Source organism: Thiocapsa rosea (assembly GCF_003634315.1).
Taxonomy (GTDB): domain Bacteria; phylum Pseudomonadota; class Gammaproteobacteria; order Chromatiales; family Chromatiaceae; genus Thiocapsa; species Thiocapsa rosea.
This window is the reverse complement of sequence record NZ_RBXL01000001.1, coordinates 5,720,004-5,890,510: the sequence shown is the minus strand read 5'-3', so window position 1 is coordinate 5,890,510 and position 170,507 is coordinate 5,720,004. Positions and strand designations below refer to the sequence as shown.

General features: G+C 64.0%; 156 protein-coding genes, 2 pseudogenes, 2 CRISPR repeat arrays and 1 riboswitch (1 of these 161 only partly in view). Of the genes and pseudogenes, 81 read left to right on the top strand and 77 right to left on the bottom strand.

What is annotated here, in order from left to right; all coding sequences use genetic code 11:
* The 14 genes from BDD21_RS26170 to BDD21_RS26105 form a co-directional block, all read left to right on the top strand.
* Positions 1 to 972: NADH-quinone oxidoreductase subunit D (locus BDD21_RS26170; RefSeq protein WP_120799659.1), on the top strand; the 972-nt coding region annotated here is incomplete at its 5' end.
* Positions 972 to 1,499, top strand: a complete 528-nt coding sequence (locus tag BDD21_RS26165; protein ID WP_120799658.1) for an NADH-quinone oxidoreductase subunit NuoE family protein — start codon at positions 972 to 974, stop codon at positions 1,497 to 1,499. The genes BDD21_RS26170 and BDD21_RS26165, both read left to right, overlap by 1 nt.
* A 4-nt stretch (positions 1,500 to 1,503) precedes the next feature.
* Positions 1,504 to 2,787, top strand: a complete 1,284-nt coding sequence (nuoF, locus tag BDD21_RS26160) for an NADH-quinone oxidoreductase subunit NuoF (protein WP_120799657.1) — start codon at positions 1,504 to 1,506, stop codon at positions 2,785 to 2,787.
* A gap of 161 nt (positions 2,788 to 2,948) precedes the next feature.
* Positions 2,949 to 5,351 carry an NADH-quinone oxidoreductase subunit NuoG gene (nuoG, locus tag BDD21_RS26155; RefSeq protein ID WP_120799656.1) on the top strand — a complete coding sequence of 801 codons (2,403 nt, stop codon included), beginning with the start codon at positions 2,949 to 2,951 and terminating at the stop codon, positions 5,349 to 5,351.
* A 7-nt stretch (positions 5,352 to 5,358) separates the two neighbouring features.
* Positions 5,359 to 6,393, top strand: a complete 1,035-nt coding sequence (gene nuoH, locus BDD21_RS26150; RefSeq protein ID WP_120799655.1) for an NADH-quinone oxidoreductase subunit NuoH — start codon at positions 5,359 to 5,361, stop codon at positions 6,391 to 6,393.
* A 14-nt stretch (positions 6,394 to 6,407) separates the two neighbouring features.
* Positions 6,408 to 6,899, top strand: coding sequence for an NADH-quinone oxidoreductase subunit NuoI (nuoI, locus tag BDD21_RS26145; RefSeq protein WP_120799654.1), 492 nt, complete (start codon positions 6,408 to 6,410; stop codon positions 6,897 to 6,899).
* A 200-nt stretch (positions 6,900 to 7,099) separates the two neighbouring features.
* Complete coding sequence (locus tag BDD21_RS26140; protein WP_120799653.1) at positions 7,100 to 7,753, top strand: NADH-quinone oxidoreductase subunit J; 654 nt, start codon at positions 7,100 to 7,102, stop codon at positions 7,751 to 7,753.
* Positions 7,750 to 8,055 carry an NADH-quinone oxidoreductase subunit NuoK gene (nuoK, locus tag BDD21_RS26135; protein ID WP_120799652.1) on the top strand — a complete coding sequence of 102 codons (306 nt, stop codon included), beginning with the start codon at positions 7,750 to 7,752 and terminating at the stop codon, positions 8,053 to 8,055. Before BDD21_RS26140 ends, nuoK begins: the two co-directional genes overlap by 4 nt.
* Before the next feature lie 75 nt (positions 8,056 to 8,130).
* Entirely contained in the window at positions 8,131 to 10,137 is a 2,007-nt protein-coding gene (gene nuoL, locus BDD21_RS26130; RefSeq protein WP_120799651.1) for an NADH-quinone oxidoreductase subunit L, read from the top strand.
* A gap of 20 nt (positions 10,138 to 10,157) precedes the next feature.
* Positions 10,158 to 11,738, top strand: coding sequence for an NADH-quinone oxidoreductase subunit M (locus tag BDD21_RS26125; protein WP_120799650.1), 1,581 nt, complete (start codon positions 10,158 to 10,160; stop codon positions 11,736 to 11,738).
* 126 nt (positions 11,739 to 11,864) lie between these two features.
* A complete protein-coding gene (gene nuoN / locus BDD21_RS26120; protein WP_120799649.1) occupies positions 11,865 to 13,304 on the top strand; it encodes an NADH-quinone oxidoreductase subunit NuoN in 1,440 nt (479 codons plus the stop codon).
* Positions 13,305 to 13,637: 333 nt separating this feature from the next.
* Positions 13,638 to 14,513, top strand: coding sequence for a 4-hydroxy-tetrahydrodipicolinate synthase (gene dapA / locus BDD21_RS26115; protein ID WP_120799648.1), 876 nt, complete (start codon positions 13,638 to 13,640; stop codon positions 14,511 to 14,513).
* A gap of 67 nt (positions 14,514 to 14,580) precedes the next feature.
* A complete protein-coding gene (bamC, locus tag BDD21_RS26110; protein WP_120800140.1) occupies positions 14,581 to 15,768 on the top strand; it encodes an outer membrane protein assembly factor BamC in 1,188 nt (395 codons plus the stop codon).
* A gap of 12 nt (positions 15,769 to 15,780) precedes the next feature.
* On the top strand, positions 15,781 to 16,542 hold the full coding sequence (locus BDD21_RS26105; RefSeq protein WP_120799647.1) for an MBL fold metallo-hydrolase: 762 nt from the start codon (positions 15,781 to 15,783) through the stop codon (positions 16,540 to 16,542).
* 45 nt (positions 16,543 to 16,587) lie between these two features.
* Here BDD21_RS26105 and BDD21_RS26100 read toward each other — a convergent pair whose 3' ends face one another.
* The 3 genes from BDD21_RS26100 to BDD21_RS26090 all read right to left on the bottom strand — a co-directional run bounded on the left by BDD21_RS26100 (position 16,588) and on the right by BDD21_RS26090 (position 20,352).
* Positions 16,588 to 19,311: a cation-translocating P-type ATPase gene (locus tag BDD21_RS26100; protein ID WP_120799646.1), complete on the bottom strand. Its 2,724-nt coding sequence runs from the start codon at positions 19,309 to 19,311 to the stop codon at positions 16,588 to 16,590.
* A gap of 61 nt (positions 19,312 to 19,372) precedes the next feature.
* Positions 19,373 to 19,660, bottom strand: coding sequence for a hypothetical protein (locus BDD21_RS26095; RefSeq protein WP_120799645.1), 288 nt, complete (start codon positions 19,658 to 19,660; stop codon positions 19,373 to 19,375).
* A 23-nt stretch (positions 19,661 to 19,683) separates the two neighbouring features.
* Entirely contained in the window at positions 19,684 to 20,352 is a 669-nt protein-coding gene (locus BDD21_RS26090; RefSeq protein WP_245969858.1) for an ankyrin repeat domain-containing protein, read from the bottom strand.
* Between the two features lie 111 nt (positions 20,353 to 20,463).
* On the opposite strand from BDD21_RS26090, the gene BDD21_RS26085 reads away from it, so the two are divergent.
* Entirely contained in the window at positions 20,464 to 20,838 is a 375-nt protein-coding gene (locus tag BDD21_RS26085; protein ID WP_120799644.1) for a hypothetical protein, read from the top strand.
* Between the two features lie 117 nt (positions 20,839 to 20,955).
* Here BDD21_RS26085 and BDD21_RS26080 read toward each other — a convergent pair whose 3' ends face one another.
* The gene (locus tag BDD21_RS26080; RefSeq protein WP_211335172.1) at positions 20,956 to 21,399 is read right to left on the bottom strand and encodes a DUF4399 domain-containing protein; all 444 of its coding nucleotides are present in this window, start codon (positions 21,397 to 21,399) and stop codon (positions 20,956 to 20,958) included.
* A 293-nt stretch (positions 21,400 to 21,692) separates the two neighbouring features.
* Between BDD21_RS26080 and BDD21_RS26075 the strand changes: the two genes are divergently transcribed.
* The 5 genes from BDD21_RS26075 to BDD21_RS26055 all read left to right on the top strand — a co-directional run bounded on the left by BDD21_RS26075 (position 21,693) and on the right by BDD21_RS26055 (position 28,456).
* A complete protein-coding gene (locus BDD21_RS26075; RefSeq protein WP_245969856.1) occupies positions 21,693 to 22,595 on the top strand; it encodes a helix-turn-helix domain-containing protein in 903 nt (300 codons plus the stop codon).
* Positions 22,596 to 23,086: 491 nt separating this feature from the next.
* On the top strand, positions 23,087 to 23,965 hold the full coding sequence (locus BDD21_RS26070) for a DmsE family decaheme c-type cytochrome (protein ID WP_245969854.1): 879 nt from the start codon (positions 23,087 to 23,089) through the stop codon (positions 23,963 to 23,965).
* Positions 23,966 to 24,050: 85 nt separating this feature from the next.
* Positions 24,051 to 26,816 (top strand): MtrB/PioB family outer membrane beta-barrel protein, encoded by a 2,766-nt coding sequence (locus BDD21_RS26065; RefSeq protein WP_120799641.1) that lies wholly within the window; start codon positions 24,051 to 24,053, stop codon positions 26,814 to 26,816.
* Between the two features lie 330 nt (positions 26,817 to 27,146).
* Positions 27,147 to 27,755, top strand: a complete 609-nt coding sequence (locus tag BDD21_RS26060) for a c-type cytochrome (protein ID WP_170164909.1) — start codon at positions 27,147 to 27,149, stop codon at positions 27,753 to 27,755.
* A 14-nt stretch (positions 27,756 to 27,769) separates the two neighbouring features.
* Complete coding sequence (locus BDD21_RS26055) at positions 27,770 to 28,456, top strand: c-type cytochrome (RefSeq protein ID WP_245969853.1); 687 nt, start codon at positions 27,770 to 27,772, stop codon at positions 28,454 to 28,456.
* 46 nt (positions 28,457 to 28,502) lie between these two features.
* Here BDD21_RS26055 and BDD21_RS26050 read toward each other — a convergent pair whose 3' ends face one another.
* The 3 genes from BDD21_RS26050 to BDD21_RS26040 form a co-directional block, all read right to left on the bottom strand.
* A complete protein-coding gene (locus BDD21_RS26050; protein ID WP_120799638.1) occupies positions 28,503 to 29,129 on the bottom strand; it encodes a potassium channel family protein in 627 nt (208 codons plus the stop codon).
* A 289-nt stretch (positions 29,130 to 29,418) separates the two neighbouring features.
* Entirely contained in the window at positions 29,419 to 31,050 is a 1,632-nt protein-coding gene (groL, locus tag BDD21_RS26045; RefSeq protein ID WP_120799637.1) for a chaperonin GroEL, read from the bottom strand.
* Between the two features lie 57 nt (positions 31,051 to 31,107).
* Positions 31,108 to 31,395 (bottom strand): co-chaperone GroES, encoded by a 288-nt coding sequence (locus BDD21_RS26040; RefSeq protein ID WP_120799636.1) that lies wholly within the window; start codon positions 31,393 to 31,395, stop codon positions 31,108 to 31,110.
* 299 nt (positions 31,396 to 31,694) lie between these two features.
* Between BDD21_RS26040 and tcdA the strand changes: the two genes are divergently transcribed.
* On the top strand, positions 31,695 to 32,519 hold the full coding sequence (tcdA, locus tag BDD21_RS26035) for a tRNA cyclic N6-threonylcarbamoyladenosine(37) synthase TcdA (protein WP_120799635.1): 825 nt from the start codon (positions 31,695 to 31,697) through the stop codon (positions 32,517 to 32,519).
* A gap of 264 nt (positions 32,520 to 32,783) precedes the next feature.
* Here the strand turns inward: tcdA and BDD21_RS26025 are convergent, their stop codons facing one another.
* The 13 genes from BDD21_RS26025 to BDD21_RS25975 form a co-directional block, all read right to left on the bottom strand.
* Positions 32,784 to 33,698 carry a 5-bromo-4-chloroindolyl phosphate hydrolysis family protein gene (locus BDD21_RS26025; RefSeq protein WP_120799633.1) on the bottom strand — a complete coding sequence of 305 codons (915 nt, stop codon included), beginning with the start codon at positions 33,696 to 33,698 and terminating at the stop codon, positions 32,784 to 32,786.
* A gap of 18 nt (positions 33,699 to 33,716) precedes the next feature.
* A complete protein-coding gene (locus BDD21_RS28130; protein ID WP_170164908.1) occupies positions 33,717 to 33,866 on the bottom strand; it encodes a hypothetical protein in 150 nt (49 codons plus the stop codon).
* Between the two features lie 16 nt (positions 33,867 to 33,882).
* The gene (locus tag BDD21_RS26020; RefSeq protein WP_120799632.1) at positions 33,883 to 34,506 is read right to left on the bottom strand and encodes a V-type ATP synthase subunit D; all 624 of its coding nucleotides are present in this window, start codon (positions 34,504 to 34,506) and stop codon (positions 33,883 to 33,885) included.
* Positions 34,507 to 34,553: 47 nt separating this feature from the next.
* Complete coding sequence (locus BDD21_RS26015; RefSeq protein WP_120799631.1) at positions 34,554 to 35,378, bottom strand: class I SAM-dependent methyltransferase; 825 nt, start codon at positions 35,376 to 35,378, stop codon at positions 34,554 to 34,556.
* 53 nt (positions 35,379 to 35,431) lie between these two features.
* Positions 35,432 to 35,761, bottom strand: a complete 330-nt coding sequence (locus tag BDD21_RS26010; RefSeq protein WP_245969851.1) for a YkgJ family cysteine cluster protein — start codon at positions 35,759 to 35,761, stop codon at positions 35,432 to 35,434.
* A 225-nt stretch (positions 35,762 to 35,986) separates the two neighbouring features.
* The gene (locus BDD21_RS26005) at positions 35,987 to 36,415 is read right to left on the bottom strand and encodes a hypothetical protein (RefSeq protein WP_120799630.1); all 429 of its coding nucleotides are present in this window, start codon (positions 36,413 to 36,415) and stop codon (positions 35,987 to 35,989) included.
* Between the two features lie 349 nt (positions 36,416 to 36,764).
* Entirely contained in the window at positions 36,765 to 37,505 is a 741-nt protein-coding gene (locus BDD21_RS26000; RefSeq protein WP_245969849.1) for an esterase family protein, read from the bottom strand.
* 72 nt (positions 37,506 to 37,577) lie between these two features.
* Positions 37,578 to 38,480 (bottom strand): acetylxylan esterase, encoded by a 903-nt coding sequence (locus tag BDD21_RS25995; RefSeq protein ID WP_245969990.1) that lies wholly within the window; start codon positions 38,478 to 38,480, stop codon positions 37,578 to 37,580.
* Positions 38,481 to 38,539: 59 nt separating this feature from the next.
* Positions 38,540 to 38,737, bottom strand: a complete 198-nt coding sequence (locus tag BDD21_RS28125; protein WP_170164649.1) for a hypothetical protein — start codon at positions 38,735 to 38,737, stop codon at positions 38,540 to 38,542.
* A 132-nt stretch (positions 38,738 to 38,869) separates the two neighbouring features.
* Complete coding sequence (locus BDD21_RS25990; RefSeq protein ID WP_120799629.1) at positions 38,870 to 39,565, bottom strand: alpha/beta fold hydrolase; 696 nt, start codon at positions 39,563 to 39,565, stop codon at positions 38,870 to 38,872.
* Positions 39,566 to 39,573: 8 nt separating this feature from the next.
* Positions 39,574 to 40,428 carry a GTP cyclohydrolase FolE2 gene (folE2, locus tag BDD21_RS25985; RefSeq protein ID WP_120799628.1) on the bottom strand — a complete coding sequence of 285 codons (855 nt, stop codon included), beginning with the start codon at positions 40,426 to 40,428 and terminating at the stop codon, positions 39,574 to 39,576.
* A gap of 147 nt (positions 40,429 to 40,575) precedes the next feature.
* Complete coding sequence (ispA, locus tag BDD21_RS25980; RefSeq protein WP_120799627.1) at positions 40,576 to 41,469, bottom strand: (2E,6E)-farnesyl diphosphate synthase; 894 nt, start codon at positions 41,467 to 41,469, stop codon at positions 40,576 to 40,578.
* Entirely contained in the window at positions 41,462 to 41,728 is a 267-nt protein-coding gene (locus BDD21_RS25975) for an exodeoxyribonuclease VII small subunit (RefSeq protein WP_120799626.1), read from the bottom strand. Before BDD21_RS25975 ends, ispA begins: the two co-directional genes overlap by 8 nt.
* A 218-nt stretch (positions 41,729 to 41,946) precedes the next feature.
* Between BDD21_RS25975 and BDD21_RS25970 the strand changes: the two genes are divergently transcribed.
* The 5 genes from BDD21_RS25970 to BDD21_RS25950 all read left to right on the top strand — a co-directional run bounded on the left by BDD21_RS25970 (position 41,947) and on the right by BDD21_RS25950 (position 47,096).
* Positions 41,947 to 42,273 (top strand): type II toxin-antitoxin system TacA family antitoxin, encoded by a 327-nt coding sequence (locus tag BDD21_RS25970; protein ID WP_170164907.1) that lies wholly within the window; start codon positions 41,947 to 41,949, stop codon positions 42,271 to 42,273.
* Positions 42,270 to 42,773 carry a GNAT family N-acetyltransferase gene (locus tag BDD21_RS25965; RefSeq protein ID WP_120799624.1) on the top strand — a complete coding sequence of 168 codons (504 nt, stop codon included), beginning with the start codon at positions 42,270 to 42,272 and terminating at the stop codon, positions 42,771 to 42,773. The genes BDD21_RS25970 and BDD21_RS25965 overlap by 4 nt, the downstream gene beginning before the upstream one ends.
* An 82-nt stretch (positions 42,774 to 42,855) precedes the next feature.
* A complete protein-coding gene (gene parE, locus BDD21_RS25960; RefSeq protein ID WP_120799623.1) occupies positions 42,856 to 44,742 on the top strand; it encodes a DNA topoisomerase IV subunit B in 1,887 nt (628 codons plus the stop codon).
* Positions 44,743 to 44,866: 124 nt separating this feature from the next.
* Positions 44,867 to 45,991, top strand: a complete 1,125-nt coding sequence (locus tag BDD21_RS25955) for an FIST signal transduction protein (protein ID WP_245969846.1) — start codon at positions 44,867 to 44,869, stop codon at positions 45,989 to 45,991.
* A 229-nt stretch (positions 45,992 to 46,220) separates the two neighbouring features.
* Positions 46,221 to 47,096 (top strand): GNAT family N-acetyltransferase, encoded by an 876-nt coding sequence (locus BDD21_RS25950; RefSeq protein WP_120800133.1) that lies wholly within the window; start codon positions 46,221 to 46,223, stop codon positions 47,094 to 47,096.
* Between the two features lie 71 nt (positions 47,097 to 47,167).
* Here the strand turns inward: BDD21_RS25950 and BDD21_RS25945 are convergent, their stop codons facing one another.
* The 5 genes from BDD21_RS25945 to BDD21_RS25925 form a co-directional block, all read right to left on the bottom strand.
* The gene (locus tag BDD21_RS25945) at positions 47,168 to 47,950 is read right to left on the bottom strand and encodes an ABC transporter permease (protein ID WP_120799622.1); all 783 of its coding nucleotides are present in this window, start codon (positions 47,948 to 47,950) and stop codon (positions 47,168 to 47,170) included.
* Positions 47,944 to 48,687: an ABC transporter ATP-binding protein gene (locus tag BDD21_RS25940; RefSeq protein WP_120799621.1), complete on the bottom strand. Its 744-nt coding sequence runs from the start codon at positions 48,685 to 48,687 to the stop codon at positions 47,944 to 47,946. The genes BDD21_RS25945 and BDD21_RS25940 overlap by 7 nt, the downstream gene beginning before the upstream one ends.
* Entirely contained in the window at positions 48,684 to 49,682 is a 999-nt protein-coding gene (locus BDD21_RS25935) for an ABC transporter substrate-binding protein (RefSeq protein WP_120799620.1), read from the bottom strand. Before BDD21_RS25935 ends, BDD21_RS25940 begins: the two co-directional genes overlap by 4 nt.
* A 2-nt stretch (positions 49,683 to 49,684) precedes the next feature.
* Positions 49,685 to 50,389 carry a hypothetical protein gene (locus BDD21_RS25930; protein WP_120799619.1) on the bottom strand — a complete coding sequence of 235 codons (705 nt, stop codon included), beginning with the start codon at positions 50,387 to 50,389 and terminating at the stop codon, positions 49,685 to 49,687.
* 370 nt (positions 50,390 to 50,759) lie between these two features.
* Entirely contained in the window at positions 50,760 to 51,140 is a 381-nt protein-coding gene (locus BDD21_RS25925) for an Mth938-like domain-containing protein (protein WP_120800132.1), read from the bottom strand.
* Positions 51,141 to 51,268: 128 nt separating this feature from the next.
* Between BDD21_RS25925 and gltX the strand changes: the two genes are divergently transcribed.
* The 14 genes from gltX (at position 51,269) to BDD21_RS25855 (ending at position 63,309) form a co-directional block, all read left to right on the top strand.
* Positions 51,269 to 52,690, top strand: a complete 1,422-nt coding sequence (gene gltX / locus BDD21_RS25920) for a glutamate--tRNA ligase (protein ID WP_120799618.1) — start codon at positions 51,269 to 51,271, stop codon at positions 52,688 to 52,690.
* 111 nt (positions 52,691 to 52,801) lie between these two features.
* On the top strand, positions 52,802 to 54,271 hold the full coding sequence (locus BDD21_RS25915) for a glycogen synthase (RefSeq protein ID WP_120800131.1): 1,470 nt from the start codon (positions 52,802 to 52,804) through the stop codon (positions 54,269 to 54,271).
* A 6-nt stretch (positions 54,272 to 54,277) separates the two neighbouring features.
* Positions 54,278 to 56,032 (top strand): SufS family cysteine desulfurase, encoded by a 1,755-nt coding sequence (locus BDD21_RS25910; RefSeq protein WP_120799617.1) that lies wholly within the window; start codon positions 54,278 to 54,280, stop codon positions 56,030 to 56,032.
* 783 nt (positions 56,033 to 56,815) lie between these two features.
* Entirely contained in the window at positions 56,816 to 56,941 is a 126-nt protein-coding gene (locus BDD21_RS28955; RefSeq protein WP_093191812.1) for a light-harvesting protein, read from the top strand.
* 18 nt (positions 56,942 to 56,959) lie between these two features.
* A complete protein-coding gene (pufA, locus tag BDD21_RS25900; protein WP_120799616.1) occupies positions 56,960 to 57,574 on the top strand; it encodes a light-harvesting antenna LH1, alpha subunit in 615 nt (204 codons plus the stop codon).
* Positions 57,575 to 57,643: 69 nt separating this feature from the next.
* Positions 57,644 to 57,781, top strand: coding sequence for a light-harvesting antenna LH1, beta subunit (pufB, locus tag BDD21_RS25895; protein ID WP_093028681.1), 138 nt, complete (start codon positions 57,644 to 57,646; stop codon positions 57,779 to 57,781).
* A gap of 24 nt (positions 57,782 to 57,805) precedes the next feature.
* The gene (gene pufA / locus BDD21_RS25890; protein ID WP_007190880.1) at positions 57,806 to 57,970 is read left to right on the top strand and encodes a light-harvesting antenna LH1, alpha subunit; all 165 of its coding nucleotides are present in this window, start codon (positions 57,806 to 57,808) and stop codon (positions 57,968 to 57,970) included.
* A 531-nt stretch (positions 57,971 to 58,501) separates the two neighbouring features.
* Positions 58,502 to 58,876, top strand: coding sequence for a PilZ domain-containing protein (locus tag BDD21_RS25885; RefSeq protein ID WP_120799615.1), 375 nt, complete (start codon positions 58,502 to 58,504; stop codon positions 58,874 to 58,876).
* Positions 58,877 to 58,901: 25 nt separating this feature from the next.
* A complete protein-coding gene (gene queC / locus BDD21_RS25880) occupies positions 58,902 to 59,642 on the top strand; it encodes a 7-cyano-7-deazaguanine synthase QueC (protein ID WP_281269197.1) in 741 nt (246 codons plus the stop codon).
* Positions 59,639 to 60,733: a 6-carboxytetrahydropterin synthase gene (locus BDD21_RS25875; protein ID WP_120799613.1), complete on the top strand. Its 1,095-nt coding sequence runs from the start codon at positions 59,639 to 59,641 to the stop codon at positions 60,731 to 60,733. The genes queC and BDD21_RS25875 overlap by 4 nt, the downstream gene beginning before the upstream one ends.
* Positions 60,730 to 61,371 carry a 7-carboxy-7-deazaguanine synthase gene (gene queE, locus BDD21_RS25870; RefSeq protein ID WP_120799612.1) on the top strand — a complete coding sequence of 214 codons (642 nt, stop codon included), beginning with the start codon at positions 60,730 to 60,732 and terminating at the stop codon, positions 61,369 to 61,371. Before BDD21_RS25875 ends, queE begins: the two co-directional genes overlap by 4 nt.
* Before the next feature lie 81 nt (positions 61,372 to 61,452).
* Positions 61,453 to 62,157, top strand: a complete 705-nt coding sequence (locus tag BDD21_RS25865) for a glycosyltransferase (RefSeq protein WP_120799611.1) — start codon at positions 61,453 to 61,455, stop codon at positions 62,155 to 62,157.
* Complete coding sequence (locus BDD21_RS25860) at positions 62,154 to 62,930, top strand: sterol desaturase family protein (protein WP_120799610.1); 777 nt, start codon at positions 62,154 to 62,156, stop codon at positions 62,928 to 62,930. Before BDD21_RS25865 ends, BDD21_RS25860 begins: the two co-directional genes overlap by 4 nt.
* Positions 62,923 to 63,309: a hypothetical protein gene (locus BDD21_RS25855; RefSeq protein WP_120799609.1), complete on the top strand. Its 387-nt coding sequence runs from the start codon at positions 62,923 to 62,925 to the stop codon at positions 63,307 to 63,309. The genes BDD21_RS25860 and BDD21_RS25855 overlap by 8 nt, the downstream gene beginning before the upstream one ends.
* Before the next feature lie 387 nt (positions 63,310 to 63,696).
* Here the strand turns inward: BDD21_RS25855 and BDD21_RS25850 are convergent, their stop codons facing one another.
* The 3 genes from BDD21_RS25850 to BDD21_RS25840 form a co-directional block, all read right to left on the bottom strand.
* Positions 63,697 to 64,233 (bottom strand): REP-associated tyrosine transposase, encoded by a 537-nt coding sequence (locus BDD21_RS25850; RefSeq protein ID WP_245969844.1) that lies wholly within the window; start codon positions 64,231 to 64,233, stop codon positions 63,697 to 63,699.
* Positions 64,234 to 64,791: 558 nt separating this feature from the next.
* Positions 64,792 to 65,436, bottom strand: a complete 645-nt coding sequence (locus BDD21_RS25845) for a DNA cytosine methyltransferase (protein WP_120799607.1) — start codon at positions 65,434 to 65,436, stop codon at positions 64,792 to 64,794.
* A 160-nt stretch (positions 65,437 to 65,596) separates the two neighbouring features.
* Entirely contained in the window at positions 65,597 to 67,084 is a 1,488-nt protein-coding gene (locus BDD21_RS25840; protein ID WP_120799606.1) for a class I SAM-dependent DNA methyltransferase, read from the bottom strand.
* Positions 67,085 to 67,146: 62 nt separating this feature from the next.
* Between BDD21_RS25840 and BDD21_RS25835 the strand changes: the two genes are divergently transcribed.
* Positions 67,147 to 67,326, top strand: a complete 180-nt coding sequence (locus BDD21_RS25835; protein WP_120799605.1) for a hypothetical protein — start codon at positions 67,147 to 67,149, stop codon at positions 67,324 to 67,326.
* Here the strand turns inward: BDD21_RS25835 and darG are convergent.
* The 3 genes from darG to BDD21_RS25820 are packed head-to-tail and all read right to left on the bottom strand — an operon-like array spanning position 67,313 to position 70,498.
* Positions 67,313 to 68,389 carry a type II toxin-antitoxin system antitoxin DNA ADP-ribosyl glycohydrolase DarG gene (gene darG / locus BDD21_RS25830; RefSeq protein WP_120799604.1) on the bottom strand — a complete coding sequence of 359 codons (1,077 nt, stop codon included), beginning with the start codon at positions 68,387 to 68,389 and terminating at the stop codon, positions 67,313 to 67,315. The genes BDD21_RS25835 and darG overlap by 14 nt on opposite strands.
* Before the next feature lie 16 nt (positions 68,390 to 68,405).
* Positions 68,406 to 69,047: a type II toxin-antitoxin system toxin DNA ADP-ribosyl transferase DarT gene (gene darT / locus BDD21_RS25825; RefSeq protein WP_120799603.1), complete on the bottom strand. Its 642-nt coding sequence runs from the start codon at positions 69,045 to 69,047 to the stop codon at positions 68,406 to 68,408.
* Positions 69,044 to 70,498 carry a restriction endonuclease subunit S gene (locus BDD21_RS25820; protein ID WP_120799602.1) on the bottom strand — a complete coding sequence of 485 codons (1,455 nt, stop codon included), beginning with the start codon at positions 70,496 to 70,498 and terminating at the stop codon, positions 69,044 to 69,046. The genes darT and BDD21_RS25820 overlap by 4 nt, the downstream gene beginning before the upstream one ends.
* Positions 70,499 to 70,675: 177 nt before the next feature.
* Between BDD21_RS25820 and BDD21_RS25815 the strand changes: the two genes are divergently transcribed.
* A complete protein-coding gene (locus BDD21_RS25815; protein WP_120798871.1) occupies positions 70,676 to 72,328 on the top strand; it encodes a DUF6399 domain-containing protein in 1,653 nt (550 codons plus the stop codon).
* A gap of 204 nt (positions 72,329 to 72,532) precedes the next feature.
* On the opposite strand, the gene BDD21_RS25810 is transcribed toward BDD21_RS25815, so the two are convergent.
* The 9 genes from BDD21_RS25810 to BDD21_RS25765 all read right to left on the bottom strand — a co-directional run bounded on the left by BDD21_RS25810 (position 72,533) and on the right by BDD21_RS25765 (position 84,531).
* Positions 72,533 to 75,355, bottom strand: a complete 2,823-nt coding sequence (locus tag BDD21_RS25810; protein WP_120799601.1) for a type I restriction endonuclease subunit R — start codon at positions 75,353 to 75,355, stop codon at positions 72,533 to 72,535.
* Between the two features lie 249 nt (positions 75,356 to 75,604).
* Positions 75,605 to 76,984, bottom strand: a complete 1,380-nt coding sequence (locus BDD21_RS25805) for a V-type ATP synthase subunit B (RefSeq protein WP_120799600.1) — start codon at positions 76,982 to 76,984, stop codon at positions 75,605 to 75,607.
* Positions 76,985 to 77,002: 18 nt separating this feature from the next.
* Positions 77,003 to 78,808, bottom strand: coding sequence for a V-type ATP synthase subunit A (locus BDD21_RS25800; RefSeq protein ID WP_120799599.1), 1,806 nt, complete (start codon positions 78,806 to 78,808; stop codon positions 77,003 to 77,005).
* A 43-nt stretch (positions 78,809 to 78,851) separates the two neighbouring features.
* Positions 78,852 to 79,493 (bottom strand): V-type ATP synthase subunit E, encoded by a 642-nt coding sequence (locus BDD21_RS25795; protein WP_120799598.1) that lies wholly within the window; start codon positions 79,491 to 79,493, stop codon positions 78,852 to 78,854.
* A 170-nt stretch (positions 79,494 to 79,663) separates the two neighbouring features.
* The gene (locus BDD21_RS25790) at positions 79,664 to 79,984 is read right to left on the bottom strand and encodes a V-type ATP synthase subunit F (protein ID WP_170164959.1); all 321 of its coding nucleotides are present in this window, start codon (positions 79,982 to 79,984) and stop codon (positions 79,664 to 79,666) included.
* Positions 79,985 to 80,047: 63 nt separating this feature from the next.
* Positions 80,048 to 80,497 carry an ATP synthase subunit C gene (locus BDD21_RS25785; RefSeq protein ID WP_120799596.1) on the bottom strand — a complete coding sequence of 150 codons (450 nt, stop codon included), beginning with the start codon at positions 80,495 to 80,497 and terminating at the stop codon, positions 80,048 to 80,050.
* A 207-nt stretch (positions 80,498 to 80,704) separates the two neighbouring features.
* Complete coding sequence (locus tag BDD21_RS25780) at positions 80,705 to 83,041, bottom strand: V-type ATP synthase subunit I (protein WP_245969843.1); 2,337 nt, start codon at positions 83,039 to 83,041, stop codon at positions 80,705 to 80,707.
* 41 nt (positions 83,042 to 83,082) lie between these two features.
* Positions 83,083 to 84,153 (bottom strand): V0D/AC39 family V-type ATPase subunit, encoded by a 1,071-nt coding sequence (locus tag BDD21_RS25770; protein ID WP_120799595.1) that lies wholly within the window; start codon positions 84,151 to 84,153, stop codon positions 83,083 to 83,085.
* A gap of 60 nt (positions 84,154 to 84,213) precedes the next feature.
* Complete coding sequence (locus BDD21_RS25765; protein ID WP_120799594.1) at positions 84,214 to 84,531, bottom strand: ATPase; 318 nt, start codon at positions 84,529 to 84,531, stop codon at positions 84,214 to 84,216.
* A 341-nt stretch (positions 84,532 to 84,872) separates the two neighbouring features.
* On the opposite strand from BDD21_RS25765, the gene BDD21_RS25760 reads away from it, so the two are divergent.
* The 16 genes from BDD21_RS25760 (at position 84,873) to BDD21_RS25670 (ending at position 102,052) form a co-directional block, all read left to right on the top strand.
* On the top strand, positions 84,873 to 85,259 hold the full coding sequence (locus tag BDD21_RS25760) for a hypothetical protein (protein ID WP_120799593.1): 387 nt from the start codon (positions 84,873 to 84,875) through the stop codon (positions 85,257 to 85,259).
* On the top strand, positions 85,256 to 86,035 hold the full coding sequence (locus tag BDD21_RS25755; RefSeq protein WP_120799592.1) for a hypothetical protein: 780 nt from the start codon (positions 85,256 to 85,258) through the stop codon (positions 86,033 to 86,035). The genes BDD21_RS25760 and BDD21_RS25755 overlap by 4 nt, the downstream gene beginning before the upstream one ends.
* Entirely contained in the window at positions 86,035 to 87,867 is a 1,833-nt protein-coding gene (locus BDD21_RS25750; RefSeq protein WP_120799591.1) for a V-type ATP synthase subunit I, read from the top strand. The genes BDD21_RS25755 and BDD21_RS25750 overlap by 1 nt, the downstream gene beginning before the upstream one ends.
* A 243-nt stretch (positions 87,868 to 88,110) precedes the next feature.
* Positions 88,111 to 88,467, top strand: coding sequence for an ATP synthase subunit C (locus tag BDD21_RS25745; protein WP_120799590.1), 357 nt, complete (start codon positions 88,111 to 88,113; stop codon positions 88,465 to 88,467).
* 13 nt (positions 88,468 to 88,480) lie between these two features.
* Positions 88,481 to 88,777: a V-type ATP synthase subunit F gene (locus BDD21_RS25740; RefSeq protein ID WP_120799589.1), complete on the top strand. Its 297-nt coding sequence runs from the start codon at positions 88,481 to 88,483 to the stop codon at positions 88,775 to 88,777.
* Positions 88,774 to 89,403, top strand: coding sequence for a hypothetical protein (locus tag BDD21_RS25735; protein ID WP_120799588.1), 630 nt, complete (start codon positions 88,774 to 88,776; stop codon positions 89,401 to 89,403). The genes BDD21_RS25740 and BDD21_RS25735 overlap by 4 nt, the downstream gene beginning before the upstream one ends.
* Positions 89,400 to 91,163 carry a V-type ATP synthase subunit A gene (locus BDD21_RS25730; RefSeq protein ID WP_120799587.1) on the top strand — a complete coding sequence of 588 codons (1,764 nt, stop codon included), beginning with the start codon at positions 89,400 to 89,402 and terminating at the stop codon, positions 91,161 to 91,163. Before BDD21_RS25735 ends, BDD21_RS25730 begins: the two co-directional genes overlap by 4 nt.
* A 323-nt stretch (positions 91,164 to 91,486) precedes the next feature.
* Entirely contained in the window at positions 91,487 to 92,815 is a 1,329-nt protein-coding gene (locus tag BDD21_RS25725; protein ID WP_120796822.1) for an IS701 family transposase, read from the top strand.
* A 773-nt stretch (positions 92,816 to 93,588) separates the two neighbouring features.
* Positions 93,589 to 95,004 carry a V-type ATP synthase subunit B gene (locus tag BDD21_RS25705; RefSeq protein ID WP_120799583.1) on the top strand — a complete coding sequence of 472 codons (1,416 nt, stop codon included), beginning with the start codon at positions 93,589 to 93,591 and terminating at the stop codon, positions 95,002 to 95,004.
* Positions 95,001 to 95,609, top strand: a complete 609-nt coding sequence (locus BDD21_RS25700) for a V-type ATP synthase subunit D (protein ID WP_120799582.1) — start codon at positions 95,001 to 95,003, stop codon at positions 95,607 to 95,609. Before BDD21_RS25705 ends, BDD21_RS25700 begins: the two co-directional genes overlap by 4 nt.
* Positions 95,610 to 95,718: 109 nt before the next feature.
* Positions 95,719 to 95,938, top strand: a riboswitch (cobalamin riboswitch).
* Positions 95,939 to 95,966: 28 nt separating this feature from the next.
* Complete coding sequence (gene cbiM / locus BDD21_RS25695; protein ID WP_120800129.1) at positions 95,967 to 96,599, top strand: cobalt transporter CbiM; 633 nt, start codon at positions 95,967 to 95,969, stop codon at positions 96,597 to 96,599.
* Positions 96,592 to 97,239: a hypothetical protein gene (locus BDD21_RS25690; protein ID WP_211335171.1), complete on the top strand. Its 648-nt coding sequence runs from the start codon at positions 96,592 to 96,594 to the stop codon at positions 97,237 to 97,239. The genes cbiM and BDD21_RS25690 overlap by 8 nt, the downstream gene beginning before the upstream one ends.
* 8 nt (positions 97,240 to 97,247) lie before the next feature.
* Positions 97,248 to 98,039 carry a cobalt ECF transporter T component CbiQ gene (gene cbiQ, locus BDD21_RS25685; protein WP_120799581.1) on the top strand — a complete coding sequence of 264 codons (792 nt, stop codon included), beginning with the start codon at positions 97,248 to 97,250 and terminating at the stop codon, positions 98,037 to 98,039.
* Positions 98,023 to 98,700 (top strand): energy-coupling factor ABC transporter ATP-binding protein, encoded by a 678-nt coding sequence (locus BDD21_RS25680; protein ID WP_120799580.1) that lies wholly within the window; start codon positions 98,023 to 98,025, stop codon positions 98,698 to 98,700. Before cbiQ ends, BDD21_RS25680 begins: the two co-directional genes overlap by 17 nt.
* A 151-nt stretch (positions 98,701 to 98,851) precedes the next feature.
* Positions 98,852 to 99,655: a BON domain-containing protein gene (locus tag BDD21_RS25675; protein ID WP_120799579.1), complete on the top strand. Its 804-nt coding sequence runs from the start codon at positions 98,852 to 98,854 to the stop codon at positions 99,653 to 99,655.
* 294 nt (positions 99,656 to 99,949) lie between these two features.
* A complete protein-coding gene (locus tag BDD21_RS25670) occupies positions 99,950 to 102,052 on the top strand; it encodes a SulP family inorganic anion transporter (RefSeq protein WP_120799578.1) in 2,103 nt (700 codons plus the stop codon).
* Positions 102,053 to 102,323: 271 nt separating this feature from the next.
* On the opposite strand, the gene BDD21_RS25665 is transcribed toward BDD21_RS25670, so the two are convergent.
* The 3 genes from BDD21_RS25665 to mddA all read right to left on the bottom strand — a co-directional run bounded on the left by BDD21_RS25665 (position 102,324) and on the right by mddA (position 106,111).
* Positions 102,324 to 103,778, bottom strand: coding sequence for an L-lactate MFS transporter (locus BDD21_RS25665; RefSeq protein WP_120799577.1), 1,455 nt, complete (start codon positions 103,776 to 103,778; stop codon positions 102,324 to 102,326).
* Positions 103,779 to 104,445: 667 nt separating this feature from the next.
* The gene (locus tag BDD21_RS25660) at positions 104,446 to 105,231 is read right to left on the bottom strand and encodes a methyltransferase domain-containing protein (protein WP_120799576.1); all 786 of its coding nucleotides are present in this window, start codon (positions 105,229 to 105,231) and stop codon (positions 104,446 to 104,448) included.
* A 109-nt stretch (positions 105,232 to 105,340) separates the two neighbouring features.
* On the bottom strand, positions 105,341 to 106,111 hold the full coding sequence (gene mddA / locus BDD21_RS25655) for a methanethiol S-methyltransferase (RefSeq protein WP_120799575.1): 771 nt from the start codon (positions 106,109 to 106,111) through the stop codon (positions 105,341 to 105,343).
* A gap of 357 nt (positions 106,112 to 106,468) precedes the next feature.
* On the opposite strand from mddA, the gene BDD21_RS28950 reads away from it, so the two are divergent.
* The gene (locus BDD21_RS28950; protein ID WP_245969841.1) at positions 106,469 to 106,696 is read left to right on the top strand and encodes an OmpA family protein; all 228 of its coding nucleotides are present in this window, start codon (positions 106,469 to 106,471) and stop codon (positions 106,694 to 106,696) included.
* A 118-nt stretch (positions 106,697 to 106,814) separates the two neighbouring features.
* Here BDD21_RS28950 and BDD21_RS25645 read toward each other — a convergent pair whose 3' ends face one another.
* Positions 106,815 to 107,543, bottom strand: a complete 729-nt coding sequence (locus tag BDD21_RS25645) for a hypothetical protein (protein WP_147431231.1) — start codon at positions 107,541 to 107,543, stop codon at positions 106,815 to 106,817.
* A 262-nt stretch (positions 107,544 to 107,805) separates the two neighbouring features.
* Here BDD21_RS25645 and hflK point away from each other — a divergent pair, with 262 nt between their 5' ends.
* Together hflK and hflC are read left to right on the top strand one after the other, a co-directional pair.
* Complete coding sequence (gene hflK, locus BDD21_RS25640) at positions 107,806 to 108,864, top strand: FtsH protease activity modulator HflK (RefSeq protein WP_120799572.1); 1,059 nt, start codon at positions 107,806 to 107,808, stop codon at positions 108,862 to 108,864.
* Positions 108,861 to 109,847: a protease modulator HflC gene (gene hflC, locus BDD21_RS25635; protein ID WP_120799571.1), complete on the top strand. Its 987-nt coding sequence runs from the start codon at positions 108,861 to 108,863 to the stop codon at positions 109,845 to 109,847. The genes hflK and hflC overlap by 4 nt, the downstream gene beginning before the upstream one ends.
* 118 nt (positions 109,848 to 109,965) lie before the next feature.
* On the opposite strand, the gene BDD21_RS25630 is transcribed toward hflC, so the two are convergent.
* On the bottom strand, positions 109,966 to 113,406 hold the full coding sequence (locus tag BDD21_RS25630; RefSeq protein WP_120799570.1) for an HAD-IC family P-type ATPase: 3,441 nt from the start codon (positions 113,404 to 113,406) through the stop codon (positions 109,966 to 109,968).
* A gap of 289 nt (positions 113,407 to 113,695) precedes the next feature.
* Between BDD21_RS25630 and BDD21_RS28120 the strand changes: the two genes are divergently transcribed.
* Entirely contained in the window at positions 113,696 to 114,139 is a 444-nt protein-coding gene (locus tag BDD21_RS28120) for a transposase (RefSeq protein WP_170164906.1), read from the top strand.
* Positions 114,140 to 114,317: 178 nt separating this feature from the next.
* Positions 114,318 to 114,560, top strand: a complete 243-nt coding sequence (locus BDD21_RS28435; protein ID WP_211335170.1) for a hypothetical protein — start codon at positions 114,318 to 114,320, stop codon at positions 114,558 to 114,560.
* Between the two features lie 37 nt (positions 114,561 to 114,597).
* Here BDD21_RS28435 and BDD21_RS25615 read toward each other — a convergent pair whose 3' ends face one another.
* The 8 genes from BDD21_RS25615 to BDD21_RS25580 all read right to left on the bottom strand — a co-directional run bounded on the left by BDD21_RS25615 (position 114,598) and on the right by BDD21_RS25580 (position 124,362).
* Entirely contained in the window at positions 114,598 to 115,464 is an 867-nt protein-coding gene (locus tag BDD21_RS25615) for a shikimate dehydrogenase family protein (RefSeq protein ID WP_245969839.1), read from the bottom strand.
* Between the two features lie 117 nt (positions 115,465 to 115,581).
* Positions 115,582 to 116,166, bottom strand: coding sequence for a Uma2 family endonuclease (locus BDD21_RS25610; protein WP_120799569.1), 585 nt, complete (start codon positions 116,164 to 116,166; stop codon positions 115,582 to 115,584).
* Between the two features lie 207 nt (positions 116,167 to 116,373).
* Positions 116,374 to 118,905, bottom strand: a complete 2,532-nt coding sequence (locus BDD21_RS25605) for a PAS domain S-box protein (protein ID WP_120799568.1) — start codon at positions 118,903 to 118,905, stop codon at positions 116,374 to 116,376.
* 377 nt (positions 118,906 to 119,282) lie between these two features.
* On the bottom strand, positions 119,283 to 120,029 hold the full coding sequence (locus tag BDD21_RS25600; protein WP_120799567.1) for a response regulator: 747 nt from the start codon (positions 120,027 to 120,029) through the stop codon (positions 119,283 to 119,285).
* Between the two features lie 112 nt (positions 120,030 to 120,141).
* On the bottom strand, positions 120,142 to 120,690 hold the full coding sequence (locus BDD21_RS25595) for a hypothetical protein (protein ID WP_120799566.1): 549 nt from the start codon (positions 120,688 to 120,690) through the stop codon (positions 120,142 to 120,144).
* Between the two features lie 99 nt (positions 120,691 to 120,789).
* Positions 120,790 to 120,990, bottom strand: a complete 201-nt coding sequence (locus BDD21_RS25590) for a hypothetical protein (RefSeq protein ID WP_120799565.1) — start codon at positions 120,988 to 120,990, stop codon at positions 120,790 to 120,792.
* Positions 120,991 to 121,322: 332 nt separating this feature from the next.
* Positions 121,323 to 124,040 (bottom strand): MGH1-like glycoside hydrolase domain-containing protein, encoded by a 2,718-nt coding sequence (locus BDD21_RS25585; RefSeq protein ID WP_120799564.1) that lies wholly within the window; start codon positions 124,038 to 124,040, stop codon positions 121,323 to 121,325.
* A 10-nt stretch (positions 124,041 to 124,050) separates the two neighbouring features.
* A complete protein-coding gene (locus BDD21_RS25580; RefSeq protein ID WP_120799563.1) occupies positions 124,051 to 124,362 on the bottom strand; it encodes an amylo-alpha-1,6-glucosidase in 312 nt (103 codons plus the stop codon).
* Between the two features lie 533 nt (positions 124,363 to 124,895).
* Here BDD21_RS25580 and ltrA point away from each other — a divergent pair.
* From ltrA to BDD21_RS25545, 5 genes are all read left to right on the top strand, one after another.
* Positions 124,896 to 126,230, top strand: coding sequence for a group II intron reverse transcriptase/maturase (ltrA, locus tag BDD21_RS25570; RefSeq protein WP_120799562.1), 1,335 nt, complete (start codon positions 124,896 to 124,898; stop codon positions 126,228 to 126,230).
* Positions 126,231 to 126,621: 391 nt separating this feature from the next.
* On the top strand, positions 126,622 to 127,521 hold the full coding sequence (locus BDD21_RS25560; protein WP_147431230.1) for a hypothetical protein: 900 nt from the start codon (positions 126,622 to 126,624) through the stop codon (positions 127,519 to 127,521).
* A gap of 19 nt (positions 127,522 to 127,540) precedes the next feature.
* Positions 127,541 to 127,777, top strand: coding sequence for a hypothetical protein (locus BDD21_RS25555; protein WP_120799560.1), 237 nt, complete (start codon positions 127,541 to 127,543; stop codon positions 127,775 to 127,777).
* Between the two features lie 219 nt (positions 127,778 to 127,996).
* The gene (locus BDD21_RS25550; RefSeq protein ID WP_147431229.1) at positions 127,997 to 128,491 is read left to right on the top strand and encodes a sensor histidine kinase; all 495 of its coding nucleotides are present in this window, start codon (positions 127,997 to 127,999) and stop codon (positions 128,489 to 128,491) included.
* 3 nt (positions 128,492 to 128,494) lie between these two features.
* Positions 128,495 to 128,905, top strand: a complete 411-nt coding sequence (locus BDD21_RS25545; protein ID WP_120799558.1) for a response regulator transcription factor — start codon at positions 128,495 to 128,497, stop codon at positions 128,903 to 128,905.
* A 206-nt stretch (positions 128,906 to 129,111) separates the two neighbouring features.
* On the opposite strand, the gene BDD21_RS25540 is transcribed toward BDD21_RS25545, so the two are convergent.
* From BDD21_RS25540 to BDD21_RS25505, 8 genes are all read right to left on the bottom strand, one after another.
* Complete coding sequence (locus tag BDD21_RS25540) at positions 129,112 to 130,428, bottom strand: hypothetical protein (protein WP_120799557.1); 1,317 nt, start codon at positions 130,426 to 130,428, stop codon at positions 129,112 to 129,114.
* Complete coding sequence (locus BDD21_RS25535; protein ID WP_120799556.1) at positions 130,425 to 132,050, bottom strand: hypothetical protein; 1,626 nt, start codon at positions 132,048 to 132,050, stop codon at positions 130,425 to 130,427. Before BDD21_RS25535 ends, BDD21_RS25540 begins: the two co-directional genes overlap by 4 nt.
* A gap of 2 nt (positions 132,051 to 132,052) precedes the next feature.
* Positions 132,053 to 133,126 carry a hypothetical protein gene (locus BDD21_RS25530; protein ID WP_120799555.1) on the bottom strand — a complete coding sequence of 358 codons (1,074 nt, stop codon included), beginning with the start codon at positions 133,124 to 133,126 and terminating at the stop codon, positions 132,053 to 132,055.
* A gap of 411 nt (positions 133,127 to 133,537) precedes the next feature.
* On the bottom strand, positions 133,538 to 134,269 hold the full coding sequence (locus BDD21_RS25525; protein WP_120799554.1) for a response regulator transcription factor: 732 nt from the start codon (positions 134,267 to 134,269) through the stop codon (positions 133,538 to 133,540).
* A 10-nt stretch (positions 134,270 to 134,279) separates the two neighbouring features.
* Positions 134,280 to 134,537 (bottom strand): sensor histidine kinase, encoded by a 258-nt coding sequence (locus tag BDD21_RS25520; RefSeq protein WP_281269196.1) that lies wholly within the window; start codon positions 134,535 to 134,537, stop codon positions 134,280 to 134,282.
* A 172-nt stretch (positions 134,538 to 134,709) separates the two neighbouring features.
* Positions 134,710 to 135,444 (bottom strand): Uma2 family endonuclease, encoded by a 735-nt coding sequence (locus tag BDD21_RS28430; protein WP_211335169.1) that lies wholly within the window; start codon positions 135,442 to 135,444, stop codon positions 134,710 to 134,712.
* A 135-nt stretch (positions 135,445 to 135,579) separates the two neighbouring features.
* Positions 135,580 to 136,227, bottom strand: a complete 648-nt coding sequence (locus BDD21_RS28425; RefSeq protein ID WP_211335168.1) for a hypothetical protein — start codon at positions 136,225 to 136,227, stop codon at positions 135,580 to 135,582.
* Between the two features lie 205 nt (positions 136,228 to 136,432).
* Positions 136,433 to 138,544 carry an amylo-alpha-1,6-glucosidase gene (locus tag BDD21_RS25505; protein ID WP_120799552.1) on the bottom strand — a complete coding sequence of 704 codons (2,112 nt, stop codon included), beginning with the start codon at positions 138,542 to 138,544 and terminating at the stop codon, positions 136,433 to 136,435.
* Between the two features lie 74 nt (positions 138,545 to 138,618).
* Here BDD21_RS25505 and BDD21_RS28420 point away from each other — a divergent pair, with 74 nt between their 5' ends.
* The 9 genes and pseudogenes from BDD21_RS28420 to BDD21_RS25465 all read left to right on the top strand — a co-directional run bounded on the left by BDD21_RS28420 (position 138,619) and on the right by BDD21_RS25465 (position 146,009).
* Complete coding sequence (locus BDD21_RS28420; RefSeq protein ID WP_211335167.1) at positions 138,619 to 138,783, top strand: hypothetical protein; 165 nt, start codon at positions 138,619 to 138,621, stop codon at positions 138,781 to 138,783.
* 40 nt (positions 138,784 to 138,823) lie between these two features.
* A pseudogene (locus BDD21_RS29390) lies at positions 138,824 to 138,962 on the top strand (transposase zinc-binding domain-containing protein); the annotation flags it as partial.
* Between the two features lie 481 nt (positions 138,963 to 139,443).
* Positions 139,444 to 140,694, top strand: coding sequence for a helix-turn-helix domain-containing protein (locus BDD21_RS25495; protein WP_147431227.1), 1,251 nt, complete (start codon positions 139,444 to 139,446; stop codon positions 140,692 to 140,694).
* A 236-nt stretch (positions 140,695 to 140,930) separates the two neighbouring features.
* Positions 140,931 to 141,728 (top strand): FAD-dependent oxidoreductase, encoded by a 798-nt coding sequence (locus tag BDD21_RS25490; protein WP_120799550.1) that lies wholly within the window; start codon positions 140,931 to 140,933, stop codon positions 141,726 to 141,728.
* A pseudogene (locus tag BDD21_RS25485) lies at positions 141,722 to 142,930 on the top strand (ISNCY family transposase); the annotation flags it as partial. The gene BDD21_RS25490 and the pseudogene BDD21_RS25485, both read left to right, overlap by 7 nt.
* A gap of 154 nt (positions 142,931 to 143,084) precedes the next feature.
* Positions 143,085 to 143,846 carry an NAD(P)/FAD-dependent oxidoreductase gene (locus BDD21_RS25480; RefSeq protein ID WP_170164905.1) on the top strand — a complete coding sequence of 254 codons (762 nt, stop codon included), beginning with the start codon at positions 143,085 to 143,087 and terminating at the stop codon, positions 143,844 to 143,846.
* Positions 143,847 to 143,887: 41 nt separating this feature from the next.
* Entirely contained in the window at positions 143,888 to 144,331 is a 444-nt protein-coding gene (locus BDD21_RS25475) for a hypothetical protein (protein ID WP_120799548.1), read from the top strand.
* An 80-nt stretch (positions 144,332 to 144,411) separates the two neighbouring features.
* On the top strand, positions 144,412 to 144,885 hold the full coding sequence (locus tag BDD21_RS25470; protein ID WP_120799547.1) for a thiosulfate oxidation carrier protein SoxY: 474 nt from the start codon (positions 144,412 to 144,414) through the stop codon (positions 144,883 to 144,885).
* Entirely contained in the window at positions 144,828 to 146,009 is a 1,182-nt protein-coding gene (locus BDD21_RS25465) for a thiosulfate oxidation carrier complex protein SoxZ (protein WP_245969835.1), read from the top strand. Before BDD21_RS25470 ends, BDD21_RS25465 begins: the two co-directional genes overlap by 58 nt.
* A gap of 671 nt (positions 146,010 to 146,680) precedes the next feature.
* On the opposite strand, the gene BDD21_RS25460 is transcribed toward BDD21_RS25465, so the two are convergent.
* The 5 genes from BDD21_RS25460 to BDD21_RS25440 form a co-directional block, all read right to left on the bottom strand.
* Complete coding sequence (locus tag BDD21_RS25460; RefSeq protein ID WP_120799545.1) at positions 146,681 to 147,103, bottom strand: DsrE family protein; 423 nt, start codon at positions 147,101 to 147,103, stop codon at positions 146,681 to 146,683.
* Between the two features lie 254 nt (positions 147,104 to 147,357).
* Positions 147,358 to 148,773, bottom strand: coding sequence for a PhoH family protein (locus BDD21_RS25455; RefSeq protein ID WP_120800124.1), 1,416 nt, complete (start codon positions 148,771 to 148,773; stop codon positions 147,358 to 147,360).
* A 349-nt stretch (positions 148,774 to 149,122) separates the two neighbouring features.
* Positions 149,123 to 149,596 carry a peroxiredoxin gene (locus BDD21_RS25450; protein ID WP_120799544.1) on the bottom strand — a complete coding sequence of 158 codons (474 nt, stop codon included), beginning with the start codon at positions 149,594 to 149,596 and terminating at the stop codon, positions 149,123 to 149,125.
* Positions 149,597 to 149,862: 266 nt separating this feature from the next.
* Positions 149,863 to 150,402: a glycine cleavage system transcriptional repressor gene (locus BDD21_RS25445; protein ID WP_093035171.1), complete on the bottom strand. Its 540-nt coding sequence runs from the start codon at positions 150,400 to 150,402 to the stop codon at positions 149,863 to 149,865.
* 251 nt (positions 150,403 to 150,653) lie between these two features.
* On the bottom strand, positions 150,654 to 151,217 hold the full coding sequence (locus BDD21_RS25440) for an FmdB family zinc ribbon protein (RefSeq protein WP_120799543.1): 564 nt from the start codon (positions 151,215 to 151,217) through the stop codon (positions 150,654 to 150,656).
* Positions 151,218 to 151,412: 195 nt separating this feature from the next.
* On the opposite strand from BDD21_RS25440, the gene BDD21_RS25435 reads away from it, so the two are divergent.
* Together BDD21_RS25435 and BDD21_RS25430 are read left to right on the top strand one after the other, a co-directional pair.
* Positions 151,413 to 153,506, top strand: coding sequence for a hypothetical protein (locus BDD21_RS25435; protein WP_245969833.1), 2,094 nt, complete (start codon positions 151,413 to 151,415; stop codon positions 153,504 to 153,506).
* A gap of 465 nt (positions 153,507 to 153,971) precedes the next feature.
* Positions 153,972 to 154,289, top strand: a complete 318-nt coding sequence (locus BDD21_RS25430) for a ribbon-helix-helix protein, CopG family (protein ID WP_120799541.1) — start codon at positions 153,972 to 153,974, stop codon at positions 154,287 to 154,289.
* 284 nt (positions 154,290 to 154,573) lie between these two features.
* Positions 154,574 to 155,517: direct repeats of the CRISPR family, unit length 29 nt; unit sequence CGGTTCATCCCCGCGGGCGCGGGGAACAC.
* 9 nt (positions 155,518 to 155,526) lie between these two features.
* On the opposite strand, the gene BDD21_RS28945 is transcribed toward BDD21_RS25430, so the two are convergent.
* Complete coding sequence (locus BDD21_RS28945) at positions 155,527 to 155,700, bottom strand: hypothetical protein (RefSeq protein WP_245969997.1); 174 nt, start codon at positions 155,698 to 155,700, stop codon at positions 155,527 to 155,529.
* On the opposite strand from BDD21_RS28945, the gene BDD21_RS25425 reads away from it, so the two are divergent.
* Positions 155,641 to 156,831 carry an ISAzo13 family transposase gene (locus BDD21_RS25425; RefSeq protein WP_245969988.1) on the top strand — a complete coding sequence of 397 codons (1,191 nt, stop codon included), beginning with the start codon at positions 155,641 to 155,643 and terminating at the stop codon, positions 156,829 to 156,831. The two genes, BDD21_RS28945 and BDD21_RS25425, sit on opposite strands and share 60 nt — an antisense overlap.
* Before the next feature lie 33 nt (positions 156,832 to 156,864).
* Positions 156,865 to 160,129: a CRISPR direct-repeat array (repeat unit 29 nt; unit sequence CGGTTCATCCCCGCGGGCGCGGGGAACAC).
* A gap of 93 nt (positions 160,130 to 160,222) precedes the next feature.
* Here BDD21_RS25425 and cas2e read toward each other — a convergent pair.
* From cas2e to casA (BDD21_RS25385), 8 genes are read right to left on the bottom strand one after another with little or no spacing between them, the layout of a single operon-like run.
* Complete coding sequence (cas2e, locus tag BDD21_RS25420; protein WP_120799539.1) at positions 160,223 to 160,522, bottom strand: type I-E CRISPR-associated endoribonuclease Cas2e; 300 nt, start codon at positions 160,520 to 160,522, stop codon at positions 160,223 to 160,225.
* Entirely contained in the window at positions 160,503 to 161,414 is a 912-nt protein-coding gene (gene cas1e, locus BDD21_RS25415) for a type I-E CRISPR-associated endonuclease Cas1e (protein ID WP_120799538.1), read from the bottom strand. Before cas1e ends, cas2e begins: the two co-directional genes overlap by 20 nt.
* Before the next feature lie 23 nt (positions 161,415 to 161,437).
* The gene (locus BDD21_RS25410; protein WP_120799537.1) at positions 161,438 to 161,650 is read right to left on the bottom strand and encodes a type II toxin-antitoxin system HicB family antitoxin; all 213 of its coding nucleotides are present in this window, start codon (positions 161,648 to 161,650) and stop codon (positions 161,438 to 161,440) included.
* 9 nt (positions 161,651 to 161,659) lie between these two features.
* Positions 161,660 to 162,397, bottom strand: a complete 738-nt coding sequence (gene cas6e, locus BDD21_RS25405; RefSeq protein WP_281269195.1) for a type I-E CRISPR-associated protein Cas6/Cse3/CasE — start codon at positions 162,395 to 162,397, stop codon at positions 161,660 to 161,662.
* Positions 162,398 to 162,423: 26 nt separating this feature from the next.
* On the bottom strand, positions 162,424 to 163,230 hold the full coding sequence (gene cas5e, locus BDD21_RS25400; protein ID WP_120799535.1) for a type I-E CRISPR-associated protein Cas5/CasD: 807 nt from the start codon (positions 163,228 to 163,230) through the stop codon (positions 162,424 to 162,426).
* Entirely contained in the window at positions 163,227 to 164,300 is a 1,074-nt protein-coding gene (gene cas7e, locus BDD21_RS25395; protein ID WP_120799534.1) for a type I-E CRISPR-associated protein Cas7/Cse4/CasC, read from the bottom strand. The genes cas5e and cas7e overlap by 4 nt, the downstream gene beginning before the upstream one ends.
* 26 nt (positions 164,301 to 164,326) lie before the next feature.
* A complete protein-coding gene (gene casB / locus BDD21_RS25390) occupies positions 164,327 to 164,902 on the bottom strand; it encodes a type I-E CRISPR-associated protein Cse2/CasB (RefSeq protein WP_120799533.1) in 576 nt (191 codons plus the stop codon).
* A complete protein-coding gene (gene casA / locus BDD21_RS25385) occupies positions 164,899 to 165,831 on the bottom strand; it encodes a type I-E CRISPR-associated protein Cse1/CasA (RefSeq protein ID WP_281269193.1) in 933 nt (310 codons plus the stop codon). Before casA (BDD21_RS25385) ends, casB begins: the two co-directional genes overlap by 4 nt.
* Before the next feature lie 129 nt (positions 165,832 to 165,960).
* On the opposite strand from casA (BDD21_RS25385), the gene BDD21_RS25380 reads away from it, so the two are divergent.
* Positions 165,961 to 167,211, top strand: coding sequence for an ISL3 family transposase (locus BDD21_RS25380; protein ID WP_120795416.1), 1,251 nt, complete (start codon positions 165,961 to 165,963; stop codon positions 167,209 to 167,211).
* 82 nt (positions 167,212 to 167,293) lie between these two features.
* Here BDD21_RS25380 and casA (BDD21_RS25375) read toward each other — a convergent pair whose 3' ends face one another.
* Both casA (BDD21_RS25375) and cas3 read right to left on the bottom strand, forming a co-directional pair.
* Positions 167,294 to 167,953: a type I-E CRISPR-associated protein Cse1/CasA gene (gene casA, locus BDD21_RS25375; RefSeq protein WP_245969829.1), complete on the bottom strand. Its 660-nt coding sequence runs from the start codon at positions 167,951 to 167,953 to the stop codon at positions 167,294 to 167,296.
* On the bottom strand, positions 167,937 to 170,507 hold the 3' portion of the coding sequence (gene cas3 / locus BDD21_RS25370; protein ID WP_120799532.1) for a CRISPR-associated helicase Cas3'. The gene runs 183 nt beyond the window's last position; the window shows 2,571 of its 2,754 coding nt (coding positions 184-2,754); its start codon lies off the right edge, out of view — the gene reads right to left on this strand; it ends in the stop codon at positions 167,937 to 167,939. The genes casA (BDD21_RS25375) and cas3 overlap by 17 nt, the downstream gene beginning before the upstream one ends.

The window sequence follows — 170,507 nt, the reverse complement described above, 5'->3', positions numbered from 1 at the left end:
TATATCCGTACCCTATTCGACGAGATCACTCGCATCCTGAACCATCTGATGTGGCTCGCCGCGCATGGTCTGGACATCGGGGCCATGTCGATCTTTCTTTACTGCTTCCGTGAGCGCGAAGACCTGCTCGATTGTTACGAGGCCGTCTCGGGTGCGCGGATGCACGCGACCTATTATCGGCCCGGCGGCGTCTATCGGGATCTTCCCGATCGCATGCCGCAGTATTCGGGAAGCTCCAAGTGGCACAGCGCCAAGACGATCGCCAAGCGCAACGGCCCGCGACAGGGTTCGCTGCTGGACTTCATCGAGGACTTCGCCGATCGCTTCCCGGGGCATGTCGACGAATACGAGACCTTGCTGACCGATAATCGCATCTGGAAGCAGCGCACCGTCGGTATCGGCGTCGTTTCGCCTGAGCGCGCGCTCCAATTAGGGTTCACCGGGCCGATGCTCCGCGGTTCCGGAGTGGAGTGGGACCTGCGCAAGAAACAGCCCTATGCGGCCTACGACAAGGTGGACTTCGACATCCCGGTCGGGGTCAACGGCGATTGCTACGATCGCTATCTGGTCCGCATGGAAGAAATGCGCCAGTCCAATCGGATCATCAAGCAGTGCGTGCACTGGTTGCGCAACAATCCCGGTCCGGTCGCGATTGAAGATCACAAGGTCATGCCGCCGTCGCGTGCCGACATGAAGGACGACATGGAAGCCTTGATCCACCATTTCAAACTCTTTACCGAGGGTTATTGCCCGCCGCCCGGCGAGGTCTATGCCGCGATCGAGGCGCCGAAGGGCGAGTTCGGCTGCTATATCGTGTCGGACGGCGCCAATAAGCCCTATCGTCTGAAGGTCCGCCCACCGGGCTTTCCGCATCTCGCCGCGCTTGACGAGATGTCGCAAGGCCACATGCTCGCCGACGTGGTGGCGATTATCGGGACGCTGGATATCGTGTTCGGGGAGATCGATCGCTGATGAGCTTTCGCAACGCGCCGCTTGCGGTCATTCACGATCGCGATAAATCGACCCTCTTCACCGCGGAGATTCGCGAGGGTATCGATGCCTGGATCGCCAAGTATCCGGTCGAATGGAAACAGTCCGCGGTGATGCCTGCGCTGACCATCGTTCAGGATGCCAACGGCGGCTGGCTGACCCCCGAGCTGATGAACGACGTCGCTGCCTATCTGGATATGCCGGAGGTGTCCGTCTACGAGGTTGCGACCTTCTACGGCATGTACGACCTGGAGCCGCAGGGTCGACACAAGGTCTGTGTCTGCAACAGTGTGTCCTGCCTGCTGCTGGGCTCCGAAGAGCTGATCGAGCATGTCGAGCACAAGTACGACGTGCGTCTGGGCGAGACCACGGCCGACGGTCGCTTTACCTTCAAAGAGGTGGAGTGTCTCGGCGCGTGCAGGCATGCGCCTGCGGTGTTGGTCGACAAGACCTATCACGAGAACCTCTCGCCACAAGCGCTCGATAAGCTGATCGACGAGTTGGAGTAGGCCGATGGTCCCGAATCAGAACAGCGTCTGTTTTCGCAATATGCACCTGGATGCGACGACACGGCATACCTTGGATGCCTATCGCAGCCTCGGCGGCTATGTGCAGTGGGAAAAGATTCTGCGCGAGCGCCCGGATCCGGCCGACATCATCGAAGAGATCAAGCTCTCGGCGTTGCGCGGTCGCGGCGGTGCAGGGTTCCCCACGGGTCTGAAGTGGAGCTTCATGCCGCGCACGGCGCCCGGCCAAAAGTACATCGTCTGCAACTCGGACGAGGGCGAGCCCGGAACCTGCAAGGATCGCGACATCCTGCGCTACAACCCGCATCAGTTGATCGAGGGCATGGCGATCGCCGGCTACTGCATCGGGGCGACGGTCGGCTACAACTACATCCGCGGCGAGTTCTACGAGCCGATCCAACGGTGCGAGGACGCCATTCGCGAAGCCTACGCGGCGGGTCTGTTGGGCAAGGACATCCAGGGCTCGGGCGTCGATTTCGACCTCTACAATCATCTCGGCGCCGGTGCTTACATCTGCGGCGAAGAAACGGCACTTCTGGAGTCGATCGAGGGCAAGAAGGGGCAGCCGCGCTTCAAGCCTCCGTTCCCGGCCCAGGTCGGTCTTTACGGGCGTCCGACCACCATCAACAACACCGAGTCGCTGGCATCCATCCCGGTCATCCTCGAGAAGGGCGGGCAGTGGTTCCTCGAGCAGGGGCGCCCGAACAACGGCGGTCCCAAGCTCTTCTCGGTCACCGGGCATGTCGCCCGGCCGGACAACTTCGAGGTTCCTCTCGGCACGCCCTTTCGGGATCTGCTCGAGATGGCCGGCGGGATGAAGGACGGCCGAGCGCTCAAGGCCGTCATTCCCGGCGGATCCTCGGTCCCGGTCGTGCCCGGCGACGTCATGATGGATGTGGATATGGATTACGATTCGATCGCCAAGGCGGGCTCTATGCTGGGCTCGGGCGCCGTGATCGTGATCGCCGAGGGGACCTGCATGGTCAGGGTCCTGCACAACCTCTCGCACTTCTACATGCACGAGTCCTGCGGTCAGTGCACGCCTTGCCGCGAAGGCACGGGCTGGTTGGAGCGGGTGCTGCGTCGCATCCTGGACGGCAAGGGCCGGCCGGGCGACCTGGATCTGCTCGACAGTGTTGCGGGTCGGATCGGGGGTCGTACCATCTGTGCCCTCGGCGATGCCGCGGCAATGCCGGTGCAGAGCTTTCTCAAGCACTATCGACACGAATTCGAGCACCTGATCGAGCACGGCCAAAGCATGGCAGCCTAGACCTGCGGCCTGATCCGCATCGGGGCGAGCGCGGTTTGCCGTCACTGCCCCGGAATCGCAAACTTGTAGAATGGCCCGGTTCGCGCGAGCGAGCAGGTCCGAGAACGTGCGCCGGAGCGGTGCGCGACATCCGGCCCACGGGCGCCGATCGAGAGAGCTGAATGACGGACAAGATCACGATCGAGATCGACGGCCGCACCTGCGAGGCGGACCCGGGAGAGATGATCATCACGGTCGCGGACCGCGAGGGGATCATCATCCCGCGTTTTTGCTATCACAAAAAGCTGTCGATCGCGGCCAACTGCCGCATGTGCCTCGTCGAGGCCGAGCAGGGCGGTCGCCCTTTCCCCAAGCCGGTGCCGGCGTGCGCGACGCCGGTCGGCGCGGGTATGAAGGTTCTGACACGCTCGCCCAAGGCCATCGATGCCCAGCAGGGGACGATGGAGTTCTTGCTCATCAACCATCCGCTCGACTGCCCGATCTGCGATCAGGGGGGCGAATGCGAGCTTCAGGACGTGGCGATGGGCTACGGCGGCGACGTGTCGCGTTTCGCCGAGCGCAAGCGTGTCGTCAAGGACGAGGATCTCGGTCCGCTCATCGCCACGGATATGACCCGCTGCATCCATTGCACACGCTGCGTGCGCTTCGGCGCCGAGATTGCCGGCGTGCGTGAGCTCGGCGCGACGGGTCGCGGCGAAGACATGCGCATCGGGACCTTCGTCGCGCACACGGTAAGCCATGAGCTCTCGGGCAACATCATCGATCTCTGTCCGGTCGGCGCCCTCACCTCAAAGCCTTACCGTTTCACCGCGCGGGCCTGGGAGCTGACCGATGCCGACGGCATCGCCCCGCATGACGGGGTCGGCTCGAACATCCGTCTGCATGTGCGCGACGGTCGGGTCATGCGGGTGCATCCGCGCGACAACGAGGCGGTCAACGAGACCTGGATCTCGGACCGGGACCGTTTCAGCTACGAGGGTCTGAACGCCGAGGATCGCCTGACCGCGCCGATGGTCAAGACCGACGGGGTCTGGCGCGAGGTCGAATGGCAGAAGGCACTGACCGCGGTCGCCGAGCGTCTCAAGGCCGCCGATGCGAGCCGTATGGGCTGGCTGATGGCTCCGAACGCGACGCTCGAAGAGCTGTATCTGGCGCAGCGGGTCGCGCGCGGTCTGGGCTGCGCCAACATCGATCACCGGCTGCGGCAACAGGATTTCAGCGGCGATGCCGCCGATCCGATGCTGCCTTGGCTGGGCCTGCCGATTGCCGATCTGGAGACCCGCGAGGCGATCCTCCTGATCGGAACCGAGATTCGCCAAGAGCAGCCGTTGTTGGCCCATCGTATCCGCAAGGCCGCCCTGGAGGGTGCGACAGTCGCCTGCGTGAATCCCCTGACCCTGGCGCTGACCCATCCCGCCCGGCAGTTGGTCGGGACGCCGGCGCAGATGGTCGCGGATCTCGCGGCGATCGCCAAGGCGCTGGGTGCCAAGGCGTCAGGGGCGCTCAAGCCGGTCATCGGCTCGGTCAAGCCCGACGATGCTCATCAGTCCATCGCCGACGCTCTGCGTGCTGCGAGGGAGAAGTCGACCGGCGTCGTGTTGCTAGGCGCCTTGGCCACCGCGCATCCGGACTATGCCCTACTCAAGGCGCTCGCCTATCGGATCGGTGAGTTGAGCGGAGCCGTCGTGGGCTTCCTGCCGGCATCGGCGAACAGCGTCGGTGCGCATCTGGCGGGCGCCGTGCCGTTCGGGCTGCCCGGCGGTCGGTCAGCCGAGTCGATGGGCCTCGGGCTCGGCGAGATGCTCGGCACGCCACCGAGCACGCTGGTCCTCTGGGGCTTGGAGCCGGATCGGGATCTCATTGACCCCGCTCGGACAATGGCCATGTGCGAAGCGGCCGATCTGGTGATTGCCTGCTCCGCCTTCCGCTCGCCTTCGCTCGAGGCCGTCGCCGACGTCCTGCTGCCGATCGGCGCCTTCGCCGAGACTTCCGGGACCTTCGTCAACGCGGGCGGCCTCTGGCAGCGGTTTCAGGGTGCCGTCGCGCCCCCCGGCGAGGCCCGTCCCGGCTGGAAAGTGCTGCGTGTGCTGGGTAATCTCCTGGATCTTCCCGGCTTCGAATATCGGGATGCGGCGCAGGTCCGCAGCGAGCTTGCCGAGCTGTGCGCCGATGTCGTCCTCGACAATGCCCCGCGGGGCGACTATCCGGTGGTCTCAACCAGCCCAACCGCCGGCCTGATGCGTCTTGGCAGCGTGCCCATCTATGCGCTGGATCCGCTGGTCCGGCGGTCTCCGGCCTTGCAGCGCACACCCGTCCAGGGTGCGACCTTCGGTGTCTATCTGCATCCGGAGCAGGCGCGCGCCGACGGGCTGGATGCCGATCAGGCGGTCTTGATTATCCAGAACGGCCGCGAGGTTGAGGCCAGCGTGTTCCTGGACGACGCCATTGCGATGGGCTGTGTGCGTATTCCGGCGGCCGTGACCGGCAGCGAGGGGCTGGGCATGCAGATCGGCCCGGTCGAGATCAGGCCATGGCATGGCGAGACGGGCAGCGAGGCGGGATGAGTCTACGATGATCGAACTATGGAATGCGCTTCCCGTGGTGATCCAGATCCTGATCAAGATCACCGCGATTGTCCTGCCGCTCCTCGGAATGGTGGCCTATTACACCTTGGCCGAGCGCAAGGTGATCGGCTATATCCAGGTCCGCATCGGGCCGAACCGGGTTGGCTGGCGCGGCTCGCTTCAGCCGATCGCGGATGCGGTCAAGCTGATGATGAAGGAGATCGTCATCCCGACCAAGGCCGACAAGACGTTGTTCTTGTTGGCGCCGATGATCGCGATCGCGCCGGCCTTGGCCGCTTGGGCGGTGTTCCCCTTCGATGAAGGCCTGGTGCTGGCCGACATCAATGCCGGCCTGCTCTATCTCCTTGCGCTGACCTCGCTCGGTGTCTACGGCATCATCATCGCGGGATGGGCGTCGAACTCGAAATACGCCTTGCTCGGCGCCATGCGCTCGGCCGCTCAGATCGTCGCCTACGAGATCGCGATGGGCTTTGCGCTGGTCGGCGTCCTGGTGGCGGCCGGGAGCCTGAATCTGGGCGCGATCGTCGCGGCCCAGGAGGGCAACGTTCTGACCTGGTTTTGGCTGCCGCTGCTGCCCTTGTTCGGCGTCTATTTGATCTCGGGGATCGCCGAAACCAATCGGGCGCCTTTCGACGTGGCCGAAGGCGAGTCCGAGATCGTCGCCGGTTTCCATGTGGAGTATTCCGGGATGGCCTTCGCGGTCTTCTTCCTCGCCGAATACGCGAACATGATCCTCATCTCGGCGCTCTCGGCCTTGCTCTTCATGGGAGGCTGGTTGTCACCCTTCCCGCAGGCGTGGGTCGAGGGAAGTCTGCTTCTAAGTGACGGCTTCCATTGGCTGTTGCTCAAGACCTTCTTCTTCATGTTTGTATTCTTGTGGTTACGGGCAACCTTCCCGCGCTATCGCTACGATCAGATCATGCGCCTGGGCTGGAAGGTGTTCATCCCGATCACGATCGTCTGGATCCTGGTGGTGGCGCTTGCGGTTCTCGCCGAGCTGCCCCCGTGGTGGTCCGCCTGACCCGGAGACGACCGATGCTGAAAGCCACACGTGAGTACCTCCAAAGCCTCTTGATGGTCGAGCTCTTCAAGGGCTTGAGCCTGACCGGCGCTTATATGTTCAAGCGCAAGTTCACGGTTCAGTATCCGGAGGAGAAGGCCCCGATCTCGCCGCGTTTTCGCGGTCTGCACGCCCTGCGGCGCTATCCGAACGGCGAGGAGCGCTGCATCGCCTGCAAGCTCTGCGAGGCGGTCTGTCCGGCACTGGCCATCACGATCGAGGCCGAGCCGCGCGAGGACGGATCCAGACGGACAACCCGATACGACATCGACCTCTTCAAGTGCATCTATTGCGGGTTTTGCGAGGAATCGTGCCCGGTCGACTCGATCGTCGAGACCGGGGTCTATGAGTATCACTTCGAGAATCGCGGCGAGAACATCATGACCAAGGAGAAGCTCCTCGCGATCGGGGACAAGTACGAGGCGGACATCGCCGCGGCCCGCGCCGCGGATGCGCCTTACCGCTGACCGCGATGCGTCTGCGGATCGCAGGGGAGGCGAGGGATACGGGCGAGGGGTGGCGAGCGCCGAGCACCCGATGCTCATTGTCGGGTTCAGCGATGCCGGTCGCGTATCGGTGAGTCGGATTCTTCCCCGTATGCGCGCTTCGGCTCCTTCTGTCTTTGCGCATTGCGCCGTTGCGGCTAACCAAGGCATCTGGATGAATCATGGGCTTTGAAAAATTCCTATTCTATGTGTTCGCGGCCATAACCTTAGTCGCTGCAGGGATGGTGATCACGCGTCGCAATCCGGTCCACGCCGTCCTTTATCTGGTGCTGGCCTTCATCAGCAGTGCGGCCCTTTGGATTCTGCTCGAAGCGGAGTTCCTCGGCATCGTGCTCATCCTGGTCTATGTCGGCGCCGTCATGGTGCTGTTCCTGTTCGTGGTCATGATGCTCGATGTCGATATCGCGACACTGCGCGCAGGCTTTATTCGCTATTTGCCCTTCGGTGCGCTGATTGCGGTGGTGTTGGCACTTGAGATCTTTTTGATCGTCGGGCCGGCCAACTTCGGATTGCAGCAGTTCCCGTCGCCCGTGCCGGCAGGCCCCGAGGTCAGCAATACCGAAGAGCTCGGTCTGCTGCTCTATACCGTCTACGTGTATCCGTTCGAAATCGCCGCGGTCATCCTGCTTGTCGCCATCGTCGCCGCGATTCGCTTGACGCTGCGTCGTCGGCCCGAGACCAAGTACATGGATCCGGCGAAGCAGGTCAGGGTCAAGAAGGGTCCGGACCGGATTCGTATCGTCAAGATGCCTTCCGAGAGTGCCGCGGTTCCGGCCGTTGCTGCCTCGGCTGCACCACAGGAATCGACCGAATGATCGCGCTCTCAGACTACCTGATCCTGGCCGCAGGGCTTTTCATGCTGGCGGTCGCCGGGATCTTCCTGAATCGCAAGAACGTCATCCTGCTGCTGATGTGCATCGAGCTGATGCTCCTGGCGGTGAATATGAACTTCGTCGCCTTTTCCCATTTTCTCGGGGATATGACGGGGCAGGTCTTCGTCTTTTTCATCCTGACCGTGGCGGCGGCGGAGGCGGCGATCGGGCTTGCCATCCTGGTGGTGCTTTTCCGTAATCAGCAGACGATCAACGTGGAGGATCTGGACAGCCTCAAGGGATAGCGCGGACGGCGTCAACGTATCTGCGTGACTGGCGGGTTGATTCGGATCACATCTAGCGAAAGAGCGAACTAAACAGTGGAAAACGTCTACCTGACCATCGTGCTAGCGCCGCTCCTCGGCGCCATCATCGCCGGCTTTTTCGGCGGCCGAATCGGCCGACAGGGGGCGCATGCGGTGACCATCGCCGGCGTCGGGCTCTCCACGGCGCTGTCGCTCATGGTGCTGGCGCGCTTCATCTGGGGTGATCTTCCGGTCTACAACGAGGCGGTCTATACCTGGATGGTCTCGGACGGGATCCGCTTCGAGATCGGTTTCCTGGTGGATCGGCTCACGGCGCTCATGATGGCGACCGTGACCTTTGTCTCCTTGATGGTCCACATCTATACGATCGGCTACATGGCCGACGACGAGCACAACTGGCCGAAAGGCGCGCTGACCGGCAAGAACAGCTACCAGCGTTTCTTCAGCTACATCTCGCTCTTCACCTTCTCCATGTTGATGTTGGTCATGTCCAACAACTTCATGCAGCTCTTTTTCGGGTGGGAAGCGGTCGGTCTGGTCTCCTATCTGCTGATCGGCTTCTGGTCGACGCGCGAAACCGCGATCTTCGCCAATATGAAGGCGTTTCTCGTCAACCGGGTCGGTGACTTCGGCTTCATCCTGGGCATCGCCGCGATCGGGATGTATTTCAACAGTATGGATTACGTGGAGGTCTTTGCCGCGGCACCTGCCCATGCCGGCACGCAGGTCGCCGTGTTCGGTGGCGTCTCGCTCATGACCCTGATCTGTATCCTGCTCTTCATCGGTGCCATGGGTAAGTCGGCGCAGGTCCCCTTGCATGTCTGGCTGCCGGATTCGATGGAAGGCCCCACGCCGATCTCGGCCTTGATTCACGCGGCGACCATGGTCACCGCCGGTGTCTTCATGGTTGCGCGTATGTCGCCGCTGTTCGAGATGTCGGAGACGGCGCTCAGCTTCATCCTCATCATCGGCGCGACCACGGCGCTCTTCATGGGGCTGATCGGTTTGGTGCAGAACGACATCAAGCGTGTGGTCGCCTATTCCACCCTCTCGCAGCTCGGTTATATGGTGACGGCGCTCGGTGCCTCGGCCTATGCCGCCGGGATGTTCCACTTGATGACCCATGCCTTCTTCAAGGCGCTGTTGTTCCTGGCCGCCGGCTCGGTGATCATCGCCCTGCATCACAAGCAGGACATCCGCGAGATGGGCGGCCTGCGCCGTTACATGCCGATTACCTGGATCACCGCCTTGATCGGCTCGCTGGCCCTCATCGGTTTCCCGGCCTTCTCCGGCTTCTTCTCGAAGGACGCCATCATCGAAGCGGTGGGGCACTCGACGCTCTACGGGTCCGGTTATGCCTCGCTCCTGCTGACACTCGGTGTCTTCGTCACCGCCCTCTACAGTTTCCGCATGTACTTCCTGGTCTTCCACGGCAAGCCGCGGATGGACGAGCATACCCGACACCATCTGCACGAGACCCCGTGGGTGGTCACTTTGCCGTTGGTGCTGCTGGCGATCCCATCGGTGGTGCTCGGTTGGCTGGTCGTGGAGCCGCTGCTGGTCACCAACTGGTTCGCGACCGGTGATTGGAACCCGATCGTCGTGGCGCCCGAGCACGACACCTTGCAGCCGCTGCGCGAGCATTGGCACGGCCAGTGGGCCTTCGTGCTGCATGGCATGACTATGCCGCCCTTCTTCCTGGCGATGGGAGGGCTCGCCTTGGCCGGCTTCGTCTGGTGGCTCACCTTCGCGAAGAATCCGAAGATCGACGATCAACTGCAGGCGATGGGTGGTCCCGTGACCAAGGTTCTGCAGGCGAAATACGGGTTCGACGATTTCAACCAGAAGGTCTTCGCGGGCGGCGGTCGTTGGCTGGGCAAGGTGCTCTGGCTCGGCGGTGACCGGGCCATCATCGACGACGGTGTGGTCAACGGATCGGCCCATCGCGTTGCTGCGCTGGCGCAGCGGGCGCGGCATCTGCAAACCGGTTACCTCTATCACTACGCGATTGCGATGATCGTCGGGCTCGTCGGGCTCTTGACGTTCTTCGTCGTGTTCTAAAGCGGAAGGAGACGCCCTGCATGTACGAGTTACCTCTCCTGACGCTGGTCATCTGGCTGCCTATCATCGGCGGTATCGCCGTGCTGGCGAGCGGTGATCGAGCCTCCGAGATCTCCAAGTGGATTGCGCTCGCCTTTGCGATCCTGACCTTCGCGATCAGCCTCGGTCTCTGGTCGGGTTTCGATGCCGGCAGCGGTCAGATGCAGTTCGTGGAGCGAGCGGCCTGGATCCCGACCTTCAATGTCGATTACTACCTGGGCGTCGACGGCATCTCCATGCCGCTGATCATCCTGACGACCTTCATCACCATCTTCGTGATCATCGCGGGTTGGGACGTCATCACCTATAAGCCGTCGCATTACATGGCGGCCTTCCTGATCATGGAAGGGGTGATGGTCGGCGTCTTCTCGGCGCTCGATGCCATCCTCTTCTATGTCTTCTGGGAGGCGATGCTGATCCCGATGTTCATCATCATCGGGGTCTGGGGCGGACCGAATCGCGTCTATGCGACCATCAAGTTCTTCCTCTATACCTTCTTCGGCTCGGTCTTCATGTTGGTCGCCTTGATCTACATGTTCTTCCAGGCCGACAGCTTCAGTATCTTGGATTTCCACGATCTGGAGCTCGGCATGACCGCCCAGATCCTGATCTTCATCGCCTTCCTGCTTGCCTTTGCGGTGAAGGTGCCGATGTTCCCGGTCCACACCTGGTTGCCGGACGCGCATGTCGAGGCGCCCACCGGCGGGTCGGTGATCCTGGCGGCCATCATGTTGAAGATCGGCGGCTACGGGTTCCTGCGCTTCTCGATGCCGATCACCCCGGACGCCAGTGCCTCGCTCGATTGGCTCATCATTGCCTTGTCCCTGATCGCCGTGGTCTACATCGGATTCGTGGCCCTGGTTCAGCAGGACATGAAGAAGCTGATCGCCTATTCGTCGATCGCCCACATGGGCTTCGTGACGCTCGGCTTCTTTATCGTCTTCACCATCATTCGCGATCCGGATGTCGCCGGCGGTGCGGTGATGGGGATTGAGGGCGGCATGGTCCAGATGATCTCGCACGGCTTCATCTCGGGCGCGCTCTTCCTCTGTGTGGGGGTGCTCTATGATCGCATGCACTCGCGCGAGATCGCCGATTACGGCGGCGTGATCAACACCATGCCCTGGTTCGGCGCCTTCGTGGTCTTCTTCGCGATGGCCAATGCGGGTCTGCCCGGGACCTCCGGTTTCGTGGGCGAGTTCATGGTGATTCTCGCGACCTTCCGAGCCGATTTCTGGTGGGCCTTCCTGGCCGCGACCACCTTGATCCTGGCGGCCGCCTTTACCCTCTGGATGGTCAAGCGGGTGATCTTCGGCGAGGTCAAGAACGAGAAGGTGGCGGCTCTTCAGGATCTCAATCGCCGCGAGGCATTGAATCTCGGGGTGCTGGCCGCTGCGGTTCTGGCCCTCGGGATCTGGCCCGCGCCCTTGATGGAGGTGATGCACGCCTCGGTCGAGAACCTGGTCGCCCATGTCAGCGAGTGCAAGCTGCCGGCCTCCGAAGCGGCGGACTGTGTCCTTGCGGTGCCCGCACCCGTGATCGGTCTGACCGGACAGCCGTAAGGATGCGCTTGGGCGCAGGTCTCACTTAAACCGCGCCGGCTCCGACAACTGTCGGAGCCGGCGCGGCCAAGCCAATCCAACAAACCACGCATGCCGCACCGGGCGCGGTTTAATCGGAATTCTCACATGCTATTCGACGCCGCCAATCTCATCCCCATCCTGCCGGAGATCGCGATCCTGGTCACCGCCAGCGTCGTGCTGGTGCTGGATCTCTATCTCAAGGAGAAGGATAAGGACATCAACCATACCTTGACCCTGATCGGTCTGCTGGTCGCGATCGGCCTCACGGGTGCCGTCGGCGGCGGCGAGGCGCGCGTCGTCTTTGACGGCAATGTCGTGCGCGACGGCCTGACCGATTTGCTCAGGGGCGCGATCCTGGTGGTCAGCCTGCTCGCCTTCGTCTATTCGCGGCCTTGGCTGAAGGATCGCGGGCTTTTCGTCGGCGAGTTCTACGTCTTGGGTCTGTTTGCGATCCTCGGGATGCTGATCATGGTCTCGGCCAACAGCTTCTTGACCATCTATCTGGGTCTCGAGCTTCAGGCGCTCTGTCTCTATGCCTTGGTCGCCTTCGATCGCGACTCGAAGAAGGGCGCCGAAGCGGCGATGAAGTATTTCGTGCTCGGTGCGCTGGGCTCCGGCATGCTCCTCTACGGCGTCTCCATGATCTACGGCGCCACCGGATCGATCGAGTTCGGTCCGGTCGCGCAAGCCGTCGCCGAGCAGGGCATGGACAACAAGGTCCTCGTCTTCGGCGTGGTCTTCCTGGTCATCGGCGTGGGCTTTAAGTTCGGCGCCGTGCCCTTTCACATGTGGGTTCCGGACATCTACGAGGGTGCGCCCACACCGGCCGTCCTGCTGCTCGGCAGTGCGCCCAAGATCGCGGCCTTCGCGCTGGCGATCCGCATGCTGGTGGATGGGCTCGAGGCGATCCAGCCGGACTGGCAGGGCATGCTTCTGATTCTTGCCGTGCTCTCCATGGGTCTGGGCAACCTGGTCGCGATCGCACAGACCAACATCAAACGCATGCTGGCCTACTCGACCATCTCACATGTCGGTTTTATCTTTCTCGGGCTCTTGGCCGGCACCGCCCAGGGCTACGCGTCCGCGATGTTCTACGCGATCGTCTACGCGGTGATGTCGACCGGCGCCTTCGGCATCCTCTTGATCCTGAGCCGCAAAGGTTTCGATGCGGAGAATCTGGATGACCTCAAGGGGCTGAACGACCGTGATTCCTGGTATGCCGCCATGATGGCGTTGATGATGTTCTCGATGGCCGGTGTTCCGCCGACGGTCGGCTTTATGGCGAAGCTGCTGGTGCTCGAGTCTGTCGTGCGCATCGACCTGGTCTGGCTTGCCTTGGTCGCCGTCGCCTTCTCGATCATCGGGGCCTTCTACTACTTGCGCGTCGTCAAGGTCATCTATTTCGACAAGCCGGATCCGGACATGCCGGTCCTGACGACGAGCGGCGGCGTGCGGTTCGCCATGAGTCTCAACGGTCTTTCAATGTTGGTCCTTGGCCTCTTCCCGGCGGCGCTTCTGAGTTGGTGTCAAAGTGTCTTTGTTTGAGCCCCCGGGCATAGAACCCCTCGGGAGTGGGTGCTTCGGGGCCGAATGCTCGGGGTTCTTGCAGCCGCGCTCGGATCATCTCGGTTGTGTCGGCGCCGTCTCGCGTACTACCATCGGGGTTTTCGCCTAAACCGCGTCCAGAGCGACATGCGTTATTTGCACGTGGTGTCGGACTCAAGGTTTTCTTCGACCTTTGTGGTGACGCGGTTTAAAGTTTAATATTTTTTAAGACTTTAAACCGCGCCAGCTCCAACGATCGTCGAGTCTGCCGGGGCGGATCCCATCCAAAAACATCACATACCGCGCCGGGCGCGGTTTAAAGCGGAGTCGGACATGTTTCGCGGCAGCATCGTTGCCCTCATCACCCCCATGCACGAGGACGGGGGCATCGACGACGCGAGCCTCGGGCGTCTCGTCGACTTCCATGTCGACGCGGGGACGACGGCCATCGTCGCCGTGGGCACCACCGGAGAATCGGCGACGCTCGACGAAGAGGAGCACTGCGCCGTCATTCGCAGGACGCTCGAGCTTGCCGCCGGCAGGATCCCCATCATCGCGGGCACGGGCGCGAACTCGACCCGCGAGGCGATCAACCTGACCCGCTGCGCCAAAGAGGCCGGTGCACAGGCCGCCCTTCTGGTGACGCCCTATTACAACAAGCCCACTCAAGAGGGGCTGTATCTGCATTATCGTGCGATCGCCGAGGCCGTGGAGATCCCGCAGATTCTCTACAACGTGCCCGGCCGCACGGCCTGCGATCTGCTGCCCGAGACGGCGGCTCGGCTCGCGCCGATCGAGAACATCGTCGGCATCAAGGACGCGACGGGTGACCTGACCCGCGTCGGGCGCTTGCGTGCCGGCTGCGGCGAGGGATTCGCGCTCTACAGCGGGGATGATGCGACCGGATGCGAGTTCATGCTGATGGGCGGCGACGGGGTCATCTCGGTCACCTCGAATTTGGCCCCGCGCTTGATGCAGGACATGTGCGATGCTGCGCTCGCGGGCAATCGAGAGCAGGCCGAGTCCATCAATCGACGACTCGATGCACTGCATCACGACCTGTTCGTCCAATCCAACCCGATCCCGGTAAAATGGGGCGCTGCCGAGATGGGGTTGTGCCCGAAAGGGATCCGTCTTCCGCTCACCTGGCTCTCCGAAGAGCACCATGCACGCGTTCTTGCGGGAATGGAGCAAGCGGGTGTGCTCTGAGAGCATCCGCGGCGCCGATGCTCCCGAGCGGTGGCGTATGCGCAATCGATTAAAGAGGTCGCACACCTTGAGACCACGTTTTTGGCTGACCGGCGGCGCTTCCGCCGGCTTGGCGCTGATCCTGTTTCTGTCGGGTTGCGGCTCGAACGTCATCAGCGACGCCATCCCCGATCAGCGGCTTGCCTACAAGAAGCAGCAGGAGGCCGGCGAGAATCTCGAGATCCCGCCTGATCTGACCGCAGGGCGGTTCGACGACGCCCTGGATATTCCGCCCGCCGGCGGGGCAACGTTCTCGGAGTACAGTGGGAGTCGCGCGCAACGCCAGCGTGTCGCGGCGTCGGGCGAGGTCCTGCCCGAGACACCCAATGTGGAGTTGAAGCGCCGCGACTCCGAGCGTTGGCTCGAGGTGCAGGCCTCGCCGCAGCAGGTGTGGCCCAAGGTCATCTCCTTCTGGCGCGAGCAGGGCATCATTTTGGTCGAACAGAATCCGTCGGTCGGCGTGATGCGCACCGACTGGCTGGACAACCGGGCCGAGATCCGGCGCGATTTCGTCACGCGCATGATCAGCAAGGTCGTCGAGGGGGTCTACGCGACCTCGACGCGCGACCAGTACAGTCTGCGTATCGAGCCCGGCACGACACCCGGAACCACCGACATCCATCTCACGCACCGCGGAATGGAGGAGCGGCTGGTCACCAACGCGATCGGTGACGGAAGCCGAACCATTTGGGAGCCCAGCGGAACCGATCCCGGCAAGGAAGCCGAGATGTTGCGGCGTCTCATGGTCTTTCTGGGCGCATCCGAGCAGCGCGCCGCGGCCGCGAGCCCCGTCACCGGGGGCGGTTCCGGACGCCCCGCAAGCGGCCCTGCCATGCAAGCCGTCGGCGCTCGCCTTGTCAGCGAAGGCGGTTCGCAGACCCTGGTGATCCAGGAGGACTTCCGCCGCGCCTGGAGGACCGCCGGATCGGCACTGGATCGGGCCGGATTCGCCGTGGAAGATCGCGATATGAGTCGGGGTGTCTATTATGTCCGCTATGCTGGGCAGGACGGGGCGTCCGAGGACAAGAGGCCCGGCCTCCTCTCGCGGATGGCCTTCTGGAAGAAGAACGAGGTCGACCCCGTCAAGCAATATCAGGTGCGTGTGCAGGGGGGCGAGACCGAGTCGCGCGTCACCGTGCTGGATGCGAGCGGGAATCCGGATACATCCGAGTCGAGCCAACGGATCCTGACGCTGATGAAGGAACAGATGCGTTAAACGCGGGCCGACGTGCGTTTCTGCTCTCTCGGCAGCGGCAGCCGCGGCAATGCCACCTTGGTGGAAAGCGCGGGCTGCCGCGTTCTGGTGGACAACGGCCTGAGCCTACGCGAGCTGCATCAGCGCCTGCGGTCGGTGGATGTCGAGCCGGGCAGCATCGATGTCCTGCTCCTGACCCACGAGCACGGCGACCATGTGAAGGGTGTCTGGTCCTTTGCGAGGCGGCATCGCGTGGAGGTCTGGACAACGCCCGGCACCTGGCGTGCGGTCGGTGCCCCGGAGATCCCGAGGTTGCGCCTGCTCTCCGGTCAGGGGCAGTCGATGCGGATCGACGGCCTGCGTATCCGCTCCTACCCCGTCCCGCACGACGCCCGCGAGCCCTGTCAGTTTCTGTTCGAGGCGGATGGACGTCGCCTGGGGATGTTGACGGATGCCGGCTGCGTGACGCCACACATGACGGAGGTTCTTCAGGATTGCGATGCGTTGATCCTGGAGCTCAATCACGATCCGGAGATGCTGCGTCGCGGCCCTTATCCGCCGAGTCTGCAGCGGCGCGTCGCCGGCGACTTCGGGCATCTCAGCAACCTGCAGGCCGCTTGTTTCCTCGATGCCTTGCCGCACCGCGCCATCGCGCAGCTCTGCGTCGCGCATGTCAGCGAGACCAACAACCATCCCGATCTCGTCCGCGCAAGCATCCGCGGGGTTTGCGAGTCGCTCGCCGATCGCGCTTTGATCTTCGGGCAGGATCAGGCGAGCGCTTGGTGTATGTCTTGAAGCTCCGCCATCCCAGCCTCTGCCGGGTCGGGCCTCGCAAGCTCATCACGACCCAGCTTGCGACTCGTTTCTCTGTGTCAGCCGGCATATGAACGCCTGAGCAGCCTTTCTGGCCTCGTCGAGCAAGAGCACGCTGGAGGCGACGAGCGCGGCCTTGAGCCAGTCCTCGGGGTTCAGCTGGGTGGTCGCGAAGATCGCCTGAGCCTCGGGCCAATTGACGACCAGGACCTGGAGTGCGAGGACGGCAGCGAGCGCGAGCCAGAGTTTGCCGTTTGCGAGGAAGTGGGTGTTGAAGGCGCTGCCGTGCTCGCTGCGGGCATTGAAGACGTTGAAGAACTGGAAGAGCACGAAGGTGGTGAAGGCGAGTGTGAGTGCGTAGGCCTCGCCGTGGGTGGTCAAGGCGTCCTGAAACAGCCAGAGGGTGCCGACCATCATGGTGGTGCCGTAAAGGCCGAGGAGAGCCAAGCGCTTCAGCGTGAGGATCTGAGAGTCCTGTCGGCGGGGACGGGCCCGCATGATGCCGGGGCGCGCCGGCTCGACGCCGAGTGTCATCGCGGGCGGGCCGTCCATGATGATGTTGATCCAGAGGAGCTGGATCGCCGTAAAGGGTGTCGGCAGCCCCATCAGGGTCGCCGCCAGCACGGTTAGGATGGCGCCGATGTTGGTCGAGAGTTGGAATCGCACGAACTTTACGATGTTGTCGAAGATGACGCGCCCCTCCTCGACAGCCCGTACGATGGTCGCGAAGTTGTCGTCCATCAACACCATGGTTGCGGCCTCGCGCGTGACGGCCGTGCCCGTCAGACCCATGGCGACGCCGATATCCGCGGCCTTCACTGCGGGCGCGTCGTTCACCCCGTCGCCGGTCATGGCCACGACATGGCCACGCGCCTTGAGCGCCTTCACGATCCGGACCTTGTGGGCCGGCGAGACCCGCGCGATGACGCCGATGTCCTCGATCCGCCGCCCGAGTGTCGTCTCGTCCATCGCGTCGAGCTCGGCGCCGGTGACGACTTCGCCGGTCAGCCCGAGCTCGCGACCGATGGCCTCGGCGGTGAGCTTGTGGTCGCCCGTAATCATCTTGACCTGGATGCCGGCCTGCCGACAGCGGGCGATGGCCTCTGCGGCTTCCGGGCGCGGCGGGTCCATCAGGCCGGCAAGCCCCAGGAAGGTCCAGCCCTCGGCCCATCGCCACAGATCGTCTGCGGGCTCGAAATCACGGGCCGGGATGGTCCGCCGTGCCACGGCGAGCACCCGCAGCGCCTGGCTCGCGAGGTGCTCGTTCTCGGCCTCGATGCGCTCGCGGGTCGCGGCGTCGAGTGGTTGCTCCCCGCTCGCATTCAGCCAATGCGAGGCGCGGGCGAGAAGGACGTCCGGCGCACCTTTGACGAACAACTCGACCTGATCGCCGGCATGGTGAAAGGTCGCCATGAACTTGTGGGCCGAGTCGAAGGGGATCTCGGCGATCCGCGGGCGGCGAGCCTGCTCGGATTCGGGGTCGAGACCGGCCTTGCGGGCGAGAACCCAGAGGGCGCCCTCGGTGGGATCTCCGATCAACTCGCCGTCGCGCACCCGCGACTCGTTGCAGAGCGCCATCGGGCGGCCCAGGTCGATCGGATCGATCGTGTCAGTCGGCTCGTTCAGCCGGCTCGGCTCATCCCGAAGGATCGCACCTTCGGTCCCGTAGCCGTCGCCGTCGACACTGAATCGAGCGCCCGCGAACCAGCCGGCACGCGCGGTCATTCGGTTGAGTGTGAGCGTCCCCGTCTTATCGGAGCAAATCACCGTGGTCGAGCCCAAGGTCTCGACGGCCGAGAGTTTCTTGAGGATCGCTCGATTCTGGGCCATCCGCCACATGCCGATCGCCAGTGTGACGGTGACAACGGCCGGCAGGCCCTCCGGGATCGCCGCCACCGCGAGCGCAACGGCGGTGATTGCGGCCTGCGTCCAGGGCAGTCCGCGCGTCAGGTCGAGGACGAAGATCAGGGTGACGATGACCCCGGCGATTGCGGCCAGCCGCTTGCCGAGCGTATCCAACTGACGCTGCAGCGGTGTCTCGGAGTCCGGCGTCTCGGCAATCAGTCCGGCCAGCCGGCCGATCTCGGTGCTCATCCCGGTGTCGACGATCAACATCTCGGCCCGACCGCGCGTCACCACGGTGTTCATGTAGAGCATGTTCAGGCGCTCGGCCAGCGGCGGATCGGCTGCGTTCAAGGCCTGCGTGCTCTTGCCGACCGGCTGGGACTCTCCGGTCAGGGCGGCCTCGTCGACCTCCAGGTTGGGTGCCGTCAGCAGGCGCCCATCCGCGGGCACGCGATCGCCTGCCTCGAGCAGGACGAGATCCCCAGGCACCAGATCGGCCGCGTCGACCTCGCCGATCCGACCGTCCCGGCGCACGCGAGCACGGACCGCGACCATCGCCTTGAGGGTGGAGAGTGTGCGCTCCGCACGGTGCTCTTGATAGAAGCCGAGCGCAGCATTGAGGATCACGACGACCAGGATGACCACGGCGTCCTTCAGATCACCGATCGTCCAGGCCAGTACTGCCGCGAAGAGGAGCACGATCACCAGCAGGTTTCGAAACTGGTCCAGGAATCTGAGCCAGAGCGGGCGCGACTTGGTCTCGGCGAGCGCATTCTGGCCGTAACGACGACGTCGCAGGTTCGCCTCGGCCGTGGAAAGACCCCGAGCCGGATCCACGTCCAGCGCCTCGGTGGTCTCCGCGACACCCAAGCCATGCCACGGACGCGTCTGCGTCTCGGCCGTCATCGTCACGCCTCCGGCCTCAGCCACCGGTCCGAATCATCGGTGTCCACCCGCTTGCGCGCAATCAGTCGTCGGTCAGCCAACCTTGCAATGCCTCGACGAGGGCCTGGGCCTGAGCGCGGCTGGAGATGTTGAACTTCGACTGCTGTCGGTACTCGCCACTGCGCTTCTGATACCGACGAATCGTATATTTGTCCGGTCCGTACGCCTCCTTCACACGATCCCAATCTTGATAGCGAAAGAGGATCGTGGTCCAACTTCCCTTGGAGAGGACGACCTTGTCGATCTCCTTGGTCGTGTCGATTCCGTCTTCCGTGTAAGTCACCGTCAGATCTTCGATCCGTTCGGCCATGCGGTCGCTCCTGTGCGAATCTGTCAGGGGGCTGGGTCGGCCCTCGCACCGTTGCGCTCGAGGGTCGAGACGATAAACCGGGCGTCGCGCCCGGGCGCCGATTCTCGCGCAATCCGCAGCGGCATGCGACCGTCGTCGGCGGGTTGATTGACATCGGCGCCGGCGAGGATCAGTCGTCGTACCGTCTCGAGATGTCCGTTTCGGATGGCGAGGTGCAGCGGCGCATTCCCGTTCGGATCCGGTTTGTCGAGCTGCGCCCCCGAATTGACGAGGAAATTCAGAGTATCGCGGTCGATCAGTCCCGACTCGACCAACGCGACCAGTGTATCCTGTGCATCGAGCTGTGCACCTTGGTCGATGAGCATGCTCGCAACCTGAACGCGCCCGTGCTCGAGCGCGACCTCGAGCGGAGTCTTCCCCGCCGCATTCGGTGCCTTGAGATCCGCGCCGTTGCGGGCGAGCGCCCGCGCGATGGCAACGCGTCCCGCGCGCGCGGCGACGTGCATCGGCGGGTCGCCGTGCGCATCCGGCAGATCGAGGTCGCTCTTCCAGTAAATATGACGCGAGACCTGGTCGATATCTCCGATCTCGACCGCCCGGTGCAGATTCACCGTCGGCGCGGCAGGTTCAGTGCAGCCCGTGAGCGACAGCGCTGCAATCAGCAACAGTGTCGGAAGGTCATCCTTCATCATGCCGGCTCTCCGGTTTCGCTGCAGCCGGGCCGTCTGTCGCGGCCGGCGGACGCGACCCCGCAGCGCACGAACGGGCTGTCCGAACCGACCGGTCGTGCTAACGTAAAGACCATGATTTGGAAACTCCTCCTAACCGCTGCTGTTATCTTCGGGGCCTATCTGGTCATCCGAGCCCGCATCATACGATCTCGTGAGGCCGCCGGCCTCGTGGCGCCGCGTCCACCTCTGATTCCCCCCGCGCTGATCCGTCCGCTCGCCTATGTCCTCCTCGGGTCCATGTTGCTCGGCAGTTTGTCGCTTCTCGTTCGGGATTGGGATCGCGACCGGGAGATCATCCCCGTTCAGGTCGTCAATGCCAACACGGGAGAGGTCAGGCTCTACGAGGTCCGACGCGGCAGCGTCGATGGCCGGCGATTCGTGACTGCCGACGGCCGCGAGATCCGCATCGCCGACGTCGAACGCTTGGAGATGGGCACGGACCGCTAGGCGTTTCTCGCCCGGTCAGCGTTTGACCCGGCATCGGACGAGGCGACGCACAGATCGCAGAGCGGGAGCGAACCCCTCCGGCGCCCGTTACGGGCGCGCGGGGGGGATCCGGCAGGTCTACTCGACCGTTATGGTGATCCGCTCCGAAACGATCGGCGGATCATGGGGGATATGGTTTTTGTCGCCCAAGAGGATCTGTAGGGTGTGCTCGCCCGGCGGCAGCGTGATCTCGGTCTCCGTCTGGCCGCCCCCGAAATGCAGGATGTCGGCGCCGATCGGTTGGTCGAGCGGCGGCAGGCTGTCCATGTCGACCAGCAGATGATGATGTCCCGTTTTGGGGAGATCGGCTCCCGCCGGTGCAACCCCCATCCCCGAGAGTCCGAATTGCACCACGAAGGTCTGCGGCACCGTCGAGCCGTTCTCGGGCGAAATGATGTATGCCTTCGCCCCCTCGGGCGCCGCGGTGCGTTCCACGGCGGCCATCGCGCCGAGGGTGCAGAGGGTCAGTCCCGCGGCGATCAGCAGGGACACTGAAGCGCGCGTCATGTTTCTTTTCTTCATCGGTCGTCTCCTCTTGTGGTTTCGGACATGTCTCGGGTCGTCGTATCTCGAAGAAGAGTCAGGAACCCGGGCACCGATTTCAAGGAAATCAACGTAAGAACATTAGTGTCAACTAAAATTGACAATTGTCAGTGACAACTTATGTTGACAGTGGGTCGGCTGCCATAGGACTATCCAGCACAGATACGACTCATCGAGAGCCGGGTACGATGCTATTGGAGTCATCCTCTGGAGCCTTATCGCTAGGCGCCTCCGACCGTCCCCCGGCTTCTGCCGAGACATCCCTCGGCTTTGTGAGGGCGCTCGAGAACGCTTGCGATCCCGAGGTCCGTCATCCCGGAGCGCTCGACGATGGTTCGGACGCGACGTTTAGCGGCCGAACCATCGGCCGGGTCGAGATCGTCGAAGCGGCCGGGCGGCCGCTTAGATTGATCACGGATGGGCGGGGTCATCCCGGCCAACTGACGGCGCTTGTTCAGTTTTGCGGAACGGCATCCGTCCACCAGGCCGATCGCACGGCGATCCTGTCGGACGGCGATCTGTGCTTGGTACGCGGCAGTCGTCCTTTGACCCTGGAGCAGGACGCCTGTTTCGAATCGATCCTGGTCAGTGTCCCGGAGAAGGAGATCGCCGCCCGCTTTCCGCTTTGGCGCGCGGCGCTGCTCACGCCGATCGACAGCGGGAGCGGCGTGCCTGCGGTGTTCCGCGAGGCCGTGCTCTCGCTCAAGCGCTGGAGCGGCTCGTTGGGGGATGCCGGCAGCGAGGGTCTCGCCGACGCCGTCCTGGATTTGATGGGCGCCGTCATCTGTTGCGCCGTGCCGATCAACTCGGATTGTGTGCGCAGGTCCTTTTATCACCAAGACAGGATCAAGACGTTCGCCCGGCTCAATCTCGCCAATCCCGAACTGAGCATCGAACTCATCGCCGAGGCCGTGGGTTTGTCCCCGCGGCAGATCCACCGCCTGTTCGCCAACGAGGAGCTCTCCTTGATGCGTTGGATCTGGGTTCAGCGGCTCGAGCAGTGCTATCGCGAATTGATCCAGGATGGATCGGCTCAACGCTCGATCAGCGAGATCGCTTATGCCTGGGGCTTTAATGATCAGGCCCACTTCAGCAGAACCTTCCGAAAGCATTTCGGTGTGTCCCCTCGCAGTCTGAGACGTCGAAGCGGGCACCCTTCGGTATCCTTATCCTAAAGCAATCGGCGCCGCCGAAGCGCCGCACCTCCTGCCCATACCTTTCTCGTACCTCAGTCTCACCGGTACTTGCTTCCTTGCGTCGTCGGCACCTGTGTCGACCGCTTTCGTTTTGCCGCTAAACCGCGTCCAGCGTGAGATGCTCGCTTTCGATGGAGTTCGACGTTTGATGCATCCACCGCCCTTAGCGGGGACGCGGTTCAGGTTGTATATAAGCTGTTTGTGAACGACAGTTTTAGTCATAAAACTTGTCATCCAGCGACAATACATGGTTCGCTCGGCTTGCTAAATTGGCATCAAGAATCGTCCGGCTTGAGCCAAGAATGAGCCCCGGGAGCGCCATGAGTATTGATTCAAGAGCTTTACCGCGAGACGCCCGTCTCATTGCCTTATCACTGTGCGCATTGGCCCTTGCGACAATGGTCGGGTGCCTTCCGACGGGGCAGCAGCGCTCTGCCGGTATCGAGGATCAGGGTGCGGAAAGCAAGGGTTTGGCCGACAACGTGGCGCCGGTCGACGCGGTCTATGTGGGCGAGAAGGTGTGCCTGGAATGCCATGAGCATGTCGATACGCAATACAGCCATACGCTTCACGCCAAAACCTTTCGGGATAATCCGCGCAACAGTCAACAGGCGCAAGTCTGCGAGGCCTGTCATGGTCCTGGCTCCAAGCACGCCGAGGAGACCTGGGACAAGCGCCTGATCATCGGCTTTACGCGAGAATGGGAGACACCTGTCGCTATTCAGAACGCACAGTGCCTGTCGTGTCATCAGGGTGGACAGAGACTGCACTGGGTCGGTTCGACGCACGACAAGAACAAGGTGGCATGCAGCGACTGTCACAACCCGATGGTCAAAAATTCTATCAACGGGGCACTTCGGAAAGAGACGATCTCCGAGACCTGCTATAGCTGTCATCCCAAACAGCGCGCCGACTTTCTGAAGCGCTCGCACATGCCCTTGTCCGAGGGGAAGATGACCTGTGCCGATTGCCATAATCCGCATGGCTCGCGCACGCGCCCCATGTTGAATAAAGACAGCCTCAACGAGGTCTGTTACACCTGCCATGCCGAGAAGCGCGGTCCCTTCCTATGGGAGCACGCACCCGTCCGCGAGAATTGCGCCAACTGTCATCTGCCGCATGGCTCCAATCACGACAAGCTTTTGGTCTCGGCGCGCCCCTTCCTGTGCCAACAGTGCCACAACCAGATGTTTCATCCGGGGACCTTCTACAACGCAAGCCAGACTGCCGGGAGTGCGCTTCAGCCCGGCGGCGCGGCAAGTCAACGGGTGATCGGGCGTGCCTGCCAGAACTGCCATACGCAGATCCACGGCAGCAATCATCCTTCCGGTGCCCGCTGGCAACGCTGATTTTGTCGAATGCGACTGACGTGGCGGCAGAGCGATCCGTCGATCGAGCCTAATCGAGCAGAAACCGTACCCGAGGTGCGCCGATATGATTGAACCCTTTCGAGCAAAAACCATGGCGTGCTGCGTCGGAGCCGCGTTGGGGAGCTTGACGGCCGCGACGGCGCATGCCGACTCGGCCGCCCCGAGAGGGACGCCGACCGTACTCGGCAATGCCCTCAACCCCGGGTTCCTGAATACGGTTCCGGCGCGCGACCCCGAGGGTCTGGACGCCCAGGCTTATCCCCGCTCGCCCACTGGTTTTTTGCTTGGCTGGCCGAAGTTGCCGCTGCAGACCAAGGAAACGCAATCCGGCTGGCTCTATTCGGGCCAAGCGGAGCTCGGTGGACTCGGTGTCTTCGGCGACACCGACAATGCCTGGTTCCGGCAGTATAAGGATCTTGACTCAGGTCCATACCTCAACAACTTCAACTTCCAGGCCAGCCAGCCGGGTACGGCGCTGTTCTTCGAAACCTACGGGGGCGGGATCGGTTACAGCGACCAATTCATCGGAGCCAAGGCCGGCCGATTCAATGATTGGAAGCTTGATCTCTTCTACACCGAGATACCGCATGAGTTCACGAGCAGCTACCGTCTTATTTGGAGCGGCGAGGGTAGCAAGGATCTGAACTTGGTCGGACTCACGCCGGGAGGAACCGGCAACGCAGCGACGACGCAAGCGACGATTCAGGACACCTTGACTCAAGTCGAAGAGACCGAGCTCGGCCTCGTCCGTAAACAAGGCGGCTTCAACGTTGAAAAGTATCTGACGAACGAGTGGCGCATCTTCGGCGGTTACAACCTCGAGAATCGCGAAGGATCCCGACCGTTCGGTGCGGTGTTCGGAGGGGGAGGCGGCGGCGGAAACGTCGAGATTCCCGAGTCAATCGACTACGAAACCCAGAATTTCATCGCCGGACTGAGGTTCGACGACGGTTTGAATAATCTCAATCTCCAAGCCGAGGCGTCTCTGTTCCGCAACCGTACCGGGACGATGACCTTCGAGAATCCACTGTTCATTACGACCAATACCATCACCGGAATGGCCCCGACCACATTCACCAGCGGGCGCTATGACCTCTATCCCGACAATGACTACTACAACATCCTGGGCGAATATGGTCGCAACTTCCCGGATTTTTACAAGGCCAGGCTGACCGCTGTCGCCTCTTTGGCTTGGATGAAGCAGGACGACGACCTCATTGCACCGACCACCTTTTCATTGGCCGGAGGCAACATCAACGGGGTCAGCACGGAAAACCTATGGAATACCACGCGGGCCAACTCCAAGCAGTCGGCAGATGCGGAGATCAATACTCAGCTCTTCAGCTTGGGTCTGGTGATGAGTCCGACCGACAAGCTCGATGTCGAGGGCAAGATCCGTTACTACGAGACCGAGAACAAGACCGAGTTCTTCGCCTGTAATCCCTTGACCGGTCAGTGGGGTCGCCTCCTGAACGACGGCAGCGGCGGGTCCTTTGTCGTGCCGAATGCCACCGCGGGCAACAATCCGATCGGTACCCTCAACACCGCCTACAATCAGGCCGGATGCAATGTGGCCGCCGTCCAGGCGCTCGGTCTCGTCCCGAGCGCGGGGAACGTCAAGATTCGCAATACACCCTACGACTATAAACAGATGAACTATGTATTGTCGGGCGACTACGACCTCGGCAGGGCGTCCAGCCTGAACCTGTCGCTGGAGCGCGAGGAGTTCGACCGCTCCTATCGCGAGCGCGACAAGACGTGGGAGAACAGCCTCGAGCTCGGCTATACCAATCGCGGGTTCAGCTTCGGCACCATCCGCGTCTCGGCTGAGTACGCCGAGCGTCGTGGAGACAGCTACAACGTCGAGGCGGATCCAAACGCTAGCAGTGCGATCTTCGGACCCGCGCCGTTTGCCAACGGCACCAATGTCGCGAGCTGGATCCATTCGCCGTCCGGGTTGCGAAAGTTCGATCTTGCCGATCGGGATCAGACAACTTTGAACGGTCGATTGAATGTGATTGCCACCGAGGCCATCGACGTCGGTCTCGTCCTTCAGTATCAGAACAATGACTATCCGGCCTCGGATATCGGTCGTACCGATCGATACAGGATCGGATCCGCCAGTCTCGACGTGAACTACCAACCCAGCGCGAATCTGGGTCTGTATGGATTCTATACATACCAACAAGGCAATATGAAGCAGAGCGGGATTCAGTCACTCGGGTGCGTCATCGGGAACTACTATTACTTCTATTCCGATGGATCGATTGTGACCAATACAACCGGTATCGCACCTCCTCCGGTCAGCAGCGGGGCGAGATTACGTGATCAGACCCGTGTCAGCGGGACGAACTGGCACAGTCTCTGCGGTGACGAATCACCGGTCAATCCGCTCTACAACAGCGCTCGGGCCTGGAGCGTGGAGAGCGACGACTACAACCACACCTTCGGCATCGGAGGACGTTACGATTTCGGCTGGGCCAGGGTCGAACTCGACTATACCTATACCGCCGGAGTGACCAAGATCGGCTACAACTACAATCCAAATGCGCTCGGAATCACCAATCCGGATACCTTGGCACTCATTGGCTCGGGCATGCCGAACCTGAATACAACTCAGCAGTTTGCGGATCTGAACGTGATCGTGCCCATCAATAAATCCGTCGCCGTCAGGGCGCTGTACCGCTACGAAACAGGCTCGATCGACGACTGGCATTACGACGGCGTGTACGAGAATCCGATGCCGACGGCGAATACCCTCTATCTGGACTCGGGTCCGCAGGACTACAGCGCCAGCGTCGCGGGTCTCTTTGTGCAGGTAACGTTCTGATCTTAAACCGCGTCCAGAGCGACTTGCGTTATTTTCAAATTGTGTTTCGCTTCGGAGATGTCCTCGATCTCGGTGAGACGCGGTTTAAAATTTAACATTTTTCAATCTTTTAAACCGCGCCGGCGCCGACGGTTGTCGGAGCCGGCACGGCCAAGCCAAACCAACAAACGACGCATATCGCGTTGGGCGCGGTTTAGGCGACGCCGTCAGACGATGGGTGCATCCGCACCGACAGCGATCGGGATACCGGGGGATCAAGTGTTGAGAGTGTACTTCGACAACCAAAGACAGCCGACTTCAATTCCGACCAATCCAATAGGACGGGTGAAGATGACGACCATGTTGACGGTGATTCCGTTGATCGCCGGACCCATTGCGCAAGTCGAGGCACGGGATGCCAAGGCGATCGTCGCGGCCGAGTGCGTGGCCTGTCACGGCATGGACGGGAATGGACCTGTACCGAGCTTCCCGAAGCTGGCGGGCATTCAGCAGGAGTACCTTGCCAAGCAGCTCGTCGAGCTCGCGAACGGGACACGCAAGAGCGACGTGATGAAGCCGATCGCGGAGAAGTATTCGCAGGCCGAGCTGTTCGCCTTGGCGACCTACTTCAGCGGCCAGCGTCGCACCTCGGGTGTGGTGACGAACCCCGCACTCGTCGAAGAGGGACGGGTGCTGTACCACCAAGGCAATAAGGAGGCCGGTGTCCCAGCCTGCGCCGGATGCCATAAACCGGACGGTACGGGCACACCGCGCTCCCCTCTGCTCGCGGGACAGGATCCCGCCTATACGTTGCAACAGATGCGAAACTTCGATCACGACATCCGGACCAACGATCGCGGCAGGCTGATGCGCACGGTCGCCGGTCGGATGAACGAGGAAGAGATGCGCGCCGTGTCCGAGTATATCGCCGGTATGGCCGTGACGCCGGGGCAGCCATGAGTGGAGAGAGCATCATGTCCAGGATCATCGCAGTGATCGTCTTCTTTGCCGCCTGCTCGGCCCAGGCCGGCGACGAGCCCAAGCAACCCGTCGCGCCGGGCTTCGAATCGCCGGGCTACGTCTGGAACGAGATGCGCGGCGAGAAGCTCCTCGCACTCCAGGCCAAGGGAGATCCGCTCCGGGGGGAGATCGCGTTCGAGGTCTGTCAGGGATGCCACGGTCTGGAGGCCCTCGGGGAGGTCGACGGGACCTATCCGCGTCTGGCCGGTCAACATGCCTCGGTCTTGATCAAACAATTAGCCGATGTCCGGGCGGGTATCCGCGACAACCGCAAGATGTATCCCTTCGCCGAGGAGCACGTCGTCACGACGCAGGAGCTTGCGGACATTGCCTCGTATTTGAGCGCATTACCTGTTCCCGAGGAGCACGGGATCGGCCCGGGAACGGACCTAGAGCGTGGCCGATCGCTCTATGCGCGCGACTGCATCGAGTGCCACGGCCCGGCAGGGGAAGGGGATCCGGCCAACTTCTATCCGCGCGTGGCCGGACAACATTACCTCTACCTCCTGCGCCAGATGCACGACATCCGCGGCGGCAAGCGTCGGAATGCCAATCCGGAGATGTGGGAGGTCAGTAAGGACTATCGGGACGAGGACATCCAAGTCGTGATCGACTACATGTCTCGCTTTCCTGCGATGTGACACGACGCCCCGGGCCGGGGTGTTGGGTATCCCTTCGGATCCTGGTTCAGGGGTCGCGACGGTAAAGGGTGACCAGGCGCGCGATCAGAATCGCGGGGTAGAGCTGTCCGATCAGGGCCTCCGTCGCGACAACCGATCGCGCCATCGGATGGAGTGGTGTGATGTCGCCGAAGCCGACCGTCGTCAGTGTCACGAAGCTGAAATAGACCAGCTCCGGGAGCGGAGGCTCGTTGATTTGAACGCCGGGTGCAAACCGAAAGGCGTCCGGGGACACGAGCGCGATGGCGAGGTAGATGTTTGCGAAGATCATCCCGATGATCAGATAGCCCGCAATCGCGCCGAGGATCCGATAGCTGTTGATGGGGCCTTCGCGGAAAACGCGCTGGACGGTGAAGTAGGCCTGAGTCATGAAAAAGAGGATCGCTCCCGCCGTATCGACCAGATGGATGATCGTCCCGCCGACGACGAAGTGAACCCAGTGCGAGGCGAAGGCCATCAAGGCGATGATCACGATGCCGAACCGGGTGGCATGATATTGCGCCGTGGCGAAGACGCCGGTGAGCAGGATCAACGAAAAGGTGATGCTGATCAGTCCTCCGTCCGCCAGCGGTGTGCCGTACATCGGCGTGACGACAAGGATGTAGAGCATGAGCAGCAGGAGGAGTGCCGCCAAGCTGCGATCCGGATCTCTCCAGAACCGCCACCAACCCGATAAAGAAACGTTGCGCTGGCTCACGGTGGGGCTTCCGATGCTGAGGCGCGATTGCCTGTGTTCGGTCGGCCGCACATGGTATCCCGCTTGGCATGTTTCGGGTTAGCGCGATCGGATCCGCGGTTTCCTTGAACCGGAACGACAAAGGAGCCTTGCGGCTCCTTTGTCGTGACGTCGATCGCCCTTGCCGAGGCAGGGTCCGATACGAGACGGCGCTCGCATCGGACCGGGCATCGGCTTGGCGACGGTTTTAGTAGTCCATATCGTCCATGCCGCCGCCCGGTGCAGGGGCGCCCTTATCCTTTTTGGGCTCATCGGCCACCATGGCTTCGGTGGTGATCATCAAGCCGGCGATGGACGCGGCGTTTTGAAGCGCCGTGCGGGTCACCTTGGTCGGATCGATGATACCCATGTCCATCATGTCGCCATACTCGCCGGTCGCCGCATTGTAGCCGAAGCTGGCGGTGCCCTCGGCGACCTTGCTCATGACCACGGATGCCTCGTCGCCTGCGTTGGTGACGATCTGACGCAGCGGCTCTTCCAGGGCGCGGCGCGCGATGGCGATGCCGAGATCTTGGTCGGTGTTGGCGCCTTTCAGTCCCACGACTGCACCGATGGCACGGATCAGGGCTACACCGCCGCCGGGGACGATACCTTCCTCGACCGCAGCACGGGTGGCGTGCAGGGCGTCTTCCACACGCGCCTTCTTTTCCTTCATCTCCATTTCGGTGGCCGCGCCGACCTTGACCACGGCCACACCGCCGGCCAGCTTGGCGAGACGCTCTTGCAGCTTCTCGCGATCGTAGTCGGAGGTGGTGTCCTCGATCTGACTGCGGATCTGATCGCAACGGCCCTTGATCTCGTCGTGCGAGCCGGCGCCGTCGATGACGACGGTGTCCTCCTTGGCGATCTGGACGGTCTTGGCCGAGCCCAGGTCGTTCAAGGTCGCCTTCTCGAGCGACAGACCGACCTCTTCGGAGATCACGGTGCCGCCGGTGAGGATGGCGAGATCCTGCAGCATCGCCTTGCGACGATCGCCGAAGCCCGGGGCCTTAACCGCACAGACCTTGAGGATGCCGCGCAGGTTGTTCACCACCAGGGTCGCCAGCGCCTCGCCTTCGACATCCTCGGCGACGATCAACAACGGCTTGCCGGCCTTGGCGACGGCCTCGAGCACGGGGAGCAGGTCGCGAATGTTGGAGATCTTCTTGTCGTAGAGCAGGATGTAGGGCGCATCCAGCTCGGCCTTCTGGCTCTGCTGATTGTTGATGAAGTAGGGCGAGAGATAACCGCGGTCGAACTGCATACCCTCGACCAGCTCGAGTTCGTTCTGCAGCGACTTGCCTTCCTCGACGGTGATGACGCCTTCCTTGCCGACCTTCTCCATCGCCTCGGCGATGATCTGGCCGATCGAGTCGTCCGAATTGGCCGAGATGGTTCCGACCTGGGCGATCTCCTTGTTGGTCGAGCAGGGACGCGAGAGCGCCTTGAGTTCGGTCACGGATGCCTCGACAGCCCTGTCGATGCCGCGCTTGATATCCATCGGATTCATGCCGGCAGCCACGGCCTTCATGCCTTCGCGGACCATGGCCTGAGCCAGCACGGTGGCGGTGGTGGTGCCGTCGCCGGCGATATCGGAGGTCTTGGAGGCGACCTCCTTGACCATCTGCGCGCCCATGTTTTCAAGCTTGTCTTTCAGCTCGATCGCCTTGGCGACGGACACACCGTCCTTGGTGACGGTCGGGGCGCCCCAGGACTTCTCGATGACGACGTTGCGGCCCTTCGGACCTAAGGTGACCTTGACCGCGTTGGCAAGGATGTCGACGCCGCGGAGCATCCGGGCACGGGCTTGTTCGCTGAAGGAAATCTGTTTTGCACTCATGGATGGCTTGCCTCGGTAAAGCGAAATGGGGGTGTGGCGGAAGCGGGCGGATGCCGGCTATTCGATGACGCCCATGATGTCGTCTTCGCGCATCACCAGCAGCTTCTCCTCGGAGAGCTTGACCTCCGTGCCGGAATATTTTCCGAACAACACGCGGTCGCCGACCTTCACATCCAGGCGGCGGATCTCGCCGTTGTCCAACAGCTTGCCGTTGCCGACGGCGATGACTTCGCCCTCAATCGGCTTCTCGGCCGCCGAATCCGGGATCAGGATGCCGCCGGCGGAGGTGCGCTCCTCTTCCTTACGGCGAACGACGACACGGTCATGCAAAGGACGTAGGTTCATAAATCAGGTGACTCCGTGAGCGATAAAACCGAAAGTTCGCGATCTCGACGGGCTGTTAGCACTCGGTCGGATCGAGTGCTAACAATCTAGAGAAAAATCCCGGGATGTCAAGCACTGAACCGCGTTCGGAGTCCTCCGATCCGGCGTCGGTGTTTTCGACCTCGTGTTTTTCGAGGGCTGTCGGAGGGGACGCGGTTCAGGAGATCAGGGATTTCGGAGAACTACGGTGTGGGTTGCGGGTTCGTGCCCGTTTTGACCGGACGCTTTCAGTCCGGGCGTCGATCGAGGATGATGCGGCGATGGAAAGATTAGACACTCCCGCGCAGCTTGATGCAGAGATTTCGGTAGGGCGCGAGGCGCGCTTCGGTGGGATCGCTCGGCTTTACGGCTCCGCGGAGAGCGCGCGGATTGCGGCCCTGCATGTCTGTGTCGTCGGTGTTGGCGGGGTGGGATCTTGGGCGGCAGAGGCGCTCGCGCGCACCGGGGTGGACGCCATCACCCTGATCGACGACGACACCATCGAGGCGGGGAATGTGAATCGCCAGAGCCATGCCATGACCAGCCAGTTTGATCGGGCGAAGGTCGAGGTGATGGCCGAGCGCATCCGAGACATCCATCCGCTTTGCCGGTGCGAGCCGATCCGCGATTTCATCACCGATCGGACACTCGAGGCGTATCTAAGCCGCGGCTATGACGCGGTCATCGACGCGATCGACAGCATCCGTTTCAAGGCAGCGATGATTGCATATTGCAAGCTGCACACGATCCCCATCGTCACGACCGGGGGTGCGGGCGGGCGCCGCGACCCGACCGCGGTCAGGGTGGCCGATCTGAGCCGAACGGAGCATGACCCGCTGGCCTCGAAGGTGCGGCGGCGCTTGCGCGAGGCCTATGGATTCCCGCGCGACCCGAAACGGCGTTTCAGGGTCGACTGCGTCTACTCGCTGGAACAACCGGTCTATCCGCGCGCGGATGGATGTGTAAGCTATCAGAAGCCCGGTATCAGCGGCGTCTCGCTCGACTGCCGCCTTGGCTACGGGTCGGCAAGCTTCGTGACCGCGACCTTTGGATTCGCGGCCGTGTCGAAGGTAATCGAGATGGCGATTAAACCGCGTCCGGAGTGAGTGGCTAGTGGTCGGGTGATTTCCGGAAAAGGATCGACCGGCAGAGCCGGAACCAGGAAAAGGGGTCGAAGGCTCTACTCGTTGTCGTTGTCGTTGTCGTAATCGGATTCCGGACGACCACGTCAACGAAAAATTCCGCGACGGTTTGGCTCAAGAGCCTTTGCCCTCTGAACCGCGTCGCCTCGACCTTTTTGGAATGCAGTAAGGCTGCGTAGCGCATCGACATTTCAGGATCGCTCCTCGACGCGGTTCATGCGACGCGGTTCATAGGAGCCCTTCGCGCTTCAACTGGCTTGTCAGCACCTCGATCTGCACGTCCAAGTCCATGATGTCGGACTCCAAGAGCTTCTGTCGCTGCTCCTGGAACACCTCCTCGATGCTCGTCAGGACACGACGGAAGTTGGCGTCGAGATCGGGCGATGCGGCGCGCCGGTGTGTCCTCGCGTAGCCTTCGACGACACGCTGTACGCCGTCGAGATAGACGTTCAAAAACTTGCGGGCACGGCGCAGATCCCGCGGGTCCTCTTCCAGCAAGGTCAGGATCTCGCGGGCGAGCACAGCGACGCGCCGCAGGCGCTGATTGAGCTCGGGTTGTCGGATGTCGCGGCTCGACTGCTCCACCGCAGCGATCGAGCGCTCGGCTTGCGCCAGGGCGGCAAGGACTTGATCCGTGGTGTCCAGCCCGGAGGCTGCCGTCACCCGCTTGGCTGCACCTGGATCGGTCCCGTAGAAGAGCCGGCACCCGAGCAGGGCCACGAGCCCGAAGGCGAAGGCGATGCCCGGATGATGCCCGACACCGAGCCAGGCGGTGAGACCCGTCCCCAAGCCGATCAGCACGCCGCCCGTTGACTTGAGCGGCCAAGGCGTCTTGGCGACGAGACGGCGCTCGTAGGCGGCTTCCGAGACCATCCCGCGCCACAGCAACCAGGCCCCGCCCAGGAGCAGGCCGTAACCGAGTGCGTTGCCGATCATCGGCACCAAGAGCCCGCGCGCCATGGCGACGACCGCGGCGATCATGACCGGCAGCGTCAACAGGAACATCAAGAGGCCCTGTGCCGGATTCGGTTGGGCCTGGATCGAACGCCGATGGTCGTCGGTGCCGATGAGCTTGGAGCGAATCACCAGGATCAGGATGGCGATCGCGGTCAAGATCGCGGCCAGCAGAGTCACGCGGATCATGGCAACGTCTCCCTAGGCTCAGCGTGGCGCGGCGTCGTGCCGAGCGGTCTCGGCGGTTGCGGCAGAAGCAGGCGACGAGCAGGAGACCGCCAGCGTCTGCCAGGATGCGACGCCGACGGCGGCCAGGATCAAAAGCAAACCGAGAACCTTGCGCGGGAATTCGGGCATGGCGGTGGACGACTCCTTATGCCTCGGCCCGTTGCCGCAGCAGCTTGACCTGGAAGAGCGTGTTGCGCTCCTCTTCTTCGAGCGAGGACTGGATGAAGTGGATGGTCCGCCGATACAGCGGAATGATGTTGTATTTCAGCGCGTTGACCCGCTTCTGGGCCTTGCGTTGCTCTTCCATCAGGCGGTGCAGAGCGGTCTCGACCTCGGCAAGACGCGCGAGCAGCACGCAGGCGTTGGAGAGGTTCTCGCGGGTGGTGTCGAAGCTCGCGTCCGTCCCCAACAGGCCGACCGGCTTGAGCGGGATGCGCTCGCTGGTCACGGCAGGATATTCCACGCCGAGCGCGCGGCGCGGCAGGATGTCGACCGTCAGGGCCAGCTCCGAGCCGAGCGCGGCTTGATGGATCCCGCGGCTGCCCATGCGCAGATGGGTGATGCTGAGACAGCGATAGGCCTCGGCGAGCGCCTTCTCCGACGCGTCCCGAAGCCGTCGGTACTCGCCGATGCGCTCGTAGACGAGTCGCGTCAGCAGCTCGCGCTTGCGTTCGAGCAGGTCGTGGCCTTCCTCGAGAAACTTCTCCTGCTTCTTCAAGCGTAGGAGCGTGTTCTTGGTCGGTGGAACCTTGATCAGTTGTTGTGCCATGTGGATTCTCTCAACCTAAACCGCGTCCAGAGCGATATGCGTCATTTTTATGTTGCGTTTGGCTTCGGAGATGTCCTTGATCTCGGTGAGGCGCGGTTTAAGGTTGATCCTTCGATCCGACGCTCGGTCGCACGTCCGACCCGCAGCGACAAAGGCCACCTGATGGTGCGGCACGTCTCGGGACGGCCCCAGACCGGCGCCAGACGCGTTCCGAACGCGGCGACCGGATCGCCCCCGTTCGCGGCTCGGTAGCGTGCGGTGGCCGACCAGCTGCGCAGATAGCCGAGCAAGGCGTCGAGGGTCCAATCGGCCGTCAGCGCGAATGCCGGTGCCTGGATCTCGGGGAAGGGGAAATCCAGCGAACGGTAGCCGTTCTCGACGTGCCGACGCTCATCCGGCCAGAAAGGTTGAATGATCGCATGATAGTCCTCTCGGATGCAGCCGTTGATGGCCGCGTCGTCTGTCTCGAGGAGGCCGTAGCTCCAGACGGCCAAGAGGCCGTCGGGTCGCAGGACGCGTCGGACCTCGGCATAGAATCGCCCGAGGTCGAGCCAGTGCAGCGCTTGCGCCACGGTGACAAGGTCGACCGAGCGGTCCGGCAATCCGCAAGCCTCCGCGGGTCCGCGGCGGTAGAGGATTCTCGGGTGCGGTATGGCTGCCGCGAGTTGGGCTTCGCTGATATCGGTGGCGATGACGTGCTCGAAGTGGCGTGCCAGCTCCACGGCGGCCTGTCCGCTGCCGGTGGCGCAATCCCAAGCGCAGCGTCGCGCGGGCGCAAGGTCGGCAAGCCATGCGAGCAGCGCTTCGGGGTAGCGGGGTCGGAAGACGGCATAGTCGTCGGCGACGGGGGTGAAGTGGTCGACGTGCTGCATCGGGGGACTGGTGCGCCGGCCTGACGATCTCGTCGGGAGCGAAAGCCCGGGCTCTAACCGCGCTCCGCAAGGCACTCGGGGCTGCCGACCTCCAGCTCGCGACAGACCAAGGGCCGTTGCGCGTAGATTCGGCACAGCATGGTGTCGCGGTCCAGTGCCGCACACCAGCCGTCGTCGAGCCGGTCCATGAGGGTACGGCCGAAATGATCGGTGACGGTGAGGTGGCCGGGGACGCCGGTGTCGGTGAGGCACCACACCTCCAAACGGCAACAACTGGCGGCGCAGGTCTCGCAGGTGATCGGGGCGGCGGGGGTCGGGTTCGAGTCGTCTCCTACGAACGTCAAGCCGACCTCGGCACCACCGGCGCGACAACTTTGGGTCATGTGCGTATCCCCGATGGTCGTTGCGGAGTCATGGTGGCGAAGGCATTGCGGAGGCTTCGGGACGCGGCAGGCGGGTGCGGGACGACCTCTGATCGCGAAGGACGAGGTCGCGCGGCGATCGAGAAAGGAAAACCATGAGGGGAACACCCGAGTTGTGCGGGGTTCCCCGGGCGATCCCGGCGGCTCGGATCGCGTGCGCGACCGAAGCCGGGATCAAGCAGAGGACTACTCGTACTTGCCGCTGATGGCACCGGAAGCGTCTTCCTTCTCGAGTGCCTCTTGTGTTGCGGCCTGCTCGGCTGCGTTGGGGGTCGGATCCTTGACCTGTCCCTCGGCGCCTTGATCGGTCGGGTAGTCTCCGGTCAGCTCCTCGCTCTCTTTCTTGAGCATCTCGCCGGTTTTTTCCTGCGCCTTCGCATCCGGGGTCGGAGCCGTGATCTGAGCCTCTTGGCCGACGTTCATCGGCTCGTCGCCCGAGACGAGGGGCGTAGCAGGCTGCTCGGCAGCAACCGTGCCGGCGAGCATGATGGCGAGTGCCGCAGCGGAACTGAACAGGATTTGCTTGGTTTTCACTTGCTTCTTCTCCTTGCTGGTCGCACGAATCGGACAATCCAGACCGATTGCCTCGGCGTCGATCGACTGCCGTGGCAGCATGCTGGATTCTCCGGACTGAAGTGACGCGTCTTGCCTCGCATCGGCGGTCGCCGTCGACCACCGGGTTTCAAACGGCGCACTGGGTGAAACAACCTGCACTTCCCAGTGCTCCGTCGATCCGGTCCTGCCTTATCCGGCGTCTCGCCGGGCCGAGTCCGCGGCCTTCGGCAAGACATCGCCGCTGAATCATAGCAGGTGTTGGCGACGATCAAAGGGTGCCGGAATCGCATTGCGTTTGTCGAGCGGAAAATCCGATTCGACGAAGATAGTGCAGGGTAGGTCTCATTGTGGGCCTCGATCGATCCTTTACGTGGGTCCGCCGGCGAGACACCCTTCGGAAATCCTCACGTTAGAGATACAGGGGCGCCATGCGCCGCCAGTGATGGCCTTGGTGCGCGCGACCTTCCCATTCGTGCAGTGTAGGCCGCGCGCCCTTGTCTCGCAGAATTTGGCCGATGTGGCGGTTGTTGTCCCGAAAGGGGTCGTCCTGGCCAACAACCAGAACGATGTCCATCCCGCGCAGCGCATCCAACCGCCAAGGACACGCCAGATTCGGCAGGAAGTGCGCGGGGGTGTGGAAATACACGAGGTCGTCGCGATAGCCTCCAAGCAGGTCTTGGAATTCGGCGACCTGGAGCGTGAGATCGTAGCGGCCGGAGAAGGCCGCCAGCTTCCGAAACAGGTGCGGATGACGGAAGGCGATGTTGGCCGCGTGATAGGCGCCTAGGCTGCACCCATGCGCAATCGTGCAGGGATGGGAATTCTTGTTCGACATCAGGGGCATGACCTCGTTGAGGATGTACTCCTCGAAGGCATGGTGACGCCGAATCCGATCCGCCGGGTTGCACCACCCGCAGTAAAAGGTTTCCCGGTCGATGCTGTCGACGCAGTAGAGCTGAAGCTGGCCGGCCTCAAGCTTGGGTCGAAGCGCCTCGACGATACGCAGGTCCTCGTACTCGTGGAAGCGACCGTCTCGGGTCGGGAAGACGAGCACCTTCGCACCGGCATTCCCGAAGACGAGCAGCTCCATCTCGCGGCCGAGGCGTGGACTGTACCAGCGGTAATACTCGCGGTTCACGATGTGTCTCATCCGCCGATCGTCCGGCCGCGCGGACCGCTTCGAGCGACTCTTCGGGCGGGCGTCGAGCGAATCGGCGCCAGCTCAGAGAGCAGCGAAAAAGGCGTGCAGCTCCGCCATGAGCTCCTGCTCTTGGCGTTCGCGATCGGGATAGTCGACATGTCCGGCCTCCAGCACGAACAGTTGCTTTTCGCCGGGGATCGCGTTGTAGATCGCGAACTGGCCCGGCGGCGCGACCGCGGGGTCAAGGCGTGCAGCAGCCACATGCATGGGCTGGGTGATGCGCCGCGCGGCGACAGCGGCATCGTAGTACGCCAAGGTTTCGAGAACGTGACCGTGACCGTGCAGACGAGCGTAATCTTGAACGGATGTACCGCTGCCGATCGTCGGCAGATCGAGCCTTAGACGCTGGTGGCCGAAGGTGGGGACGTTCAGGTGCCCGCGCGCGATCCGCCGGTCCCAAGGCAGTGCCATAGCGCCGATCCCGCCGCCGAAGCTGATGCCGAGATAGCCGATATGCCCCTCCAGGCCGGGGAAGAGGCGCAGCAGGGTGCCGACGCCGGTCCAGACATCCTCCACGCAACCCCCGATGATGTAACGGTCGCGCCGGTCGATGTCGTGCAGGACGTGCCATCTCGGCTCCTCCGAGATGGGGGGCCGTCGACTCGGACCGAGCCCGCGAAAGGCCGGCACGAGATAGACCGCATCGGCCCTCGGCAGATCCAGCGGCGGCTCGGTGATGCCGCCGTAGCCGTGGCCGAGGACGAATCCGCACGCGGGGACCGTCCCGATCGGCTGCAGAAGCCAGCCGCGAATGGTGAAGTCGTCGGTGGAGCGATAGGCGATCTCGTCGATGCGGAACCGTCGATCGACGAGGTCGCTGATGCCGAGCGTCGGCATCGGATCGATTTCCAAGGCGCGAAGGTAACGCTTGCTCCAGACGTCTTCGAATCCGGGTGGTGCCTCGGGCGGGGCGACCGAGAGCAGGTCCGCTAGGCTGTAACCGTAGCTCGGATCGAATCCGAACCCTTGTTCGATGGGGTCGCTCAGGAACGCTCTCGCCGACGCGGTGCGAGCAGGCTGAGCAGCGTTGCTGCGGCACCCAGGAACGCGAACAAGGCTTTGAAACCCCACTCGCCCAGGATGACGGTCAAGTTGTTGTCCTCGGATCGAACGTGGTCGGTCCCCGGCGTTTGCCCGGACACGGGTGTTGCCGGCTGCGGCTCGGACGGTGTGTGTTGCATGGATTCCTCCTCCGGCTTGGGGTCGAGGTGTCGGTTAGATGTGTTCTTGGCGATGTCGCCTCGCGGGAAGCGTTCCTCGGGTGATCGGCTTACCGGGAGGCGCATCCGCGGCACGACGTCGGAGACGCGATTCTAGACCAAAAGATCGCTCAAGATCTCGGGGCACTCGAGTAGGGGATTATGGCCGACGCCGGGTAGGACATGCAGTCGCGTCGCGGGACGCCGGCGTACGACCTCCCGGGCGATTCCGAGAAAGCGCGTATCGGAAGCCCCGACGATCCAGGTCAGCTCTCCCGGAAAGGCCGTCAACGCTCCCCAAAGGCTCGGCATGCGCGCGAGCCCGTGATGCTCGAGAGAGGCCGCGAGCCCGCTCGGTCGTTGGCTTAAGCGCCGCAGACGCTGCCGCTCCAGAACCGCGCTCGGCAAATCGGCCTGGGTCGCGAACAGGGGTTGTGACTCCCAGGCGTTCACGAACGCGTCGATGCCGTCGTCGAGGAGCCGTCGGATCCACGCTCGGTCAACCGTGAGCCGATCGGGACGTTGTGCTGCGTCTTCGAGACCCGGATGGGCGGAGATAATCGTCGCACGAAGAAAGCGTTCCGGGTCGAGCGCCATCAGGCCAAGCGCGAACCGTCCGCCCATGGAGTATCCGACGACCTCGTCGACGCTGTCGGGCAGGGCACCCAGGATGTCGCCGATGCTGTCTTGGAAGGGCCGAACAGGCGCCGAGTCGGCGCCATGTCCGGGCAGGTCGATGGCGAGCGCACGTCCTTTCAGGCCCGGACAGCAGGCCAACCAATCCTCGCCGCTGCCGGTGAACCCGTGCAGCAGCAGGATCAGAGCGTCGCCTCGACGATGCGGGCCTCGCGGTCTTTGTCGCGCTCGATCAGGGCGTAGGCCGAATGGTTGTGGATGGACTCGAAGTTTTCGGCCTCGACCACGTAAGCGGTGACGCGGTCATCCTCGTTCAAGCGCGTGGCGACGTCCCGCACCAGGTCTTCGACGAACTTGGGGTTGTCGTAGGCATGTTCGGTCACGTACTTCTCGTCCGGTCGCTTCAGCAGCCCGAAGAGCTCGGAGGATGCCTCCGCCTCGACCATCTCGATGAGCTCCTCGATCCAGATGTGCCCCTGCGAGCGGACCTGCACCGTCACATGGGAGCGCTGGTTGTGGGCGCCGTACGCCGAGATCTTCTTGGAGCACGGGCAGAGGCTGGTGACGGGCACGACGACCTTGATCTCAAGGCTCGGGAGGCCCTGCTGGATCTCGCCGATGAAGGTGACCTCGTAGTCGAGCAGGCTCTCCACGCCGGTGACGGGCGCCTTCTTGTTCACGAAGAAGGGGAAGCGCATCTCGATGTGGCCGGCCTCGGACTCCAGTCGCTGCGACATCTCGGTGAGCATCTCCTTGAAGGAGGACACGCCGATCTCGCGCTCGTGATTGTTCAGGATCTGCACGAACCGGGACATGTGGGTCCCCTTGAAGTCGTGCGGCAGGTAGACGTACATGTTGAAGTTGGCGACCGTATGCTGCTCGGTGCCGCTGCGATCGCTCACCCGCACGGGATGGCGGATGTCCTTGATTCCCACCTTGTCGATGGCGATCCGACGTGAGTCCGCGCTCCCCTGGACGTCGGCAATGTCGATGCTGTCGGGTGCGGCGCAGCAATTGGGCTCGAGCGCGTGCTCCATGATGTGACTTCTCTCGATGGATCGTCTTTGGTGTCAAACCCGGAATTTGGGGGCTGAGGGCGACAAGACAAACCGGCGCGGATCGTCCGTGTCGATCTTTGGTGTCGATCTCGGGCGTGGATCCTCCTGCCGGAGGAGATGCTCGCCTCAGTGCTTGCGTCCGATGAGTGCGCCTGCGATCCAGCGTAGGGGCTCGGCCCCGGACGAAAAAACCGCGATGCTCTCGAGCGCATCGGCGATCAAGGCAGCGGCCATTTCCTTCGCTTCGGGCAGCCCGACGAGGGCCGGGTAGGTCGCCTTCTCCAGGACTTGATCGCGACCGGCCGTCTTGCCGATCAGATCGGTGTCGCCTTCCACGTCGAGCACATCGTCCTGGATCTGAAAGGCGAGACCGATACATTTGGCATAGCGATCCAGACGCTCGGCATGATCCGGGTCCGTTGCCTTGTGAGCGAGAATGCCCATCTGGACGGCCGCTCTGATCAAGGCGCCCGTCTTGTGGATGTGGATATGCTCAAGCATGGCGACGTCCAAGACGCTGCCCTCGGCGGCCAGATCGAGTGCCTGACCACCGACCATGCCGCGTGCCCCGCTGGCACGCGCGAGGCTTGCGACCATCGCGATGCGCTTCTCGGCATCCAGTCCGGGCGACTCGGCCAACGCCTGGAAGGCGAGGGTCTGGAGTGCATCGCCGGCCAGGATTGCGGTTGCTTCGTCGAAGGCACGATGACAGGTCGGGCGCCCGCGCCGCAGATCGTCGTCGTCCATCGCCGGGAGGTCGTCGTGGATCAAGGAGTAGGCATGGATCAGCTCGACGGCACAGGCCGGGCGGTCGAGCAGGACGGGATCGACCCCGAGTGCCTCGCCGGCGGCATAGGCCAAGAGCGGACGAATGCGCTTGCCGCCGCCGAGGACCGTGTAGCGCATGGCCTCGTGCAGTCGGAAGGGCTGCACGTTTGCATGCGGCAGAAGCGTGTCGAGCGTGGCCTCGACGCGAGCGCCGCAGCGCGCGCGGAAGTCGTCCAGAGTGGCGTCAGTCATTGGATTCGAAAGGCTCTAGATCGGCGTCGGGATCGGAACGGGGTCCGGTATCGGGCCGAGTGTCGGTAAGGATACGCACCCGCTGCTCGGCCACATCCAGCGCCTGTTGGCAGGCACGGGTCAGACCGATACCACGCTCGAAAACAGTCAGTGACTCTTCGAGGCTCATCTCGCCCTTTTCCAGGGCATCGACGATCGATTCCAGCTCGGCGAGGGATTGCTCGAACGAAGGCGGGGGCGGAGCGACTGGCTTTTTCATGCGCTTAACCGCGTCCTGAATGCAAACCGATGCTTCGTTGGATCACGCCGCTCGGTTGAATCCAACAGGTTCTAGCCGGACGCGGTTTGAGGTGTTTCGGAGGTCGAGCTAAGTTACCCCAGCTCTTCGGACGGGTCAAACCGCAGGTGTGCAGGCTCGCCACCGATCCGATGGCGCCATGTGGGCGCGGCTCGACAGAAGGCGCAGGAGGCACCATAATGACGTACAAAATCACCAATACCCAGCGAGGTCCGGGCATGCCGACAGCCAGCGTTTCCAAGACCGAGCGGATCAACCTTCGGCTCGATGCCGCGTCGAAACAACGACTTGAGCGGGCGGCCATGCTGGAAGGGCAGACCCTCAGTCGCTACGTTCTCGGGACGGCCCTCATGCGCGCGCAGCAAGTCATCTCGGAGCATGAGACCATGGTCTTGAGCTGCCGCGATGCGGAGGTCTTCTTCGATCGACTCGCGAATCCGCCCGCGATGAGCCCCGAGCTTTCGGCGGCACTGGAGGAGCACGTTCGCCGTGTCGACTCGCGATGACGGCCCCGAAGTCCCTCGTTGTCGAGCCGCTGGGTCCGGAGCATGAACGAGCGGTTTTTTCATGCGGCGAGGCGGTTCTCGATCAGTACCTCAAGCAGCGCGCGGGTCAGGATGTCCGAAGGCGCATCGCCCGTGTCTTCGTCTGCACCGGATCGGATCCTCGGACGATCCTCGGCTTCTATACCCTCAGTGCCCTGTCCGTCGATGTCGGTCTGCTTCCGCGCACACTGGCCCGTCGCCTGCCCAAACAACCGGTGCCGGCTGCACTCCTCGGGCGGTTGGCGGTCTCGCGCGACGCCCACGGTCAGGGAATCGGTCGCTTGCTCTTGGCCGACGCGGTCAAGCGCGCGATGAGCGCCGGCGCGACGATCGGGATTCATGCCCTCGTTGTCGATGCGAAGGCCGATCGGGCAAAGGGGTTCTACGAGCGCTTTGGATTAAACGTGCTGCCGGACAGGCCCGAGCGTCTGTTCTTGCCGCTTGGTCTGCCGGCGCAATAGACTCCTAGATCGACGGCCACTTCACCTGCTCGTTTCGAGCCTACCATCAGCGTTTCTCCGACAGGATCGACCCACAGCCCCCATGACCGGCCACTACGATGCCTCAGCCATCGAGGTCCTCAGCGGCCTCGACCCGGTGCGCAAGCGCCCCGGGATGTACACCGAAACCACCCGTCCCAACCACCTGGCTCAGGAGGTCATCGACAACAGCGTCGACGAGGCGCTCGCCGGCCACGCCCGCCGCATCGATGTGGTGCTCTTCGCCGACGGCTCGCTCGAGGTGAGCGACGACGGGCGCGGCATGCCGGTGGATATCCACCCCGAGCAAGGCCTGCCCGGCGTGGAGGTCATCCTCACCAAGCTGCACGCGGGCGGCAAGTTCAACGGCGACAACTATCGCTTCTCCGGCGGGCTGCACGGGGTCGGCGTGTCGGTGGTGAATGCCCTGTCGCAGCGCCTGGACGTCTGGGTCAAACGTGGCGGTCACGAGCATCACATGGCCTTCGCCGGCGGCGAGAAGGCGAGTGATCTTGTTCAGCTCGCAAGCGTGGGACGCGGCAACACGGGCACCCGGCTGCGATTCTGGCCGGATCCCAAGTATTTCGACACGCCCAAGATTGCCACCCGTCCGCTCACCCATCTGCTGCAGGCCAAGGCCGTCCTCTGTCCCGGGCTGGAGGTGCGCTTTCGCGACGAGGCGAGCGGCGACGAGCAGGTGTGGTGCTATCAGGACGGTCTCAAGGACTACCTGCTTCAGGCGCTGAACGGAGCCGAGACCCTCCCGTCGCAGCTCTTCGTCGGCGATCTTGAAGGAATCAACGAGGCGGCGAGCTGGGCGCTGGGCTGGTTGCCCGAGGGTGGCGAGGCGGTCGCCGAGAGCTATGTGAACCTCATCCCGACGGTGCAGGGCGGCACCCACGTCAACGGGCTGCGTAGCGGGCTCACCGAGGCGGTGCGTGAGTTCTGCGAGTTTCGCAACCTGCTGCCGCGCGGTGTGAAGGTGGCCCCGGAGGATGTCTGGGGCCGGGTCAGCTACATCCTCTCGGTGAAGCTGATCGAGCCGCAGTTCTCCGGGCAGACCAAGGAGCGGCTCTCCTCGCGCGAGTGCGCCGCCTTCGTCTCGGGCGTGGTCAAGGACGCCTTTAGCCTCTGGCTGAATCAGCATGTCGCCGAGGGCGAGCGGATCGCCGAGCTGGTCATCGGTGCGGCCCAGGCGCGACTGCGCGCCGGGCGCACCGTGACCCGCAAGAAGATCACGCAGGGGCCGGCCCTGCCGGGCAAGCTCGCCGACTGCACCTCGACCGATCCGGAGCGCGGCGAGCTCTTTCTCGTGGAGGGCGACTCGGCCGGCGGCTCGGCCAAGCAGGCGCGCGATCGCGAGTTCCAGGCCATCCTTCCGCTGCGCGGCAAGATCTTGAATACCTGGGAGGTCGACCCGGCCGAGGTCCTGGGCTCTCAGGAGGTGCACGATATCGCGGTGGCCATCGGCGTGGACCCGGGCAGCGACGATTTAGCCAGGTTGCGTTTCGGCAAGATCTGCATCCTCGCCGACGCGGACTCCGACGGTGCGCACATCGCGACCTTGCTTTGTGCGCTCTTTCTGAAGCATTTCAGACGCCTGGTCGCCGAAGGGCACGTTTTTGTCGCCATGCCGCCGCTCTACCGGATCGACGTCGGCAAGCAGGTTTTTTACGCGCTGGACGACAGCGAGAAGCGCGGCATCCTGGACCGCATCGAGGCCGAGAAGATCAAGGGCAAGGTCAATGTTCAGCGTTTCAAAGGCCTCGGCGAGATGAACCCGGGCCAGCTGCGCGAGACGACCATTCATCCGGACACCCGGCGCCTGGTTCAGCTGACGGTTGAACCCGAAGACGACAGCAACAACCTCCTCGATATGTTGCTGGCCAAGAAACGCGCATCCGACCGACGGGCCTGGTTGCAGGAGAAGGGCGACCTTGCCGAGGTCTAAACCGCGTCCAGAGCGAGATGCTCACTTTCGAGTGATATCGACGTTTGGTGCATCCACGGCCCTTAGCGGGGACGCGGTTTAGCGCTATGAGAGTGCGATTCGACACGCCACCCCGGATGACTGAATGACGATGACTCCATTCCGCCTCGGACATGCCGCGGATCCCGATTGGCGTCAGGCCGCCGATCGGTGTCTGACGCAGATCGGGAGCGTGCCGAAAGAGGCGACGCTCGGGTTTCTTTATGTCACCGATGCCCTTGCCGAGGATCTCGATGAGATTCTTCGCAGCCTTCGCGCGGCAACGGGCATCGCGCAATGGGTCGGCAGTGTCGGCATGGGCATCTGTGCGACCGGTGTCGAGTACTACGAAGAGCCCGCGCTCGCGGTCATGCTCGGTGAGTTTCCGGCCGAGGATTTTCGCGTCTTCCCGAGCCTGGTCGAGGATCTCGACGACTTCGATCTGCGTCACGGCGACTGGATTCGCAGCAACCCGCCTTATTTGAGTCTCGTCCACGGCGACCCATCCAACGGCCTGACCGAGAGCCTGATTCAACAGCTCGCACAGCGCACGACCGCGGGTTTCCTCGTCGGTGGTCTCGCCAGCGCGCGTGCAGACGCCTTGACCATCGCCGACGGGGTGACGCGCGGCGGTCTGTCCGGTGTCCTCTTCTCCGAGCGGGTCGGGATCCTGACCCGGCTCAGCCAGGGCTGCTCGCCGATCGGACCGCATCACGTGATCACCGAAGGCCAGCGCAACATCCTGATGCGACTCGACGGCGAGCCTGCGCTCGATGTGCTCAAGCGCGATATCGGCGAGATCCTGGCCCGGGATCTGTCGCGTCTGGGCGGCTACATTTTCGCCGGGTTGCCGATTCAGGGCTCGGATACCGGCGACTATTTGGTCCGCAATCTGGTGGGCATCGATCCCAATCACGGCATGGTCGCGATCGGCGAGCTGGTGGAGCCCGGACGCGAGCTGATGTTCTGCAAGCGCGATGCCGACACGGCCCGCGAGGATCTCGATCGCATGCTCAAGGGCATCAAAGGCCGACTGTCCGCTCCAGCGAGAGGCGGCATCTACGTCTCCTGCCTGGGGCGCGGGGTCAACCTCTTCGGTCCTGATTCGGCCGAACTCAAGCAGATCCAAGCCGCGCTCGGCGATGTCCCTATCGTCGGTTTCTACGCCAACGGCGAGATCTCGCAGGATCGTCTCTACGGCTACACGGGCGTCTTGACCCTCTTCACCTAAACCGCGTCCGGAGCCACATGCTGGATTTTTTGGAGGGAGCTCGACGTTTTGTGCACCCACGGCCCTTAGCGGAGATGCGGTTTAGATTGAAATATTTTTTAGTGGCTCAAACCGCGCTTGCTCCAGCGGTCATCAATCCGGTCGGGGTCGATCCCATCCAAAAACATCGCACACCGCGCTGGGTGCGGTTTCGCTGCCCCGGCACCCTGGCAACCCGTGTGGGATGGCGATGACCGACCCTGAGATCAGCATTCGTACCATGTCGCCGGCCGAGGTCGATCTCGCCATCGAATGGGCTGCACGCGAGGGTTGGAATCCGGGTCTCGAGGATGCCGCCTGTTTCCGAGCAACCGACTCGGAGGGTTTTCTGATGGCGTTCGCCGACGGCGAGCCTGCCGCAAGCCTTTCGGTCGTGCGCTACGGCGAGACCTTCGGGTTCATCGGTCTCTACATCGCCGCGCCGCCGTTTCGCGGGCGCGGCATCGCGCTGCGGCTGTGGCAGGCCGGGATGGCGTTTCTCGGCGATCGGGTGATCGGCCTCGACGGGGTGCCGGAACGTCAGCACGACTATCGCCGCTCCGGGTTCGAGCTGGCGTGGCGCAACGTCCGCTATTCGGGCTCGCTCGCGTTGACGGCCCCGGATGACCCGCGCCTGGTTCCGTTCGAGCCGGACATGCTCCCCGTTCTGCTCGACTATGATCGACCTTTCTTTCCCGCCCCGCGTGCTCGGTTCCTGGAGCCTTGGCTGACCCGGAATGAGACGCGCCGAAGCTGGGTCCTCGTCGATCCGGCGGTCGCTGCGAGTGGTAGCCCCGGACGCGTGACGGGTTACGGGACGGTCAGGCAATGCCGCGCCGGATGGAAGATCGGGCCGCTCTTCGCGGACGATCCTGCCGGCGCCGATGTCCTGTTCCGACGCTTGGCCAGCTACGCCGGCGCTGATCCGGTCATCCTGGATCTGCCCGAGCCCAATCCGGCCGCGCTGGACCTGGCGAAGGCCTATGGCCTAACCCCCGTGTTCGAGACCGCCCGAATGTATCGAGGCACTGCGCCCTCGCTCCCGATCGATCGGATCTACGGCGTGACGACCTTCGAGCTGGGCTGAGCGCAATCCCCCAACTGCGCAGAGGATCGGCCGGCAGTAACGCCGACGGGCGTCGCGACGCGGAAATCGCCTTAGCCCCGCCGCCGATCCCCGTGCCAGCGATGCAGCAGCAGCCACTCCACGAAGCTCAGGATCGCGTAAAGGGCGACGCCCATAACCGCGAGTAGCAGCAACGCGGCGAACATCTTGGCGATCTGCAGCCGGTTGCCGGCCTCGAGGATCCGCCAAGCGAGCCCGTTGGTGTTGCCGGATGCAGCGGCGAACTCGGCGACCACGGCACCGACCAGTGCGAGTCCGCCCGCGGTCTTGATGCCGGCGAGAAGGTAGGGCAGGGAGGAGGGGACCATGAGCCGGATAAAGGTCTGGCGGAAGTCCGCGCGATACAGCCTGAAGAGGTCGCGTAGATTGGGGTCGACCGCCTTGAGTCCGGCGGTTGCACTCGCCAGGACCGGAAAGAATGCGGCGATCCAGGCGAGGATCAGCACGGCCAGCCAGGCGTTGTCGAGTCCGACCCAGACGATGATCAAGGGGGCGATGGCGATGATCGGCGTGACCTGCAGGATCACGGCATAGGGCGAGAGTGCGGCCTCCGCGATCCGGCTGGAGGCGAAGAGCGCCGCGAGCGCCGTGCCCGAGACGACTGCCAGAGTGAAGGCCGCCAAGGTCGTGCCCAAGGTGGTCCAGGCCGAGCCGAGCAGAGAGGCCCCGTCCGTCTCGAAGACCGCCAGGATGGCGCTCGGCGGCGGCAGGATAAAGGGCTTGATGTCCCAATAGAGGACAGACCATTCCCAAAACCGGATCAAACCCAGGAAGAGTGCGATCGGCAGGACGATCCGCAGGCCTCGCATCAGCATGTCGAGACATCCTCCAGCGCACCCAGGATCTCGCGCGCGGTGGCACTGAACTCGGAGGAGGTCCGGTAGCCGGGCTCGCGCGGGTAGGGCGCGGGGTTTTCGATGTCGGCGACCAGACGACCCGGACGCCCGCTGAGGATCAGGATGCGTCGCGACAGATACACGGCCTCGAAGACCGAGTGCGTGACGAAGATCCCGGTGAATCCGCGCTCGCCCCAGAGGCGCAGCAGGTCGTCGTTGAGCTTGCCGCGGGTGAATTCGTCGAGCGCCGCGAAGGGCTCGTCCATCAAGAGGACATCGGGGTCGGCAACCAGCGCGCGTGCGATGGAGACACGCATGCGCATGCCGCCCGAGAGCTCGCGGGGCAGGGCATCGGGAAAGCCCGCGAGACCCACCTTGTCGAGTGCGGCACAGGCCCGCTCGTGCGCTTCGCTCTTGGCCATGCCGGCGAGCTCGAGCGGTAAGGCGACGTTCTTGGCCGCACTCGCCCAGGCCATGAGGGTCGGTTCTTGGAAGATGAAGCCGAGCGAGCCGCGTGCCTGCGGCCAGTCGACACGGCCCCGTGTGGGCTCCTCCAGGCCGGCGATGAGCCGCAGCACCGTGCTCTTGCCGCATCCGGAGGGGCCGAGCAGGGAGACGAAGGCGCCGGCTTCGATCTCGGCGCTCAGCTCCCCCAGTGCGGCGGTGCCGTTGGGGAAGGTCTTCGCCAGCCGATCCAGGTGGAGGGCACAGCTCACGGTGTCGGCGCGAGCGCAGGCGGGAGGAATTCGAGCGCGTAGGCGCGCCGCCAATCCAGGTTCGCCGGATACACCCCGTCGGCGGACATGGTCTCGAAGAAGGCCTCCCAGCGCGCCTCTGTCATGACGCCGATCCCGGCGGTCTCGGCATCGCCTGCAGTGGCGAGCCGATAGCGGTTCATCTCGGCGATGGCGTGCAGCAGCACATCGTCCGTCATCTCCGGGTTGTCGGCCTTGATCAGCCTGTTGCCGGGCGTGGGGTCGCCTGTCAAATAGTCCTTCCAGCCGGCGATGGAGGCCGCGACGAAGGCTCGGACCTGGTCCGGGTCGCTTCGGATGCGGCTGTCCGAGGCCAGGATCAGGGTCCCGTAAGAGGGGTAATCCTCGTCGGCGAGCAGAAAGACCTGCGGCGCGATGCCGCTTGCCTTCGCGATCTCGTAGGGCTCGCTTGTGACATAGCCCTGTTGGATCGCACCGGGATCGTTGAGAAAGGGGGCGAGGTTGTAGGTGTACTTGCGGATCTGCCGATCCGTGAACCCGAACCTGGCCTTCAGCCAGATCCAATGGCTGCCGACGCCGGCGTCCGAGATCATGATGGGCTTGCCCTTCATGTCGGCGATGGATCGGATGTCCTCGCGCGGGTGGGTGATCAGGACCTGCGGGTCTTTCTGGAAGACGGCCGCGACGGCGGTCGCCGGGATCCCGGCCGCGACGATGTTGAGCGGGATGAAGCTGTTGGAGCCGATCCCGAAATCGGCCTGGTTGGAGCCCAGCAAGAGCGGGACATTCACCGATGGGCCGCCCTGAATGATCTCGACATCGAGCCCTTGCTTGGCATAAAGCCCGAGTGCCTTGGCCTGATAGAAACCGCCCTGCGGGGCCTGCGCCTTCCAGTCGGTGACGAAACGGACCTTGGTCAGTTCGGCAGCCGTCGTCGATGCGGCGACGGCGAAGCCGACCAAGGCCAGTGCGACGAGAAGAGGGTGCTTCGACATGCTCAGGTCTCCGGCGGCGTCGGCGTCTCCTCGCTTGGGACGGCACCCTGCAAGGGTTTCAGGAGTCGGTCGAAGTCGTCCGGGTCGACGTACTGAATGACCACCGTACCGTTGGGGCTGCGACCGATACCCATCCCGCGTTCAGGGTAGAGCCAATGGACGATGTCGGTCTCGGGCTCGGTCAGGCGCAGCTCCGGTGTGCCGAAGCGCTGCTCGATCAGGTCGTTGTCCAGCCTGGCCTTCGGAAGATAGCTAATGGATCGGATCGGGCGGGAGGACAGGATCTCCACATCGGCCGGGTCGAGCTTGATCTTGCGGCTGCCGCTGCCGACCTGGCTGATCCGCAGGCCGCGCTCGTACATGGCCGCGAGGGTGGCCTGGTCGACATCGAGCGTGATCACGAAGTCCGCACGCAGGCGCTGCAGATGGATTTGGTCGAAAAAGGCTTCCACGCCGAAGGGCTCCGCCTGCGTCGGGTCTTGGAAGAGGTTGACCTTGCCGTCCTCGCCGAACAACGCGCGCACCTCCGTCAGCGTGGTCTCCCCGATCGTGAAGCCGAAGACCTGCGTGCGCCCGGCGACGTCCTGCGAGACGCGCCAAGGCAAGCGATCCGGGCCGTCCTCGATGGAGGCAGGCATCAAGAAGAGAACGCCTAGGAAGCCTAAGACGGCGACGACGAGGACGGAAAGAATGATCTGTCGATCCATGGAATAGAGCACTCCGGATGATGCGATGACGATCGAGCGAGCGGCGAGCCAACCTGTGGCCGGTCAGATTGGGATCCGAAAAACTGAATAAAAAACCTGAACCGCGTCGACTCCAAGTCTAAACCGCGTCCAGAGCGAGATGCTGAATTTTCGAGTGAACTCGGCGTTTGGTGTATCCACGGACCTTAGCGGGGACGCGGTTTAGAATGATATATTTTTTAATATCTTAAACCGCGTCGGCTCCATCGGCCGTCAAGTCTGTCGGGGCCGATCCCATCCAAAAACATCGCATACCGCACTGGGCGCGGTTTAGCGGGCCAAGCCGAACGCGAAGTATCACTGAAGCAGCATTGATCACGCCGGACGCGGTTCAGCGCCAAGGCAACAGGCCGGCAACAACGCGCCGCCCTTCCGACATTAGAATGTTGTAGGTCCGGCATGCCGCACCCGTATCCATGACCTCGAAGCCGACACCACGCCCGATCACTGCAAAGTAAAGCGCCGGATCGGGAAAGACCTGTGTCTCCCCGGTCCCCAGCACGATGACCTGGGTGTCGGGTTCGATCGCGATCAGTGCATCCAGGTGCTCGACCGTCAAATCGGCCGGGTGCGCCGGACCCCAGCCCTCTTGCACCTGGTTGGGTGTCACGATCAGCCCGCGGGGAAAGCGTCGCCCCCCGATCAGGATGCCGTCGCTCCCGTAGGCGTCGATCAGTTGACCGTTGCTGCCGTCTGCTTCGGAGAATCTCATGGCGCGAACATAACCGAAGGTCGTTTGATTGAACAAGGTGCGGGAAGAAGCCGATCGAACAAGCGGGCAGGTCGAAGGGGCTCTGTTAGAATCGCGCCACGCGTCCCAAACAACCGATCCGGAAGCCCATGACCGTCCGTACCCGATTCGCCCCGTCCCCCACCGGTTATCTGCACGTCGGCGGCGCCCGCACGGCGCTCTTCAGCTATCTCTTTGCGCGCAAGCACGGCGGGCAATTCGTGCTGCGGATCGAGGATACGGACCTTGAGCGCTCCACGGCCGAGTCCGTGAACGCCATCCTCGAGGGTATGACCTGGCTCGGCTTGGACTACGACGAGGGGCCCTTCTACCAGACCCAGCGCTTCGAGCGTTATAACGCCGTGATCGACGAGCTGCTGGCCAAGGGGTTGGCCTATCGCTGCGTCTGCTCGAAGGAGCGCTTGGAGACACTGCGCGAGGACCAGATGGCGCAGCGGCTCAAACCGCGCTACGACGGCCATTGTCGCGGCCACGAGGTCGACCCGAACGAGCCGCACGTCATCCGCTTCAAGAATCCCGCCGACGGCGTCGTGGTCGTCGACGACATGATTCGCGGGCGGGTGGTCTTCGCCAATGCCGAGCTCGACGACCTGATCATTCGGCGCAGCGACGGCGCGCCGACCTACAACCTGAGCGTGGTGGTGGACGACGCGGATATGGGCATTACCCATGTCATCCGCGGCGACGATCATCTGAACAACACGCCGCGCCAGATCAATATCCTGCGAGCGCTCGGCCACGAGCCGCCGCGCTACGCCCATGTGCCCATGATCCTCGGCGACGACGGGGCACGTCTGTCCAAGCGCCACGGTGCGGTGAGCGTCATCGCCTACCGCGATCAGGGTTATCTGCCCGAGGCACTGCTCAATTATTTGGTGCGCCTGGGGTGGTCGCACGGCGATCAGGAGCTTTTCTCCGTCGAGGAGATGATCCACCTCTTCGAGATCGGAGACGTCAACAAGGCGGCCTCCTCCTTCAACACCGACAAGCTCGATTGGCTCAACCAGCAGTATCTGCATCACGCCGAGCCGGGGCGGATCGCCCGCCTGCTCAGCCCGCACATGGGCACGCTCGACATCGATCCAGCGACCGGCCCGGATCTGGTCGAGGTGGTCGCGGTCCAGGCCGCGCGCGCGAAGACCTTGACCGAGCTCGCCGAGATCAGCGCCTTCTTCTATCGCGACTTCGAGACCTTCGACGAGGCGTCCGCCAAGAAGCATCTGCGTCTGGTGGCGCGCGAAGGGTTGGAGCGTCTGCGTGCGGCCTTCGAGCTGATGGCCTACGAGGACTGGACGCTCGAGGGGCTCAAGCACGTCGTCGAAGGCGTCGCCGAGGAGCTCGGGACCAACATGGGCAAGGTCGCCCAGCCCTTGCGCGTCGCCATCGTCGGTCGCGCCGCCTCGCCGGGTATCGACGAGACCCTGCGCCTGGTCGGAAAGGATGCGACGCTGCGTCGCATCGACAAGGCGCTGGCCTACATCGCGGCGCGCGGCGGGAACGAGGCGGCGTAAATCCGGCGCCGGGAGTCATCCTGATCGCTCCGCATGCGGGGCGACGCCGCGCGTGGGCAGGTCGAGGGTTTCGGCGTGCCCGCCAACAAAAAGCCAATCGGGAATTCGGGTATGTATATCGCCATGGTCAGCGCCGAGTGTGCGCCGATCGCGAAGGCAGGTGGGCTCGGGGATGTCGTGCACGGTCTCTCGCGCGAGCTTCTGGCGCTCGGCCAAGAGGTCGAGGTCTTTTTGCCGGGGTACGATTCGCTGCGCCACGATCGGATCGACGGACGCCGCGAGGTTTTCCGGGAGCTGCGCGTCCCCTATTTCGATCAGTGGATCGAGTGTCGGGTGGACTCGGGCGAAGTCGACGGGATCACCTGCTTCTTCATCGAGCCCGACTCGCCTCATCGGTTCTTCCGGCGCGGGCGCATCTACGGCGAGGCGGACGATGCGGATCGCTTCGCCTTCTTCTGTCGGGCCGTGCTGGAGTTCATGCTGATCTCGGGCAGGCGCCCGGACGTCATCCATTGCCACGATTGGCAGACCGCGCTGGTGCCCGTTCTCTTGTTCGAGATGTACCAGCGGCTCGGACTGACGGACGTCCGCGTCTGCTACAGCCTGCATAACCTCGGCTATCAGGGTGTGGTCGGCGAAGCCATCCTGCGGCAGGTCGGCCTGGATCCGGCACGTCTCATGACGCCCGATCGTCTCCAGGATCCCGCCAATCCGCGTGCGGTGAACCTCATGAAGGGCGGGATCGTCTTCTCCAACTTCGTCAACACCGTCTCGCCGCGCTACGCCTGGGAGATCCAGAACACCGAGCAGGGGATGGGGCTGCAGGGCGTTCTGCAGACCCACGACGGCAAGTTCGGCGGTGTGCTGAACGGCATCGACGATGCGTTCTGGAACCCCGCGACCGATCGGCACATCCCCGAGCCCTTCGATGCCGACCGGCTCGACGGCAAGGAGACCAATCGCCGGGCCTTGCGCGCCTATCTGGGTCTCGTCCAAGACGATAAGCCCATCGTGGCCGTCGTGAGCCGGCTCGATTATCAGAAAGGCGTGCATCTCCTGCGGTTCGGCATCGCGCACGCGTGCGCGCTCGACTGTCAGCTCGCGCTCCTCGGGGCTGCACTCGATCCGGTGGTCGCCGAGCAGTTCCGGCGTCTCCAGGAGGACACCGAAGGGCATGCGGATTGCCGTCTGGTCCTTGCGTATGACGAGGAGTTGTCCCATCTCATCTATGCAGGCGCGGACATGATCCTCATCCCGAGCATCTACGAGCCCTGCGGGTTGACCCAGATGATCGCGATGAAATACGGCGTGGTTCCGATCGCGCGGCGTGTCGGCGGGCTCGCCGATACCGTCTTCGACGCCAACTACTCGGATCGTCCCTTCGAGGAGCGCAACGGCTATCTCTTCGACGACCTGACCGAGTCCGCCCTGGCCGCCGCCATGGAGCGTGCGATCGACCTGTGGCGGAACCACCCCGAGTATTTTCGCCAGCTCCAGATCAACGGGATGCGTGTCGACCGCTCATGGGGCCGACCGGCGCGCCAGTACCTGGACATTTATGGCCACATCCGAGTGCACTGAATCGAGATGACCCCGCGACTTTCACCGTCCCCCGCACCCTCCGTGCCCCTGGATCTGGCGGCCCTGCGCGCGCAATTTCCGATCCTCGCCACGCGCGTGCACGACCAGCCGTTGGCCTACCTGGACAATGCCGCGAGCACGCAGCAGCCGCTTCAGGTCATCCAGGCGGTCAGCGACTATCACCAGCAATACCATGCCAACATCCATCGCGGCGTCTACCAGCTTTCGCGCAACGCCACCCGGATGCACGACTACGCCCGCGAGATGGTCGCGCACTTCCTGCACGCCGCCGAGCCGGTCGAGTGCATTTTTACGCGCGGAACGACCGAGTCCATCAATCTGGTCGCCGCCTCTTGGGGTCAGGCCAACCTGCAGCCCGGCGACGAGATCATCCTCTCCCGCTTGGAGCATCACTCCAACATCGTGCCCTGGCAGATGGTCTGCGAGGCCACGGGTGCGCGCATCCGGGTCATCCCGATCGACGATGCCGGCGAGTTCGACATGGATGCTTATCGTCGCCTGCTCTCTTCGCGCACCCGGCTGGTCGCGGTCAACCACGTCTCCAACGCGCTGGGCACCGTCAATCCGGTCAAGACGATCATCGACGAGGCCCATGCCGCCGGGGCGCTGGCCCTGATCGACGGCGCCCAGTGGGTCGCCCACGGTGCAACCGATGTTCAGGCGCTGGATGCCGACTTCTACGCCTTCTCCGGACACAAGCTCTACGGCCCGACCGGCATGGGCGTGCTCTACGGGAAACGCAGCCTGCTCGAGGCGATGCCGCCCTACCAGGGCGGCGGCGACATGATCGAGCAGGTCACCTTCGAGAAGACGACCTACGCGCAGATTCCGAATCGATTCGAGGCCGGCACGCCCCATATCGCGGGCGCGGTCGGTCTGGCTGCGGCCATCGAGTGGATCGAAGGTGTCGGGTTCGAGCGGATCGGCACGCACGAGCAGCGTCTCCTGCGGCTGGCCACCGAGCGGCTCTCGGCGATCCCCGGTCTCGAGATCAAGGGCACCGCACCGCACAAGGCCGCCGTGGTCTCCTGGGTCATGGTCGATCCGCCGATCGGCACGCTGGATATCGGCATGCAGCTCGATCTGCGCGGCATCTGCATCCGCACCGGCCACCATTGCTGCCAGCCGCTGATGGACCGGCTGGGCATCGCCTCGACCGCGCGCGCCTCCTTCGGTGTCTACAACACCGAAGCCGAGGTCGAGCGGCTCGCCGATGCGCTCGCCGAGATCGTCTCGGGTGCTCGCGAGACGTCCGCCAGGACGTCGTCGAACGACAGGTCGGCTGAAGAGATCCTCTATCCGACAGCCGCGGCCGAATCGCCAGAGTCGGCGGCGGAGGAGATCGCTGAGATCTTCGAGCTTCTACCCGATTGGCCGATGCGCCACCAACAGATCATGGATCTCGGCGAGCGCCTGACGCCCATGCCGGATGCCTTGAAGACCCCGGAGACCTTCGTCCCCGGCTGCCAGAGTCGTGTCCACCTCTCGGCCCGCGTGCGTCCCGGCTCGCCCGACGTCGTCGAGTTCCTCGCCGACAGCGACGCCAACATCGTCCGCGGCCTCATTGCCCTCCTGCAGCAGCTCTACTCCGGTCAACCGGCCGACGCCATCCTCGCCTTCGATGCGCAAGCCTTCTTCAGCCGTCTCGGTCTCGACGAGCACCTCAGCATGACGCGCCGCAATGGTCTGGTCGCCATGGTCGAGCGGATTCGGCAGATCGCGGCGGGGTTGGTGGGGTAGCTTTCGGCGGCTAGCCTCCAGCCTTCAGCCTTCAGCCTTCAGCCTCCTGCCTCGGGCGGTCAGCTTTGGGTTGTGGATTTCGGGAGATTCCCTTGAGGGCAGGCGCTGTGATGCTTTGGGGGAGCTGATGACCAAGTAGACCATCGCAAACCCCTGAGCGGCGAATTCCGGCGGGGCGAACTAATTCGCCCCTGTCCCGACAGGTCTTCCCGGCATGCGGAGTCGGGATGACTATTCACGAAAATCGCCTAAGAACTCATCGGGACGCCCGTTGACGTTGCGCGCCGAAAACTGAAACGAGCAGCGAGACTCGATTCCCGACCTCGGCCCGGAGGCCGAAAGCCGAGAGCTGAGAGCTGAGAGCTGAGAGCTGAGAGCTGAGAGCTGAGAGCTGAGAGCTGAGAGCTGAGAGCTGAGAGCTAGAGGCTGAAGGCAGGAAGCAGGAAGCAGGAGGCCGGAGGCAGGAGGCAGGAGAATCACCATGTCCCTACCGCTGATGTGTCAAATCTTGTTGACATTGCCAAGCGTCAAGCTAATATGACACTTGGGATGACATGTAGATCCCGTGGTATTTGGATGCATCGCGCCGAGCGGCTCGCTCCCGCGTCGGTGCTCGCCAAATCTACCCCCGTCGCACAGATTCTGGGCGGCGACCTCGGCACAACCCGTATGGAGGCCAATTCAATGGCTGGGCAGCAATCTCCCGCCTCAACACCGACCGGCGGCAAAGCTCGCGGACAGGCCAAGCCTGTCGTCGCGCAGCAGCAGCCGCAGGAAAAGAGCCTGTCCGGGCTCACCCCGGAGCAAGCAAAAGAATTTCACGAGCAGTTCAAGGTCACCTACACGGCGTATGTCGGGATCGCAGCACTCGTGCATCTGTTCGTCATTGCGAGCAACCCCTGGTTCTAAATCGAGGAGGTCATTTTCATGCTTCAAGACGCTTTCCGTAACGTTCTCAACTACAGCCCGAGTCAACGGGATTACCGGATCTGGCTGGTCATCAACCCGGCCGTTTGGTTGGTTCCGATGCTGGCTGCCCTTCTCGTGATCGCGCTGGGTGTGCATCTGTACGCCTTCTCCCTGCCGGGTAACGCATGGGAATCCGGCAAGGCCGTCGAGCCCGCTGCTGTCGTGCCGGTTGCCGAGGCTCCCGTCGTCGAGGAAGCCCCAGCTGAAGCCGCACCTGCCGCCGAGGAAGCTCCGGTCGAAGCTGCGCCTGCTGCCGAGGCCGCTCCGGTCGAAGCCGCTGAGCCTGCCGCCGAGGCCGCTCCGGTCGAAGCCGCTGAGCCCGCTGCTGAAGCCGCTCCGGTCGAAGCCGCGCCTGCTGCCGAGGCCGCTCCGGTCGAAGCCGCGCCTGCCGCCGAGGCCGCTCCGGTCGAAGCCGCGCCTGCCGCCGAGGCTGCTCCGGTCGAAGCCGCACCTGCCGCCGAGGCCGCTCCGGTCGAAGCCGCACCTGCTGCCGAAGAAGCTCCGGTCGAAGAAGGCGCACCAGCCGTCGTGCCGGTTCCGGTCGAAGTCATCGTGGTTCCCGAGGCAGCCTAAGCCTCTTCGCTTGCCCCGCGTCGGTCTGGCGCGTGGTGGTCGATGAAAACCCATCAAAGGAAATAAATCATGGCACAGTCTCTGTCCGGTCTTACCGACCAACAAGCAAAAGAGTTTCATGAGCAGTTTAAGGTGACCTACACCGCATACGTCGGGATCGCCGCATTGGTTCACCTCTTCGTGATCGCTGCCAATCCCTGGTTCTAATTCGACTTCGACGAGATCAAGATTATGAGTGACGTCCAGATTGCAAAGCCGAAGAACCCGGAAGACGATTGGAAGGTGTGGCTGGTTCTCAATCCCGCGACATGGCTGATGCCGATCTTCTTTCTCTTGTTGATCATTGCCCTGGTTCTCCATGCGGTCGTGTTCCAGATGGGCTTCGGTTGGGCCTGATCTAACTGACTCGGCGCGGATTCGTCCATGCGTGGATCGAATTCGCGGCCAATTCAGACCGCCGCGATCTCGAATCGCGTCATGCTCGACGGCCTCTTGCCGCCGAGCATGACGACACCGATGCCTCCTTCCCCTCGTCGCGTGCACCGCTGCATCGACGATCCGCTACACCTCGCCTGTTAACCCCCCTAGATCGGATGTGCGATCGCCGAACTCGCCCACATGGGCGCAAATCCGCATGGAGCCTCTCCTTCGGACGCCCCGGCCGGAGCGAACGAAGTTTCGCGCATCCACGTCGCCGTTTGGGGCGTCGATCTCACCACGCGACAAGCGTGCTTGGGGACCGGCGCATGGCAGCTCTTGATGCTTCCCGCCGGCACGCTTGGTCGACAGCCCACGAGACGAGCGCTATTCTTACCCCGTTGCTGTGTTTATAGGATTCGGGTTCGGCAGCTCGGATCGGTTCCAGGATGACCGGCCTGGGATTCCCCCTATCCGGCGTTTCGATCAATCAGACGGTTTGAGGTATCTATGGCGATCAGCGAAGCGGATGCGGATCGACGGAGCTACGAGCGAGTGTCCTGGGGGTATCACGCCCGTCTGATGCAACTGGGGTCCGATGCGGGCGGCAGCGCGCCGGGGATGCACCAGGTGCTCGGGCGCAACATCAGCGAGGGCGGACTCCAAGTGTGGGCCGACCGCATGTTTGCCGTGCGCTCTCGGCTGCTGGTGGAGATGGAGACACCCGAGATCTCGGAAGGGATCCAGGCCGTCGGCTCGGTGGTGTGGGTCGCACCGAGTACCGCCGAGGAACGCTGGCTGCTCGGGATCGAGTTCTCCGATGTCGGCGACACCGCACTGGCGAGAATCCGCTCGCTCATCCAGCCGACGGACAACCTCAGCTGAGCGTCGAGCGATCCCTGCGGTCCGGATCCGCGCGTCTTTTCATCTCTTTCGGCGCTCCAAGGCAATGAAACCGGCAGTCGTCCTTTTGAGCGGTGGGCTGGACTCCGCAACCGCATCGGCCATCGCGACATCCGAAGGATTCGCTGTCCATGCCTTGTCGTTCCGGTATGGTCAGCGCCACGGCGTTGAACTCGAGTCCGCCGCCCGCGTGGCAGATGCGCTGGGGGTCGTGGAGCATGCGGTCGTCGAAATCGACCTGCGGCGTTTCGGCGGGTCGGCGCTGACGGCAGACATCCCGGTGCCCAAAGGGCGTTCAGCCGGGGCCATCGGGGAGGGGATTCCGGTCACCTATGTCCCGGCACGCAACACTGTCTTTCTGTCTTTCGCGCTCGCCTGGGCGGAAACACTCGGGTCCGAGGACATCTTCATCGGCGTGAACGTGCAGGATTACTCCGGCTATCCCGACTGTCGACCCGCCTTCATCGAGGCGTTCGAGCAGATGGCCAATCTAGCGACTGCGGCCGGGGTCGAAGGGCGCCAAAGTCTCAAGATCCACGCCCCTCTGATGCAGATGACCAAGGCCGAGATCATTGCCCGAGGTCTGTCGCTCGGTGTCGATTACGGCCTCACCAGCAGTTGCTACGATCCCGGAACGGACGGCCGTCCCTGTGGTCTCTGTGATTCTTGCTTACTTCGCGCCAAGGGCTTCGCGGATGCAGGTTACCCGGATCCACTCAGCCTACGTTTCGGTCTACCCGTCCCATGAGTGAACAGCTGTTTCACGTCGCCGCCGTCCCTTTCGAGGCCGCGCGGCGCGTCTCCATCCTGCCTGCCGGACACCGCTCGCGCCGTCTGCACGGGCACGGCTTCGTCGCCAAGGTGCGCGCGGAGCTTCCGATCGCTTGGGCGCCGTTTCCCGGCGGGGAGACGGACGCGCTGGTTCGTGCGCTCGCGGATGCGATCGGGCCGCTCGATTACAGCGACCTCAACGAGCACCTTCCCATACCGACCGACGAGAATCTCGCCCGCTGGGTGCGTGCCCAACTCGGCGTTCCGGGTGTCGTGTCGGTCGGTGTCCAGAGCACCCGCGATCAGGGTGTCGATCTGGACGGCCGCGAGCAGGCGCATGTCTGGCGCCGCTTTCGTTTCGAGGCCGCCCACCGCTTGCCGAATGTCCCCGAGGGCCACCAGTGCGGGCGCATGCACGGCCACGGGTTCGAGGTGATCCTGCACGCCAATCAGGATCTCGCCGGAAACGACATGGGCATCGACTTCGATCGCCTCGAGGCCATCTGGGCGCCCCTGTCGACCGAACTCGATCACGTCTGCCTCAACGACATCCCCGGTCTGGAGAACCCGACCAGCGAGATGCTGGCGCGTTGGATCTGGGACCGACTGCGACCGGTCTTTCCTCAGTTGTCCGTCGTGACGGTCTACGAGACGGCCACCGCCGGTTGTCACTACGACGGTGTGCATTATCGGATCTGGAAAGAGCAGCGCTTCGAGAGCGCGCTGGCGCTCATGCAGGCACCCAAGGGCGATCGGCGTCGCCGTCTGCACGGTCACAGCTATCTGATGCGGCTACACCTGACCGCACCGCTGGACGAGGTGCTCGGCTGGACGATCGACTACGGCGACGTGAAACGACAGTTCAAGTCGGTCTACGACCGGCTCGACCATCATCGGCTCGACGCGCTGCCCCGCCTGCGTCAGGCCGATCCGGCCAACCTGCTTCTCTGGATTCGCGAAGAGGTCGCCGCCGCCCTGCCGCAATTGGATCGCATCGACCTGCATGAAACCCCGGGCTGCGGCGCCGTTCTCTGCTGGGGCGCGTCGGGGCCTGCACTTCCGCTATGAGCTACAGCGTCAAAGAGATCTTTTACACGCTGCAGGGCGAGGGCGCGCAGGCCGGCCGAGCGGCGGTGTTTTGCCGCTTCGCCGGGTGCAACCTCTGGTCCGGGCGCGAGCAAGATCGGGCGAAGGCGGTCTGTCGATTTTGCGATACCGATTTTCGCGGGACCGACGGTGAAGGCGGGGGACTGTTCGGAGATCCCGAGACCCTCGCCGATCGAATCCGCGCGACCTGGTCGGAGCACGCCGGTGCGGGCGGTCGGCCCTTCGTGGTGCTGACCGGAGGCGAGCCGCTGCTTCAGCTCGACGTGGCCTTGATCGAGGCGCTGCATGCGCGGGGCTTCGAGATCGCCCTCGAGACCAACGGCACAGGGTCTGTCCCGGACGGCGTCGACTGGGTCTGCGTCAGCCCGAAGGCCGGTGCCGATCTTCTCCAGCAGAGCGGCCAGGAGCTCAAGCTCATCTTCCCCCAGCCCGGCCTCTCGCCCGAGGATCTCGAGCACCTCGCGTTCGAGCATTTCTTCCTACAGCCCATGGACGGCCCGCACCTTCAAGAGCATACGCGCCAAGCGATCGCCTATTGCCAAACCAGGCCGCATTGGCGTCTGAGCATCCAGACCCATAAGCTGCTCGGGTTTCCTTGACGATCCCACGGGTTGAATTCGGCGTCGGGCGGGCCAGATCCCTACCATGTTCGCGACAGGTGCGCCGCCGCAGTCCATCTCATGCCAAGCCTCTCGATCATTATCCCGACCAGGCGCGTCGGCCCTCATCTCACGCCCTGCCTCCATGCCTGTCGATGCGCGTTCCCGGACGCCGAGATCATCGTTGTCGTTGCCTGCTCAGGTGCGAATCCAGTTCGGCCCGTCGAGCCGCCAAGGCCGCCAGGCCCGATCGAAGGTGCGACGCAGATCCTCTATGCAACCGCAGGTCGAGGCCCGCAATGCAACGCCGGTGCCCGCGCGGCCGCGGGCGAGCTTCTGCTCTTCCTGCATGATGACAGCATCCTGCCCCGGCAGGCCGCCGCGCTGACGCAGACCGCCTTCGAAGCCGACGATGCAGAGCTGGCCTGCTTTCGTCTGCGCTTCGACGATGTCCATTGGCTGCTCGGCGTCTATGGGTGGTTTTCGCGGTTCGATTCGCTCCTCACCAGCTTCGGAGACCAGGGAATCCTGATCCGCCGTGGCCTGTTCGACAGGCTCGGTGGATTTCCGGATTGGCCCTTGTTCGAAGATGTCGAGCTGCTGCGTTGCGCCCGACGCCGTGCGCGTGTCCTGAAACTTCCGGGCGTAGTGACGACCTCCGCCGTGCGCTTTCGTCGTAACGGCGTGGTCGGCCAGCAGCTGATGAATGCGGGGCTCATTATGCGCTACCTGCTCGGCGCAGCCCCGACGCGGCTCGCCGAGATCTACGAACGAGGTCGCCGATGAGCATCGACCAGTGGGCGGGTCTCGCGGTGCTGACGACGCTGTTCGCACTGGAAGGCGTGATTCCCTTTTACGATCAGGCATCCGGACGCTGGTCTCACGCGGCTCGGAACATCGGTCTCGCGCTCATGGCGGGTCTGGTCGGCGCCTTGATGGCGCCCCTGATCCTCATGTCGATCGAGCTGGCGAAGACGCGCGGCTGGGGTCTTCTGAACGCCATCGACATGCCGGCTGCGATCGCCGTGGTTGCGGGACTCCTGTTGTTCGACGGCTGGATGTATCTCTGGCACCGCGCGAATCATGAGATCCCGCTGCTGTGGCGCCTCCACCGTGTCCATCACACCGACCCGCGGATGGATTCCACGACCGCGTTTCGTTTTCACCCCGGCGAGATTGCCCTTTCGACCCTGCTCAACACCGCCGTGATCCTCGTGCTTGGACTCGGTCTCGCGACCTTGATCCTCTACAAATTCCTGATGGTCATGGTCATAGTCCTGCATCACAGCAACATCCGCGTGCCCGAGGCTTGGGATCGGCGCCTGCGCATCCTCGTGGTGCCGCCGTCGATGCATCGGGTCCATCATTCGGAGATCACCGCCGAGACCAATTCCAATTACGGGACCATCTTCTCCTTCTGGGACCGGTTCCTCGGGAGCTTCCGGCTGCGCGACGACCTTCACCGGATCCGCTTCGGAATCGGCTATTTCGAGGGTCCGCAGTGGCAGACGCCCCTGCAACTCCTCATGCTTCCGGTACAGGAGAAGCCCCATGCCTGAGACAAGCCCCGTGCGACTGCTGTTCGTCTACAACGCTGACAGCGGACTCTTCAATACCATGGCCGACATCGGGCACAAACTCTTCTCGCCCCAGACCTACGCCTGCCGGCTCTGCGCGATCACCTACGGCCTTCTGACCGAAAAGGCCGAGTGGCGAGACTTCGTCTCATCCATCGACGCGGAGTACGAGTTTCTGCACCGAGACGAACTCCTCCGTCGCGAACCGGGCCTCTCGGCGACTCTCCCGGCAGTGTTTCGCATGACGGACCAAGGGCCGAAGGTCTGCTTGGATGCGGTGACCCTCAATGGTTGCACAAGCATTGCGGACCTGAAGGCGTTGATCCTAAGCCGTTGTTTTGAAAATTCGGTGTCCGGATAAGGACCGCAAATGAACGCTCGAATCCCCGCTCACCGGTCTGGGATCGTCGACTTGCAGTCGACCTCTTCGCCGCTGATGACGGCGACACCCCGGGATCGTCGACTTGCAGTCGACCTCTTCGCCGCTGATGACGGCGGCACCCCGGGATCGTCGACTTGCAGTCGACCTCTTCGCCGCTGATGACGGCGACACCCCGGGATCGTCGACTTGCAGTCGACCTCTTCAACGCTCTTGACCGCGACACACTTCGATCATTGCGCAGCTCGCAACGCCTCCAAGGCCGCAGCGAGTCGCATCCACAGACGAGACCCAGACCCAGACCCAGACCCAGTCGGAGGAAGCAGTCGACTGCAAGTCGACGATCCCGGGCGGCTTGCCGGCTCTGACTCAAGGTTTCGATCCATTTGGCGATGAGGGCGGTTCCCGAGAGAGTCGATTAAACCACGCACTTCCCCAGGGCCATTCTTCGGCCGACCCCACCAAACCCGCGGCCACGGGATTCGCTTCGACATACTGCTTGGCCGCTACGAAATGCCGGTCGTTCCGAATATATCGATCCCAATAATCCCTCTGCCAAAGCGCAGACCCGCCTGGGGTGGTCGACTTGCAGTCGACTTCTTCGCCGGTACGATGCGACTCTCCTATCCCGAACCCAAGCCGATGAATCTGCCGCGAGCTATGTCGCTTCCAAGCCTTCACCACCTTCCACAACGGCCAGCCGGCGACCTGCTCGATCAAGACATGAACGTGATTCGGCATCACCACCCAGGCACACAACCGATAGCGTTCCCCGTCACCGAACAACAACGACGCCTGCACGATCTCGGCACACTCGGGATGGCGCAGCACACAACTGCCGATCCCCTGGTCCAATAACTCCTGGATCCGTTGCCGGCGAGCGACCGCCCGAACAGACTCAGGCATCAGATCGACCTCCGTCTGCATCCGTCGAAGCGCCTCTTTGGGCAGCGAATCGGCCAGATGAAAGGTGATGTGCTGGACCAGCCCCGGAACATCGAAGTGCGGTAGAAAAGTCCTCGAACGCCAACGCGCATCCGTCGGTGTCGATGGCTGACCCGAAGAAACGGATCGAGATGGTCCGGTCGCATCCACGTCACGGTCTCCCTGAGTCCAGCCGCTGCAGAGTCGAATCCACCCCCGGATAGTTGACTCAGCAGTCGACATCTTCACTGCTCATGCCCGCGACACTCCTGGGATAGTCGACTTGCAGTCGACATCTTCCACCATCGCGGCGTCACCCCGGATCCGATTAAGCGCGACCTTAGGCGGTCGTATCGAGGGCAACTCGACGACTGCTGGAGGGCTTCGTGTTAATAAGCCGTGAAGATGTCGACTGCAAGTCGACTATCCCGGGGTGGCGCTCTTGCGCTTCACCTGCGTGAGCAGCAATGATGCTCAGGCCGACGCGACTCCGTCCAGCGAAACGATTTCGCCGGAGTAGGGGCATCCGGCTGAGCAGCCTCAATCCGCTTCGAGGTGAGCCCAGCCGATCCGGTCCCGCGAGATTGCTTGGCCGATGATGTCCTCTACAAGGTCTTTCAATCTCCAGTGCGAAAAGGAGACCCGGCTCAGGCTCGAGGTCAGTCCACCGCATGGTGAATCCGTTTGGTATCGATTCGACGCGACGGCGTGCATCAAGATGACCCGGTGGCGCCTTTGCGGCACACCCGTAAACCGCGAGTCGACCAAGCGATAGGCCCAGCGAAAGCCGAGCTGCTCAAGCTCAGAGACCAGATACGACATGGCGCGGCCGCGATCAAGGACGAGCATATTCCTGACGTTCTCGAGGACCAACCACTCGACGTCGTGATGCCGAAGCAATCGGAAGACGTGGGCAACGAGTCCGGATGCCTCGCCCTTGATGCCCGCAGTTCGCCCGGCTTGTGAGAGATCAGTGCAGGGGAAGCCGGCGGTGACGACGTCGACACCTCGGGGCAGCGCATCGAGTGTGCGGACATCCTCGATCAGCGGCACCTCCGGAAAACGCGCCGCGAGGACACTGCGCGAGGCGTCCCAGGAGTCGCAGAGCAGTGCGGTGTGTGCCCCCCGCGCCCGAAAGGGCAGCTCCAACCCGCCGATGCCGCTGAACAAACCGGCAACCTTCATGCGATGTCCCCTGAAATGGCTCGATCGGACGTTGCCGACGCCTTAAGAACGCCGACCGAATTCGGGTCACCCTTGAGCGAATGCTGAAGCGAGTACCCGAGTCGGCCAACCGAATCGCGGTTAATGATCCACAAAAATCCGCCATTCATAGGCAGCTTAATCAGGGTTTTCCGAGTCCGGCGAGAACCTCCCGAAAGCTATTCAAACCGGCTTCCAGGTTCTCGATGATCTCCGCCGCCAGATCGTCCGGCTCGGGCAGGTTGTCGAGATCCGTAAGCGTCTTGTCCTTCAGCCAAAAGACATCCAGGCTGGTCTTGTCCCGCGCGACCAGCTCCTCGTAGCCGAAACGCCGCCAGCGCCCTTCGGGGTTGGTGTCGGCATCCCAAGTCGGCTTGCGCTTGTGGCGATTCGACGGGTTGTAGCAGGCGACGAAGTCGGCCAGATCCTCGAACCGCATCGGCTTCTTCTTCAGGGTGTGGTGCACGTTGGTGCGGTAGTCGTAGTACCAGACTTCCCGCGTCCAGGGGTCGGGGCTCGCGACACGGTTGTCGAAGAAGATCACATTGGCCTTGACGCCTTGGGCATAGAAGACTCCGGTCGGCAGACGCAGGATGGTGTGCAGGTCAGTGGTCTTCAGCAGCTGTTTGCGGATGGTCTCGCCGGCTCCGCCCTCGAAGAGCACGTTGTCGGGCACCACCACGGCCGCGCGCCCCGTGGTCTTCAGCATGGTGCGGATATGCTGCACGAAGTTGAGCTGTTTGTTGGAGGTCGTCGCCCAGAAGTCCTGACGGTTGTAGGTCAGCTCCTCGGTGTCTGCCTCTCCGTCCTCGTTGGTGAAACTCATCGAGCTCTTTTTTCCGAAGGGTGGATTGGCGAGCACGTAGTCATAGCTTCGCGTGCTGGCGGCCACCAGCGCGTCCTGCGATGAGATCATCCCTTCGCCGTCGATCTCGCCGATGTTGTGCAGAAAGAGATTCATCAGGCACAGCCGCCGCGTATTGGCGACGATCTCGTGACCGTGGAAGGTCTCATGCTTCAGGAATGCCTTCTGTGCCTTGTCGAGGTGGTAATTCCCCGAGTGGGTGATGAAATCGTAAGCGGCGAGAAAGAATCCGCCGGTCCCGCAGGCCGGATCCGCAATCGTCTTGCCCGGTTCCGGTCGCACGCATTCCACCATGGCGCGGATCAGGGCGCGCGGCGTGAAATACTGGCCGGCGCCCGACTTGGTGTCCTCGGCGTTCCTCTCCAGCAGCCCTTCGTAGATGTCGCCTTTGACATCGGCACCCATCACGACCCATTGCTCCTCGTCCACCATCGCGATCAGACGTGAGAGCTTGGCCGGATCCTGGATCTTGTTCTGCGCCTTGGTGAAGATCTTGCCCAGCATCCCGGGCCGTGTGCCCAGCTCGCGCAACAGATCGATGTAGTGCGCCTCCAACTCGGCACCGCGCCGGGCCTTGAGGCTCTGCCAGTTGTAGCGGTCCGGGATACCGACATCGCGCTTGTACGGCGGCCCGGCATACTCCGCCGCCATCTTCAGGAAGATCAGATAGGTGAGCTGCTCCAGATAATCCCCATAGCCCACGCCGTCGTCACGCAGTGTGGTGCAGAAGCCCCAGACCTTGGAGATTATGGTGGAGGCGTTCATGCGCGGGGCACTCCTGCATCTCGGAGCACTGGTGGAATGGCGTTTGGCGTTATCATCAACGCATGAAAAACAACACACTGTCCCATACGAATCCTTACCTGAAAGAGCCCGTGAAGGCTCGACGCAATCGCGTGCGCGGGTTGGCTAGCTCGACCGCAATCGAGACCGGCGAGCCGATCGCCGTGATCGAGGAGAAGCTCGACCGGAGGCCTGTTGGACGCTTTCGCGTCACACTTGCCTGACCGGCATTGATGTGTGCCCGCGCTTACCGCCGGCCAAATCGTGACTCGTCAACACATCAATGGCGATCCCGATCTGGCGCGGTGTGAAGCGGCGCTTGCGCTCGCTCCAGGCGTAGAGCCGGTCGGCCAACTCAGCCGGGGATGCGATGGACTCGCGCTTCATGATCCAGTGCACCGAAGACAGAAGCTCTAGGCCCGACGGGCTTTCGAAGCCGTCAACGAGCGCCGAGACGCGATCGAACCGGGCTTGCGTTTCCGGATGTTGCCGCAGGAACAGCGCGGCATCCGCAACCGCGCCCGGTATCAGCGTGAGTTGTTTCCCCGGTGCGTCGCCGCCGTCGGCATAGCCGGCAACCAGATGCCCCTCGATGGCATTCAGCACATGACGCAGGTTTTCGGCATAGGGGCCATATGCGGCCTTCACATACTTGAGCCGCAGCGGCTCGCCTGCCTCCTGCATGAAATACATGAGCTTATGCACCTCCAGCAACGTGACCGAGGGATCGAGCAGTCCATCGAGGTAGCGGTTCATCAGCTCCACCAGCGCGGCACGCCCGGCGGTGATCTTCGGTACCTTGCGGTTGCGGACCATTGTCTCGGTCGGAGGAGCGCCTTTTGGCTCGTAGATGACCACGCGCACGTCCGTCAGGTGACGCAACGCGGACTCGATACGTGGGCGGACCGCCGACCAGTCGAGCCCGCCCAGTCCACTGCCCAAGGGCGGGACGGCGATGGAGCGGATGTCGTGACGCTGGAGCGTCTCCACCAGCGCATCGAGGCCCGCGTCGATGTCCTCCATCCGACTCGCCCCGCGCCAGTGACGCTTGGTGGGGAAATTGATGATGTAACGCGGGTTGGTGAGTTGCCCGGTCTCGAAGACGAACATCCTCCCGGGCTGAACCTCGGCGTTCCGGCATGCCGCCGCATACGCCTTGAAATTTTCCGGGAAGGCTTTTTTGAACTGAAGCGCGATACCGCGGCCCATTACGCCAACGCAATTCACCGTATTGATCAGCGCCTCGGCATCCTCGCACAGAATATCGCCGTGTTTGTATTCGATCATCTTGGGCGTTTCCGTCTCAGTAATACCAATCTGTTCTGACTTCGACGTTTGGCCGATGTCCGTCCGGCGGCAACACACGGGACACCTGCTGCAACATGGCCTGTGAGTAGACACCGATGCACTCGATCAGGTGCCAAGGGAAGCGACGCTCCAGCAGAAACTCGGCCTGCTTGCCTTCTTTGCAGGTGTGCCACTGCCTGGCTTCGACCGCTTGCCAGTCGATCTCGTGCAACTGTGCGAGGTCGCAGCGATCCTCGAAGAAGCGCGAGCCCGCGTTCGATAGGGTGAAGGCCCATCGCTGTCCATGTTCGTCGGCCCAAGCAACACAAGCGTTGAGGTCGGCCTGCAGATGGATGATCGGGCCTTGACCGCCGCGATACGCCAGCTCGGGATGGTTCGCCTGATGGATCAGGTAGAGCATGATCGATCGTGCGCAGAAATAGAACGGCACGCAGTCGCCGACCTTCAGAGCCGGATGGCTTGTCAGCGTCAGCTCGGTGAGCCGCCGTTGTTTGATGCTCGTCATCCCGATGGTGGTCCCCGACGGCGCGCGTCGGACGATCTCGGCATCGCACCAGAGGCAGGCATCAGTGACGATCGACGGCAGCCGATCGACATGGGCAATGTGGTAGAGCTTCGGTTGGTCGGGGACGGTCATGTCGGCGCGGCCCGCTTGACGCGAGTCCGGCGTTTGACGCTGTCCTTGGTGGTCTTGGCCTGGGCCGCCTTCTCCGTGCGGATACGTTCGAGAAGCACCGAAGCGGGCTCGTCATTGGGATCTTGTGGGACGAGTTGGCCGGAGAAGGCTTTCTTGAGGATAGATTGGCGGAGCACCTCGCATCTTTGAATTTCGCAATCGATTAATGAATCCAGATTCTCGATTAACGACAATTTTTCGCTTAATAATTGCATGATTAGATTCTGCTCTTCTCGTGAGCAGACGGGAATTGTAAAATTCTTTAGTTGGGCAGTGTTTATCCTCGGGCGTCCAACCCCGTGAACTTCCGATTCAATTTGTTTATAGGCGGACCGCGTTGATAGGAACGCTGCCACGAAGTCGTTACGAACCGACTCGCCGTAAAGGCGCAGGCAAAAGCAATCCGCTTTGTTGATGGCGAGATCAACGGTTTCAGGAAGTATCGCTGCGCGTATACTATCCGTCACGAAAGAGGCAACAATCACGTCTCCATGATGAACCGTATGTTTTTTTATCGTTTGGTATTTTTCAAAGGTTACGAACGATTGCTTGCTGTCCACAAATACCAGATGTCCGATATTCTCTAGCCTGATAACACGAACACCTTCGCTTACATAATCATGGGTCTTCAGATGGGAGCCAAATGGACCATCAAAAACATCAGAATTGAGATCCTTTATCGGCGCACAAGTCCACTCCTTAGGAATCTCGACTAAAAAAGTGTTGCGCATATCTGCGCATTCAGACGTCTTGGGCTTCCGGGTTTTCTTAACCTCGTTTTCATTTGACTCCGAGGCATTAATGGCATCTTTCCTACCCAAGAGTTGCTGTTCGTAGCGGGCATCGCGTTCCTTCTGGATGTGCTTCAGAATTTGCTCGGGTAGCTCGAGTTTTTCCTTGTTCTCTTTCCTCCACTGGATAGTGAGCTTACCCTCGAGCGCCTGCTTGAGGACGGCTTGGCGATAGACCTTGAGTTGCTCGCGGGCGGTCTTCAGGCTTTCTACGCCCTTGTCGAGCTCTGAGAAGAGAGCGTCGATCTTCGCGATAATTCTGCGTTGTGTCGAGGCTGAAGGAAGCGCGAAGGTGAAGGCCAGCACATCTCTTGGTCGAACCGCTGGATAAAGTGCGCCTTGCACGCGGAGAGTCATTTGATCGATGAACTCGCGTGTTTGTACCAGGTAGAACAGAAACTTTGGAGCCACCCATTTCGAGCGGAGAACATAAAAGCCGGTCGAGCCAATCGCCCCGTCGAGGTCTTCGGGTACGAGAGCGATTGCATTGAGGTTTGGCCGTGTCATCGAAACCAGCACATCGCCTGCTTCTAAACGCTGTTTCGCGCGATTGGGCGTTTGGTCGGAGCTTATTGTCTTTGCATTGGTAATACGCTTCAGCCTGCGGTCGGCCTTGATCATCGGTTGGTCCAAAACCGCGTGTTTCGGTAGGCGATCAAGCATCCTGAAGGAGTGGCAGGAGCGCCGGGGAGGCGTACCCTTGGAAGTGCAAACTGACCGAGGGAAACGCCGTTGTCCGATGCTCCTGCCTGTGTCGACTCTAGTGCAGATCGACGCCCCACGCCAATCCACGATCGCTTGGATCGCGCCAAGCACCTGCATGCGGTGGCGCAAGCCCAGCAGGATGGGCAGAGTCAACGCGCGGCGGTCAGCGGCGCCGGCGTGGCGCGCAGCACCCTGCGTCACTGGAACGCGTCCCCTGCGCCATCGGCGCCGGCGGCGCTGTCGGCCTTCGTCGAGACGCCCGAGGGCGTGGTGTGGCTGCGCCGGATCCTGGTTGCCGCGCACTGGAGCATCGGCGAGCAGGGCGGCGCGGGCGTGCGCGTGGTCTGCGATTTTCTCGAGCGCAGTGGGCTGTCGGCATTCATCGGCGCCTCCTACGGTGCGCAGCAGGCGTTCCATGCCGGCTTGGAGGAGCAGATCGTCACCGCCGCCACCGAACTGCGCGGGACGCTGGCCCAAGCCATGCCCCATCGCACACTGAGCATCGCCGAAGATGAGACGTGGAAAGACGGCATGCGTTTGGTGGGCATCGATGCGGTCTCGAACTTCATCCTGCTCGAGCACAGGAGCGATGAGCGCTCGGCGGCGGCCTGGACACGGGCGCTCGAGGGTGGACTCGAGGGGCTGAATGTCACGGTGGTGCAAGGCACCAGCGATGAGGCCAAGGGGCTGTTGGCGCATGTCGAGCGTGATCTGGGCGCACACCATGCCACGGACCTGTTTCATCTGCAGCATGAGGTCAGCCAGGCGATGAGTCTGTCGCTGAAGCGCGCCGAGCAACAGGCCGAGACGGCGGAGACCGAGGCGAAGGCGCGCTGGCAAGACGAATGCGCCGCCGAGCAGGCCTATCATCGGCGCCGCCACGGCCCCGGGCGCCCGCCGGCGTTCGCCGCGCGCATCGACGAGGCGCTGAGCGCTTACGTCCAAGCCAGCCTTGCGCGCGAGCAGGCCCACGCGCACCGCGCCGAGGCCAAAGCCCTGATCGGTGCGTTCAGCGAGGTCGATCATCCCTACGAGATCCAACAGGGACAGGCGCAAACCCCCGAGCAGTTGGAGGCGCGTCTGGGAACGCTGTTTGCGCGCCTGGAGGCGATCGCCGAGGAAGCGGATCTTTCCGAGCGTCTCTGCGCACATCTGGCCAAGGCGAAGCGCCTGACTCAAAGCCTCGTCGCCACGCTGACCTTCTTCTTCATGATGGTCAACACCCGGGTGCAGGCGCTGGACCTGGCATCGGCCATCGAGCAGGCGATGCTCGACGATCTGATCCCGGCGCTTTATCTGGAGCGCGTCGCCGCACGCAGCACCCGCGCCGAGCCCCGTCATCGACTCCGAGCACTGAGTGCGCAGCGTCTCGCCCCGCTGAGGCAGCCCTCGCACCCGATCCAGTCGCTGGATCCGCAGACCCGTCACCATCTCGAGCAGGTCGCCGGGGAGTGTGCCGATCTGTTCCAGCGCAGCAGCTCCTGTGTCGAGGGACGCAACGGCTTCCTCGCGCTCTATCAGCACGGGCATCACCGACTCAGTCCGCGCAAGCAGCAGGTCTTGACCGCCCTGCACAACTTTGCGATCAAGCGGCCCGACGGCACCACGGCCGCCGAGCGCTTCTTCGCTCAACCCCACCCATCCTTGTTCGAGCAGGTGCTCGAGCGCATGCCCTGGCCCGCCCGACCGGCCCGACGACGACCGCGCCCGGCAAGGCAGCCTTACCTCGTTCCTGTGGCGGCTTAGCAACAGTGGACCAATCGATGATCAAGGCCCTGCGGTCGATACTGCTGATATCGATATAGGTGAACGAGTCGCCTTGCGACCCACTTTGATCAATTGATTCGGCGGCTGCTTCTCCGAGGGAAATTTTATTTTGATTCACCCCTTCGCTTCCCGCCGTTGGGCGTACAAGATCGTCTTGGCGATCCCCGGAAATCCCCTTCATCTTCACGCCGCAAGCACCTCATTCAACTCATCAATCACCTCATCCATCCCCTCACCAAACACTTGATACATCCGCCCGATCCCGCCGAATCCATCGAAAGGGGCCATCTCCAGATCATCGCGCTCCAGCCGGAAAGACGCGGCGACATGATCGCGGATCATGCGCAGCCAGGCCATCTGGTCTTCGTTGAATTTCTCGCCCGCGCCGCTGTGGTGTTTCATGATCCAGTTCTGGAAGTTCCGGCGGACGGTGTCGCTATAGGGGACGAGTGTCGGGTCGATGCCGCAGACGCGGCGGATGAGCCCGACCAGGGCGGTCAGCTCACTGATCGGCTGGTTGCCGGCGCCCGTGCCGGGAACGGTCTCGTCAAGAGCGGCGTAGGCCTGCCAGACGCGCAGCGGGGCGAGCTTGGGCCGATCCTCGCGCAGTCGCTCCAAGAGGACCTGGATCATGCCATAGGTGACTTCGGCACGGCGCGCGGGTTGGCTGAAGAAGATGTTCAGCGCCTCGATCTCGTCGCGGTGCTCGGCGAGATACTGCTCGAAGTCCTGCGTCAGGACCCGCGCGTTCTGGGCGCTGTCGCCGGCCCATTCGGCGCGTACCAGGGTGTCGAGATTGTCGTGGTCGATCGTCTGCTCTTTGTCGCGTCGGATGCTGTCGATCAGCGCGATCAAAGGGCCGGTGAAGACCTGCGCGGCGGCGCCGACCAGTTGGTCTCGGGCCTGATCGCGTTCAGTGTCGGCGGGCTCGCCGGCGCCGGCGATCTCGCGGGCCTGCTCTTCGATGCGGTCCGGATCGATGGCATCGACCAGCGCCTTGACGATCGCGGTGAGCGAGACGCCGCCGGCGGCCGTCTCGATTTTGGCCTGGTCCTTCGGATCGAGCTGCTTGTTCAGCCGGGCCAGTCGACCGGCCAGCGTGCTGACGGTGTCCTCGTCGCGGATACCCATCATGACGCCGGTGGCCAGGTCCTTGAGCGAGACCGAGGGCTTGGTGATCAGCGGTCGGCTGGCCGTCTTGAGCGATTTGGTGACGCCGACGGCATCGACGATCACATAGTGGGTCTTGGCCGTGGTCGCGGAGGGCGTGACCTTTCTCAGATCGTCGGCGCCGAGGGTGCGGGTGCCGCGGCCCTTCATCTGCTCGAAATAGTTGTGACTCTTCACGTCGCGCATGAAGAGCAGACATTCGAGCGGTTTGACGTCGGTGCCCGTGGCGATCATGTCGACGGTCACGGCGATGCGCGGGTTGTAGTCGTTGCGGAGCTGGGCGAGGACGGCTTTGGGGTCTTCGCCGGTCTCGACGACCTTGCCGTCGGCGTCTTTGCGGTCTTGGGCGGCGCGGTAGGTCACCTTCTTGCAGAACTGATTCCCCTCGTCGAAGACCTCGCGCACCATCTGGATGATGTCGTCGGCGTGGCTGTCGGTCTTGGCGAAGACGAGCGTCTTTGGCACCTCTTGGCGACCGGGAAAGATCTGCGGCAGCGTGTCCCGGTAGGCTTTGATGACGGTGCGGATCTGGTCGGGATTGACGACCGAGCGGTCGAGCTCCTTGCCGCTGTAGGTCTCGTCCTGGTCCTGGACCTCCCACCGTTTGCGGCGCGTGAATCGCTCGCGTCGCTGGACCTGTTGATTGACCTTCAGTGTTCCGCCTTCCTTGGTCCGCTTCGTTTCGATCTCGTAGATCTCGTTGCCGACGTTCACTCCGTCCGCGACGGCCTGCTCATGGGTATATTCGCTCACCACGTTCTTGTGGAAGAAGCCGAAGGTGCGGCTGTCCGGGGTGGCGGTCAGGCCGATCAGGAAGGCGTCGAAATACTCGATGACCTGGCGCCAGAGGTTGTAGATGGAGCGATGACACTCGTCGATGATGATGACATCGAAGAACTCGGGCGGGATCTTGGGGTTGTAGGCGACGGGCAGCGGTGTCTTGGCCTTGACCGATTGCTCGGCCGGGTTGGTCTCCTCGGCGGTCTCGTCGAGCGGCTGGTCCTTGAGCAGGGCGTACATGCGCTGGATGGTGCTGATGCAGACCTGGCTGTCTTTGGCGACGAAGGAGGAGGTCAGCCGCTGCACGGTGTACAGCTCCGTGAACTTGCGGTTGTCGTCGTTCGGCACGAAGGCCATGAACTCCTGCTCGGCCTGCTCGCCCAGGTTCTTGGTGTCCACCAGAAAGAGGATGCGTTTGGCATCGGCGTGCTTCAGCAGCCGATAGACGGCGGTGATGGCGGTGAAGGTCTTGCCGGAGCCGGTCGCCATCTGGATGAGGGCGCGCGGCCGAGCGGCATGCAAGGAGGTTTCCAGATTCTCGATCGCACCGATCTGGCAGTCTCGCAAACCTGCCGGCAGGAGCCGCGGCAGGGTCTGGAGGCGGCCACGCAGGGTGACGGGCTTGGACGCCCACTCGGCGAGTGTCTCCGGGCGATGGAAGGTGAAGACCTCGCGTGAGCGCGGCTTGGGATCGCGCCCGTCGGTGAAGCGGGTGATGGTGCCGGTGCTTTCGTAGACGAAGGGCAGGGGCGTCGTGCTCTTGCTCCACTTCAGGGTCGCATTGGCATAGCCGCCGGATTGATCCTCGATGGTCGTGATCTTGTGGCCCCAGTCCTCGGGCTTGGCTTCGATGACACCGAGCGCGTTTTGGTCGACGTAGAGCGTGTAGTCCGCCGGGCCGACGCTGGTTAGATACTCGCGAACCGCAATACCGCGGCCTGCGTTGAAGTCGATCTCGCCTTTGTTTTGTACGATCCAGCCCGCGGCGATCAGCTGTCGATCGATCGCGTCGCGGGCCTTTTGCTCGGGCGTTTGGTGGCTTGTGGTCTTGGTCATCCTTGTCCTCCGGCGCTTCTCGTTTGATCGTTCCGATCATAGCCCGAGTTGCGGTGGAGACTCCACGAACCAATGTCTCGGTACTGCCGGCGTCGAGCCAATCGCGGAGACCCCGGCTTCTGCCGAGCCGTCGGCGGGGCTCGTCGCAGCGCGCTCGGGTAAGCGCCGCCGAGATTGTTTCAGGTGATTTCCGAGAAAGGAACGACCATCAGGTCGGGGGCGACTGAAGTCGCCCCTACAGGATTTCGCCTAATCTGTCCCCTGATAATACTTCGCCAAATCCGTCTCCTTCACGCGGGTCAGCATGTCGCGCGGGAACATGCTCATCAGCTCCCAGGCGAGGTTGAGTGTGGCCTCGATGGAGCGGTCTTCGGCCTCGCCTTGGCCGACGAAGCGTTCGTCGAAGGCGTCGGCGAAGGTGAGATAACGCCGGTCGCGCTCGGAGAGTTCGTCCGCGCCGATGATGGATGCGAGGTTGCGGGTCTCCTGCGCGCGGGCATAGAGGGCATAGATCTGGCCGGCGACGCGGGGATGGTCCTCGCGGGTGTCGTCCTTGCCGATGCCGTCCTTCATGAGTCGCGAGAGGCTCGGCGAGATGTGCACCGGGGGATAGATGCCTTGGTTGTGCAGTTCGCGCGAGAGCACGATCTGGCCTTCGGTGATGTAGCCGGTGAGGTCGGGGATCGGGTGCGTGATGTCGTCCGAGGGCATGGAGACTACGGGCATCATGGTGATGGAGCCGTGGCGGTTGTGGATGCGTCCGCAGCGCTCGTAGATCTCGGCCAGATCCGAGTAGAGATAACCGGGGTAGCCTTTGCGCGCGGGGACGTCGCCCTTGGCGGTGGCGACCTCGCGCAGCGCCTCGGCATAGTTGGTCATGTCGGTCAGGATGACCAGGACGTGCCGATCCAGATCGTAGGCGAGATACTCGGCGGCAGTCAGGGCGGTGCGGGGCAGGGTGAGCCGCTCGACCGGCGGGTCGTCGGCGAGGTTGATGAACATCACCACATTGCGGAGTACGCCGGAGCTGGCGAACTCGTCGCGGAAAAACTTCGCATCCGCGTAGGACACGCCCATCGCCGCGAAGACCACCGAGAAGCTCGATTCCTGGTCGACCAGCTTGGCCTGGCGTCCGATCTGGGCGGCGAGCCGATTGTGCGGCAGACCCGAGCCCGAGAAGATCGGCAGCTTCTGACCGCGCACCAGGCTGTTCAGCCCGTCGATGGTGGAGATGCCGGTTTGGATGAACTCGCGCGGATAGGTGCGCGCGGCCGGGTTGATGGCCGATCCGCCGACCGGGCGACGGATGTTGGAGAGGACCGGCGGGCGGCCGTCGCGCGGCTCGCCGAGCCCGTTGAACTCGCGTCCGAGGATCTCGGGGGAGAGTGCGATCTCGACCGGCTCGTCGAGGAAGCGCACCCAGGTGTTCTCCAGGTCCAGGTCGTCGGTGCCTTCGAAGACCAGGATCAGGACCTCGTTGTCGGCGCTGCGGATGACCTGGCCGTTGCGCGTGGCGCCCGCGTGGTCCTTGATCTGCACGCGGTCGCCGAAGGCGATTCCGGCGGTGTCCTTGACGATCAGAAGGCCGCCGCGGGCTTCGATTGCGGTGCGATATTCTTTGATGCTCATTGAACCGCGTCCGGCATGCTATGCGTTGTGTTCATATTGATCCGATTTGGCGTATTCGATCCGCACCGACTCCATTGCATGATCGACCTCGGCGCGGAAGGCGAGAACCTGGTCGAGCTGCTCGCTGGAATACATCGACTTGAGGCGTCGCATCTTGGCCATGAGCGGGAGATGCTGCAGCTCCGAGACCGGCACGCCGAGCTTGATCAGGGCTGCACCGCGCTTGTAGATGGTGATCGCCAAATCGAGGAGCGCGAATTGTTTTTGCGGCGAGCAGAAGGTGTCGATCTCGTCGAGCGCGCTTTGTTGAAGCACGCCTTCCTTGATCAAGGATGCGCCTTCCAGCTCCCAGCGCTGGGCGTCCGAGAGTGCCTCGGGCCCGACCAGGTTGACGATGCGCGAGAGCTCGGCGTCGCGCGCCAGCAGGGCGAGTGCGGCGGTACGGCGCTTCTCCCAGTCCGGATCGATCTCCTTGTGCCACCATTCCGCAGCGGTATGCACGTGCTTTGAAAAGCTGGTGACCCAGTCGATCGAGGGGTAGTGACGCGCGTCGGCCAACTCCTTGGACAGTGCCCAGAAGGTCTCGATGATGTCCTTGGTATGGCTGGTCACCGGCTCGGAGAAGTCGCCGCCGGGAGGAGAGACCGCGCCGATCAGGGTGACCGAGCCGGAGCCGGCGCCGTAGGTCTCCACGCGTCCGGCGCGCTCGTAGACTGCGGCGAGGCGTGACGCCAGGTAGGCCGGATAGCCTTCCTCGACCGGCATCTGACCGAGCCGTCCGGAGACCTCGCGCAGCGCCTCGGCCCAGCGGCTGGTGGAGTCCGCGAGCATCACCACGTCGTATCCCATGTCGCGGTAATACTCGGCCATGGTGATGCCGACATAGACCGACGCCTCGCGGGCCACCACCGGCATGTTGGAGGTGTTGGCGACCAACAGCGTGCGCTCCATCAGCTTGCGCCCCGTGTAGGGGTCGTCCAGCTCGGGAAAGCTTTCCAGCACGTCGACCAGTTCGTTGCCGCGCTCCCCGCAGCCGACATAGATGACGATGTCGGCGTTGGACCAGCGCGCGATCTGCTGCTGAACGACGGTCTTGCCGGCACCGAAGGGTCCGGGCACCGCGCCCTTGCCGCCTTTGAGCTGCGGGAAGAAGGTGTCGATGACCCGCTGGCCCGTGATCAGAGGCGAGATGCCGTCGTCGCGACGCAGGTAAGGCCGCGGTTTACGCACCGGCCAACGCTGATACATGCTCAGCCGGTGGCTGACGCCGCGCGGATCGCGCACTCGGGCGATGGTCGACTCGATATCGTACTCGCCTGCCGGCGCCACCTCGAGCAGCTCGCCTTCGACCCCCGGTGGAACCATGATGCGATGCAGGACGGTCGTGGTCTCCTGGACCGTGCCCAAGACGATGCCGGGCCCGACCTTGGCGCCCGGGCTCAGCTCGCGATTGGGCTCGAACTCCCACTCGCGCGCGCGATCGAGCGCGGGCACCGAGATGCCGCGACGGATGTAGTCACCCGACTCGAGAGCGATCTTCTCCAACGGGCGCTGCACGCCGTCGAAGATGCCGCCCATCAGACCGGGGCCGAGCTCGACCGAGAGCGGCCAGCCCAAGCCCTGCGCCGGCTCGCCGGGGCGCACCCCGTCGGTGGACTCGTAGGTCTGCACGACCGCAAGCTCGCCCCGCAGCGAGATCACCTCGCCGAAGAGGCCCAGATCGCCGATCTTCACCTGCTCGCCGCTGCGCACGCCCGGCAGCTCGACGGTGACGATGGGGCCGTTGATGTCTCGGATGACACCCGTTCGCTTGGTTTCACTCATGGGTTTCACTCATGGGTTTCACTCATGGGTTTCGCTCATCGTCTCATCCGCCGAAGAGGTTGCCGGTGTCGAACCCGCTCGGCAACAGCCGTTCGAGGATGACTTGTTGCACCGCGGGGCGCAGACGCTCGAGCCGGCCCTCGTAGGTATTGTCGACGCGGATGCGTCGGTCGCGGCTGGCGACGAGCACCCCGCCGAGCGTCTCGATCCGCTCCTTGGAGAGGGTCACGCTCTTATGGCTCGGGAGGGTCTCCAGGATGGAGTCCCAGCGCTCGGCCAAGCGCTGAAGATCGCGTGCATTGGCCGAGACGACCAGGGACGTCTCCTCGATGAGGTTGGCCGCGCGCACGATCAGGCTTTCCAGCCAAGGCTCGTAGCGCCCGAGGTCTTCGCTGAACGCCTTCATCCGTCCCGCAAGCGCGCGCTCCACATCCTGCACCAGGTTCCAGCGCATGCGGTCAAGGTGCGTCTGCATCTTCAGCTCGCTGGCCTGCACCTGTTGGCGGAAGGTCCGATCCGCGAGCGTCTTGGCGATGCTCTCTTCGCGGCTCTCGCGCATGCGCAGCCGCTCCGCAGCCTCGCGCAGGATACTGTCGCGGCTGCGGTTGGCGCGTTCGCGATACTCGCCGGCCAGCCGTTCCGCGCGGGCCAGAATGGCCTGCTCAAGCTCTTGTACCTGATTCACGATGGACCCTCGTTAAATCGCGTCCGGAGCGAAAAACATCGTCTTGTCGCTTGCCGCTGCCTTGTGGACACAAGGGGCGACGGTTGAGACGCGATTTAAGTGAATGAATACTGTTTGATGACAACCAAGGTCATCATGGGCGCAACCGGCGACCTTCGAGAGCCGACGGCTCATGGCTCCGCCCTGGCGTTGACGACGGCATTGCCGAACAGCGCGGCCAGCCGTCGCGCCACATCGCTCCCCAACTGAGGATGCTCGCCCAGCGGCGGCACGGCGATCACGACGATCCGCCCCCCCTCGCGTCGTACGCGCTTGAGGCTCGGGATGTCCTGCGCCATCACGGCATCGTCCACGACCACGAATGCCTTCTCGCGTCCACGCAGCAGATCCCGAATGGTCCGATCGACGAGCTCGGGGTCGGGATTGGGATGCGTCTCGAAGCCGATGAGTCGAAAGCCGTCCGCAAGCCGATCCTCGCCGAGGAAGAGCATGCGTGTCGGTCGGCCGTAGTCCTGTTCCGTCTCCACCACAATGGCCCCCGAGCTGCGCGCCGATTACAGCTTGTTGATCAGCAGGATCGAGATGACCAGGCCGTAGATGGCGATGCCCTCGGCAAGCCCGAGATAAATAAGGGTTCGGCCGAGGTTCTCCGGCTTCTCGGTGATGGCGGCAAGTGAGGCGGCGCCGATCGGACCGACCGCAATGCCGGCCCCGATGGTGGAAATGGCGGTCGGGATACCGGCGCCGATGATTGCCAGACCCATGCCGAGCGACATCTCGTTGACGGACTCGACGGCGACGACATCCACGTTGGCGAAGGCGTCGTTGATGCCGAGCACCAGCAAACCGAGCTGAGCCCCGACGAAGACGACCAGCTGGGTACCCATCGCCGGCTTGTACCAGGACCGGGCCCCGGTCGCGAGCTGCGGGCGAAGCTCTAGCATGAGTCCGAGCAGGATGAGTCCGAGGATGGCGAAGGTCATCAGGGCGACGAGCCAGTACATTGCATGCTCCAGTGTTGTGTTTCGGTTGTGACGATACGGTTTTTCGGCAGCGCGCGGTCGGCGCTGAGTCGATGCATTCAGACGTTCGGTCCGTTGTTCGGAACAGTCGATTTGACGACTGCCGTCGGTCTATTCGGGCTCGCCGGGTTGATCAAGTCGATGTCCGCGTCGATAAGTCCCATGCCTCACTCCCGTTGAACGCATGGCTCAGGCCGCTCCACGCCGGAACTTCAACGGCGCGAACTCATGACCGTTCCCCGAGAAATAACGCGAGAAACCCTCGTAATACTGTAGACGCATCACCTGAATCATCACGATACCGCCCTCCAGGACGATGACGAAGATGTTGCCGAGGATCAGGGTCACGATGTGGCCGAACATACCCATCATGCCCGCGAGCGTCATGATGGCGATCGAGAGTGCGACATGGTTCAGGCTGAAGGCGGCGACACGCAAGAACGACAAGGTGTTGGAGACATAGCCGATCACGGTTTCCAGGGTCTCGATGAAGACGACCAGGATCTTCTCCCCGGCTGCTCCTTGCTGATGCCGCCAACTGTGCGCGGCGAGGGCGAGAAGCGCGCCGATGGCCAAGACCATCGGGAGGGTACCGAAAGCATCGACCGCGTCGACCCGAACCCCGGGGACACCCTCGCCGGCTGTGGCGACGTTCACGCCACCGCTGATCAGCGCCAGATAGAAGATCAGATTGATGATGCCGTGGTGTCCGAAGACGGCCCCGGACCAGTTGTGGATGACCAGCCGGTTGTAGATCGCCAGCAGACAGGCCAGTGTCAGGAAGAGCACGCCCCAGCCGAGTGCGATGCGCAGCATCAGGAGCGGGTCGCTCAGCGGACTCATCCAGAGCGCGGGGATCAGGTGCTCCTCGCCGAAAATGCTGCCGAAGAGCACGCCGAAGAACATCGAGGACAGGCCGGCCATCACTCCGAACGGCCAGAAGCGCCCGAGCTTTCTGCGCAGGAACCAGGCGGCGAGGGCGATCACGGCGCCTTGGCCGATGTCGCCGAACATGCTCCCGAACATCAGGACGAAGGTCACCGCAAAAAGCGGTGTGGGGTCGACCTCGCCGTACTCGGGCACACCGTATTGCTTCACCAGCATGGCGAAGGGCGAGAGGAACCAGCTCTTTGCCGGCACCGTCGGGACCAGCGCGCGTTCTTCCGGCGTGGGGTTGCGCACGCTCATCTCGAAGGGATGATTGAGCGATTCGCGCAGGCGTGCGTCGAGCTGCTCGACCGAGCGTGCCGGAACCCAGCCTGCGAGATAGGTCAGGTACCCGGCACTGCGGATTGACGGATCGAGCGACACCAGCGGTTCGGCCATCATCAGGGTTCGCTGAGCTTTCAGCAGCGGTCCTGCGAGGGGGGCGGACCAGTGCGCGAGGGTCTCGAGCAGGGTCTTACGTTGAGCGTCGATCGACGCGCGCTGAGCTTCGAGGTCGCGCTGCAACTCGGCCGGGGCGCGGTCGAGCTCCTGCGGGATCGGCAGGTTCTGAAAGCCCGCGGCGTCGAGCACGGCGGAGAGCTGACTTTCCTTTGTCCCCGCGGGACCGACGATCACGACATGGGCGCTCTCGCCTTGCTGCATATAGACGTGCAGGATGTACCCGGCCAGGCCGACGGCGCCTTCCAATTGGCGCAGGTTCTCGCGCGGAACCAGACCGACGTAAAAGTCGAGGAAGCGCGTCTTGCTGCGCAGCATGCCCAGATCGATGTTGAGATGGGCGAAGTTCGTCAAGGCGGCTTGCTGCTCCTTGACCAAGCGCTCCTCGTCGTCGAGACGGCGCAGATCTTCCTCGTAGCTGGAGGTCTCGTTCCAGAGCTCGCCCAACCAGGCGTTCAAGGTCTGCAGCTCGGCGAAATCGATCACCCGGACTTGCTCGATCGCGGGTGCCTCAGGCACCGGGATCGATCTGCCGATCTCCTCCAGACGGACCGCGGCTTGGATAAAGACCCGACCCAACCAGGCTTTCAAGGTCTGAATCTCGGGGAAATCGACCACCCGGCCTTGCTCGGTCTTGAGTGTCTTCGGCGACTTGACCCATTTGCCGATCTTCTCCAGACGGACCGCGCCTTGGGTGAAGACCTGGGTGAAGACCTGACCCAACCAGGCTTTCAAGGTCTGAGGCTCGGCGAGATCGACCGCGCGCACTTGCTCGATCTCGGGTGTCTTCGGCGTCTTGACCCATTTGCCGAGCGTCTCCAGACCGGCTGCGGTTTGGGCGAAGACCTTGCTCAGCCAGGCGTTCAAGGTGCGAAGCTCGGCGAGATCGTCCATGCGGACCTGCTCGATCTCGGGTGTCTCCGGCACCGGGATCAACTTGCCGATCTTCTCCAGACGGGCCATGGCTTGGGTGAAGACATCGCGATACTCGCGCCCCGGCAGACCGGCGAGCCGCGCCTCGGTCGGCGGGCGTGTGTCCGGGTGAAAGCTCTCCACGTCCGCCAAGGAGAGCGATGCCTGCGGAAGGTCTTCGGTGAGGACCAAAAGCCGGACATGCTTCATCGGTGTCGAGCGCAACATGCGTCAGCCCCTCTGCATCGGTTGGTGTGCCGGGGTACGCATCAGGCTGCCCGACTCCCGGCCCAGGGGCACCCGGGCTCGGACAGCTCGACCGCAATCTCGATGGCGGCGGACGGGAGCTTCAGGATCTGGCCTTGGGCCAGCGCGAACAACAACAGCAGGTCGCGTTCGCGCAGCATGAGATAAGCCAATGCACGCGCGACGCCCGATTGGGTGTGGTGCAGAACCCAATGCGCCTCGCCTGCCGCGTAGGCGCCGATGCGCTTCTGAACGTCCACGATGTTCGTGCTGCCGGCGAGCAGTCGGTCCAGCGGCGCCGGCAAGGTGGCGACGACGCCCTCGAAGGTCTCGACATTCACCAGATGCAGCAGCCGATCGCGCGTGAGCAGACGCATCGAAGGGACGAGATAGTAGAAGGTCTCGGACGCCGAAAGCTGGTAGGAAAACCGGAAGCGCAGGAGCCACATCAGATTGATGCGATCCAGCTCGGCGCCCATCAGGCGTTTCAGCGGGTTCAGGTTCGCGTCGCTGAACGCCATGACCTGACGCAACAGCCCGACGTAATAGCGTTGATCGATCGCCGCCTCCAACGCGAACGGCTCGCGCTGCTGCTCATAGACCTCGCGCGCTTGACGGGCCAGGGTGCGGTGGGCACCGGCCTCGAGCTGACGCAGCAGCTCCAGGACGTTCTCGGCGCGAAACAGCTCGGTGCTGACCTCCTCGGACAAGCGCATGTGCTCGGGCAGCACATAGAGATTGTCCTGGATCTCTTTCTGATCGAGGTCGTAGAGCTTGCCGCGGATCAGCGTCTTGAGGTTGAAGAGCGCATATTTGCGTCCCCAGTCGAGCACCAGGGCGCGCTCGGCGGTGTTCATGGGTCGCACCAGGATGAGCAGCTCGGCGAGCAGAACCTGAATCAGGCTTTGCTCCACAGCCCGACTGCGCGCGCGCGTGGACTGCTGATCGTCGAGGATGGCGGTCAAGCCGAAACGCTCCGCCAGAGCCGGCAAGGGCAGGTGCGAGAGTGCCGCGATCCCGCTCGGCTCCAACAACTGCATCGCCATGACGGTGACGCGCGTGTTGAGGTAGGCGTGGTCGGCAAGGATGGTCATGATGGAACCGCGAGTGAGCTGCTGATCGGGCGTCGCGCCGGCGAGGGATGCATGCGGCGTTCAGCGATCGGGGTCGATCAGAACCCGAAAGGCGGCATCCAAGGCTTCGCCTTCGCGGCGCTCGGCCTGATCGCGCAGTTGAACGTGTCGCTCGTCGTAGCGACGACGCAGCTCGGCGACGTTTTGCTCGGCGCGCTCCTCGGCCTTTGCGATGAAGCCCCGATGCAGATCCGGGATCCGCGCGGTGAAGCGATCATTCTCGGATTTGGCATCCGCCATCGCTTCTTGGATGGTGCGCTCCTGCTCGGCCTCGGCCTGCTGAGCGATCTTCTCGGCACGCATCTCGGCTTCGAGGAGGCGTTGGAGGGTGTCGTCCATCGTGATCTACCTGCTGGAACAACATGAGGTACGGCGCGTTACATTACCCGAAGACCGGGAAAAAAGCGCGCGACACTGCCGGGCGTTATACCGAGATCGTCCCCGCCATGCACACGCAGGCCGGGCAATCCGTCACGAAGCTGACGCGGATCAAATCCAACACGCACCGCCGCCCCGCGTCCTGCGACGCCTGAACTAGAATATCAGCGTATTCTAACGAAACCGCTTCCCAAGTGGAATGCATGGGCACGAGGGACGCAGAGGCGCGGTCGAGGCGCGATGCCTTTGGTCCGATGCCTCTCCGGGGCACTCGGTCGAGGCGCGATGGAGCGAGACGCGGCGTGATCAAGCAGTCCTCCGATGCTGACCTGGAACGGATCGATGTTGCGTTCAATCGAGCGCTGGCCGCGGAGTCATCCGCGCGCGAGTCGGTGGCGGCCTGTCGTATCGAAGCCGATCGGCTCCTGGCCGATGCCGAAGACCATGCGCGTCGCCTCGTCGAGCGTACCGATCGCCGTCTCCTCGCGATACAACGGATCGCCGATACGAGTCTGCAGCACGCACTCTCCGAGCTCATCGATCGGTCCGCGGAGCCGGTCGGTGACGGCCTCGACGCTTCCGCCGATGCTCGACTGAACGCCGCCGTCACCGCTCTCGCCGATGAAATGATCGGTGCCGTCGCCGATGCCGATCCCGCGATCGGGCGCGGCGAAGGCGGTCCGCCATGAACGCCGGTCCCCGTCTCGCCTATGCCCAAGCGCGTCTCCAAGCGCGTCTGTCACGGCTGCCCATCGCGGCGGATTGGCAGCGCTTGTCCGGCGCGCGCACCCTGGCGGCCTATCTGGAGGAGGCGCGCGTGACCGGGCTGATCGATTGGGTCAGGCCCTTCTCCGGCTTGAGTCAGGCCCATGAGATTGATCGTGGCTGTCGCGCCCTGGCGCTGGAGACGGCTATGACCGTCGCCGACTGGTCGCCAGCGCGCTGGCGGGCGGCGATCGAGTGGGTGGCCTGGCTGCCCTGGCTGCCGCAGCTCGAGCATCTGGCGCGCGGCGAGACCTTACCGGATTGGTCGGCCCTGGACGTTCGGCTGCGCGGCCTGATCGGCGAGGACGGCGCGCTGGATCCGCAGGCATGGGAGACGAGCGGGCTTGCCGCGCTATCGGCCGAGACCGACGCGAGGGTTGCGTCGCTCGCTCTCGGCGCGCGCTGGCAAACGGCGTGGCGCGAGCGCTGGCCGTCATGTCGAGGCCGCTGTCGGCGCGATCTGGACGGATTCTCCCGGCTGATCCAAGCCCATCTGGAGCGCTTCCGCGACGCGCCCTGTGCCTCCGCGTGGGAGCTGCGTGAAGCCCTGCGCGATGATCTGCGCGCATCTCTCCACCAACATCCGGTTCAGCCCGTCGCACTTTTCGCGTACCTCGCGATCGTCTTCCTGGATCTCGAACGGTTGCGCGCTGCCTTGCTCAGTCGGGCGGTCTTCGACACGGAGCGTTTGGATTCCTGATGTTGCGTCCTGCCTCCACACGCTGGTTCGAGGTGCTGTGCCCACGGCGCGAAAGCGTGCGCACGGTGACCGAACTCGCGCGTACCGGCGCGGTCGAGATCGAGATCCGGGATCAGGTCTGCGGGGATTCCCTGCTCGAGCATCTCTCCGAAGGACTCCAGACCTACGATGCGCTGAAGGTGCGCTACGAACGCTACTGGGAGCGCGCACGGCTGCGGCGCAAGCTGTTGGTCGAGTCGCCCGACGTGGTCTTGGAGCGCGCGCTCGCGCGGATCGGCGCATGGCGGCGCGAGGCGGATCCGCTGATCGACATCCTTCAGTCCTGCGAGGAAGAGCTGACCCGGCTCAAATGGTTGGCGCAGGTGATCGGCAAGATCATCGACAGTCCGCTCGACTTCGGCGCGGTGGCGCGCAGCGGACCTGTTCTAGGCACCTTCTGCGCGGTCTTGCCGAGGGATGCCCGGCCGCAGTTGCCGGACTGGGTCATCCCGCGTCCGATCCCGTGGGGCGACGAGGATTGCGCCATGATTCTGGGTCCGCGCGATCGGCTCGACGCGGTCAAACGACTGGTGCAGGCGGTCAAGGGACGGGTTATCGAGCGGCCACCCTGGTTGAAGGGCGATGCGCGCGATTCGCTTGCACGGATCGGTGCGCGGCGCGCGTTTCTCTCCACGCGCGTCGTCTACCTCAAGGCCGAGCTGGATACCCTCTTCGACGAATTCGATCTCGGCGAGACGCTCGGGGAGGTCGCCGGGCTGGCCTGGTTTGCTGCGCATGTCGGGTGTCTGGAGCGCGCGGGCGAGCATCTGGTCTGGGTCACGGGTTGGACCGACGATCTGGGCGGCGAGCGGCTCCGTGCCGCCCTCGACGCGGCACGCACCCGCGCCTTGCTGCGCCTGACCAAGCCGCCGCCCGGCAAGCGCCCGCCACAGATCCTGGATAATCCGCCCTGGATGCGTCCGTTCGAGCTCTTCGCGCGTTCTTTGGGTGTGCCGGGCTCGGACGAGGCGGATCCGACGCCGGTGCTGATCCTCGTGGTGCCCCTGTTGTTCGGCTACATGTTCGGCGACGTGGGGCAGGGCGCGGTGCTGGTCGGCGTCGGACTCTGGCTGCAACGACGCTGGCCGGAGGCGCGCTTGATGGTGCTCGGCGGCGCCTCGGCGATCGTCTTCGGGATCCTGTTCGGCAGCCTCTTCGGTCGCGAGGACATCATCCCCGCGCTTTGGATGCATCCGCTGCACGATCCCTTGACCTTGCTCGGCGTTCCCTTGCTCTTCGCCGTCGCCCTGCTCAGTCTGGGGCATCTCCTGTCAGGTCTGAGCGCACTCTGGCGCGGCGAGCTGCGGCACTGGTTGATGCAGGATCTGGGCTTTCTGGTGCTCTATCTGGGGTTGATCGCGACGGTGCTGCGCCCCGGCCTCGGCTGGATAGCGCTGCTGGGGTTGGCGTGGTACCTGATCGGCGCCTTCCTGGTCCATCGCGCCTTGCTCGGCGGGCTTGCCGCCATCGGCCATCTCTTGGAGTCCGGGGTCCAGATCCTGGTCAATACGCTCTCGTTTGCGCGTGTCGGCGCCTTTGCGTTGGCGCATTCGGCGCTCTCGGTCGCCGTGGTCACGATGGCGGATTCGGTGCCGCTCTGGGCCGGGATCCTCATCATGATCCTGGGCAATGTCCTGATCATCTTATTGGAAGGGCTGGTGGTCTCGATTCAGACCACGCGGCTCGTGCTGTTCGAGTTTTTCAACCGCTTTCTGCAAGGCACCGGGAGGGTCTTCAGGCCACTTCCGGTACCGCCGCCCATTGTGCGCGAGGCTGTGCAGGGGGCGACGTGAGCGGACCCGGGTCCGTCGGCGGTTCAACGCGTTATAAACCGCGTCCAGTGCGAGACGCGCATGTTCGAGTGAGATCGACATCGGGTGCGATCATGAGCCTTCGCGGGGGGCGTGGTTTAAAATAATAAATTTTTTAATAACTTAAACCGCGCAGGCTCCAGCGGTCGTGCAGTCTGCCGGGGCTGTTCCCATCCCGAAAACATCGCATACCGCGCCGGGCGCGGTTTAACAAGGAGTGAAGTCATGAATCGACAAATCCTGTTCGCCGGTGTGATGGTGCTGGGCGTCGCCCTGCTCGCCGGGATCTCCAGCCTGCTGCTCTGGCAGCCGGGTGCGATCGCCTCCGAGGTCGTCGCGCCCGAGGTGATGCCGATCCACCCGGATGTGCTGCGCTGGGGATACCTGGCGGCCGCTCTTGCGACCATGGTGGGCTCGGTCGCCGCGGCCTACGCGGTCGCGACCATCGGTGCCGCGGCCGTCGGTGCCTTGGCCGAGAAGCCCGAGCTGTTCGGGCGGATGGTCATCCTGGTCGGGCTCGCCGAAGGCATCGCCATCTACGGCCTCATCATCTCGGTGTTGATCCTCAATCGGCTCGGTTGAGGGGCACATCGTCATGGCCGCCTGCGTCTTTCTGGGCGACGAGGTCAGCGGGCTCGGGTTCCGGCTCGCGGGGGTCGAGGTCCATTGCCCTGAGCCGTCGGAGGTGCGTGCGCTCTTTCAACGGCTGCGCGAGGAGGCCCGTGTCATCGTCGTGACCGCCGAGGTCGCGGCCGCGTTGCCGCCCGATCTGTTGAGAGACGCGGAGTCGGCGACCTGGCCGCTGGTCTTGGTGATCCCGGACGTGCGCAACCGTGTTGCGGCGCCGGATCTCGTTGCCGAGGTGCGGCGCCATTTGGGGATGGCCGAATGAAGCTCGAGGAGCGCGAACGTGGTTTGCTGCACCTGATCGAGGAGTATCGGGACGCGGAGTGTCGTGCGCTTTTGGAGACGGCGCGCGCCGAGGCGAAGACCCTTCTCGCCACTGCCTATCGACGCGCACGCGCGCAGCTTCACGAGCGCGTGGCCTCGGAACGGGCGAATGCGCGATCCCGTCTCCACGCCGCACGCGCCGAGCACGACACCCGTCTGCGCGCGAGCGGAGATCGGGCCAATGCGCGACTCCTGGAGCTGGCGTGGCCGCGTCTGCACGAGGCGCTGAGCCGGCGCTGGGCGCATCAAGAAACCCGCGATATCTGGGCCAGGGATGCCATCGCTCAGGCGCGGCGACGGCTCCCGCTCGGCCTTTGGACGGTGCGCCACCCGCCCGAGTGGTCCGCGGCCGAATGGGGAGCGTTCGAGGCCGAGCTGACCCGGGCGCTGGGTCAGGCGCCGCATTTTCGGGCCGATGGCGCCGTGTCTGCCGGCCTCGTTATCGAAGCGCAGGGCGCGGTTCTGGATGCGAGCCTCGAGGGTCTGCTGCGTGACCGCCGACGGTTGGAAGCGCGCCTGTTGGCGGTGTTGGCACGGCATCCGACAGATGCGGGGGGCGAGACATGAGCACGGCGCAAACCACCTGGATCAGCGGCCCTGTCCTGCGGGCACGCCCCGACGGGGCTTTCCGTCTGCGCGAGTCGGTCACCGTCGGTGATCAGGCGCTGCTCGGCGAGGTGATCCGGATCGCCCGCGACGAGATCACCGTCCAGCTCTACGAGGACACCAGCGGCCTGCGCCCCGGGATCGAGGTCACGGGCTCCGGTCGGCTCCTGTCGATCCGTCTCGGGCCGGCGATTCTTGCCGGGATCTTCGACGGACTGCTGCGTCCCATCGCGGACATCGCCGATCCCTACGTCACGCCGGGGATGCAGGTACAGGCCGCCCGGCGGTTCCACTTCACCCCGAGCGTGTGCGTCGGCAAGACCCTGATGCCTGGTGCTGCGATCGGCGAGGTCGCGAACGGGACCGGCATCGCGCAGCGCTGCCTGGTGCCTGCGGATCTGCCGGGCGGGCGCGTCACCGCCATCGCGGACGCCGGCGAGTATGCGGACGACCAGCCGATCTGCTGGATCGACGCCGCCGATGGTCGGCACCTTCAGGTCGCCATGACCCACGCGTGGCCGGTGCGGGTGCCGCGACCCGTGCAGGCGCGACTGCCTTCGGACGAGCCCATGTTGACCGGGCAGCGTGTCATCGACTGTCTGTTCCCGGTCGCGCGCGGCGGCACCGGAGCCATTCCGGGCGGTTTCGGCACAGGCAAGACGGTCTTGCTCGAGACCGTCGGCAAGTGGTGCAACGCCGATGTCATCGTCTATGTCGGTTGCGGCGAGCGCGGCAACGAGATGGCCGGCTTGCTCGCCGAGTTCACCGAGCTGGAAGATCCGCGCAGCGGACGTCCCTTGCTCGAACGCACCGTCGTCATCGCCAACACCTCGAACATGCCCGTTTCCGCACGCGAGGCCAGCATCTACACCGGCATCACGGTGGCCGAGTATTTCCGTGACCAGGGCATGAACGTCACCCTGATGGCGGACTCCACCAGCCGCTGGGCCGAGGCCCTGCGCGAGGTCTCCGGCCGGCTCGGCGAGCTGCCCGGCGAGGCCGGCTACCCGGCCTATCTGAGCAGTCGCTTGGCCGATTTCTACGAGCGCGCCGCGCGGGTGCGCACGCTGGGCGGGGAGACCGGATCGGTTACGCTGCTTGGTGCGGTCAGTCCGCCCTCGGGCGACTTCTCCGAGCCCGTGACCACGCACACCAGACGCTATGTCGGCTCGCTTTGGGGCCTCGACGCCAAACGGGCGCAGGCGCGCTTCTACCCGGCGATCCACCCTCTGCAGTCCTACAGTCTGGTCGCCGGAAACCTCGCGCGTTGGTGGCACAACACCGGATGTACGCGCTGGCAGGAGCTGCGTCGACGCTTCCTGACGCTCTTGGAGGACGAGGCCCGTTTGGAGCGCATGGCCCGCATCATCGGACGCGACGCCATGCCCGCGCGCCAGCGGCTCGTGCTTATCTGCGCCCAGCTGGTCAACGAGTGCTTCCTGCGCCAGTCCGCCTATTCCATGAACGATCGCTACGCCAGCCCGTCGCGCCAAGCCGTCATGATGCGCCTGATCGGCAGCTTCATCGAAGGCTCCGAACGCCTGCTCGACGCCGGCGTCGCCCCCGAGGCGATCCGCGATCAACCCATCTTCCGTCGCCTCCTGCGCATGGGCGAGGAGATCGAAGAGGGCGACTGGGAGACCTTCTCCGCCCTCGATCAGGAACTGACGGGCACGATTCGGAGGCTGATCAACGAGGCGCGGGATGGGGGAGGGGGGTAGGTTCGAGCCGCCAGCCGCCTGCCGCCTGCCGCCAGCCACCAGCCGCCAACCGCCAACCGCCAACCGCCAACCGCAAGGGAATTGGTTAACTGAAGTTTCTCAGTTTCATACAGCCATATCATAATATAAGCAACCACGAATATGCGCGCATATTAGTGAAAGCTTATTGACGAAATCCAAGCTGCCACGATGACCAAACGCGTGTGAAAAACGCGGACGATTCGGTGAATAAACAAGCAGTTGAAGATGAATGCGGGCTCGCGCAAGCGTATAATGAAAGGTGCCTAAGCCAATGATTAGACGCCAAATACGAGCCGCATTCGATGTCGATCCTACCCGCACTCGCCATTCAATTCCAGGGCCTTTTTCCGAACTCCGACCACGGCCGAGAACGCGCCCGCTGGTTCATTCTCACGCTGCAGGCGATCCTGTTGCCGATCACCGCCTCGCGTACCTCCAACCTGCTGCGCACCATCGCCACGCTCTTCGGCGTGGTGATCGGCGAGGCCAGGTACTACACCTTCATGGCCTCGGTGAAGCTGCCGTGGACGCGGATCTGGGCGGTGCTCTGGCGGGCGATCCCCGACCCCCTCACCGACGGGCGCCTGCTGGTGGTGCTGGACGACTCGATCAATCCGAAGACCGGCACCAAGGTGTTTGCCTGCCAGCGCAGCTTCGACCATGCCGCCAAGACCAATCAGAGCTCGTTTCCGTGGGCGCAGACCATCGTCACGCTCGGACTGCTGAAGGTCATTCACGGGCGCTGGTGTTGCCTGCCGTTGGCCTTCGCCTTTTACCTGCGCAGGGCGACCCTGGCGCTGCGCAGCGTGCGCATCCGCGGTCGGGTGCTCACCTTCGAGACCAAGTTCACCCAAGCCGTGCGCCTGATCCAGAGCTTCGCCGGGGTCTTTCCGCGGGCGCCGATCCTGGTGGTCACCGACAGCTGGTTCGGCAACAACGGCTTGCTCAAACCGTTGCGCCGGGCGCTCGGCTCCCGTGCCCATCTGCTCTCGCGCCTGCGCGTGAACGCGGTGCTCCACGATCTGCCGGTGGCCGTGCCGGGACGCGCCGGACGACCCCGCAAGTACGGGGAGCGTCTGGGCAGTGTCAAGGCGATGCAGACCGCACTGCGGGCCACCGCGCGGACTTATTCCCTCAACCTCTACGGGCGGGTTCGCGACGTGGTGGCCGCCGAGCAGGTGGTGATGCTCAAGTCCCTGCGCTGCCAGGTGCGCGTGGTGTGGGTCTACCGGCGTACCCAATGGATCGCACTGGTGACCACCGACCTGACCCTATCCGTTGAACAAATGATTGAAATCTATGGCGCGCGCTGGAAAATAGAAGCCGGATTCAGGGAAATCAAGCAGGAGATCGGCAGTGCCCAGACGCAGACCCGCAATCCCGATGCGGTCACCAACCATCTGCACTTCTGTATGGTGGCCACCACCATTACCTGGATCTACGCGGCCAGCTTGGAGCAAGCCCCCGCACGGCGCTACGCCGCTGCGCGTCGGACCGAATATGCCTTCGCCGATGTGCGCCGAGCGCTTGCACATGATCTCGCCGACGTGGGTTTCGGGGTCGACTGCGACGATCCCGGCCAAGGCACCCGAAATCCCCTCATCGTTGCAGTCATGCGGCTGGTCGCCTGAGGAAGACGGGAAACTTCAGTTGGTTAAGGCTGATAGCAGGAAGCAGGAAGCAGGAGGCAGGAAGCAGGAAGCAGGAAGCAGGAAGCAGGAAGCAGGAGGCAGGAGGCAGGAAGCAGGAAGCAGGAAGCAGGAGGCAGGAGGCAGGAGCCGTACTCGCTCCCACGCTCCGCGTGGGAGTGTCGCCGGGACGCTCCGCGTCCCTGCCGCAGGTCGATGCGCACCGCCGGCGGTCCGTCACGGCGCCGATCCGCGACCGGTACCGCCCCGCCCCGCGACGCAGAGCGTCGGGTCTACACTCCCACGCGGAGCGTGGGAGCGAGTTGGGCAGGAAGCAGGAGGCAGGACGCAGGAAGCAGGAGGCAGGAAGCAGGAAGCAGGAAGCAGGAGGCAGGAGGCAGGAGGCAGGAGGCAGGAGGCAGGAGGCAGGAGGCAGGAAGCAGGAGCCGTACTCGCTCCCACGCTCCGCGTGGGAGTGTCGCCGGGACGCTCCGCGTCCCTGCCGCAGGTCGATGCGCACCGCCGGCGGTCCGTCACGGCGCCGATCCGCGACCGGTACCGCCCCGCCCCGCGACGCAGAGCGTCGGGTCTACACTCCCACGCGGAGCGTGGGAGCGAGTTGGCAGGAAGCAGGAGGCAGGAGGCAGGAGGCAGGAAGCAGGAAGCAGGAGGCAGGAAGCAGAAGGCAGGAAGCAGGAAGCAGGAAGCAGGAAGCAGGAAGCAGGAAGCAGGAGGCAGGAACCTCCCGCACCCATCCCACCCAAGCAGGTACGCCAATGACATACGCCAGACTCATCGGAGAGGAGATCGCCAACCGTGCCGAGGGTCCGCTGTTGTTCTTGAGCCGCAGCCTCGACGTGGGTTTGAACGAGGCGGTCGAGGTGGAGGGCACGGACGGCTCGGTGCGTCTCGGGCGCATCGCGGCCTTGGACGAGGACACCATCACGGTCGAGATGCTCGACGACACCGCCGGGCTTGCCCTGCAGGGCACGCGGGTACGCTTCTTCGGCGAGCCGTTGCGGTTCCATGTCGGTCCGGGGCTGCTCGGGCGGGTCTTCAACGGCATCGGCAAACCGCTCGACGGCGGACCGCCGCTCGCGGCCGAGCACGCCTACCGGGTCGAGGGTCTGCCGATCAAGCCCACCGCACGCGTGGCGCCGAGCGAATTTCTCGAGACCGGTTTCACGGCGATCGATCTCATGAACAGCCTGGTGCGCGGCCAAAAGTTGCCGCTCTTCTCGGGCGGCGGGCTCCCCCATGACCGCATCGCTGTTGACATTGCCTGCAACGCGCGCCTGCCGGGAGATGCGCAAGAGGCTGAAGGGTTCGCCATCGTCTTCGCCGGCATCGGCATCCCGCACGACAGCGCCGAGTTCTTTCGCGAGGAGATGGAGAAGAGCGGGGCGCTCGCCCGCACCGTGCTCTTTCTCAACCTGGCCAGCGATTCGAGCGCGCAGCGTCTGCTCGCCCCCCGCTTCGCCTTAACCGCCGCGGAGTACTTGGCGTTCGTCGAAGGCATGCATGTCTTGGTGATCCTGACCGATCTCACCAACTACTGCGAGGCCCTGCGAGAGGTCTCGGCGAGCCGCGGCGAGGTCCCCAGCCGGAAGGGCTATCCGGGCTACATGTACTCGGATCTGGCAACCCTCTACGAGCGCGCCGGTCGCATCCGCGGAAAACCGGGCTCGGTCACGCAGGTCCCCATCCTGACCATGCCCAACGACGACATCACTCACCCCATCCCGGATCTCACGGGCTACATCACCGAGGGTCAGATCGTGCTCGATCGGGATCTGCACCGGCGCGACATCTATCCGCCGATCCGCTTGCTGCCGAGTCTGTCGCGTCTGATGAAGGACGGCATCGGCACGGGACGCACCCATGCCGATCATCCGGCACTCGCCGCGCAGCTCTACGCCAGTTACAGCCAGGCCCGGCAGACACGGGTGCTGGCCGGTGTGGTCGGGGAGGACGGTCTCTCGGATGACGACCGCAAGCTGCTTCTCTTCGGCGACGACTTCGAGCAGACGGTGATCCATCAGGGTGTCGATGCGCGGACCCTGGAGGAGAGCATGGCCGCCGGATGGTCCGCCCTGCGCGGCTTACCGGCGGGCGAGCTGCACCGACTCGACGACCGTCAGATCCGCGAGCATTTGCTCGATCAATCCCCGCGCCGAGAACCCGTCTCATGACCGAGCGCGCGATCGTTCCGACCCACAGCGCCTTCCTCGAGCTCAAGGAAGAGCGCTCCGGGATGCGGGAAGGGTATCGATTCCTCGACGAGAAACGGCTGATCCTCGCCGCCGAGATCCTCGCCGAGCTCGGCCGCTACGAGCATGAGCTGGCCGCCTTTCGAGCCGACTATCGCGAAGCCGCCGATGCACTCCAAGGCGCTGTCGCCCGTCATGGCCTGGAAGGACTCGCCATCCACCCGCCGGCACCGCCACTCGACACCGATTGCCGTCTCACGCCGCGGCGCGTCCTCGGCGTGACCCTGCACGATCTGGTCGACAGCGATCGGCAGCCGCAATCACCCCCGCCGAGCGTCGCCGACAGCCCGGACGCCGACCGCTGTCGCCGAGCCTTCCAGGTGCTGATCCCGCGCATCGCCCGTCTGGCCGCCATGGTCGGCAATCTCCAACGCCTGCGCGCCGACTACGCCCGCACCGCCCGCCGCGCGCGCGCACTCGAAGACGTCCTCCTCCCCGAGATCGACGACACCCTGCGTGCGGTGGAGTCCGCGCTCGAAGAGCTCGAGCGCGAAGAGGTCGTGCGTGCGCGACAGGTTCGGGTCTGAACCGCCTGTCGCCATTGATCGCGCCAAGGCCATTCGTTTAGACTTCCGCGCTTCGGTTCCGCTCGTGACAGGGTCACGAGCGGTTAAACCGCATCAGGAATGACGGGTGTTGTTCTCACCTGTGCCCGGTCATTCCGAACGCGGTTTAAAGGGAACACGGTGAGGCACGCCGACTGCGGCCGATTCCGTGACTGTCCCCGCAACTGTAAGCGCCGAGGCCCACCGCTGACGCCACTGGGCGCTGTCATCCGCAAGGGATGACGGCCCGGGAAGGCCGGTGATGCCGACGACGCGCGAGTCAGGAGACCTGCCGAACCCCCATTCACCAACGGGACGGGCGATCCCTTAGAGGTTTATATGCACATCGTCGACGGCGCCTTGTCTCATCCCGTTGTCATCGGGGGTGCGGTTCTGGCCGTGGCCGGAATCGCCAAAGGTCTGCGGGAGCTGGACATGGAGCGCATCCCGGCGGCGGGAGTCCTGAGCGCGACCTTCTTCGTCGCGGCCTTGGTCCATGTGCCCATCGGCCCGTCCAGCGTCCATCTGATCATGAATGGGCTCGCCGGGATCGTGCTCGGTTGGGCGGCCTTTCCCGCCCTCTTCGTCGGTCTCCTGCTCCAAGCCGTCTTTTTCGGCTTCGGCGGAATCACGGTGCTCGGGGTCAACACGCTGGCGATCGCCCTGCCGGCGGTTGCGGTCCACTATCTGTGCCGCTCGGGGATCCGGTCCGAGCGCATCGGGGTCGCCGCTGTTTGGGCCGGGCTCGCGGGCGGGTTTGCGATCGCCATGACCGCGGCCTTGGTGGCATTTGCCCTGACCCTGAGCGGCCAACACTATCTGGTGGCGGCCAAGCTGGTCTTCTTCGCACATCTTCCGATCATGGCGATCGAGGCGATGCTCTGCGTCGCCGCCGTGACCCTCATCCGACAGGTGAAGCCGGAGCTGTTCGGCGTCTTCGACGAGCCCGTTGTGCGGAGCGGCGATGCCTGAATGCCCGGGTTGGCGTTGCAGTCGGGGTTGGACCATCCTTGCTCTGTTCTGGCTCGTGTTCGGGCTCTTGCTCGGCGGACCGGCTCAGGCGCATAAGGTCGTTGCCTCGGCGTGGGTCGAAGGGACCGACCTCGTCGGTGAGATCGGCTTTTCCAACGGGAAGCCGGCTCCGCCCGGCACACCGGTCGAGGTCTTCGACCATGAGCTGCGCAAGCTCGGGGAGACCGCAACCGACGAGGACGGGTTGTTTCGCTTCAGCGCGCCGAGCCGGCCCGGAGATGAACGTGGAGGCGGGCTCGCGGGCGAGGCGATCAAGGGGGTCGCGCTGACCGTCCGCGCCGATCTCGGGGCCGGGCATCTGGCCGAGATCCGGCTCTCGCCCGAGGAGGTCGCGCCACTAGCAGGCGGGTCTGCATCCGACACCCCTCAAGGATCCGCCGAAACGCTCGGCCCGACCAACGAGGCGCTTCGCGCACTGATCGCCGAGGCGGTCAGGCAAGAGGTCCAGCCCTTGCGAAGAGAGATCGTTCAGCTCAAGGAACAGACCGGGTTGCAACAGATCCTCGGCGGAATGGGTTATATCGCGGGTCTATTCGGGTTGCTGTTTTTTGTTTACGGCCGCCGGCCGACGCGAGCCTGAGACCGGCCATGGGGCATCTGCTCGAGCCCGCCGAGTGTGCGACGACAGCCGGCGGGGCGCGCCGGGGCTGGCTGCGCGACCTGGATCCGCGCCTTCGCATCGTTGCCGCCACCTTGTTCGCACTGGTGGTGGTTTCCCTGTCGGGTCTACAGACGCTTGCACTCGCGCTTTGTCTGGCCATCCTCTTGATGCTCTGGGCACGTCTGCCCGCCGGCCCGACCCTTAAACGGATGGCGGCGATGGACGGTTTTATGCTGTTCATCCTGTTGTTGCTGCCCTTTACGGTGCCCGGGACGCCGATCTTCGCGTGGGGGTCCTTCAGTGCGAGCGCCGAGGGTCTGCACAAGGCGGTCGCGATCGTGCTCAAGGCCAATGCGATCGTGCTCGCGCTTCTGGCCTTGGTCGGCAGCCTCGAGGCGGTCACGCTCGGTCACGCCCTTGCCCGCCTGCGGATGCCGGCGACACTGGTGCAACTGCTGCTGTTTACCGTGCGTTACATCACCGTCATCGGCGAGGAATACGCGCGGCTGCGCACGGCGATGCGCGCCCGCTGCTTTCGCCCGGGCAACAACCGACACACCTACCGAAGCCTCGGCTATCTGGTCGGGATGCTGCTGGTGCGCAGCCTGGAGCGCTCCGAGCGTATCCTGGCCGCGATGCGCTGCCGCGGCTTTCAAGGCCGTTTTCATCTCCTGGACCAATTCGCCTATCGCCCCGGCGACGCGGTCTTCGCAGGAGCTGCTGCATTCGCGTTCGCGGCCTTGCTCGCACTGGATCTCTTGCATGCCAACCTTGTTTGAGCTGAGCGGGTTGCGTTTTGCGTACCCCGGGCAAGCGCCGGTCCTGCGGGATGCGAGCCTCGGCCTGGATGCAGGCGAGCGCATCGCGCTGACCGGTCCAAACGGATCCGGCAAGAGCACCCTGCTGCATATCATGGTCGGGCTCTTACGGCCCCAGGTCGGGACGGTCGTCGCCTTCGGCGCACCAAGGCGTAACGAACAGGATTTCCACGAGGTCCGACAGCGCGCCGGCCTGGTCTTTCAGGATCCGGACGACCAGCTCTTCTGTCCGACCGTGGCCGAGGACATTGCCTTCGGACCGCTCAATCTCGGCAAATCGAAGACGGAGGTCCTCGAGGTGGTCGACCGCACGCTCGACCGATTGCAGCTCGGCCACCTGCGCGATCGCGTCACGCACAAGCTCTCGGGCGGTGAAAAGCGCTTGGTCGGCCTCGCTACGGTGCTGGCGATGGAGCCGGACGTGCTTCTGCTCGACGAACCCACCAATGCACTGGACGAGGCGACTCGGGCCCGACTGGTCGCGATCCTCAACGCGCTCCCCCAAGCCCTGATCGTCGTCTCCCACGACGCCCACTTCAGACGCAAGGTCACCAGCCATCAGTACCGGATCCGCGACGGTGTCATCGGTGCGCTGGAGGTGCATTGTCCGCATGCCGAATAGGCCGACCCGAGCGAGAGGCTGCTTTTCGAGTGAGTTCGACGTCTGGTGCGTCCACAGCCCTTAGCGAGGGCGCGGTTTAAAATGATATATTATTGAATATATTGAACCGCGCCGGCTCCGACCCGCCTTACCCACAACGAGATCAAAGCTAATGAAATCGACACGACCCTATCGGGTTTTGATGACCTCGGCGTTGTTGATCCTGCTCTCGGCGTCGCCCCTGCGGGCCGATGCCGATGCGGCGATCGCCGCCAAGGTCGAGACCATCATCGCGCTGAACCAACACCTCGGTCGCTATGCGATCGAAGTCCAATCGCAGGACGGGCGTCTGCGAATCGAGGGGTCCGTGCCGGGCGTCATCGAGCGTGCCCTGGCGGAGGATCTGGCAAACCTGGTTGCGAACGGGGTGCCGGTCGACAACGCGCTCGAACTGGATGCGGCCTTCGCGGCGAGTCCGGGGCCGCTCACGTCTCAGGTCAAAGACCTGGATGTGGCGACCAAGATCCGGCAGCGCCTGGGATGGCAGACCAGCACGAGCGGGCTGGAGGTTGCCGTCGAGGTCGAGGGGGGCATCGCCCGTCTCCAGGGGCGCGTCGGCTCGCCCGGCGCGTCCGATCGCGTGGCGACCCTGGTCGGGACCACCGAAGGGATTGTCGAGGTCTTCAACTACATCAACGTCAACCCGGATATCTTGACCGAGGAGCGCGAGCGACAGGCCGCCGCCGGAGATGTCGAGCGCTCCGATACCTGGATCGCCGATCGCGTGAACACCGTTCTGGGTTACGACACGACCGTCAACGCGCGCAGTATCGAGGTGATCGCGAACGACGGGGTGGTGTTGCTCCGCGGGACCGTCACGTCGCTGGCCGAGCGCCAAGTTGCCGAGGCGCTGGCGGGCGACATCCTGGGTGTGCGCGAGGTGGAATCGCTGCTGAGTTTCGAACGACCCATGTGACCCGCGCGGTACGCCTGCCCGTGTACCGAGTCAGCGTACCGAGTCAGTGCGCCGAGTCAGTGCGCCGAGTCAGTGCGCCGAGGTGATTTTCGGGACATGAGCGACCCGCTTGGCGATCTCGCGAGTTGATCCGTGAGCCGTCTTTGCGAGGTACTCATCGATAATCAGCGATGTCAGGGACGCCTATCATCGATTGGTTCGACCGCCAACAGGTCGTTAACCTAAAGTATCGCTGACCATGCGAGCACGCCAATCGTCCGTGTGCTCGATCGTCTTTCAGCCGGACGCGTTGTCATGATGGAACGTCTTTACCCTATCCTGCCCTTTTTGCGCTGGTTCCCCATGACTCGGGAGGGCCTGCGCCACGACATCATTGCCGGAATCACGGTCGCTTTGGTGTTGCTGCCGCAGGGCATGGCCTACGCCCAGTTGGCGGGTTTGCCTGTCGTTTACGGGCTTTACGCCTCCTTTATCCCCGTCATGATCGCCTCGATGTGGGGCTCGTCGAGTCAACTGCACACCGGCCCGGTGGCGATGCTCTCGCTGATGTCCGCGGCGGCGATCATTCCCTTCGCCTCACCGGGAAGCGCGAGCTTCATCGAGCTTTCGATCATGCTGGCCTTGATGGTCGGTGTGCTGCGTCTTGCACTCGGTTTGTTCAAGCTCGGAGCCATCGTCAATCTGCTGTCGAGCCCCGTGGTCGTGGGCTTCACGAATGCGGCGGCGCTGATCATCGGACTCTCGCAGCTGAGCAAGATCATCGGCGTGCCCTTTCCGCGCTCGGACTTCTATCTCGCGGATCTTTGGCGTGTCGTGCAGCAGATCGGCGAGACCCATTGGCCGACCCTGGTGTTCGCGCTTGCCGCCTTTCTGCTGATGGATGCGCTCAAACGGTTTTCTCCCCGGCTCCCCGGCGTCTTGATCGCCGTACTCGCAACGACCGCTTGGTCGGCTCTGATCGGCTTCGAGCACAAGTCGACAGTCGGGATCGAGCAGATCCAGGACGTGCCGACGGTGGAGACGATCGAGTCTTACAGCCAGACCGCGATGCGGATCAAAGCCCTCACCGCGTTGATCGCGGAGCGCAGCCGCGAGGCCGCCCGGCTTGAGCAGGAGGGCGGGATGGAGGCCATCAAGCGCGCAGCTGAGTTGTCGGCATCGGTGCGTCTCTTCCAGTACGAGCTGGATCAATCGCGCTCACAGAACAACGCGCGCCGCATCGATCTGCACGCCATCCGCTTGGAAGGTTCGCCGATCCCGGACGGGCCGATGCTCCTCTTCGCCAAAGGCCAAGTCCCCGAGGGCCTGGCGCGTGATGGCCGGATCTGGCATTTCGTCGAGACGCGCGACGGGACGGTGACGCTCTCCTCGGGCGGGGCCGTGGTCGGGGACATCCCTAAGGGGCTGCCGCAGTTTGCCGTGCCCGAGGTGCACTGGGATCTGATCCTCGCGCTGCTCCCGGCGGCGATCGTGATGGCGCTGATCGGCTTCATGGAAGCGACCTCGATCTCCAAGGCCATCGCCACCACGACAGGCGAGCGGATCAACGCCGGCAAGGAGCTGGTCGGACAGGGTCTGGCCAACATCGTCGGTAGCTTTTTCAGCTCCTACACGGTCAGCGGATCCTTCTCGCGATCCGCCGTTGCGGCCAAGACGGGCGCCAAGACCGGCCTGTTCGCCGTCATCAGCGCGCTGGCGGTGATGGTCTTCCTGCTCTTCTTCACCTCCTACCTCTACAGCCTGCCGCAGTCCGTGCTGGCGGTCATCGTGATGATGGCCGTCTTCGGGCTGATCCGAGTCGCGCCGCTGGTCCATGCCTGGAAGGTCGATCGCGGCGGCGCGATCGTCGGCATCGTGACCTTCCTGGCGACCCTCATGATGGCCCCGGCAATCGCCAACGGAATCCTCCTCGGCATCGTCCTGACGGTGGTGCTCTATCTGATCAAGAGCATGCGTCCGCGCGCAGAGATCGTCGCCCGCAAACCCGATGGAACGCTTGGCGGCATCAAGGCACACAATCTCGCGCCGGTCAGCGAGGCGGTGGTGCCGGTGCGCTTCGACGGCTCGTTGACCTTCTCGACCGTCGCTTACTTCGAGGACATCGTGCTGGAGGCCATCGCCGAGTTTCCGAAGACCAGAGTGATCTTGATCATCGGTAGCGGAATCAACGAGATGGATGCATCAGGTGAGGAAAAGGTCAATGAAGTTGCCAAACAGCTTCGGGACGCGGGCATCGGGCTCTATTTCAGCGGGTTGAAGCATCAGGTGATGTCCGTCCTCGAGAAAACCGGAGTCGTCGAAGAGCTCGGACGTGATCACTTCTTCCCGAACAAGGAGCATGCGCTCAAGGTGTTGCTCGAGCGCTACGAGGACTCCTCCGAACCGCAAGGCAAGTGAGGGTCGGTGTGCGAAACCTTTCGCGGCTCGAGGACGACTGCACGTCGTCTATCCCGGGGGCACGCCGCTTCGCGACGTTGCTTCCGGGCGATCGGATGAGCAAGGAAGGATCGGTTCGTCCGGAATCCGATGACGACAACGACAACGACAACGACAACGAGTAGAGCCTTCGACCCCTTTTCCTGGTTGCGGCTCTGTCGGTAGATCCTTTCCCGGAGATCACCGAAACAAAAGTGTCAATGCCGCTTTTCGCGCTCGACGCGGTTTAGGGTCATGCAGTTTCGGATCCTTGGCCAACATGCTGAATCATCGTTGGCCGCATTCCGCCGCAACGCGCTGGATCCGCGAGAGGGGCGTGGGGCATCCGCACGGCCAGCGTCAGGGCAGCCGCGGCCAGACAGATGACGCCGCCGACCAAGAAGGCCGTGTGGTACTCCCCGAGCTGGAACAGCTGCGTCGCCAGCGTGTCGGTCGCGTCGCGCACCTGATACTCGATGCCGCCCGCGTCGTGCATCAACGAGGCGGCCAGGTGGGGGCCGAGTAGGCCGCCGGCGCCGTAAGCAGTGAACAACAGGCCGTAGTTGACGCCGATGTTGCGGGTTCCGAAGTAGTCGGCGGCCATCGCGGGATAGAGGGCGAGATAACCGCCAAAACACAGGGCGATCATCGACACGCCGAGGAGATAGAGGGGGTACGTCCGCATCGAGTCGAGTCCGAGCAGGAGCAGGCCGCAGAGGATGAACATGAGCATCAGCGTGCGCTCTCGTCCGAAGGTGTCGGACACCCGTCCCCAGAGGATGCGCCCGGCGGCGTTGAAGATGGCCAGCACCGCCACCGCCATGGCCGCGGCCGAAGAGACGGCGACGAAGTGCTCGTGGTGCACCGGGATCTCGGCCACCGTCGCCAGGCTGAAGCTCTGCCAGATGGGTGCGGCCTTCATGATGATCATGAGGCCGGCCGTGCTGCCGGCAAGGTAGGTGACCCACAAGACCCAGAACACCGGGGTGCGCAGCATCTCCCGCGGCGAGAACTCGGCATGGACCGCGCCCGCTGCGGGCGCCGGCGGCGTCCATCCGGGCGGACAGTATCCGGCCGGCGGATTGCGCAGCAGCTGCGCGCCGAGCACCACCGCCACCAGAAAGATGCAACCGAGGACGGTAAAGGTGCCGAAGACCCCGGCCTGGGGGAGCGGAAAGAGTCCGATCCCGAAGAGCTGGTAGGAACCGCCCGTGATCAGCGCCCGCGCCAGCGGCGCGAAGAAAAAGGCGCCGGCCCCGAAGCCTGCGACCGCCAGCCCGGTGATCAGGCCACGCCGGTCCGGGAACCACTTCACGCAGGTTGCGATGGGGCACACATAGGCCATGCCGATGCCGATTCCGCCGAGCACCGCGTAGGTGCCCACCAGCCAGTACAGGGCCACCTCCTCGGAGAAGTTGCCCGTCATCCCCGCGAGGATCAGCCCCGTCCCCAACACCACGCCGCCGATGGTGCCGACGCCCCGCGGGCCGAGCCGGTCCTGTACCTGGCCGCCGAAGATGACGGCCAGCGCGAAGGTCGCGATCACGATTTGGGCCGGCAGGGTGACCTGCGCCTCCGACCAGCCGGGGAAGATGCCCAGCAGGGGGGTCTGGAACACGCTCCAGATGTAAACGGCCCCGAGGCTCACCTGGACGATCAGGGCCCCGGCGACCACCAGCCATCGGTTGTATGTGCGTACGTCTCTCATGGGTCAGACAGGGTCTCGGTAGGGGATGGATGGAGCTGCGCTCAGGGTGGTGTCCCGGGGCCGGTGCCGGGTCGCACGCCCGGCGCCGGGTCGGAAACGAAGACCTCGTCGTCGACCAGGGTGGCCCACAGGGTCCACCTGCGGCGGATTGCCAGTCCTGCGGAGCGCATGCAGGGCCGCACGATCAGGTGGCGTGGCTTGTGGTCCAGAACGTCCCGGCCGAGACAGTGGTGTTCATGCCCGCGGGCTCGCAACGATGCCTCCTTGTCGCGTCTCGGAGGCTTGTAGGATTCTCGCGATGATAGCCGGGGCTCACCGCGCGGCGAGCAGAGAAGCGATGGAAAAAACTCCGATAACACATCGGATAATCAGAACTCTTGGTGCCCTGAGCGCGGCGGCCGCGGGCGCGTCGGCGGGTGCTGTCGGATAGGTCGTTGAGGTTCCGCATCCCCGCGCACCAAGGTCATCATGTTTGGGAAGGGAGCGATCAGCCTGTCGGGGCGACTTCGGACGCCCCGACAGGGCTTGCAGGCATGTGCTTATTCCGGAGCTTCTCCGGGACCGTCCTCAAGTTGGCCGGGACGCGACTGTTCTCTGCCGTCGGGGCCTGCAGAAATGCCGTGTCGCGTGTTTGTTTTATCTCGTCTCTCCGATCGGTTGAAGGGGTTTATTTGACGGCAAAGAAGGTCACGCCGTGGACCTTGAGGTCCTTGGCCACCTTGTCCGCCGCGCTGGTGTTGCGGAAGCAGTCGTAGCAGCCGACCAGCCGCCCGTGACGCAGCCCGACCGACTTGGCGATCGCGGGAAGCTCCTCCTCGACCAAGGCGCCCGCGATGCACGCGGCCCAGAGGTCCGGGTTGGCGCGCGCGTCGAGCGTAAGCTCGCGTGCGACCACCACGTCTGCGAGATACAGGCGTCCGCCCGGCTTGAGCACGCGATGGATCTCGCGAAACACCCGGGTCTTGTCCGGGGCCAGGTTGACCACGCCGTTGGAGATGACGACGTCGATACTCGCGTCCGGAACGGGCAGGGCCTCGTAGCGTCCGCCGCGGATCTCGACGCGATCGGCGAGCCCCGCGAGCTGTGCGCCGAGCTGCGCGCATTCGCGCATCATGGGGGTCATGTCGACCCCGATCGCCCGACCCTCCGGGCCGCTGCGTCGGGCCGCGATCAGCAGATCCGTTCCGGCGCCGCAGGCATGGTCGAGGATCGTCTCGCCCGGATGGATGTCGCCCGCGGCGAAGGGGTTGCCGACACCGGCGAAGCGATCGACGCTGATCGGGGGCAGGGCGGCCAGCTCAGCGGGGTCATAGCCGAGGTAGTCTCGGGCGTAGTCGGGTCCGCGGTGGAAGTGGTAGGTGTCGTAGGGGTCGCGCGCGACCCGGTCGTAGGTCTCGCGGACCTTGTGGCGCAGATACTCGGCGTCGAAATCGATGGGGCTCATAACGGCCATGGTGATCTCTCCTCGGGTTGTTTCGTATCGGGTGGATGGGTGGATCCGTCGTCTCGGTTGCCCCGGTCGGCGCGATCGCCGATCCGCCGAACAGGGCACCGCTGTCATGTCAGTTGCCGTCGCCGACCGGGGCGATCCGGCCGCCGCGACCTTTGCCGCCGAGGCGGGGGATCAACATGGGCACATGCTTGCGATAGCCGGCGTACTCGGGGTGGGCCTTGAGCAGGTCGCGCTCCTCCAGCCGAATGCCGATCAGGATGTAGCCCGTGGTCAGCAGCGCGAACAGCAGGTGTGCCGCGGTCATGGTCGGGGTCGCCCAGAAAACGAAGAGCCAGCCGACATAGAGCGGGTGACGCACCAACCGATAGGGTCCGGGGGTCTTGAAGCGCAGCGGCGTGTAGGGCTTGCCGATGAGCTGCAGCCACACCTGACGCAGGCCGAACAGGTCGAAGTGGTTGATCAGGAAGGTCGCCACCAGCACCGTGACCCAGCCGAAGCCATAGAGACCATAGAGCACGGCCTGACCCGCCGGGTCGGTCACGTTCCAAATGACCCCGCCCATGGGCTGCCACCAAGCGAACAGCGCGATCAGCAGCAGGCTGGCCGTCAAGGTGTAGGTGCTGCGCTCCGCCTCGCGCGGGATGTAGCGGGTGATCCAGCGCTTGAAGGCCGGGCGAGCCATGACGCTGTGCTGCACCGCAAAGATCCCGAGCAGCAGGCTATTGATCAGCGCCGCGGTCCAGAAGGGCACGGTCGGCTCCGAGTCGATCGACTTGGGCACCAAGATGTTTCCGATGAAGCCGATGGCATAGAGAAAGCTGGCAAAGAACACGAGGTAGCTGACGACCCCGTAGGTAAAGACAGTGACACGTTTGAACATGCGGGTCTCCTCCGATCGATCTGCACTGGATCACCGCCGGATGCGTCGCGAGGCGGTGATCGGGGGTTTCCCGGTCGGGATGACGAGGCGCCATGTCCGATCCGGTTGCAGATGAGTCTGGACCGCCGCTGTAACCTGCCGGCTTCCCGCGTGTATCTGGATTGTTGTCGGAGGGTTTCGGTCTATATTCACGACGGAAGGGATGCCGAAGCCCGATGCGGAGAAAGGCATCCGGAAGGATCCCCGATCGCCACCCGCTTCGCTGTGACCGGACGCGACCCCGGTGGCGCAGCAGGGGCTGCGGGTGACTGCGGATTGGGGAACAGCGCCACATGCGGACACGAGTCGCAGTCGGCGTTGAACCTCTATGTCGTCTGTCACACCGACAATGTCGGCGGCTATGAATCCAACCTGAGCCTCTCGCGAGCCCGCGCCGAGGCGGTTGTTGCCGCTCTCGTCGCGCAAGCGGACATTGATCGCGTTCGACTCGTCCCGGCCGGCGTTGCCGATCTTGCGCCCGTCGCATCCAATGCCACCGAATCCGGGCGAGCCATGAATCGGAGGGTCGAGCTGGTCGCGCGATAGCCCGATTCAGGCCGCCTTCGTCACGACGGCAATGGAGGCACGCACCGGTACCGAGCAATGGTGTAAGCCGTCAAAGTGGTGAGCGGCCCGGATCGGAGTCAATCCACTTGGACGCGGTTTAGTGGAGCGCGTTGGCCGGCCACCTCTCCAGGTACTTGCGCATCACGTCCTTGACCGCCTCCGGTACGTTTTGGAAGGTCGCTTGCCGCATTCCGTCGGCCAGGAAACCCGGCATATCGTAAGGCAGCCGTCGGCTCATTTTTTCGAACGTTTGCTCCATGAGCTCCGGGTCGAGCGATCGGGTTGCGGCAATGCCGGCGTTGAGATTGATGACGCGCCAAGGACGCCAGGCGTCACCACGATCCTCGTCGAGTTGCAGCTTCGTCGATGCCGCCTCGATGACCTCCTCCATGAGGCCGCACAAGGATCGGAGATCATCGGTCGCGCTCGTGGCGTTCACGATCATGCCGAAGCCGTCGGCGGTGCCTTCCAGGTTCTCGATGGTGGCGCCGCGACGAGCCACCCAAACCCCCATCGATGCAAACATCCGCGCAACCGTGTCTCTCTTGTCCATGATCTCGACCTTCCGCACCAGGAAGGCGAGACGGTCAAGCAAGTCCAGCCCGTAGGCGCAGAACTCCTGCAGGTGTTCCTGCTCCAGGTGCGCCCCTCCGCTTTCCAATGCCTCGGCGACCGGGAAGAAGTCCGCCAGGGCCCGCGCCAGGTCTATCGGCCCGGATGGGTCCTCCATGATCGTCCGGGCTTCCTCGCTCTTGGCGAGCACCGCCTGCGTGACGTCCAACGCGAGGTCTGCGATGACGTCGTTTTCGATCACAAGGGGTTTCATCGACAAGAGGGATCACCTGCTGGATTAAAAATGGACAAGGTGCAGCGTCTGCGGCCCGCTGGAGTGCGACATCATCACTTGATCGACCGAGTTCGGGATGACTCGGCGCTCCTTCAACCGGGACCGGTTGGAGAAGCCCTCGGACGAGCGGCCGATCGATGCCACCTTCCGAGCCGACTGCCGAGCGAAGACATCCTGCTGATATGATGGTCCGAGTGGATGCCGATCATCCGTGTTCCGCCGTCCAGCAGGAGACCACCCCATGATCCAGTCCGTCAGTCCCCGCGGCAACGGCCAGTCCGTTCCGCCCGACCTCGAGGCCCTGATGGGCACCTTTGTCAGCCGGTTCGGCAAGTCATCGAAGGGGCCGCTGAAGATCGCCGCCGCCGTCGTCATCGTGCTCGCGTTGCTCTGGGGGGTGCTGTCCTCCTGGTATACGGTTCAGCCCGAGGAGCGCGCGGTGGTGAAGCGCTTCGGTGCCGTGATCGGCATCAACGATCCGGGCCTGCACTTCAAGATCCCGTTCGGCATCGACACGGTGCAGTTCGTCGCCACCGAGCGGGTGTTGAAACAGGAGTTCGGCTTCCGCACCACCGGCACCGGGGAGGGCGGGCGTACTACTTACAGCCCCCAGCAGTTCGAGGATGAATCGCTGATGCTGACCGGTGATCTCAACATGATTGACGTGGAATGGGTGGTCCAATACCGCATCAGTGATCCGATCAAATTCCTGTATCAGATGCGCGAGCCGACCCGCACGCTGCGCGACATCTCGGAGTCGGTGATGCGGCGTATCGTCGGCAACATGCTCGGTTCCGAGGTGCTGACGGTCGGGCGCGTCGAGATTCAGCAGAAGGCCGGGGAGGAGATCCAGGCGCTGATGGATGCCTATGATGCCGGGATCCGGATCAATACCGTCGAGATGCAGGACGTGGTGCCGCCGCCGGCGGTACAGCCGGCCTTCAACGAGGTCAACGAGGCCCGTCAGGAGCGCGAGCGGATGATCAACGAGGCGCAGAAGCGCGTGAATCAGGAGATCCCGAATGCCGAGGGGGCGGCGCTGCGCACCGTTGCCGAGGCCCAGGGCTATGCAACCGAGCGGGTCAATCGCGCCGAGGGCGAGAGCGCGCGCTTCTCCGCGGTGCTCGCCGAGTATCAGCAGGCCCCGGCCGTGACCCGCTCGCGGCTGTATCTCGAAACCCTGAACGAGGTGTTGCCGGGGATCGGCCAGGTCCTGGTGGTGCAGGACGGTCAGCTCGGCCCGCTGCCGTTGCTCGAGCTCAATCGCCCAACCCAGCCGGCAACCGGAGGTGGCCAATGAAAGTCGTCCTGATCGCGATTGTCGCCCTGGTCCTGGTCGCCGCCGGTGCCTCGATGCTCTACGCCGTGGACGAGGCGGACCAAGCCATCATCGTGCAGTTTGGCCAACCCATCGGCGGCGTGGTCACGGAGCCCGGCCTGAAGGTCAAGCTGCCGTGGCAGGACGTGCGTTACTTCGACAAGCGTTTGCTGGTCTGGGACGGGGACGTGACGCAGATCCCGACTCTAGGCCGGGAGTTCATCCTGGTGGATACCACCGCGCGCTGGCGGATCGCCGATCCGCTGCTGTTCCTGACCAGTGTCCGCGACGAGGCCGGGGCGCGCACCCGCCTCGACGACATCATCGACTCGGTGGTGCGCGACATGGTCTCATCCACCGAACTCGAGGAGATCGTGCGTTCCAAGGACTGGGAGGTCAATGTCGAGGAACTCGAGGACCCGACCCTGGCCGACCGCAGCGATGTGAACCTCGAGATGCGGCCCAAGCTCGGCCGGGAACTGCTGGAGCAGGAGATCCTGAACCGCGCGCGTGCCTCGATGCCGGAGCTCGGCATCGATCTCGACGACGTGCGCATCAAGCGCGTGAACTACATCGCCTCGGTGCGCCAGCAGGTCGAGCAGCGCATGATCGCCGAGCGCCAGTCCATCGCCGAGCGCTTCCGCTCCGAGGGCCGTGGCCGCAGTCAGGAGATCCTCGGCAATATGGAGCGGGACCTGCGGCGGATCCGCTCCGAGGCCGCGCGCGAGGCCGAGGAGATCCGCGGCGACGCGGATGCCGAGGCGACGCGGATCTATGGTGTCGCGTTCGGTGCCGACCCCGAGTTCTACTCCTTCTTCCGCACGCTGGAGAGCTACCATGCCCTCGGCGCCAACAGCACCCTGATGCTGCGCGCGGACTCCGACTTCTTCCGCTATTTGGAGCAATCTCAGGGGCTCGAACAATCCCAGGGGTTGGAGCAACCCCGGGTGATGCAACAGGAATAACCCGGACAACGGTGCCCGGCAGACCTTGCACGGCCAGCATCCGCGACAGATTGGTGATCACCCATAGCGGCCCATAGCGGCCGCCGGCGCTGAGTCCGGAGCAAACACCAGCTACTCATCAGCCAGCACTCCGGCGCCGCCGGGCGCGCGCCGAGACGGCGCGCGCAACGGCTTTGTCCAGCTCCACGATCAACAGCACGGCCACGCCAATGCCCAGCGGGAGTAGCCAATCCCTTGGTTGCGGCGCGGCGGTGTGGAACCACAGGTGCATGAAGGGGGCATAGACGAACAGTGCCTGCAGCAGCAGCATGATTGAGATCGCGATCCAGACCGCCGGATTGGTCAGCCAGAAGCGCAACCGCAGGCTGGACTCGAGCAGGAAGCGGCTGTTGAGCAGGTAGAAGATCTGCCCCACCACCAGGGTATTCACCGCCATGGTCTGGGCCACCGCCAGCCCTTGCCCGCGGTCCATCTCGTACAGAAAGATCAAGATGGTGGCAACGCCGATGATCAGTGACACCAGCAGGATGCGCCACAGCGCATAAGCGCCGAGGATGGCGGCATCCGGGCGGCGCGGCGGGCGGCGCATGACGCCGGGCTCGGCAGGCTCGAAAGCCAGCGCCAGCGCCAACGTCACCGAGGTGATCATATTCACCCACAGGATCTGCACGGGCGAAAGCGGCAGCTCGAAGCCGAACAGGATCGCGGCGAGGATCACCAACCCTTGGGCGCCATTGGTCGGCAGGATGAACAGGATCGATTTGCGCAGATTGTCGTAGATGGTGCGCCCGGCCTCGACTGCACGGCTGATCGAGGCGAAATTGTCGTCGGCGAGGACGATCTCGGCGGCTTCCTTGGTCGCCTCGGTGCCTTTCATGCCCATGGCCACGCCGACATCGGCGCGCTTGAGCGCCGGTGCGTCGTTGACGCCGTCGCCGGTCATCGCCACGACCTCGCCATTGGCTTGCAGGGCCTTGACGATACGCAGCTTATGCTCGGGGCTGGTGCGGGCGAAGATGTCATGCTCGGCGACCAGACGTCGCAGTTCCGCGTCGTCCGCGGCCTCCAGTTGCGCCCCGGAGATGGCGCCACGGTGCTCGCCGATGCCCATCTCGCGGCCGATGGACGTGGCGGTCCCGAGATGATCGCCGGTGATCATCTTGACCTCGATGCCGGCCGAGTGACAGGTGGCGATGGCCTCGATGGCCTCCGGCCGCGGCGGATCGATGATGCCGACCAAGCCGAGGAAGAGCAGCTCGTCGTCGAGGTCGGCGAGCTGCAGATCGGTCTTATCGGCGTCGCTTGCGCGCGCGGCGGCGGCCAGCACGCGCAGGCCCTTGGCGCTGAGGCGCTCGACCTCGCCCTCCCAAAAGACGCGCTCGAGCGGCTCGGGCTGGCCGTCGACGCCGCGCTGGTGCGCGCAGCGATCGAGCAGGCGATCGGGCGCGCCCTTCATCAGGATGCGCGTGCGCTGCTCCTGTTCTTGCTCTTGCTCCGGTCCCTGCTTTGGCAACTGCTCGAGCGTGGCCATGAACTTATGCTCGGAGTCGAACGGGATCTCGGCCCGGCGCCGGTAGCCGGCGGTGTCGAAGCCGGCCTTCAGCCCCAGGGTACGCAAGGCGCCTTCGGTCGGCTCGCCGATCAGGCGCCATTGCCCCGCGTCCTCGACCACATCGGCGTCGTTGCAGACCGCAAACGCTTCGATCAGGGCCTGCAGGTCGGCATGCTCAGACAGCTCGATGTGTGTGTCGTCGAACGAGAGATGCCCGTCCGGCGCGTAACCCACCCCTGCGATATCGTACTGACCGCGGGTGCTGATCAGGTGGCGCGCGGTCATCTCGTTGCGCGTCAGGGTGCCGGTCTTGTCCGAGCAGATCACCGTCACCGAGCCGAGCGTCTCCACCGCCGGCAGCTTGCGGGTGATCGCGTTGCGCTGCGCCATCTGTTGCACGCCGAGCGCAAGGGTGATCGTCATGATGGCCGGCAAGCCTTCCGGGATCGCCGCCACCGCGAAGCCGATCGCCGCCATCATCAGGTCACCCCAGCCCCATTGGTGGAGCAGCCAGCCGGCCAGGGTCATGCCCGCCGCAAGGCCGAGAATCACGACCGAGAGCACCCGGCCAAAGGCGCCCATCTGGCGGATCAGCGGCGTGACCAGGGTTTGGACCTCGGCGATCATGCGGTTGATGCGGCCGATTTCGGTGTGCGGGCCGGTGGCGGTGACCACGCCGAGGCCGCTGCCGGCAGCCACCAGGGTGCCGGAATAGCCCATGCTGAAGCGATCGCCGATGCCGGCATCATCGCTCACCGGCGCGACGCGCTTGGAGGCCGGCACCGACTCGCCGGTCAGCGCCGATTCCTCGACGCGCAGATTGGCCGCCTCGAGTAGGCGCAGATCGGCCGGGATGCGGTCGCCGGCGCGCAGGCGCACCACGTCGCCCGGCACTAGAAGCGCGGCATCGATCTCGCTCCAAGCGCCATCGCGTCGCACCAATGCGCTCGGCGACAGCATCTTGCGAATCCCGGCCAGCGCCTCCTCGGCGCGCCCTTCCTGGACGAAACCGACGATGGCATTGATCAGCACCACACCCAGGATCACCCAGGTATCGATCCAATGCCCCATGAACGCGGTCGCCATCGCGGCCGCGAGCAGGATGTAGATCAGCACATCGTGAAAATGCTTGAAGAAGCGCTTGATGGGGCCGTCTCGCGGCGGTTCCGGCAGCCGGTTCTCACCGACGGCTTCCAGCCGCCGCGCCGCCTCGTCACCGCTGAGGCCCTGTTCTTGACTGTGCAGGGCCGCCAGCACATCGCTGGCCTCGAGCGCGTGCGGGTCGCCGACAACCGTGCCCTCGGCGGCAGACGGCGGCGCGCGCAAAGACTGCGCATCGGCACGCAGGTCGAAGCCACGCAGGAGCACCAGCGTGAGGATGGCGCCGAGCAGAAACCACTCGGCGCCGATCAGCCAGAGCAACACCGGCAGCCCCAACAGCAGGGTGCGTGTGCCCTGGTGATAGTGGTTGCCGGCGCGATTCAGGGTATCGGCAATGGTCTCGATGGCCAGCCCGCGAAAATGCGCATCGGGAATACTGATCTGCAGCGCGGTCTGGTTGTAGTCACGCACCGCCAGGGCGAAGCGCACGAAGGCGGTGAACAACAGCGCCGCGAGCAGGAGCAATTTGGCCTGCACGGCGGCTTCCCCGGTCGACGCCAGGCTGAGCGCCTGAGACAGGCGCTCGAGTCCCGAGCCTTGCAGCGCGAAGCCGACCACCAGGAGGCCGAGTAAGAAGGTCACGGTGGCGAACAGGCTCGCCGAGAGCACCCAGTTGCGCAGGGTGTTGACCGCCAGGATGCCGTGATCGCCCAGCTCCCGCGTCACCTCCACCCAGGCATGGTGCAGCGCGTTCGCGCGCTCGTGGTAGGAGCGTTCGGGATGCGCGGCGACGAGCCAGCGCAGGTAAAGGTGGTAACCAGCCAGCAGCGCGATGGCGAGTCCATCGGCGATCCAATCCAGGGTCGGGCGGTCAAGGACGGTGAGCAGTTGTTCGATGATGATCATAGAAATCCAGGTCTTGGTCCTCGTTTGGCGACTGCTGCCGGGACAATACAGATTGGTAATGACGAAACGCCCGGGCGGCGACGACCGGCCCGTGGCAGCAGCAGCGACGGATAGCGCTCACCACCAAAGATCAACCAGGTTGACTCTGTCTCGACTTTGGCCATTTCCGAGCCTCGGCGAGAGGGCATCGAGGTGCCCCAGAGCGACAGTGACGGACCCGATCGATGTGGCGGCAGAGGGCCGCGGGCGGTATCGTCCGATGTCGACCAAAACCCGGACATGCCCGCGGATGCTCCCTCTGCCAGCCTCGATTGTATCTGTTCTACAGCCCTTTGCCTGCCTCTTCACCGCGCCGACCCTGGCGCATCTGCACGTCCTGCTGGCGGGAACGCTGCTCGCGCAAGGGCCGCGCACGGTGACGGCGGCGCTGCGGGCGATGGGACTGAACGCGGAGCGGCGCTTCGAGCGTGACCATCGGGTGCTGAATCGGGCGCGCTGGTCGTCGCGGCAGGTGGCGCGGATTCTGCCGGGGCTGTTGCTCGGGATGTTGCCGGCGCAGGTGCCGATCGTGGTGGCGGTCGACGAGACGCTGGAGCGGCGCAAGGGTGCGCGCATTCGGGCGAAGGGGATGTATCGCGATGCCGCGCTCCACCGGCCGGTATCTCAAGTCCCATGCGACCTTCTCGGATTGCCTGGCCTTGGTTCGGCGCACGATCTGGGCCGAGGAGAATGACGCCAACTCACCGCCCGAGGGGGAGATGGTCCTAATTTCGTCCAAGCGCCTCGATCGCCTGCTGGAGCAGCTCGCGGCGACCGCCTAGATTGGCCAAAGTCGAGTCTGTGAGACCTTACACAAACCGTCAGACCAAAATCAACCGCACGACCTTCCGAGCCGACTGCCGGGCACCTCAATGCCGGACCTCGGCATCGATCTCGACGACGTGCGCATCAAGCGCGTGAACTACATTGACTCGGTGCGTCAGCAGGTGGAGCGGCGGATGATCGCCGAGCGCTTCCGCTACGAGGTTACCGGGCCGAGATGCCCGGGAAAAGGCGGCGGGGCAAAGGGTCGGCCCTTGCTGGAAACGCGCCGGTCGACGCGCGGCTACAGACGATTCGTTCCCGAGGGGTGCCTGTTTGCAGGCAGGCCCTGATGTCCTTCAATAGGATCTCATCACGGCCATGCCGGCGTCAGGACATCTCGCCCAATGCCTGCGCGACTGCCCGCTGAAACACTGCCTCATCGGCCGCGATGTTCGTCCAGGCGGTAAAGATCTGCATCGCCAGTTGAACCAGCATGTCGACACCGTCAACCACGGGGCAGCCCTTGTCCTTAGCCGTCCGCAGGAACGGGGTGATGCGCGGATTGGTGATCACATCGACAAGGGTGGTGGCCGGGGTGATCTGGTCCCAATTGATCGGGATGGATTCCAGCTCGGGCGCACAGCCCAGATGCGTGGCGTTCATGAGGATCTGGGTGCCGTCGGGGATCCGCGCTTCGCCGACCCAGGGTCGCCAGACGGCGGGCACGCCCGAGGCGCGGGTGACCGTGGCGGCGACCTCCTCGCCTTGTGCCTGGCGCCGGGTGATGAGGGTCAGGTGGGACGCTCCAGCCCAGGCCAGTTCGACGGCCATGGCCCGCCCGGCACCGCCGGCGCCGAGCATGGCCACTCGCTTCCCTGCGATCGGCGTGACCTTTTCGATGGCCTTGACGACGCCCTTGCCGTCGTTGTTGTGGCCGATCAGCCGGCCCGCATCAATGGTCATGTAATTGGCGGCGCCGATCGCTTGCACATCCGCATCGACCTCGTCGAGGAAGGGGATGGACGCCACCTTGTAAGGCACCGTGATGCACGCCCCTGCGAATCCCAACGCACGGACCCCGGCAATGGCCGCCGGCAACAGGTCTTCCGTGGGGAGGTCGCATTTCCAGAACTGCCAATGAAGGCCGTGGTGGGCGTAGACGGCGTCGAACATGCGGTCGATGGGGTTCTCGGCGACCGGATGGCCAAGCATGGTGGTCAGTTGCTTTTGCGGGGGCAGAGAGAGGATGGACACGGGCGATCTCCAGGAGCGGATCAGGGTCGAGTTGTGCTTTAACCGGTTGGATTAAAAGCCGGTCAGGTACCTGCAGCTCAGCCGGTGAAATGCACAAGACGGGCATCGGATTCTCATTCACGTGCCACCGTCGTTCACCAGTGCGCCAAGCTCCAGTTCCACGCCGTCCAGCATCGCGGGGCTGATCCGATACGGCGGGCCAAGCTGAAAAGACGTTCGGTAGACGCCGTTCTCGGGGGCTCGGTGGACCCAGATGGCGCGCGCAGGGATGTCGATGAGCCAGACCTCGGGGATACCGTGGCGGGCGTACAGCGGCAGTTTTCGGTTGCGGTCGTAGCGGACGCTGCTGTCGGCGACCTCGATGACCAGAAGGACATCTTCGGCCTGCGGATGATCCGAGCTGTAGAAGTCGTCCCGCGGCTCGAGGATCGCGATGTCGGGCTGAGGTGCGCTGAGATCACCGAGGAGGATCGGGTTTTGGGTGGAGACGACGGCCCGCCGTCCGATGGCCTCGATGAGCAGCAGGGTCAGTCGCGTGGTGCGACTGGCGTGAGGCGGTGCGATCGGCGGCATGTCGATCATTTCTCCTTCGATCAGCTCGATCCTCGCCTCCGGGTCGAGCACGCCGGCCTCGCCCATGCGGAAGAACTCCTGCGTGGTGACAGGATGCGGACGCGGGGGTGGCAATGCGTTGGCGTGCATGAGGTTTTCGCTCTGGGCTCGTTGACCGGCGATGTGCTCGAGGTTAGCCGGTCGGCGGGAGGGAGACAAGGGCAGTCCGCGCAGGTTGGTGTGAGCAATAGCGAACCCCGGGGGAAACAAAAGGGGCTGGGCTCAAGGTCTGCGGGGATCCCGGAGGGTGGCTACGCGCGACGGAGGCGCCCCGACCTCGCCACCGCGCTTCCGGATTCAAGTCAGCAGGTCCCTCAGCAACGCCCCCAGCGCAGCCACGTCCACTGGCTTGCGAACCAAGGCACGGACACCGGCATCTTCGACCTCCCCGGCATCCAGGGCATCGGCGTTGCCGGTATAGAGGATGATGGGCAGATCGGGGTGGGTCGGACGGATCCGTCGGATCAGCTCGAGCCCCGTCATCCGCGGCATGGCCTGGTCGGTGATGACCAGATCGAAGGGTTCCGTCGCAGTGGACAGGGCGGCGAAGGCCTCCTCGCCGTTCATCACCAAGACGACATCGAGGCCCCGATCCTCCAAGACGTCGAGCATCAGCCCGCCGGCCAGGTCGTCGTCATCGACGAGGAGAACGCGACCCCGCAGGCGTGCCGGCGCGGGTGTCGGGTCCGATTCGGTCGATTGCGACTTCGGCACCGTCGTGTCCTCGATCGCGATGGGCGGAAAGAGAACCCTGAAGAGGGTCCCCTCGCCGAGGGCGCTCTCCACGCAGAGATGTCCGCCGTACTCATGCACGACGCCGTGCACCACGGCGAGTCCCATGCCGCTGCCCTGACCGCTCGGTTTGGTGGTGAAGAAGGGCTCGAACAGCCGATCCAGGTGCACGGGGTCGATCCCGCATCCCGTGTCTTTCACCCTCAGGACCAGATAGTCGCCCCGGACCTTTTGCCGGCAGGAGGAGCAGACGGTGCCGCCGAGATGCTCGCGGGCGAGTTCGATCTCCAGACGACCGTTGCCCGACATGGCGTCGCGCGCATTAATGCACAGATTGACCAGGATCTGCTCGACCTGGACCGGGTCCAGATTCACCCGGGGCAGGCCGGGCGGCAGCCGTGTTTCGATCTCGACCTCGGCGGCGAGGGTCGCGCCCAGAAGCCGCAGCGTCTCGCGCACCAAGGGCGCCAGGTCGAGCGGACGCGGGTCGCCGCGCCGGCCGCGGCTGAAGGTGAGGAGCTGTTGGATAAGGTCCCGGGCGCGCTGGCTCGCCCGCTGGGCGCGGTCGAGATACCGGTCGAGCTTCACATCCCCGTGGTCGCGCGTCAGCTCTTGGGCCAGGGTCACATAGCCCATGGCGCCGGTCAGGATGTTGTTGAAGTCGTGGGCGATGCCCCCGGCCAGATGGCCGATCGCCTCCATCTTCTGGGCCTGGCGCAGTTGCGCTTCGAGTCGGGCGTGCTCCTCCTCGGCGAGCTTGCGCGCGGTGATGTCGCGCAGATAGCCGACAAAAAAGTCGCCTTCCGGTCCTTGCGCCCGGTCGATGGCAAGCTCGACGGGCAGCTCGCTGCCGTCGGCGCGACAGGCGATGACCTCCACGCGTCGGCCCAGCATGGGGCCTTGGCCGTCTTGGCGATAGCGCTCCATGCCTGCGCGGTGGGCGTCGCGGAAGCGCTCGGGGACGATCAGGTTGGCCAGCGGTCGGCCGATCGCCTCCTCGCGGCGATAGCCGAAGGTCTGCTCCGCGGCCGGATTGAAGGCGATGATGTTGCCTGCGCCGTCCATGCCGATGACGGCGTCCAGGGCGGCCTCGACCGTGGCTCTCAGGGTCTCCTCGATGCGCTTGCGCTCGGTGATCTCGCGGGTGATGGCGACCAGCCGGTCGATGCCGCCGAGGGTGGTGCGTTTGAGGGTCACCTCGTCCCAATGCAGGCTGCCGTCCTGGTTGCGACGGTGCCATTCGAAGCGCTGCGGCTCGCCGGCGCTCGCCAACCCGATCCATCGGGCGGCACCGGCCTGATCGTAGGGCGGGATGCCGGAAGAGAGTTGCGCGGGATTGAGACGGACCATCTCCTCGTGTGCATAGCCGTAGATCCGGCAGGCCGCGGGGTTGGCGTCGCAGATCGCCCCGGTTGCCAGGTCGTGAACGAAGATGGCGTCCTCGGCGGCCTCGAAGATGGCGCGATAGCTCGCCTCGGAGCGTTGCCGATCGAGCTCGGCCGCGGCCCGGACCGAGTAGATCTGCAGGACCGCCTCGATCAGCCCGGGGTCGGTCAAGGGCTCGCGATGCAGGAGTGCGACCAGACCGATGGGACGCTTGGCCGAGTCCAGGAGGGGATAGCCCGCGTAGGCGACGGCTCCGAGGTCGCTCAGCATGGTGTCGCCCGGGAAGTGCCGCGAGAGATCATCTCCGATGAACTGGAAGCCCTTGTCCAGCACCCGTCGGCAGGGTGTACCGGCCAGCCCGTATTCCAGATTGGGCATGGCTTGGCCACGATTGCTGACGGCGCGGGTGCCGACATGGGTGTCGCAACCGGCCGGCAGCTCGCTGATGAAGGCCATGTCGACCCCGAGGGTCTGGGTCAGCGAGTCGACGATCGTTTGGAAGAGGGTCTCGCCGCTGGCTGCGCAGACCCCGAGGGCGACATGCCGCAGGGCCTGCTCGATCCGTTCGCGGGTGGGCCGGTCCATGACCTCCGACGCCGGTTGCGGCTCGGGTGCTTGCCCGGACAGCCGCAGCGAATCGGCGCCTGCGGTTTGCCGGCCGCCCTCGTCGTGCGCGTGGCCGGCGCTCTGATCGATGTCGTGTGCCCGCATGGTTGAGCGACTCCGTCTCCGGATGGCATCGGATCTCTTAAACCGCGCCCGGTGCGGTATGCGTCATGCGTTAGAATGGCTTGGCCGCGCCAGCTCCGACGACTGTCGGAGCCGGCGCGGTTTAAAGTCATAAAAAGATTAAATTTTAAACCGCGTCTCGCCAAGATCGAGGAAGCCCCCGACGCTGAACACAGCGTGAAAATGACGCATTTCGCTCTGGACGCGGTTTAACGCTGAGTCTAGCACCGGGCAAACGGCCTAAGCGGCAGCTTCACAAAGGGGTGACAAAGGGGTGACAAAGGGATAACAAAGGATACAAAACCGAAACAAACTTGAACCGTCCCTTGGCCGAAACCGGGTCGTTGTCGACCCCCGGCTCAGCCGGGTCTTGCGGGGACAAACATATACCCGTGCCCCCGAACCGTGCGGATGAGCGCCGGATGCTCGGGGTCGGGCTCGATCTTGCGCCGCAGGCGGGCGATGCGGATGTCGATGCTGCGATCGTAGGGGGACCAGTCGCGATTCTGGGTGATGGAGAGGATCTGATCCCGTGTCAGCGGTCGGTTCGGGCGCTCGACGAACAGCTTGAGCAGCTCGAACTCCATCGAGGTCAGCGGCAGCTCGGCACCGTCCGGATCGAAGAGCTGTCGGGTATCGAGATCGAGCCAGCAGCGTCCCAAGAGGATGCGTCGCGTCTCGGTCTCGGCGGGGAGCGTCGCATCGGCGGACCGGGGTGCGGTTCGCCGATACCGGCGACAGATCCCTTTCAGTCTGGCCTTCAGCTCACGCAGGTCGAAGGGCTTGGCGAGATAGTCGTCGGCGCCGACCTCGAGACCTACGATCCGGTCCAGGGTCTCTCCGGCGCCCGAGACCATGATGATGCCGATGTCCAGCCGTTCCCGGATAAAACGGGCGAGGGTGAGCCCGTCCTCGCCGGGCAGTCCCACGTCCAACAGGACGACCTCGGGTGATTGGGTTTCGAGCAGGCCGCGTGCAGTGCCCGCGTCCGGGGCACACAGGACGCGGTAGCCCTGTCCCGACAGATAGTCCTCGATGAGGTCGCGCACGTCCGGGTCGTCGTCGACCACCAGCACGACCGGGGATTCAAGCGATGTGTCGTTCATCGGGTTGCCCCGCGTCTTGTCTGCGATCAGCGGTCAGTCGTCCGCCTTCGGCCAGGACGCCCCGGCGCGCGTGAAGGACTCCAAGTCCGCTTGCGTGAAAAGAGTATAGCAGTCAACCAACCGGCTCCGGTCGCAGGGCCTGCGTGGACGCCGGGCGAGGGGGTGCATGCAGAGGGCGACCGATGCTCCGATGCGGACGCGGTAAGCGGGCGCGATCGTCTCGGGCCGGCGTCGGCCTCGGCAGCCGCGTGGCGTCCTGCTGCCGGAAGACCAGCCCCAGTCCGACCCAGCCCGCCGGCCGAAGCCGCTCCCCCGCGCGCAGTCCGGCGATCAGCATCGTCATCTGGATCGAGCCCGCCAGGATCAGTGCGCCCGGCCCGGCGCCGAGCGCGAGATAGGCGAAGGAGAAGCAGATCATATAGACGGACATGGCGGCGGCCGCGACCCAGTCGGGCCGAGCGGGCGTCGCCGCACGTCTCGCCAAGGCCGCCAAGGGCAGGAGGACGAGTGCGCCCGAGCCGAGCCCAATCAGGGTGAAGCTCGCCGCGTCGATCATGCCCTCGCCCAGGGCCATGCGGCAGAGCAGGGAGTTCGCGGCGAAGGCGATCATCGCCAAGGCGGTCAGGCCGATGGTCTTCGGGGTTGGCGAGGTCGGGTGCATGAGTCTGTCTCCGGGGGCAGAGCGGGGTCGATGACGCGGACACGCGCGGCGCAGCGGTGCCGACCGAGGTCGTCACCGCCGAGGCAGCGGTGCGTGTCGTCAGTGGATGGATCGGCTCGAACCGCCGAAGGGGATCGGGCGCGCGTCGTGGAGGAGTCGTGCATCGGCCCGACATTCCGGGCAGTAGATCCGCTGGTACTTCTCCCACCAGTAGAACTCGGGTGTGGGGTAGGTCCGTTGCAGCTCTTGCGAGCCCCACCATTCGCGACCGGCTTTGGTTTGCAGCTGTTGAACGGTCATCTTGGGCCTCCTCGGTGATCTGGCGTGATCGACTTGCTTACCGAGAAGACTAGGCGGCGGAGGTATCGGGCGGGTTTCGGCGGGTCGTCGTCTTGCTTTCGGGCTGTTGTGTTTCTGTATCGCCATGAAACAGGCAGGTGTCGGCGTTTCGGCTGTGCCGGCCTACCGATGCCCGGCGACGGGGCTGTTCGGAGTACGACGGCGGCCTGAGGCGAATTCCGGAAATCGTGATGTCGAGCCGCACGAAGCACAAGCGAGCGTCGGAAGACGTTGTGCTTCCTATCGTCAGCACACCCTACGGGGATCGAATGGTCAGGGAATCGCCTTGGCCGTCACGCAAGCTCGTCGATCGGCGCGGCCTCGGTCCCGCGGTCCAGCCCGCTCCAAGGGGTGATGTCCTTCCTATAGCGGCGCATCACCAGGTTGGCGAGCAATCCGGTCCACCCGGTTTGGTGCGAGGCGCCGAGGCCCTCGCCGGTCTCGCCGTGGAAATACTCGTGGAAGCTCAGCAGGTCGCGCCAGTGGACGTCCTCATGCAGATGACCCTCGCGCACGAGTGCCGGGGGCGGCGAACCGTTCGGGGGTCGGTAGAGATCGACGAGGCGCTCGGCGATCAAGGTGGCGATCTCGGCGAGATTGAGCCGTTGGCCGTCTTTGCAGGCGACCGGGACCTGAAAACCGGGTCCGAGAAAGCGGTGGTACTTCTCCAGCGCATGCACGAGCGAGTAGTTGGTCGGCAGCCACACGGGGCCGCGCCAGTTGGAATTGCCGCCGAACAGGGGCGAGTTGGACTCGCCGGGGACGTATTCCATCAGCGCATCGCCGATGCCGGGGATACGGCCGAGATGGGTCTGGGTTGCGTGGATGCGGCTGACGCTGCGGATCCCGAAGCGCGAGAGGAACTGTTCCTCGTCGAGCAGACGTTCCAGGATCCGCGGCAGCATGGTGTGATCGACCAAGGCGAGCAGGTGCTCGCCGCGGTCGTTCTCCCAGTCCGGACAGAGACAGACGGCGCTGCCGCGGAAGAGTCCACCCTGGTGTTCTCCCAGCAGGTCGGCGAAGCGCGGGGCATTGGCGAGGAGCCGCCGGTCGACGATCTCGGCGGCGAAGAGTGGGATGAGGCCGACCCAGGAATAGACCTCGATGCGGTGACCGACCCCGTCCGGCGTGACCAAAAGGTCCATGAAGAAGCCCTTTTCCTCGTCCCAGAGCGAGGGCATTCCGGTCTCCGCGTTGCCGGCGATCGCCTCGCCGATCGCGAGGAACTGCTTGTAGCAATGGATCGCCATCGCCTCGTAGTTGCGGTCCTTGGCGCAGAGCTCGAGTGCGATCAGCGTCATGTCGAGACTGAACATGGCCATCCAGCCGGTCGCATCGGCCTGTTTGAGGCTGTAACCGGGCGGGAGCGGGCGCGAGCGGTCATAGACCGAGATGTTGTCGAGTCCGAGGAATCCGCCTTCGAAGAGGTTGTGTCCGTCGGCATCCTTGCGGTTGATCCACCAGGCGAGGTTGAGCAGAAGCTTGTGGAAGACGCGCTCGAGAAAATCCAGGTCGCCCGTGCCGCGCTGCACCCGCTCGGCGCGGAACACCTTGAGTGCGCCTTGCGCGTGAACCGGCGGATTGGCGTCGTCGAAACCCCACTCGTACGCCGGGATCTGACCGTTCGGGTGCAGATAGCGATCCGAGAGCATCAGCTCGATCTGATCCTTGGCGAAGTCGACATCCAACAGGGCCAGGGCAGGGCAGTGATAGGCCAGGTCCCAGGCGGCGAACCAGGGATATTCCCAGGCGTCCGGCATCGAGATGATGTCGTGCGCCTTGAGATGGCGCCAATGCCGATTGCGTCCCTGCCGGCGTGATTGGGGCGGCGGGAGCTGATCGCCGCTGAGCCAGCGTTCGACGTCGTAGTGATAAAACTGCTGGGTCCAGACCATGCCGGCGAGGGCTTGGCGGAGGATGCGGTGGTCCGTCGCGCTCGCCTCGGGCAGGAGATCGTCGTAGAAGACGGTGGTCTCGGATTGGCGGATGGAGAGCGTGCGCTCGCTGCGCGCGAAGGGATCGGCGAGCGGCTCGGCGCTGAGCACGAGATCGACCATGGCGTGCTGCTGCGGGCCGACCGTCCAACGGCCCCAGGCCGCGCACTTGGTACCGGTGAGCGCCGGATTGACCGCTGCCGTGTCGCCCTGAACCACGCGACGGTGAAAGGCATCCTTGACGTAGGGTGAAGGGTTGGGACTACCCCAGAGAAGCTCGGCGTTGGAGAGGTTCTCGGTGAAGAGGAGCTCGGCGGGATGGGTGCCGTAGAGGTGATAGGTGCCGAGCGTCGGGTGCTCCGCCTCGATCGCCCAGGCGGCGCCGTTCGGGGCGGTTGCCGCCCGCAGCATTGGAGTCTGCGCACCCTCGTCCCATGACCAGGTGTTGCGGAACCAGAGGGTCGGTAAGAGATGGATCTCGGCGGTATCCGGGCCGCGGTTCTTCAGATAGATGCGGATATGGATCTCGCGCGGGCCGGCCTTGGCGTAGAACACATCGACGTCCCAATAGCGTTGCTCGTCGAAGCAGCCGGTGTCGGTGAGCAGGTAGGGCGGATCCTCGCGCGTGCGCCGGGCGTTCTCCTCGATCAGCTCGCGATAGGGGAAGGGCGCTTGCGGATATTTGTAGAGATAGCGCAGATAGCTCGCCGTGGGCAGCGCATCCCGGTAGAACCAGCACTCCTTCACGTCCTCGCCGCGATTGCCCTGCGGTCCGGTGAGCCCGAAGGCGCGCTCTTTCAGAAAGGGGTCGCGTTCGTTCCAGAGTGCGAGCGCGAAGCAGAGTCGCTGCTCGCGATCGCAGATGCCGCCGAGCCCGTCCTCGCTCCACCGATAGACGCGCGAGCGCGATTGCTCATGCGTGAAGTGGTCCCAGGCGTTGCCGTCGGCGCTGTAATCCTCGCGCACCGTTCCCCAAGCGCGCTCGGCGAGATAGGGGCCCCAGAGACGCCAGTCGACGGTGCCGAGGTGCGCCTCTTCCAGGCGTTCGCGCTCGGCGTTGATCGGGCCTTCGCTCACTTGAGTCTCCTTAAACCGCGTTCAGAGCGAGATGCTCATTTTCGAGTGAGTTCGACGTTTGCTGCATCCACAACCCTTGGCGGGGACGCGGTTTAGTGAAGAACATGCGCGCGCCCTCGCCGTCCGCGCCGTCGATAACATCTTGGAAACCCATGCCATCCGTGCGCACGAATCGGGCAAAACCGGGGCGCGTCCGATCCGCAGCGCAGCGATAGCGCTGCGGATCGCGACCTAGTCGCTCGGCGAAGTCGGCCATCACCCGCAGCACGTGATACCAGAGCGCATTGATCTCCACCGGCTTGCCGATCCTCGGCGTCACCATCCAATCCAGTTCCGGGGACAGTGCGGCCTGGCAAGGCTGCGTATTCTAGCGGGTGGGACCCCCGTCCGGGTAATCGCTAGCCACGAGCCCGGTATCGAGCCTTGCGGCGCGGCTGGTAACAGGCGCGTCGATGCGTAGGCACGAAAGCAGGCGAGGTGTAAGGGTAACGGGTGGAGCCGACCTTGAAGGTATTGAGCCCCGAAAAGAACATGGGTGAGTGCCGACGGGTTTGTCCCCCCGGCAGGCAACAGACCGTGACGCGCTGTGGCGAGTGGCACGGGAACTCCCCGGGGTCCGAGACCACATCGAGCCTGACATCGAGAGTACGCGGTAACCAGGGAGATCCGTGTATCGGTCCGCCGGAGGCGGGCACCCGCGAACAAGTGTCAAAAGCGAGGACGCGGGCAGCGATGCGCGGAAGTCGGAGCCACCTGGAGTAGCGTTGATACCCGGTAATGCGGGTGGAGCGAAGGGGTGGCGGTTTGAGACAACGCAAGAGTGAAACACGGCCCTACACCGAGAGGACTCTGACCGTGACCAGCAAGCTTGAGCGTTTCACACTGAAGGCGCACGCGGAGCCGCACACGCGGTTCACGTCCCTGATGGGCATGCTGTTTGACCCGGAGGGGTTGCGCGAAAGCTTCGAGCGCCAGGACGGACGCAAGGCGCCCGGAGTCGACGGGGTCAGGAAGGACGACTATGCAGTGGGTCTGGACGCGCGTCTGGAGGATCTGTCGGCACGGATTCGCCGTCTGGGGTACCGGCCGCTGCCGGTGCGGCGCACCTATATCCCGAAAGGGGACGGCCGCTATCGGCCGTTGGGGGTGCCGAGCTTCGAGGACCGCCTGGTCCAAGATCGCCTCGGCCGCATCCTTCAGGCTATTTGGGAGCCGGAGTTTCGGGACTGCTCGTTCGGGTTTCGGCCGGGCCGCAGCGCGCACGATGCGCTGCGCCGGGTGGCCGAGGTCATCACCAACGGGCGCACGCAGTGGGTGGTGGAGGCGGACATCAAAGGCTTCTTTGACCATCTGTCACACTCCCACCTCATGGAATTCCTGGAGCACCGCATCGGCGATCCCAATCTGTTGCGGATCGTGCGGCGGTTCCTGAAGGCCGGCATCATGGAAGACGGCGCGTTCACGGCGAGCGACGAAGGCGCCCCGCAAGGGGGTCTGGTCTCGCCCGTGCTCAGCAATATCTACCTGCATTATGTGCTCGACCTCTGGTTCGAGAAACGGTTTGCGGGGACCTGCACGGGGCGGGCGTACCTGATTCGCTATGCCGACGACTACGTGGCCTGCTTCGAGCACGAAGGCGATGCACGGGCCTTTCTCACCAAGATGACCGCACGTCTGGCGCAGTTCGATCTGGAGGTCGAGCCGAGCAAAACGGCACTGCTGCGTTTCGGCAGCGACCAGCTGGGTCGGACGCGGGCGGAGACGTCCGAACCGCGGACCTTCAGCTTCCTCGGCTTCACCCATTATGTCGGGAAGAGCCGGACGGGGCGTTTCGTCGTCGGGCGCAAGACCGACGGCAAGCGGGTGCGCAAGAAGCTCGCGCTCTTGAACGAGCGCTTGCGCGGGCTGCGGGCGCAAGGCGGACGGGCGATGGTGGCATACCTGATCCGGCATCTGCGCGGACACATCCAGTATTACGGTGTGAGCGGCAATAGCCGGGGCGTATCGGGTTACCTCTACGCCGCGACGGGCCTGTTGTTCAAATGGCTCAACCGGCGCAGCCAACGGCGTTCGTTGACCTGGAAGCGCTTCTACGCGGTCATCAAGCCCATGCTCCCGACGGCGCGGATCATTCACGACCTCTACCCCGTCCCTTGGTGGAAGACTCAAGCTGGGAGCCGGATGGTGTAACACTCCAAGTCCGGTTCTGCGAGGAGCCGGGAACGAACCGTCGTATGGCCGAGATCATGTGGCACCGCCGGGAAACCAGGCGGCAAACAGAGAACACAAACGTCAGCCTAACCGATGGCAAGGACCCGGCTTACTCTCCGTTTACTCAATTCCTGGACGAAATCCGTCGGATCGGTTAGAACGCGGAACTCGGATTCATTGGCTTGGGTATCTTTGACAGAAGCGCTTTATAGCGTTCCTGATGGATGAGCTGCATCTCATCGCTGGATGACGTTGACGACGAACGGGCAGCGTGCTGGCGTAAGCCTAGATCTACTTGATCGAATCGCCTCAGGCTGTCGGCGACGACGAAGAGGCTCGATGCAATCATCAACAGGCGAACTCTGACATCTTGACCAAAGTCTTGGCCGGGATCCTGCTGCTCGGGTCCGGGGCGGCATCGGCAGCATCGTCGGTGCCGCTCGGGTTCAGTGTCCTGCCCGAGCAGGTGCATCGCTGGGAGGAGGCTGTTTCACTGGTCGTGAGCCAGGAACTGGCGCCGATCCGCACCGATATTCATCTCGGCCATCAGCCGCGTGCACGCTGGTTCGTTGCCTTGCCGCTCGGGCCAGACATCGCTCGGCTGCCGCCGGCGCCGATCCTGACCCTCAACGTCGCCAATCTGGATCTGGTGGAGCTGGCCTATCTCGCTCCCGACGGCAGTCTGGCCCCTCATCGCCCGCGCACCGGCGACACCTTGCCCTTGGGGCAGCGCGACCTGATCGGTGCGACCCTGGCGTTTCGGCTCGACCCCGACCTGCTCGTCGACCACGCGTTGATGCTGCGGGTCGCCACCATCGGCCAGCTCAGCCTGCTGCCGGGACTGACCGATGCGGCGAGCTTCGAGCTGGAGCAGGCCCGTAGCCTATTGACCGGTGGAATGCTGGCGGCCTTGGCGGGCCTGTTTGCGTTGCTGATGCTGTTCGCTTGGGTTGAGACCCGCGACCGGCGCTTTCTTGCCTTCGTGATGCTCAGCGTGCCGTTCGGCGGTGACCGGGCTGGCGACCATCGGTCAACTGGCCTATTTCCTGCCGAGCATCCCCGCCTGGGTGACCGGCCGTGTCTCCAGCGTCTTGGGCTATCTGATCAGTGCCGCGCTGATTTTTTCGTTTTACCTCATCGTCTGGCCGCCGCCGTCCCCCTGGAGACTGCGGCGTTTTTGGTTCGCCATTGGCTGGCTGGTACTCCTGCTCGCGCCGATCGGACTGACCGATCTGCCCCCGTCGGTCGCCTGGTTCAACAACAGCGTTAAACTCGCCTTTATCGCCTTCATGTTGATCTACGGACCTTTCCAGTGGCGGGGCACCTCGGCGCTCAGCCGCATCGCGCTGGCCTATCTGCTCGCCACCTGCGCGACCGGCATTCTGGTGGTGGCGAGAACCTGGTTTCCGGAACTGGCAAGCCTTGCGGTGGCCCATTTCTGGCCGATCAACCTCCTGATGCAGTCCTTGATGCTGATGGCGGTTTTGGCGGTCAGCGGTCGTCTGCTGGCCGAGGTCCCGGAGTAGGCGCGACGCCTTGAAGGGGCGCGCCAGGCGCGGCTGCGCCTCGCCGCCTTGGCGCGGAAGTTCAGTGGGCTCTTGCGGGTCGTATCGCATAAGATCCGGAATCCGGCGTCCTCGTTGCGCTTCGTCGCCACGAATCTGCGCCGGGGTGTCTTAAGCCCGGAAGCGGCGGCGAAGGACCTAATCCGACTGTCGAATCAGCTTTCCGATATCGTGCGGGCCATGCAGCGACAGCGCGACGCCTTCGCCGACGGCACCGCCGCGGATTACCACTACGACCTGCGCGAGAAGGTGGTCCAAGTCCAAGGGGCCTTGGCCGGGCGTCTCGACCCCGCCGGACTCGACCTCGCGGTGCGCGCAGCGCCGGGCGGGCAGACCCATCTCGTCGACGGCCCGCGTCTGGTGCTGATCTTGACCAACCTTCTTGATAATGCCTTTAAGTATGGCGGAGTTGGCCGCGTGCGCCTGACTTTGTCGAGTACGCGCGAGCGGCTGAAGCTGGAGGTCGCGGACCAGGGGCAGGGCATCGCCGCCTCGGAGGTGGAGCGCAGCTTCGATCAGTTCTGGCGTGATCCGCAGCACGGCCACATCCCCGGGTGGGGCTTGGGGCTCTGGGCGTGTCGCAGCGCCGTGGAGTCGCTTGGCGGCAGCATCGAGTACGTCCCCCAAGTCTCGCATGGGGCCGGATTTCGGGTGTTGGTGACGCTTGAGCCATGATCCTTGGATCACCCGCACACTGTTGTTCGATGTTCCGTTCGCGGCCTTGGCCTGCTTACACTCGCAGACGGCGACGGCTATGCACTGCTCGCACACGTGCGCGAGCACGATCCGCTTCTGCCCATTATCTGCACGTCTGGCCGCTGTGATCTGGATGCCCGCGTCAAAGGGCTGCGTTCGGGTTTCGATCACTATCTCACCAAGCCCTTCGCACCTGAGGAGTTGGAGGCGTTGTTGGCGTTCGAACTGTGCCGAGGTGTGCATCGCGGGGCGTCCCTCGGCGATGATCGACCGGTCCCGGACGGGGGGCGCCGGAGCATTCACGAGGGCGAGCGCACGCTTGTCCTGGATGATCGCCTGGCGATCCCCCTAACCGAGGCCGAGCTTGGATTCCTTCGTAAGCCGTTTCTTTGATGGCTGCTTTCACGGCGCTCAAGGCAATGTCGAAGCCGGTGAACATGCTGGGGTCGAGTTGCTCGATGGTGCCCCGCTGACGAGGGCCGCAGGGGCAGGGCAGGCCTGGCTGCGTTGCGGGAATTCCGGGGGTGTGCGGCAGGCGCCTGTCGGGGCGCCCGTGCTCGCGGGCAGCGGATCCGTCCGCTACCCCTGGAACGGCTGGATCAGTTGCAGAGTCCGTACGGGTTCGTGGCGGTGGCGCCGACCATCAGTCCATTGGGATTGCCGTTCGCGTCGGTGCCGCTGCTGGTCTGCCAGAAGGTCGCGGTTCCTTGAGGCGGCGGCACGGGCCTCGGGCCGGTTGCGATGCCTCCGAGATAGTGCGGGATGCAGACACAGCCGACATCGAAGGTCGCCCCACTGCCGTCGCTGTCCGGGGCGCCGGTCAAGGCCACCACCACGCCGCCGGTGGCCTGGACGTCGTTCGTGCAGAGGCTATAGGGCAGGGGCGCCGTGGGAGTCTCGGCACACGCCAGATAGCCGATCGCCTCCGCGGGCGAATCGCTGATCGTCGGATACAGGAAGAGGTTGACGTCGGAGCCCTCCGAGCAGGTCGTCAGGTCCAGGCTGATGCCGGTGGTGTTGGTTGGATCTGCGAGCGCTTCTCCGTTCGTGAAGCTATAGTCGTGGCCATTGCCCTGATAGCCGGTCACGGTCAGGATGCCTTCGGAGGTCACAGGGAGGATCTGACTGGCTGCCGGTGAGGAAAAGGGGCCGGAGCTACTCATCGTATCGGCCGTGTCGATCACGGTGATTGTCGGCGTGCTGTTTATGTTTGTGATTGGCGTAGTTTCGGCCACCGGAAAGATGGCATTGCAGGACAGCGCGCCGGTCACGGGGCTGTTCGAATCGGCTGGATCCACCACGGAGACTGCCAATTGAACATAGGAGCCAGCGGTACAGTCCGTGAGATCGATGGTCTGGTTCCCGTTTTCAAAAGCGAGCGCCTGCCACTTGGTGTAGGCTGGGGTTGTCGTCGTAATAAAGACACCCGTGACCGTTAGCACGCCGCTCGTCGGATTATAGTCGTAGTAACCGGGCTGCGACGTGGCCTGCGTCGCGTACTGAGGACCTTGATAGAGGATATCGGGGTTCGAGTACCAGTTGGTCTTGACTTGATTGAGATAGGGTGCCTGAGCCGGGGCGGGGATCTTGCCTGATTGCTGCGGATCGGCGCCGATCGTGTAACTCGCGACGCTTATGATGCCGGTGTCCAAGGCAAAGACCGGAATGATGGCGATGATGCCCGATGCCGCGCCAGTCGTATTGACCACTTGCGTCGGTGGAGAGAAGGCCGCGGTGCTTGGATTACCGACTTGCATATAGCCGTTGACCGCGCTGATGTCGGCCCCGGTCAGGATCGCGCTCCAGAGGCTGATTTGGCTGGTACTGAATGAACCCTGGTAAAGGCTCAGCGCATTGCTGTAGGTTGGCGCGTCGCCGGTGGTGGCCCCGCAATCGCCGGACAGGAGATTGTTCATGGCGCCGATCCCGGAGCAAGGCGCTGGGACTGTGGTTGAGGGGGGATTGCGATGGAATAATTCGTCCAGAGCGCCTCGCCGCTCGTATTACCGAGGCCGAGCGCGTTGTTGATCTCGGCTTGTACGAAGCTGTTGGTCAGCAGCATACCGAGCAGGTTGGACGAGGAGTAGGTGTCGTTGATGACCGCGGGTGCATCCTGCGCCACCGGGGCCGGCATGCTCTCCGTTGTGGTGAAGTCCGCGCTGATGGCGCTGCTCGAATAATGGGTTACGGCCCCGTCCGCGGCTTCGCCGACGCCTTCGGCGGCCTTCACCCCGGCCTCGACGCCGATCGACGCCTCTGGTCCCGCCAATAACCCAATGCTCGCGACAGCCACATCGGTCGCCGTGGTCACCAGGCCGCTGAAGATCTTGCCCCAGATCGACTCATGGGTGATGGGCTTGCTGGCCGCTGTATTCATGGTGCCGATCACAGACTCGGCGACCCCCGGCGAGGCTAGGAGCCAGTTGGCATAGGCTGCGCTGTTCGCGTCTGATTTGAAGACTCCATTGTTCCCGGGCAAAGCCACTTTATTCATCAGCGTCTGCAAGTCGCTTTCCGACAGGCTTGCTGATGAGAAGGCGTAGCCGGTGTTGGTGGCGATGAACCAGAGGATCTTCGCGGCATAGCTGCTGATCAGGAAAGGGTCGCCGATGGCGAGCGTGAAGTGCCCGCCGTAGATCGGCGTCGCCCATTGATCGATTCCCGTGTTCACCTCGTTGCTCTTGACATAGGCGGCGAGGTTCACCGGATACATCGCCAGGTTCAGGCTATCGGTCGCGAGTTTGCTGCTGTTGGGATTGTTCACGCCCAGCCAGAGACCGCCCGTCGGCAGATAGCCTGGATCGGACGAGGAGACATTCAGGTTCATCACTGCGTTGGTGAAGTTGGCGCCGAATGGATTGACCGGCTGATTGACCGTGCCCGCCGGGGTGGCCAAAGCCCCATCCGACGCGTCGGGCGGCCCCGGCGGATTGATCCCACTATTGTAGTAATAGCCATCCGCGGCCGAGGCATAGGGCTGATTGCCGCCGGCCTCGAAGCCGGAAATCAGGATGTTGCCAGCCGAGGCGAAACTGGCCATGACCATCGTGTTGTTGGTCGTCGGGTTCACCAGTGTCCAACTGTCGCCGTAGGCGGGTGGATTGAGCAGCGGCGAGGTTGCCACGGAGTATTGCGACTGATTGCTGGACGTGCCTATTGGCAGATTGATCGCGGCGGCCGGCGCTGGCGCCGGATCATCATAATCCCAATAGAAGACGATTTCGTCCAGGAAGGGCACGCCCGGATCCTGGCCCTTCGAATGGCAGGGATTCTTTGTGCCCGTCGCATACACCCAGTCCCAGGAGCCGAATAGCTGGAGTGTACATACCTGATGATTGTTCCAGCCCTGCGCCTGGGCATTACTGCCGTTTGGCGCGCTGGGGTTCGGGTTATTCGTATAGGGCGTCAGCGTGTAGGTGTTCGGGCCCAGGTTGAAGAATGAATAGGAGAGCGCGCCGGTACTGGCTTGGTAGTCGTAACCAAGGGCCGCCGGGGCCGCGCCCGCGAGAAGAACAGCGGTGAGGATCTGCTGGTTCATGATCACTGGCCCCTCAGGTTGAACTTGACCCCGCGCACGACGACTGGGCTGTTGATGCTGTGCCCGGCGACCGCCGACTTACCGTGGGTGTTATCGAAGGCGTAATAGTTGCCCGCATTGACCTTGAAGCTGGTCAGGTCGCCGCTCGAATCGAAGACGCAATCGGTGAGAAGGACCTGTGCCGGCAGGCCGCCGGCCTCCAGCGACAGACCGCAGTTGGCGCCGCGCGAGACCTTCATCGGGATCGCGAAGACGAAATTTGGCGGCCCGGACAGGACCAGCGCGCTGACCCTGGCCGAGCTCGGGTAATGGACGCCACGATGGGACTGGAACACCGGAAGGAAGCCGATCTCGCTGACGCCGTGGCGGTAGGAGTCGACGTTGGTCAGGCCCAGCGCGCGGGAGCGATCGTGGAATCTGTTCCCGGGGACAAGGCTGTTCTCGACCAGTTTGGTTTGATGCAATATCACCGCCTTGCCGGCCATGACGTTGAAGGTCACGCCATTGCTGACGCAGCGCGGGGCCTCTTCGTACGGGCGCGAGACCAGGCTCGCCTGATAGGTGCCGGGCAGCAACGCATGCACCCCGCGATTGCCGATCTCGGCCTCGCAACCGGCGCCATTCGCCCCGTCGCGTGATTCGTAATGCTGGAGCTTGATGTTGCTGCCGCGCCGATCCAAGAACTGCATGGTTGCCGTCTTGATGCGTGTAATCTCGCCTTCGGTCACCACGACATGAAGCCGGTGACCGTCGTCCAGTCCGCTCGCCTGATAGAGCACATAGTCGCCGGGGGGGAGCGGGATATTGGTGTTCAGCGGGACCTGGATATCGTCCCCGGCGGCTGGGCCGATGATGGGGATGCTGATCAGGAAGTCGCCGGTCGCGCGCGGAACAATGGCGCCGAGCAGGCACAGTCCGGTGGTCACGGCTCTGCCCTTGCAGACCGCTGGATAGATGGCGGGACGGGGGTCGGCAACGACCCGGTGCTCGGCGCGGACAGCGCTGGCATGGCCGGCGGCGACAAGTAAGAGCGCGACACCCGCGCGCCGCAGGGTTGATGGACTTAGCGTTTTCATCGGGTCTTTGCCCTCGTGTCTGAGCGTCCGGAAACAGCGGATTGACGCGGCAGCGGGCCGGCTCGCATCCTCGCTTGGATCATGTCCGGGGCCGCATGGGCAACCCCCGGGTAAGCAGTCGAACGGCAAAGGCGCAATCCATTGAGAGGCTTCCCGTCCAGAGGACGAGCCGATGGCAGGGGTGGTCTTTGCGTCATTCGCGCCGAGGCGGTTCCGATACCCGATTGGGGGTAAAGATCACGTCTGCGGATGCCCGCTTCCTTTAGAGGGTAGTCGGCGGATGGCTGTCGCTCTATAAACCAATATCGACGCTTTCTGACGAATTCTTACGTCGCGTTGATGGACACGGGTTGGATGCGGGCGGCTGGCGGTGGACGGCGGCAGGGGCGACAGGATGCCAGGCTGAGGCGGCTACGACGTCTCGTCGGCAGTCGTCTCGACCCAGGCATAACCGATCCCATAGATGCTGATGAAGGGTGGGGGTACGTCGGTGACATCGGCGATCTTGTGACGTAGGCGGGAGACCATGGTGTCAAGACGGGCGCGCAAATAATAGCGCTCGGATTGGCCGAGGCCGGCAATGATGCTGGCTCGATCCAGGGTCGCCGGGGCCGCGGCGCGCAGTTGCCGCAGGAATAGCTGCTCCGTGTCAGTGATGGGGATGATCCGCTTGCCGTCCAGGCGCAGGCAGCGCTCGGCGGTGCAGATCGTCCAACGTTCATTGCTCGATCTCCGCCGGTCGGGCGTCTTTTCCTGCGCCTGCCGGCGCAGCGCGGCGCTGAGGAGCGCCTCAAGCTCCAATGGCTCGAGGGGTTTGCCGAGATAGTGGTCGAAGCCGGCCTTGAGACCTTGCACGCGGGCACTGAGATCGCCTTGGCCAGAGATGCAGATCACCGGGATCGACGGGGCGTGCCGGTGTAAATCTTCGAGCACGCCGAACCCGTCGCCGTCGGACAGGGTGAGATCGACGATGGCGCCCTGGAAACCGTGCGCGGCGATCTGCTCCACCGCCGCCGCTTGGCCCGCCACCAACACGACCTCATAGCCGAAACTCAACAAAAATCGGAGCAGTTGCCTACCACCGACGGGATCATCTTCCACCAGCAGTATCCGCGGCGCGTCCAAGGGTAATTCGCTGGTCATCGTGGAACGCTCAGATCAGTTCGAAGACAAGGTACTCGATGCGTCCGCCCAGGGACAGGGCCGCGTAGCGGCAGGCCCAAAGACCCAGCCCCCAACCTGGAATGTGGCGGCTGCCCTGACCACGCCAGAACCGCTCGAAGCCGCGATCGATGTCGGCGGCGAGGATGCCCGGACCCTGGTCGGTCACCTTCAGGACGAAGCGGTCCGGTGCGCTCGTCCGGTTCATGCGCACGCGTTCATCGCAGCCATATTTGCAGGCATTATCCAGCAGATCGGTCTGCCAAAAATAGGCGATGGCGAGACCTCGCCTCGAAGGTGTTGTCTACGGCGGGCCGAGCTGGAAGGACGTTCGGTAGGCGCCGTTCTCGGGGGGATCGTTGGCCCCAAATGGCGCTTGCAGGGATGTCGATGAGCCAGACCTCCGGAATGCCGTAGCGGGCTTACAGCAGCAGTTTTCGCATGCGGTCGTAGCGGACGCTGCTGTCGGCGACCTCGATGACCAGAAGTACATCTTCGGCCTGCGGATGTCCCGAGCTGTAGAAGTCGTCCCGCGGCGCGAGGATCGCGATGTCGGGCTGAGGTGCGCTGAGGTCACCGAGGAGGATCGGATCTTGGGTCGAGACGATCGCGCGTCTGCCGATGGCTTCGATGAGGAGCAACGTGAGCCGCTTGGTGCGACTGGCGTGCGGCGGCATGTGGATCAACTCTCCTTCGATCAGCTCGATCCTGGCGTCCGGGTCCAACACGCCGGCCTCGCCCATGCGGAAGAACTCCTGAGTGGTGACGCGATGCGGACGCGGGGGTGGCAAGGCTTTGCCGTGCATGAGGGTTTCGCTCTGGGCGCGTTGACCGGCGATCTCGGCGAGGTTGAGCCGTTGGCCGTCTTGGCAGGCGACCGGGACCTGAAAGCCGGGTCCTAGAAAGCGGTGGTACTTCTCCAGCGCCTGTACGAGCGAGTAGTTGGTCGGCAGCCACACGGGGCCGCGCCAGTTGGAGTTGCCGCCGAAGAGGGGCGAGTTGGACTCGCCGGGGACGTACTCCATCAGCGCATCGCCGATGCCGGGGATACGGCCGAGATGGGTCTGGGTGGCGTGGATGCGGCTGACGCTGCGGATCCCGAAGCGCGAGAGGAACTGCTCCTCGTCGAGCAGACGCTCCAGGATCCGCTGCAGCATGGTGTGATCGACCAGGGCGAGCAGGTACTCGCCCCGATCGTTTTCCCAGTCCGGACAGAGGCAGACGGCGCTGCCAGTGGATCGCCATCGCCTCGTAGTTGCGGTCCTTGGCGCAGAGCTCGAGTGCGATCAGAGTCATGTCGAGACTGAACATGGCCATCCAGCCGGTCGCATCGGCCTGCTTGAGGCTGTATCCGGACCGCGGTTCTTGAGATAGATCCGGATATGGATCTCGCGCGGCCCGGCCTTGGCGTAGAAGACGTCGATGTCCCAATAGCGCTGTTCGTCGAAACAGCCGGTGTCGGTGAGCAGGTAGGGCGGATCCTCGCGCGTGCGCCGGGCGTTCTCCTCGATCAGCTCGCGATAGGGGAAGGGCGCTTGCGGATATTTGTAGAGATAGCGCAGATAGCTCGCCGTGGGCAGGGCGTCGCGATAGAACCAGCACTCCTTCACGTCCTCGCCGCGATTGCCCTGCGGTCCGGTGAGCCCGAAGGCGCGCTCTTTCAGAAAGGGGTCGCGCCCGTTCCAGAGCGCGAGCGCGAAGCAGAGTCGCTGCTCGCGATCGCAGATGCCGCCGAGCCCGTCCTCGCTCCACCGATAGACGCGCGAGCGCGATTGCTCATGGGTGAAGTGGTCCCAGGCGTTGCCGTCGGCGCTGTAATCCTCGCGCACCGTTCCCCAAGCGCGCTCGGCGAGATAGGGGCCCCAGAGACGCCAGTCCGCGGTTCCTCGGCGTGCCTCTTCCAGGCGTTCGCGCTCGGCGTTGATCGGCCCTTCGCTCACGTGAGTCTCCTTAAACCGCACCCGGTGCGATATGCGTCGTTTGTTGGATTGGTTTGACCGCGCCGGCTCCGACAACTGTCGGAGCCGGCGCGGTTTAAGGTGATTTCCGGGAATCGTCATCCCGACAGCGAGTGCCTCTCGTCCCTGCCTCTTGAATTCCCCAACCGGACGCAAGACTTCGGCCCCACACCCGGGTGCGCCGACTTCAGTCGGCCTCCGGGGAGGCGGACTTCAGTCGGCCGTGCGGGCGTGCTCCGGAGGGGGCCGACTGAAGTCGGCGTTCCTGGGCGGTCGCGGTCGGCGACCTGGACACTGCAAGCTGCGTCCAGGCATCCAGAATACAGGCGACCGACCAAGCTTGCGCCGGACATCCGCGCGGATGGTGCGGCGGGTCGCCGTCGAAGATCTCGCTGACGGTACCCAGTCCGGCGTCGCGAAGATGATCGGCGATCGGGGCGAGCCGTGCTTGGGCTGCCGCCGCATCGCCGGTCACCCGGTATTCCGCGAGGGCATAGTGCCCCAGCAGCCAGGCCCAGACCGTGCCCTGATGGTAGGCGGCATCGCGACTCCAGACATCCCCTTCGTAACGACCCCGATAGTCGGGGTCTTCTTGCGCCAAGGTGCGCAGGCCGTAGGGACAGAGTAGATGATGCGCGCAGACCTCGACGACCGAGGCTTGGGCGGGCGCGTCGAGGGGCGAGTGCCTCAGGCTGACGGCGAAGATCTGATTCGGGCGAATGCGCGCGCCTTCGCCATCCGAGCCTTCCGGGACGTCGAGGACATCGTAGAGACCCCTGCCATCCGGGCGCACAAATCGGGCAAAACCGGCGCGAGTCCGATCCGCTGCGCTGCGATAGCCCCGCGGATCCCGCCCCAGGCGCTCGGCGAAGTCGGCCATCACCCGCAGTCCGTGATACCAGAGTGCATTGATCTCCACCGGCTTGCCGATCCGCGGGGTCACCACCCAATCGCCGACCTTCGCATCCATCCAGGTGAGCTGTACACCGGGCTCGCCGGCGTGGATCAGACCGTCGCTCGGGTCCATGCCGATCCCGTAGCGGGTGCCCTCGCGGTAGTGCGTGACGATCGACTCCAGGATCGGAAACACCCGGGCGAGCGCGGTGAGGTCATCGGACGCCTCGATGTAGGCGCGCCAGGCGTCGATGTACCAGAGCGCGGCATCAACCGTGTTGTAGACAGGGGTTTCGCCGGCGCCGGGGAAGCGGTTCGGCAGCATGCCGCGGTCGACGAATCCGGCGAAGGTCTCCAGGATGCGCTTGGCGATCTCGGGTTGACCGGTCGCGAGGGTCAGGCCGGGTAGCGCGATCATGGTGTCGCGACCCCAGTCGCCGAACCAGGGGTAGCCGGCGATCACGGACATGCCTTTGGCCTGCGGTTGCCGAGCGGGCAGGGCGCCGATCGGCCGTTCGATCAGGAAGCTGTCGGCGGCGAGGATGAGCTGCTCGACCCAGGCGGGGATGTCCGGGATCTGCTTGTAATGGGTCCGCGCGGTCCGAACGAGCGCGCGATCCTGCTGCCGGAAGCGCTCCAATGCCTGCTCGGGATCCGACACCACGTCGCTCTCGATGTCGGGACCGACCGTCGCCAGAATGCCGCACCACGCGGTCGCGCTCAAGGACAGCTCGGCGAAACCGACGCGCAAGAGGTCTTGTTGATCCGGCAGCCCGCGCTCGCGCTCGATCGGCAAGGCGAAGCGCTCGATCCATGCGCGGTCGATCCGCAGGCTGCCGCCGACGGCTGTCAGCGCGATGTCGTGTCCGTCGCTGCATCGCGCCGTCAAGCGCGCGTCGCCGTCGAGGGTCAGGATCGGATCGAAGTCGCCCGTGTGTCCGACGTGGTGATGGTCGTGATCGGCGAGCAGCAGAGCGATGCGCAGACTCGGCACGGCGCCCGGGCGAGAACGCAGGAGGCGATAGACCGACCAGACGCTGTCCTCGCCGGGCGGCATCCAGATGCGCTGCTCGACCACGAGATCGTCGCAGGCCCAGTGCCACAACGGCATGCGTCCGTCGAGACGGAAGGAATCGATCAGGACATGCCCGGCCGGCTCGACGCAACCGTCGGCCCAGCGGTTGGTGAAGAGCGGCCAGTGTCGATCCCCGTCCATCAGGGTTGCGTCCAGCTTGGCGATCTGCAGGCGGCGCCCGAGCGGCGGGTCGATCGCTGCGGTCAGGAGTCCGTGGTAGCCGCGGGTCAGGCTGCCGGCGACCGTGCCCGCGGCATAGCCGCCGCGGCCGTTGGCAATCCACCATTCGCGCTGTTCGGCTAGGTTCAGGTCAGCTGGAGGCTTGGTCATGGGCGAACGCTCGGTGTGGTCGACAGGGTTTCCGGAGGGTTGCAAATCTGGCACGCCAGTCCACAATTGCAAGCATGATTCCCCGCCGACTTGCAACACCTCTCAAGCATCGACTCAGCCGGTTCCCGGCTGTCGCCTTTCTGGTGTACTCCGGTGATGAACGCTATCCGAAAGGCGGCGGATTCGAGGCGATCGGGTTAGGGCCATTGGCGCAGGAGCTGTCCGCGCTCGGGGTGTGAAATAGAGCGGCCTCTAAGGACAAGTGTTGTTTCCAACCTGGCCTACGGTTTTTGTCGGGCGCGTTGCCCTGCGTGCGGCCACGACTTCCTGGTGGTTTTCTCCTGCAAGGGACGCGGCGGTTTGCCCCTCGTGCAATGCCCGGCCCATGTCGGAAACCGCGGCCCACCTGGTCGATCACGCCAACATGAGCTTCACGGACGCCGGCCCGGTGCCGGCCCGCGGCGACATCGCGCAGCAGGTGTTCCGGTACAGCGCCTTCACGCCCGATCTGGTGCGTCCGGGCTCGCGCGTCCTGCACGCCGATGGTTCACCGAAGTGGCGGATCGCCCCGCTCCGGTGGACCCGTATCGGCGACGCCGTCAACGGAAAGCGCGACCCCCGGGCGACGATGGATGCGCTGGCAGCCGCGCAGGATCAGCTCCTGCAACGCCTTGTTGACAACGGCCAGATCAAGCTCTGCGCCCCGCGGCTGCACCCGCCGCAACACCCCGCCTATTGGCTCGCGCGCCCCGGTGCGCCCAAACCGCGCCGCGACGACGGAAAGCCACCCGGTCGCACGATCGCCTTCGCCGCCCTCCTCGCCGCCTGGCGTGACGGGCGGAGCGGCGGTTGACTGCGGCAGCCCCCCGGCGGTCGGGCACAACAGCGACGACGACAACATGAAGCGCGACTGGATCTCGGTGATCGAGACCGGGTACCGCCTCGGCGGCAGTGACGAGGAGTGGCTCGACGAGCTGCTGGCCTGCGCCGCGCCGTTGATCGACCAAGGACTGCCGCCCATTGCCTGGGTGCGGCGACATGCGCCGAACACCATTCGCCGCGTCGCGTTCGCGGCCAGCGTCGGGGCCGAGTACCGTCGCTGGATCAGGCTTGCGCACCGCGGCGATGACCCCCGCCTGTACGACTTCCTCTACGGCTCCGGTCGTTGCGTCGGCACCGCCCAGGCGGAGTTGTTCCCGCGCCTTCCCGGCGAACGACCCAAGCTCGAACGGGTAACCGCGGGACGTGCGGCGGACTTGCTACTAGCCGCCGGACATACCGGCACTGGCGATACGGTCGCCTTTGCCGCTTACTCGACCGGGCGCATCACCCTGCGGAAGGACGATTACCGGCGCTGGGCACAGCTCGGCGCCCACCTTGGTGCAGCCCTGCGGCTGCGCTTGGCGGCTTGCACGCTGGATTTGGCGTCGGCTGCGGTCGAGGCCGTGCTCGAACCGGATGGCCGCCTGCAGGACGCCCGCGGGCCGGGACGCGAGCAGACCGCGCGCGACCGGCTGCGGTATGCCGTCAAGCAGATGGAGCGGAGCCGCTGCGCCGGTCGGCGGCAGTCCATCGACGAGGCCCTCGCGGCGTGGGAGGCACTGATCAGCGGGCGCTGGTCACTCGTCGAGCACTTCGACAGCGACGGGCGGCGCTACATCGTCGCCGTACGCAACGATCCACTTTATCCGGACCCCCGTGGCCTGACGCTGCGCGAGCGCCAGGTCGCCGAGTATGTCGGCATGGGGCAGTCGAGCGGCCAGATCGCCTATGCGTTGGGCATCTCCCCCTCCAGCGTGACCGATCACAGTGCCCGTGCTCAGCGCAAGCTCGGGCTCTCTTCCTGGACCGAGCTTGCCGCCTTCTTCGCCCGCAACGGGCCGCGCGTGCGCTTGGCCGAGGTCGCGATCCGCGACAACCGTCTGCTGATCGGCTCCTATCCCCTGCTCCCGGAGGCGAGTGTGCAGCCGTTGACCAACGCCGAGCGCGACATCCTGGCCGCCCTCCTCGCCGGCTCGACCAACGCCGACATCGCCGGTCGGCGGGCCGTGGCCGCACGGACCGTCGCCAACCAGGTCCAGGCGATCTTCCGCAAGCTCGGCGTGCGCTCCCGCGGCGAGCTTGCGGCACGCCTGCAGAGCGGGGGCTGATCTACTCGCCGGGTCAGCGTGAGTGATCGTTGGCCCGACGCCAAAACCGATACGTGTAATTGACCATGGCGCTCCCGCGGCGGCTCACCTAGCCTTTGGGTCAAGTTCATCGTCAACGTCGCCGGTGAGCCCGCGTTCGACGCCTGCGTGCCGGCGCTCCTCTTCCGCGCGGGCCAAGGCGGACGCGACGATCGCAGACGATCCGAACCCCGGCCATTGACCAGAGGAGCCACGCCATGCAGCCATCGATCGACGTCGCCGTCATCGGCGCCGGCCATGCCGGCCTCAACGCGATCAAGGAGATCCGCCAGACCACCGACAACTGGGTGCTGATCAACGGCGGACCCCTGGGCACCACCTGCGCGCGCATCGGTTGCATGCCATCGAAGATCGCACTGCAGCTCGCCGAGACCTACCAAGGGCGCGAGCGCTTCTCGCGCTTCGGGGTGGACGGCGGCGATCAACTCGTGCTCGATCAGCACAAGGCACTGGAGCATGTACGCGCGCTGCGCGACACCTTCGTCGACCTGGTGCTCGCCAACACCACCGACGAGATGGACGCGACGCAACTGATCGAAGGCTATGCCGAGTTCATCGACCGGGGCCGGCTGCGCGTCGGCGATCGCGAGATTCACGCCCGCGCGATCATCATTGCGACCGGGGCGCGCTCGGTCATCCCGCCCGCGCTCGCGCGGGAATTCGGCGACGGCATCCTGACCGTCGACACCCTGTTCGAACAGGAGCGGCTGCCCGCATCGGTCGCGGTCATCGGCCTGGGCCCGATCGGTATCGAGATCGGCCAGACGCTGCGGCGCCTCGGCGTCGAGGTGACCGGCTTCGACCACGGCGAGCGCGTCTCGCGGATCAAAGATCCGGCGGTCAACCGGACCGCCATCGAGACAGCAGTTCTAAATTTAAGACCATTATGTTATGAGGGACTCCTAAGAAGCTACTGGAGAGTCCTTTGGTCCTCAAGCCTGCCGTTGCCCAGAGTGATCCTGCGCCGGACGTGTTCTCGGTCACCGGCTTGGTGAAGCGGATTCGCGAGGCCTTGTTTGATTTGCCTGATCACCGTAAGGGCGGCAACAACCAGTCTTATGCCATCGGCGACGCTGCGCTGAGTGCCTTCTCGGCGTTTTTCCTGCAGAGTCCGTCGTTTCTGGATTACCAGCGGCGCATGCAGAAAGAGCACGGGGAGAACAACGCCAGCTCGCTGTTCGGAGTGCATCAGATCCCGAGCACGCAGCAGATCGGCAATCTGCTCGACCCGGTCTCGGCGGATCATCTCGCGCCGGTGTTCTTCGAACTCATCGAGGCGCTGCATCGGCACGGCGCCTTGGCATCGCACCGCGGCGTCGACGCACGCCTGCTGATTGCGCTCGACGGGACTCAGTACCACTGTTCCGAGTCGATCCACTGCGAGCACTGCTCTACGCGCACGCTGAGTAACGGCAAGACTCAGTATTACCATGTTGCCGTCACACCGGTGATCGTCGCCCCGGGGCAAGCGCAGGTCTTTGCCTTGCCACCGGCATTCGTGCGCCCGCAAGACGGGCAGGCCAAGCAGGACTGCGAGCTCAATGCTGCAACGCGGTGGCTGCTGCAGTGGGGTGCACGTATCGCGCCGTGGCGCACCACAATGCTGGGCGACGATCTGTACTGTCATCAGCCGTTCTGCGAGCAGGTGCTCGCGCTGGGCTGTGCGTTTTTGTTCGTCTGCCTGCCACCGTCGCACACGCTGCTGTATGAATGGGTTGCGGACTTCGAGCGCATCGGCGCGGTGCCGACCCTGGTGAACACATGCTGGACGGGCAAGCAGCGCCTCACCGAGACCTATCGCTGGCTCAATGATCTGCCGCTGCGCGACGGTGATGATGCCCTGAAGGTCGGTTGGTGCGAGCTGACGACCACCGATGCCGCGGGCAATGTGCTCTACCGCAACGCCTGGGCCAGCTCCGTGCCGGTCACCCGGGAGAACGTCGTCGAACTCGTCGCCGACGGGCGCAGCCGCTGGAAGATCGAGAACGAGAACAACAATACCCTCAAGACCAAGGGCTACAACTTCGAGCACAACTACAGCCACGGCAAACAGCACCTGTCCTCGCTGCTGGCAAGCCTGATGCTGCTGGCCTTCCTCACCCACAGCGTGCTCGATCTGCTCGACCAACGCTATCGCGCAATCCGCCGGAACCTACCCTCGCGGCGCACCTTCTTCGAACATCTGCGCGCGCTCACCTTGTACATGCCCTTTACCTCCTGGGATCACCTCTTCGACTTCATGCTGGAGGCCCTGCAGCCCGCGAGGCCGCCACCCAAGCGTCGATCGCCCGGACAACGGCGGCAAATTTAGAATTGCTGCCATCGAGATCCTCCGCCGTGAGTTCCCGCTCGTGCTCGGCCAGGAACCGCAGGTCGAGCGTTGCGAGGGCGGCTTCCTGGTACGCGCCGGCGAACACGCGGTGCGGGTCGAGAAGCTGTTCCTGGCCATCGGTCGCCAGCCGCACCTCGCGGGGCTGCACCTCGAGCGGCTCGGCGCGCCGCTCGATGCCCGGGGCGTGCCGGCCCATGACTCCGCCACCCTCAAGGTCAAAGGCGCCCCGGTCTACCTTGCCGGCGACGCCGCCGGCGGCATCGCCAACCTGCGCCGCGCCGCCGAGCAGGGCCGCATCGCCGGCTGGAACGCCACCCACCGCCGCAAGCACCGGTATGCGACGCGCACGCACTTGGCCATCGTATTCTCGGAGCCCAACATCGCCAGCATCGGCCGCGAGTGGGACACGCTCGACCCGCAGCGCCTCGCGGTCGCCGAGCAGCGCTTTGGCCCCGTCGGGCGCGCGATGATCATGGGCCAGAACCGCGGCATGCTCCGCATCTACGCCGATCGCCGCAGCCACCGCCTCCTCGGCGCCGCCGTTGTAGGTCCACGCTGCGAACACCTCGCCCACCTGATCTGCTGGGCCATCGAGAACCGGATGACCGTCGAGCGCGCCCTCGAAATGCCCTTCTATCACCCGGTCATCGAGGAGGCCCTGCAGGATGCGTTGCTCACGCTGAAGGCCGAACTGGCCCGTCTCCCATTGCGCTGGCGACTGCTGCCCCGCCGACCGGCGCCGGTCAGAAAACCGGCAGCCGATCTCCCCGCGCCAGCCTAGTGCGCCACTGATTCGCAACCGTCGAAACCGGAGAATCGAGCATGACCACACCCGCAATCCGCCGCCTGATTCCGCTTGTGATCCTCATCATTGGCGCGACCGCGCCGGCACATGGACTTGCCGACGAACTGACCGATGGACTGGCTTACCAAGGGACTGCCCCCGAAGCTGATCAAGGCGCTGACCAATGGGCCGACCAGCCGGCAGGCACGCCGGCCAGCACGTCCGCCGCCGATGTGGCGGCGAACGATCACCGGCGGCTGTTCCATCCCACCCCAACCGAGCGCGCCGCCGAGGCCCGCGGTCGTATCTACATCTACGACGGCTTGCGCGATGTCGATGTCCAGCGGGCACTCGATGAGGAGTTCGATCGCGTCGAGAGCATGATGTTTATCCGAACTCGCAAGACCGAACCTGACGGGGAGTTGCGCCGCGACCCCAAGACCGGAGAGGTCGAGGTCGAGGTCGAAGATGACGGCTGCTGACGCTCGCGATCGTCGCCTCGGAACGTTGATTCCGAGGGCTTTTCCTTTGGTGCGGGTTGACCTGTTGGGAGAGACAGACCATGCAACGACGAGATCTGATTCAACAAACGCTCGCGTTGACGCCGTTGCTGGCATTCGGCGGTGTGGGGTTGTTCGCGGAGCGCGCCTTGGCCCAATGGCCTGCCGATGTGTTTCATGCCGATGCGCTTGAGACCGTGCTTGCTTCGCTGTTTCCGGATCTGGCGATCCACGATACCGATCGGATTCAGATCGACGCGCCGGACATCGCCGAGAACGGCGAGGTCGTGCCGGTCGAGGTGAGCATCACGTTGCCAGCCGCCAAGACGTTGACGCTGCTCAGTGACGGCAATCCGTTCCCGCTGCTCGCACGGGCACGCTTGACCGCGGCGATCGATCCGTGGGTCGCAACACGCGTGAAACTTGGTCAGGCGGTTTTGCCGTGCGCGTGCTGTTGCGCCATCCGATGGAGACCGGGATGCGCAAGCACCCTTCGACCGGCGAGCCGATCCCGCGGCGGTTCATCCGCGAGGTGATCTGCGAGCACAACGATGAGCCCGTCTTGTCTTGGGACTGGGGGTGGGGCGTGTCCGCCAACCCCTATCTGTCATTTCGAATCCGCAGCGGTGCATCCGGCGACCGCATTCGGATTCGCTGGGTCGAGGACAACGGTCAGATCGGTTCACTCGCGACCAGCGTGAGCTCACAGGGCGCGCCCGAGCAACCCACCGACTCGACCCAATCCACGTCGCAACGCACTCCGGAGACAATCGCCATGAAAAGTTCCCTCGTTGCCGCCTGTATCCTGACCTTTGGCGCATCGGGATTCAGTCATGCGGCCGACGACATCACGCCGGCGGATGAGCCCGAGCCGGGTCAGGTTCTGTTCGAGACACACGGCTGTAGCAACTGTCACGGAACAGACGGCGTGCATCCGGAGGCGAAGTATGTCCCGATCTTGCGTGGCAAGTCTGCGGACTATCTTCTCAAACAGGCCAATGCCATCTTCAGCGGCGCGGACGGGGAGGGTCGGGCGCACTTCATGCATGATCAATTCTGCATCGGTGAAACACCGGACGAAGGCTGCTACCCACTGCCGTCCGCGCTCGCGCTGCGTGAGATTGCCGACTGGCTTGGTGGTGCTGTCGAGCCAGCCGGAGAGGCGCGTACCCCCCGGGGACTGTCTGTCAGCGCCGCGCAGGCCTACGAGCAATTGCAGGCGCTCGGTGAGCGTGCGCTTTTCATTGATATCCGTACGCGCGCGGAGGTGGCGTTTCTTGGCATGCCGACGGATGCGGATGCCAATATCCCGTACATGACAGCCGGCAACTTTGACGAATGGGACGAAGCCGAACAGACCTTCAAGCTCAGGCCGAACAGCGAGTTCACGGCTCGGGTCGGCGACTTAGTGCAGGTGCGCGGGCTCGACCAGGATACCCCCATCTATCTGATCTGCCGCTCCGGCAGCCGCAGTGCAAAAGCGGCGAACATTCTGGACCTGGCGGGCTATCGCAAGGTCTACACCATCACCGACGGCTACGAGGGCGCCAAGGCCGAGTACGGACCTCGCAAGGGTGAACGCGTTGTCAATGGCTGGAAGAACGCCGGCTTGCCATGGTCTTACCGGCTGAATAAGACGGCGATGTATTGGGACCTATGAACAGGGGCGATGGGGCAGGTCTTGACTTAGGTGATTTCCGGACAAGGATCTACCGGAAGCGCCGCAACCAGGAAAAGTGGTCGAACGCTCTACTCGTTGTCGTTGTCAGCCTCGATCATCGTTTCGGCCACATCGGCAGTGTCTAGGTCGCCGACCGCGACCGCCCGGGTACGCCGACTTCAGTCGGCCCCTCGAGAACGCCCGCACGGCGGACTGAAGTCCGCCGCCCCGGGGGCCGACTGAAGTCGGCGTACCCGGGTGTGGGGCCGAAGTCTTGCGTCCGGTTGGGGAACCCAAGAGGCATGGACGAGAGGAGGACCAAAGCCTCGTTGTCGTTGTCGTCATCGGATTCCGGACGAAAACGACAACGACAACGACAACGACAACGACAACGACAACGAAAAATTCTGCGACGCTTTGCTTACGTCTGACGGCATCAAGGACTCGATGCCTTCCAGGCACTCGCTGTCGGGATGACGATTCCCGGAAATCACCTAAAGTGACCGACAACAACAAGCATCCTAAGGTGGGGAAGCGCAGCGCAGTCCAGCAGCGCCGGCCCGGGGCTTGGTGGACTGCGCTGCGCTTTTCCACCCTACTTCGATCCTACCTCGTCGACTCTACGCTTCGAACGAGCGTCTCGCGGCCCGGCATTCGCCGGGCCTTCGGTCTCAAGGCCGGATGTAGACGTAGCCCTGAGATTGCAGCTCCCCGATGCGGGTCACTCCGCCCTGACTCACCTCGACAAATCCCGGCAGCAGCTCGTCGAGCTCCAGATTGAAGACTTTGAGCGTGTTGCCGCACATCTCGAAGGCGACACCCTGCTCGCGCAGCGACGCCACACCCGAGCTGACCTTCTCGGTCGCCTCGATCTCGTTCAGCGCGTTTACCGCAGGGCCGTGGACGACGAGCACCATATTGATGTTCTCGGGTCCGCCGACCCCGTCGATATGGTTCTGCATATTGTTCAGCACGAAGGCCGCGCGATCCGGCTCCGAGAGGTGGTAGACGACATCGAGCTTCTCCGCCGCAGTCGCGACGGACAAGGCACCGGCGACTCCGGCAAGCAACGCCAAGAGCGGAGCAGTTTTCATCGGAAAGTCCTCGTTTGATGGTTGATCGGCGCCCGTCTTATGGGGCGCTCGACACACAGGCCACGCCGCAGAGCGACGCCACGCGAGGTCTGCAAGCTCGACGTCCGGTCACGCGACCAAGCCCGCCGAGACCTACGCCTCCTTTCTTCTTTTTCTCGTTCATCGCGATCGCGTCCACGCCGTCATCCTTGACACCCCCAAAGCGTCCGGCCATCCACCCAACCGCATTGGTTCCACCGAGACGCGATCGCGTTTTAGAGCTCCTGCGAGGCGAAATCCGCCAGCCGCGACCGCTCCCCGCGCAACAGCGTGATATGCCCGCTGTACTGCCACTGCTTGAACCGATCCACCACATACGTCAGGCCGGACGTGGTCTCGGTCAAGTAAGGCGTATCGATCTGGCTGATGTTGCCGAGACAAACGAACTTGGTCCCCGGGCCCGAACGGGTGATGAGTGTCTTCATCTGCTTGGCGGTGAGGTTCTGCGCCTCGTCCAGGATGATGTATTTGTTCAGGAAGGTCCGCCCGCGCATGAAGTTGAGCGAGGAGATGCGGATCCGGTTGCGTATCAGGTCGTTGGTTGCCGCGCGGCCCCATTCGCCACCCTCGGGTTTGGTCAGCACCTCGAGGTTGTCCATGAGTGCACCCATCCAGGGCGTCATCTTCTCTTCCTCCGTGCCGGGCAGGAAGCCGATGTCTTCGCCGACGGGGACCGTAACCCGGGTCATGATGATCTCGCGATAGAGGTTGCGGTCCAGCACCTGGGCGAGACCCGCCGCCAGTGCAAGGAGCGTCTTGCCGGTCCCGGCGGCCCCGAGCAGGGTGACGAAATCCAGGTCCGGATCCATCAGCATGTTTAGCGCGAAGTTCTGCTCGCGGTTGCGTGCCGTGATGCCCCAGACGCCGTGGCGCGGGATGCGGTAATCGTCGACCAGCTCGATGACGGCCTCGGTCTCGGTGCGTTTTTCGCGCACGATGGCCTCGAAGGCATCGTCCTCGCCCAGATAGAGACACTCGGCGGGATACCAGTCCGCGATGTCCGGCCCAGCGACCCGATAGAGCGTACGGCCCTCCTCCTTCCAGGCATCGAGCGACTTCTCGTGGTGCTCCCAGAAGTCCTCCGGGAGCGCCTCCATGCCGGTGTAGAGCAGGTTGACGTCGTCGAGGACTTGATCGTTGGAATAGTCCTCCGCCGGGATGCCGAGCACCGCGGCCTTGATGCGCAGGTTGATGTCTTTCGAGACGATAATGACCTGGCGATCGGTCCGCAGCTGGCTCAGTGCTTGGGCGGTGCCCAGGATGTTGTTGTCCGCTCCGCTGCCCGGCAAGGATGCCGGCAGCTTCAGATCGAGCAGCTCGGTTTGAAAGAAAAGCCGTCCGGTGGACGGGTGAGCGATGCCGCCGCCGGCCGAGACCGGGCCGATCAGCAGGCCCGCGTCGATCTCGTCCTTGTCCGCCCCCGACATGAGCTGATCGAGAAAACGACTGACTTGGCGAACGTTGCGCGCCACTTCGGACAAGCCCTTTTTCCCGTGATCGAGCTCCTCGAGCACGATCATGGGCAGGAAGATGTCGTGCTCTTGGAAGCGAAAGATGGCCGTGGGGTCGTGCATCAGCACGTTGGTGTCGAGGACGAACAGGCAGGTCTTGTCGTTTTCGCGTTTGATCATGGGCATCGGCTACCGGAGCGCCGCGCCGGAGCACTCGGCAGCGGCGATCGATCGGGTGGGGGAGGGGGTTTGCGACACTCGGCAGGGCTGCTCGGTATCGGCCGGGATCGCCGGGCGGCGCGCGATTCGGCGTCGATCCGACGAGGATCCGGTGTGCTGCGCTCTCCGCGCGGGTGGCCGAGGCACCCCGAGGCGCGACCTAGTGCCGCAGGGTAGATGTTCCGAGACTGTTCGTAGTCGTAGTCGTAGTCGTAGTCGACCATCGATAGGACGACGACCACGGTTACGACAACGACAACGACAACGAAAAAATGATCTCGGACGGTCTCGGAATCTCTGCACCGCTACACTAACCGGCGTTGAGCCGTTGCGCCGCGGCGAGCACGGCGGCGACGTGGTCCTTCACCTTGACCCCGCGCCATTCCTCGCGCAGCACGCCCTCGGCGTCGATCAGGAAGGTACTGCGCTCGACCCCGAGGCTCTCTTTGCCGTACATCTTCTTCATCTTGATGACATCGAATGCGTTGCAGAGCGTCTCGTCCTTGTCCGAGAGTAGGTCGAAGGGGAAGGATTGCTTAGCCTTGAAGTTTTCCTGGGCCTTGATACCGTCGCGCGAGGCGCCGAGGATCTGCGTGTCGGCCGCCGCGAAGGCGTCCGCTGCATCGCGAAAGTCCTGGCCTTCCTGCGTGCAGCCGGGTGTGCTGGCCTTTGGGTAGAAATAGAGGACGAGATGCTTGCCGCGGTAATCCGAGAGCTTGACGCTCTTCTCGCCCGTGGCGGGCAGTTCGATATCCGGGATGGTTTCGCCGATCGCGACGCTCATGTCGGGTGCCTCCACTCTCGAGTGATGATGTGCGGTGGATTTGGTGGCGGCCGGCGGCGTTTCATACCGGCCTCGATCATGGAATCGGCCGGTAGGGTGGACGAGCGGGAGCGAAGTCCACCGAAAACCGTGCCGACGCTGGTGGACTGCGCTGCGCTTGTCCACCCTACGGCGCTTGTCCTCCCTCGCGTACCGGGATCGCTGTGGTCGGCGTGATGCGCACGGCCCCTTGTACCGTCCGGCGCACCTTATACAGCCGCTCGGACTCAGCCTTTGATCGGCTCGAGCACGGCGTCGAGGTTCAGCCCGTCGCAATAGTCCATGAACTCCTCGCGCAGACCGGCGATGTGCATGTCCGACGGGATCCCGACCGTCATGTGCACCGCGAACATGGTGGTTCCGGTGTGGGCGGCGGCGTAGGTGGAGGTCGACATGTCCTCGATGTTGATCTTGCGCTCGGCGAAGAAGCCGGCGAGGTTGTTGACGATCCCCGGATGGTCCATCGAGATCACGTCGACCGCGTACGGGAGCAGATTTCGGCCCGTGGCGCGCTCGCCGGTGCGCTTGGAGATGATCGTCATCCCGAGCTGGCGTTCCAGCTCCGGTAAGGCATTCTCGATCTTGGCCAACGTGTTCCATTTGCCTTCGACCAGGAGGATCGCCGCAAACTCGCCGCCGAGGACGGTCATGCGGCTGTCCTCGATATTACAACCGTGCTCGAGCACGGTTTTGGAAATCTGGTTGACGATACCGGGGTGGTCTTCGCCGAGTGCCGAGATCACGAGGTAGGTCTTCTGCTTGGTCATATCCTTGCCGGGGTTCGCGGGTTACAAGTACCGCTCGGAGTGTAGCATGCACCGTCGGACCCCTGCATAGGGCAGGCGGGGCCACTCCCGTGCGGTTCTCGGGACAGGCTGGGGTCGCGTCCAAGCGCAATCCGCGATGTCGTGCGCTCCGAGAGTTTTCGCGAACGCGAGCCGCGCGATCCCGAGCGCGGCGATCGCTCGGGATGCCCTTCGGAACGAGTCGGAACGAGACTTAAGGCCGACCCGGGGCGTCAGGAAGGCGACCCGCTGCGCGACTCGTCCGCAGGAGCCTGCAGGGGATACCAGGTATCGTCGCGCGCGGCCGGCAGGAGATCGCGTCGAAGTTGTTTCAAGGCATCCGCGGTACGCGCGGCGCCCCCTGCGCCGAACGGATCCTCGGAGTCGAGCACGTCGCCGAGCTCCGCGTCGATCTGATCCGGATCCTCGCCCGCCTCCATTCGACGGATGGCCTCGGCCATCCCGTCGCCCAGCTTCAGGCCCGTCGCCTCGAACAGCTTGCGCATCGTCTGCGCCGCCTGCTTGGGGTCGTCCTGATCGAGATTCTCCAGCTCGCCGGCCATCGAGGCGAAGGCGTTCATCAGCTTCGCCTCGTCCAGACCCGCGGGCAGATCCTCGCCCCCCGCGTCTTCGCCGTCTTGCGCGCGCCCGCGGCTGATCGCGAACAGGCTCGCCTGACGCCCCAGCTCCGGCCGCCCGCAGCGCGGACACGCAGGACGCGTCTCGGTATCGACCCGACGCGAGAAGAAGTTGAAGATGGCATGGCAGTCGGGGCAGTAGAACTCATAGACCGGCATGGTGTTGTCTCCATCGAATTTCTCGGCGCATTCTACACGCGATGTCCGCCTCGCGGACCGCGCTTCGACAGGGTGCTCGCGACGCGGCGCCGCCACTCGTCGTCGCGTGCCGACGCGACGAACGCTATCCCGACGCCTCGGGACTCTGCCGTGAGAATTGAAGCTCCGATGTGTATTGTCGACAAGAGAAACGGTGTGTATCCCCTGCTCGTTGCGCTGATCCTCTTCGTATCGGCCGCCCCCGCGGCATCTGCGCCCGTCGGTCCCGACGATGCGCATCTCGGCGAGCGCAGCACCTTCGAGTATTCCGAAGTCCCTCAACACCATCGCCACATGCGGCGTCTGCTGAACAATGCCTTCAGCTACGTCGATCCGGCGCACCGCATCATCGACCCCGTCTCCGGTTATCCGGCCGAGGGCTGGAATCAGGAGCCGGCAAACGGGCTCTTTCTCCGCGACTTCACCCAGCTCACGGCGATCGGCGCCTGGATCGAGCTGCTGGCCAACATCGCCGCCGGCCACGCGGACAATCCCTATCTCTCCCGCGACGCCGCCTTGGACGGACTCGCGCTCGCGGTGGCGACACTGCGCGCCGATCAGCGCGATCCGAACCTTGCCGCGAAGGGATTGCTCGCAAATTTCATGGGTTTCGACGGCGGGCAGCGCCGTGGCCCGCTCCTGGAATCCATCGAGCGACGCCGCGTCATCGACACCTTCGGCGAGCGTGACGGGCAGGCGATCTGGCAGGCACTCTTGGAGAAGGGATGGCTGCAGGAGGAAGACAACGGCCGAAACGGCAGGATTCTTCGTCGCGAAGGCTACGGGGCGCTCCATTTCGACGGGGCGCTTGCACCCTATGCCGATTCGTCTCGGCAAGCCGCCATCATGGGGCTGCTCGATCAACGCGTGGTCACCATCATCTTCGGCGACAACGCCAACCTGACGGCCGCCCTTGCGAGAGCCATCGGCGCACTCCTGCAACCCGAGATCCGCGACGACCCGCGGGCCGTCGCCCTCCGGGACGCGATGGAGCGCATCATCGAGGCCCAAAGAGAAGGCTACGCCCATCTGTTCGATCCGAAGACCGGCACCTTCGTCTTCGGCTGGGACGCGACGGCGGATCGGTTTGTCGGCTGGGACGACGGTCGCGGCAACTGGGTAACCGGGCAGATGAACTACTTCATCAACGAGTTCCGCGGACCTCTGATGTTCACGGTACTGCGCTACGGACTGCCGGTCGCGGCGATCCGCAACGCCGGATTCAAGATCAAGCCCTACCGGCTGGCCGACGGCAGCGACACCTATGCCTTGGCCGCCTGGGACGGCTCGGCCTTCCAGTTGCTCGGGCTGTCGCTGTTCATGCAGGAGTCCCGCAACCCGGCGTGGCGGAGCGCTCTGGAAACACTCGTCGACATCGAGCTCGACTTCTCGACCCGCCACGGGCTGCCCGGACTCCTCTCGGAGGCCTACAGCGGCAAAGGGACCGAATACACCGGCCTGATCGGGATCGGCGACATCGCGGTGACCGATGCTCCGCTCGACACGCAGGCCCCGTCGCTCTATAGCCTCGGCGTCGCTTACGGGATCGCACCCGAGCAGGTGGAGGGGTTTCTGCAGGCCGAGTGGGCGCGCATCTCGAGCCTCTTCACCGATCATGGTCCATGGGAAGGCTGGAATATGGCCACCGACGAGATGATTCCCTACCAAACGACCGTCCACACCCTGTCTCTGATCCTCGGAGGAATCAACACCGCCCACGCCAACATGCAGCGCTATCTCGACGCGATGAACCTCTCCGGCCAGCTCGAAGCGTTCTACGCGCCGGGGCAGCGAATCGACCTCTTGGCCGAGGTGAACCGGATCATTCCCTGGACCGCGCACGAGGAGCGGATCGCCTTCTCGCGCGACGAGGGGACGCCGCGTTTTGCGTCGCAGATCACCGGCAGCGGAGGGCTTGCGTTCGTCCTCCCGGAGGGACGCCCGGCGAGCTTCTCGAACGGCACCCTGTCGATCAGGTTCCGCTCCGCGACCGAGATCAAGGATGCCGTGCTCTCGTTCGAGCGCGCGAACGACGATCCCCTGCCGCCGCCTGCGATCCCCATCGAGATCTTCGCACGCTTGCCGCAGGCCGAAGACGGAACGATCGAGGTCGTTCTCCCGGCGACGCCGGCCCTGCACGGGATCACCAAGGTCTCGCTGACCTTCCGCAGCGACGAGCAGCCGGCATCGGTTGATCTCGCGATCCGAGCGTTCGAGTTTGTGCCTTTCGAGGTTGCGCTGGAGCCCTGATCGCGAATGCGGCGTTTCCGCTAAACCGCGCACTGTGCGGTATACGTCATTCGTTGGAATGGCTTGGCCGCGCCAGCTCCGACAACTGTCGGAGCTGGCGCGATTTAAAGTATTGAAAAAATTAAATTTTAAACCGCGTCCCCGCTAAGGGCCGTGGATGCAACAAACGTCGAATTCACTCGAAAGTGAGCATCTCGCTCTGGACGCGGTTTAAGCGTCTCGGCCCCGGATTCCTGCAAGACATGTAGGGGCTGCAGAGGCGACTTTAGTCGCCCCGTGATCTCGGTAATTCCATCCCGAAAGTCACCTAAGCCTTCGCAATTTCTGCGCATCCAGGTCTTGTTGCCGGTCTTGCGAGCGAGATTCAGCGACCCATGACCAATATCGTCATATGCTCTGTCCAACTCATGCCGGCGCGTGGCGCCGAGCCGGTCTGCAAACTGTTTCTTGTCGGAGTCCGATACTATGGCCGTCCTTTGCGTGCTGTTGCCCGATGACTTAGAGCGAAAGGTTGATCTGGAGGCTCGATTGACCGGTCGGTCTTGTTCGGAAATCCTCCGCGAGGCCATCGCGCGATTGGTCGCACGGCGCGATCGCGAACGATTCATCGCCGAATATATTGCGGAGGCGACGGCGGGTTATTCCAACCCGATGCTGCGCCGAGAGGCAATCCGGATTGCCGGAGAACTCGATTCGGCGGAGAGCGAACCCAGCGACCTTGCCGGGGGAGGGGATCCTGGGGAGCGATCGCCGGCGGAAGCCAGCGAAAAGTGGTGGAAGTGATCACGCTCTGCGGACCCGAACCTTAGGACTATGGTGCGACGGCTCTTGTCCACCTCGGTACCGATGGTCCGTCACTCAGCGCGAACGGATACGGTTCATCCCCGCAGGGGCGGGGAACATTGAGATCCGCGAGTGCTCGCTCATTAAACCGGCCACCCAAGACCCAAAGCGCTCGTGACATCCGCTCCGCGGTGTCACGCATGCCCCGTGGCGCTCTGCGCCAGGTGACACGATGGCCGAAGTTACGAACGAGGCCATCCGCGAACACATCGGAAGCCGAGGGCCGGCTCATCCCCGCGGGCGCGGGGAACGCTCGCAGTTCATCGCGCAGCGCGAACGAGAGCGCGGTTCATCCCCGCGGGCGCGGGGAACACATCGCACTCTGCGTGGACTTGCGCTCGTCGAGCGGTTCATCCCCGCGGGCGCGGGGAACACGTGCCACACTCATCGGCGAGCCCGGTAAGTGTCGGTTCATCCCCGCGGGCGCGGGGAACACGGGCTCGGCGTTGCGGTCGCCACGAAGCGATACGGTTCATCCCCGCGGGCGCGGGGAACACTCGTTGGGCCAATCCCGTTGACCCTCTGGGCGCGGTTCATCCCCGCGGGCGCGGGGAACACTCGATTTCGTCATTGCCCATGAGCCCCGCTCACGGTTCATCCCCGCGGGCGCGGGGAACACTCGGGATTGTACCCAGACGAAAACATCGCATCCGGTTCATCCCCGTGGGCGCGGGGAACACCGTCGCTCGGGCGCACTCCGGGGCGGCAATGGCGGTTCATCACCGCGGGCGCGGGGAACACTCGAGATTCGCAAACCCATCATGGGCCGGATCCGGTTCATCCCCGCGGGCGCGGGGAACACCTCGGACCAGTTGTCGAGCACGTCCGATGCGTCGGTTCATCCCCGCGGGCGCGGGGACCACGGCGATCGTCATCCCGACGCGCAACAGTTTTTCGGTTCATCCCCGCGGGCGCGGGGAACACCCGACTGCGCTGAAAGGCGAAAACGCACTGGCCGGTTCATCCCCGCGGGCGCGGGGAACACCGGAGGCGATCGAGCGGCTCGACCTGGACGGGCGGTTCATCCCCGCGGGCGCGGGGAACACGCCCAGGCGTCCGGGTTATGGCTGATGAAGAACGGTTCATCCCCGCGGGCGCGGGGAACACCGAGGCGAAGTCGTGGCCGTGTTCGAGGATCACGGTTCATCCCCGCGGGCGCGGGGAACACGCCTTGCGGTTAGACGTCGTAAATAAATAACTGGCCGATTTGGTCATGTTGTGCCATGTTTTCTGCATGGTCGAACCGGCACTGATTGAGCGCGTAAGGCGGAAGTTCCAGCGCTTGCAAAGCGTGCTGGACGAGCGGGGGCGTCGGCACTGGGCGGCGTGTGAAGCACTGGAGCTCGGTCACGGCGGCATCCGCGCCGTCGCTCAAGCCACCGGTTTAGGCGAGCGCACGATTCAGCGTGGTTGCGAGGAAATGCGCGGTGAAGAGGCATCGGATCCATCACCTGCGGGTCGGATACGGCGCTCCGGAGGAGGCCGGCATGCGGTGACGGCACAGGATCCGAAACTACTCGAGGCACTGGAAGCCTTGGTGGAGCCGAGTGCGCGGGGCGATCCCATGTCCCCCTTGCGCTGGACCTGCAAGAGCACACGCAAGCTCGCTGAAGCGTTGGCGCGACAAGGTCATGGGGTCAGTCACAGCAAAGTAGCGCAGTTGCTCAAGCAACTGGACTATCGCCTGCAAGGGACGCGCAAATGTCTCGAGGGGAACTCGCATCCTGATCGGGACGCGCAGTTTCGCTATATCAATCGGTGTGTGAGAGTGTTTCAACGGGCCGGTCAGCCGGTGATCTCCGTGGACGCCAAGAAAAAGGAACTGGTTGGTCCCTTTGCCAATCGGGGCCGGGAATATCGCCCGAAGGGACAGCCGGAACCCGTCCGGACGCACGATTTCGCCGACAAAGCGCTGGGCAAGGTGTGCCCCTATGGAATCTATGATCTCACCGACAATCGCGGCTGGGTCAGCGTCGGCGTGGATCATGATACCGCCCAATTCGCCGTGGCCTCGATTCGTCGCTGGTGGGCTCGGATGGGACACCAGTGCTACCCGCATGCGCAGTCGCTGCTGATCACCGCCGATGGGGGCGGCAGCAATGCCAGCCGCAACCGGCTCTGGAAGGTGGAGTTGCAGAAACTGGCCGACGAGCTCGGACTCGCCATCTACGTGCGCCACTTTCCGCCCGGCACCAGCAAGTGGAACAAAATCGAGCATCGCATGTTCTGTCACATCACCGAGAACTGGCGGGGCCGACCGCTCATCAATCACGAAGTCATCGTCAACCTCATCGCAAACACCACGACGACGCAAGGATTGGAGATCCGAGCCGAGCTCGACGAGGCAGGCTATCCGACCGGCATTTCCGTGAGCGACGACGAGTTTCGCGCCGTGAATCTTGTTCCTGCCAGATTTCATGGCATGGATTGGAACTACCTCATCAAGCCTCGCTCAGATCACCGGAAATCGGCCACTTATTAATTTACAGCTCTTTACTCCTGGCAGTCGATGACGGCGGTTCATCCCCGCGGGCGCGGGGAACACGTACTGCAGCCCATCTGTTTGCAGTTGGCGCCCGGTTCATCCCCGCGGGCGCGGGGAACACGAATGCGGTGGATGCTGGTGCTCATTCGGGCTCGGTTCATCCCCGCGGGCGCGGGGAACACACCCATCACGAACAGCGAGGCGACGTGGCAGCCGGTTCATCCCCGCGGGCGCGGGGAACACGCGCGAAGAGTATGCCGGGCGCATCGAGCGCCAGGTTCATCCCCGCGGGCGCGGGGAACACTCGCCACCCCACATCGTGACCGCCATGGCGGCCGGTTCATCCCCGCGGGCGCGGGGAACACGGCGTTTAGGAGGAGCTTGTTCATCGGGCGTCCGGTTCATCCCCGCGGGCGCGGGGAACACGGCGTTTAGGAGGAGCTTGTTCATCGGGCGTCCGGTTCATCCCCGCGGGCGCGGGGAACACAAGCGGAAAGCGGCGCCCTACTCCCGCTCGCCCGGTTCATCCCCGCGGGCGCGGGGAACACGCCCAAACCAAAAACCGTCGACACAGCAAACACGGTTCATCCCCGCGGGCGCGGGGAACACAACTCCGGCGAGCCCGTCATCACCGGCGTCGTCGGTTCATCCCCGCGGGCGCGGGGAACACGTTGTGCGATTCGCCGACGACATCGAGGCAGGCGGTTCATCCCCGCGGGCGCGGGGAACACGGGCGGTTTTTGGCGATGGCGGTATCATACGCCGGTTCATCCCCGCGGGCGCGGGGAACACCTCGGCGGAGGATTTGGTATGAGCATTCACGCCGGTTCATCCCCGCGGGCGCGGGGAACACGTTGCGTGCGACTTGAGCACGCAGCAGATCACCGGTTCATCCCCGCGGGCGCGGGGAACACGGATCCAGCAGCCAGACAGTACGGAATCAGGCCGGTTCATCCCCGCGGGCGCGGGGAACACGGCGGGAGCTTGACCTTGCGGCGCGCAAGGGCCGGTTCATCCCCGCGGGCGCGGGGAACACCCGGGCACCCAGATCCTGACGGGGTCGTTATGCGGTTCATCCCCGCGGGCGCGGGGAACACTTCAGCGGTCTATGGGGCCGGAGGAGTGGGAGCGGTTCATCCCCGCGGGCGCGGGGAACACAAGGCCGTCTCCGCCTGCCTCGCGTATGGCGGCGGTTCATCCCCGCGGGCGCGGGGAACACAGCTCGGCGAGCAGTTCTTCTTCGCCCTGCCACGGTTCATCCCCGCGGGCGCGGGGAACACGTCCGCCTTGGTTGCGGATGCGGCCTCGACAATCGGTTCATCCCCGCGGGCGCGGGGAACACTTCACGGCGGGATCGGTAACCAGCCAGCCGGACGGTTCATCCCCGCGGGCGCGGGGAACACCGAGCTTGGAGCAGCGCGGCATAGATCCCTTCCGGTTCATCCCCGCGGGCGCGGGGAACACTCACTGCATCGATGCTCCAGAAGCTCCAATCGCGGTTCATCCCCGCGGGCGCGGGGAACACAGCCTGCACAGGTCTGCATATTCGGGCGCTGGCGGTTCATCCCCGCGGGCGCGGGGAACACGGGTGCAGTTCGAATGCCTCCAGGTCGGCCAGCGGTTCATCCCCGCGGGCGCGGGGAACACCCTGAAGGGCTCGGCTCGGGCGTTGGACATCGCGGTTCATCCCCGCGGGCGCGGGGAACACCCCTATTGGATGGCCACGACGAGCTGATGCGCCGGTTCATCCCCGCGGGCGCGGGGAACACGCCTCCAGCGCCCGGTGCGCTTCTCGCGCGGCTGGTTCATCCCCGCGGGCGCGGGGAACACGCGCCGAATGCGACCGATGCGCTCAATCTCACCGGTTCATCCCCGCGGGCGCGGGGAACACCAACTGGGTGCTGTGGGCCAGCGGCACGCAGGCGGTTCATCCCCGCGGGCGCGGGGAACACTGATCGCCACTGATGACCATACATCTTGCATGCGGTTCATCCCCGCGGGCGCGGGGAACACAGCGGATGCACTCGGCGGTTTCGACTTTGGCGAGGTTCATCCCCGCGGGCGCGGGGAACACGGCCATCCCGACCTGCTTCCCGATTCACGTCGGGGTTCATCCCCGCGGGCGCGGGGAACACACCGGAAAGACGACCTGGGGCAAGGTGCTGGCCGGTTCATCCCCGCGGGCGCGGGGAACACCACGTACTTCGAGCCGGAGTGACTGAATACGGCGGTTCATCCCCGCGGGCGCGGGGAACACGGTCCGATCCGGATGAAGTGGGCGTTCTCCGGCGGTTCATCCCCGCGGGCGCGGGGAACACGTCCGAACCCCTCGCATCCGAAGACTCAATCGCGGTTCATCCCCGCGGGCGCGGGGAACACTCGATCGTGCTGAGCATCGTGGATTGCTCCACCGGTTCATCCCCGCGGGCGCGGGGAACACGCAATTGCGGCGCATGTATGACGCTTGGATTGCGGTTCATCCCCGCGGGCGCGGGGAACACAACTGGCCTTTGGCGCCGCGCAACGTCCCTTACGGTTCATCCCCGCGGGCGCGGGGAACACGATTCGCAACCCTTCACGCAAAACGTGGAGAGCGGTTCATCCCCGCGGGCGCGGGGAACACGATTCGCAACCCTTCACGCAAAACGTGGAGAGCGGTTCATCCCCGCGGGCGCGGGGAACACTGCGACTCGGCAACCATGCCGGCCGCAACCGCCGGTTCATCCCCGCGGGCGCGGGGAACACATGCTGTCTGTCGTGATTCGCGCTTTCATCGTCGGTTCATCCCCGCGGGCGCGGGGAACACATGTCGCCGACATGGCGCACCTGGTCGACCAGCGGTTCATCCCCGCGGGCGCGGGGAACACTGCAGCACTCATCGCCTTGATGCCGACGTGGACGGTTCATCCCCGCGGGCGCGGGGAACACCATGTAGTGCGCGATGTCCGCATCCCTGATCTCCGGTTCATCCCCGCGGGCGCGGGGAACACGGGTCGTCGTTTTCGCGCACAAGGACGGACATCGGTTCATCCCCGCGGGCGCGGGGAACACATTCACGAGCCGGTCTACCCGGCTGATCCCTACGGTTCATCCCCGCGGGCGCGGGGAACACTACATCGACGCATGCGCGCTGTGGGCGAAGGTCGGTTCATCCCCGCGGGCGCGGGGAACACCTGATCTCGACGCACGACGGCGAGGACAACCCCGGTTCATCCCCGCGGGCGCGGGGAACACCACAGCGCGCATGCGTCGATGTACTCCTCGGTCGGTTCATCCCCGCGGGCGCGGGGAACACACTGTCAGCATCCTGCTGATTCAACTCCGGAAATCGGACACGCAAAATTCCACCGAAAAAACCCCGTCTTTCGACAGGGACAGATCTAAATTGCTAAGGAGCTTTTGGCTGTTCATCTGGCGGCAGAAAACTGACTAATCGGAGACCATCGAAATCGACCGGGATACGTCGGTTCTTGCCGACGGTGGCGAAATCGTATCCCGATTCGGTGTTGGTGTTCCAGGCGATGACGGCGTTGCCGTCTTCCACGCCTTCGAGAACCTGCTTCCAGATAAACTCGCGCAGCCGCTTCGAGGGGGAGCCGATATAGACGCCTGCCCGGATCTCCAGCAGCCAGACCGCCAGTCTGCCGCGCAGCCGCGGCGGGACGTTCTCAGTGACGATGACCAACATCGCCCAGGCCCTCCGTCTCCTTGATGGCCGGGGGAGCCGATTCCTTCGGTGGGTAGGGCGGTTCCAGACCTCCCGCGGTCAGCACCTCCTCGATCAGCGGGATGATCTTGCCGAGCAGCTTGCTTTCGCGGAAAACGTCCCGGCAGGCCAGCCGTACCGCCCGTTCGGGTTGTTGCGGGGCCTTGGCGGCGATCTTGAACGCCACCGGGACCACGGTATCGAACTTCACGATGTCCGCGATATCGTAGACGAAAGACAAGGGTTTTCCGGTATGGATGAACCCGACCGCGGGCGCATAGCCGGCCGCCAAGACGGCGGCCTCGGTGATGCCGTAGAGACAAGCAGTCGCGGCCGAGAGGCAGGTGTTGGGGACATCGCTGGTGTCCCAATCCGTCGGATCGTAGCGACGCCCTTTCCAAACCACGCCGTAACGCTTGGCCAGGTTGTCGTAGGTCTTCTTCACGCGAGCCCCTTCGATCCCGCGCAACTGTTCGACGCTGCGTCGCTCCGGAGGCTTCTCCCCGAACCTCAGCTCGTACATCTTGCGCACCACATTGAGCCGTGCCTGGTCGTCGAGCGCGAGCTTGGCCTGATAGAGCAGACGATCCGAGCGCGCCCCGCCCGGTTGACCGGAGGCATAGAGCCGTACCCCGGCCTCGCCGACCCAGACGAGGAGGGTGCCGACCCTTGCGGCCAGCGCCGCCGCGCGATGTGAGACGCGGGTACCGGGCTCCAGCATGATGCAGGCGATACTGCCGATGGGGATGTGCGTGCGCACGCCGTTCTTGTCGATGACGACGAAGGCGCCGTCCAGCACGTCGATCTCACCGTACTCGATGAAGATCAGCGAGATGCGTTCTTTCATCGCGATGGGTTTGAGTGGGGGCAGCATGGTGACGTCCTTGTTCGGTCGGGTTAGGCGGCGACTTCGATGTAGTCCACATGACTCTCCGGGCCTGGCAGCGGAAGGCCGTCCTCACGCAGCCCCGCCAAGTGAAACTCGATCGCCTCCCGAATTTCTATCACCGTTTCTTCGATGGTGCGGCCCGTTGCAACGCATCCCGGCAGATCCGGTACATAAGCTGAGTAGTTGTTTCCCGCCCGTTCGATCACGACGGCGTAACGCATGGCTTATCCTCATTTCTCCGTGATGCGACGTACGAGCATCAGGCCGCAGCCGAAGGCTTTGCCGGGGCCGATGCCGTTGAACAGGATCGGGGTGAATCGTTCCAGATCGGTCACCTGCATTTCGCCCTCGAAATCGACCGTCGACAGCGAGATCCCCCGTTTCCTGTTCATCCGATGGGTGCGATAACCATCGACACGAAGACTGGCCGGGTTGAACCGGCAGCCCAGGCGCTCCTCCCGCTTGCGCAGCCAACCGGCGCCCGCTTCACAGGCGAGTTGGGCCAGCGATGGGCGCTCGTCCGGCGGCATCGCCTTCCAATCCATGCGCTGTTTGGCGTCCATCACCACGTCGTGACGTTTGCTCCTATGCTTGGGCTGTTCGGCTTTCAGGCCGCTCGTTCTCAGCTTCGGCGCCTCATCGCGACCGAGCACGACATCGCCAGGCCGTGCCACGGTCGGATTGGCGCGCAGCTTGAACGCCAAGCGGTCACCCAAGGCGAGCGCCGGACGATAGTCCTTGGATTCGATGCGCCACTTTCCGCTGTCGTCGCGCGGCTCGTCCTTGGAGAGCACATAGAGCAGCGGCAGCCCATCCCGAACTTCCGCCCGGAACAGAAATGGAACCTGTGTCGGTGCCTGCTCGCGCGGCAGATCGAAAAATGTCCACACGAGCTGATGCTGGCCATAAGGATCGAGTCCACCCAAGGCGACAAAATCACTGAAGTCCAGTCCAGGCCGAGGCGTCATCCGACTCAGCCAATAGGATACGCCATTCATATCGCGTCTCCGGTCGCGTGGTGGGCGCGACACTCTTCGCGCACGGCGAATTGCCAGCGGCGGCGGGAGGTCGGAAGATCCCGCCGACGGATGGTGAGTTCGGCGTGAAGACTGGTTTCGGCGTCGCTATCCCAGCAGAAGATCGGTTTGGATTCGTCCAGGTGCCGCCAGATCGCCGGCAGATCCCTGTCGTCGATGACACCCTTGACTGCTTGGGCAAGGCCGTATCCATCAAGCGCCACCTCAATGCCGTCCGCTGTGCGAACGCAGGGATTCAGCGGCAAGGCGGGCGGGCAGGACTTGCGCCCCAGGTAAAGGACGAATTCAGGCGCCAGCAGCCGATCATGCAACGTTTTCAGCGGGTACGGCGCGCCCTGCCGTGCCCACAGTGCGATGACCGCGAAGGCGTCCTGTCGATAGTCGCGGCGGGACAGGATGGTGTTGAGCTCATGGCGCGGCATCCAAGTGAGCTCATCGCGACGGGTTGCGAAGACTTTCCGGTTTCTGCCGCTACCGGAGGACGGCACCTGAGCCGTGTGATAGTCGGTGAGCGGCAAGCCCGGCAGGGTGATTTTCGCGGCGATGCCGTAGCCCTCGGCCAGTGCCAGGTGTTCCGTCTCCCACTGATAACGCTGGCGTTCATCGATGGTCGTATCGGGCCGGCGCAGACCCAGCGCGGCGGCGATCAGACCGAGCACGGCGGATTTGGATGGGGCGAGATCCGCTGGCCGGGTCTCGCCCACGGCGATGTCGCCCCAGGCCGAGAGCGGGGCATAGAGTTGGAAGACCAGATATTCCCTCATGCGTCATCACCAACTTGAGCCGCCCAAGTCTTGAGCGCCGTGAAATCGCCTTCGCCAGCGATGGCGTTGATGCTGCGCGACGCGAGCGGCTTTGACTGGAAATACACCTTGTCGAGGTTATTGCGCATGCTGGTCAGCACGTTGACGGCGCTATCGAGCATGTCGCCTTCCCGAACCGGCTTCATGAAGGCCAGCGACAGTGAACGGGGTTGACGACTGCCCTTTTCGGCCAGGACGTAATAGGCGCAGGCGCGGCTGGCGAAACTGTTCTGTTTACCGGTGGGCGCGACGGTGGCGGCCGCTTCGATCAGCGCCTGGATCGTCCGACTGGCGAGGCCGGCATCGCCGCCGAGATTCTCGTGCAGCCGGTCGCAATCGATGCAGACGTATTGATAGAACAAACCGGCGCCGAAGCCCTGTTCGCCCATGTGGGCGGAACCGGCATCTTCCTCATGGTTGTTGAGATCGTCCACTGCGGTGAAGAAGTCATCCTCGACTGCGGCGCGGTGAACCGTGATGGCATGGGCGACCTGGCAGGCGGCTTCGGTGTTGAAAGCTGGATTATCGGCCAACATGCGACCGAAAAGCGCAATATCGGCGGCCGTGTGTTGTTTGCGTAGCAAGGCCAATTCCGGTTCCGTGGGTGCCCGACCCTCACTGATCAGCACATCGGCCAAGGCGTCGATGGCGACCTCTTCTTCTGGGCTGAAATGGGCCAGTTGCTCAATTTCCAGGTCGTTGCGTGGCTCGTTTTCCTTCTTCGCCTTGAGTTTTCCGAAGCGTCCGGCAATGGCTTGCGCCCACTCCTTCGCCTCTTTTTCTCTGATACCGGCGGCAGCCAGTTTCTCGAAAATCTTGACGCCCCTGCGCTTGGTCCGGGTTCCCAGGTGTCCCGTCAAGGCATCTTCGAATTGTTCGGATGCTCGCCAAGCGCGTTTCAGACTCTGGCTGGAGATCCGCAGTCGCGGAACGCCGCCCATGATGGCGCTCTTGGGCCGGTTCAGGTCATCGCGATTCAGGCAGGCAGGCGGATAACTGGTCAGCAGGTGCAGTTGCAGAAAGGTCGACATGGTTGGCTCCAGGGTTCTGAATCGGCTTAGGATTTAATCGGCGCGGCGGCGTAATAGTCATAGGCCAGGCGACGGCGCGGGTCGTAGGGTCGCTTGTCATCCAGTGGCGACCAGTTCCAGATGGTTGCCGCGAGGTCCGCCAGATCGGCCTTATCGTCCAGCACGGCCAGCGCACGGCGCAGCAGGGTGTACAGCTCTTCGATGTCGTCACAGGCCAGGATGCGACGCATACGCAGCTGCGAGAATGTCGGCGTGGAGCCAGTCGCTTTTGGCGTGCCCATGCGGGTGGCGAGTCCCGCATCGGCGGGTGCTTTGATGCGCGCCGACAGGCCGGCAATGGCGGCAATCTTGGAGAGTGGATGGTTATGGTTGCTGACGGCATAGCCCTGGTTTCGGAGCGTTCGCAGCAAATCCACAAAGCTCGGGCTCAACATGACTTCGGTTAAAGTGCCGGCGCGGCGCAGGAAGGCGCGTTCGCCTTTGTCGTCCTCCAATCGTCGCCACCAAGCGAGCAGCAACCCGAAGGATGGATGATCGGGCTTACCTTGTGGAAATGGGTGTTTCTCCCAGTTTGTCACGGCGATCTCCTTGTGAACGTTCAAGATTTCTGGCGCTTTTGTTTCAGTGGCTTGGGTAAACCAAGGATCTTTTCTCTCAACGGCGCACCTGCCAGCGCTTTACCCAAGGCATTGCGCGCCCGAGCGATCTGTCCAGGGTCGACGGCATCGAAATCGCCCGTCTGAGAATGTCGGTCGAATAAGCGAAAAGCCGCGGCGCGGAGCGTCTTCAACCAGCTTTCCAGGATTGGATGAGCCTGTTGATCGGTTGGTAGGAGGTCGCGGAGTTGGCGTAGATGCTCATAGAAAGAGGCTTCGGTCTCCGCCCAGAAAACGCTTTGCACGAAACTCAAGTCACCGCGTACCTTGGTCTCGCCAAATAATGCTGTTTTCAAGCTCTTGCGCAAATCTCCGGCGACTTTGTCCGCCGCATTGACCAGACGAGTTGCCAAATCCCTGAAGACAGCCTCCATTTCTCCAGAAATCGTCAGGATAGGCATCCGAGCGTCATACCAGCAGCGCGCTTTATTGCTTTTCATGTCATAGCCGAACGCCCATAGATCGCCATCCATGCGCGTCAAGCTGCGAAACTGTTCGACAACTCGGGCAGGTCGGTGAACACCGTCCGCGTCGCTCTCTACCAGACCGAGCCAGTGTCGGTAACCGATGCCGCCGGGTTGCGGATGCGCTGGCATGAGGGCGTTATCCTTGACGTAATGCGGACTGAGCGAATGCTGAAATCCGCTGTAATTCACACCATAGTTTTTGGCTGTGAAATTGCGGTAGATCACCTGGGTTTCCCTGCCGCAGAGATCGCAAGCGGTTGGTTCCGTTTCTTGTGGCAACAAGCGAATACGCCGGGGCAAGGCCCAGAATTGCTGATCGGGATGGACATCGACGGGAGTCGTGACGCCCGCCGGGGGCTGCGCTTCGCTGGTCCGCGTCGGTTTCAGCCACGGGAAACGGTCTTGAATCAGCAGGTCTGAATCAGATACGCCGGCTCTCCCGGATCTCAGGGAACGCCAAGTTTAGTAAAATCAGTGTTCTACGCAGCCAATCTTGGTAAACTTCCATTCGAACGCTTTTAACTCAATGGAAAACCGATGATTGACCAGAGCCAACTCCTGCGCCTGCTCGGACTGCCGCAGATCGCCATCGACCGCGTCGAGATCACGGACGCCGCTGTGCTGGAAATTCATGTGCACAGCACCGAGGAGGGCACGCAGTGCCGGAGCTGCGGCCGACGCATCACTGAGCCGCATGGACTCGGTGAAGAACGGCGGTTGCGCCATCTGTCGATCTTCGAGCATCGCACCGAAATTCTCATTCGTCCCAAACGGTATCGCTGCCCCGATTGCCGGGATCATCCCACCACCACCCAACGGGTGGACTGGTACGACCCGCGCAGCGGCTTCACCCGTGCGTTCGAACACAGCCTGATGCGCGCCCTGATCAACAGCACCCTGGAAGACGTCGCGCACAAGGAGGCCGTCACCCCGGAGCACCTCGACGGTATTCTCGATCGGTGCGTCCCGAGCCAGATCGACTGGACGACGCTCACGGCGCTGCCCGTGCTCGGGCTCGACGAGATCGCCTTGACCAAAGGCCACGGCAATTTCGTGGTGATCGTCAGCGCCAGGGTCGAGGACACCCTGAGCATCCTCGCCGTGCTCAAGGACCGTAAGCGCGCGACCATCGAGGCGTTTTTGCGCACGATCCCAAAATCCTTGCGGCGCACCGTTCGCGTCGTGTGCACCGACCTGTACAGCGGCTTCATCGGTGCGGCCAAGGCCGTCTTCGGCACGCACGTCGCCATCTGCGCCGATCGCTTCCATGTCGCGCGTTTGTATCGCGACGCCGTGGAGACGTTGCGCAAGACAGAACTGCGCCGGCTCAAGCGCGACCTGTCGAAAACCGAGTACGGCGGGCTCAAGAACGTCCATTGGATCCTGCGCAAGCGCGAATCCGACTTGAGCGCCGAGGAACGGCGGATCCGCGCCCGGTTGTTCGCCTATTCCCCGCAACTCGCGCAAGCTCATGCCCTCAGCCAAGCCCTCACCGAGGTCTACGACATGCCCCTGTCCAAAGGTCAGGCCAAGCGCAAACTCAGTGGCTGGATGCGACGGGTCAAGAACGCCGAGATGACGTGTTTTCAATCCTTCCTGAAAACGTTGCGCCGTCATTGGGACGAGATCACCAATTATTTTACCGAACGACACACGAGCGGTTTCGTCGAAGGTCTCAACAACAAGATCAAAGTATTAAAACGGCGGTGCTATGGCTTGAGCAACCTGCGCCGGCTCTACCAGAGGGTGTACCTCGATCTGTGCGGTTATCGGGTTTTCGCGCGCTGATCAATGAAAAACAACCGCTTAAAAATGGCTTGGACGGGGTGCGTCCAGCGATATTTTCAACCAACGTGTTCGGTCAAAATGACTACAACGTCATGTTTTTAAATATTTTAGCGCTTTCCCTGAATTCCGGGAGAGCCGATACGCCGAAGATATAGCGTGATTTTTCAAGGACATTCAGCCAGCCGGTCTCCCAAAGGTGCTTGCCAAGAACCAACGTGGTCAGGGGTCCGCCACCGCGTAATCCAGTGCGGTAGCCCCGACCACCTTCGGGGGAATCGGTTTGCAAGGAAAACAGGGCTGTCGCTGCGCAATGCGGACAAAGTTGTTTCACCGTCTCCTGTTTGATGAAGAGATCCGTCTCGCTGTCTTCTGGGGGCGAACCGATCAACAGGGCGGAGATGGCGAATTGCTTATCCAGTTCAGCGGGGGTGAAATCCTGCATGAACGCCTTCTCGCCCTCCAACTCGAAGGCATGCGCCACGGTCTCGAAGCGGGTCTTGAGTTCCGCTGGCGTTGGCGGTGTCTTGCGCCAAGTACGCCAGGTGAACAGATCGGGCGTACAGGTGGTTTGCAGCAGGCCAATCAAAAACTGCGTCAGCGCCCCATCGAAGTCGGGGCGAGGGCTGGTAACCGCGAGGATGGGGTTCTCATCGATGGCCTCGGTCAACTGCCAGGGCGCGATGCGTTGCCGGGAACCGTCGGCGCGCCGCACGGGAATCCAGCATTCAGAGATCAGATTCATCGATGGCGTCTCCTGTTTCGATGCGTAAACCTGCCGTGGGTGAATAAATCACGCGGATCTCTTCGTCTTGCTGATTTAGCGCCCAGCCGCGCCATTCGGCCCCAGACGGTTCCAGCGGCACGATCAGGCAGTATCGACCTTCGTCCGGCATCGACTGGCGCGCGCGCTCGATCCGGGCTGCTTCGCGAGGGCTTTCGCCGGCGACCAGACGGCGCGCGACCGTGAGTTCCGACAGCGGCCAGGCGATACCCGGATCCGCTGGCGCCCAGGCGATCAACTCATCCTCGACGATTTTCCCGAGACGCAGGCGCACGGTCTTCTCGCCCAGACGGGTGGTGATGTCGGCATGTTCGTCCTCGTCGGGCCAGTGCAATCCGGTGGGGTCATAGCCCTGCTCGAAACTCAGCAGGTTGCCTCGCGCCGTGCCCCGATCCGCGTGACAGGCGCCCTCGGCCGCGGCTGTGATGGTTTGAAGCGGTGCAGGGGTCTGGTCATAACCCGTTTCGCCATAGACGCTCTCGATAAGGTCGCGTGCCTGCGCGGCGAGATCGAAACCGCCGTGTTCAACCAGCCAACGCGCCGTCAGCCAGAGTTTCCCGTGATCGGGATAGACCCTGGCAGCCTTGGAGAGAAATCCCTTGAACCAGTCGGCAGCGGCATCATGCGTCGGCTCCGGCATCAGCACGCCCAGCCGGGCGCCGCCACGTCCCTCCGTCGGTGCGCGATTCCCCATGGCATCGCGCGCATGACGTTGCAGGCGTCCCGCCCGCTGGACGACGAGATCGATAGGCGCTAGGTCCGTTACCATGTCGTCAAAATCGACATCCAGCGATTGCTCGACGACCTGCGTGGCAATGACCAATCGGCCTTCTCGGGTCGCGGATGTGCTGTCTGGTCCGAAGCGGCGCTTGATGGTCCCGGCGATCGCCAGCCGATCGCCAAGCGCAAACCGCGCATGAAACAGGATGGCCGGGGTGTCGGGATGGTTGCAGTTCCAGGTCTGCCAGGCGGCCATGGCATCCGCAACGGTGTTGCGTACCCAGACCGCGCAGCCGCCGCGCTGGATGGTTGTTTCCAGGCGCTGGAAGACGACTGTCTCATCCGCAAGCGAATCGATCGCTACCGGGCGCGAGACCGCCTCCCTCGCCTGGACTGGCTTTTCGTCGAGACCGGCGGAATGCAGATGGGTGGCTAGCGGGTAAGCGGATTCATCAGGTTTGGCTGTCGGATAAGCCGCTCCATCGGCGAAGGCGGCCAACAGCCTTGCCCGCTGGTCGATGGGCAGGGTGGCGGAAAGCAGGATCGCCGAACCGCCGAGCCCGGCATGAAAGCGCAGCAGGCGGGCGAGCAGTTCGCCCATGTAGCAGTCGCAGGCGTGAACCTCGTCCACCACCAGAATCTTGGTGGAAAGCCCCAGCAGGCGAAGCGATTGATGCCGCAACGGCAGCACCCCGAGCAGGGCTTGATCCACCGTCCCGACGCCGAAACCCGCGAGCAGTGCCTTCTTGCGGCTGTCCGCCAGCCAGGCGGTGCAGTGCTGAGAGGCCGAGGGTTCCTCGCGTTGTTGGTCGTAACCGGCATCGTGGTGCCGCAGGGCATCCAATTTGGTCTTGGTCGTGGCGGCCGAATGCGCGAGCACCAGGGAGGCATCACCAGTCGAGAAAAACCCTTGCCAGGTCTCTTGGTCATGACCAGTATGATGTTTTCGCAGTCGGTCGAACATAGCGTCCGCCGTGGCCATCGTCGGCAGGGCGAAATAGAGGCCGCGCCCCTTCCCATCGGACATGAGGCGCGCGGCCAGCGTGAGTCCGGCTTCGGTCTTGCCGCCGCCTGTCAGCTCTTCCAGGATGAAAAGTTGCGGCCCCGGCGCGATCGCGACGGAATTCGCCCAACTCTGGAGTGGTGTGAGCGCGGACGCGAGATGGGGAAACAAGCCGGCGAATGTGGCCTGTTTGGCTGGAGACGGCCCGAGCAAACCGCTTTCGTGGATCGCCTGTTCGGCAGTCGGGAGCGCGACGGTTTGCCAGTAGTCTTCCAGACTCCATTCCGGGTGCTGATAGTTGAACCAGCGGGTATTCGACCCGAGCCAGTCGCTGACGACGGCAAATCCGGCAACCAACCACGAGGCTTGCTGTTGTCGTTCGGCTCCGCCGGGCGCCGGTTCGGGCAGGCACCAACCGATAGGGAGCAACAATTGCCTTGCATCTTCAACGAATTGGCGAACATTGGCGAGCACGTCAGGGCGGAACTGGCGTTTGAGAATCGCTTGCGTCGGCAGATTTTTCGGTGGGCGGCCATGATGCCCCGCGACAGCCGCCAGCCAGGGTCGCAGTAGATCGCTTTCCAGATCATCGCTTGCATCGCGCCCAAGCCAGCCGGGCAGCGATTCCATGCCCAAGGCATAGCCCAGCGTGTCATGACGCACGTCGTAAGCAACTTGGACGGTTTGCCCTTGAAGCTCGCCTTGCAGATCAGGCCGTAGCGCCTGAAAGCCATCCCCGAATTTGCCGATGTCGTGGATGGCGAGGAGAAACGTGAGCCACTGCGACAGGAC

Bases quoted from the DNA above. Each gene is read 5' to 3' on its own strand.
- BDD21_RS26165 (WP_120799658.1), top strand. From the start codon at position 972: ATGAGCTTTCGCAACGCGCCGCTTGCGGTCATTCACGATCGCGATAAA.
- nuoF (WP_120799657.1), top strand. From the start codon at position 1,504: ATGGTCCCGAATCAGAACAGCGTCTGTTTTCGCAATATGCACCTGGAT.
- nuoG (WP_120799656.1), top strand. From the start codon at position 2,949: ATGACGGACAAGATCACGATCGAGATCGACGGCCGCACCTGCGAGGCG.
- nuoH (WP_120799655.1), top strand. From the start codon at position 5,359: ATGATCGAACTATGGAATGCGCTTCCCGTGGTGATCCAGATCCTGATC.
- nuoI (WP_120799654.1), top strand. From the start codon at position 6,408: ATGCTGAAAGCCACACGTGAGTACCTCCAAAGCCTCTTGATGGTCGAG.
- BDD21_RS26140 (WP_120799653.1), top strand. From the start codon at position 7,100: ATGGGCTTTGAAAAATTCCTATTCTATGTGTTCGCGGCCATAACCTTA.
- nuoK (WP_120799652.1), top strand. From the start codon at position 7,750: ATGATCGCGCTCTCAGACTACCTGATCCTGGCCGCAGGGCTTTTCATG.
- BDD21_RS26125 (WP_120799650.1), top strand. From the start codon at position 10,158: ATGTACGAGTTACCTCTCCTGACGCTGGTCATCTGGCTGCCTATCATC.
- nuoN (WP_120799649.1), top strand. From the start codon at position 11,865: ATGCTATTCGACGCCGCCAATCTCATCCCCATCCTGCCGGAGATCGCG.
- dapA (WP_120799648.1), top strand. From the start codon at position 13,638: ATGTTTCGCGGCAGCATCGTTGCCCTCATCACCCCCATGCACGAGGAC.
- BDD21_RS26100 (WP_120799646.1), bottom strand. From the start codon at position 19,311: ATGACGGCCGAGACGCAGACGCGTCCGTGGCATGGCTTGGGTGTCGCG.
- BDD21_RS26095 (WP_120799645.1), bottom strand. From the start codon at position 19,660: ATGGCCGAACGGATCGAAGATCTGACGGTGACTTACACGGAAGACGGA.
- BDD21_RS26090 (WP_245969858.1), bottom strand. From the start codon at position 20,352: ATGATGAAGGATGACCTTCCGACACTGTTGCTGATTGCAGCGCTGTCG.
- BDD21_RS26085 (WP_120799644.1), top strand. From the start codon at position 20,464: ATGATTTGGAAACTCCTCCTAACCGCTGCTGTTATCTTCGGGGCCTAT.
- BDD21_RS26080 (WP_211335172.1), bottom strand. From the start codon at position 21,399: ATGAAGAAAAGAAACATGACGCGCGCTTCAGTGTCCCTGCTGATCGCC.
- BDD21_RS26065 (WP_120799641.1), top strand. From the start codon at position 24,051: ATGATTGAACCCTTTCGAGCAAAAACCATGGCGTGCTGCGTCGGAGCC.
- BDD21_RS26060 (WP_170164909.1), top strand. From the start codon at position 27,147: ATGACGACCATGTTGACGGTGATTCCGTTGATCGCCGGACCCATTGCG.
- BDD21_RS26055 (WP_245969853.1), top strand. From the start codon at position 27,770: ATGTCCAGGATCATCGCAGTGATCGTCTTCTTTGCCGCCTGCTCGGCC.
- groL (WP_120799637.1), bottom strand. From the start codon at position 31,050: ATGAGTGCAAAACAGATTTCCTTCAGCGAACAAGCCCGTGCCCGGATG.
- BDD21_RS26040 (WP_120799636.1), bottom strand. From the start codon at position 31,395: ATGAACCTACGTCCTTTGCATGACCGTGTCGTCGTTCGCCGTAAGGAA.
- tcdA (WP_120799635.1), top strand. From the start codon at position 31,695: ATGGAAAGATTAGACACTCCCGCGCAGCTTGATGCAGAGATTTCGGTA.
- BDD21_RS26025 (WP_120799633.1), bottom strand. From the start codon at position 33,698: ATGATCCGCGTGACTCTGCTGGCCGCGATCTTGACCGCGATCGCCATC.
- BDD21_RS28130 (WP_170164908.1), bottom strand. From the start codon at position 33,866: ATGCCCGAATTCCCGCGCAAGGTTCTCGGTTTGCTTTTGATCCTGGCC.
- BDD21_RS26020 (WP_120799632.1), bottom strand. From the start codon at position 34,506: ATGGCACAACAACTGATCAAGGTTCCACCGACCAAGAACACGCTCCTA.
- BDD21_RS26015 (WP_120799631.1), bottom strand. From the start codon at position 35,378: ATGCAGCACGTCGACCACTTCACCCCCGTCGCCGACGACTATGCCGTC.
- BDD21_RS26010 (WP_245969851.1), bottom strand. From the start codon at position 35,761: ATGACCCAAAGTTGTCGCGCCGGTGGTGCCGAGGTCGGCTTGACGTTC.
- BDD21_RS26005 (WP_120799630.1), bottom strand. From the start codon at position 36,415: ATGCTGCCACGGCAGTCGATCGACGCCGAGGCAATCGGTCTGGATTGT.
- BDD21_RS26000 (WP_245969849.1), bottom strand. From the start codon at position 37,505: ATGAGACACATCGTGAACCGCGAGTATTACCGCTGGTACAGTCCACGC.
- BDD21_RS28125 (WP_170164649.1), bottom strand. From the start codon at position 38,737: ATGCAACACACACCGTCCGAGCCGCAGCCGGCAACACCCGTGTCCGGG.
- folE2 (WP_120799628.1), bottom strand. From the start codon at position 40,428: ATGGAGCACGCGCTCGAGCCCAATTGCTGCGCCGCACCCGACAGCATC.
- ispA (WP_120799627.1), bottom strand. From the start codon at position 41,469: ATGACTGACGCCACTCTGGACGACTTCCGCGCGCGCTGCGGCGCTCGC.
- BDD21_RS25975 (WP_120799626.1), bottom strand. From the start codon at position 41,728: ATGAAAAAGCCAGTCGCTCCGCCCCCGCCTTCGTTCGAGCAATCCCTC.
- BDD21_RS25970 (WP_170164907.1), top strand. From the start codon at position 41,947: ATGACGTACAAAATCACCAATACCCAGCGAGGTCCGGGCATGCCGACA.
- BDD21_RS25965 (WP_120799624.1), top strand. From the start codon at position 42,270: ATGACGGCCCCGAAGTCCCTCGTTGTCGAGCCGCTGGGTCCGGAGCAT.
- parE (WP_120799623.1), top strand. From the start codon at position 42,856: ATGACCGGCCACTACGATGCCTCAGCCATCGAGGTCCTCAGCGGCCTC.
- BDD21_RS25955 (WP_245969846.1), top strand. From the start codon at position 44,867: ATGACGATGACTCCATTCCGCCTCGGACATGCCGCGGATCCCGATTGG.
- BDD21_RS25950 (WP_120800133.1), top strand. From the start codon at position 46,221: ATGACCGACCCTGAGATCAGCATTCGTACCATGTCGCCGGCCGAGGTC.
- BDD21_RS25945 (WP_120799622.1), bottom strand. From the start codon at position 47,950: ATGCTGATGCGAGGCCTGCGGATCGTCCTGCCGATCGCACTCTTCCTG.
- BDD21_RS25935 (WP_120799620.1), bottom strand. From the start codon at position 49,682: ATGTCGAAGCACCCTCTTCTCGTCGCACTGGCCTTGGTCGGCTTCGCC.
- BDD21_RS25930 (WP_120799619.1), bottom strand. From the start codon at position 50,389: ATGGATCGACAGATCATTCTTTCCGTCCTCGTCGTCGCCGTCTTAGGC.
- BDD21_RS25925 (WP_120800132.1), bottom strand. From the start codon at position 51,140: ATGAGATTCTCCGAAGCAGACGGCAGCAACGGTCAACTGATCGACGCC.
- gltX (WP_120799618.1), top strand. From the start codon at position 51,269: ATGACCGTCCGTACCCGATTCGCCCCGTCCCCCACCGGTTATCTGCAC.
- BDD21_RS25915 (WP_120800131.1), top strand. From the start codon at position 52,802: ATGTATATCGCCATGGTCAGCGCCGAGTGTGCGCCGATCGCGAAGGCA.
- BDD21_RS25910 (WP_120799617.1), top strand. From the start codon at position 54,278: ATGACCCCGCGACTTTCACCGTCCCCCGCACCCTCCGTGCCCCTGGAT.
- pufA (WP_120799616.1), top strand. From the start codon at position 56,960: ATGCTTCAAGACGCTTTCCGTAACGTTCTCAACTACAGCCCGAGTCAA.
- pufB (WP_093028681.1), top strand. From the start codon at position 57,644: ATGGCACAGTCTCTGTCCGGTCTTACCGACCAACAAGCAAAAGAGTTT.
- pufA (WP_007190880.1), top strand. From the start codon at position 57,806: ATGAGTGACGTCCAGATTGCAAAGCCGAAGAACCCGGAAGACGATTGG.
- BDD21_RS25885 (WP_120799615.1), top strand. From the start codon at position 58,502: ATGGCGATCAGCGAAGCGGATGCGGATCGACGGAGCTACGAGCGAGTG.
- BDD21_RS25875 (WP_120799613.1), top strand. From the start codon at position 59,639: ATGAGTGAACAGCTGTTTCACGTCGCCGCCGTCCCTTTCGAGGCCGCG.
- queE (WP_120799612.1), top strand. From the start codon at position 60,730: ATGAGCTACAGCGTCAAAGAGATCTTTTACACGCTGCAGGGCGAGGGC.
- BDD21_RS25865 (WP_120799611.1), top strand. From the start codon at position 61,453: ATGCCAAGCCTCTCGATCATTATCCCGACCAGGCGCGTCGGCCCTCAT.
- BDD21_RS25860 (WP_120799610.1), top strand. From the start codon at position 62,154: ATGAGCATCGACCAGTGGGCGGGTCTCGCGGTGCTGACGACGCTGTTC.
- BDD21_RS25855 (WP_120799609.1), top strand. From the start codon at position 62,923: ATGCCTGAGACAAGCCCCGTGCGACTGCTGTTCGTCTACAACGCTGAC.
- BDD21_RS25850 (WP_245969844.1), bottom strand. From the start codon at position 64,233: ATGCCTGAGTCTGTTCGGGCGGTCGCTCGCCGGCAACGGATCCAGGAG.
- BDD21_RS25845 (WP_120799607.1), bottom strand. From the start codon at position 65,436: ATGAAGGTTGCCGGTTTGTTCAGCGGCATCGGCGGGTTGGAGCTGCCC.
- BDD21_RS25840 (WP_120799606.1), bottom strand. From the start codon at position 67,084: ATGAACGCCTCCACCATAATCTCCAAGGTCTGGGGCTTCTGCACCACA.
- BDD21_RS25835 (WP_120799605.1), top strand. From the start codon at position 67,147: ATGAAAAACAACACACTGTCCCATACGAATCCTTACCTGAAAGAGCCC.
- darG (WP_120799604.1), bottom strand. From the start codon at position 68,389: ATGATCGAATACAAACACGGCGATATTCTGTGCGAGGATGCCGAGGCG.
- darT (WP_120799603.1), bottom strand. From the start codon at position 69,047: ATGACCGTCCCCGACCAACCGAAGCTCTACCACATTGCCCATGTCGAT.
- BDD21_RS25820 (WP_120799602.1), bottom strand. From the start codon at position 70,498: ATGATCAAGGCCGACCGCAGGCTGAAGCGTATTACCAATGCAAAGACA.
- BDD21_RS25810 (WP_120799601.1), bottom strand. From the start codon at position 75,355: ATGACCAAGACCACAAGCCACCAAACGCCCGAGCAAAAGGCCCGCGAC.
- BDD21_RS25805 (WP_120799600.1), bottom strand. From the start codon at position 76,984: ATGAGCATCAAAGAATATCGCACCGCAATCGAAGCCCGCGGCGGCCTT.
- BDD21_RS25800 (WP_120799599.1), bottom strand. From the start codon at position 78,808: ATGAGTGAAACCAAGCGAACGGGTGTCATCCGAGACATCAACGGCCCC.
- BDD21_RS25790 (WP_170164959.1), bottom strand. From the start codon at position 79,984: ATGCTCTTCCTCGGCGAGGATCGGCTTGCGGACGGCTTTCGACTCATC.
- BDD21_RS25785 (WP_120799596.1), bottom strand. From the start codon at position 80,497: ATGTACTGGCTCGTCGCCCTGATGACCTTCGCCATCCTCGGACTCATC.
- BDD21_RS25780 (WP_245969843.1), bottom strand. From the start codon at position 83,041: ATGTTGCGCTCGACACCGATGAAGCATGTCCGGCTTTTGGTCCTCACC.
- BDD21_RS25770 (WP_120799595.1), bottom strand. From the start codon at position 84,153: ATGACCATCCTTGCCGACCACGCCTACCTCAACACGCGCGTCACCGTC.
- BDD21_RS25765 (WP_120799594.1), bottom strand. From the start codon at position 84,531: ATGGACGACACCCTCCAACGCCTCCTCGAAGCCGAGATGCGTGCCGAG.
- BDD21_RS25755 (WP_120799592.1), top strand. From the start codon at position 85,256: ATGAACGCCGGTCCCCGTCTCGCCTATGCCCAAGCGCGTCTCCAAGCG.
- BDD21_RS25750 (WP_120799591.1), top strand. From the start codon at position 86,035: ATGTTGCGTCCTGCCTCCACACGCTGGTTCGAGGTGCTGTGCCCACGG.
- BDD21_RS25745 (WP_120799590.1), top strand. From the start codon at position 88,111: ATGAATCGACAAATCCTGTTCGCCGGTGTGATGGTGCTGGGCGTCGCC.
- BDD21_RS25740 (WP_120799589.1), top strand. From the start codon at position 88,481: ATGGCCGCCTGCGTCTTTCTGGGCGACGAGGTCAGCGGGCTCGGGTTC.
- BDD21_RS25735 (WP_120799588.1), top strand. From the start codon at position 88,774: ATGAAGCTCGAGGAGCGCGAACGTGGTTTGCTGCACCTGATCGAGGAG.
- BDD21_RS25730 (WP_120799587.1), top strand. From the start codon at position 89,400: ATGAGCACGGCGCAAACCACCTGGATCAGCGGCCCTGTCCTGCGGGCA.
- BDD21_RS25725 (WP_120796822.1), top strand. From the start codon at position 91,487: ATGTCGATCCTACCCGCACTCGCCATTCAATTCCAGGGCCTTTTTCCG.
- BDD21_RS25705 (WP_120799583.1), top strand. From the start codon at position 93,589: ATGACATACGCCAGACTCATCGGAGAGGAGATCGCCAACCGTGCCGAG.
- BDD21_RS25700 (WP_120799582.1), top strand. From the start codon at position 95,001: ATGACCGAGCGCGCGATCGTTCCGACCCACAGCGCCTTCCTCGAGCTC.
- cbiM (WP_120800129.1), top strand. From the start codon at position 95,967: ATGCACATCGTCGACGGCGCCTTGTCTCATCCCGTTGTCATCGGGGGT.
- BDD21_RS25690 (WP_211335171.1), top strand. From the start codon at position 96,592: ATGCCTGAATGCCCGGGTTGGCGTTGCAGTCGGGGTTGGACCATCCTT.
- cbiQ (WP_120799581.1), top strand. From the start codon at position 97,248: ATGGGGCATCTGCTCGAGCCCGCCGAGTGTGCGACGACAGCCGGCGGG.
- BDD21_RS25680 (WP_120799580.1), top strand. From the start codon at position 98,023: ATGCCAACCTTGTTTGAGCTGAGCGGGTTGCGTTTTGCGTACCCCGGG.
- BDD21_RS25675 (WP_120799579.1), top strand. From the start codon at position 98,852: ATGAAATCGACACGACCCTATCGGGTTTTGATGACCTCGGCGTTGTTG.
- BDD21_RS25670 (WP_120799578.1), top strand. From the start codon at position 99,950: ATGATGGAACGTCTTTACCCTATCCTGCCCTTTTTGCGCTGGTTCCCC.
- BDD21_RS25665 (WP_120799577.1), bottom strand. From the start codon at position 103,778: ATGAGAGACGTACGCACATACAACCGATGGCTGGTGGTCGCCGGGGCC.
- BDD21_RS25660 (WP_120799576.1), bottom strand. From the start codon at position 105,231: ATGGCCGTTATGAGCCCCATCGATTTCGACGCCGAGTATCTGCGCCAC.
- mddA (WP_120799575.1), bottom strand. From the start codon at position 106,111: ATGTTCAAACGTGTCACTGTCTTTACCTACGGGGTCGTCAGCTACCTC.
- BDD21_RS25645 (WP_147431231.1), bottom strand. From the start codon at position 107,543: ATGAAACCCCTTGTGATCGAAAACGACGTCATCGCAGACCTCGCGTTG.
- hflK (WP_120799572.1), top strand. From the start codon at position 107,806: ATGATCCAGTCCGTCAGTCCCCGCGGCAACGGCCAGTCCGTTCCGCCC.
- hflC (WP_120799571.1), top strand. From the start codon at position 108,861: ATGAAAGTCGTCCTGATCGCGATTGTCGCCCTGGTCCTGGTCGCCGCC.
- BDD21_RS25630 (WP_120799570.1), bottom strand. From the start codon at position 113,406: ATGATCATCATCGAACAACTGCTCACCGTCCTTGACCGCCCGACCCTG.
- BDD21_RS28120 (WP_170164906.1), top strand. From the start codon at position 113,696: ATGCTCCCTCTGCCAGCCTCGATTGTATCTGTTCTACAGCCCTTTGCC.
- BDD21_RS28435 (WP_211335170.1), top strand. From the start codon at position 114,318: ATGCCGGACCTCGGCATCGATCTCGACGACGTGCGCATCAAGCGCGTG.
- BDD21_RS25610 (WP_120799569.1), bottom strand. From the start codon at position 116,166: ATGCACGCCAACGCATTGCCACCCCCGCGTCCGCATCCTGTCACCACG.
- BDD21_RS25605 (WP_120799568.1), bottom strand. From the start codon at position 118,905: ATGCGGGCACACGACATCGATCAGAGCGCCGGCCACGCGCACGACGAG.
- BDD21_RS25600 (WP_120799567.1), bottom strand. From the start codon at position 120,029: ATGAACGACACATCGCTTGAATCCCCGGTCGTGCTGGTGGTCGACGAC.
- BDD21_RS25595 (WP_120799566.1), bottom strand. From the start codon at position 120,690: ATGCACCCGACCTCGCCAACCCCGAAGACCATCGGCCTGACCGCCTTG.
- BDD21_RS25590 (WP_120799565.1), bottom strand. From the start codon at position 120,990: ATGACCGTTCAACAGCTGCAAACCAAAGCCGGTCGCGAATGGTGGGGC.
- BDD21_RS25580 (WP_120799563.1), bottom strand. From the start codon at position 124,362: ATGGTGACGCCGAGGATCGGCAAGCCGGTGGAGATCAATGCGCTCTGG.
- BDD21_RS25555 (WP_120799560.1), top strand. From the start codon at position 127,541: ATGTTGATCTACGGACCTTTCCAGTGGCGGGGCACCTCGGCGCTCAGC.
- BDD21_RS25550 (WP_147431229.1), top strand. From the start codon at position 127,997: ATGCAGCGACAGCGCGACGCCTTCGCCGACGGCACCGCCGCGGATTAC.
- BDD21_RS25540 (WP_120799557.1), bottom strand. From the start codon at position 130,428: ATGAACAATCTCCTGTCCGGCGATTGCGGGGCCACCACCGGCGACGCG.
- BDD21_RS25535 (WP_120799556.1), bottom strand. From the start codon at position 132,050: ATGAACCAGCAGATCCTCACCGCTGTTCTTCTCGCGGGCGCGGCCCCG.
- BDD21_RS25530 (WP_120799555.1), bottom strand. From the start codon at position 133,126: ATGAAAACGCTAAGTCCATCAACCCTGCGGCGCGCGGGTGTCGCGCTC.
- BDD21_RS25525 (WP_120799554.1), bottom strand. From the start codon at position 134,269: ATGACCAGCGAATTACCCTTGGACGCGCCGCGGATACTGCTGGTGGAA.
- BDD21_RS28430 (WP_211335169.1), bottom strand. From the start codon at position 135,444: ATGCTGCAGCGGATCCTGGAGCGTCTGCTCGACGAGGAGCAGTTCCTC.
- BDD21_RS25505 (WP_120799552.1), bottom strand. From the start codon at position 138,544: ATGACCAAGCCTCCAGCTGACCTGAACCTAGCCGAACAGCGCGAATGG.
- BDD21_RS28420 (WP_211335167.1), top strand. From the start codon at position 138,619: ATGATTCCCCGCCGACTTGCAACACCTCTCAAGCATCGACTCAGCCGG.
- BDD21_RS25495 (WP_147431227.1), top strand. From the start codon at position 139,444: ATGAAGCGCGACTGGATCTCGGTGATCGAGACCGGGTACCGCCTCGGC.
- BDD21_RS25490 (WP_120799550.1), top strand. From the start codon at position 140,931: ATGCAGCCATCGATCGACGTCGCCGTCATCGGCGCCGGCCATGCCGGC.
- BDD21_RS25475 (WP_120799548.1), top strand. From the start codon at position 143,888: ATGACCACACCCGCAATCCGCCGCCTGATTCCGCTTGTGATCCTCATC.
- BDD21_RS25470 (WP_120799547.1), top strand. From the start codon at position 144,412: ATGCAACGACGAGATCTGATTCAACAAACGCTCGCGTTGACGCCGTTG.
- BDD21_RS25465 (WP_245969835.1), top strand. From the start codon at position 144,828: ATGCGCAAGCACCCTTCGACCGGCGAGCCGATCCCGCGGCGGTTCATC.
- BDD21_RS25460 (WP_120799545.1), bottom strand. From the start codon at position 147,103: ATGAAAACTGCTCCGCTCTTGGCGTTGCTTGCCGGAGTCGCCGGTGCC.
- BDD21_RS25455 (WP_120800124.1), bottom strand. From the start codon at position 148,773: ATGATCAAACGCGAAAACGACAAGACCTGCCTGTTCGTCCTCGACACC.
- BDD21_RS25450 (WP_120799544.1), bottom strand. From the start codon at position 149,596: ATGAGCGTCGCGATCGGCGAAACCATCCCGGATATCGAACTGCCCGCC.
- BDD21_RS25445 (WP_093035171.1), bottom strand. From the start codon at position 150,402: ATGACCAAGCAGAAGACCTACCTCGTGATCTCGGCACTCGGCGAAGAC.
- BDD21_RS25440 (WP_120799543.1), bottom strand. From the start codon at position 151,217: ATGCCGGTCTATGAGTTCTACTGCCCCGACTGCCATGCCATCTTCAAC.
- BDD21_RS25430 (WP_120799541.1), top strand. From the start codon at position 153,972: ATGGCCGTCCTTTGCGTGCTGTTGCCCGATGACTTAGAGCGAAAGGTT.
- cas2e (WP_120799539.1), bottom strand. From the start codon at position 160,522: ATGTTGGTCATCGTCACTGAGAACGTCCCGCCGCGGCTGCGCGGCAGA.
- cas1e (WP_120799538.1), bottom strand. From the start codon at position 161,414: ATGCTGCCCCCACTCAAACCCATCGCGATGAAAGAACGCATCTCGCTG.
- BDD21_RS25410 (WP_120799537.1), bottom strand. From the start codon at position 161,650: ATGCGTTACGCCGTCGTGATCGAACGGGCGGGAAACAACTACTCAGCT.
- cas6e (WP_281269195.1), bottom strand. From the start codon at position 162,397: ATGACGCCTCGGCCTGGACTGGACTTCAGTGATTTTGTCGCCTTGGGT.
- cas5e (WP_120799535.1), bottom strand. From the start codon at position 163,230: ATGAGGGAATATCTGGTCTTCCAACTCTATGCCCCGCTCTCGGCCTGG.
- cas7e (WP_120799534.1), bottom strand. From the start codon at position 164,300: ATGTCGACCTTTCTGCAACTGCACCTGCTGACCAGTTATCCGCCTGCC.
- BDD21_RS25380 (WP_120795416.1), top strand. From the start codon at position 165,961: ATGATTGACCAGAGCCAACTCCTGCGCCTGCTCGGACTGCCGCAGATC.
- casA (WP_245969829.1), bottom strand. From the start codon at position 167,953: ATGAATCTGATCTCTGAATGCTGGATTCCCGTGCGGCGCGCCGACGGT.